This is a genomic window from Actinomyces faecalis (assembly GCF_013184985.2).
In the GTDB taxonomy this organism is placed as follows: Bacteria; Actinomycetota; Actinomycetes; order Actinomycetales; family Actinomycetaceae; genus Actinomyces; species Actinomyces faecalis.
In genome coordinates, this window is the sequence record NZ_CP063418.1 from 345,478 (window position 1) to 576,163 (window position 230,686).

Below are 230,686 nucleotides of genomic sequence, written 5' to 3' on the forward strand. Positions count from 1 at the left end.
CGCCGCCGTCGCAGCGCGTCTGGACGCCGTCGGCTTCAGCCAGGTGGACGAGAGACGTACCTGGAGCGAGGTCCCGGCGCGCGGCTACGTCCTGCGCGACGGCGCGGTCATCGCCTGGATGCTGCCCGACTCACCTAGCCAGCACACCGGCCTGAGGATCCTGGGGGCACACACCGACTCTCCTGCCCTCAAGCTCAAGCCCGCCGCGGCCGCCACGAGCCACGGCTTCCAGCTCGTCAACGCCGAGGTCTACGGCGGTCCGCTGCTCAGCTCCTTCCTCGACCGTGAGCTGGGCCTGGCCGGTCGGCTGGTCACTCGCGACGGCGAGGTCCGCCTCGTGCGCACCGGACCGGTCGCACGGGTGGCGCAGGTGGCCCCGCACCTGGACCGCGGGGTCAACGAGTCCCTCCACCTCGACCCTCAGGCCAACCTCCTGCCGCTGTGGACGCTCCTGGACGACGCCGAGGGGGCGCCCGCAGGCGCTGCCTGTGAGGCTGCCGGGCGCACGAGCTCGGCCACCCGCCACGACGACGCCGCCTCTCGCGGCGAGCGTGGCGCCGTCGAGGAGTACCTGTGCGAGCTGGCCGGTATCGACCCGGCCGATCTCGCCTTCCACGACGTCCTCACCTTCCCCACCGAGGCTCCCGCCCGCTTCGGCAGGCACGGGGAGTTCCTCGCCTCCTCGCGCCTGGACAACCTCTCCTCGGTCAGCGCGGGCCTGGTGGCCCTGGAGGCGCTGGCCGCCGGGGACGGGGCCTCCTGGGACGCGGCAGGTGCGCGTGACGCCATCGTCTTCGTGGCCAACGACCACGAGGAGGTGGGCTCACAGTCCCGCTCGGGCGCGGCAGGTCCCTTCCTGGAGCAGGTGCTGGACCGACTAGCCGGTGCCATGGGCTTCAACGGTGACGCGCGCCAGGCGCTTCTGGCCCGCTCGGTGTGCGTGAGCGCGGACGCCGGGCACTCGGTCCACCCCGAGTACGCCCAGCTGCACGACCCTGTGGTCCAGCCCCTGCTCAACCGCGGGCCCCTGACCAAGATCAACGCCCGACAGCGTTACGCCACCGACGCGGTCGGCGTCGCGGTGTGGGAGCGGGCGTGCCAGGCAGCCGGTGTGCCCTCGCAGAGCTTCGTGTCCAACAACGCCGTGGCCTGCGGCACGACGATCGGCCCGATCACGGCCGCGCGTCTGGGTGTGACCACGGTCGACATCGGTCAGCCACTGCTGTCCATGCACTCCCTGCGTGAGATGTGCGGCGTCGAGGACGGCCCCTGGATGGCTCAGGCGATCCGAGCCTACTGGGCAGGGGACCAGGCGTGAGTCCTGAGCGTGTGCTGCGCGCCGGGGCCGGGGCGGCAGAGCCCTGCCCCTGCGGCAGCGGCCGGGCATTCGGGCAGTGCTGTCAGGCCCTGCTCGACGGCGAGAGCGCACCCAGTGCCGAGGCGCTCATGCGATCGCGCTACACCGCCTTCGCCCTGGGCGACGAGGACCACCTCTTCCGGACCTGGTGGCCGCGCACCAGGCCAGAGGGCCCCTACTGCCACCCTGGTACGCGGTGGACCGGGCTGGAGGTCGAGGAGACCGTTGGCGGTGGGAGCCAGGCAGTCGACGGCGAGGAGGCCGTCGTGACCTTCACGGCGAGCTTCCTGACCTCTGACCTCAGGGGCCGGGTCGTGGCGGACCAGATGCGCGAGCGCTCGACCTTCCGTAAGCGTGCCGGACGCTGGTTCTACGTCGACGGCCAGGCGCTGTGAACGACGCGGGCGGGGCCGAGGCCGGTACCTCTGCCCCGCCCGCGTCCTGAGACTCAGGGTCCCCAGACGGTGGTCAGCGCCAGGCCCCGCGCCAGTAGGGCAGCGGGAAGCCGGCCCTGTCCCACTCGTTGACGCCGAGCTCGTGGGCCCAGCGCAACGGGGCGTAGGGATCCCTCAGCGCGTAGCGGCCCACGGCGACGGCGTCGGCCTGGCCCGTCATGACCACCTGCTCGGCCTGGGGACCGTTCTCGATGAGCCCGACGGCGATGACGACCGGCGCGCTGCCGCCCGGCGTCGTCATCCCTGCCACGGCCTGCTTGACCTCAGCGGCGAAGCGCACCTGGTAGCCCGGTCCGACCGGGAAGCGGGCCGGTACGTTGCCCGAGGTCGAGACGTGCAGGACGTCAGCGCCCTGGGCCACGAGCTGGCGGGAGAGCTCGGCCGTGTCCGCGCTGGTCAGCCCGCCCTCGGCCCAGTCCGTGGCGGACAGGCGGATCCCGATGACCGTGTCCGGGCCTACTGCCTCGCGCACGGCGGCCACGGTCTCCAGGGCCAGCCGGCTCCGGCCCTCGGGCGAGCCGCCGTAGGCGTCAGTGCGGTGGTTGGACAGGGGCGAGAGGAACTGGTGGATGAGGTAGCCGTGGGCGCCGTGCAGCTCGACGAGGTCGTACCCGGCCTCGACGGCATGGCGGGCTGCGGAGGCGAAGGCGGCGATCGTCTCGCGGACCTCCTCCAGGCTCATCTCGCGCGGGGTGGCGTGACCGGGGTAGGGGTCGGCGCTCGGCGCCACGAGGTCCCAGCCCTCCAGGGTGGCTGCGCGGCCGGTGGCGGTGCCGTCAGCGGCAGGACGCCACGGTGGTGTGCCAGCCTTGCGCCCGCCGTGACCGAGCTGGACGCCGGCCAGGGCGCCGCCGGCGTGGATCGCGTCCACGACCCTGCGGTGGGCAGGGACCTGCGAGTCCTCCCACAGGCCGAGGTCAGCCGGGGACAGGCGGCCGTTGGCGGTGACCGCCGTGGCCTCGACGATGACGGTACCGAAGCCTCCGGCTGCCCGCGTCCCGTAGTGCAGGACGTGGAAGTCGGTGGGGCGCCCGTCGCCCGCCTCGACGCAGTACATGCACATCGGGGGCAGCACCAGGCGGTTGCGGGCCTGGCGGTGACGAAGGGACAGAGGCTCAAGCAGGAGGGGGTCACTCATGCCGTTCACGCTACGCGAGCGCTGGTGGCGAGGGCAGAGAGCCTCGATACGCTGAGGGCGATGTGCGCTCAGCCCTTGTCCGTCCCTGCCCGCCCTGTCCCCTTCGGCCAGCCCGGCCACGCGCCTGCGCCTGTCTCCCGGCAGGTCGAGGACGTGGCCCTGGTCTTCGAGGGCGGCGGCATGCGTGGGGCCTACACCGCTGCACTGGTCCAGGTCATGCTGGAGGCGGGGCTCGCCTTCCCCTGGGTCGGTGGGATCTCGGCGGGGGCGACCCACACCGTCAACATGGTCTCCCGTGACCTGTGGCGCACGCGCGAGGCCTTCGTGCGGCTGACCACGGACCCGCAGGCCGGCGGCTGGGGCAGCTTCGCCAGGCGTCAGGGCTACTTCAACTCCGAGCACATCTACCAGCACACGGCCCGGCCGGATGAGTCCATCCCCTGTGACCTGCCGGCCTTCACCGCCTCGACCTCCCAGGTGCGTATCGGGGCCTTCCGTTGCGACACCGGGGAGGAGGTCTACTGGGGAGCGGAGGACATGGCGACGCTGGAGGCGCTGACGACCCGCTGCCAGGCCTCCTCGTCCATGCCCGTGCTCATGCCGACCGTCTCCATCGACGGCGTGCCCTACCTCGACGGCGCGCTGGGCCCCACCGGGGGCTTTGCCACCGACGCCGCGGCAGCCTCCGGCTACGAGCGCCTGCTCGTGGTCTCGACCCGGCCTGCGGGGTACCGCAAGCCGGAGCAGAAGCGGCCGGGTGCCTTCCGGCGCCTGTTCCGTCGCTACCCTGCGGTGGCGGAGGCCATCATCAACCGTCCGGCGAGCTACAACCGCACCATGGACGAGCTGGAGCAGGGGCGCCGTGAGGGACGCGTCTACCTCTACCAGCCCACGCGCATGCCGATCGAGAACGGCGAGCTGCGCTACGACCGGGTGGTCTCGGCCTACGAGGCCGGCCTGGCCCAGGCGCGCAACGAGCTGCCGAGGATCATGGGCTTCCTGGGGCTGTGAGCCGTCGGTCTCAGCCCTGAGCCGGTCCGTGGTCGCGGGCCGTGACGTAGCGGTCGATCTCCTCGCCGACGAATCCGAAGACCGTCACGGCCGGGACCTGGGGCCCGCCGTCGAGCTCGGCCGCCAGGAGGCTGAGGACCGCCCGCTCGTGGGGCGGCACCTTCTCGGGCAGGGCGTCCAGGGGCCACCAGGACAGCCCCGCGTTCTTCTCGCTCTCACGCACCTGCGGCTGGCCGGACCAGTGCCGCAGGGTGAAGAAGAAGTCCACCCGCTGCTCCAGGGGTGCGCCTCCGACGTCGTTGGACCGGTGCGTCGCCGTCAGCGGCCGTAGCTCCGCCAGGTCGACGACGACGCCCACCTCCTCCGCCGCCTCACGCACCGCCGTGGTCAGGACGCTCTCGCCGTCCTCGACGTGCCCGGCCACGCCACAGGCCCAGTACCCGTCCATGTACCCGGTGCCGCGGCGTAGCTGGAGGAGGACCTGGGGACGTCCGGTGGCGTCAGCGCGTAGCAGGTAGACGTAGGCGGCAGGGACGAGGGAGAAGGAGCGGACGGCCATGGCGTCACGGTACGCGCTACGGGTGGCCGACGGTGGGCGGCCGGCTGGACCTGGACGGGCTAGCGGCAGGCCCGGACCAGGGCGAGCAGCTCCCCGGCCCGCTCGGGCTGGTCGGTCGGTAGCGTGACGACGGCGGGCCAGGGACGTGGGTCGGAGTCACCCTCTGGCCGCTCCCAGGTCACCGGTCCCCACAGCGCGGCCTCGGACAGGGCGGTGCGTAGCCGGACGACGGCGTCCTCCTCGCCTTCCAGGGCGAGGCACCCTGCGCTCAGGGCTGGCAGGAGCCGCAAGCGGCTCCGGCTCGTGCGCAGGGCCTGCGCCAGCTCCTGACGCAGCCCAGCACTGTGGCGACGCCGCTCGAGGGCCACGCCTGTGCTGGCGAGCACGCGGTGCGTCAGCGCGCTCGCGGCGCGAGGCTCCATCGCTCGCTCGACGGCGTCCTCGTGGGTCTCGGTCAGGCGGCAGACCTCCAGGCGCTCCTTCTGAGCCTGTGGTGACAGGCGCGCCGAGGCTCCGGTACCGGGGGCGGTACGGGACGCCAGTGTCCTGGTGAGTCTTGCCTGAGCCGAGAGAGCCTGCCGTCCCAGGGACTCGATCGCGCTGTCGCTGCCGCGGCTCGTGGCGGTGCGGGCCAGCTGGTCCAGACGGGCGGCCAGATGGCCGTCGCACCATGCCAGGGACGCGCCGTCGGGAACAGGTAGGAGCTTGCGGGTGCTTGCCAGTGCTACCTGCCAGGGCCCCGGAGGGAGGACCGGGGAGGAGGTGAGGAGCTCAGGGCGCTCCAGGAGCGAGTGCGTGGCGTCGAGGATGACGGTGCTGTCCGCCTGGTGCGCCTGCTCCAGGGCGTGCAGCAGAGCGGGCCTGGCTGAGGCGCCGTAGGTCTCGCAGTGCAGGACGGCCGCGCCCGGCTCCTCGTGCAGGGCGTTGGAGAGGTCAGTGGGATCAAGGAGAAGGTCGTCGGCGACGTCGACCAGACGCAGGTGCATTCCTTCGAGCGCGAAGGGAGCGAGCATCGTCTGGCAGGAGTAGCGCGGTGCGAGCACCGTGCGGGTCCCGGTGCCGCGCAGGGCGCAGGCGACGAGGCTGAGAGCCTGCTTGCCGTTGCCGACCAGCGTGCCGCTGTGCCGGCCTGGTGGGGAGGAGGGGACGGCGTCAGGCACGTCTGAACCGTACGCCGTCGTCGGAGGACGAACGCTGTGGCCCCGCCGAGGCGCACGCGGTTGGTGAGGGCCTGGGTAGTCGGTCAGTGCGTGACGACGACGGCTGGGCGTGGCAGCATGCCGGTCAGGAGACGCCGTGCAGGAGCGGCGCGAGAGCACGGAGGCGGCAATGAGGACCGAGACGACCTACCTGGTGGCGCGTGATGGCAAGCGGCTGTTCGTCCGTGCCTGGCTCCCCGACGACGTCGCCCCCTTCGTCCTGCAGGCGGGCTCGGAACGGGCCTCGTCGAGGACGGCACAGCCTCGTGCGGTCATTCAGCTTGAGCACGGGATGGCGGAGCACTCCGGTCGGTACGAGCGCTTCGCGTCTGCCGCGACGCAGGCTGGCTACGTGGTCGTGGCCGACGACCACCGCGGGCACGGAGGCACGATCGACGCCCCTGACGAGCAGGGGCACACCGACGACAACGACGGGTGGGACCTCGTTCTCAGCGACCTCAGCGTGGTCCGCGAGGCGATCGACGCCGCCTGGCCCTCGGCGCCGGTGGTCCTCCTGGGCCACTCCTGGGGGTCGATGCTCGTGCGCGGCTGGGTCGCCTCTCAGGGTGAGCAGTCGCGTCTGGCGGGGCTGATTGCCATGGGCACGATGGCCAGCCCAGGCCTGCTGGGCCCGATCGGTACGCGGCTGGCTCGTGCCGAGGCGAGGCTGCGCGGTCCTCGTCACCCCTCCGCCCTGCTTGAGAAGCAGGCCTTTGCCGCCAACAACAAGCCCTTTGCGCCGGTGCGCACGGACTACGACTGGCTCAGCCGGGACCAGGCCGAGGTCGACCGCTACGTTGAGGACCCGTTGAGCGGCCAGCGCTGCACGGCCTCCTTCTACCGGGACCTGACTCGTGGGGCGGTCGCCGTCAACCGGCCGCAGGCTTTCGCGGCTGTCCCGCGTGGGCTGCCGGTGCTCGTGGTCTCTGGTGACCACGACCCGGTCGGGGGTATGGGACGGGGCGTGCGCCGGGTCGCGACCGACCTGCGTCGTGCGGGCGTGAGGGACGTCACCCTGCGTCTGTACCCTGAGGCGCGGCACGAGCTGCTCAATGAGACCAACCGTGATGAGGTCACGAGTGACCTGCTTCGGTGGATCGGTCGTCTGGTCTGAGTACCGGCTGCTGGCGCTCTTGTGGGAGTCCACAAGGATCGGGTTGCGTGCTCGGCGTGATCCTGTGACGTCGGCACGTACACCCTCACCTACGGTTGTGCCATGAGTACAGATCAGACTTCTTCCTCCCTGACGCGTTGTGCTGGAACGGCTCAAGGTGGGCTGGGGGTGCGTACGCAGACGCGCCTGCGTACGATCCTGGCCGAGGTGACCCAGGTCCTCGCGGGGACGGTGGCCATCGCCCTGATCGGCCAGGTCGCGCTGCCGCTGCCCTTCACTCCCGTGCCGGTCACGCTCGGCACCTTGGCGGTGCTCGGGGTGGGCAGCGTGCTCGGCTCACGACGGGCCCTGGCCTCGGTCGCGCTCTTCGTGCTGGCGGCCTGCCTCGGCGTGCCGGTGCTGGCGGGGTGGGGCAGCGGCGTGACCGCCTCCTTCGGGTACGTCCTGGGCTACGGGCTGGCGGCCGTCGTCGCCGGTCGCGGTACGACCTCCAAGGGCGACGACGGCCAGTGGGTGACGCCCACGGCCAGCCTGGACGGGCTGGCGCGTCGTGCGGTGCTTATGCTCGTCGCCTCCGCGCTCGTCTACGTCCCGGGCGTGCTGTGGCTCAAGGTGGCTACCGGTGCGGCGTGGGGTGCCGCGTTCTCGATGGGTGTCGCGCCCTTCGTCGTCGGCGACGTCCTCAAGTCCCTCGTCGCCGCACTGGTTCCGGCGCGACGCCGGTGAACGTGGCCTCACTGACTGACCGCATCTTGAGAATTGATGTCCGAATCTCGGAACCGAGTGCAGGAGTCTCCCGTGACCTCCCCAGTCGAACCCGTGACCACCTCTGTCTGTGAGGCTCCCCGTGGAGCCGTGAGCGACGAGGACCGCTCGGCGCCGTGATGGAGACTGCCCTGCCGGGTGCGGTCTTCTCGGTGTGGCGCAACCTCTCCGGCGCGCTGGTGGCGCTGTACTACCGCCACCGTGACAAGAACCCGGCGACCCGCGCCGTCGTCGAGCACTGACTGCTGCTGTCCGGCAGGGGAGGGGTCGTAGGTCCTATGAACGGGCCTGCGGCCCCTCCCGTGCGTGTGCTGAGAGCGTGACCGGCACCGCGCGAGCAAATGTTCCCAGGACGTGAGCCTGTCTGCGCGCCTAGGCTGACGCCATGCCTGACACTGCGTCCTCTCCCGTGCTGTCGGTGCTGGACCTCGTCCCTGTCTCTGCAGGCCGCACACGGCGTGACGCCCTGCAGGAGATGGTTGCGCTCGCCCGCGCCGCCGAGGACTGCGGCTACCACCGATACTGGCTGGCGGAGCACCACGGGTCCATCACCTTCCTCGCCTCGGCCACGGCCGTCCTCATGGGGCAGGTCCTGGCCTCGACCAACCGGATCAAGGTCGGTTCCGGGGGTGTCATGCTCCCCAACCACGCCCCACTGGTGGTCGCTGAGCAGATCGGGACCCTGGCGACCCTGTACCCAGACCGCGTCAGCCTCGGGCTGGGGCGGGCACCGGGCACGGACCCGCTGACGGCCTCGGCGCTGCGCCGTCGCGCGGCTGACCCGCGCAGCTTCGCCCAGGAGGTCCTGGAGGTCCTGTCCTATCTGGGGCCGGCGCAGGACGCGGCTATGGTCCCAGGGTCGCTGGCGAACTTCGTGCCGTCCTCGTCGGTGGGTCCCCAGGGCCAGGAGGGCGACGACGCAGGCTCGGGCCGGTCCGCCGCTCACGCTCGACCGGGCTCCTCGCCGCTGACGCGCGTACGTGCCGTCCCGGGTGAGGGTGTCGAGGTCGAGCCCTGGATCCTGGGGTCCTCGGTCAACGGGGCGCGGGTGGCCGGCACGCTCGGGCTGCCCTTCGCGGTCGCCTCGCACTTCGTGCCCGCGCAGGCGGAGCCGGCGATCGTCACCTACCGCTCCGTCTTTGACGCCCAGGCTCCGACCTCGCACGCGGGTGCTGCGCGGGCCGGCGCCTCGGTCAACGTCATGGTGGCCCCGACCCGCCAGGAGGCGGAGGACCTGTTTACCACCGCGATGGCAGCCTCGGCGCGCATCATCGGAGGCAGGCCGGCTCCTCTTGACCCGCCGACGACGGACCACCAGGCCTGGCGCGAGCTCGCTGGCGGACGTCAGGCGGCGGTCGAGCAGGCGATGGGGCTGTCCTACGTCGGCACTCCCGAGGAGGTGGCTGACGGCCTGCGTGGTCTGGCGGACCGTTGGAGGCTGGAGGAGATCTTCGTGGTCACCTACGCCCACGACGCTGCGGCCCGTCGGCGTTCCTACGAGCTCCTCGGTCAGGCCTGGTCCGCCGTCTCGGCCCGCTAAGTGTCCTGCGCCACGTCATTCGTGCACAACAGGTTTCAAGTTCCGGGTATCGTGTGACGGTCCGACCTGTTAGATCTCACATCGTGGGACCCGTGCAGGCGCGGTGATGTCTGTAACCGGACGGGTCCCACCCAGATGTGGCGGAAACTGTCCGGTCCTCCGGAAGAGAGGACCACATGCTCCCCTACCTTGCGCGTAGGATCGCGAACTACGCACTTCTGCTGTTCCTCGCGACCTCGCTGGCCTACATCCTGGCCTCGGTGTCTCTGGACCCGATCAACAACTGGAACCGCGAGGACCCCACCCTCAACTGGGACGCCATCCGCGCCAACCTGATCGAGTACAACATCAGCTCCGAGGTCCCGGTGTGGGACCGGTACGTCACCTGGCTCCACTCGATCGTCACCTCCTGGGACTGGGGAGTGACCCCGAAGGGTGAGTCGGTCAACGGGCTGATCAGCACCAAGATCGGTGCCTCGATCCGACTGGTCTTCGCCGGTGCGGCGATCGGCATGACCGGTGGCGTGGCCCTGGGCGCGTGGACGGCGACCCGCCAGTACAAGTTCTCTGACCGGGCGGTCTCCCTGATCGCGATGGTCATCATCTCGACCCCGGCCATGGTGATCGCTATCCTCCTGCAGGTGCTCGCGGTCCAGATCAACCGTTCCACCGGCTACCAGATCTTTGAGTTCACCGGTGAGGGCAGCGGCTTCGCCGGGCGCCTGCAGCACCTGGTGCTGCCGACCCTGTCGATGTCCCTGGGCGGACTGGCCTCCTACTCCCGCTACCAGCGCAACCTCATGCTGGACACCCTCGGTGCCGACTACGTGCGCACCGCGCGCGCCAAGGGCCTGGTCAAGCGCAAGGCCGTCACCCGGCACGCTCTGCGTACCGCCCTGATCCCGATGGCCACCTACTTCGCCTTCGCCCTGGCCGGGCTGTTCACGGGAGCCGCGATCACCGAGCGCGTCTACGGCTGGCACGGCATGGGTGAGTACTCGGTCAACTCCATCGCCGGTTACGACATCAACGGTGCTGTCGCGGTCGTCGCCTTCTCCGGCCTGTGCACCCTGACCGGTGCCTTGCTGTCGGACGTCTTCGTCGCTGTCGTCGACCCCCGAGTGAGGGTGAGCTGAGCATGGCACGTAACTACAACGGCATGGACTCCATCGGCAAGCAGATGACGGTCGGTGGGCACTCGCCCATGGACCAGCCGGCGGACATCCCGATGAGTGAGGCTGAGGCAGGCGACCTGCGTGAGACCAATCCCGCTGAGTCCAAGCGCCTGACCCGCGGGCAGATCACCCTGCGCCGCTTCCTGCGTAACAAGTCCGCTGTGGCCGGGGCTGTTGGCTTCGTCCTGGTCGCGCTGTTCGCCGTCTTCGGCAGCTACATCGGCAAGTGGGCCTACACCGACGTCGACTCCTCGTCCTTCCTGTCGGCACCCAGTGCCGAGCACTGGTTCGGCACCACCCAGGGCGGCCGGGACGTCTTCGCGATGGTGGTGGAGGGAACGCGCAAGTCGATGATGATCGGTGTGTGCGTGGCCCTGCTCCAGACCTCGATCGCCGCGCTCATCGGGTCCTCGGCTGCCTACTTCGGCGGCTGGTGGGAGAAGGTCGCGCTGTGGTTCACCGACCTGCTGCTGGTCGTGCCCTCCTTCCTCATCATCGCCATCCTGTCCCAGCGGGCAGGGGCGGCCAAGGGCTCGATCGCGCTGTTCATCGTCCTGCTGGCCGGGTTCGGGTGGATGCTGACGGCCCGCGTGGTCCGCTCGCTGACGCTGAGCGTCAAGGACCTGGACTACGTCAACGCCGCCAGGTTCATGAACGTTCCCAGCTCGCGGATCATCCTGCGCCACATCATCCCCAACATCGCTTCGCTGCTCATCGTGGACGCCACCGTCAACGTCGCCTACGCGGTCATCAGTGAGACGACGCTGTCCTACTTCGGCTTCGGGGTCCAGGCGCCCAACACCTCGCTGGGCACGCTGATCGCCGAGGGCCAGCGCTCGGCCACGACCTATCCCTGGATCTTCCTGGCTCCGGCCGCCGTCCTGGTCATTATGCTCGTGTGCGTGAACTTCATGGGTGACGGCCTGCGTGACGCCATCGATCCCTCGTCCAAGTCCGGAGGCAAGGCATGAGCCGCTCCACCAAGAACGCTCCCGTCTTCGAGTCTGACGCTCTGCCCGACCCGGGCTCCACGGCTCCTCTGCTCGAGGTCACCGATCTTCACGTCTCCTTCCCCTCCGAGGACGGGCGAGTCAACGCTGTGCGTGGCGTCAACCTGTCCGTGGCCCGTGGTGAGGTCCTCGCGCTGGTCGGTGAGTCGGGATCGGGCAAGTCCGTGACCTCCACGGCCGTCATGGGCCTGCTGGACGAGTCTGCACAGATCTCCGGCTCCGTCAGGCTGCACGGCACTGAGCTGCTCGGACGCGACGACGGCTACATGTCCAGGATCCGAGGCTCGCAGGTCGCCATGGTCTTCCAGGACCCGTTGTCGGCGCTCACTCCTGTCTACACGGTGGGTAACCAGATCGTCGAGGCCCTCAAGGTCCACAACGCCGGCATGTCCGACGCCGACGCCCACGTCCGCGCCGTGGAGCTGCTGGACCTGGTCGGCATCCCCAACGCGGACGTACGAGCCAAGGCCTACCCCCACGAGTTCTCCGGCGGTATGCGCCAGCGTGCCGTCATCGCGATCGCGATCGCCAACAACCCGGACCTCATCATCGCCGACGAGCCCACCACCGCCCTGGACGTGACGATCCAGGCCCAGATCCTCGACGTGCTGCGCACCGCCCAGGAGGAGACGGGCGCCGGCGTCATTATGATCACCCACGACCTGGGCGTCGTGGCCGGCATGGCTGACCGGGTCTCGGTGATGTACGCCGGCCGTATCGTGGAGACCGGTGACGTCGACGACATCTTCTACCGCTCGCGTATGCCCTACACCATCGGCCTGCTCGGGTCGCTGCCCCGCCTGGACGCGAAGAAGGACTCTGCGCTGGCCACCCTGGAGGGCAACCCTCCCTCCCTGCTGGAGATGCCCACCGGCTGCCCCTTCGCGCCGCGCTGTCCCATGGCGGCCCCGGAGTGCCACGAGGGCGAGCCCGCTCTGACGCTGGTGCGTGAGGGGACCACGGACGCCTCGGGCGAGGAGGCAGCCGGGCCGCAGTACTCGGCGTGCCGCCGCTTCGAGGTTATCGAGGAGGGTGGGCTGGACTACACCGACATCTACCCGGTTCCCTCCCTCAAGACTCCTGACTCGCTCAACCTCCCCCACTCTGAGCGCGCTGAGGTGCTGCGCGTGACGGAGATGGTCAAGGAGTTCCCGCTCATGAAGGGCGCTGTGTTCAAGCGCCGCGTGGGCACCGTCCACGCCGTCGACGGCGTCTCCTTCGACATCCGCGAGGGGGAGACCCTCGCCATCGTGGGTGAGTCGGGCTGCGGCAAGACGACGACCCTCATGGAGGTCCTGGGGCTGCAGGCCCCGCAGTCCGGCAAGATCGTCGTGCTGGGCAAGGACACCGGTGAGCTGAGCCGCTCCCAGCGCAAGGAGGTGCGTCAGGACCTGCAGATCGTCTTCCAGGACCCGATGGCCTCGCTCGACCCGCGTCTGCCGATCTTCGACATCCTTGCTGAGCCGCTGCGAGCCAACGGCTGGAAGAAGGACGACATCGCCCCTCGGGTCGAGGAGCTGATGGGGCTGGTCGGCCTGGAGCCGAGCCACGCCAACCGGTACCCGCGCAACTTCTCCGGTGGTCAGCGCCAGCGCATCGGTATCGCCCGCGCCCTCGCGCTCCAGCCGAGGCTGCTCGTGCTGGACGAGCCCGTCTCCGCGCTGGACGTGTCCATCCAGGCCGGCGTCATCAACCTGCTTGACGAGCTGCGGGCCACGATGGGGCTGGGCTACCTCTTCGTCGCTCACGACCTGTCCGTGGTGCGTCACATCGCCGACCGTGTGGCGGTGATGTACCTGGGCAAGATCGTCGAGGTCGGTGACGTGGACGCGATCTTCGACGCTCCTGCTCACCCTTACACCCAGGCGCTCCTCTCGGCTATCCCGATCCCGGACCCTGCTAAGGAGCGCACGCGTAGCCGGATCCTGCTGCAGGGTGACATGCCGAGCCCGGCCAGCCCTCCCAGCGGCTGCCGCTTCCGCACGCGCTGCCCCAAGTTCGCCAGCGTCCTCAGCGAGGACCAGCGTCTGGCCTGTCTGGGGGAGATGCCGGGATTTACTCCGCAGGGAGAGGATCACGAGGTCGCCTGCTACTACCCGGAGCAGACGGCGGTGTTCTGACCCCGGTGTGCCGGGTGCTCCGACACTCGTGTCTCGCAAGCCAAGACGAATGATAGTCTATGCACGATAGTGCATAGACTATCATTCGTTCGGGCTCCGTACGAACGCTCCCTGGTGCGTCGAGCATGTTTCGTGTTGGTGACAATCCTGCAAACGTCTGTTGCCTGGCGAGAAACATTCGTATGGTTTGCTCCATGTGATGGCGGGCATGCCTCACAGCTGCTCGCTTCCCACCCGTCCTTCGAAACGGAGATCCCCATGATGATGATCAACCGCCGTCTCTTCCTCGGTGGCACCGCCTCCGTGGCCGCCATGGCTGCCCTCGCGGCCTGCGCCAAGTCCAGCGACTCCGGCTCCGCGTCCGCCTCCGGAGGTGCCCAGGAGGGTGCCAAGGCTGTCAACACCCAGGAGCGCTCGGCGCTGCAGGAGGGTGGCGAGCTCAAGATGGCGCTGACCGCCACCATCGCCAACTGGAACCAGGCGACCGTCGACGGTAACGGTGTCGACTCCCGTAACATCATGAACTTCGTCTCGCCCTACTTCATCGAGTGGGCCGACGACGGCACGCCCTCGCCCAACCCGAACTTCCTGACCAAGTACGAGGCCGAGGAGGTTGACGGCAAGACCGTCGCTACCGTCGAGCTCAACGAGAAGGCCGTGTGGGGTAACGGTCGCGCGATGGACTCCGAGGACATCCGCGAGTCCCTCATCCACGGCACCGACGAGGCCTACAGCTGGGCCTCCACCGACGGCTTCGACCAGGTGGAGAACGTCGAGATCGTCGACGAGCGCTCGGCCAAGATCACGTTCAAGTCTGTCTTCCCCGACTGGACGAACCTGCTCTCCGGCTTCGCTCCCAAGGAGCTCATGTCCACCGCTGAGGCCTTCAACGACGCCATGGCGGGCGAGGACAACTTCAACAACGACTACTTCGCCGGACCTTTCAAGATCGAGGGCTTCGACAAGTCCCAGCAGGTCGTCACCCTCGTCCCCAACGACAAGTGGTGGGGCGACAAGCCGCTGCTGGAGAAGGTCACCTTCCGAGTCCTGGACCCCTCCGCCGAGGCCACGGCCTTCGCCAACAAGAACCTGGACGTCATCGACTACATCATCTCCGCTGACGTCTACCAGCAGTGCATCGGCCGCGAGGACGCCGAGGTCCGCCAGAACTACGGTCTGCAGTGGCGTCACTTCACGCTCAACGGCTCCACCGGCGTCCTGGCCGACAAGGCCGTGCGCCAGGCCCTGCTGCGCGCCTGCGACCGCCAGGCGATCGCTGCCTCGGACCTGACGGGCCTGCCCGTGGACACTGAGAAGCTGCTGCTCGGTAACCGCTTCTTCATGCCCAACCAGGACGGCTACCAGGACAACTCCAAGGACTGGACCTACGACGTCGAGGCCGCCAAGAAGCTGCTTGAGGACGCCGGCTGGACCGAGGGCAGTGACGGTATCCGTGAGAAGGACGGCCAGCGTCTGTCGATCTCCTTCACGATGCCTGCTGGCGTGCCCACGACCGAGAACGAGGCCACCCTCCTGCAGTCTCAGGTCAAGGAGGCCGGTATCGAGATCAAGCTCAACCCGGTTGACTCCAACGGCTACTTCAAGGACTACATCAACAAGGGCAACTTCGAGATCACGGCCTTCACCTGGCAGGGCACCCAGTACCCGATGGCCAACATCGGCCAGATCTACGGCACCGGCTCGGGCCAGAACTACTCGGGCATCTCGGTCCCTGAGATCGACGAGTACATCACCAAGGTCGCGACGACTGCTGACCACGCCGAGCGCGTCAGGCTCACCAACGAGGTGGACGCGCTCATCTGGGAGAACGTCATGAACTTCCCGATGTACGAGCGTCAGGAGCTGACCGCTGTGCCCAAGAAGCTGGCGAACTTCGGTGCCCAGGGCCTGGCCTCCTACCGCCCCGAGAACATCGGCTACATGAAGGACTGACCCTTCTGGCTCACGATCTGAGTCGTTGACTGCGGCCCCGCACCCGACGGTGCGGGGCCGCAGTCGTGCCCGGCCGGTGCGGCAGGCTCGCGACATCGGCGAGGCCAGGGCAGGATGAGCAGGTGCCTACCGTCATCATCCGCTCCCTGCTCGGCCGCGTCGGCTGCGTCCTCCTTGCGGCAGGCGGCCTCGTCGTCATCATGACGGTCCTGCGCTCCGACGGCGTTGCGGGCCTGATCCCGTTGCTAGGCTGGGGGACGCTGGCCGGGCTCGCCGTCTGGGCCCTGTGGTGGGCTCCCGAGATCGTCCTGACCGACGAGCGTCTGCGGATCCGTAACGCCTGGAGGACGCACGATGTCGCCTGGGGCCAGGTCGTCGGGTGCTCCACGCGCTGGTCCCTGGTGGTCAGGCTGCGTGACGGGCGCGGGGTCACCGCTGCCGCGGCCCAGCGCTCCGGAGGGCTGGGGACCTCCTGGCGACGCCGGCAGGAGCTGCGTGAGCGAGAGATGAGCACCGGGCGCACCGCGGGTGGCAGCACGGTGTCTGAGGCGCTGTCACACCGGGGAGTACGGGAGGAGTACCTGAGTCCCGGACAGGGACGATTTCGCACCAGCCTTGACGCGGATGGTGCTGGCAACCTTATTGAGGCCTACGCCGAGCGGTGGGCGGTTCATGAGCGCGTGCGGGCGCATGAGCGCGGCCGCCAGCAGCGGCTGGCGCGCCGCGACCAGGACGCCCTCCCGCAGCAGGCGGCGCAGGCGGGTCGGTCTGGGACGGACGAGCGCCAGCGTGCGGTGCCGGAACCGGCTCGTGGGCAGGGTCGTCAGGCGGTGACCAGCTCGCTCAACGTCGTGCCGGTGGTCGCGGCCGTGGTCGGTGCCGTGCTCGTGTGCGCCTCGTTCCTGTAGCCCCGCAGGGCGACTGGCTCGCGGCAGCGCCGGGTCGCCTGTGACAGGGCTCGTTCGTGAGAGGCCGCACAGTCAGCGTGTCACCCCCGTCATGGCGCGCGGTGGCCCGGCTCTCCTACCCTTGGCCTGCTGTGCGCCCGGCGCCGGCGGAGGCCCTCCGTCGTCGTCCTGTCCGATGGGCGCGCCTCCCGGACGGAAGAAGAGCCCGCTTATGACCGTGCGCCAGGACCTGCGCAACGTCGCCATCGTCGCCCACGTCGACCACGGCAAGACGACCCTCGTTGACGCGATGCTGTGGGAGGCAGGTGCCTTTGGCGCTCGTGCTACCACGGAGAACACCGGTGAGCGCGTCATGGACTCTGGGGAGCTGGAGCGTGAGAAGGGCATCACGATCCTGGCCAAGAACACGGCTGTCCACTACGCAGGCCCGGCTGCGGTGGACGCGGGTGTCCCCGAGGGCATCGTCATCAACGTCATCGACACTCCCGGCCACGCCGACTTCGGCGGTGAGGTCGAGCGCGGCCTGTCCATGGTCGACGGCGTCGTCCTCCTCGTGGACGCCTCGGAGGGCCCGCTGCCCCAGACTCGTTTCGTCCTGCGCAAGGCGCTGGCCGCGAGCCTCCCGGTCATCATCGTCGTCAACAAGGTCGACCGCCCTGACTCGCGTATCTCGGAGGTCGTCTCCGAGACAACCGACCTCCTCCTGGCGCTGGCCTCCGACCTGGCTGACGAGCACCCGGACATCGACCTCGACGCCGTCCTCGACGTCCCCGTCATCTACGCCTCGGCCAAGGCGCGCCGCGCGGACACGGTCCAGCCGGCCGACGGCGACCTGCCGGCCAACGAGAACCTCGAGCCTCTCTTCCGCACGATCATCGACCGCATCCCCGGCCCCTCCTACGACGAGGACGCCCCTCTGCAGGCGCACGTGACCAACCTGGACGCCTCGCCCTTCCTGGGGCGTCTGGCGCTGCTGCGTATCCACAACGGCACCCTGCGCAAGGGGCAGAACGTGGGCTGGGCGCGCCACGACGGCACGATCCGCTCCGCCCACGTCTCTGAGCTGCTGGTGACCGAGGGCCTGGAGCGCAAGCCCGCCACCGAGGCTCACGCCGGTGACATCGTCGCGATCGCCGGTATCGAGGACATCACCATCGGTGAGTCCCTCGTGGACCCCGACGACCCGCGCCCGCTGCCGCTGATCAAGGTGGACGACCCGGCGATCTCCATGACCATCGGGATCAACACCTCTCCGATGGCGGGGCGCACCAAGGGCGCCAAGGTCACCGCCCGCCAGGTCAAGGACCGCCTGGACCGTGAGCTCATCGGCAACGTCTCCCTGCGCGTCCTGCCCACCGACCGGCCTGACGCCTGGGAGGTCCAGGGCCGTGGCGAGCTGGCCCTGGCCATCCTCGTGGAGCAGATGCGCCGTGAGGGCTTCGAGCTGACGGTGGGCAAGCCCAGGGTCGTCACCCGGACGATCGACGGCGTCAGGTGCGAGCCGGTCGAGCGCATGACGATCGACGTTCCTGAGGAGTACCTCGGCGCGGTCACCCAGCTGATGGCCGCCCGCAAGGGTCGTATGGAGACCATGACCAACCACGGCACCGGCTGGATCCGCATGGAGTTCCTCATCCCGGCCCGTGGCACGATCGGCCTGCGTACCCAGTTCCTCACGGAGACTCGTGGCACCGGCATCGCCTCCTCCATCGCCGAGGGCTACGAGCCCTGGGCCGGCCAGATCGTCTCGCGTACCACCGGCTCGCTGGTCTCTGACCGCGCGGGCGCGGTCACGGCCTACGCGCTCATCCGCCTGCAGGACCGGGGAACCTTCTTCGTCGAGCCCACGCAGGAGACCTACGAGGGCCAGGTCGTGGGCGAGAACCCCCGCAACGAGGACATGGACGTCAACGTCGTGCGTGAGAAGCAGCAGACCAACATGCGCTCCTCCACAGCCGACTCCTTCGAGGGCCTCGTGCCTCCGCGCCACCTCACCCTGGAGGAGGCGCTGGAGTTCGCCGCCGAGGACGAGTGCGTCGAGGTCACGCCTGAGGCCGTGCGTATCCGTAAGGTGATCCTGGACTCTCAGGAACGTTTCAAGGAGGCCGCACGCCGCCGTCGCGGCCAGGCCTGATCCCTTTTCCGACGACGACCGGGACCCGCTTCCAGGAGGACTGTATGAGCGACGCTAAGCCGCCTGCGGCGGCTCCTGACGGCGTGACGACCCCGGCCGACGTACCGACTCTGGCTGAGGCTGCCTCGCTGGCTGAGGCCGTGACGCCTGAGGACGCGGCCGAGCCTGACGAGGCCGTGCTCTCGGGTGAGGACCCGGCAGCGGCTGAGGCCGGACCGTCCGGTGAGGCCGGAGGCGCCAGCAGCCCGTGGCGTCGTCGTCCGCTGGTCCTGGGCGTCGGCTTGTGCGTCCTTCTCCTTCTGGGATGGGGAGGGGTGGCGGTGGCGACGACCCAGCACCTCTTCGGCTCCTCCAGCATCTCGGGAGCCGCCGTCGGCGGGATGAGCCCCGCTCAGGCGCGCAGCGCCGTCGAGGAGGCCCTGACGCCACGGCTGGCCGAGCCGGTGACGGTGACGGCAGGCGAGGCGAGCGACCAGCTCGTCCCGGCCGAGTCGGGTGTCCGCCTGGACGCAGAGGCCTCCGTGCGCCGGCTGACGGGATTCACGCTCAACCCGGTCACGCTTGCTGAGCGGCTGCGTGGTGCGCAGGTCGCCGCGGTGGCACCTGTCGACACCCAGGCCCTGCGCCAGGCGCTGGAGGCGCGTCTGGAGACGCTCTCCTCAGGCACGAAGAACGCCACAGTCTCCTTTGACGGCACGACGCCGGTGCTCACTGCGGCGGTCGCCGGAACCGGTCTGGACGTCGAGGCCTCGGTGGCCAGGCTCTCCTCAGGGTGGCCGGTGGGGCGCAAGAGCGTCGCCCTGGTCGGTGGCCAGACCGAGCCGGCCGTCACCGACGCCGAGGCGCAGGCGCTGATCGACGACGTCCTCACGCCGCTGCTCTCGGAGAGCCTCACCGTCACGGCGGCCGGTACCGCCGCGCAGCAGGCGGCCTCTGGTGACCTCGTCCTGACTCCTGACCAGACGGTGGCCCTGACCGCAGTCACCAGCGCGGAGGGGAAGATCCAGGCGGCCTTGGACGCGACCGGCCTGCACGAGGCCGTGGTCGCCGCGATGGGGGCCGGCATCCAGACCGCTGCCCAGGACTCCTCCTTCACGATCGAGGGGTCCCCCGCCGGCACGCCCGGCTTTGTGCCCGCGAAGCCGGGCACCGCCGTCGACTCCGAGGCGCTGGCCGAGTCGCTGCTCAAGGCGGGGACGACAGGCAAGGACGCGGCTGCGCGCACCGTGCCCCTGCCACTGACCGAGGCTGCTGCGGCCCACGCCGAGTCCGAGGCGGACCTGGGAGTCGTCCAGGTCGTCGGTGAGTACGCGACGCCCTACTACTACGACCCGGTACGCACCCAGAACCTGGTGACCGGGACCGCGAAGATCAACGGCGTGCTCGTGCGTCCGGGTGAGACCTTCTCGCTGTCCGAGGCGCTGGGCCCCATTGACGCCGAGCACGGCTTCACCTCCTCCGGCGTCCTGTCCGGTGGTGTGCACTCCAACGCCATGGGCGGGGGACTGTCCCAGGTCACGACGACCGTCTTCAACGCAGCCTTTGAGGCAGGCATGGACGACGTCGAGCACCACCCGCACTCGGTGTGGTTCACCCGGTACCCGGCAGGCCGTGAGGCGACGCTCTGGTCGGGGCACCTGGACCTGAGGTGGAGGAACTCCACCCCCTACGCGGCGCTGGTCCAGGCCTGGGCCGCGGACGGACAGGTGCACGTGCGCCTGTGGTCGACCCCCTACTACACGGTGTCGATCACCCCCTCGGACAAGAGCAGCATCCGCCCGGTGCAGGTGATCCACTCCACCGCTGCCGGCTGCGAGCCCTACGGCGGCGGGCAGGCGGGCTTCGACATCACGGTCACGCGCAGCCGCAAGGCACCTGAGGGGGACTCGCCGGCCGACGACGTGCTGGCCACCTCCTACCAGGCGGACAACGCGCTCGTGTGCTCCGCGCCCGAGCCGGCTGAGCCGGCCGAGACTGGCGACGAGGGGGAGTAACCGCCTGTGAGCGCGGGCCCGAGGGCCTGCGAGTAGATCGGCGAGCCAAGGCTTGCGAAATACCTGCTTCGCGAGCCGCGTTTCGGACCGGGGCCTGACCGCCAGGACGTCAGGCGCTTGGGGCTGGAGCGCTCGGAGGTTGATACTGGCCCCAGCCACGCCCGCCGCGCGGGCGCTCCACCGGAGAAGGACACGAAGGACACTGCCTGATGACTTACGTGATCGCCCAGCCATGCGTCGACGTCAAGGACCGCGCCTGCGTCGACGAGTGCCCCGTCGACTGCATCTACGAGGGAGAGCGAAGCCTCTACATCAACGCCGACGAGTGCGTGGACTGCGGCGCCTGTGAGCCGGTGTGCCCCACCGAGGCGATCTTCTACGAGGACGACGTCCCCGAGGAGTGGAGCGACTACACCCGTGCCAACATCGACTTCTTCTCCCTCAAGGACCTCGGCTCGCCCGGTGGCGCCCAGAAGACCGGCGCCCTGCCCTACGACGACCCGATGATCGCTGCGCTTCCTCCTCAGAACGAGGACTACCGGGCCGAGCACGGGCTGGACTGACGCGCGGGCCGTTGGTGCCGGCAGCGAGTTCCTGTGGCAGGATCGCGGCATGACTGAGGTCCCCGTGCCAGACGTGCCCCGGCTCCTGCCTCGCCCTCTCGCCCTGCCGGACTTCCCCTGGGACTGCCTGGCGCCCTACCGCGCCCGTGCGGCAGAGCACCCGGGCGGCGTCGTCGACCTTGCTGTCGGTACGCCGGTGGACCCGACGCCTGAGCTTGCCCGCCAGGCGCTGGCAGCCGCCTCTGACGCGCCGGGATACCCGACCGCCGTCGGCACAGGGCAGGTACGTGAGGCGATCATCGGCTGGATGGGGCGACGGCGAGGAGTCCAGGGGCTGCCCCGCGACGCCGTCATCCCCACCATCGGCTCCAAGGAGAGCGTGGCCCTCCTCCCGCTGCAGCTGGGTGTACGGCCCGGCGACCTCGTGCTCCACCCGCGCGCCGCCTACCCGACCTACGACGTCGGGGCCCGCCTGGCCGGAGCGACCCCGGTCCCGGTGGACACCGACGCTGACCCGGCCACCTGGCGGCTTCCGGAGCCGTCCGACGGCGAGGCCGGGCGCGTCGCGCTCGTGTGGCTCAACAGTCCTGGCAATCCTGACGGACACGTCCTGTCAGCTGAGCAGCTGGCGCGGATCGTGACCTGGGCGCGTGAGTGCGGCGCCGTCGTCGCCTCGGACGAGTGCTACGCCGAGCTGGCCTGGGAGGAGCCGTGGGCCAGCCAGTCGGTCCCCAGCCTGCTGGATCCTCAGGTTACGGGGCTGCGCCCGGACGGCAGCCTGGACCTGGGCGGGCTGCTCACCCTCTACTCCACCTCCAAGCAGTCCAACCTCGCGGGCTACCGTGCCGCCTTCCTCGCTGGTGACCCCGTCCTCGTCAGCGCGGTTACCGAGATCCGGAAGCACTCCGGGCTGCTCGTGCCGGCGCCGGTCCAGGCCGCGATGACGGCCGTGCTCGACGACGACGCGCACGTCGAGGCCCAGCGCGAGACCTACCGTGCCCGACGTGAGGCCCTCGTGGAGGCCACCGCGGCAGCAGGGCTGGTCAACGACCCGGCGTCGGTCGCCGGTCTCTACCTGTGGCTGTCGGGGCCTGACTCGATGAGTGCCTTCGACCTGGTCGGCGCCTTCGCGCAGCTGGGCATCGTCGTCGCCCCCGGTGACTTCTACGGTGAGGCGGGAGCCGGCCGGGTCCGCATGAGCCTGACGGACACCGACGAGCGTGTGGCAGCCGCCTGCCAGCGGCTGCGTGCCACGGACCTGTTCCGGCGCTAGCTGCTCCTCCCCTTCTCGCTGTCGCTACCCCTTGCCCACTATCGCCACCTCAAGATGCGTCATGTTGGGGGGGGCGGGGAACGGGAAGGGGTGGCGAGGAACGGGAAGGGGTGGCGAGGAACGGGGAGCGGACTCGTGCCCCGCCGTCGTCGTGAAGCCACTAAAGTGGCCTACGGAACAGGACCTAGGCCCCAACGCGTGTCATTCGGCGGAGCTGGGGCCGGATAGATCCTCCGCCACCGTCCGCAAGGAGTCATCATGACTGAGCAGAACGCCCCCGCTACCGGCTCCGCCGTCGACCTGTCCGAGGCTGACGGCCCGGGCGTCCTCACCGTGGAGGACACGAGCCTGGAGCTGCCCCGTGTCCACGCGACGGAGGGCTCTGACGGCCTGGAGGTCGGCAGGCTCCTGGGGTCGACCGGTCTGGTGACCCTGGATCCGGGCTTTACCAACACGGCCTCGTGCACCTCAGACATCACCTACATCGACGGCGGTGCCGGCATCCTGCGCTACCGTGGCTACCCGATCGACGAGCTGGCCAAGTCCTCGACCTTCCTGGAGGTGGCCTACCTGCTCATCAACGGTGAGCTGCCCGACGCCGAGACCTACGAGCGCTTCGAGCGGCGGATCTCCCGCCACCGTCTCCTGCACGAGGACTTCCGCTCCTTCTTCACCTCCTTCCCCTCCTCCGGTCACCCCATGGCGATCCTGCAGGCGGGGATCTCGGGCCTGGCCACCTACTACGAGGACACGCTCAATCCGCACGACCCCTACGAGCGCGAGCTCGCGACGGTGCTGCTGCTGAGCAAGATGCCCACGATGGTCTCCTACATCGCCCGGCGTGCCATCGGCCTGCCGCTGCTCTACCCTGACCCCAAGCGCGGCTACGTCGACGACTTCCTCCACATGACCTTCGGCATGCCCTACCAGTCCTACGAGATCGACCCTGCCGTGGTGCGCGCCCTGGACATGCTGCTCATCCTCCACGCCGACCACGAGCAGAACTGCTCCACCTCGACCGTGCGCCTGGTGGGCTCGGCTGACGCCAACATGTACGCCTCGGTGGCAGCCGGCGTCGGAGCCCTGTCCGGGCCCCTGCACGGCGGGGCCAACGAGGCCGTGCTGCGCATGCTGGACATGATCCAGCGCGAGGGGATGACCACGGCTGAGTTCGTACGCAAGGTCAAGGACAAGGAGGACGGGGTCCGGCTCATGGGCTTCGGCCACCGCGTCTACAAGAACTACGACCCGCGCGCGGCCCTGGTCAAGGAGGCGGCCCATGATGTCCTGTCCCGCCTCAGCTCGGGCGAGGGCGACCGCAAGCTGGAGATCGCCATGGAGCTGGAGGAGGTCGCTCTGAGTGACGACTACTTCGTCTCTCGCAAGCTCTACCCCAACGTCGACTTCTACACCGGGCTCATCTACCAGGCCATGGGCTTCCCGACCAAGATGTTCACCCCGCTGTTCGCGCTGGGACGCTTGCCGGGCTGGATCGCGCAGTATCGCGAGATGATCTCCGACCCGGCCAAGCGCATCGGCCGCCCGCGCCAGGTGTACACCGGTGAGGTGGAACGGCACTACGTCGCCATGCACCGCCGCGAGCGCGAGGCCAAGGAGTACCCGGCCTTCCGTGACGGCGTGCCCAGCCTGGACCGGGTCACGCGCGTCTAGGGGCTCCTGGGCCCGGGTTCGCGTGTGCGGTCTTGGGTCGGGTCGGTCGCGAGTACAGCGCTGGCGGGACGACGGCGGAGTCAGCTGCGCCGTCGTCCCGCCTGAGGTCGTGGTCGGTACACGGTGGGCGGGTCCTACTCCTGGACTGACGCCCATAGGGTCAGCCGCGGTCCCTTCGGGGCGCTAGGGCTTTCTGTACCGCGAATGAAAGAGGTGGCTGAGCGTGCGAGCTCGGCTCGGCGGGACCACACATGCCACAGCGGGGTCGGGTAGGGCAGGAGGGTGTCCACGCTGATACGGAATACTGTCTCGTCCCGCTCCAGGGGCAGAGGGCTCTGGTCTCCCTCGCAGGCCAGGACTGAGACTCGCAGGCCCTGATGCTCCAGCAGGACGTGTGTGGTCCCCGGCGGGGCAGGATCCTGGGCGAGTGTGGACAGGGCTTGTGCCGCCTGGCTCAGTTCATCGAGGGTGAGGCGGGTGCTGAGGCTTCTCGACTGGCCGGGAAGGTAGGCATTCACTCCGGTGGTCGTCAGTTCCACAGCCGGGCGGGCGACTGTCAGCGCCGAGGGTGGTTCCCGCCTCCCGAGCCTGGCGAACAGGCCGGTGCCCTCAGTCATCGCGTGCATGTCGGTGACAAAGCGCTCGATCTCGTCCTGGGCGGCTGGCACGGCGGTGACAGGGGTGACGGCGCGCTCCCCGTGGTGTGGTGCCGCGAGAACGACGGGGCCGGTGCTCGTGCTTGCCAGGCACAGGTGGAGTTGGCCCTCCAGCGGGCAGGCGGTCCTCGTCTCGAAGGCCGCCTGCGGTGACCAGCTGGCCGCAACCTGAGGCCAGGAGTCAAGGGTGGCGACGAAGGAGGTGGCGAAGTCGGTTGACAGCGTGTGGCTCCAGCGCCCGGACGGTCCGTCGGCCTCGATGTGGATGAGGCCGGTGGAGAGGTTGGATTCTGACGTAGGGTGGGTGACGATGACGAGCTGGATGTAGGGGGTGTGGGTCATGGCGGTCATCCTGTTCCGTGCATCAGAAAGGCGATCATTCGCCCGCTTGGTCCGCCGCGGTAGACGGTTGTGATCGTTCCTGTGTGCTGCGATCCCACGCCACGGCCGCGATCACGCGGGTGCCAGTTGTGGTGCCAGGATACGGGGCACGGACCGTGACGCGGGTAGGATCTGCGTCCGGTGAGGCGCGAATAAGGCCCCAGGGGGTCAGTGAGGCGACAGCATGGCGGCGGACCACAGGGTCACGTGCGGTGGCGGCTCGTCGTCCGCACCTGCTGGCCGTAGGCGCCAGGATCGTGCTGACCGTGCCACCTCGCACGGTCGGGCCCAGAACCGCCACAACGGCACGGGCGAGGCGCCCGGCGGCACGGAGTCGACGCAGAACTGGAGGAGTGGCTGCGTCGGCGTGCGGGGAAGAGGCGACTCCTCCGGCTCACAGGCCCGGACCTGAATGCGTACGCCTGCCCGGTCCAACAGCACGCGCGTGTTCCCTGCAGGCAACGGCTCGTCAACCAGGGCCCTGAGCCCGGTGGCGAGCCCGACCACCCCGGACATGCTCAGATCTGCCGCGATGCTGACCGGCAGTCCCGACACGTAGGCGGTCAGGGCGTTGGGAGCCACCGAGAGGGCGCGGCAGGATCGGACGAGGTCTGCTGACGGATGGGTTTGCCCGAGCCGGGCGAACAGCGTGGTGCCCCCAAGTGTCGCGTGCAGGTCCGCGACGAAGTGCTCGATCTCGTCCTGGGTGACGGGCACCGTGGTGAGCGGGGTGAGTGCCTGGCGGGCGTCGTCGAGGCCCGCCAGCACGACCGGTCCCTCGGGGGTGCTGACGAGACTGATCTGGAAGCCGCCCTCGAGAGGGTAGGCAGTGAGGGTCTCGAAGGGCTTGTCCGGGGACCAGCGTGCGACGGTGCGTGGCCAGGTGTCGAAGATGGAGACGAACGAGGCTACGAGATCGATGTGTGTCACCAGCGTGTGCTCCCAGTACCCAGCAGGCCCATCGCTCCAGACGTATATGGTGCCGCTGCACGGGGCCAGGAGGCCGCGATCAGGGTGCGTCACCACCTCGAGGGTCACGCTTGATCTGCTGGACGTGACGCACTGAGTGTCCGGCCAGGTCATGGCAATGCGATCATTCTGCCGCTCGGGCGGCCTTTGTAGGCGGTGGTGATCCAGCCGTTGTTAGTGGCGACTGAAACGGGGCTGCGGTAGTAGACGGTACTTCCGTGCTTGGGGTCAGCGTAGCGGGCTCCAGTGGTAAGGGTGTTTCTGACCTGAGCGACGCTGATTGAGCGTGCGGCCATGCTGTTGAGCGCATGTTGGGTAACCCTGAATCCGGCGATGAGGTCTCCGGCTCCGCAGCCTCCGCTAGGTTGTGAGACGCGGGGCTGGTCTGCAAGTGAGAGACCCTCCTGTGGGAGGTGGGTTGCTGACAGCGTGCTGGGGTGTCCGGGGACGGACTGAAGGGTGCAGGGCCTTGCGGTCGCGGGGGAGGCGGACGGCAGATGCGGGGCGGCCTCGACTGTGGCATGAGGGACGGCCAGGGTGAGGCTGAGCAGGAGCGTGAGCAGAGCGCTCGTGCGGCGGAGCATAGTTCCTCCTGCGACAACTCAAATAGTGGTGAGAATCATAGTGTGGGGTGGGTGGTTGCATGTCAGGAAGGTGCGGCCTCGCTCCTGCCGTGTTGCTACCGACGCGAGTACGGCTCCGGGTTGAGCTCGATGCTCTTGCCGCCGCGCGCCAGTGCCTCGACGGCGCCGGACTGGGAGTTGCGGCGGAAGAGCACGTTGGAGGCTCCGGCCAGCTCGCGGGCGGAGATGACGCGGGGCTCTTTGAACAGGCCGTGAGCGCCAGGGACCACACCGCCCGAGGGCAGCAGGGAGACCTTGGTGCCGGCGGTGAGGTACAGGCCGGCCTCCACCACGCAGTCGTCGCCCAGCGGGATACCCAGACCGGAGTTGGCTCCCAGCAGACAGCGCTCGCCCAGTGCCACGCGCTGGCGCCCCCCGCCCGAGAGGATGCCCATGGTGGAGGCACCTCCTCCCACGTCCGAGCCGTCGCCGATGACGACGCCCTGGGAGATACGGCCCTCGACCATCGAGCGCCCCAGCGTCCCGGCGTTGTAGTTGACGAAGCCGGCGTGCATGACGGTGGTGCCTTCCGCCAGGTAGGCACCCAGGCGGACCTTGGCGGCGTCGCCGATGCGCACGCCTGAGGGCAGGACGTAGTCGGTCATCCGCGGGAACTTGTCCACCGAGTTGACCTGGACGGGGTGTCCGAGCCTGGCGCGCAGGCGCATCCGCGTGGTCTCGAAGTCCTCCGCGGCGCACGGGCCCGCCGAGGTCCACACCACCGAGGGTAGGCGGGAGAAGATGCCGTCCAGGTTGACCGTGTTGGGCCTGGCGAGGCGGTGGGACAGGACGTGCAGGCGCAGGTAGGCGCCGGCCACGGTCTGAGGGGCGTCGTCCAGGTCCGCCCAGGTGCGCACCACGGTGGTGTGCACTCCACGGGCCTCGTCGCGGGCCTCCATCGCGGTCAGGCGCTCCAGGAGGTCGGCGTCACCGTCCTCCGGCTCCTCACCCAGGACCGGCTTCGGGTACCAGACATCGAGGGTGTGTCCGTCATCGGTCACGGTGGCCAGGCCCAGGCCCCAAGCGCTGCGAGTTGTCATGGATCACAGGATAGGGGACTCAGGTCCCGTCTGCGGATCCTTTCCCGAGATCTGATCGTGCGACAATCGCGCTATGGCGCGCACGACGATCCACCTCATGCGACACGGCGAGGTCCACAACCCTGAAGGCGTCCTGTACGGACGGATGCCGGGCTACCACCTGTCCACCCTCGGGCAGGAGATGGCGGCCCAGGTGGCCGACGTGCTGTCTGCCGCCGGCCACGACGTCGCCGGTGTCGTCACCTCCCCGCTGGAGCGCGCGGTAGAGACCGGGGCCCCTACCGCCGCCGCCTTCGGGCTCCAGGCAGACACTGACGAGCGCCTCATCGAGGCGGACAACCACTTCGAGGGCGTAGCCGTCAACCGCAACCGGTGGGTCCTGGCCCGCCCCGAGCACTGGCGCTACTACCTCAACCCCCTGCGCCCCTCGTGGGGTGAGCCCTACGCCGAGCTCGTCGCCCGCATGGTGGCGGCCGTGCGCGACGCGCGGACCCGCTTCGAGGGCCACGAGGCCCTGCTGGTCTCGCACCAGCTGCCCGTGTGGGCCACGCGGCTGTGGCTGGAGGGGCGTCCGCTCGCCCACGACCCGCGTCGCCGCCAGTGCTCGCTGGCCTCGCTGACCTCTCTGACCTTTGACGACGCCACGCTGGTGGGTCTGTCCTACTGGGAGCCGGCTGGTGACCTGCTGCGCAGGGCGGAGGACATGGTTCCCGGGGCCTCGGCAGCGGCGGCGAAGATCGGTCAGGAGACACTGGCGTGACCGAGGTCCCGCTGCAGGGGCCGCGTGGCGAGGTCGTCCCGGCCTCCGCCTCCGGCCTGCAGCCTCAGGCCCCCTCCGGGCCGACGGCGCAGCCCAGGCCCGCCCCGCGCCGTCCCTGGACCGGACAGGACTTCGTGTGGTGGAACACCGCGGGCGTGCTCACTGCCCTGTGCGCCGGGCGCCGGCCCAACCCGGTCTCCCCGGTGATCGACCCGGTGCGTCGTGCCTTTGCCGCCGACGAGATCATGCTGGCTACCTGCGACGCTGAGATGCTCATGTGGCGCCGTGGGGACGCGACCTACAACCCCTCCCGCGGCTTCTTCCTGGCCGGAGGACCGGTGGGGCTGGCGCTGACGGCCGCCTTCTTCGGTGGCCAGGCCTATCTCAACTCCCGGCGCAAGAAGACGGCCGAGGCTGACGCCGTCGAGCGCTGGCGGCACCTGGCCGACGCGCGCCTGACGGTCTCGACCCACGGGATCTACCTGGGCACGGGGGAGGGGATCATGCCCATTGCCTACCGCGACGTCCAGGAGGTGCAGCTCACCGGCACCGGTGAGATCGTCATGGCCGCCGCCAACGCCTCGGGCTCAGCACGGTGGAAGCTGCGGGCGCAGTGGGCCGAGCTCGTGCTCATCCTGTGGGCGGCTCGCTACATGCCGGACCACCCCCAGGTGCTGGGACGCACCTGGCTGCCCGGTGACTGGTTCCTGCACGCGGCCGCCTATGGCTACGACGTCGACACTAGCGCCTGGCCGCGCTACATGCCGCCCGCACTGCGTTCCTGACCGCTCTATCGTCTCGTGCATCCAACCCCGAGATCGGGGCGGTCATGCTCCTTGCGCGCGGGACGGCGGGTCAGCGAGATCTGGACCTCGACGCCGGTGCGGTCTGGACCGGGACGGCGATCGTCAACGGGTGGTGCCCTCCTGGCCAGACTCGTGAGGGTCCTCCTCGCCTGGGTTCCCGCTCTTGTCCTGAGGGCTTGCCTGATCCTCATGACCGGTTGCCGATCCGTGTCGCTGACGACGCAGGTCATCGTCCAGACGGCGGAGGAACTCTGGATCGTCGTCGGGGGCGGCCGGCCGTGGACGTTGAGGACGGCGGAAGGAGGTGCCCTCCTTGGAGGACCAGACAGTGGGCTCGACGTAGCCACCACGTTCCTCAGCTGCCTTGACCCGGCTGACGATGATCCAGGCCACTGGACCGACCACCGTGACCATGACGATCAGGATGATCCACAGCATCTTGGGCATACGCGCCGGCATGTCCTCGTCAGGGGTGCGCGCGCAGTCGATCAGGGCGTACAGGGTCAGCGCCAGTACGAGGAGCGGGAGGAGCACCTTCATAGAACCCCACCCTAGTAGACCCTGGGCCGCTGGTGGCTGGGTGTTCAGGCGCGCCCTGGCGACAGGGTGCTCCGGGCGCCGATGGCGCTCAACGACGGCGGGCAGGCTCCTGTGCCTGTGTGGTGAGTGTCCCGTGAGCATGGAAGGGTGTGCCACGCTGGTTCCGTGCCCGATCCGTTGTCCTCCTGCGCCCCCACCCGTGTCCTGATGTCTGCCGCCCAACACGAGCCGCAGCTAGCCGAGCGTCGCCTTGAGCTGCTGCCCGGCGGGACCGGTCCGGCAGAGGTCGCTGCCCTCTACCGGGCGTTGGCTGCTCGCCTGGCGATGTTGACAGGGCCGGTCGCGGGCTCGCAGCCGGGACTGGCGGAGGGTGCACAGGCGGACTCGGGCGTGGAGACGGTAGAGGCCTCACAGGCGGCCCCGGTGGTGGGGCCAGCGACCGGCCCGGTGACGATCTCCCAGGCCCAGGAGCCTGCGTCATCCCCCCTTCTCGTGCCGGTGGCGCCGGATGAGGACAAGGACGCCCTGCGCCGGCGCCTGAACCGCATCCTGCGAGGTGTCCCGCCGCGTGCCGACCTGCTCCTGCGTACCTCAGGATCGACCCGCGGGCACGGCAGCATCGTGGCGATGAGCGCCGCGGCGCTGGCAGCCTCAGCGCAGGCCACCGATGCGCGCCTGGCAGGCCCAGGCTGCTGGGTCCTGGCCCTGCCGGCCCACCACGTCGCCGGGCTGCAGGTACTCGTGCGATCGGCGCTGTCCGGGCACGCCCCCAGCGTGGTCGACACCCGCCAGGGCTTCCGCCCCCAGGCATTGGCGGACGGCCTGGAGGAGGCTCTCCAGGTGGCTGGACGGACACCGGTCTACACCTCGCTGGTTCCCACCCAGCTGCTGCGGTGCCTGGAGAACCCGCGTGCGACTGCCCTGCTGGCTCGCACCTCCGCGGTCCTGGTAGGAGGGGCGGCCACCGACCCTGTGCTGTACCGCCGGGCGCTGGCCCGTGGCCTCAGGGTGGTCCGCACCTACGGAATGAGCGAGACCGGAGGCGGCTGTGTCTACGACGGCAGGCCGTTGGACGGGGTGTCTGTGCGGATCCAGGACCCTGATGTCGATTCCGTGGGCCGGATCGTCCTGGCTGGTCCGGTCCTGGCTGAGGCGTGCTGGGAGGGATCATCTGTCCTGCGGCGTCGCCCTGATGGGGGTGTCGAGCTCCTGACCTCGGACCGGGGCCGTCTGGATGGTGGTGTGCTCACGGTGCTGGGGCGTGTGGACGACGTGATCGTCACCGGCGGGGTCAAGGTGGAGCCCCGGGTGGTTGAGGAGGCCATGACGGGTCTGCCGGGGGTGGCCCAGTGCTGCGTGGTCGGGGTCGCGGATGCGCGGTGGGGAGCCGTCGTCGTGGCTGTGGTGGTCCCGCACGAGCACACGGTGGTCGATCCGGAGGCGCTGCGGCAGGCTGCCCGCGCCAGGCTCGATGGCGCTCACTCGCCCAAGAGGGTTGTGCTGGTCGATGAGCTGCCTGAGCGGGGACCGGGCAAGGTGGACAGGCGCGCGGTCGCAGTGCTCGCCACACACCTGAGTGCGCAGGCGATCACGGCTCCCACGGACCGGCAGACGCGTGCCCATGGGGCGGCCCATGGTGCGCGGTAGGCTCCTGTGGCCCGAACAGATCACAGGAGAAGCATGTCCGCCCACGACCTCCCCGCTCCCTCAACCGGATCGCGTCCCAGCGCGCCAGCTGCTGATGGCCCTCGCGCCACCAGCTGGGCCGAGGTGGTGCGGCTGCGTACCCTTCCTGCCGCACTGGCGCCGGTGGTGCTGGGAGCCGGTGCCGCCGGGGCCGGCGGCACCTTCTCACTGCCGCGTACGCTCCTGGCTGCGGGGGTGGCCCTGTCGCTCCAGATCGGCTCGAACCTGGCCAATGACTACTCCGACGGCGTACGCGGTACCGATGATGACCGCACCGGCCCGCCACGCCTGACCGCCTCGGGCCAGGTTCGGCCCGAGCTGGTGAAGTACGCCGCCTTCGGGTGCTTCGCCTTGGCGGGCCTGTTCGGCCTGGTCCTGCTGACGCTGTCCGGCCAGTGGTGGCTGGTGGCAGTGGGGGTGGCTGCGGTGGCCGCGGCCTGGTTCTACACCGGCGGCTCCCATCCTTACGGATACGCAGGGCTGGGAGAGGTCTTTGTCTTCATCTTCTTTGGCTTGGTGGCTACCTGCGGTACCACCTACGTCCAGGGCGGTGTGGTGCCCGGCTGGCTGTGGCTGTGTGCCTGCGGCATCGGTCTCATCGCGTGCTCGCTGCTCATGGTCAACAACCTGCGCGACATCGCCACGGACCCGCTCCACGGCAAGCGAACCCTGGCGGTGCGTCTGGGGCAGGACCGTGCGCGCCACGCCTTCAGCCTCATGGTGGGGCTGCCGGTCCTGCTTGGCGTGGTGGCGCTCAGCTGGGCCTGGACAGAGGAGGGTGGCAGTGCCTCCCCCTGGCGTGGTGGCCTCGTGCTGGTGGTTGCTCTGGTGGCCCTGGGATTTGCCGCATGGCGGGTGACGGGGCCCGTGCGTGCCGGAGCCGTGGGGCGTGCTCTGATTCCTGTCCTGCGTGACGCCGGCCTGTATGAGCTGGCCTACGGCGTCGTCATGGCGCTAGGGCTGATCGGGGTGACGGCCGCCTGAGTGTTGTGGCTGCCTCCTGACCGGTCCCCGCGCGCAGCCAGTGAGGACGGAGCGCTTCCAACCCGTGGCGGCGTACTTTGACAACATCGCGGCGTGCCCTGCCGGTGGGGGCGTGGCCTGGAACGTCCCTAGGCCACGCCCCCACCAGCAGGGCACGCTCTCAGGTACTGACGCACGCCGCCACGGGCTGGAAGCACGCCTCGACCAGTGGGGACGCCGCCGCAGCAGGTCGGCGGTGGACTGGCTGTGAGGCTTGAGCCCGCCAGCGCGTGTGCTGTGCCGTGGCGAGCGGGCTCGGCCTGGCGGCAGCCCCGCGGTCAAGCCTGCGCCGCTGCCAGGACCTGCCTGGTCAGCGGGTCGTCTCCACCAGCGGGACCTCGGCGTCGGGCTCATGGGTGATGCGGTTGCGCAGGTCGCGGCGCACGATCTCGATCGACCAGAGCCACACGATGTGCCCGAAGAGCTCAGAGAAGTGCTCGGACCAGGTCTGTGCGCCCTCGATCCAGGGGAAGGGGTTGGGCGCCCAGCCCATGATCGGCATGAAGACGACGTGGGCGAAGACGTAGACGGCCACGCCGAAGACCGCGCCCTGCCACATCTTGACCCGCGGGAAGTACTCGGCGGCGATGCAGTAGATGAGGCCGAAGACGATCGCGAAGCTGAAGTGGACGACGAAGGAGTAGATCGGCAGGGGGTTGTTGGAGAAGGTCACCATCGTGTGCGAGGTCTCCGGGCTCATGCCAAACCACTCCAGCATGGCCTGAGGAGGGTTGGTGTCCGAGCGGGGCCCCGGGGTGCGGGGTGGGAAGGGGACCTCCCAGCCGAACTTGACGATGGCGGAGAAGACGCCGCCGATGAGGCCGACCAAGGTGGCGACGCCAATCCGGCGGCGGCTGGGCTCGGTGGAGCCGAGGAGCGTGGTGATCCAGGTGGGCATGGGGTCCTCCAACACGGTGGGAGTGGAAGGGCGCCAGTGCCCCGGAGGGCGCACGCCCTTGGGTCGGTTGGAATGGTTGCACGCCTCGGGGTGGGGAACCAGACAGTGAGAGCGTGAGATCTGTCAATCGTTGGACATATTGACAGCGGGGGCGTGGCCGCCTCGAGAGGTCCGACCACGCCCCCGTGTGCTCACTTGCCGTCAGACATGCCCTTGTCGGACATCTCCTTGTCGGACATCGCGTCGTCAGACATCTCCTTGTCAGACATCTCCTTGTCAGACATCTCCTTGTCGGACATTTCCTTGTCGTCCATGGCGTCGTCGGACATCGCCGACTCTGAGGGGGCGGGGCTCATCTGTGAGGGAGAGTCGGAGCCGCACGCGGCGACTCCCAGGGTGGACAGTGCAATGAGGGCGGCGGCGAGGGTGGTACGGGTACGCATCGGGTTGCTCCTGATGTCGTGGGGTGCGCTTGGGGCGCCTGTCACGAGTGGTTCGGAGCCGGGTGGTGTGCGGATGCCAGCCATCCGTGTGTTGTGCGCCATATTTTATTGATGCCTAGGAGGACATCCACCCTCCGCCTCGTCTCCGAACCAGGGGTGAATAACCGCACGAGCCGCCACCTCAGGAGGCCCCACATGCTCACCCTCGTCCTCGTCGGTCTCCTCGGAGGCTTCATCACCGGGATATCGCCGTGCATCCTTCCCGTCCTACCCGTCATCCTCGTTGCCGGCGGGGCCCAGGGTGCCCGGCAGGACGACGACGGCCCGCGTCCGCGTCCCTCCTGGGCCGAGCGCTGGCATCCCTACCTGGTCGTCGGCGGCCTGGTCCTGTCCTTCACCTTCTTCACCCTGGTGGGCTCCACGCTCCTGAGCCTGCTCCACCTCCCTCCCACCTTCATCCAGTGGGCCGGCGTCCTGGCCCTGGTGCTCATCGGCATCGCCATGATCGTGCCCCGGGTCATGGAGGTACTTGAACGTCCCTTCGCCCGCTTCCAGCGCATGGGCGCCTCCAAGCAAACCAACGGCTTCCTGCTGGGCCTGGCCCTCGGTGCCGCCTACGTCCCGTGCGCGGGCCCCGTCCTCGCCGCGGTCTCGGTGGCTGGAGCAACCGGCACCGTGGGCGCCGGGACCATCGCCCTGGCACTGTCCTTCGGGCTGGGCACCGCCGTCCCGCTCCTGGGTTTCGCGCTGGCAGGCCGGCATGTGACGGAACGAGTCCAGGCATTTCGCGGGCACCAGAAGGCGGTGCGACTGACTGCCGGCGTGCTCATGATCGCCCTGGCTGTCGGCATCGTCACCGGGGCGCCTGCCGCCATCCAGCGGGCGCTTCCTGACTACACCTCACGGCTCCAGGCCACCACTGACCGCCTGCTCCACGGGGCCCAGCGCCAGGCTGCGGGCACAGGCACGCTTGCCTCGTGCCGCCCTGGGGCCACGCAGGCGGCAGACTGTGGCCCGCTTCCCAGCATCGAGGGCGTCGCCTGGCTCAACACCCCTGACGGTGCGGCTCTGACGCGCCAGCAGGTCACGAGCGCCGTCACCCTGGTCGATTTCTACGCCTACTCGTGCATCAACTGCCAACGCTCGATCCCCGGCATCGAGCGCCTGCACACCACCTACCGTGACGCCGGGCTGCAGGTGATCGGTGTCCACTCACCCGAATACGCCTTCGAGAAGGATGTGGACAACGTCCGCCAGGGTTCGCAGGACCTGGGAATCACCTATCCCGTCGCCGTGGACTCCGAGCTCACCACGTGGCGGGGCTTCGACAACCACTACTGGCCTGCCCACTACCTTGCTGACGCCACCGGCACTGTCCGTGCCGTCCGCTACGGGGAAGGGGGCGAGGGTGAGACCGAGGCCCTCATCCGGCAGCTCCTGCGTGAGGCAGACCCCCAGGTCCGCCTGCCTGAGCCCATTTTCACCGAGGCCGACGACGCCCCTGCAGTCAGCCCCGAGCGCACCCCGGAGACCTACCTCGGTGCCTGGCGGGCTGATCGCTTCACCGGTGGACGCCTGAGCGAAGGAGTGGAGGAGTACACCTTCCCCTCCTCCCAGAAGGCGGACACCTTCGCCCTGGACGGTCGCTGGAAGGTGGGGACGCAGTCCATCAGCCCTGACGGTGCCCAGGCGCGAGTGCGGCTGTCGTGGCGGGGAGCACATGTCTACCTTGTCGTCTCCGGGGAGGGGGACCTCAGCTGGGTCGACCAGAACGGCACGACGCGCACCGAGCACGTGTCCGGGACGCCCAATGGGATCGAGCTGATCTCGGCCGCGCAGGGCACCTCAGGGGTGCTCGACCTGAGCGTGGGGCCAGGACTTGAGCTCTACTCCTTCACCTTTGGGTGAGGGTAGGGGTGCTGATGCGGCTACGATGCCACGCGTGGAGGACCTTACGACGATCCCTGGCGCCCCGCCTGGCGCTGTGCCTGACGACGAGGGCCTCCTCCTGCGCGTCGCGGCCGGTGACCAGGAGGCCTTCGCCGCCCTGTATGACACCTGGGCGCCGCGTCTGCTCGCGTTGGCAGTGCGGATCGTCGTCGACCGGGCACAGGGCGAGGAGGTCCTCCAGGAGGTCATGCTGGAGGTGTGGAGACGGGCCGGGTCCTTTGACCCCCAGCGGGGCAGCGCGCGTGCCTGGCTCGTCACGCTCACCCGTCGCCGCGCCATCGACCGTGTCCGGGCCAGCCAGGCTGCCCGTGACCGTGAGGGCTCCTGGAACGACTACCTTCCTGATACCGACCAGACGGTTGCGCAGGTCGAGGCTCGGCTCATCGCCGACGAGGTGCGTCAGGCCCTGGTGGACCTCGGGGAGCCCTACCGCTCCACCCTCGAGCTCGCCTACTTCACCGGTCTCACCCACCGTGAGATCGCACGACGCACTGACGTTCCACTGGGGACGGTCAAGAGCCGGATCAGGTCCGGGATGAGCAAGCTGCGTGATCTGTTGGGGGAGGGATGATGACGGTAAGCCACAACCGCGGGGACAACCGCCAGGGTGAGAGCGCATGGGACGACGACGTTGAGCGTCTGCTCGACAGTGAGACCGCCAGCTTGCTGGGGGCGTCCCTGGAGCCGATGGAGCCCTCGCCGGCGTTGCGGGCCTCCCTGATGGCCCGCGTCGCCGTGACTGAGCAGGAACGGCTTGAGCGCCTTGCCCCGGTGGTACCGCTGCGCCGTCGAAGGGTGCTGCATCACACGGTCAGGGTGGCCGCTGCCGTCGTCCTGGCCTGCGCAGGCTATGCGGCGGGCTGGAGCACCGGCCACGGCTCAGCCATGGGAGACATGGGTGACATGGTCGACTACACCCACCTCAACCAGGCCCAGGACGTCCGGCGCGTCACCGACACCATGCCTGACGGGCACGTGGCGACCCTGACCTGGTCGCAGCGCATGGGGATGACGGCCCTGAGCCTGCCCGAGGAGATGCGTGAGGCCGCCCAGGGCCACAGCCTCCAGGCCTGGCTCGTTAAAGGTGGCATCACGACCTCCCTGGGCCTCTACGACCCCGAGGCCGGCAGTGGCTTCACCTTCCTGGACCTCATGCCCGAGGAAGGAGAGAGGGTCCTTATCACCCAGGAGCCGGCCGGTGGCTCCGAGCAGCCTACCGGCCAACCCCTGGTCACTTTCGATGTTCACGCGGATGGCACGACCACTCGCCGTCCTGATCCGCAGCCGGCCGGAGGGCAGGGAGCCGACGCCTGAGCCCCAGTCCCAGAGCGCGTGGGGTCGCGGACCAGGGCCGCCCACTGGCGGGCGCACGGCCCCTGCGGGGGCGCTCAGACGTGGTAGGCGTCTCAGAAGTAGTAGGGGAAGGGGGACCAGTCTGGTTCACGGCGCTGGAGGAAGGCGTCACGGCCCTCCACGGCTTCATCAGTCATGTAGGCAAGGCGTGTGGCCTCCCCGGCGAAGACTTGCTGGCCGGCCAGGCCGTCGTCAGCAAGATTGAAGGCGAGCTTGAGCATCCGGATGGCCTGGGGTGACTTTGAGGTCACGGTGGCTGCGTACTCCAGCGCCGTGTCCTCCAGGTCCACGTGGGGCACTACCTCATTGACCACGCCCCAGCGCTCGGCGGTGACGGCGTCATAGGTGCGGGCGAGGAAGAAGATCTCCCGTGCCCGCTTGTCCCCGACCTGGCGAGCCAGGAGCGTCGAGCCGTAGCCGGCGTCAAAGGACCCGACGTTGGCGTCGGTCTGCTTGAAGCGTGCGTGCTCGCGTGAGGCGATCGACAGGTCGGCGACGACGTTGAGGGAGTGCCCGCCGCCCGCCGCCCAGCCGCAGACGGCCGCGATGACCACCTTGGGCATGGTGCGGATGAGGCGCTGGACCTCCAGGATGTGCAGGCGGCCAGCACGAGCGGCATCCATGCGCGCCTGACGGGCGGCGACGGCGGCGTCATGGGCATCGGCAGGTGTCCCATGGCCGTGCCCGGGGGCTGACGGGGTGAGGGGGGAGGCCTCTGTCTCGTAGTGGTAGCCGTCGCGGCCGCGGATACGCTGGTCCCCTCCCGAGCAGAAGCCCCAGCCTCCGTCCTTGGGGGAAGGGCCGTTACCGGTGAGGATGACGGCGCCCACGTCCCCGCTCATGCGGGCGTGGTCAAGGACTCGGTAGAGCTCGTCCACAGTGTGGGGGCGGAAGGCGTTGCGCAGCTCAGGGCGGTCGATGGCCACACGCACCACCGGCAGGTCCCGCAGCCAGCGGCCGGAGGCGTCACGCTCACAGCCTCGGTGGTAGGTCACGTCGGTCAGCACGACGCCGTCACCCGCCTGAGAGCGGGTAGCCTCACCTGAGGCCGGGGCGGGGTGGTGGGCGTGGGCAAATCCCTCCACCTCGCGCCAGCGGAGGGGATCAAAGATCTCGGACACACGTGCAGGCACGGGGTGGGGCTTGCTCATGCGCCACAGCCTAGGACAGCGCCTGGTCTGGCTCACCTGCTGGTCATGCCTGCCCAAAGGTCCTCCCGCAGGGGCCTGGCCGGATAACCTGTGGGCATGGGGCAGCACGAGGACACGCAGGGGCAGGACGGCGCCGGACGGGGTAGTGACCTGGTAGACGGCGTCGGCCGGTCAGCGACGAGCCGCGGCCCGCGGTCCGGGCAGGACCGGGCGCTCGTGCCCGCACGCGAGGGCGGCGGGAGGGTCGACTCCGAGACCGGCCGGCTGCGTGAGGTGATCGTCCACCGCCCAGGTCGCGAGATCGCGCGCCTGACACCGATCAACGCGCCGTCCCTGCTCTTCGATGACGCCCTCAACATCGACCGGGCCCAGGCCGAGCACGACGCACTGACCGCGATCCTGCGGGCTGAGGGTGTGCTGGTCCATGACTTCCGCGAGCTGCTCACCGAGTCCCTGGCCTGTCCCCAGGCCCGTGAGCTCGTCCTGACGGAGACGGTGGGGCCCCAGACCGTGGGCGTGTCGACCTCGCAGGTCCTGACCGACTTCCTCCAGTCCCTGCCGGACGCCGACCTCGCTGAGGTGCTGCTGGCCGGCATCACCCGTGCCGAGCTGCGGGAGCGGCTCAGCCCTGCTGACGCCCGCACGCTGTTCGACACGACCTTCCTGTCCACCCTGGAGGGGCAGTTCGTCATCACCCCGCTGCCCAACCACCTCTTTACCCGTGACGCCTCGGCCTGGCTCTACGGGGGCAAGCACGTCAACACCATGGCACTGGCGCCCAGACGGCGTGAGGCGGTCAACTACGAGGCTGTCTACCGCTACCACCCGGCGTTCGCCGACCGTGGTCTGCTGTGGAGCGAGGAGCACGGGGCCTCGATGGCCACGGTCGAGGGCGGAGACCTCCAGGTCCTGGGAAACCGCAGCCTCGTGGTCGGCCTGTCCCACCGCTCCAGCGCTGCCGGGGTGGAGCGCCTGGCCACCAGGCTCTTTGACGACGGCGTGGCGGACCGGGTCATCGGTGTGCACATGCCGGACCGGGCCTTCTACACCGAGCTGGACGCGGTCATGCACCTGGACACCCTCATGACCATGGTCGCCCCGGACACCTACCTGCGCTTCGAGGGCTTCAAGGACGTCACGACCGTCGAGATCGAGCCAGGCGCCAGCCACGGCTCGACCAAGGACAGGGACCGCGGCCGCGCCTCGCTGCGGGTCACGGTCCACGAGGGCAGCGAGATGGACCGGGTCCTGGCCCGGGCTGCCGGGATCGGCTCCTTCCGCGTCATCAGCCCGGACATGTCCGACGAGGCTGAGGCGCTGCGTGAGCTGGCCCGCGACTCGTGCAACGTCGTCGCCCTGGCACCCGGCCGGGTCATCGGCTACGCCCACAACCAGGCTGCCAACGACGTGCTGCGCCGCGCCGGGATCGAGGTCCTGGAGACGCCCGGCGTCGAGCTCGTGCGGGGCCGGGGCGGGGCCCACTGCATGACCTGCCCCGTGACCCGGGACGCGGTGTGAGCGACCTGCCCCACGGGCGGCCGGGGCTGGACGGCCCAAGGGCATAGGCTCGCCCGCGGACAGGAACAGCGAGCACCCACAGCAGGAGGACACGTGTCGTACACCGGTGGACCGGCCGAGTCGGCGGGCGCTGCCCCTGGGGGACGCAGCCTGAGCCTGGCGCGGGCCGCCGGGGTCCTGTACGAGGCCGGGCTGCTGCGTGAGGTCGTCACCTCGCAGGGGTGGTTCGTCGCTCCTGACCACCTGCCGGCCCTGGAGATGAGCTCACTGACCTATGACACGCGCAGGCTGACGCCGGGCGCGCTGCTCGTGGTCAAGGGGCAGTTCAAGGAGGAGTTCCTGGCTCCGGCGTGTGATCGCGGGATGGTTGCCTACGTCGCTGAGCGGGACTACGGCGCCGTCACGCAGTGCCCCGGGCTCGTCGTCGACAACGCCCTGGAGGCGATGAGCCTCCTGGCTGCTGAGCTCTACGGCCACCCCGAGCGTGAGCTGACGATCGTGGGTGTCACCGGTACCAAGGGCAAGACGACCACGGCCCACCTGGTCCACGCGGTGCTGAGCGAGGTCACCGACGGGCGCACCGCGATGTTCAGCTCCAACCACCTGTGCCTTGACGGGCGCACCTTCACCCCCGCGGTGCTCACGACCCCGGAGTCAGCCGACTCCCTGCGCATGATGCGTCAGGCCGTGGACGCGGGAATGACCCACCTGGTCATGGAGGTCTCCTCCCAGGCCTACAAGCTCCGCCGGGTCCACGGGCTGACCTTCGACGTCGGGGTCTTCCTCAACATCGGGCAGGACCACATCAGCCCCGTCGAGCACCCCACCTTTGAGGACTACTTCTACTGCAAGCGCCAGCTCGTCCGTCACAGCAGGACGCTGGTGCTCAACGCGGACAGCGACTACCAGGACCTGCTCGTGGAGGAGGCGCAGCAGGCTGGTGCCAGCGTGCTCACCGTCTCGCGCACGACCGGTGACCTGGTACTGGGCCAGGAGGGCGAGGGCTTCACCCTGCGCTACCAGGGTCAGGACGTGGCCGGCTCCGAGGAGGAGGCGATGCGGCTGCGGCTGGCAGGAGCCTTCAACCAGGACAACGCCGCTGCTGCGGTCGCCGTGGTGCTGGCGCTGGGGATACCGGCCCAGGACCGCGCGCTGCGCGCGGTCGAGCAGGTGCAGGTCTCAGGGAGGATGGAGAGGCTGACCAGCGACGACGGCATCGTCGGCTACGTCGACTTCGCTCACAACCACCTGTCCACCACCTTGCTGCTGGACGAGGTGGAGCGGGTCTACGGCCGCGACAACCCGAGAATCATCCTGGTCTCAGGCTCGACTGGGGGCAAGGCCGTCAACCGCCGCCAGGGCATCGTCACCGCCGCCAACGGTCGTGTGGACTCCTTCATCTTCACCGAGGACGACCAGGACCGGGAGAGCGCGACACAGATCGCCCGGCAGATGCGCGGCTACGTCACGGACAGCGAGGCGTCCACCCAGATCGTCGTGCCCCGGGCCAAGGCCATTGAGGCGGCGGTGACGCAGGCCCGCCAGCACCCGGGACGGCGCAACGTCATCCTCGTCATCGGCAAGGGTGACGAGGTCCGCAACATCGTCAACGGCGTCAAGCAGCCCTACGAGGGCGACGCTGCTGTGCTGCGCCGGTTGCTGGGCTGAGCCGGGGCCGGCAGTGGCGGGGGCGTGGTGAGGAGCCCTTGGCTACCACCCGCCCCCCGCTCGTTCCTCGCGCCGCTCCCGCCAGGCCCGCCACGCCAGCAGGCCTCTCACCCCGCCCAGACCTCACCGTCGCCCGACGAGGGCCTGGGCGGCTCAGTCCAGGCGGCTGGCGCTGGTGCCTGGCCGGGTGACGATCGTCGTCGCTGAGGCCGGGCCACCAGCCTCGCGCTGATAGCGCGTGAGCCACTGCGCCGCGAAGTCCTCGGCGTCGGTAGCGGGCACGACGGCGTAGACCGAGCCGCCCCAGCCGGCACCGAAGGCACTGGCACCGATCGCCCCCAGGTCCCGCGCCAGGTCCACCATGGCGTTGGTCTGCGGGACCTGGTTGAGCAGGTGGGAGTCGGCCAGGGCGTGGGAGCGAGCAAGGACCTCGCCGACGGCGCCGGCGTCGCCGGCCGCGACCGCCTGGGCCCCGGCGGGCACGAGCACGAGGGACTCGATGACGAGCTGCTCGACACGACGGCGCTCGTAGCCAGGATCGGTCAGGTCCAGCAGGCGGTCCAGCTCGCGGGACCCAGCCGCCTCCTCGCCCGTGGCCTCACCGACCAGAAGACGCAGGACAGCGCTGAGGGAGGTGTCCTCACGCCCGGTGGACTCGTTCCACCGGGCCAGCACCGAGCGGAGCGTGCGCGGACCGCGGTTGTAGTCCTCCAGCGCAGCCCCTGTCTTCTCTGCCAGCACGCCGCTGACACCGACCACGAGGGACCAGTGGGAGGGGAAGGGTACGCGCTCGCGGATCTCCATCGGGTCGAAGCGGGCCAGGAGCAGGGTGTCAGCCTGACCGCACAGCATGCCGGTGTGGTCCTCCGAGCCTCCCTGGGTCCCGACACCCTCAGCGCCCAGGAGCTCACGCCAGGGGCGCCCGGCCTCGACCCCGGCCAGGTAGCCGGCCAGGGAGAGGCGGTCAGGGACGTTGCGTTCCCACAGCTCGGTCGTGGTCCACCCGTTGAGGTCAGCCAGCGCCAGGGCGCAGGCGCACACCAGGGCCGAGGAGGAGCTCATCCCCGAGGCCGGGGGCAGGTCCGAGGTGATGGTCAGGTGCGCCGGGACGCTGGGGCCGAAGTTTGAGGTCAGTCGGTCCAGGACGGTCTGGAGGTAGCGCCCCCAGTGGCCGGCCGGAAGCCCGTGCGCCTGGCCGGCACGCAGGCGCACCGGATCGGTGGCGGTGGTCGTGGTGGCTGTCAGCTCGCCAGCCTGCCCGTCTATGTGCTGCGCCAGGGCGCTTACGCCGCGGTCGACGGCTCCGACCAGGACGTTCCCGCCGGCGTAGTCGGTGTGCTTGCCCAGGACCTCGATACGGCCAGGAACTCGCCAGGCGGCCTGGTCGCGGCGCGGGATCACAGCGCCACCTGCGTGCTCGCGAGCCGGGCCTGGACGTCCGCCACGTCCTCGCGACGGGACAGGTCCAGCACGGCGCCTTGGACAGGCAGCACGCTCACCGGGGAGCCTAGTGCCCGGACGGCGTCGACGATCTCCAGCTCCCCGCGGGGCGAGGGTGAGATACGTGCGCAGGCCTGGAAGATCTCCGGGGTGAAGACGAAGGCGTTCATCGACACCAGCGCGTGCTCCCCAGCCTCCTGGACCACCTCCGGAGCAGGCTTCTCCACGATCTCGGTCAGCAGCCCGCCCTCCTGCCGCACCAGGGCGAAGGCGGCCACGCGCTCGGCCGGGATGTTGGAGCCCGCCACGAGCGCGGCCCGGTCGAAGCCGAGCAGGGCGTTGCCCTCGTGCCCTGCCAGGGCCCGCAGGCCCTCGACGGGGTAGTAGTTGTCCCCGTTGACCATGAGGAAGGGCTCCTGGCCCACGACCTTCTCAGCGCAGGCGACGGCGTCCGCCGTGCCGCGTGGCTCGGGCTGGACGGCGAGCTCGATGCTCACCCTGGTCGGGGCCAGCTCGGCGATATGGGCGTCAAAGGCCTCGTGCTCAGGGCCGACGACGAGGACGACGCGGCTGATCCCGGCATCAGCCAGCGCAGCCAGGCTGTAGTCGACCAGCAGGTGCTCGCCGATGGGCATCAGTGCCTTGTAGCCGCTGGCTGCCGCAGCAGCCTGGGCGGGGGAGAGACTGGTGGTCGCGTCGGTCTCGGCCCGCATCCGGGTACCCAGGCCTCGGGCGAGGACGACGGCGGTGCGCACCGTGGGGCGGTCCTGGCCTTGTGAGGTGGCTGGTGAGGGGGAGAGGGTCATAGTCATGTGCTCCTGTGATGAGGCGGTCAGACGTGCAGGTCGTAGTGCGAGGCGACGGCGTCGGCAGTGCGTTGAGCGAGCTCGCTGTCGGGCATCTCCGCGAAGACTCGTAGCAGCGGCTCGGTCCCGGAGAAGCGGATGGTGACCCAGCCGTCGTTGGTGAAGTAGACCTTGCAGCCGTCCTCCCAGCTGATGTGGTCAGTCTCCAGGCCCAGCGCGGAGAAGTCCGGAAGGTCGTGGGCGGCGAAGATGCGCTCGGTCAGCTCGGCGCGTCGCGCCGCGGTGAAGCCGTAGGCCTCCTCGACCATGACGAGCTCGCCGTAGCGGGCGACGAGGTCGGCGTAGAGCTCAGAGAGCCGCTTGCCCGAGGCGGCCACGGCCTCGACCAGCAGGGAGCCGGCGTAGACGCCGTCCTTGCCGGGGATGTGGCCGCGCACGGTCAGGCCTCCCGAGGACTCACCGCCGATGACGGCGTCGGTCTCGGCCATTTTGGCACTGATCCACTTGAACCCCACCGGTACCTCGTAGCAGACCTGTCCGTGTGCCTGGGCGACACGGTCCAGCAGGTGGGTGGTGGACATGTTGCGCACTGCCGGACCTGTCCATCCCTTGCGCGTGAGGAGGTAGTCGTAGAGCAGGACGAGGACCTGGTTGGGGGTGAGGTAGTGTCCCTGGTCGTCGATGATGCCCAGGCGGTCGGCGTCGCCGTCGGTGGCGATGCCCAGGTCCGCCCCGCGCTCGACCACGGCGTGCTGGAGCGCAGCCAGGGTGCCCTTGGCAGGGGAGGGCATTCGACCGCCGAAGAGGGGGTCGTGACGCTCGTTGATGACCTCGACCTGGCAGCGGGCGGTGAGCAGGATGGTCTGCAGGCTTGTCTGGGCCACACCAAACATAGGGTCGAGGACCAGGTGGAGATGGGCGTGACGGATTGTCTCCACGTCAAGCTTGTCCAGGATGGCGTCCAGGTACCAGTTGATCGAGTGCTGGATGGTGACGAGCTCGCTGGCACGGACCTCGTGAGGTTCCAGGGACCGCACGTCCTGCTCATCCAGGGCACTGACCTGGGTGGTCAGGGACTCGGTGAACTCCAGGTCGGCGTCGCGGCCACCGGGGAGGAAGACCTTGATGCCGTTGTACAGGGCCGGGTTGTGTGAGGCCGTGACGGCCATACCGTAGGCGGCGCCCAGGTTGCCCACCGTCCACATGGTGGTGGGGGTCGGGGTGGGGCGGTCGATGACGGTGACGGGGACGCCGTTGCCGGCCAGGACCTCGGTGGCCCACCAGGCGGCCGTGTCAGACAGGAAGCGGCGGTCGTAGCCGACCACGACGCGGCCGGGCTGCTCGCCGGCAGGAGTCTCGGACAGGACGCGGTTGGCCAGCCCCTGGGTCAGGAGCCTGACGTTGGCACGGGTGAACTCGTCTCCGATGACGGCTCGCCAGCCGCCGGTTCCGAAGTGGATCATGACTACCTTCTGTCGCAGGTGGGGGACGGATGAAGCACGGTGCGGCTCAGCCCTTGACGGCCCCTGCCGTCAGACCGGCCCTCCAGTAGCGCTGGAGGAAGAGGAAGAGGATGACGAGTGGCAGCACGCCGAGCAGCGCGCCCTGGAGCACGGCGCCGTAGGTCGGATCGAAGTAGGACATCATACCGTACAGGCCCAGGGTCACAGGCTTGAGCTCGACGTTGTTGGTCACCATCATCAGCGGCAGCAGGAAGTTGTTCCAGGTGGCCACGAAGATGAACAGGAAGATGGTCACCATCGCTGGCGCCAGGATGCGCAGGACCATGGTGAAGAAGATGCGGAACTCACCGGCGCCGTCGATCCGTGCGGCCTCCAGCAGCTCGTCAGGCACGGAGGTGGCGGCGTACATCCGTCCTAGGAAGACCCCGAAGGGGCTGACGCAGCTGGGGATGATGATGGACCAGATGGTGTCGGTCAGCCCCAGGGTGTGCATGACGATGTACAGCGGGATGGTCAGCAGGGCGATGGGCAGAAGCAGCCCGCCCAGGACAGCCAGCTGGAGGGCGCCTGAGCCGCGGAAGGCGAACTTGGAGATTCCGTACCCGGCCATGACAGACACCAGCGTGCCGATCATCCCGGCTGCCGTGGAGTAGAGCACCGAGTTGGCCACCCAGCGCCAGAACATGCCTCCGGTCCAGGAGATGAGGGCGTCGTAGTTGGCCCTGATGTTGATCGAGGCAAACCACAGTGATCCGTCCTTGAGGTCGGCGTTGGTCTTCGTGGCTGAGATGATGAGCCAGTACAGGGGGAAGAGGAAGTACAGCAGGACCAGGACCAGGATGATCCGGGTGACCCACTTAGCCAGCGTGGAGGGCTCGACGCTGCGGGCGTGGGAGGAGGTGGAGGGCCGGTACTCGCGGCCGTCAGCCAGCCGGGCGGTGCGGGGCCTGCCGAGCAGGCGGGAGGAAGCGCTCATGATGTCCTCACTTGTCTCCCAGTCGGGTCTGGACCAGGGCGTAGACGGCGGCAAGGAGGCCGGCGATCACGGCCATGACGATGGAGATGGCCGAGGCCATGTGGGGGTCACCGGGTGAGGTCATCATCGTGTTGTACGCCATCATCATCGGCGTGTAGCTCTTACCCATCCAGCTCTGGGAACTGGCCATGATGGTGGGCTCATTGAACAGCTGGATGGTGCCGATGATGGACAGCAGCACAGTCAGCAGGGCCGCGCCCGAGAGCATGGGGACCTTGACGCGTGTCGCGATCTGGAACCCGCTGGCGCCGTCCAGTCGCGCGGCCTCGTACAGGTCGGTGGGGATGGCCTGGAGCGCCGCGAGGAAGACCAGCATGTTGTAGCCCGTGAAGGTCCAGGTGGTGATGTTGGCCATCGAGCCCAGGATGACGTGGTGGCCGAAGAAGTTGATACCGGTAAGGTCGGACAGCGGCCCCAGCTCAGGGGAGTAGATGTAGAGCCAGACCATCGCCGCGATGACGCCGGGAATCGCATAGGGCAGGAAGTAGCCCAGCCGGAAGACCGTGACGCGCTTGACCAGGTAGGAGTCCAGGAGCAGCGCCAGCACGAGCGCCGAGATAATCATGACCGGGATCTGGAAGGCGGCGTAGAGCAGGACCCGTTCCATGCCTGACCAGAAGGTCCCGGAGGTGATCACGGCCTGGAAGTTGGCCAGCCCTACGAAGGAGGTCACCCGCTCCCCGCCGCCGTACAGGCCCCCGGCCGCCTTGGTCGTGAAGAAGGCCTGGTAGAGGGAGACGAGGATCGGCACCGCGAAGGTGATCGCGAACAGGACGGTGAAGGGGGCGGAGAACACCCAGCCGTAGACGTTGGCGCGGCGTCGTCTCGCCTTGATCGCGCGCACGTTGGCGGCCTGTGGCGCGGGAGCTGGCGTACTCATCAGGGTCCTTCTGCTCGTGTCGGGTGTCAGGTGCTGTCAGCGGTGTGGTGGAGGGTGGGGCCGGGGAACAGGCCCCGGCCCCACCCTCACAGGCTCACTCCGCCACGGAGACGCCAGCCTCCTTGAGGCTGGACAGAGAGGTCTCCTGGGCCGCGGCGAAGACGTCAGCGACCTTGGCCTCGCCCGTGGTGACCTTGCCGCCGGTCTCGTTCATGGCGGCCGTGACGCTCGGCCAGGTCGGGCAGTAGGCGAAGTCGGGGTTCATCGTCGCGTTGGCCTCGGCGAGGAACCCGTAGACGTCCTGTCCGCCCCACAGCTTCTTGAGCGAGTCGGGGGTGACTGGTGCCTCGGTGTTGGCCGCCACGACCAGGCCCTGGGAGACGAGCCCGGGGACCTGGCGGTTGAACCAGTCGGCGAACTTCAGGGCCGCCGCCTTGTTCTTCGAGCCCTTGATGACGCAGACGGCGGAGCCGCCGTCAGCACCGGTGGCGTTCTTGCTCACGCCGTCGAAGGTGGGCAGGTGGGTCACCTGCCAGCTGGTCTCCTCCACGCCGAGGTCCCCGAGCATGAAGCCGGGCTCCCAGCCTGCGGCCACGGTGCCGATCAGGGTGCCGTCCTTGAGGGCGGTGGCGAAGGCGTCGCCCCAGCGGCCGTCGGAGGGGACGAAGATGAGCTCCTCGTCCAGCAGCTCCTGGTAGACCGTGGCGACCTTGGCGGACTCGGCGGACTCGCAGTCCACGCCCCAGGCGTCACCCTTGACGGGGTACCAGGTGGCGCCGGCGGCAGCGGCCTGGCCGGACATGAGGTAGCCGGTCTCGTCGCCCTGCCAGGAGGCGATGTACTTGCCAGCCGCCTTGGCGGTCTTGGCGGACTCCTTGAGCTCCGCCCAGGTCTTGGGGGCCGTGATACCGAGGGCGTCGAAGGCGGCCTTGTCGTAGACGTAGACGAGCGGGCCGGTGTCCTGGGGCAGGCCCACGACGACGTCGCCCAGCTTGCACTGGCCCATGGGGCCGGAGGCGTAGTTCTTCTCGTAGCCGCCCTCGGCGAGCTCGGCGGAGACGTCCTCCAGGTCGCCGGCCAGGTACTCCGCGGCGATCTCGCCGTAGCCGACCTGAGCCAGGTCCGGGGCCTCGCCTGACTTCACGGCCTGGGCGATCTTGGTGTAGGACTCCGGGGCCGCGCCGTCGAACTTGGTGGCCTTGACCTGGATGTCAGGGTTCTCCTTGTTCCACATGGCGATGATGTCGTCGACCTTGGTCATACCGTCCTTGTCGGGCAGACGGTGCCAGTAGGTGATGGTCACGGCGCCGGAGGAGTCCTCCGAGCTGTCCGTGGAGGCGGACGAGCTCTTCGAGCCCGAGTCCGAGTCCTTGCCGCAGGCGGCCAGGGTGAGCACGGCTGCGGTGGCCGTGGCACCGACCAGGACCTGGCGACGGGAGGCGAGCATGGTCTTCTTCATGGGATGTTCCTTCTCGGTGTGTTCCCGGCAGCGTTGCCGGAGCTTGTAGGGTGCTGGGAGACAGACGGGCGCAGCGCCCGCGTGGTGAGGCTGGTCGTGGTGGGGCTTCAGGCTTCGTCGCCCGTCAGCCACTGCTGACCTCCTGCCTCTAGGACAATGGTACGAGGGCCGTCGGGCGCAGGGACGGTAGCTGTCACACGCTCCATGGAGCTGTTGACGGCCAGGACCTGGCCGCCCGGGTAGATGGCGACCTCCACGCGTGGGTCGGAGGCGATCCACTGCTCGAGCTCTGACTCTGCTCCTGCTGCCCAGAAGACCGCGCGGTGCAGCAGCCGGGAGTTGTCGGTGCTGTAGGGCAGGCCGGTGGCGTAGACGGTGCGGCCGGCGCCGAAGGTGCTCGCGGCCAGCCGGACCTGGCCGTCGGCTGCGTCAAGGACCTGGGTACGGTGCCCGGTGACGACGACGTCGGGAGTTCCCTCGCCGTCGTCGAAGCCGGTGGTCAGGTCCGCGGTGATGAAGTGCTCCCGCTCGACCTGCAGGGGCCGGTTGGTGCTCAGGCCCCAGCCGATCTCGCGGTCCACGCCCAGGGCGTCAGCCAGCTGGAAGGTGACGCCGTCGCGTGGGTGCTCGGAGGGCGCGCCCACCCCGATGAGGCCGCCGCCGCGGGCGATGAAGCTGTTGACAGCCTCGACCAGGGCCGGGTCGTCCCACTCGCGGCCTCCGGAGAAGGCCGTGCCCGCGCCTCCGGCGTTGATGAGGACACCGACGTCGCTGGGTACCCCGGCACGCAGGTCGTCGAAGGACAGGAAGGTGACGTCCAGCGGCAGCCCGGACAGCGCCTCCAGGACGCCGATGTAGGAATAGGTCTGGCGGTACCACAGGGCGTGGGCCACCATGTGGGTCATCCACGAGCGCAGACGGCCCCACGAACTGATGACGGCGACCTTGAAGGGTGCGGCGAGGGGGCGCTGGCCACCGCTGCGGGTGTGGATCGAGCGGAACTCGGCGATGATCTCCTCCACCCGGTCGATGAAGTCAGGGTGCTCCACCGCCAGGGAGAGGTATCCGCCGTAGCCGATCCGGTCCAGCGGGGAGCGCACGATCGCACGCCGGGCCTGGAGCCAGGACTCGTTGGCCTCAGCCACAGGGTCCCCGCCGGGGTGGAAGACGTCGGGGAAGAAGTAGGGCAGGAAGCGGCCCTCGGTGTAGCGCACGTGCGGGATGTCGGCGATCATGCGGCAGGTGGCGCCCGATCCCACTGACCCTACGACGGCGTCGAGGCCGGTGTCACCGAAGTGCTCCCCGTAGGGCTCGGTGCCGATCCAGTTGTCCCCCAGGAACATCATCGCCTCCTTGCCGGCGGCGTGGACGGCGTCGGTCAGCTCGCGCACGCGGGAGGTGACGAAGCGGTGCTGGAAGCTGATCCAGTCCCGGAAGGCGCGAGAGGGCACGCGGAAGGGGGAGTTGTAGTAGCCGGCGTCAACGAAGTCCTCGGGCGTGAGCTGATAGTCGTACTCGGCCTCAAAGGCCTCCAGCGCTGGCACGGACACCGAGGCGGAGTACCCGAACCAGTCCACGAAGCGTTCCTTGGCGTCAGGGCCGTAGACGAGGGTGAAGTGGTAGAAGAACGTGGTGAAGCGGACGACGTCGACCTCGGGGTGGTCCTGGAGCCAGCTGTCCAGGTGCTCGCGCACGTGGGCCCAGGTGGCCTCATGGCGTACGTCGAAGGGCTTCTCCTTCACCCGGGTAGGGTCTGACTCCCAGCCGTTGGTGAGGTAGTTGTACATCTGGGTGGGGTCCCAGGTCTGGGTCGCCAGGTAGCTGAGCGTGTAGGCGTGGCCGGGGACGGGGGAGAGGACCGTGACCGTGTGGCCGTCCTCCTCCAGGCGCCAGGCCGAGGCCGGCAGGGGCTCGCCCAGGGTCCGGTCATAGGCCTGCCACCAGCGGCTCGTGTCGCAGGTGGTGTCGGGGGCGACCTGCTCGGCGAACCAGGAGGCGGTCAGGTCGATGGCGAGAGGGGTGTCATCGGCGGCGACCACGCGGTCGGAGGACAGGAAGATCCGGGTGGCCTCGTCGGGGTGGGCGTCCGCCCACGCGTTGTCCCCGCGCCCGACGAAGTAGGTCGAGTAGACCTTGGCGGCCAGCTCGTGCACGAGCTCGGGCAGCTCGGTCCCGTCCGAGTTACGCACGGCGTCCGCGCCCAGGCGCGTCATGAGGGCGCGCACGGCGTCGTCCATGCCGGTCTGCACGGGGAGAGTGAGGCGACCTGTACCGGTTGCGGCGTCGTCGCGTCCATGGGCCTGAGGCTCCATCAGCACTCCTTCGGGCTGAATATTTCGGGTTACGAACAAACTACAGCATGATCGTCGTTCGCGCTAGGTGTACGGGGGAGGAAAGTTGAGAGCGCGTACGGCCGTCGCTTCTGCGTCGTCGTGTCCGCCCGTCTCCACGGCCGCTTTCCCACCTCGTCTCGGCCGCTCCGGCACACGCGCTCCCGGTCGCGGGTGGCGGGAGGGACGGACGGGACGGAGGCCTGACGACCAGGGTCGTGCAAGGGGCAGGGACGGTCCCTCAGACCTTGCCGCCCAGGACCGTGGGGTCGGCCAGCACAGGCTCCAGGGCGACCAGGGCGGCCCCCAGGGAGGGTGCCCAGGGGCCCAGGGCGGAGGAGACCAGCTGGACCCCTGGCCGCTCGTCCAGGCGCCGGGAGTCCAGCGCGCTCGCGGTCGGTGCGAGCAGGACGTCGCCAAAGGCCGTCAGCCAGCCGGACAGGACGATGACCTGTGGGTTGAGGACGTCGACGAGGATCGCCAGTCCGCGTTCCAGGTCCTGCTGGACCTGGGCCAGGCGGGCGATCAAGCGGGTATCGCCGTCGTCAAAGCGTTGGCGCAGCACGACGATACGCTGCGCCCGGGACAGGGACTCATCGTGCACGGGGTCGTCGCCGGGGTAGACGGAGGTGATGGTGTCCAGCCCGATGAGCGTCTCCCAGCAGCCGCGGCGCCCGCAGCGGCAGACCTGGCCGCCAGGCTCCACCGGCATGTGCCCCACCTCCCCGGTCGAGCCGTACCACCCGCGCAGGAGGTGCCCGTCGGCGATGATGCCGGCGCCGATCCCCTCGCCGCCGGACAGGCAGAGCAGGTGGAGGATGCCCTGGCTGGCGTAGGGACCGTAGGCCGCCAGGGCGGCGAGCTTCGCGTCGTTCTCCATGGTCAGCCCCGGCATCGCCACCTCACTCGGCAGGTGGTGGGTCAGGTCCTGGCGTACCTGCTCCAGCAGGGGGACGTCGTGCCATCCCAGGGAGGAGGAGAAGCGCACCGTTCCCGTGGCGTAGTCCAGCGCGCCGGTCTGGGCGATGACGACCTCCAGCACGCTGGTGCCCTGGGCGTGCAGCCGCTCCAGCTGCGCGGCCACCAGGGCCGCCAGCTGGTCGGTGACGGAAGTGAAGGAGCGGAGGGGATCGGCGATGAGGTGAGACTCCTGCCCTGTCACCTGCCCCGACAGGTCCACCACCGTCAGCAGCAGCGAGTCGATGCCGATCTCCACCCCGATGCCGGCTACCGCCCGCCTGCTCACGCGCAGGGCGGTGCTGGGCCGTCCCACGCCTCCCGACAGGTCCGGGGCGTCCTCACTGACCAGCCCGCGGGCGCACAGCTCGGCCACGAGGGTAGAGACCGTGGCCTTGGACAGCCCGGTCTCGCGCACGAGCTCGGTGCGTGAGCGCGGCGGCCCGTCATGGAGGCGGCGCAGCAGGAGGGACATGTTGGACACACGCACGTCCGCGTGCGCCTTGGGGCCGGCACCTCCAGGTCCGGTGGGCAGCCCGGGCGTACGTGCTCCATTGACCGGGATCCATCCGACCGCTGACACGGGACGGGCTCCTTCCTGCGGGTACGGCTACGGACCGGGAGCCCGCTGACTGTGCTGAGGCACCGGTGCCTGCCAGTGAGCCTCGGCTCGACGACGTGGACACCCTAGCCTGTGCCGGGGGCCAGATGAGCCATACTGGGGGCACACACGGTGCCCGGCACGTGCTGCCGGGGCGCCAGCAGCTGGCGGCGCCCCGGGGCGCCGCTGACCCGTGACTGAGAGGGCCGTCCGTGACCATGAACCCCGCAAGCCCCGTCCTCCTCCTCCCGGAGCCGGCCCCTGAGGTCCTGGCTGGCCTCCGGGGCAGGTCCTTCCTACGTGAGCGTGACTTCACCCCGCAGGAGTGGATGGCCTTCATCGAGCTGGCGTCCCGTCTCAAGGCGGACAAGAAGGCCGGGCGTGAGACTCAGCACCTGCGCGGGCGCAACATCGCCCTCATCTTCGAGAAGACCTCCACCCGCACCCGCTGCTCCTTCGAGGTGGCTGCGGCCGACCAGGGTGCCTCAACCACCTACCTCGACCCCTCTGGCTCCCAGATGGGCCACAAGGAGTCCGTGGCGGACACCGCCCGGGTGCTGGGGCGCATGTTTGACGGCATCGAGTACCGCGGTGACGAGCAGTCCAAGGTGGTCCAGCTGGCCGAGCTGTCCGGTGTGCCGGTGTGGAACGGGCTGACGGACGACTGGCACCCCACCCAGATGCTGTGCGACTCCCTGACCATGATCGAGCACGCGGGCAAGCCGTCCGGGGAGATCTCCTACGCCTACGTCGGTGACGCCCGCTTCAACATGGGCCGCTCCCTGCTGGTCAACGGTGCGATGATCGGGGCGGACGTGCGCGTCGTGGCTCCCCGGGCCCTGTGGCCGGACGAGGAGTGCGTCTCCCAGGCGCGCGCGGTGGCTGAGCGCACCGGTGCCCGGATGACGCTGACCGAGTCAGTGGCCGAGGGGGTGGCCGGGGTCGACTTCGTCCACACCGACATCTGGGTGTCCATGGGTGAGCCCAAGGAGGTGTGGGACGAGCGCGTCGCCGTGCTGCGCCCCTACCAGGTCAACGCCGCCCTCATGGAGGCTGCCGGTCCCCAGGCTCGCTTCATGCACTGCCTGCCCGCCTACCACAACCGCCAGACAGCTATCGGTGAGGAGATCTACCAGGCCACGGGCATGGACGGGCTGGAGGTGACCGAGGAGGTCTTCGAGTCCGACAGGTCGATCGTCTTTGACCAGGCGGAGAACCGGATGCACACCATCAAGGCCGTCATGGTGGCCACCCTGGGGGACTGAGCCGGCGGTCCCGCCCCCTTCTCCCGGCGTCGTCATGGGGCCTACGACTATCCTGGCGGCCATGACGAGTCAGACCTTCCTCAGTGCTGACGAGCCTGTCCGTGCTGCCGGCGAGCTCGACCTGGACCAGCTGCGCCGTGCCGACCCCACGGGCCTGCTCGCGGAGGTGGACCGCGTCGTGGTGTGGGACCTGCCGATGCGCACGTCCTTCAGGGGTATCGTGCGCCGCGACGGCGTCGCCCTGCACGGGCCCGCTGGCTGGGGGGAGGTCGCGCCCTTCTGGAGCTACGACGCCGCCGCCAGCGCCCCGTGGCTGGCCAGCGCCCTGGAGCAGGCCGTCCAAGGCGTCTCGGACCTGCCGACCCACCGCACCACGGTCCCGGTCAACGTCACCGTCCCGCTGCTGCCCGCCGAGCAGGCCTACACCCTGGTCTCCTCCTCTGCGGCCACGACCGCCAAGGTCAAGGTCTCGGGTACCTCTGACGACGTGGCTGGTGACCTGGAGCGCCTGGCCGCGGTACGTGCCGCGCTGGGGCCCGAGGGCGCCGTCCGCGTGGACGTCAACGCCGCCTGGGACCTGGAGACCGCCCGTGCGACGCTGCCGGTGATGAACAAGGCCGCTGGAGGCCTGCAGTACGCCGAGCAGCCCTGTGCTGACGTGGAGGACCTGGCCAGGCTGCGCAGGGCCGTCAGCGTCCCGATCGCCGCGGACGAGTCCGTGCGTCTGTCTGCCGACCCGCTGGCGGTGGCCAGGCAGGAGGCCGCTGACGTCGTCGTGCTCAAGGTGGCCCCGCTGGGCGGGGTGCGCCGGGCCCTGGCGCTGGCGCAGCGCCTGGGGCTGCCCGCCGTCGTCTCCTCAGCCCTGGACACCTCGATCGGTATCGCGGCAGGCCTCAGGCTGGCCGCGGCCCTGCCCGGCCTGGCAGGAGCCTGCGGACTGGGCACCGTGAGCCTGTTCGAGGCTGACCTCGCCGTCCCCTCGCTGGTACCGCGCGGCGGTGAGCTGGAGGTGCGTCCCGCTCACGTCTCCCAGACCATGCTCACGGCCCAGACGGCTGACCACGAGCTCGCCGCGAGGTGGCAGACCCGGCTGGTCCACATGCTCGGGGCGCTCGCGGCGCGCCGGGAGCAGGAGGCCAGCGAGCCCGGTGCGGCCGTGGCGGGACTGACCCTGTGAGCACGACGCAGCCACCTCGGGCAGCGGGCGAGGACGGGACGGGAACGACGCTGCCGCCCTCGCTCCACGCCGCGCTCCAGGTGGTGCTCAGCCTGGTCCGGCTGGGAGTGCGCGACGTCGTCCTGGCTCCGGGCTCGCGCAGCGCCCCCTTCGTCCCGGTCCTGGCAGCCGCCGAGGAGGCGGGGCTGGTACGTGTGCGCGTCGTCGTCGACGAGCGCAGCGCGGGCTTTGTGGCGCTGGGTATCGCCCGCGCGGCCCTGGTGGACGACTGGCGCCGCCCGGCCGCCGTCATCACGACCTCGGGCACGGCCGTGGCCAACCTGCACCCGGCCGTGGCCGAGGCTGACGCTGCCGGTGTCCCCCTGCTCGTCATCTCGGCCGACCGCCCGCACGAGCTGGTCGGTACGGGCGCGAACCAGACCACCGAGCAGACCGGTGTCTTTGGCCGTGCGGTGCGTGCCGTCGTCGACCTGCCGGCCGACCTCAGCGCGGACCTGGGGCCGGACCGCGCGGCGGCGGCGACCGGTGGGCAGGTGCGCCGCGCCGTCGAGGCGGCGCGAGGGTGGCTCACCAACGACCCAGGCCCTGCCCAGGTCAACATCCGCTTCCGCCCTCCGCTGTCCCTGCCCGCTGACGACGACGGCGAGGCTGCCGCCTTCCTGCAGGAGGCCCTTGCTGCGGCGGCGGGACAGGGCGCCGGCCGCTGGGGCGGGACGAGCACGGACCACCCCCTGCAGGCCGGCGGCTACCAGCCTCGTCCGGCGCGAAGGTCGCACGGAGGTGGAGGACCTACGGAGCGCGGCATCGTGGTGGCGGGTGACAGCGTCGACGGCGTAGGCCCGGCCGCGCGTGAGCTCGCCGAGCACCTGGGATGGCCCCTCCTGGCGGAGCCGACCTCCGGGGCACGCGGGGGAGCGATGGCCCTGACGCGCTACGCCGAGCTGCTGGCGAGCGAGGAAGGGATCCGGCTCGCGGCCCAGGCCGAGCACGTCGTCGTCCTGGGGCACCCCAGCCTCAGCCGCCCGGTCAGCGCCCTGCTGGCCCGGCAGGACGTGCCTGTCGACGTCGTCACCTCCACGGCGCGCTGGACGGACGTGGCTGGTAGCGCCGCGTGGGTCAGCCCCACCCAGGCCGGTACCGGTCCCCTGTGCACCGGGGGAGCGCAAGGTCTGGCCCGTGGGCTGGGGCTGCGTCCTGCCACGAGGAGGTGGGCTGAGCAGTGGCGCCAGGCGGTAGCGGACCTGCCAGCGCTGGAGCCCGAGGACGGGCTGGGCGCGGGCTCGGTCGCGCTGGCTGTGTGGGAGTCCTGCCTGCCGCGGACGGGTGCGGGGGCCGGCGGTGGGCAGACGGTGCCCCGCCTCGTCGTGGGCTCGTCGATGTCGATCCGTCTGCTGGACCGCCTGGCACCTCCTGCTACCGGACGCGCGCCGCGGGCTGTCGCCAACCGTGGGCTGGCAGGGATCGACGGCACGTTGGCGACGGCCACCGGCGTGTGGCACGCCTGGCGTGAGCCGGTGCGCGCGCTGGTGGGGGACCTGACCTTCCTGCACGACGCCATGAGCCTGGGGAGAGGGCTGCACGAGGAGGAGCCTGACCTGCAGGTGGTGGTCGTGGACACCCGGGGCGGGGCGATCTTCTCCACGCTGGAGTACCCGGCGGTGACGCCGCCTGAGCAGATGGACCGCTTCTTCTCCACCCCTCAGGCTGAGCAGGTTCCCGGGCTCGCGCGTGCCCTGGGGGCGCGGGTCGAGGAGGTCGGCACCGTGGTGCGGCTGCAGGAGGTCCTGAGACAGCCTGTGCAGGGTGTGAGCGTGGTGCACGTCCGCACGGCCTGACCGTCGTGTTCACAGAAAACTTCCAGAAGAGCATCGGACACATTCCAGAAGGCGGGTGTTGGCTGAAGTCGTTTGCTGGAAGGGCCTAGGCCTAAGGAGGACACATGAGCACGAACGACGTCACCGGTGCGGGCCAGGCTCGGCCTGAGGACTCTCACTCCGGGGGCGTGCAGCCCTCCGACTCCTCTCCCTCTCCGCAGCCGACCCCGGCCCCTGGTGCTGTGAGCGCCTCGGAGCCGCCGGTGCCGGGTCCTGCTGCCACGGCCGGTACCCAGCAGCCTCAGGGGGTGGGCCCCTACACCTCGGTGCCCTCCGCTCCGGCGGGCTACTCCTTCACGCGCCAGACCTCCGGCGCGAGCCCGTGGGGAGGCGGCGTGGCGGAAGGAGCCTCCGGGTCCTGGCAGGCGGCGACCGGAGCCCCGCAGTACACCTACCCCAGCGTCGGCACGCCCGAGCCCGCCCCTGTCCAGGCCGGCGCGGCGGCGGGTACGGCGGCTACCGCGACCTTCCAGACCGGATCCCTGGCCTCGGCGGGATCGGCACCGGCCGGCGAGGGCTACGGCGCCAGCCCGGTGCCGGCAGCCGGCTACGCCCAGACGACGGCCGACAGCGTCTACGCCACGGCCGCCTACGGCGGTGGCGCCGGTGGCGGGCAGGACGTGCCCGGTTACGGCGGGCCGGCAGGCGAGGACCGCTCGCGCCGCCGGGGGCCGGGCTGGCCAGGCGTCATCGCCGCGACCCTGGCTGCTGCGCTCCTCGCCTCGGGCGGCACCGCAGCGATGATGCACGCGTGGGACGGCCCGTCGGGCTCACGCACGGCCTCGGCTCCGACGTCGGTGGCGACAGGGGCGACGACGAAGACGGTCTCCTCCAACGGCACGGCCCCGGACTGGGAGGCGGTGACCAACGCGGTAGCGAACTCGGTGGTCTCGATCACCGTCAAGACCTCTGCGGGTACGGCGGTGGGCTCCGGCGTCGTCTACGACTCCTCCGGCCACGTGCTGACCAACAACCATGTGGTGGCCGGCGCCTCGCAGATCCAGGTGACCCTGGCTGACGGCCGGATCTACGCCGCCGAGCTGGCGGGCACGGACCCTGCCACCGACCTCGCCGTCATCACGCTCTCCGGGGCCCCCAGCGACCTGACCGTCGCCCAGTTCAGCGACTCCGACCAGGTCGTCACCGGCCAGGACGTCATGGTGATCGGTAACCCGCTGGGCCTGTCCTCGACCGCGACCACCGGCATCGTCTCCGCCGTCAACCGTCCGGTGGTCACGACCCAGGAGGAGACTGACGACTCCACCCAGTCCGAGGGCTCTACGGGGCTGCCTGAGGGCCTGGAGCAGCTTCTCCGCCCCCAGACCCGGGTCACCTCCCAGACCTATACCAACGCCATCCAGGTCGACGCGGCCGTCAACCCGGGCAACTCTGGTGGACCGCTCTTCGACGAGACCGGCAAGGTGATCGGGATCACCAGCTCGATCGCCCAGGTCAGTGAGACCTCCGGCTCGATCGGCCTCGGCTTCGCCATTCCCGGAAACCTGGCGACCAAGGTGGCCAACCAGATCATTGAGTCAGGTAAGGCCACTCACGCCTACCTCGGGGTCTCCATCGGCGACGGCGCCGCTCGGGCCGGTGACGTCACGCGTGCGGGTGCGCAGGTCGGCTCGGTCGAGTCCGGCTCCCCGGCGGACAAGGCGGGGCTGAAGCAGGGGGACGTCATCACGGCGATCGACGGCAAGGCCACGAGCCAGGCCGCGGCCCTGACCGGCTTCGTACGCCAGTACTCGGCTGGTGACACCGTCACCCTGACCATCGTGCGCTCCGGGCAGGAGCAGCAGGTCGAGGCCACCCTGGCCGAGCGTGAGGACTCCTGACCCGCTCGCACCCGGTTTCGGCAGTGCCCCGCCGCGAGGACGGCGGGGCACTGCCGTGCGAGCTAGCGGGAGGTGGCTGGCGCGTCCAGGGCCCGGAGCATCGGACGCATCTTGGCCTCGGTCTCGGCCAGCTCGTCCAAGGGGTCGGAGTCGGGCATGATGCCCCCGCCTCCGAACACCCGTACGGGGTCCTCGGGGCCGGCCGCGGCGGCACTCATCTGGCCTGAGCGCAGCGCGATGCACCACTCGCCCTCGCCGTGCCAGTCGACCCAGCCCACCGGTCCGGCGTAGCGGCCGCGGTCCATCGGCTCCTCGGTCTCGATGACGTCGACCGCCTGAGGGGTCGGGGTGCCGCCGACCGCTGCCGTGGGGTGCAGCGCGCCCACGAGCGAGAGCGCGCCGGTGTCCCCGGCGACCACCCCGGTGATGTCGGAGGCCAGGTGCAGGACGTTGGGCAGCGTCAGGACGTGACGCGGTGGGGCCTGGACCACGGAGCACAACGGCTCCAGCGCCTGGAGCGCGGAGCTGCGAGCCAGCGCGTGCTCACGGTTGTTCTTGTCCGAGCCCTCCAGCCACGCCGCCAGGCGGGCGGCCTCACGCTCACGCTCGCCCGGCGCGCCGGCACGGCGCCGTGCCGTGCCGGCTAGCACCCGGGAGGCCAGACGTCGTCCGGACAGACGGACCAGCAGCTCGGGGCTGGCCCCCACCATGCCGTCGACCGCGAAGGTCCAGCACGAGGGGTAGGACCGGGCCAGCCGTGCCAGCAGCTCGGGGGCTCCCAGCGTCTGGCGGGGGCGGACGAGCAGGTCACGGGCGATGACGACCTTGTCCACCTCGCCTGCGCGCATTCGCTCCTGCACCCGTGACAGGCAGCCGAGGTAGGTGCTGCGGTCGTGGCTGCCGGGGCTGACGACGGCGCTGCCCGGCTGAGCAGCCGTGGTCTCCTGACCGGCTGCTGCGGCGTGCAGCTCCTCGATCACCTCGGCCGGCCGGGGATGAGCATCTCCCTCGGCCACGGCGGTCGTCAGCCAGGCCCCGTCGTCGTCGACGCCGATGAGGACGCGGGGGACGAGGAGGACAGAGTCCTGCCGGGAGCTGGCGGCGAAGGTGATCGTCCCCAGGGCCACTGGCCCGGTGCCGGGACGTACCAGGGGGTCGGACCACCACGAGGCGTAGACGACCTGCCGCCAGGCCGCGCGCAGGGCCTCGATGCGCTCGGTCCCGCGGGCGTGAAGCTCCAGCGCGCGTCCCAGCCCCACCATCCCCCGGCCGTAGCGGACCCAGGAGGTGACCTGCGTCTGGCCGGCGGCCAGACGCAGCAGCGCGTCAGGGGCGGCGGGGGACGAGGTGGCCGCTGCCTCGCTGCTCCCCTCCGTCACCGCGGTAGCGACGAGGCCCAGGCGGTCGGCCTGGTCTGTGGTCAGGGCCGTGGTGCGCACGCTCAGGCGCGGGGTGACGGCACGGCCGTCGAGGAGCGCGGCGGCGTCCAGACGGATCGGGGGCACGGGCTCAGGCCTTGGCGCGTGCAGCGGGGCGAGTGGCGCGGTGGACGGCGACGATGCCGCCAGACAGGTTCTTGTACCCCACGTCGGACCAGCCGGCCTCCTGGATGAGACCGGCCAGGGTGTGCTGGTCGGGCCAGGCCAGGATCGACTCCCCGAGGTAGCTGTAGGCCTCGGTGTTGGATGAGACCAGACGGCCGGCCGCCGGTAGGGCCGTGCCCAGGTAGAAGCGGTAGAGGTCCCGGAAGGGCTCCCGCACGGGGGTGGAGAACTCAGCGACCACCAACCGGCCGCCGGGACGGGTCACGCGCGCCATCTCGCGCAGGGCGAGGGTGGTGTCCTGGACGTTGCGCAGGCCGTAGGAGATGGTGACGACGTCGAAGGAGGCGTCGGCGAAGGGCAGGGCCATGGCGTCGCCGGCGACGAAGGTGATATGCGGGTGACGACGCTTGCCCTCGGCCACCATGCCGGTGGAGAAGTCGCAGGCCACGACCTCGGCCCCGGCGCTCGCGTACTCGGCTGAGGAGGTGCCTGTGCCGGCGGCCAGGTCCAGGACCCTGGTGCCGGGCCGGGCGTCGACGGCGGCACGGGTGACTGCTCTCCACATCCGTACCTGCCACAGGCTCATGACGTCATTCGTCAGGTCATAGCGGCGCGCGACAGCGTCGAACATGCCGGCGACCTCGCGGGGCTCCTTGGACAGGGTGGCTCTGCTCATGGCCCCATCATGGCAGCAGGTGGGCCACGTCCTGCTCCGCGGCAGGTCGGGGAGAGTGAGAGCCAGGAGACACTGAGATATTTCGTGATGAAAACTGTGCCTAAATAGGGGGTCGGCGTCTGGGGAGGGAGCCGGGGTGGGGGACCGGTGGCCGGCGTCATCGCGCCAAAAGGCCGCCAGGCTCCGAGACTGGTGCGAAGTGGCTGACGGCCTGAGTAGAGTCGGGCGAGGTCCGCTCTGTCCTGAGCGGTCGTCAACCGGCTCCTCACAAGGGATGGTGCCCGAAGCATGAACCCCTTCGTCTCGCTCCTCATCATGGCGGCGGTCGCGCTCGTCGTGGCTGTCGGCGGTCTCGCGCTGTCGGCCATCGTGAGCCCGAACCGGAAGAACAAGGTCAAGACCGCCAACTACGAGTGCGGGATCGACCCCACCCCCTCCAACACGGAGTCCGGGCGCTTCCCCATCGCCTTCTACCTGGTTGGCATGACCTTCATCATCTTCGACGTCGAGGTCGTCTTCCTCTACCCCTGGGCCACGGCCTTCCACCAGCTCGGCTTCTTCGGCCTGAGCGCGGCCCTGGTCTTCATCGCCCTCATCACCGTGCCCTACGTCCTGGAGTGGCGTCGCGGCGGGCTGGACTGGGACTGACCTCGGTCCGGGACCCCACCAGCACGAGCAAAGGCAGAAAGCAGCATGGACAAGACTGAGTACAAGGCCTACCGGGAGAAGATGCTGACCATCCCCTCCAAGCGAGGGGACCTGCGGCTGCAGGCGGAGGAGTCTGTCGAGGGACCTGGGTTCCTGCTCACCAGCGTCGAGAGGCTCGGCGCCCTGGCCCAGGCCCGTTCGCTGTGGCCGGTCACGATGGGCCTGGCCTGCTGCGCCATCGAGATGATGGCGACGGCCGCCCCGCGCTTCGACCTCTCGCGCTTCGGCTGGGAGGTCTTCCGCGCCTCGCCGCGTCACGCTGACGTCATGCTCGTCTCGGGACGCGTCTCGCACAAGATGGCTCCGATCGTGCGCAACGTCTACGACGCCATGCCCGAGCCCAAGTGGGTCATCTCCATGGGGGCGTGCGCCTCCTCGGGCGGTATCTTCAACAACTACGCGATCGTTCAGGGCTGCGACCACATCGTCCCGGTGGACATCTACCTGCCTGGATGCCCGCCGCGCCCGGAGATGCTCATCAACGCCATGCTGGAGCTCACCCGCCAGATCGAGCGCCGGCCTGTCTTCAAGCACCGTGAGGAGATCGCGCGCGCCGTGGAGGCCGCCGCCCTCAAGGCCACCCCGATCCACGAGATGAAGGGCCAGCTCGCATGACCGACACCACCCTCCCCGACTCCGGCGCCGAGGTCGAGGCCGCGGCTGCGGCTGCGGCCGTGCCCGAGGTGGCAGGCCAGGCCGTGCGCCCCGAGCTGCGCCTGGAGGTCGTCTCGACCCACTCCGGCCACTTCGGCGCCCCCGACGCCGGGGACACTACCGGCTACGGCGGCACCCAGCAGGTCGTGACGCTGGCTCCGGCCGCCACACGTCCCTACGGCGGCTGGTTCGACGAGGTCGTCGACATCCTCGTCGAGGACCTTGAGACCGCGGGAGTCGCACCGGCCGAGGCGATTGAGAAGGTCGTCGTCGAGCACGGCCAGCTCACCTTGTTCATCGCCCGTGAGCACCTGCTCGACGTCGCGCGCCCCCTGCGTGACGACCAGGACCTGCGCTTCGAGCTGTGCCTGGGCGTGACGGGAGTCCACTACCCCGGCGACGCCGGCCGCGAGCTGCACGCCTGCTTCGAGCTGGTGTCCCTGACCCACGGCGGGCGACAGGTCCGTCTGGAGGTCACCTGCCCCGACTCCGACCCGCACGTCCCCTCGCTCGTCGACCTCTACCCCGGCGACGACTGGCACGAGCGCGAGACCTGGGACCTGATGGGCATCGTCTTCGACGGGCACCCGCATCTGACTCGCTCGGCCATGCCCGATGACTGGGTAGGACACCCCCAGCGCAAGGACTACCCGCTCGGCGGCATCCCCGTCGAGTACAAGGGCGCCACCACCCCGCCCGCTGACACCCGGAGGTCGTACCGCTGATGACTACCGCGAACAGCACCACGTTCCGGGCTGCCGGCCCGGCCACCGACGCGCTGGCCGCCGGCGCCCCCCAGTGGACCGCCGAGGGCGGGGACTGGGACGAGATCGCCGAGCAGATCGCCGCACGGGATGAGGCGGACCGCCTTGAGCACGACCGCGTCGTGGTCAACATGGGTCCGGTCCACCCCTCGACCCACGGCGTGCTCCGGCTGGTCCTGGAGACCGACGGTGAGAAGGTCACCGAGGTCCGCGTCGGCACTGGCTACCTGCACACGGGTATCGAGAAGAACATGGAGTACCGCACCTGGACCCAGGGCGAGACCTTCGTGACCCGTATGGACTACGTCGCGCCCTTCTTCCAGGAGGTCGGCTACGCGCTGGCCGTGGAGGAGCTTCTCGGTGTCACTGACGACGTGCCGGAGAAGGCCACGGTCATGCGTGTGATCCTCATGGAGCTCAACCGCATCTCCTCCCACGTCATCGCCATCGGTACCGGTGGTAACGAGCTGGGCGGCACGACGCTGCTGACCATCGCCTTCAGGGCGCGTGAGAACATCCTGCGCGCCTTCGAGATGGTCTCGGGCCTGCGCATGAATCACGCCTATATCCGTCCCGGTGGCCTGGCCCAGGACGTGCCGGAGGGATTCAGCGAGTTCGTGCGCTCGGTCATGCCGGACATCAAGAACGACGTCCAGGAGCTGCAGGCTCTGCTCCTGGCCAACCCGCTGCTGAAGTCGCGCTTCATCGGCACCGGCGAGATCAGCCTGGCGGCAGGCCTGGCGCTGGGCCTGACCGGTCCGTGCATCCGCGCGGCCGGCTACCCGCTGGACATGCGCAAGATCAAGCCCTACTGCGGCTACGAGACCTATGACTTTGACGTCCCGGTCTACGACCGCTCGGACTGCTACAACCGTCAGCTGGTCCGCTTCGACGAGTGCTTCCAGTCCCTGAAGATCATCTCCCAGGCCCTGGACCGCCTCGACGAGATCTCCGCCCGTGGTGAGGACCCCTCCAACACGACCATGGTCGCTGACCCCACCATCGCCTGGCCCGCCCGCATGGCGATCGCCACCGACGGTCAGGGGCAGTCCCTGGAGCACGTGCGCGAGATCATGGGCACCTCGATGGAGTCCCTCATCCACCACTTCAAGCTGGTGACCCAGGGCTTCCGCGTCCCGGCCGGTCAGGTCTACACCACGGTCGAGCACGCCAAGGGCGTCCTGGGCGTCCACGCCGTCTCCGACGGCGGCACCCGCCCCTACCGGGTCCACTTCCGTGACCCCTCCTACTCCAACCTGCAGTCCCTGGCCATGATGGGCGAGGGCGGCATGATCGCCGACCTCGTGCCCTCGCTGGCCTCGATCGACCCCGTCCTGGGAGGCGTGGACCGCTGATGACAACCCAGCAGATTCCCGGCACCGCTCCTGAGGGACGGGCCTGCGACGGCGGCTACTCGCCTGAGACCGAGGCTCGTCTTCGTGCCGACATCGAGCAGATCAAGACCCGCTACCCCGCCGGCCACGAGCGCAGCGCCCTCATCCCCATGCTGCACCTGGTCCAGAGCGAGGACGGCTACGTCGCGCCCCGCGGCATCGCCTTGTGCGCCGAGGCCCTGGGCCTGACCCTGGCCGAGGTCTCCGCCGTGGCGACCTTCTACAGCCAGTTCCGTCGGCACCCCGCCGGTGAGTACCACGTGGGCGTGTGCACCAACGCCCTGTGCGCCGTCATGGGCGGCGACGAGATCTGGCAGGCCGTGGCCGAGCACACCGGACTGGGCAACGACGAGACCAGCCAGGACGGGCGTGTCAGCCTCGAGCGCATCGAGTGCAACGCCGCCTGTGACTACGCCCCCGTCGTCATGGTCAACTGGGAGTTCTTCGACAACCAGACCCCGGCCTCCGCCGTCGACATGATCCAGCGCCTGGAGCGCGGTGAGGACGTGGCCCCCACCCGCGGGCCCGAGACGCTGCCGACCTTCCGTGAGAACGAGCGCGTGCTCGCGGGCTTCGAGGACGGCCGCGCCGACGAGGGCGTGGGTGCCGGCGAGGCCAGCCTGCTCGGGCTCCGGCTCGCGCGCGCCAACGGTTGGACCGCCCCGAAGGAGGAGAGCAAGTGAGCGACAACGCCACTCCCACCGAGCAGGCGCAGGCTCCCGCCTTCACCGCTCCCGGCACGCTGACCCCGGTGCTCACGGACATGTGGGACAAGGAGCGCTCGTGGACCCTGGAGGCCTACCGCGCCAACGGCGGCTACGAGGGACTGGCCAAGGCCAAGACCATGAGTGCCGAGGACCTGGTCAATTTCGTCAAGGCCTCCAACCTGCGTGGACGCGGAGGCGCAGGCTTCCCCACAGGCCTGAAGTGGTCCTTCCTTCCCGCTCCTGACGGGGGCCCGCGCTACCTCGTGGTCAACGCCGACGAGTCCGAGCCAGGCACCTGCAAGGACATCCCCACCATCATGGCCAACCCGCAGGCGCTGATCGAGGGCATCGCCATCACCTGCCGCGCCATCGGCGGGGACCACGCCTTCGTCTACCTGCGCGGCGAGGTCACCCACGTCTACCGTCGCCTCCTGCACGCCGTGCACGAGGCCACCGACTCCGGCCTGCTGGACACCGGCTTCGGCCTGGACGGCAACCAGCCGCTGCGCATCACCGCCCACGCCGGCGCCGGAGCCTACATCTGCGGTGAGGAGACGGCGCTGCTGGACTCCCTGGAGGGACGCCGTGGGCACCCGCGCCTCAAGCCCCCCTTCCCGGCCGTCGCAGGCCTCTACGCCCGCCCCACCGTGGTCAACAACGTCGAGACCATCGCCTCGGTCCCCGGCATCCTGGCTCACGGCGCCGAGTGGTACAACGCCATGGGGACCGAGCGCTCCAAGGGGCACGGCATCTTCTCGGTGTCCGGGCACGTGAGGAACCCGGGGCAGTTCGAGGCTCCCTTCGGGATCACCATGCGCCAGCTCATCGAGATGGCCGGTGGTATCCGGGAGGGTCACGAGCTGAAGTTCTGGGTCCCCGGCGGCTCGTCCGTGCCGATCTTCGGTCCTGAGGAGCTGGACGTCCCGCTGGACTACGAGTCGGTGGGCGCTGCGGGCTCGATGCTCGGTACCCGTGCTCTCCAGGTCTTCGACGAGACCGTCTCGGTGGTGCGTGTGGTCACGCGATGGACCGAGTTCTACCAGCACGAGTCCTGCGGCAAGTGCACCCCCTGCCGCGAGGGCACCTACTGGATGCGGCAGATCATGCTGCGTCTGGAGGCCGGTCAGGGCCTGCCTGGCGACGTCGAGAAGCTTGAGGACATCGCAGGCAACATCGCTGGCCGGTCCTTCTGCGCCCTCGGTGACGCCGCTGCCACGCCGGTGCGCTCTGGCATCGCCCGTTTCCGCTCTGAGTTCGAGGCCGGCTACACCACTGCCGCCAACGTGCTCTTCCCCTACGCGGCCTCCTCCATCGTTGAAAGCGCACGGTGAGACATGACTGACACCCACGTGGACATGGTCAACATCACGATCGACGGCGTCCCCGTCGAGGTCGCCAAGGGCACGCTCCTCATCCGCGCCGCGGAGAAGATCGGCGTGCGGATCCCGCGCTTCTGCGACCACCCGCTGCTGGCGCCGTCGGCCAACTGCCGCCAGTGCCTGGTGGAGGTCGCTATGCCAGGGCGTGACGGCGTCGTGCGCCCGATGCCCAAGCCTCAGCCCTCCTGCGCCATGACCGCTATGGAGGGTATGGAGATCTCCACCCAGGCCACGAGCCCGGTGGCCGCCAAGGCCCAGGCCGGCACCATGGAGCTCCTGCTCATCAACCACCCGCTGGACTGCCCGGTGTGTGACAAGGGTGGTGAGTGCCCGCTCCAGAACCAGGCGCTTGAGCTCATGTCCTCCGGCGCGCAGGCCACCAGCCGGTTCACGGACGTCAAGCGCACCTTCCCTAAGCCGCTGCGACTGACCAGCAACATCCTGCTGGACCGCGACCGCTGCATCCTGTGCCAGCGCTGCGTGCGCTTCGCTGACCAGATCGCGGGTGACCCCTTCATCGCCCTGCAGGGCCGCGGTGCTGGCCACGTCGATGGGGAGGTCACCGGCGGGCTGTACGGCGAGCAGATCGGTCGCTTCGACTCCACCGTGCTCGACTTCTTCGACCCAGAGGGTCTGGCGGGCGTGTCCACCCAGTCCATCCGGGGAGAGGCCTACCTGACCCCTGAGGCTGACCTGGCTGGCCCCTCGGGTGAGCCCGGTGTCGTCGACGGGGCCGTCTACGGGCCGGGTCGTGAGGACCTGGACGTCTCAGGACGTCCCTTCGCCTCCTACTTCTCGGGCAACATCATCCAGATCTGCCCGGTGGGTGCGCTCACCAGCGCGCGCTACCGCTTCCGCTCCCGCCCGATGGACCTGGTCTCTACCGACTCGGTCACCGAGCATGACGCCTCCGGCTCCGCGCTGCGCGTGGACATGCGCCGCGGTGTGGTGCTGCGCCGCATGGCCGGCAACGACCCGCAGGTCAACGAGGAGTGGATCACGGACAAGGACCGCTTCGGCTTCGCCTGGTCCTCCCAGCCTGACCGCCTCACCATGCCGCTCGTGCGCGACGAGGAGTCCGGCGAGCTGGTTCCTACCAGCTGGTCTGAGGCTCTTGACGTCGCTGCGCGCGGTCTGGAGGCTGCCAAGGCCGACGGCGGGGTCGGCTTCCTGCCCGGCGGGCGCCTGACGCTGGAAGACGCCTGGGCGTGGTCCCGCTTCGCCCGGACCGTGGCCTGCACCAACGACATCGACCAGCGCGTGCGTCCTCACTCCAAGGAGGAGGACTCCTTCCTGGCCGCCCGCGTGGCCGGTACCGGGCTCGGCGCGGTGACCTACTCCAGCCTGGAGACGGCTGGGCAGGTCCTGCTCGTGGCCCTGGAGCCTGAGGACGAGTGCGGCTCGCTGTTCCTGCGCCTGCGCAAGGGTGTGCGCGGAAGCGGGCTCAAGGTCGCTACCGTCACGACGGTGGCCTCGCGCTCCGTGCGCAAGATGGCTGCCGAGCTGGTCCTGACCGCACCCGGTCAGGAGGCCCGCGCGGTCGCCACGCTCAGCCAGACCCATCCCGAGCTCGTCGAGGCGCTCAAGAGCGACGGCGCCACGATCCTCGTGGGCGAGCGCGCCGCGGCTGTGCCCGGCCTGCTCTCCGTCGTCGACACCCTGGCCACGGCTACGGGTGCCCGGCTGGCCTGGGTGCCGCGTCGCGCCGGCGAGCGCGGCGGCATCGAGGCCGGTCTGCTGCCAGGTCTGCTCCCCGGCGGCTTCCCGGTGGCCGACGCCGAGGCCCGCCAGCAGGTGCAGGACGCCTGGGGCGTGTCCACTACCGGTCTGTACGCGCACCCGGCCCTGCCGGCGGAGCCCGGCCGTGACGCCACTGAGATCCTGACGGCTCTGACCGACGGCGAGCTCGGCGGCCTGGTGGTCGGCGGCGTCGACCTGCGTGACTTCCCGGACCCCGGTCTGGCACGCGCCGCCCTGACGGCCTCGGGCTTCACCGTCCAGCTGGAGGTGCGCCGCAGCGAGGTCAGCGAGCACGCGGACGTCGTCCTCCCGGTCGCTCCGGCCGTGGAGAAGAACGGCACCTTCGTCAACTGGGAGGGACGTGTGCGTCCCTTCGGCCAGGCCTACGTCTCCCGCGCCCGTACCGATCGCCAGGTGCTGTCGGCCCTGGCCAAGGAGCTGGGGGAGGACCTGGGCGTGGACAGCCTGGAGACGCTCCACAGCGAGCTGGCTGGTCTGGGGCTGTACGCGGGCACGCGCGGTGAGGTCACCTTCGTTCCCGCTGACGCGCCCCAGGGTGAGGACGCCGAGGCCCAGGCTGACGGCCTGTCCACGGTCTCCGGCCTGGACGCGGTGCTGGCCACCCACAAGCCGATGCTTGACGCCGGTCGTCTCCAGGACGGTGAGCCCTTCCTGGCCGCGACCGCGCTGCGGCCGGTGGCGCGCGTGGGTGAGGACCTTGCCCAGCGCCTGGGCCTGGTCGGTGGCGAGCTGCTGACCGTGGCCACGGTGACCGGCGAGATCACCCTGCCCGCCGTCGTCGGGGGCGTGGCAGCCGGCACGGTATGGCTGCCCGAGTGCTCGGCAGGCTCGACCGTGCGTCAGACCCTGGGCGCAGGCCACGGCGACGCCGTCACGCTCTCTCTTGCCCCAGTTACCTCAAGCCACTCGGAGGTGGTCCGGTGAACACCGCGACTGTGCTGTCCTCGGGCCTTGCCACGGCTCTGCCCACGGCGGGAGGTGTGACTGCGGACTTCTCGGAGGAGACCTGGTGGCTGTCTGTCATCAAGGCCGTGTTCATCATGGTCTTCCTCATCGTCAGCGTCATCCTCGCGATCTGGGCCGAGCGCAAGGTCCTCGGACGCATCCAGACCCGTCCCGGCCCCAACGTCAATGGTCCCTTCGGCCTTCCTCAGCTCATCGCTGACGCCGTCAAGCTGATCATGAAGGAGGACTTCTGGCTCTCGGGAGCAGAGAAGCTCATCTACCTGCTGGCCCCCTTCATCACGGCCTTCAGCTCCTTCATGATCTACGCGGTCATCCCCTTCGGCCCTGAGGTGTCGATCTTCGGCCACCACACGCCGTTGCAGCTGACCGACTTCCCCGTCGCCGTCCTCTACGTGCTGGCGATCACCGGCTTCGGTGTCTACGGCCTGATCCTCGGAGGCTGGTCCTCCCACTCCACCTACCCGCTGCTGGGTGCGGTGCGAAGTGCTGCTCAGGTCATCTCCTACGAGCTGAGCATGAGCCTGTCGATCCTCACGGTCTTCCTGGCCTCCGGGACGATGTCCACCTCCGGGATCGTCTCCGCCCAGGAGCGGCTGTGGTGGGGCCTGGCCATGATTCCCAGCTTCGTCATCTACGTGATCTCGATGGTGGGTGAGGTCAACCGACTGCCCTTCGACCTGCCCGAGGCCGAGGGTGAGCTCGTCGCCGGCCACATGGTCGAGTACTCCTCGATGAAGTTCGCCTGGTACTACCTGGGCGAGTACATCAACATGTTCAACGTCTCCGCCGTGTGCGTGACCCTGTTCCTCGGCGGCTGGCGCTCCTTCCTGCTCGCGAGCGTCTGGGACGGCTTCAACACCGGGTGGTGGCCGATGCTGTGGTTCATCGCCAAGGTGTGGTGCGTCATGCTCTTCATGATCGTCACCCGAGGCACCCTGGTGCGTATCCGTTACGACCACTTCATGCAGCTTGGTTGGAAGGTCCTGATCCCCACCTCGCTGGCCTGGTTCGTCCTGGTGGCTGTGGTCCAGGGCTACCGAGCCTTCACGGACGTCTCCTCCCAGGGCCTGCTGCTGGTCCTGGCAGTGGTCTTCCTGGTGGCGATGCTCATCCTCTTCCTCCTGCCTTCCAAGAGCGAGGACGAGACCGAGGGTGCGCCCACGGCGCGCGACGACGTCGTCGCGCCGGGGGAGGAGACGGACGCCTTCGCAGGTGGGTTCCCCGTCCCGCCGCTGCCGGGCCAGTCCCTGCCCCTGTCCCCACGCGCCCGCAGGGCACCGGCGCAGCCGGTGCTGGCCGGGGCCGCGACGTCCACCCCCAGCGCTGTGACGACTGTCCAGGAGGGAACTGATGACTGACCAGACCTCACACGCCCCGAGCCCGAGGGGAGAGAGCAAGCACGACCAGTGGCTTGCGGACGCCCCCTCGATGCTGGGACGGGTCTTCGCGCCGGTGGCCGGCTACGGAGTGACGATCTCCTCGATCTTCCGGCCGACGGTGACCGAGCAGTACCCCTTTGTCCGTCCGGTGCTCATGCCCCGCTACCACGGGCGTCACCAGCTCAACCGCTACGACGACGGCCTGGAGAGGTGCATCGGCTGCGAGCTGTGCGCCTGGGCCTGTCCGGCGGACGCCATCTACGTCGAGGCGGCCTCCAACGCCCCCGGCGCTCAGTACTCGCCTGGCGAGCGCTACGGCCGCGTCTACCAGATCAACTACCTGCGCTGCATCTTCTGCGGCATGTGCATCGAGGCGTGTCCGACCCGAGCCCTGACCATGACCCACGAGATCGACGAGCTCGTCGGTCCCAGCCGCGGTGGCCTCATCTACGAGAAGCAGGACCTGCTGGCCCCCGTGCCCGAGGGGGCCCTGGACGCTCCGCACCCCATGGTCGAGGGCACCGAGGACGGTGACTACTACCGTGGCGCCGTCACCGGTGCCACCCAGGCACAGGTCGACTGGGTCCGTGCCCACCGTCCTGAGGACCCCACGCTCGCCACCGTCAAGACGGTGGCGGCACCTGACCTTGCGAAGGAGGCCGTCCACTGATGGCTACCCTGACCGCTCTCCTTCCTGCGACCCTGACCGAGACTGGTGCCGTGTCGACCGGCGAGACGATCCTGTTCGCCGTCGTCGCCCTGGTCACGGTGGTCTGCGGCGTCGGCCTGCTGACCGCCAAGCGTGCGGTCAGCGCCGCGGTCAACATGATCGCGATCATGATCGCCCTGGCGGTGCTCTACGTCGCCAACGAGGCGCCCTTCCTCGGTATCACGCAGATCGTCGTCTACACCGGTGCGGTGATGACCCTCGTGCTCTTCGTGGTCATGCTGGTCGGCGTCGGCGGTGACGAGCCCGTCGGCTCAGCCGGCTCTCCGACCACGAAGTGGGTCATCGCGCTGTTCGGCCTGGGCCTGGCCGTGCTGGTGGGCAGCGCCGTGTGGCGCTCCAGGCTGCCTGACGCCGTCGGCCTGGAGCAGGGGCAGGCGGCCGCGCCCTCTGACCTGGCCACCGAGCTCTTCGGCCAGCACGTGGTCGCCATGGAGCTGACCGGGCTGCTGCTCATCGTGGCAGCCACGGGTGCCCTGACCCTGACCCACCGTCAGCGCGTCCGCGCCAAGGTCACCCAGCGCACCACGGTCGAGGCCAAGATGCGGGCCTACACCGAGCACGGCACCCACCCGGGCCAGAAGCCCATGAGCGGTGTCTACGCCTCGACCAACACCGCAGCCGCACCGGCGGTCTCTGCCTCGGGCGAGACCGTCGAGGAGTCCGTGCCGCGTGTGCTGCGTGCCCGGGGCCAGGGCCTGGAGCTGGCTGAGGTGTCGCCTGAGTACGCCGCGGCTCAGCGCGCAGGACGCGTGCGCAGCCGGGAGGACGCCGACGTCGCCCTGTCCGGTATGCCCTCGATGCCGGGAGCCGCCGCACCGGTCGTCGCTCAGCCTGTCGCCGCTGCCGCGCTGACGGCGGCGGGCGAGAAGGACGGGGCTGCCCCCGCCGAGGAGAAGGAGGAGGAGAAGTGACCCTCCCTGTCACTGCCTACGTCATCCTGGCCGGGGTGCTGTTCACCCTTGGCGCCCTGACGGTGCTGCTTCGGCGCAACGCCCTCATTGAGCTGATGGGCGTTGAGCTCATGCTCAACGCCGTCAACCTGGTCCTCGTGGCCTTTGCCCGCGTGCACGGCAACCTCACCGGTCAGGTCTTCGCCTTCTTCGTCATGGTGGTCGCTGCCGCCGAGGTCGTGGTGGGACTGAGCATCGTCGTGTCCATCTTCCGCACCCGCAGGTCCACGTCGGTCGACGACGTCAACCTGCTCAAGAACTGAGAGGGAACAGGACGTGACTACTCCTCTCGCACTCGCCGCGCAGTCTGTCGTCGGCGCGGGTGAGCCGGCAACGGGCCTGGCGGGCCTGGCCTGGCTCCTCATCGCGGTCCCGGCCGCCTCGGCGGCGATCCTGCTGCTGTCAGGACGGGCGAGCGACCGCTGGGGCCACCTGCTCGGGCTGCTCGCGGCCGCAGCGGACGCCTGCATCGGTATCGCCCTGCTGGTCCAGGTCCTCGGCCTGCCGGCTGACGCCCGTGTCCTGGAGATCGACCTGTGGCGCTGGTTCGGCGCTGGTGACCTCGACGTCACCGTCGGACTGCGCCTGGACCCGCTCTCCCTGACCTTCGTCGTCCTGGTGACCTTCGTCGGCTTCCTCATCCACCTGTACTCGGTGGCCTACATGGAGCACGACCGCGACCGCCGTCGCTTCTTCGCCTACCTCAACCTCTTCGTCGCCGCGATGCTCACGCTCGTGCTGGGCAGCTCCTACATCGTGCTGTTCGTCGGCTGGGAGGGCGTGGGACTGGCCTCCTACCTGCTCATCGGCTTCTGGAACACCGCCGACGCCGACGCCCCGCAGGCTGAGCAGGCCAAGAGCCGTGAGAACGCCACCGCCGCCAAGAAGGCCTTCGTCATGAACCGTATCGGTGACGTCGGCCTGCTGCTGGCGATGATGGCAATGGTCTCCCAGATCGGCTCGGTCGCCTTCAACGACGTCCTTCCCGCCGCACAGTCCGGGGCCGTGTCCACCGGCTGGCTCACTGCCACGGGCTTCTTCCTGCTGCTGGCTGCCTGCGGTAAGTCCGCGCAGTTCCCGCTGCAGGCGTGGCTGGGTGACGCGATGGCCGGCCCGACGCCGGTCTCCGCCCTGATCCACGCCGCCACCATGGTGACGGCTGGCGTCTACCTCATGGTCCGCTCGGGTGCCGTCTTCGAGGGGGCGCCCGACGCCCAGCTCGCCGTGGCTGTCATCGGCGCGATCACGCTAGTGCTCGGAGCCCTCATCGGTATGGCCAAGGACGACATGAAGAAGGTCCTGGCTGCCTCCACCATGAGCCAGATCGGCTACATGATGCTGGGTGCCGGCCTGGGGCCGATCGGTTACGCCTTCGCCATCTTCCACCTGCTGACCCACGGCTTCTTCAAGGCCCAGCTCTTCCTGGGAGCCGGCTCAGTCATGCACGCCATGAGCGACCAGGTGGACATGCGCCGCTTCGGAGGGCTGCGCAAGGTCATGAAGATCACCTGGGTGACGATGGGTATCGGCTGGCTCGCCATCCTGGGCATCCCGCCCTTCTCGGGCTTCTGGTCCAAGGACAAGATCATCGAGGCCGCCTTCATCGGCGAGGGCCCGCGTCCCTGGGTCCTGGGAACGGTGGCCCTGCTGGGCGCGGGGCTCACGGCCTTCTACATGTCGCGCCTGTTCTTCATGATCTTCCACGGCCAGGCCCGGTGGACCACTGACAAGGACATCGAGGGTGAGGTCCACCCGCACGAGTCGGGCTGGCTCATGACGGCCCCGCTCATCATCCTGTCCGTCTTCTCCGTCGGCCTGGGTGGCCTGCTGAGCGTGAACGATGCCTTCGTCACCTGGCTGGAGCCGGTCACCGGTCACGCCGAGCACAGCGAGCCCGTGCTGGCGGTCCCGGTCATCATGGCGCTCACCCTGGCGCTCGTCGTGCTGGGGGCGGTCCTTGCCTGGGTGATGTACGCCAAGCGCGAGGTTCCTACCGTGGTTCAGCCTGGCAACGTCCTGGTCGAGGCGGCTCGCCACGACATGTACCAGGACGCTGTCAACGAGGCTGTCGCCATGCGGCCGGGTCAGGGCCTGGTCATCGCTGCCTCCGCCTCCGACCGCTACGTCGTCGACGGCGCGGTCGAGGGGCTCGCCAAGGGCACCGCAGGCCTGGGCCAGCTGGTGCGCCGCACCGAGACCGGCAACGTACGCTCCTACGCCTCGTACATGATGATCGGATCCGTGCTTGCTCTCGTCGCCGTCCTGGCGAGCAGGTTCTGAGAGGACACGCCATAACATGCAGACACTTGCCGCAAGCTTTCCCGTGCTGACCGTCATGGTCCTCGTTCCCCTCGCGGGAGCGCTCCTGCTCGCCCTCGTCCCGCCGCTGCGGGCGCAGGCCCGTGCGATCGGGCTCCTGTTCTCCCTGGCGACGCTGGGCGTGGGCGTGTGGGCAGCCGCGCAGTTCGACGTGGCTCAGGGCTCCACCGTCCAGCTCGCTGAGACCCGCTCCTGGATCGCCTCCATGGGGGTGTCGTGGGCGCTGGGCGTCAACGGTCTGGGCCTGGCCATGCTCCTTCTGGCCGCCTTCCTGACACCGATCGTCCTGCTCGCCTCGTGGGGCGAGGTCCCCGCGGACCGCCAGGCACTGTTCACCGGGCTCGTCCTGGCCCTGGAGGCCTTCGTCGTCGTCATCTTCGCGGCGCGCGACGTCGTGCTGTTCTACGTCTGCTTCGAGGCGATGCTCATCCCGGTGTACTTCCTCATCGGTCACTTCGGCGGGGAGAACCGCCGCCGTGCGGCCCTGAAGTTCCTCCTGTACTCCCTGGCCGGTGGCCTGGTCATGCTGGTCGGCGTCGTGGCCCTCTACGTCTACGGGCCGGGAGGCGAGAGTGCCTACCTCCTGGACAACCTCGTGGGGAACCTGAGCGCCTCGACCTCGGTGGAGCGCTGGATCTTCGTCTCCTTCTTCATCGCCTTCGCGATCAAGGCCCCGATGGTCCCGCTGCACACCTGGTTGCCGGACACGGCCGAGCAGGCCACCCCGGGCACCTCGGTGCTGCTCATCGGTGTGCTGGACAAGATCGGTACCTACGGCATGATCGTCCTGGTCCTGCCCCTCTTCCCCGAGGCCTCGCGCTGGGCCGCACCCGTGGTCCTCGTGCTTGCCGTCATCGGCATCCTCTACGGGGGACTGGCCGCGATCGGCCAGGACAACCTCTACCGGCTCATCTCCTACACCTCGATCAGCCACTTCGGCTTCATGGTGCTGGGGATCTTCGTGGGCTCCTCCGTCGCCGCCGCGGGCGCGATGGTCTACATGGTCGCCCACGGCCTGTCGATCGCCGGCCTGTACCTCGCCACCGGCTTCCTCGCCCGCCGTACCTCGACCGTCCAGGTCAGCGAGCTGGGTGGCATGGGACGCGTCCTACCTCTGACCGCGGGGACCTGGCTGGTCTCCGGCCTCGCCTCGATCGCGCTGCCGGGCCTGTCCGGATTCGTGCCTGAGTGGATGGTGCTCACGGGCACCTTCTCCCAGTCCGTTGCTCTGGGCGTGGTGGCTGTCCTCGGCGTGATCATCGCCGCGGTCTACGTGCTGCTGCCCTATCAGAGGGTCTTCACCGGCGCTCCGGCGGCGACCCGTGTGGGTAGCCCGGACCTGGACGGACGGGAGAAGATCGTCCTGGTCCCCGTCATCGCGGCCATGCTCGCCCTGGGGCTGGCACCCGCCTTCCTCACGGACGTCCTGGCCCCGGTCGCGGACAGCGTCTCCACGACCATGAGTGAGGACTCCGCCCCGGTCTCAGCCTCCGCCGTCGCCCCGACCTTCTCCGAAGGGATCACCAAGTGAGCGTCACTGCCCCGACCATCTCCTGGGCCGGACTTTCACCGGTCATCGTCATCCTGGGGGCTGCGGTCCTCGGCATCCTGCTGGAGGCCTTCGTGCCCCGCAAGGCGCGCCTGACCTGCCAGGCAGGGCTGAGCGTGCTGGCGGTCATCGGCTCGGCCGTCGCCCTGGCCGCTCGCTGGGACGCCGTGCGCGACGGCTCGGGCGGAGCACTGACACCAGGCTTCAACGAGGACCCCTTCGGGGTAGCGGCCCAGGGCGTCATGCTCGTCATCGGCCTGCTGGCCGTCCTTGTCATGGCTGACCGCACCAGCGCCGGCGACGGAGCCTTTGCGGCACAGGCCGCGGACCGTCCCGGCAGCGCGGAGGAGGCGGAGTCCCTCCACGCCGGCTGGATGGGCACCGAGGTCTTCCCGCTCATGCTCTTCTCGCTGGGCGGCATGATGCTCTTCCCGATGGCGAGCGACTTCATCACGCTCTTCGTCATGCTGGAGCTCATCTCGCTCCCGCTGTACATCATGGCGGCCACGGCGCGCCACCGCCGCCTGCTCAGCCAGGAGGCCGCCATGAAGTACTTCGTGCTGGGCGCCTTCGCCTCGGCCTTCTTGCTGCTGGGCTCGGCGTTCCTCTACGGGTTCACTGGTCAGGTCACCTACTCCGCCGTGGCCCAGGCGCTGGGGCATGGCGGGCTCAACGGCATGGACTGGCTGGCGCTGGCGGGCGTCGCCCTGGTGACAGTCGGCCTGCTGTTCAAGATCGCCGCCGTCCCCTTCCACGCCTGGAGCCCGGACGTCTACCAGGGCGCTCCCACGCCGGTGACCGCCTTCATGGCTGCGGGTGTCAAGGCTGCGGCCTTCCTGGCGCTGCTGCGGTTCTTCTACGTCGCAGGTGCTGGGCTGTCCTGGGACATGGCGCCCTTCCTGTGGACAGTATCGATCCTGACCATGTTCGTCGGCACCGTCGTCGGTATCGTCCAGGGCGACGTCAAGCGCATGCTCGCCTACTCCGCGATCGCCCACGCCGGCTACATGCTGATCGGCATCGTGGCGCTCAACCAGGCCGGTATCCGGGCGCTGCTCTTCTACGCCCTGGCCTACGGCGTATCGACCGTGGGAGCCTTCGGCGTGGTGACGCTGGTACGCGTGAACCACGACGGCGCAGCAGGCCCGGAGGCCACGGACCTGGAGGCTCTCAAGGGGCTGGGACGGCGTTCACCCTGGCTGGCGCTGTCGCTGGCGGTCTTCCTGCTGTCCTTCGCAGGTATCCCGCTGACGGCGGGTTTCATCGCGAAGTTCGAGCTCTTCGTCGCCGGTATCGGCGGTGGGGCGACCTGGCTCGTGATCGCTGCCGTCGTCTCCTCGGCCGCGACCGCCTTCTTCTACATGCGAGTCATCATCCTTATGTTCTTCCGTGAGCCTGATGAGGACCGTGTGGTCGTGGTGACCTCCAACGGGCTGTCGTCGACCGCTATCGGCGTGGCCGTCCTGCTGACCGTCGTGCTGGGCGTGCTGCCTCAGACGGTGCTGGCTACCTTGGGCAACGCCGCTATGCTCGTGCCGTGATCGGTACGTTCCCACTGGACATCCCTGAGCTCGAGGGCCGGATCTCTCCGGCCCTCGAGGCCGTCGAGACCAGGCTCCTCCAGGTCGTCAACAACGCCGACGAGACCATTAACCCGCCGACCTCCCACCTGGCACAGGCCGGCGGCAAGCGGCTTCGTCCGGTGCTGACGCTGCTGACCGCCCAGCTGGGCGACCCGCGGCTGGCCACCGGGCAGGAGGTTCGTGACGCCGGCGTGTCCGTGGAGCTGACGCATATCGCCACGCTCTACCACGACGACGTCATGGACGACGCCCCGTTGCGCCGGGGTGCGCCGAGCGCGCAGATGGTGTGGGGAAACTCCGCCGCGATCCTGACCGGTGACGTCCTGGTGGCCCGTGCCTCCCAGCTTGTCGCCGCGCTCGGCCCTGAGGCCGTCCTGGCCCATGCCAAGACCTTCGAGCGCCTGTGCATGGGGCAGCTCCACGAGACCCTGGCCAGGCCTGCGGGGACTGACCCCGTGGAGCACTACATCCAGGTCCTGGCGGACAAGACCGGCTCCCTCATCGCGGTCTCGGCTCGCTACGGCGCGATGCTGACCCGTGCCGGCCGGGACACGGAGCGCATCGTCGAGGAGTTCGGTGAGAAGATCGGTGTGGCCTTCCAGCTGGCTGACGACGTCATTGACCTGACCAGTGACTCCGAGACCACCGGCAAGACCCCGGGCACTGACCTGCGTGAGGGTGTGGAGACCATGCCGGTGCTCCTGCTGCGTCAGGCCCTGGCGGCTGGCGAGCTGGACGCTGCGGGGCAGTCGATCTTGTCAACCCTCTCCAGTGCTGACCTGGAGGATGACGCCGTGCTCAGTGAGGTGGTCGCGCGCCTGCGCGAGCACCCCGTGCTCGCACGCACGCGCGAGATGGCGATGACGTGGGCCGAGGACGCGGTGGCGGTGCTCTCCGGGCTGGAGGAGGCTGTCGTCGCTGGAACGCGTGAGCGGCTGGCAGAGGTCGGCGCTGGTACTGACCAGGTGGAGGCGGCTGTGGCTGATGCGCGTGTGCGCGTGGGGCAGGTACGTGAGGCGATGGAGCAGTTCGCTCGGCTCCTCGTCGACCGTGCGGCCTGACCGCGATCGAGATCCTGACGCCGTTGCGGGCACCGAGATCGTCATCGCGGTGCCCGCAACGGCATGAAGGACGCAGCGTGCCATCAGGGCGTGAGGTGCGTCCCGTCTCCTGGGTAAGGACGGGCTTGGTCCGTAGACTGTCTGGTGGCCCGCGCCGTCGTCGTCCCTCCTCAAGGAGACGGCGGCACACGGACGCGCCGAGCCGCCAGGTTGAGTACCCAAGATCAGGAAACCAGTCACAGTGAGCACACGTCCCCTGTCAGTCGCCGTCATTGGTGCGGGCCCTGCCGGCATCTACGCCTCCGACATCCTGTCCAAGTCAGGGCTGGACGTGAGCATCGACCTGTTCGAGCGCCTGCCCGCTCCCTACGGCCTCGTGCGTTACGGCGTGGCTCCCGACCACCCGCGTATCAAGCAGATCATCGTGGCGCTGTACAAGATCCTGCAGCGTGGGGACATCCGCCTCGTCGGCAACGTCGAGGTGGGACGTGACATCTCTGTGGCTGAGCTGCACGAGCACTACGACGCCCTCATCTTCTCCACCGGCGCGGACACTGACGCGCCCCTCGACATCCCCGGCATCGACGCCCCGGAGTCCTACGGCGGCGCGGACTTCGTGTCCTGGTACGACGGTCACCCTGACCACCCACGTACCTGGGACCTGTCGGCCCGTGAGGTCGCCGTCATCGGCGTGGGGAACGTGGGGCTGGACATCGCGCGCGTGCTCGCCAAGCACCCCGAGGACCTCATGACCACCGAGGTGCCGGCCAACGTCGCCGAGATCCTCAGGACCTCCCCGGTCACGGACGTGCACGTCTTCGGCCGCCGCGGTCCCGCGCAGGTCAAGTTCACCCCGCTGGAGCTGCGCGAGCTCGGCAAGCAGCCTGACGTCGACGTGACCGTCGACGAGGAGGACTTCGAGTACGACGCCGGCAGCGAGGAGGCGCTTCGCTCATCCAACCAGCAGCGTCAGGTGGTCAAGGCCCTGGAGGGCTACGCCATGCAGGAGCCGGAGGACCTGACGGCCTCACGCACCATCCACATCCACCTCTTCCAGGCGCCTGACGAGGTGCTGCTGGACGAGGACGGGCACGTGTGCGGTCTGCGTACCGAGCGCACTCGCCTGAACGGGGACGGTAGTGTCTGCGGGACGGGGGAGTACCGCGACTGGCCCGTCCAGGCGGTCTACCGTGCCGTGGGCTATGCCGGCAGCCCGATCGAGGGCCTGCCCTTCGACCACGAGCGGCACGTGATGCCTAATGAGGGCGGGCGCGTGCTCGGTGAGGACGGTGCGCCGCTCACCGGCGTCTACGCCACCGGCTGGATCCGCCGCGGCCCGATCGGACTCATCGGGTCGACCAAGTCCGACGCCCAGGAGACGATCGCTCACCTTGTCGAGGACGCCCAGGCCGGGCTGCTGCACGCCACGACTGACGACGAGGCACAGGTGGGACACGACGCCCTGCTGGCGCTGCTGGACTCCCGCCACGTGCCGTACACGACGTGGGAGGGCTGGGAGCTGCTCGATGCCTACGAGCGTGAGCTCGGCCAGGACTACGGCGAGGTGGAGGTCACCGGCGGTGACATGAGGCCGCGCGAGCGGGTCAAGGTGGTCTCCCGTGAGGCCATGACGGCGATCTCCCGCCAGGAGCAGGCGCCGTCCGACCTCATTGGCCAGCCCGATCCAGATCGTGTGCCGGAGCGGGTGGCTCACCGCCTGCCGGAGCGCCCGCAGGCCTGAGCACCGCCTACCTTGGCGGCGTGCCTGCCCGCTGAGGGCGTGCCTGTGTCCTGTGGCGGCGTATACCGCTGTTGGGGGCGTGCCTGACGACGTCGTCAGGCACGCCCCCAACACATATCCACGCCCTCGCCGAGGGCAAGCACGCCGCCAGCGCCTAGATACGCCGCCACGGTGGGGGCTGTGCTTGGCCGGACTCAGAGGACTCCCAGGTGTCGTCCATACAATCGCGCCATGACCGGTACCGATCACCACAACGGGCTCAAGACCGCCGTGCTCATGGGCGGGCTGTGGGGCCTCCTGCTGCTTATCGGCTGGCTGCTCGCCCAGGGCACCGGCTCCAGCGTCTGGCTCATCATCATGCCGGCGATCGGCGTGGCCCAGACGACCTACACCTACTGGAACTCTGACAAGCTGGCTGTGCGCTCCATGGGAGCCATCGAGGTCACGCCCGAGCAGCAGCCGGTGATGCACGCCGTCGTGCGCGAGCTGTCGACCAAGGCCGGCCAGCCCATGCCGCGTCTGTACGTCGCCCCGACCATGAGCCCCAACGCCTTTGCCACAGGACGTAACCCTGAGCACGCAGCGGTATGCTGCACCCAGGGAATCCTGCAGCTGCTCAACGAGCGCGAGCTGCGGGGAGTGCTGGGCCACGAGCTCTCCCACGTCTACAACCGAGACATCCTCACCGGCTCCGTCGCAGCGGGTATCGCGGGCGTCATCTCCTCGGTGGCGCAGATGGTGCTGTGGTTCGGGGGCGGACGGGACCGGCGTGACTCCAACGTCGTGGTCCTGCTCCTGATCTCGATCCTGGCTCCGATAGCCGCCAGCCTCACCCAGTTCGCCGTCTCACGGACTCGCGAGTACGACGCCGACCATGACGGCGCGGTCCTCACCGGTGACCCGCTTGCCCTGGCCAGCGCCCTGCGCAGGCTGGAGACCGGTGTCGCTGCGGCGCCAATGGCTCAGGAGCCTCGGGTGGAGCCGGTGAGCTCGATGATGATCGCCAACCCCTTCGGACGGGTCCGCACCCTGTTCGCGACCCACCCGCCGATGGGTCAGCGCATCGCACGCCTGGAGCAGATGGCTGGCTACTAGGCGCTGCGTCGCTGGCAGACGCGTACGGGCCCGAGGCGGAGGTGATCCGCCTCGGGCCCGTACCCTGGCCAGGAGCGTCCCTTCGTGCAGCAACGTCGCCGGCGCGCCTGCGACGCGGCCGCGCCAGGCCGCGAGCTTAGCGGTAGTTGACGAACTGAAGAGGGACGTCGACGTCGAGCTCCTTGAGCAGCGCGATGACGGACTGGAGGTCGTCACGGGACTTGGAGGACACGCGGACCTCATCGCCCTGGATCGTGGCCTTGACGCCCTTGGGTCCCTCGTCACGGATGACCTTGGTGACCTTCTTGGCGACCTCCTGGGTCAGGCCCTCCTTGAGCGGGCAGACGAGCTTGTAGATCTTGCCTGAGGGCTTGGGCTCCTTGTCTGCCAGGTCGAGAGCCTTGAGCGAGACTCCGCGCCGGAAGAGCCTGGACTGCAGGACGTCGAGCACGGCCAGGACCCGCTCGGCTGAGCTGGCCTGCAGGGTAATGGTGTCGCCTGCCAGGTCGACGCCGGCGTCCACGCCGCGGAAGTCGTAACGCTGGGAGATCTCCTTGGCGGTCTGGTTGACGGCGTTGTCCACCTCCTGGCGATCGAGCTTGGAGACGACGTCGAAGGAGGAGTCGGAGGCCATGGCTGTCCTTTCTCGTGGGTCTTCGTCACGGTACCCAGGCACCAGGGCGCAAGGTGCGGCCGTACGTGTACCCACCCTTGTGTGAGCAGGGTCCTATGTGCGCGATTGGCGCCCCGGGTGCCGGGCTTGCTATTCTTCCACGGCACCGAGCAGCGATCGATCTGATCGATGGGCGGAGCAAGGCGGGTTGCCCGAGCGGCCAATGGGAGCTGACTGTAAATCAGCCGCGGAATGCTACGGGGGTTCGAATCCCTCACCCGCCACGGTGACTGTCAGGTCGTTGTGTCCTGGCGGTGATCTCCGCCCTCTCGGGGGTGGACCGCAGTGAGCGAAGCCACGCAGAGCCGGATTGCGAGAGCAAAACGGATCTGCTTAAGATTCCGCTCGTTGCCCCGATAGCTCAGTCGGCAGAGCGTCTCCATGGTAAGGAGAAGGTCAAGGGTTCGATTCCCTTTCGGGGCTCTGACACTGTGGGGGCCGTTCGGCCCCCGTTGTGTTGATATGGCGAGGTAGCTCAGCTGGTTAGAGCGCACGACTCATAATCGTGAGGTCGAGGGTTCGAGTCCCTCCCCCGCTACGCAAGGTTTCGAGCAAGGCGCCCACCGGCTCGAGGATCAATCAGAGGAGAGACACGTGGCTAGCAAGTCCAGCGACGTTCGCCCCAAGATCACTCTGGCTTGCTCGGAGTGCAAGGAGCGTAACTACATCACCAAGAAGAACCGTCGGAACACCCCCGACCGGCTCGCGCTGAAGAAGTTCTGCGCCCGTTGCGGCAAGCACACGGAGCACCGCGAGACCCGCTGAGTCTTCCCGCGCCACCCCCGGTAGCATCCGGGTATGAGCGCTACGGACCCCGTCGACCTCCCGTCGGCGGGGTCTCGCCATGCCTGGGAGATGGTGGCCGTCGATGGCGCGACGCAGGTGGACGCTCCGGCGCTGGTACACGTCCTGACGGCGGTCCTGCGTCGTAGCAGCACGTGGGCCTGCGAGCCCGAGGGGAACCTTGAGCGGCGGGCTGTCGGCGCGGTCGCCGGGCTCGGTCCCGCTCTGCTTGTCCTGGCACGGCTGCGGTCCTCTGGCCTGCTGGTCTGGGACGGTCTTGTCCATCGGCGCCTGCGTGTGGTTCCCGCCGACTCAGGCTCATCGAGTGACGAGGGCGTGCTGCGGCTGGCGACGACGCGGCGTGCAGGCTGGGAGATGACGGAGGTCGGGTCCTTGGCCGGGGGCTGGCAGGTGACGACCTGGCTGGCCTGGCCACAGGCGGGACGGCGCGCTGGACCTGCGGGGCCGGGCGCGGGTGCGTCGGCTCTGACGGGTGAGCCAGGCGAGGCGTCGTTCTCCTCCGGTACCTCCGAGGATCCTGAGATCCTTGTGCTCCCGCAGGACGTCCAGGCCTGGGCGCGGGCCAGCGGGGATGACAACCGTCTGCACCTGGTTCCCGGTGCCGCCAGGCACCAGGGGCTGAGCAGTGACGACGGTGTCATCGTGCACGGAATGCTGCTGGCGGCGCTGAGCATGGTCCTTGAGCCGGCCTCGGGGGCAGTCGACCTGCGGTTTGTCGCCCCGGTGCCCCTGACCGACCGGGCCGGGCTGTGGGCGCGCGGAGGCAGTCTGTACGACGTGCGGGGCCTGGTACTGCGCCGTCGGTCCTGAGCCTGCCGCCCGGACGGGTGCGGGCTGCGCCTGGGTGAGGCTCAGGCTGCTCGCGGTGTGATCGCACGTATGAGTGATGGGCTAGGCTCCCGCGAGTCTGTCATCCCCTCCCGTGCGGCCACGAGGTCCTCAGCTGTGGTGAGTGGCCGCACAGCGTGTGTGCGTGGACAGTGATATACAGGGAGGGTCGTTCAATCGTGAACGACTTTGAGTGAAGGAGTATGACATGACCAGCGCGCACCAGGCGTCTGTGCAGGCCGTACAGGGCGGTGCTGGTACCCCCGCAGTCAGCGGCTGCGGTCAGGCCTCGCTGGACGCGCCAGTGGCGGGATGTGGCCAGGGGAGCCTTGAGCCCTCGGCCTGCGGCCAGGGCAGCGTCGAGACCTCGGCCTGCGGCCAGGAGGCTATGGAGGAGGACGCGGCGACCGACTCGTGCGGTCAGGCTGCGAGCGGCTGCGGCCAGACCTCCCCGCGCCTGCTCAACGCCCAGGAGATGGCGGCGTGGAGAGCCTTCCTCGCGGCCTCGATCAGTGTGACCGGGAGCCTCAACCACGAGCTGGAGACAGAGGCCGGCCTGTCCATGCACGAGTACGAGATCCTGGTGCGCCTGTCCGAGGCTCCAGGACACAGCCTGCGGATGTCGGCCCTGGCAGAGCACGTCTCCCACTCCCGCTCGCGCCTGACACATACCGTAGGGCGCCTGGAGAAAGGAGGCTACGTCGAGCGCAGCTCCTGCTCCTCCGACCGCAGGGGCGTCAACTGCCACCTCACCGAGACAGGCATGGACGTCCTGCGAGCCGCTGCCCCCGTGCACCTCGACGGCGTACGTCGTCACGTCATCGAGAGGCTCCAGCCAGGTCAGCTGGAGCTGTTCACCTCGATGCTCTCGGCGCTAGCCGACCCTGACGAGCAGCTGTGACCCTGGGGCCGGCAGCAGGCCTGCCAGCTCGTCCCACACCGCCTCCAGCGCTGGTAGGAGCGGCAGGGTCCCACCGCCCGGGTGCTGCCAGGAACCGTCTTCAGGAACCAGCCTGACCCACTCCAGACGGGTCGACTCGCCGTCAGCGGCGACCAGGCGGTCCCAGGCGGGATCGGCAGCGGCCTGCGCGGTGAAGGTCGAGTAGCTCCAGGGGCCGTGGTCCTGAACGTGTGACAGGCCGAGCCTCAGCGTGCGCGCTGGCAGCCCCGTCTCCTCCTCGAGCTCGCGCAGAGCCGCCTCAGCGGGGCTCTCTCCCTCGGCGACGGCGCCGCCGGGAAGCCCCCAGGTTCCTCCCCGGTGGGTCCAGCCAGCCCGCAGCTGCAAGAGCACCTCGAGGCCTGCCTCGTCGTGCGAGCGAGTCTCGTCGCTGTGACCACCGGGTGGTACCTCGTCCCGCGACGGCGCTGCTAGGCGCCACGCCAGCACTCCTGCTGCCCCTCGTAGGCCCCAGTGACGTGAGCCGCAGCTGCACTCCACCCACCCGTCACCCGGGTGGTGTACGCCTCCGACGTGCGTCAGGCGCGGTGCAGGGGTCCCCTCGGCCGGAGGAGCAGGACAGGTCAGGACGCGGGCCAGCCATGAGCGAGTGCTCTCAGGAGCCACCAGCTCCTCGACCCAGCCCTGGTCCACTGCCTGCTCGCCGGCCTGGGCCGCACGCTCGCGCTCGATGAGCTCCTCGCGCAGCGCCTCGACGTCCTCGCCGTCCTGGCCGGCCTGACGAAGCTGACGTCGGCTGACCAGGTCCACGGCGCTGGCGGCGTCCATGACCCCGACCTGCGACCCGGGCCAGGCGGCGGTGCGACCGCCGGCCAGGGCCCGGGACCCGAGCGCGACGTAGGCTCCACCAAAGGCACGGCGTGTGATGAGCGTGAGCAGCAGGCCACCGCCTGCCTCGTAGCCGGCATAGGCGGCGACCATCCGTGCACCCAGTCGTACCGTTCCCGCACGCTCAGCCTGTGTCCCGGGCAGGAAGCCCGGGGTGTCGACCACCGTGAGCACAGGCAGCCCGAGCCGGGCGCACAGACCGACGTGCTCGGCGACCTTCTGGGAGGACAGCGGGTCCAGGGCGCCGGCGAGCACCGCGGGCTGGTTCGCCACGACGCCCAGCGGCACCCCCTCGACCCGGGCCAGGGCCGTGACCACGTTCGGAGCCCACTGGGGACGCAGCTCGATGAGGTCACCTCGATCGGTCAGGCGCCTGAGCAGCCCTCGTACGTCATACGGCTCGGAGGGGTCGGCAGGAACTGCCTGTGCAGTGAGACGGTCTCCGACCGCTACCTCAAGGCCGGCACCCCCGGTGCGCAGCGGCAGCGCCAGACCCTGGCTGGTCGGCACGCGCGCCAGCCCCACGAGGGCGCGAGCCGCGCGCCAGGCAGCTGCCTCGTCGGGGACAGTCAGGTGGGCGGTGCCGGCGTGACGCGCATGGACCTCGGCGCCGCCCAGCTTCTCGGGGCTCGTGCGCTCGCCGGTGGAGGAGGCCAGGATCGCGGGGCCGGTCAGGAAGACCTCCCCCTCGCCCTCCACCATGACCAGCAGGTCGGTCAGGGCGGGAGCGTAGGCGGCGCCGCCCGCGGCCGGGCCGAGGACCAGGCCGAGCTGCAGAGTGCGCCCGTGGGCGCGGGTCTGTGCCGCCAGGATGAGCCCGACCCCGGCCAGGGCGTTGACTCCCTCCTGGACCCGGGCGCCTCCGCCGTCGAGCAGGCTGATGACCGGGACGGCCTGGCTCGCCGCACGGTCGATGAGCCCGGCGACCCGGCGGGCGCCCGCCAGGCCGATCGTGCCACCCATGACGCTCGGGTCCTGCGCCCACACGGCAACCTCCCGCCCGGCTACCTGCGCCCAGGCGGTGAGGACGGCGTCCTCGTCCACGACGTCACGCAGGCTGCCCTCGTCAACCAGGTCGCGCACGCGCTCGACGGCGCGAGGCCGACGACGCCGACGCGTCGGTGGCTGAGGTACGGTCGGCGTGCTGGCAGCAGGTGACCCGCTCCCGTCCCCAAGGGCTGAGGGCGCCTCGGGCAGCAGGCGTGCCAGGACCTGCCCGGCGGCCACGGGGGTGCCTGCCTCCAGGACCGGACCGTCGGCGTCGACCACCCCGTCGGCCGGGGCAGGCAGCGGAAGGCGCATCTTCATCGCCTCGATCACGGCCACGGCCTGCCCGGCGCGAGCTGGGCCGGGGCGGGCCGGGGCCACGAGGGCTCCGGCCATCGGCGCGCGCAGCTCGACGACGTCGCTCAGGAGGGCTGGAGAGCCCGGTGCGCCCGGGGTACCCGAGGTGCCTGGGGTACCCGGGGTACCACGGTGGAAGCCCTCGGCGCCGCCTGGGGGTGCAGTCGGGGCGGCGGGGGCCACGGAGAGCGACGGACCTGGGTACGACAGACCTGACAGTCCGGCCCCGGGCGCCTGTGGTCGCAGACGCTCCTCCACCCAGCGCGTCGTGACCTCGTAGGCGGAGCCGGCGCCGGCCATCTCGGGGGCGCACAGGGCCTGACGCAGCAGGGGGACCAAGGTCGGCGGGCCCTGGACCTCGACCGCTGCCAGGGTCTGCTCCAAGACACCCAGCGCCTCCTGGCGCGAGGACGCCGAAGCCGTGATGAGGGCCAGCGGCTCGGAGAACCCCGGCTGCAGGGCGTCCCCGGCGAAGACAGCCCGCTCCACGCGCAGACGCGGCGGACGCGGGACCTGGCCGGCGGCGACCTGGGCACGCTCCTGCGGGGTGGACAGCGGGACGCTCAGGCTGCGTAGCGGCGTCTGGGAGGGAAGAAGGGTCTGGGGGTCCTCGGCGTACAGGCGTGCCTCGACGGCATGGCCTTCCGTACGCACGCGCAGGTCGGGCTCGTGCTGCTCAAGCGCCTGCGCAGACTGTGCGGTGGAGCCAGTGGGGGCCGGCCGGCTGCCGTCGCGGTGCTCAGCGTGACCGCCGCAGGTCGCCAGGACCTGCGTCAGTCCGCCCCCCTCGGCCACGACGAGCTGGGCCCGTACCAGGTCGGTGCCGCAGACCTCCTCGGTCACCGCGTGCTCGAGCTGCAGCCGGGCGTTGACCTCCAGGAGCACCGGCGTCCCGCCACGGGGCAGCAGGAACTCGCAGGTGGCCAGGCCCTGCAGGCTGACCGAGCGCAGCACGAGCCGCGTCCAGCTCTCCAGCTGGTCGGTGAGCTGGCCGGGCAGGAAGGGGGCCGGGGCCTCCTCGATGAGCTTCTGGGCCCGGCGCTGGACCGAGCACTCCCGCGTGCCCAGTGTCAGGATGCCGCCGTGCCCGTCAGCCAGGGCCTGGACCTCGACGTGACGCGCCACCGGGACGTCAGCCTGAACCAGGAGCGGCCCCATCCCCGCCAGGGTCCGCCACGCGTGCTCGACCTCCTCAGGGCCGGTGGTGGGCAGGGGCAGGACCCCGCGTCCACCACCGCCGTGGACCGTCTTGACTACCGCCGGGCCTGCCACCTCGTGACAGGCACGTGCCAGCCCGTCCAGTGTCGAGACCGGGCCGACGGTCCGTGGTACCGGCACCCCGAGGCCGGCTGCGGTGCGGGCGAGAGCCGCCTTGTCCGTGACGAGGTCCAGCGTCTCAGGGCTGGGGCCGACCCAGGTCAGACCTGCCTCCAGGCAGGCCCGGGCCAGGCTGGCGGACTCGGCCGCGAAGCCGACGCCGGGGTGCAGCAGGTGCGCCCCGGTCTCCCGCGCGGCCGCCACAAGAGCCGGGACGGCGTCGTAGGTACTGACCTCCACGGCGTCGTCGAGCAGGTCCAGCCACCGGGCGTCGCGATCGGCCTGGGTGAAGACGCCGACCGGGCTCAGCCCGTGGCGGCGAGCGCTGCGGGCGACGCGCGCTGCGGTGGAGGCACGTGCGGCGACCAGGAGCCGGGTCACTGACGCTCCTCGGTCGTGACGGACGAGGACGGTAAGCCCTCCTGGCGCCTGAGGTCCCACAGGTCCGTCCAGGTCACTCCCAGGGAGGTGACCAGGCGGCGCAGCAGCGGCAGCGACAGCCCGACCACGCCGTGGGGGTCGCCCTCCACCCCCTCGATGAAGGCCCCGCCCAGGCCGTCGATCGTGAAGGCTCCGGCGCACCACAGCGGCTCGCTCGAGGCCACGTAGGCGTCAATCTCCTCCTCGCTGGGGAAGGCGAAGCGAACCAGCGTGGAGGACACCCCGTGCTGGGCCTCGCCGTCCGAGGCCCGGATCACGGTGTGTCCAGTGTGCAGGGTCCCGCTACGTCCGCGCATGGACAGCCAGCGCTCGCGGGCCGCCTGCGCGCTGCGCGGCTTGCCCACGACCTGGCCGTCGATCTCCAGCATCGAGTCGCAGCCGACTACCAGCAGCGACGGGTCCTGGGCCCGGTCGGCGTCTGACAGCGAGGCCGCTACCGCCTGCGCCTTCGCACGTGCCAGGGCCTGGACCTGCTCAGCGGGGCTGGGGGCCGGGGCTCCGTCCTGCAGGGCAGTGCGGGCCAGGGCGGCAAGCACGGCAGGCTCGTCGACGTCGGAGACCTGGACCCGGGGCGTGATGCCGGCAGCGCGCAGCGTGGCCAGGCGGCCGGCGGACTTCGAGGCGAGGAGGATCACGGCCCCAGCCTAGTGAGGCTCTGGGACGACCTCGGCAGCCGGGCGCCAGGAGCTAGCCTCGGTACGTGTGCGCCCCTGACTCCTCCAGCCCTGACGGCCCCTGCGTGAGCGCCGGGACGCCGTTGTCCACAGGTCCGGGACAGACGCGGGCGCCAGGCTGTCGTGGTGTCGTCGTGGAGCGCACCGGCTCGACCAACGATGACTTGCGCCACGCACTGACGGGCTCGGACGGTCTGCTCGACCGGGAGGCGGCACGGTGCTGGCCGCACCTGTCGTGGCTGCGGGCCGAGCAGCAGACCGCGGGCCGGGGGCGGGGTGGCCACGTGTGGACCACCCCGCGCCGCGGTGCGCTCACCATGTCCTTCGTGCTGCGTCCCCTGGTTCCGCTGGAGCGGCTGGGCTGGCTTCCTCTGCTGGCGGGGCTGGCGCTGCGTGACGGCCTGAGCGAGGGCGGGGATCTCACCGGGTGCGGCTGGCAGGTGGCGACCAAGTGGCCTAACGACGTCGTCCTCGTTCCCCTCATCGGCTCTGGTGGACCGGGGTACGCCGTCGGTGCAGCGGCCGAGGCTGCTTTCGCGGGGCTGGAACCGCCGGCGCCTCCCGTGGTGCCGGGCTGGGGGAGGGCCCGCAAGGTCGCCGGGGTCCTGACCGAGCTCATCCTGCCGGGGAAGGGGCGCGAGCCGGGGCCGCGTACGGAACCGGGCCCGTCCCTGACGTCCCCAGGTCACGGGCAGCCCGACGCGCGCGACCTGGCTCCCGCTGTCGTTCTCGGGATAGGGGTCAACGTGGGGCAGGAAGCCCGGGACCTGCCCGTTCCCTGGGCGACCTCCCTGGCAGTGGCTGGGTGGGACGTCGGTGTCGAGGAGGTGGCCGCGCGACTGGCCCGCCACCTGGAGCGGGTCCTGACGTCGTGGGAGGCTGCCGACGGCGACCCGGACCTGCGCCCCGCGGGTCAGGAGACGCTGGGGGACCGGCTGCGTGGCGCGTGCTGGACCCTAGGGCGGCAGGTGCGCGTGCGTACCCCCGCCGGAGCGCAGCAGGGACGGGCTGTCGACCTGCGGCCTGGGCTCGTGCTGGCAGGGGCGGGCGTCGACGTCGTCGTCCACGCGGGTGACGTCGAGGAGCTGCGGGACGAGGAGACCGAGTGAGTGTTCCCATGTGATCTGCGCTACTGTGACGTGGTGACTGACCTGCCTGAGCCCGACCAGCCCGCCGGAGACGGGTATCGCGCGCCCTCCGACCAGCGGGAGCCTCGTGCCTCGACGCCGCCTGAGACACCCCCTGGCGCTCCCGGCCCCGGTCGCGGCGGGAACGACGGGACGGTGCCGCCCCCGGAGGCCTGGGACACGATCAGCGGGCACGAGAAGCGTCTGCTCGGGGCGGTGCCGAGCCTGACGCTGGAGCAGGTGGCGCAGGAGGCGGGCACCAGCCAGGAGCTGGCACGGCGCTTCTGGCGCGCGATGGGCTTTGCTGACGCCAGTGCCGACGCCGTGGGCTTCACGCAGGCTGACGTCGAGGCCCTGCGTGCCCTGGCTGACGTCGTCGGAGCGCACGTGCAGGATCGTGACGGTGACGCACTGGGCGCAGGTGCGTCCGAGGGTGGTGCCGTCGGAGGCCTGGCCACCTCCAGCGCGCTGGAGATGCTGCGCGCACAGTCCTACACGATGGACAGGCTGGTGCTGTGGCAGCTGGAGACCCTGGTCTCCGACGTCGCCCAGCGCTACCAGCTCGATGACACCTCAGCCCGCCTGGTGGTCCTGGACAGGGTTGATGAGCTGCTGGAGCCGCTGCGTACCCAGCTCGACTACGTCTGGCGCCGGCACCTGGCCGCGCTGCTGTCACGTACGGAGTCCGAGGTCGCCAAGCGTGGCAAGGAAGAGGCGGGACCGGACCTGTACCCGCTCACGCGCTCACTTGGTTTCGTGGACATCGTCTCCTTTACCCAGCGTGCCCAGACCATGGGGCGCAGCGAGCTGGAGACGATGCTCACCGACTTTGAGAACACGGCGCGGGACGTGGTGACCTCGCGGGGTGCACGTGTGGTCAAGACCATCGGGGACGCCGTCATGTACATCGCGGACGACGTCACGACCGCGGCGGCGGTGGTGACGGCCCTGGTCGAGGAGCTCCAGCGGGGCCCGGAGATGATCCGTGTGCGTGCCTCCCTGGTCCAGGGACGGGTCGTCTCGCGCTCCGGGGACGTCTTCGGCCCGCCGGTCAACCTGGCCTCACGTCTGGTCGACACCGCCGAGCCGGGAGGGATCCGGATGGACGAGCAGACGGCCCGTGCCGTCATGCGGGGGCCTCAGGCTGAGCGGTACGTCGTGCGTGAGTGCCACGAGGTCGTGGCCAAGGGGCTGGGCAACATCGTGCCCTGGTCCCTGCAGCGAGCGGGGTCGGGACGCTAAGCGGCTGCTTGCAGCCAGCACCGGGGGGAAGACGGGTCGCAGAGCGAGACGGTAGTCACGATTCATTCGTGGGGATGATGACGCGAGGGCTTCCGGTCGCCTACGATCCGTAGGTATGACGACTGTGCTTCTTGTCGAAGACGATCCGGCTATCTCCGAGCCGCTGGCTCGTGCCTTCGGGCGTGAGGGCTACGAGGTGCGTGCCCACGGTACCGGCAAGGGCGCCCTCGCGGAGGTCGCCGACGCTGACATCATCGTGCTGGACCTGGGCCTGCCTGACATCGACGGGCTCGACGTGGCCCGCCAGGTGCGCTCCCAGGGCCTGACGACCCCGATCCTCATGCTCACCGCGCGCTCGGAGGCGACCGACCTCGTGGTCGGCCTGGACGCGGGCGCGGACGACTACGTGACCAAGCCCTTCCGCCTGGCTGAGCTGCTGGCCCGCGTGCGTGCCCAGGTGCGCCGCGCCTCCGGTGAGCCTACCGAGGAGGACCTCAGCGTCGGTGAGGTGCGGGTCGAGGTGGCGCAGCACCGCGCGTTCGTGGGGGCGCGCGAGCTGCAGCTGACCACGCGTGAGTTCGAGCTGCTGCGCGTCCTCGTGCGTGCGGGGGGTGCGGTCGCGTCGAGCGAAGACATCCTCAAGGAGGTCTGGGGCGAGGACCCGACCGCCAGCCAGCAGGCGCTGGAGATGCACGTGACCTGGCTGCGTCGCAAGCTTGGCGACGACGTCGCCGCCCCGGCGCTGCTGGTAGCGGACGCCGGAGGCTACCGCCTGTCCGTCTGATCCGTCTAAGGCCCTTGCGGCCGCATGTGCCTGATGCGCCCCGGCCCCGGTGGGGTCGGGGCGCTGTGCTCCCACGAGAGGAAGGAAGGCTGAGCGATGCGCCGTCGCGCGATGCAGATGACGATGGGGGCTGTGCTGGTCGCCGTCCTCATCCTTGGAGCGCCACTGGGCGGGGCCTGGGTCTCGCTGGCTATGCGCTCGACCCAGGACTCCGAGGACCGCCTGCAGGTGGTCCTCACCGTGGTGCTCACGATCGTGGCACTGACCGCACTCGCCCTTGTCGCGGCCTATGTCGTGGCTGCGCGTGCCTCCCGCCGGATCTCCGCCCCGTTGATCTACCTGGCGGCTGAGGCTGAGCAGCTGGGCAGCGGGCAGGTGCGCCCGCGTCTGCGCCGCTCAGGTATTGAGGAGATCGACCTGGTTCAGGCCGAGCTCGTGCGCTCGGCGGAGCGTGTGGCAGGACGCTTGGCAGCCGAACGCCAGTTCGCCTCGGATGCCTCCCACCAGCTGCGCACGCCGTTGACGTCGCTGAGCCTCAGGCTGGAGGAGATTGAGCTGCTGGCGGGTGATGAGGAGACTCGGGCCGAGGCCCGGGCCTGTATCGAGCAGGTCGACCGCCTCACCGGTGTCGTCCAGGACCTGTTGCGGGTCTCGCGGCGCACCGGGGGCGGGAGCACTGAGGCCCTGCACCTGACAGACGTCTTCGACCAGCAGCGTGAGGAGTGGGAGCCGTCCTTCCAGGCTGCCGGGCGCCAGATCGTGCTGCGGGACGAGGTTGGCCTGCCTGTGCTGGCGACCCCGGGGTCCTTGGCGCAGGTGCTGGCCACGGTGATCGAGAACTCGCTGCGCTACGGTGCGGGGACCACGTCGGTCAGTGTGCGCAGCGCCAAGGGTGGTCACGGGGTCTTCATCGATGTGGCGGATGAGGGTGAAGGCGTGAGCGACGAGCTGGCTCCTACCGTCTTTGAGAGGTCTGTTTCCGGCCACGGGTCCACCGGCGTGGGGCTGGCGCTGGCCAAGGACCTCGTTGAGGCTGACGGCGGCAGGATCGAGCTGTCCCAGCGCCGGCCTCCGGTCTTCTCGGTCCTGCTCAACGCGGTTCCCAAGAGCCTGGATCCCAACAAGGTCCTGCCGCAGGGTGCCCTGGTGAGCGTGGGACGCCGGGGTCGTTTCTGAACGCTGTCCTTGACACCATCATAATCGGGGTTTTGTGTACGGGACCGGGGTATACGCATCGATGTATACCCCGGTCCCGTACACAAAACCCCGATGCAGACGGATGTGTGGGCGATGCGGTGCTGGGGCGCTGGCGGGTGTCTAGGCCGTTGGCGTCTGGCTGGCCCCGACCCGGGCGGCCTTGACCCGGCTCACCAGCCAGGAAATGATCATGGGAAGCAGGGAGACGAAGACGATCGCCAGGATCATCATGTCGATGTTCTCCTGGATCCAGGTGATGTTGCCCAGGAAGTAACCCAGCCACGTGATGCCGAAGGCCCAGAAGGTCGCCCCCAGGAGGTTGAAGCCCAGGAAGTGGCGGTAGTCCATCCTGCCCACGCCCGCCATGACGGGCGTGAAGGTGCGCACGATCGGGACGAACTGCGCCAGGGTCACCGCCTTGCCGCCGTGCCGGGCGAAGAAGGCGCTCGTGCGCTCGACGTACTCCTGCTTGAACAGGCGGGAGTCAGGCTTGTTGAAGATCGCGGGCCCGGCCTTGCGTCCGATGAGGTAGCCCGTCTGGTTGCCCGCAACGGCTGCCAGCCACACCAGGGGGGCGGCGATCCAGATGTGGACCGGGACGCCCTTGGTGGGATCGGCCTCTCCCATCGCCACGAACATCCCTAGCGTGAACAGCAGGGAGTCGCCCGGCAGGAAGAAGCCGACGAGCAGCCCGGTCTCGGCGAAGATGACGAGCATGACGCCGAGGATCGCCCAGGGACCGATCCATCCCACGAAGGTGGTGATGATGTTCGCCGGGTCCAGCCACTCCGGCCCGAGGGCAGGAGCAGGCATCATGGGCAGGGCGGAGGCCAGGTGCGTGGCCAGGGCCGAGGCGGCTACGAGTGAGGTCACGGGCTCAGGCTATGAAAGGTCGCCCTCACCCACGTGGTTGGTACGTCACATCGGCCCTGTGCGATCGGGCACGTTCGGCCAGGGCTATCGGGACGACGGCGTGGCCTGCCCCGCTCTGTGATCGCCAGCTGAGTCCTGGGTGGCCAGGTCCTGGCCGGCCTTGCCTGGATCCACCGTGGTGGAGCGGGTGGCGGGCACAGCGCCAATGACGGCGCCGGTCACCGCCGTGGCCGAGACGGGCTCAGCCGGGGTGCCGGTGAAGACGATGTAGTGGTAGAAGACAAAACGAAAGGCGGTTCCCAGGGCAAACCCGACGACGTAGGCCGCCACGTTGTCCGCCAGCGGCGAGTGAAGGCCCAGGACCTCGTGGCTGAAGAAGAGGCAGAACTGGGTGATGAGCACTCCGCCGACGTTGGCGAAGGCGAACAGGAGGGCCTCGCGGGCGACATTGGCCTGGGTACGACCGCGGTAGGTCCACAGCCTGTTGGCTACCCAGGAGAAGATCGTGGCAACCGTCGCGCTGGCGATATTGGCCGTGTTGGGGTGGCCGGCCAGCACGCCGAGGCGGCCGTGCTGGAGCAGGTTGAACAGGCCCATGTCGAGGACGAAGGACAGTGCCCCGACCATCCCGAACTGGACGAACTCTCGGACCCAGGCCACGAGGCGCTCGCGCAGGGGCAGGGCCGCTGGCGTCATGCGGGGCGGGGCGGAGCTGGCGGGCACGGGCACGATCCTAGGCCGCCTCAGGTTGCTCGACATCGAGCGACGAACAGGCCTAGGGCACCCACGTGACTGACACGCTTGAGTAGTCCCACACCCAGCTGATCCACAGGGCCTGGCCAGCCAGGCACGCGCACGCCAGGGCCACGCGTCCTCGCACCGTGCAGGCCGAGGCCAGCGCCCACGCCAGCGGCACCAGTGGCAGGAGCAGCCGGAACAGCGAGGTCGTGGGATCGAAGAAGGCAAGGAGGTAGAGCGTGTAGCCCAGGCACCACGTCCACGCCTCGGGGCCGAGCGCCCGCAGGAAGCGTGAGCTGAGTACGAGCGCGCCCAGGGCCAGGACCGCCAGCAGCAGTGCCCAGCCCAGGTGGTCGCCCACCCACCAGCCCGCACGCGTGACCCAGGGGACGAAGGGCGCCAGGTGCGTGCCCCGCCAGGCGGTCTCGGTGGCCGTGTAGGCGTCGATCCGCCCTGTCACCGCCCAGGCCAGCGCGGGCCAGGCCAGCGCGCAGGCCCCGCTCCACACCGTCAGGGCGAGGAGCCGGAACCGTTCTCCTGAGGTCAGTGGCCGCGAGGTCTCCTCGTGCTCCGGCCGTCCTCCGGCCAGGCCCGGAAGCCTCCTGAGGACCGGTCCCTGGGCGACCTCGGGGCTGAGCGGACCGGTCCGGGCCGGTGCCCAGCGCCAGCCGTGAGCCAGCGCTGTCTCCCACAGCCACCACAGGCCCAGCCCCGCCGCCAGGGGCAGACCGACCGGACGGGACACGGCTGCCAGTGCCACCAGCGGCGCAGCCGCCAGGAAGCGCCGTCGGCTCACCGCCAGCAGCGCTCCGACTGTCAGCGCCAGTGCCAGAGACTCGGCGTAGGGGGTCTGCAGGACGAGGGTGCACGGCCCTGACCAGGCCAGGGCCACGGCCCACAAGGAGGTGCCGAGGCCGACGCGAGGGGCGAGCCAGCGGTCTGCCAGCACAGCCGCCGTCGCGGAGGAGACCAGGCTGACCGCCGTCGCCGCGAGCGTGAAGGACAGGCCGGTCCAGGTCAGCAGACCGGCCAGCACGGGCAGCAGAGGCATGAAGGCCCAGGCGTTCTGGGACACGTTGCCCGCCTCGTCGGTGGGCAGCTCGGTGGGATAGCCCTCCTGGAGGATCCGCTCGTACCAGCCCGAGTCCCAGAAGGACACGTGTGTGCTCCATGACGGCGCAGCCTGTCCCCAGTAGGTGACCGGTGTGTCCTGGGCGCCGAGGCGGCCCAGGGCGAAGGTCAGCAGCGTGGTGCCCGCCCAGATGATGAGGACCTGGACCGTGCGTGGCAGGCTCACGAGACCGGATGCGGGCGTGGAGCGGTCGGCGCGGGGCGGGACCGGGGTGGCCGGCCCCGCCGGGGTGCTGGTCACGGGGGCACCGTGCGGCGCAGACGTGTGGGACACCGTTCCAGCCTACGGGGCGGGTAGCCTGGGGGCGTGAGCGCTCCACGTACCGTGTCCCCCGCTGCCGCTGACCGTGAGCCCGTCGTGGCCGTTATCGGTGGTGGCCAGCTGGCTCGCATGATGCAGGAGGAGGCCAGTGCGCTGGGAGTGCACCTGCGTGCCCTGGTTGAGGCGCCTGACGGCTCGACCGCCCAGATCACTGTGGATGCGCCGGTGGGACGGGCGGACGACGCTGCCGCGGTACGCCGTGTCGTGGCAGGTGTGGCCGAGGCTGGCCAGGACGCGGCGGGCCTCCAGGCGGTGGGTGCCGCTGACGTGCTCACTTTTGAGCACGAGCACCAGGACGCTGACCTGCTGCGTGAGCTGGAGGAGGCCGGTGTGTCGGTCCAGCCGACCCCGGCGGCGCTGGAGCTGGCGCGTGACAAGCTGGCGATGCGCCGGGCCATGGCCGAGGTGGGCCTGCCCCAGCCGCGCTGGGCCGAGGCTGTGGGGAGCCAGGAGGAGATGCGTGCCCAGGTCCTCGCCTTCGGTGAGGCCACCGGCTGGCCGCTGGTCATCAAGACCCCGCGCGGGGGCTATGACGGTCACGGCGTCCTCCTGGTCCGCTCTCCCGCCGACCTCGACGACGGCGAGGCGGCGCGCTGGATCGAGCAGGCTGCTGCCGCGCGAGAAGGCCGTGAGACCGCCCGGACCGGGGGAGGGGGCAGCCTGGGAGGCGCGGCTGTCACCAGCCTGCTGGTGGAGGAGGCTGTGGCCTTCACCCGCGAGCTGGCCGTCCTGGTCGCTCGCAGCCCCAGCGGCGAGATCGCCTGCTGGCCGGTGGTCGAGTCCGTCCAGGCCGACGGCGTGTGCTCCGAGGTCCTCGCCCCTGCCCCGGGACTCGACCCGGCTGCGGCCCAGGAGGCAGAGCGGATCGGCCAGGAGGTGGCTACCCGGTTCAAGGTGACCGGCGTGCTGGCGGTCGAGCTCTTCGCCGTCGAGGAGGTGGGCCAGCCCACCGCCCTGTACGTCAATGAGCTGGCCATGCGACCCCACAACTCCGGGCACTGGACCCAGGACGGGGCCGTGACCAGCCAGTTCGCCCAGCACCTGCGGGCCGTGGCTGACCTGCCACTGGGCTCGACCGCACCGGTGGCCCGGGCCACTGTCATGGTCAACTACCTCGGGGGCGAGAGCGAGCCGGCTCCTGACGCCCTGGCGCGCGCGCTCGCGGCTGACCCGGAGGCCCGCATCCACCTCTACGGCAAGCAGTGGCGTGCGGGTCGCAAGCTCGGCCACGTCAACCTCACCCTGCCCGGGGACCCGACCCAGCCGGCCACCGTCGAGGAGGCGCAGCGGCTGCGAGAGCGTGCTCGCGCCGTCGTCGTCGTCCTGCGTGGGGACGTCTGAGCGTCCTGCTGCCACTGACCGACCAGCTCAGGAAGAAGGAAGCTCATGAGTGACACCACCCGCCCCGTCGTCGGTATCGTCATGGGGTCGGACTCGGACTGGCCCACGATGGAGGCTGCTGCCCAGGCCCTGGACGAGCTCGGCGTCGGCTACGAGGCGGACGTCGTCTCGGCCCACCGTATGCCCACCGAGATGGTCGACTACGGGCGCACCGCCTCCAGCCGGGGCCTGCGTGTCATCATCGCCGGTGCCGGGGGTGCGGCCCACCTGCCAGGAATGCTGGCGGCGGTCACCGAGCTGCCGGTGATCGGGGTGCCGGTGCCGCTGAGGTACCTCGACGGTATGGACTCGCTGCTCTCCATCGTCCAGATGCCTGCGGGCGTGCCGGTCGCCACCGTCTCGATCGGTGGGGCCCGTAACGCCGGGCTGCTGGCTGCCCGGATCCTGGGGGCAGGAGAGGGGGCTGAGGCCGAGCGCCTGCGTGCGGCCATGCGTGACTTCCAGACCGAGCTGGCTGAGCTGGCGCACGCCAAGGGTGCCCGGCTGCGCGAGCGCCGTTCCCAGCTCTGAGGCCCTGGTCGAGCCCGGGGCCTCCTTCCTGCCCTACGCGGGCTCTGCTGCCACTAGGCTGGTGCCATGAGCATCCTCGTTGCCGGAGGCGCCGGATACATCGGCGCCCACGTCGTCCGTCTGCTGCTTGAGCGTGGGGACGAGGTGATCGTGGTCGATGACCTGTCCTACGGGACGCCCGAGCGTGTCGAGGGCGCGGACCTCCTCCAGCTCGACGTCGCCTCCGACGAGGCGGTCCAGGAGCTGACGGACGTCATGGAGTCTCGCGGGGTGACCGCCGTCATCCACTTTGCCGCGCGCAAGCAGGTGGGTGAGTCCGTGGCGCGCCCGGCCTGGTACTACCAGCAGAACGTCGGCGGTCTGGCCAACATGATGCTCGCGATGGAGCGGGCACGCGTGGACCAGATGATCTTCTCCTCCTCCGCGGCCGTCTACGGCATGCCGCCGGTGGAGGTCGTCCCGGAGGACATCGAGTGCCGGCCCATCAACCCCTACGGTGAGACCAAGCTCATCGGTGAGTGGATGATGGCCAACGCCGAGCGCGCCTGGGGCCTGCGCTGGGCGGGGCTGCGCTACTTCAACGTCGCCGGCGCCGGCTGGGACGACCTGGGGGACATGGCGACCCTCAACCTCATTCCCATGGTCCTGGAGCGCCTGGCCGAGGGGGACACCCCCAAGATCTTCGGCACTGACTACCCCACGCCGGACGGGACCTGCATCCGTGACTACATCCACGTGCGGGACCTGGCGACGGCTCACATCGCCGCGCTGGACTACCTGGCCAGCGGCGAGGACATGGCTGAGCACGTCTTCAATGTCGGCACCGGTCAGGGGGCCAGCGTGCGTGAGGTCGTCTCCAAGGTCATCGCGGCCACGGGTCTCAAGGTCGAGCCGGAGGAGCTGCCCCGCCGCGCAGGCGACCCGCCGCAGCTGATCGGTGACGCCACCCGGATCGGTACCGTGCTGGGCTGGAAGGCAGAGCACGACCTGGACGACATCGTCACCTCCTCCTTCACCTCCTGGCAGGCCGATCCCAACCGTCCGCACTTCGGCTGACCGAGCGCGGGCGCAGCCGCCTGCCGCGACCTGCGGCGCCGCTGCTAGCCGCTGACCTGGTTGAGGTCCGCGGTGCCCAGCTGCCCGGCACGCACCTTGGCGAAGAAGTCGGGGGCGGTGGTGTCCTGGAGCAGGACCGCCGACCCGATGTCGCCGGGGCGGTAGTCCAGGGAGCTGATCGGCGGGGCGCCGGTCAGTCCGTCAGACGAGGCCGAGCGGAAGGCCGCCATCATCTTCGCCAGGTCCGTCGTCCCGGTCTCCTGGTCCACGGTCAGGGCGTGGGTGCCGGCGTCGACGAGGGCGTCCTGACGGGAGAGGCTGGTGAGCGTCCTGGCCGAGACGGCCTCGGAGACGACGGCGGAGATCACCGCCCGCTGACGCAGCCCGCGACCGATGTCCCCGGTCGGGTCGGACTTGCGCATGCGCGAGTAGGCCAGGGCCTTGGTGCCGTCGACCGGCTGGCAGGTGCCCTGCGAGGTGTCCCAGACCAGCCCGGAGTCGGGATCGAAGACGTCGTAGTCCAGGCAGACCTCGACCCCGCCCACGGCGTCCACGACCTGCTCCACGGCTCCCATGCCGACCTCGGCGTAGTGGTCCACGGTCAGGCCCGTGAGGTCCTGGACCGTCTGGACCAGGAGCGGGGCGCCGCCGAAGGAGTAGGAGGCGTTGATCTTGTTGCCTCCGTAGCCAGGAATCGTGACGTAGGTGTCACGCGGCAGGGAGACGAGCGAGGCCTGGCCGTTGGGCGCCTTGTTGAGCACCATGATCGAGTCGGCACGGGCCCCGTCGGTCTCGTCCTGGACGGTGCCGGAGCCGGCGCCTCGTGCGTCGGAGCCGACGATCAGCCAGGTCTCTCCGTCGGAGGTGTCTGGGGCTCCTACGAGCGCGTCGACCCGTCCGAGTCCCGAGCCCACCTCGTGCACGAGCCAGCCTGCTCGTGCGACCACCAGGACCAGGAGCACCACGAGGACGCCAGCCACCCACCGCAGCGGGTGACGACGACGGCGTCGGCGTGCCGGTGCTGGAGCCGGGCCGGGCTGGGCCTGAGACGGGATGCGCGGGTCTCGTGGGTCAGCGGGGCCTGCGCCCGCAAGAGGACGGGCCGGGCGTGGTGCGGGTGTCTGTGCCCGGTAGGCAGGAGGGTAGGAGGCCGGTGGCCGCGCGGAGCCGGGGTGCCGGGTGGCGGTGGGCGCTACCTGCGTGGGCTGGGGGGCAGCCTGAGGAGCTGCTCCGAGCGGGACGGCTGAGGAACCGGGCCGGGCGTGGCTGCGGCCCGCGGCTGAAGGGCGACGCGGGGCTCCTGATCTCGGGTCCTGGTGGGCAGCACCCTCGCCCGGCGCCCTGGCGGACCTGGTGGGTCCCGCCTGACGGCCGGAGGAGGCCACGGCCTGGTCCCACCTGCGGTGAGCCTCAGGCGAGGGCGACGGCGTCGGCGGCTGCTGACGGTGCTGACCGGCAGCAGCGCTGGCGCGCGTGCCGGCGGCGGCTTCTCGCGGTGCTGCGGCCTGTGGAGAGCGTGCAGGCTGGTAGGAGGGCGGGACCGACGACGGTCCCGCCTCAGCCCCGGTCCGGGCAGGCTGCGCGGAGGGTCCCCGATGGTCCCGACGACGGCGCGGCTGGCCGGAGCCGGGTGCGAAGGACGGGGGCAGGTCTCCGGAGTCGGTCGAAGTCACAGGTGGAGGATCTCACGGGGTCGGGGGCAAGGACAGCAGGACGGTGCCGAGAACGGCGCCTGGCTCAGGAGCCGGAGGCGTAGCACTGGGCGGCAGGGTCCTCGGCGGGCTCAGGGGCAGCCTCGTTCACGGTGGTGCCGGTGGACTGCGCCGGCTCCTGAGCGCCGTCAGCGCCTGCGCCCGCAGCGTCAGTCGTCGTGCCGTCCTGGACGTCCGCCTCAGTGACCGACGGGGTGGTACCGGTTCCCTGGAGCGAGACGTTCTCAGAGCCGACGGGGACGTCGTTGATCAGGGCGCTCCACACGTCCTCCGCCTCAGCGGTGGGAACGACACGGGCGCCGACCAGGGCGTTAGGCATCGTGATGAAGCTGACGTTGTCCATACCGATGGCCTGGAGCGACTGGGCCAGGCCCGCCAGGGTCGGCAGGCTGCCGATGCGCGGGGAGGTGGTCAGGGTGGACAGAGCCGAGCGGGCGAAGGAGTACAGGTCGTCGGCGTTGGACAGCAGGCTCTTGGACTGGGCCGCACGCAGCATCGCGCCCATGAGGTTCTGCTGACGCTCGATACGGCTGAGGTCCGATCCGTCGCCGGCCCCGTAGCGGGCGCGGGCGTACTGCAGGGCAGTGGCACCGTCGAAGTGGTAGCAGCCGGCGTCGAGCACGAGGCCGGTGTGCTCAGCGTCGCTGATGTCGTCACTGACGTAGACAGTCACGCCGTCCAGCGCGTCGACCATCCTCTGGAGCCCTGCGAAGTCGACGACGACGAACTCGTCGATGTGGATGCCGGTGAGCTCCTCGACGGTCTTGAGGGTGCACGCCGCGCCTGCGGCGACGTCCTCGGCGGTGGTGCCCTCGCCGGCACCGCCCGCGAAGGCGGAGTTGAACATGGCGCTGGACTGGGCGTAGGTGGTGGTCCCGTCCGCCCGCGTGCACGAGGGGATCTCCAGCAGCGTGTCACGGGGGATCGAGACGACCTCGATGCGCGAGCGGTCGGCGGACACGTGCATGATCATCGCGGTGTCCGACCGGGCCCCGGCGACGTCGTCAGAGCCTGCGGCGCCGTCGACGTTGTTGGCACCATCACGGGTGTCGGACCCCAGGACCAGGATGTTGACAGCCACGCCGGCGTAGTCGTCGCTCACCTTGGCCTCGTCAGAACGCGTGGGGCGGGCGGTACCGATCATGGAGGCCACGTCAACCCGCGTCACCTGGCTCTGGAGGTCGTGGTAGGCGATCGCCACGAAGGAGACGACGAAGAGCACGACGGCGAGGACGACCACCATGGCGGTGCGTCCGGCGTGGTGGCTCAGGTCCTTGACGGAGTGGCGTGCGCGAGGCCCGGGTCGTGGAGACACGGACACGATCATAGAGAAAGCATGTAGGTATCCGGTGATGATCCCGTCCTCCTGGAGAAGGATTGTCGCGTTGCCGCAGTGGTCTGGGACTCATCGACCGGCTGCCTCCTCCTGCCGGGGCTGGTGGGGGCGAGGCTCGGCTAGGCTCCGAGCGTGACCTCCTCCAGCCCTGGAACCGTCCGTATCGTGACGGTCGCCTACAACCCCGGCGAGGAGCTCGAGCGCTTCCTCGCGTCGGTGCCGGCCTCGACGAGCCGGGACGTGAGCATCGTCATCGCGGACAACGGCACCGAGCACGAGCTGGTGCGTGCCGTGGCCGCTCGTCACGGCGCTCGCGTCGTGGGGGACGGGACGAACCTCGGCTACGGCCGCGGGGCCAACCTGGCGGCAGCAGGGCTGACCGAGGACTGGGTGGTCGTCGCCAACCCGGACGTCGTGTGGTGTCCAGGCAGCCTCGACACCCTGATCGACGCCTCCGTGGCCGATCCCACCGCCGGGTGCCTAGGGCCGCGCCTTCTGGGGACGGACGGCAGCGTCTATCCCTCCGGACGTGCCCTGCCTACCTTGGTCAAGGGCACCGGCCACGCCCTCCTGACCCGTGTGTGGCCCTCGAATCCCTTCTCCGCCGCCTACCACGACCAGGACGGTGCCGACCGCCAGCGTGAGGTGGGGTGGCTCTCCGGCGCCTGCCTGCTGCTGCCTGGCGAGGTCTGGCTCGCTCTCGGTGGCTTTGACGAGTCCTACTTCATGTTCTTTGAGGACGTGGACCTGGGCGCCCGGGTGAGCCGGGCGGGGTGGCGCAATGTCCAGGTACCGGGCGCCGTCGTCGTCCACGAGCAGGGAGCCAGCTGGAAGGCGCGGCCGGAGCGCATGATCCGCGCCCACCACGCCTCAGCGCGCCACTACCTGGCTGGCGTGTACGACGCTCCGTGGCAGGCGCCGCTGCGCTGGGCGGTCAGTGCCGGTCTGCGCCTGCACGAGGAGGCCGAGGTGCGGCAGGCGGCTCGGGCGCCTCGCTGAGGGCGATGCGCCGGGCCAGCTGAGTGATCTGGCGCTCGCGGGCCGCGTTGCGCCGGAAGGAGGACAGGACCTGCGCCAGGAAGGCGATGACGAGGGCGTACAGGAGCAGGTCCGTCCCACGCCCCACACCCAGCACGTGGGCCACGCGTGTCATGAGCCCAGGGAATGTGATCGCGACGACGGCGAACAGGACGAACAGCAACGTGGCCAGACGCCGGGCCGCCAGGTGGCGGGCACCTCCCGGCGAGCGCAGCATCATCCAGCCCAGTGCGCCGACGGCGACGATGAGCAGGACCTGGATGAGGATGTGGGAGCTCATGGGGGCCACCTCCGGTCAGGCGAAGAGCAGGTCGACGAGGATGTTGACCGAGTTCCACAGGGACTGGCCCTTGGCCCGGGAGTACTCGGTGTAGGCGATGTGGACCGCGTGCTCGCTCCAGGGAAGGCCGGCCTCCCCCAGCTGGCGCACGATCTGGGAGGCGTGAGCCATGCGGTTGTGGGTGAGCTCCAGCTTCCCGGCGGCGTCACGGCGCAGCACCCGCAACCCGTTGTGGGCGTCTGACAGGTGCATGCCTGAGGTCCGTGAGGCCACGTGGGCCGCGGTGCGCAGCACCAGGCGCTTGAGCCAGCCCACCTGGGCAGGGCCCTCCAGGAACCGGGAGCCGAGGACGAAGCCCAGGCCCTCGGCCTCGGCGCGGGTGACCATGGCCGCGGCGTCGGCGGGGCGGTGCTGGCCGTCGGCGTCGAAGGTGACCAGGTAGCGCGCGCTCGTGCGCTCCAGCACATAGTCGATACCGGTTTGCAGAGCGGCCCCCTGGCCCAGGTTGATGGGGTGGCGGATGACGACGGCGCCGGCGGCTGCGGCCTCATCAGCCGAGGCGTCCGTCGAGCCGTCGTCGACCGCCACGACGTGTGGGAAGGTGCGACGGGCCTGGGTGACGACCTCGCGGACCACCTGGGCCTCGTTGTACAGCGGGATGACGAGCCAGGTGGCCTGCGCAAGGTCGGCCCAGGCTGGCTCTGTCTTCTTGGTCCCCGTCTCGCTCACCTCGGTATTCTCGCACGCTCTCGCCGTAGGATGACCGGGTAGGACAAGCAGTAGCAGGACGCGGGCACGATCAGGGTGCCGTGGTGGCGGCTGCGAAGGAGAGCGATGAGCGTACGAGTCCTGGAGTCGGCGGACGTCTCGCCGCAAGCCCGGGTCGGTGACGGCACGAGCATCTGGCACCTGGCGCAGGTGCGTGAGAACGCGGTCCTCGGCACGGACTGCGTGGTGGGTCGCGGGGCCTACATCGGCCAGGGCGTGGTCATGGGGGACCACTGCAAGATCCAGAACTACGCGCTGGTCTACGAGCCGGCCCGGCTCGCCGACGGCGTGTTCATCGGCCCGGCCGTGGTGCTCACCAATGACCACTTCCCGCGCGCGGTCAATCCTGACGGCTCGCTCAAGTCCGCCTCGGACTGGGAGCCGGTAGGTGTCACCATCGAGGAGGGCGCCTCGATCGGTGCCCGGGCGGTGTGCGTGGCTCCCGTGCGCATCGGTGCCTGGGCCACGGTGGCCGCCGGCGCCGTCGTCACCAGGGACGTGCCCGACCACGCGCTGGTCGCTGGTGTGCCGGCACGGCGCGTCGGCTGGGTCGGACGCGCGGGTGAGCCCCTGGTTGCCGTGGGCGTTGGCGAGGAGGGCTACCTCGCCGGTGCCACGAGGTGGCGCTGCCCCGTGACGGGTACTGTGTTTGACGAGTCCCATGACGCGATCCGAGAGGTGACCCACTGATGCCACGCGAATTCATCCCCGCCGCCAAACCGATCCTCGGGCAGGAGGAGCGCGCGGCCGTTGACGCGGTGCTCGCCTCGGGCATGGTGGTCCAGGGTCCGCAGGTGGCGGCCTTCGAGGAGGAGTTCTCTGCCCAGGTGGTCGCTGGCGTCCACGCCGTGGCCGTCAACTCCGGTACCTCGGCCCAGCACCTGGCTACCTTGGCCGCGCTCAGTGAGACCGGTCGCCCGGTGGACCCTGAGGCCGAGGTCATCGTTCCCTCCTTCACCTTCGCCGCCACCGGTAACTCCGTGGCCGCGGCTGGTGCCCGCCCCGTCTTCGCGGACATCGACCCGGTGACCTTCACCCTGGACCCGGCCAGCGTGGAGGCCGCGATCACGGAGCGGACCGTGGCCATCGAGGTGGTCCACCTTTACGGCCTGCCCGCTGACATGCACGCGATCACGGAGATCGCCCGGCGTCACGACCTGGCTGTGTGGGAGGATTGCGCCCAGGCTCACGCCGCCGCGATCGACGGCACGCCCGTAGGTACCTTCGGGCAGTGGGGCTCCTTCTCCTTCTACCCCACCAAGAACATGACCGCCCTGGAGGGTGGTATGGCCACGACGGCGGACGAGGGGCTGGCCCGTAAGGTCCGCCTGCTGCGCAACCAGGGCATGGAGAAGCAGTACGCCAACGAGCTGGTGGGCTTCAACAACCGCATGACGGACGTCAACGCCGCGGTCGGCCGCGTCCAGCTGGGCAGGCTGGAGGGCTGGACCGCACAGCGTCAGGCCAACGCCGCGGTCCTCAACGAGGGTCTGGCAGGCGTGGCCGGAGTGGTGACCCCGTTCGTGCCGGAGGGCTACACCCACGTCTACCACCAGTACACGGTCCGCTTCGAGGGGGCCAGCGGCCAGGAGCGTAGCCGCATCCAGTCCTTCCTCAAGGACGAGTGGCAGGTTGGCTCCGGCGTCTACTACCCGATCCCCAACCACCGCCTGTCCTCGCTGGAGCCCTGTACCCAGGGCCTGGAGCTGCCGGGCACCGAGAAGGCGGCGCGTGAGTGCCTGTCCCTGCCGGTCCACCCCTCGCTCAGCGAGGCTGACCTGGAGCGGATCGTCCAGGCCGTGTCCGCCGCCGTGAAGGCAGGTGCCTGAGCATGAGCGAGAAGAACCTGCGCGTCGGCCTCATCGGCCTGGGCTCGATGGGCCGTCACCACGCACGCCTCATCCGCGCCACGGCGGGCATGGACCTGGTGGCCGTGGCAGACCCTGCCGGAGACAAGTTCGGCGTGGCGGGCGAGCTGCCCGTCCTGCCGGACGTGGCCGCGCTCATTGATGCCGGCCTGGACGCCGCGATGGTCGCGGTGCCCACGGTCTACCACGAGGACGTGGCCCTGGCCCTGGCCGAGGCCGGCGTCCACACGATGGTGGAGAAGCCCATCGCCGCCACCGCGGCCTCGGGCCGCAGGGTGGCTGAGGCCTTTGAGCAGGCGGGCCTGGTCGGCGCCGTCGGCTACGTCGAGCGCTGCAACCCGGCGCTACGGGCGCTGCGTGAGCGCCTGGACGCCGGCGAGCTGGGGCAGGTCTACCAGGTGCTGACCCGTCGTCAAGGGCCCTTCCCGGCGCGCATCAGCGACGTCGGCGTGGTCAAGGACCTGGCCACCCACGACATCGACCTCACCGCCTGGGTGGCAGGCGCACCCTACGAGAGGGTCTCGGCCCAGGTGGCCTACCGCTCTGGGTACGACCATGAGGACATGGTGGTGGCCACCGGCCGCCTGACCAACGGCGTCATCGTCTCCCACACGGTCAACTGGCTCACCCCCTTCAAGGAGCGCGTCACGATCGTCACCGGCGAGAAAGGGGCCTTCGTCGCGGACACGCTGACCGGGGACCTGACCTTCTACGCCAACGGCACGGTGGAGTCCACCTGGGACCAGATCGCCAACTTCCGCGGCGTGAGCGAGGGAGACGTCATCCGCTACGCCATCCCCAAGCGTGAGCCCCTGGCCCTGGAGCATGAGCGTTTTCACCACGCCGTGGCGCGGGTGACGGGTACTGGGTGCCCGGACACCTGCGCGAGTCATGAGGGCGAGGAGATCGTCACCATGAGTGAGGGCGTGAACACCTTGCGCGTGGTCGAGGCGGTGCTCGAGGCGGCTGCGTCCCACCGAACGGTCGAGCTCTGAGCGGCGGGGAGCGGGCTGCCGGCCCTCGCGGGCGCCTGGGTGCGATGATGCGGTCGGTGCTGGGCTCCTCACCCTTCCTCGGCCACGTCCTGACCCTTGTGACGGGTACCGCCGTCGCCCAGGTGGTCTCCTTCCTCATGACCCTGTTGCTGGCGCGGGTCTACGCCCCTCATGACCTGGGTCTGATGGCGACCTACACCGCGGTGTCCGGGGTGGTGATCGCCGTGGCGGCACTGCGCTACGACATGGCCGTCATGCTGCCACGCCGTGACACCGAGGCCCTGGCGGTCGCCAGGCTCGCCCTGTGGTGCATCCTGGTGGTCTCGGTGGCTGTCAGCGCCGTGAGCCTCCCGCTGCGTGGGACCGTCGCCCGCTACTGGGGGCAGGAGGTGGCCGCCTGGCTGCCGCTGGTGGGGCTGACGACCTTCCTCATGGCGGGGGTGGAGCTGGCGAAGTACTGGTTCAACAGGCACAGCCGCTACCGCGTGATCGCCGTCAACCAGGCGGAGCAGCAGATCGGCCTGACCGGGGGGCAGCTGGCGCTGGGACTAGCGGGGCTCGGCGGCCTGCCGGGCCTGGTGCTCGGGCACACCGCCGGGCAGCTGTTCGCCTTCCTCAACCTCTTCCGCCAGGCCCCCGAGCTGCGTCGTCGCCTGCCCGAGGGTGCTCCGAGTATGGGGCAGGTGGCTAGGCGCTACAGGCGCATGCCGCTGCTCAATGCCCCCAATGCGCTTGTGGACGCGGTACGTCTGAGCGGTATCCAGCTGCTCATCGCCAGCTACTCGGTGGCCGAGCTGGGGCAGTTCCAGATGGCGTGGAGGGTGCTGGACGCCCCCCTCATCCTCATCAACGGCGCGGTCTCGCGGGTCTTCTTCCAGCGGCTCTCGCAGGTCGAGCCCGGGCAGATGCGTCCGCTCGTGCGCGGCCTGGTCAGGCGCGCCGTCATGGTGGGGGTGGCCCCCTTCGCCCTCATCTACCTGCTCTCGCCGTGGATCTTCCCCTTCTTCTTCGGACCCCAGTGGGATACTGCCGGCGGCTTCGCCCGGGCCCTGACGCCCTGGCTGTTCATGCTGCTCATTACCTCCCCGGTCTCCAACCTCTTCGTCGTCACCGGACACCAGGACTGGATGCTGGGCTTCGCCGTGGTCTACGCCGCGGTGCCCCTGGCCTGGCTGGCCCTGTCCCCGCTAGACCTGCTGGTGACAACCTACGTGCTTGGTGCCCTCATGGCGATGCTGCTGGTGGGAATGACCGGGCTCTCCCTTCTCGCGGCCCGGCGTTTCGACTCGGGCGGCACAGGTACGACCACGGACAAGGAGCTGGTATGAGCAGTGCGCGGGTCCCCCAGGGCGGTGGGCAGGATCGCCGTGTCCTGTTGCTGCTGACGGACTTCTACCCCTACGAGGTGGGGGAGGAGTTCCTGGAGCAGGAGATCGAGATCCTGTGCCGGGCCTTTGACGAGGTGGTCGTGGTGCCGGTGCGGCTGTCGCAGGGGGCGCGTCAGACCCGCGCCCTGCCCGCCAACGCCCGCTGTGCTCTGCTGCCAGCCTCCCGCCTGCCGGACTGGAGGGCGCAGGCGCTGATCCGCGCGCCCCAGATCCTCCTGGGCCGTGAGCGCATGATTGACACCCCGCCCTGGCGCTCCTTCGGACGCTTCGGCATGGATGTGCGCTTCGCTGCGATTGCGCTGTCGGCCCGTGCCCGGATGCGTCGGCTCCTGCCCTCCCTCGGCCTGGAGGGGGCGGAGGTGACGGTCTACTCCTACTGGTTCTTCACCGGCGCTGCCCTGGGTGGGATGCTGCGGCGCTACGAGCTGGCGGGGCAGCGGGTGCGGGTGGTGGCCCGCGCCCACGCCTACGACGTCGACGAGGCGGATGCTCCACGTGGTTACGTCCCCTCCCGGCGATTCGTCATGGAGGCGGTGGACAGGGTCTACCCGATCTCTGAGTATGCCGCCGGATTCCTCCGACGCCGTTTCCCCCAGGCCGGGGACCGGATCGAGGTCAGGCGGCTGGGTGTCCCGGCATCTGAGCCCCGGCCGCGTCGTCACACGGAGCCTTTCGCGCTGGTCTCCTGCTCCCACATGGCGCCCTACAAGCGGGTGGGGCTCATCCTCCAGGCGGTGGCTGAGCTTGAGCGGCGTGGGCGCCGTGTGACCTGGACGCATATCGGTGAGGCCGATGCCGCCCGGCTGGCGGCGATGCGGCAGCGGGCGCGCCGGGAGCTGGGCACGACGCCGGTCACCTTCACCGGGCACATGAGCAACAGTGAGGTCCGTCATCTCTACTCCTCCTCCGACTTCTCCTGCTTCCTCAACTGCTCCGACGGGGAGGGCGTGCCGGTGTCAGTGATGGAAGCCCAGGCGGCGGCCTTGCCCGTGGTGGCGACGGCTGCCGGGGGGACCGGTGAGATCGTCCACGACGGCGTCAACGGCAGGCTCGTACCGGTGGAGGTCACGGCCGGCCAGGTGGCTGACGCCATCGAGTCCGTCATGGACCTGGACCCGCGGGAGTACACCCGGATGAGTGAGGCGGCACGGGCGAGCTGGGCACGAATGAGTGACGCAGGGAGGCAGTACCGCGAGTTCGTCCAGGCACTGGTGGCGTTGTGGGAGTGAGCGTGCGCCTGCTCCCACCACGCGGGAGCAGGCAGAAGGCGGCGTCCTGACGCCCCTGGGACCGGGCGTGACCTGGGCTCAGGGGCGCACGCGGGGCAGGTGCTCGGTGAGGACCTGTGCCACACGCGTGGCAGCATGACCGTCTCCATAGGGGTGGGCGACAGACTCTGCGGGCTCGGCCGGGCGCGGGCGTGAGGCGGCGCGTGCCACCTGCGGACCCGGCTCAACCAGCACGTTCCACCCCAGCTCGACGGTCTCGACCCACTCTGTCTGCGGGCGCACCGTCGTGCACGGCACGCGTAAGAGGAACGCCTCTTTCTGCAGGCCCCCGGAGTCGGTGACTACCCCACGCGCGCCCAGCACCGAGCAGATGAGGTCCGGGTAGGCCAGCGGCTGGTGCAGCCGCAGGCTGCCACGGTTCTCAAGCCTCATGCCGTGGCGGGCGCAGGAGGCGACCAGGCGTGGGTGGGCCAGCAGCACGACCGGGTGGTCCATCTCGGTCAGGCAGGTGAGCACCGCCTCCAGGCGCTCGGCGTCGTCCGTGTTCTCCGCCCGGTGGATCGTGGCCAGGGAGTAGGAGCCGGGGGCCAGGCCCATCTCCTGGGCCACCGGGCTGGGGCGGTGGGCGACGGCGTCGCGCTGGGACAGCAGCACGTCGGTCATGACGTCGCCGACGACGACGGTGCGTGTGGACAGGCCCTCAGCCTCCAGGTGGGAGGCGGCTACCTGCGTGGGGGCCAGCAGGAGGTCAGCGGCGTGGTCGGTCAGGACACGGTTGATCTCCTCGGGCATCCGCCTGTTGAAGGAGCGCAGCCCCGCCTCCAGGTGCGCGACGGGCACGTGGAGCTTGACCGCCGCCAGCGCCCCGGCGAGCGTGGAGTTGGTGTCCCCGTAGACCAGGACCCAGTCGGGCTGGTGGGTGTCCAGGACCTGGTCCATGGAGCTGAGCATGGTGCCGGTCTGGACCCCGTGGGAGCCCGAGCCGGCACCGAGGTGGACCTGGGGGGCGCTGATGCCCAGGTCAGTGAAGAAGACGTCGGAGAGCATCGGGTCGTAGTGCTGGCCCGTGTGGATGATGACGTGGTCGGTCCCGTGGGCGCGTAGGGCCGCGTCCACGGGGGCGAGCTTGACGAACTGAGGGCGGGCACCGACCACCGACATGACACGCATGCCGCCAGGGTACCGGGAGGGGCAGGGGACTGCCCCTCCCGGCGCGGGCGCCACCACATAGCGTGCTCCGGCATCACCCTCGTGGCGGACCACCTCTAGACTTCCCGCATGCGCGTCACCGTCGTCACCACCTGGCTCCCCACCGCCCTTGCCCCCTCCTCGGGCAGCTTCGTCCTGCGTGACTGCCAGGCGATCCGTGATGCCGGGCACCGGCTGCGCATCATCCACCTCGTTCCCCCGCACCAGGACGACGGCACCCGCCACGTGACGATGGACGGGATGCCGGTCCTCCGACTGCCCATGCGCCCGGCCAACCCGGCTAGCGTGGCCGCAGCAGCCTGCCGCCTGCCCCGCCTGCTCGACGGCGCCGACGTGCTGCACTCGATGGCGATGAGCTCGCTGGCCCCTCTGTCCCTCCTGGATCTTGCCGGCCGCCTGACGCTGCCGTGGGTCCACACCGAGCACTGGTCGGGCCTGACCAACCCCGGCACCCTGAGTGCACCACTGCGGGCCGGGCGCGTGCTGGTCGGACGGGCGCTGGCCCGGCCCGACGTCGTGACCGCGGTGTGCGAGTACCTGGCTGAGCCGGTGCGGGCTGTCAGGCACGAGGCCGCGACCGTCGTCGTCCCGTGCATCGTGGACCCGGTGGGGGATCCGGTTGAACGGGGTCCACGAGACGAGGGAGGTCCGCTGCGTCTGGTGAGCGTCGGAGGCCTCGTGGCACGCAAGGACCCCCTGACCTGCGTGGAGGTCACCGCCGAGCTCGCCCGCCGCGGGCAGGAGGTGACGATGACCTTCGTCGGGCAGGGGCCCCTGCATGAGGAGATCGTGACCAGGGCGGCGCAGCTGGGTGTGGCGGACCGCGTCGTGCTGACAGGCACGCTCAATGCCGCGGGCGTGCACGACGAGCTCGCTGCAGCTGGCCTCTTCCTGGGGCCCACGCGCGGAGACAACTTCTTCGTCTCAGCCGCTGAGGCGATAGTAGCGGGCCGACCCGTCGTCGTCTCTGACGCCGGAGGCCAGGTTGAGTACGTCCAGCCGGATAACGGCACCATCGTGCCGGCAGGGGCTCCGGTGGCCCAGTGGGCTGACGCCGTGGAGGCTACGTGGCGGCGCCTGGTCCACGTCAGCGCCGCCGAGGTCGCGGGCACCATCGGGCAGCGCTTCGCCGCGTCGACCGTGGGGGCAGCCTACGGGGCGGTCTACGAGCAGGTCTGCTCCCCTGCCTCTGGTGACGCCGCGTAGCCGGGGTGAGGACGGCTACCTCTGCTCTACCACCGGGAGCCCTGAGAAGACCTGCGCCGCCTGGCTCCAGGAGTCGGCGAGGAAGGAACGGGTCCAGAACCCCAGTGTCTTGCGCCCGGCCAGGATCTCAAGTGCCGCACGGGGGCGGGAGGTGTCGGTGATGAGGGCGTCGAAGGCCATCGAGGAGTGCAGAGAGGACCAGGTGGAGAAGCTCCTCTCCGCGGCCCCGAGCGTGCCGGTGGCCGCCAGCACCTGCTTGAGGCGTGAGCGGGTGCGCTGGGGGACCTGGGTGACCTCGTAGTAGGCGTCGTGGCCTGGGCTGGTGCCGGTGGCCTGGGCCCACAGCCGGTCGATGACTGCCTGATACAGGTCCCGGGTCGCTGTCAGGGCCGCGCTGCCGTGGGCCCAGGCGTCCCAGACCTCGTGGTCAAGCATGGGCAGCGCCCAGTCCAGCCCGAGGTGCTCGTAGGTCCGCATGGAGTTGTTGATGTACTTCGTCTGGCGCTCGCGCAGGTTGTAGCCCTCGATGAAGGAACGCAGCGTGCGCCCGCTACCGTCCAGGCCCGCCAGGGTCATCGCCTCACGCACAGGACCAGCCACCCACTCCTGGCGCCAGGCACGCTCCTGGGCCCCCTGAAGGTTGTGGTGGTAGCCCACGACCGTGTGCGCAGCCCGGGCGCGGGAGACGGGCAGCTCGTCAAGCAGCGGCAGGTCATGCATATTGCCCACCACCGTGTGGCCGGGCAGGACGAGGTCGCCCTCGGTGACGACCCCACGGCGTCGCAGCGTGCTCAGCGCGTACCAGTCCTGGACGTGGGGGAGGGCGGACCAGGAGTGAGATGAGGACAGGAAGGCACCGGTCTCAGCCGAGTGCCAGTGCTCAAGCAGAGAGCGGCGCTCGTAGGGCACGGCGTGCCACTCCAGGCCCACCTGCCTGGCGACCGCGCGGGAGACCTCCATCTCACGTGCCCCGGGGACCCCGTAGGTGAAGGCCAGGACTCGACCGGGGCGGAGCTGGTGGTGCAGCGCCAGCCAGGCCACGAGGAGGCGAGAGTCCAGGCCACCGGACAGCGGGATGACCAGGCGCGCCTCGGTGCGTTCCAGCAGCCGCCCCATCGTGGTGTCCAGGGCGTGGAGGAAGGAGACGGCCAGGACCTCGGGGTCGGTGACCTCCTCAGCGTGGTAGGAGAAGAAGGCGTAGTCCTCCTGGTGCCAGCCCCCCGTCCGTCGGTCGATGGTGACGACGGCGCCCTGGGGCACCTGGTGGACGCCGGACAGCAGGGTGCGGGCGCCGGTGACGAACCCGGCGTCAGCGAGCTCACGGCACGCCGGGGCGATCAGGGCCGGGGAGGACAGGGCCTGGAGCATCAGCTGTGGGTCGTCACTGACCACGAGCCTGGAGCCTGCGTCCTGCAGGCTCCACAGCAGGGGCCAGGAGCGCAGACGGTCCACCGCGAGCTCCACCTGCTCGCCGCTCACGCGCACGGCTGCGAGCCTGCCAGGATGAGTGCGCAGCGCCTGGGGGAGGGTCGGTGAGGCGCAGGGGTGGTCGCAGCGTGTGTGCGTGACAACGGTGCCCTGGCCGTGTGGGTAGGGGGCCTCACGGCGCGTCCACTGCGGTGCTGCGAGCCTGAGGTCAATCTCCACGGGCGCCTGCCTTCCCTGCCGAGGACCGTGTCAGTCTTTGCTGCTAGTGTGTCACACGCCTGGTGGCCTCAGCGTGCCGCCTCATGCTTCGCGGGACGGAGGAAGGGACGCGATGACGCAGCAGGGGACGCGCCCGCTCATGATCTTCCACGCCCCCTACCCGCTGGCTGAGCGGGCTGCCGCCTCCAGGCTGCGCCCGTTGCGTATGCGCCAGGCCTTCGCTGCGCTGGGCTACGAGGTCGTGGAGGTCACCGGCTACGCACCTGCCCGCAGGCGGGCCATGGCGCGTGCCCTGGTGCGGCTGGACGCCTACGCGCGCCAGCGCGCCGCGGACCCGTCGCTGCCCACCCCCTTCGTCTACTCCGAGAACGCTACTATTCCCAGCGCCCTGACTGAGCCCGGCCACCTGCCTCCCCACCCCTTCCTGGATATCTCCTTCTTCCGCCAGGCCAGTAGGCGTGGGGCGAGGGTCGGTGCGTTCTACCGTGACCTGTACTGGCGTTTCCCCCGCTTCCGCCAGGACATCCATCCGGTGGTAGACGCGGCGCTGCGGGCCACCTACCTCGCCGAGCTGAGGCAGTGGCAGCGGGCTGGCCTGCGCGTCTACCTGCCCAGCGCCGCCATGGCCCCGCACATGCCCGTGATAGACCGCCAGGCGATGAGCGCGCTGCCTCCAGGGGCGGACCTGGTATCCCGCCCTGCCCCGGACCGGGCGGCGCTGGTGGCCGCGCCGGGCGCGGGCATGGACCTGCTGTTCATCGGGGTACTTGGGGACAACTACCACCTGGAGCCCGTGTGCCAGGCGGTGGCCCAGACCGAGGGGACCCACCTGACCCTGTGCACGCGTCCCGAGTCCTGGCAGACGGTGGCCGAGCACTACCGTCCCCTGCTGCCCCAGGGGCGCCACCGTGTGGTCCATGCCTACGGTCCCCAGCTCGAGCCGCTGTACTCACAGGCTGCCGTGGGGGTACTGCTGGTCGAGCCGAGCGAGTACTGGGACTTTGCCGTCCCCTACAAGCTCTACGAGTACCTGGCCCATGAGCTGCCAGTGGTGGCCACTGCCGGGACGCAGGCGGGCAGGATCGTCCAGGAGCTAGGGATCGGCTGGACGCTGCCGGCCCAGGGCGGGGCGCTGGCCGCGCTGCTACGCCACCTGCGTGCCAACCCTGGGGAGCTGGCGCAGGTCCAGGCCCGTATGCGTCTGGTGCTGCCCGGGCAGACCTGGCAGGCCCGGGCGCGCCAGGTGGCGTTGGACCTGTCCGGATGGGCTCCGGAGCCGGGGACGTCGGTGGACCGAGCAGACCTCCAGGGACGCGACGAGGGAGAGGAACCAGGATGAGGGAAGCCGGGCTGCTGGACCAGTTAAGGACGGGCATAGCAGGCGTCAGCCGCACCCGTGCCCGGCGGCGTCCCGGGGTGCTCATGGCCACCCGGATCCACCTGCCTGAGACCGCTGCCGCCTCATTCAGGCTCGACGGCGTTGAGCGGGCGCTGGCCCGCCACCGGGTGCCGGTGCGGGTGCTGACCACCACCCCTCCACCCTCCGCGCCTCAGGGAGAGAAACGTGACGCCGCCTCGGCCCCCGGACCTGGTGGCGATGGTGACCCTGCCGGCGTGTCAGTGTCCCGGTGGCCGGCGCTGCGCGACTCCTCGGGCTATCTGCGCGGCTACCTGCCCTACATGTCCTTTGACGTTCCGCTCCTGGGACGCCTCCTGGCTGCTGCTCGCCCCGACGTCGTCCTGGTTGAGCCGCCGCCGACCACCGGCGTCGTCGTGCGCCTGGTCTCAGCGCTGCGCAGGCTCCCCTACGTCTGGTACGCCCCTGACGTATGGTCGGTGGCCGCAACCTCCACCGGCGCCCCCCACGCGGTGCTGGCGGCAGTGCGGGCGATGGAGTCCTTCGCCGTGGGCGGTGCCCAGCAGGTCATCGCGATCAATGACGAGGTGGCCCAACGCGTGCACGAGCTCGGTGCCCGCAGCGTGCGTGTGGTGCCCAACGGCATCGACACCTCCGTCTTCGCCGCTACCGGCCCGCTGCCCAGCGCCCAGGAGAAGGCGGAGCTGGGGATCACCGGCCCCTACGCGGTCTATGCCGGCACAGCCTCGGAGTGGCAGGATGCCGCCGTCTTCGCCCGCGCCCTGGCGCAGGTCCGACGCCACCACCCCACCGCCCAGCTCCTCTACCTCGGGCAGGGGGCGAGCTGGGCGGAGATCGCCCAGGCCGGAGCCCAGGTGCCGCCAGGACCCGACGGCGCACCCGCCGTCGTCATGCACGGCCTCATGCCCCCTGAGCAGGCCGCCCGCTGGCAGCGGGGAGCGGCCTGCGCGATGGTGTCGATCAAGCCCGGGCTCGGCTACGACTTCGCCTATCCCACCAAGGTGCTGGCGGCCCTGGCCTGTGGCACGCCCGTCCTCTACGCCGGACGCGGCCCGGTGGTCCAGGACCTGGCCAGCCACGACCTGGGCTGGGCCGTGGAGCACGACACCGACGCCGTCGCCCAGGCCCTGGAGGCTGCCTTCACGGCTGACGCCACCCTGGGGGAGGCTGAGCATGCTGATCGCGCCACCAGGCTCCACCAGTGGGTAGAGGACCACCGCTCGCTACGGGCCACCGGTGAGGCCGTGGCGGCAGAGCTGCGCAGCGTCGTGCTACGCGATCGCCAGGCTCGTCAGGCCCGTCGCCCTTGGGGGTGGGCCCGACGGGACCCCTCAGGCCATGACGGTGCCGGGAGGAGCAGGTGACCGGCTGGGTCGGCGCCACTGGGACGCTCCTCCTGCTGGCGGCGGCCACCTGGGGGCCGGGACTAGGACTGCTGCTGGCGGCCGGGGCACGCAGCCGCCTGGCGCGCCTGGCCTGCGCCCCGGCACTGACCTTCGCCCTCTACGGCGTGGGGGGAGTGCTCTTCAACAGTCTGGGCCTGCGGTGGCACGTGCCCACCGTCGCCCTCTACGTCCTGACCTGTGTGGTGCTTGTCGCCGGTGTGCGCTGGCTCATCCTGGCCGCCTGGGGCAGGCCGCTGACCTGGCGGACGTGGCTGGCGGTGCCTGTGGACCCCTCGGGAGCGAAGGAACCGGCCAGCGGCGGAGGGGCTCCTGGAGAGCCGACCGGAACGCTGCCGGCGCTGACCGGTCCCCGCTGGCTGGGGCCGGTAGCGGTGGCCGTGACCTGGCTGGTCATGCTCAGCCCGGTCTTCCCAGGGACCTCCCCCTCCGAGCCGATTCAGTCGGCTGACTCGATCTACCACTACAACCAGGCCTGGCTCATCGAGCACACAGGCAACGCCTCCATGCTCAACGGCAACGCCAGCATGTTCGGTCTGGACGGCCACTCCAGCTTCTACCCGATGGTCTGGCACGAGATCACCACGCTGGCGGCCTTCGGGTGGAGCCAGGTGGTAGAGGCGACCAACACGATGCTGCTGCTCGTGCCGCTGGTCTACCTCATCGGCCTGGTCTACCTGGTACGGGTCATCCTGCCTGAGATCCGTGCCGCGGCTTGGATCGCGCTAGGGGCCAGTGCTCTGATCCCCATCTTCCCCATGCGCCTGCTCATGGATACCGCGGTGTGGCCTTACACACTCGCCCTGGCAGCCTGCCCCGCCGTGGCGGCCTGGACCATCGCCTTGTGGAGACGCTGCCTGTGGCTGTGGGGGCTGGGACGGCGGATGCGTGCCCTGGCGGCGCTCGCGGCCGTGCTACCTGCCTACGCCGGCCTGGCACTGACCCACCCGGCGACCCTCATCATTATCGGCTGGCCGTTGGCGGCCGTGGCCTGGACCGGTATCGTCCTGGCCGCCTGGAGACTGCTGCGCCACGGGGAGCGACGACGTCGTGCCCTGGGTGTGGCGCTAGTGGTCCTGGCGGTGGCCATGGTGGTGGCGCTGGTACTCGTGGTGGTCAGCCCTGGACCACAGCAGGCCCACTTCGGGCGCCGTCCTTTCCGCACCTGGGACTACAGCTGGAAGAAGGTGGTCTCCGCCCTGGTCCTGTTCTACGGGGGTGGCGGCTGGACGATGAAAGCCACCCTGGTCTCGATGGCGCTGGCCTGCCTGGGCGGGACGGTGGTGAGCCTGCGCCGGCGGCGCCACCGTGGGGCGGTGGTGGCATGGCTGGCCTGCCTGCCGTTGATCATCGCGGCGATGGCACCCATCCCGGTCCTGTCCGCTCTCACCGGCGTTTTCTACAACAACCCGCACCGGATCAAGGCGATGACGGCACCGGCAGCAGTGCTGCTGGTGACCATCGGGGTGGCGGCGCTGGGGCACTGGTTGATGGAACGCCTGCTGGAGCGGGCTAAAGGCCGTGGAGCGGCGCAGGTGCGCCAGTGGTCGCCGGTGGCGGTGGGGGCTGCGGTCCTGCTCGTGGCGACGACAGCCACCTGGCCGGGTGTGCGCGCGGACGTGGCCGGGGCCTTTACGCCCGGTGCCTTCAACCAGCGCAGGGTCGTCTCTGCGCAGGAGAAGGCGATGATGCACCGACTGGCGCAGGAGCTGCCGGACGACGCCCTGGTGATCGGGGACCCGGTGGCGGGGACGGCGATGCTGCCCTTCATGGCGGGGGTGCGCTCGGTGTGGATGTTCGCCGGGCAGGCCGACTCTGACGCTGACGGGCTCTACCTGCGCCACTACTTCAACCAGATCCACTCCGATCCGCACGTGTGCGAGATCCTGCGTGCCCACGAGATCCGCTACTTCTACCAGGACGCCAGCAAGTTCTTCAACGGCACCTGGCTGGCCCGGCTGCGTCCGGGGCTGTATGACGTGCGCACGACGACGGGCTTCACCCTGGTGGATCGTGGTGGCACGGCCCGGGTCTGGGAGATCACGGCCTGCGACTAGGACCGACGGCTATCCTGGGCCCGCAAGACGCACACGCAGGCAAGAGGAGACCGGATGCGCATCGCCGTCGTCGCCCTGGGAAAGATCGGGCTGCCGCTGGCTGTCCAGTACGCCACGAAGGGCCACGAGGTTATCGGGGTCGATATCAGCGAGCGGACGGTGGAGCTGGTCAACCAGGGTGTTGAGCCCTTCCCCGGCGAGGCCTTCCTCCAGGACAAGCTCAGCGAGCTGGTGCCGGCCGGCCGCCTGCGCGCCACCACGGACTACTCTGAGGCCGTCCCCGGAGCGGACGCGGTCGTCCTGGTGGTCCCGCTCTTCGTCAACGACGAGACCTGGGAGCCGGACTTCGCCTGGATGGACGCCGCCACTCGGTCGCTGGCTGAGCACCTGACGCCGGGCACCCTCATCTCCTACGAGACCACGCTGCCTGTGGGAACCACCCGCAGACGCTGGAAGCCTATGATCGAGGAGACCAGCGGCCTGCGCGAGGGCAGCGACTTCCACCTCGCCTTCAGCCCGGAGCGGGTGCTGACCGGCCGCGTCTTCGCAGACCTGCGTCGCTACCCCAAGCTGGTTGGTGGTCTGAGTGAGGCGGGCACCAGGGCGGGGATCGCCTTCTACGAGCAGGTCCTCGACTTTGATGAGCGTCCCGACCTCCCGCGCCCCAACGGCGTGTGGAACATGGGGACTGCCGAGGCCGCTGAGATGGCTAAGCTCGCTGAGACCACCTACCGTGACGTCAACATCGGCCTGGCCAACCAGTTCGCCGTCTACGCGGACAAGGCCGGTTTTGACATCGAGCGCGTTATCGACGCCTGCAACTCCCAGCCCTACTCCCACATCCACCGTCCCGGCATCGCGGTGGGTGGGCACTGTATCCCGGTCTATCCGCGTCTGTACCTGTCCACGGATCCTGACGCCTCGGTGGTGCGCACAGCCCGTCAGTTCAACGCCACGATGCCGCACTACGTGGTGGGGCGTGCCGAGGAGATGCTCGGGTCACTGGAGGGGTTGCGCGTGGTGGTGCTGGGTGCCTCCTACCGTGGCAAGGTGAAGGAAACTGCCTTCTCCGGGGTGTTCCCCACCGTTGAGGCCCTGCGTGCCAAGGGGGCTGAGGTCCTGGTCCAGGACCCCATGTTCTCCGACGACGAGCTCGCCGGCTTCGGCTGGGCCCCCTACCACCTGGGTGAGGCGGTGGACGTCGCCATCGTGCAGGCCGACCACCCTGAGTACACGACCCTCACACCCACGGACCTGCCCGGCGTACGCCTGCTGCTGGATGGGCGGCGAGCCACGGACCCGGCGCTGTGGGTAGGTACCCCGCGCCTGGTCATCGGTGGTGGTCAGTGACTGGCCGGTGCGTGTGAGCCTGGCCCGTAGGGCTTGAGGATGGTATGAGCGCCATGACGGTGGCGGTGGTGCTCGGCGCCTTGACGTTGGGCCTGCTTCTGCTGCTTGCCCCCGGCTGGCTCATCGCCTGGGCCGGAGGGTTGCGCGGCCTGGCGGCCGCCTCGGTGGCGACGGGTCTGTCCTGCGCCGTCATTGGCGTGGCCGAGATCTTCACCTCCGCCGCAGGTCTGCCCTGGGGGCGGTTCGGCTGGGTGGCGATCACCGCCCTGAGTGCGGTGGCCGCCGCGCTGCTCCTTGGACTCAGGCGACTGCTGCCTGGCTCTCGTGGGATGTCCGGGTCCGACGCCGTTGCCGGAGCTCGTGCCCCATCTCAGATCCGCTCCCGCCCCGGTCCTGACCGGCTCGTCCTCTTGGGCGGGTTCGCACTCTCCGTCGTCCTCGCTGCAGGCGGGCTGTGGTGGGGGACTGGTGGTGTGACCACCCCACCCCAGGCCTTCGACGCCGTCTTCCACCTCGCCGCCGTCCAGACGATCCGTGAGGGCGGCGACGCCTCCAGCCTCGGAGGTCTCGCCGACCTCTACCAAGGGCGCCGCGTCTACTACCCAACCGTCTGGCACGGCGCGGCCGCGCTGCTTCCCGGCACAGCCTCGCTGGCCTCCAACGTGCTTGTCATCATCGTTGGGGCCGTCAGCTGGCCGCTAGGCGTTGTGGGGCTCATCGACGCCGTTGTGTGTGCACCCCCGGACCGCACATGCCTGCCAGGTACAGCCGGGAAGGCTCGCGCCCTGACCTTGGTCACCAGTGCCCTGGCCGCCGCCGCGACCAACGCCCAGGCCGTGACGCTCACGACGCTCGCCGTGTGGCCCTACGCACTGTCCCTCGTCTGCCTACCGGGTGTTCTCGCCCTCGCCCACACGCTTACCAGCGCCGCCGAGTGGCGTCCTCGTCTCGTGAGTGCCCTGCTTGCCCTCGGCACCGCCGGGGGAGCGGTGCTTGCGCACGGCAGTGCTGTTTTCAACCTCCTCGTGCTCCTGGCCGCCCTCGTGGTCTCCTGGCTGGCCCGCCTGCTGCGCGCGGGTGGCGTGAAACGCCGACGAGTCCTGTCCGTCCTCGTCCTCGTGCTCGTGGTGGGGGCTGCCGGTGCCTGGATGATGCGCGGTGCCCTGGCCTCCGTTCTCGGCTACGAGCGCGACGGTGGCAGCGCGCTGGCGACCCTTGCCCAGTCACTCATGGACACGCCCCAGTACGGGCCTCTCACCTGGCATGGACTACCGGTGGGAATCGGTCTGCTCGCACTGGCCGCCGTCGCTGTCCACCGCCGCGGGCGCGAGATGCGCCTCCACCTGGTCACCTGGGTGCTGGCGCTGGGACTTGTGGTGCTCACCGGTGGGCCGCAGTGGCCGGGCAGAGCGCTGGGCGCCGTGTGGTACCTGCAAAAGGCCCGGGTCCAGCCCCTGGCCGTCATCGCCCTGCTTGTTCTCGTCGGTCAAGGCCTGTACCTGCTGCTCATGCGCTGGTGCAGCCAGGAAGGCCTGCGTGCTCGCCGTCGGACTACCGCCCTCGTGGGGGCAGTGGCCGCCACGGCCCTGCTGGCCGTGCCCTTGCACGCGCAGCTGGCTGCCAGTATCCACGACGACGAGCGCATCGCCTACGGCACCCTCGTCACCGAGGCCGAGCTCACCTCCCAGGGTGAGCTTGCGGCTCTGCTGCCTCCGGGGTCCGTCGTCGTTGCCGCACCCTCGCTCGGGGGCACGTACCTGTGGACCGAGCACGGCGTCGGAGTCGTCTACCGGACCCGGGTTCAGCCCGCCGAGGACAGCCCCGAGCTCAGACTCGCCGACGCCCCCGCTGTCCTCGAACCGGGCAGCCGGGCCTGCACGGCCCTGAAGGAGCTTGGCGCCGACTACTACCTGTCCGTGACCCGCGATCCCTCCGGGCTAGAGCACGGCAGTGCCCCGCTGCGCTGGGACGCGGGCCTGGCCCACTGGCCGAATGAGGGCATGGAGCGCGTCAGGATGCTCCCGACCCCGACCGGCTCACTCACCCTGAACCGGATCATCGGCTGCGGCTGATGAGGCCGGCGAGCTGACCGGCCAGGACCCGCGGATCCTCAACGACAAGGGCGTCAGCCTCATCGGCCACCCCCGAGGGTCTGTTCACCCACGGCTACACCGCTCGGCTCGGGCACCGCTCCTGAGGACGGACCTGGTGGTCTGCCGACGGGGAACCGGATGTCGTCGGCTCGGGTGATCTGCTGAACCGTGACGTATTAGTCTCCTGGAATGAGACGTTCCATCCTGATCCGTGTCGTCGTCGCCCTCATGTCGCTGGCCGCCGTCGGAGGCTGTTTCTTAGCAGGAGGCTCCGCGTCCTCATCCTCGGCAAGTCCGACGGCTTCGGTACCGGCCGTCGTCTCAGCCTCGGCGACCGAGGTGGACAGCGAGGTGGTCTCCACCGCAGCGGCCCTGGAGCCCTACACAGCGCCCTCCTCACAGTGCGCGGCGATGAACGAGGTCCTGCTCACCGCCTTGGAGGAGCTGCCGCAGGGACGGGCCTACACCTCTGCACCGACCGGGGCACAGGACCGCCAGCCGCTCTGGGGGGCCTTCACCCAGGTGCTGGAGGATACCTACGGTGCACGGCTGCAGGAGACGGCAGGCACGGACGCCGTGGCGACAAGCGCCCTCAAGGCCTTGACGGAGTACAACAGCGCTTTCGCGCGGCTGACGAGCGGGGACGTGGTCGAGTTCTCCGACCCTCAGACCGTCCAGGAGGCGATCGCCGAGGGGTCAGCGCCTGCCGCCGACCCCGAGTACCTGCGCACGGTCGACGCGATGACAACAGCCCATGTCACGCTCACGCAGTGCCTTCCAGACTGGCCTCTTGTCTTCTGAGAGCTGACCGGCCCGAAAGGATGGCGGACCCACGGCGCCGGGCGTGAGTCTGGATCAGACGCTGCTCACGGGAAGGGACGCACCACTGTGGGCGCGATAGCGGACCACGAGTAGCCGGCGGTCACGTGGTCCACGCGTGCGGGGCGGCCCATCCAGTCGGTGTGGATGATCTGGTCGTTGCCCAGGTAAATGGACACGTGGGAGACCACGCCCTTGGTGGTGTAGAAGACGAGGTCGCCCCGCTGCCGCTGGTTGAAGGGCACGTGCTGGAAACCGGGGTAGGCGTAGAGCTCCCGCGAGGTGCGGTAGCTGGGCCACTGGTGCTTGTGGACGTTGATGGGCTGAGGATCCATGCCAGCGGCGTACAGGGACTGCAGAACCAGACCGGAGCAGTCGAAACCGAGTGAGTAGGAGCCCGCTCCACCCCAGGTGTAGCTCGAGCCGATCTGGTTCCAGGCGTAACCGATCATGGCCTCGACGCGCTCGGAACGGGTTGCGCTGAGTGAGATGGGTGTGGCCTGGTACTGGTCCACCCACCAGGAGTAGCCGGTACCCATGGCGTCCCAGGTGGTCCTGTCGACGACCCCGGTCTGAGGCAGGCCGGCACGGGCCTGGAAGTTGCGGACCGCGGCCTGGAAGGTGCTGTTGACCGAGGCCAGGGTGCCGGAGCTCCAGATCCCTAAGCGCTGCTGGACGATGCGGACCTTGACACCGTTCATCCCCCAGGTGAGGTCGTTGGTGGCCCAGCCGAGGGAGGTGATGTGGTCCGTGGGCTGGAGGTATCCCGTGGGAGCGCTGTAGCCGTACCAGACTCCCCCGGCCGTGAACCGCTCCGTCCTGCCGTTGATGACCCTCTCACCGGTGGCCATGGCGCCGTTGGTGTCTAGGTAGTACCAGGTGCCGCCCTGCCTGAGCCAGCCGGTGGCCATGGCGCCGCTGGTGCCTAGGTAGTACCAGGAGCCGCCCTGCTGGAGCCAGCCGGTGGTCATGGCGCCGCTGGGCTTGAGGTAGTACCAGGAGCTGCCGTCCTGGATCCATCCGGTGGACATGCGTCCGTCGTCGGCGAGGTAGTACCAGGTCCCGCGATCGTAGACCCATCCCTGGGCGCGTGCGCCGCTGGGCTTGAGGTAGTACCAGGCACCGTCCTGCTGGAGCCAGCCGGTGGTCATGGCGCCGCTGGGCTTGAGGTAGTACCAGGAGCCGCCGTCCTGGATCCATCCGGTGGACATGCGTCCGTCGTCGGCGAGGTAGTACCAGGTCCCGCGATCGTAGACCCATCCCTGGGCGCGTGCGCCGCTGGCCTTGAGGTAGTACCAGGCACCGTCCTGCTGGAGCCAGCCGGTGGTCATGGCGCCGCTGGGCTTGAGGTAGTACCAGGAGCCGCCGTCCTGGATCCATCCGGTGGACATGCGTCCGTCGTCGGCGAGGTAGTACCAGGTCCCGCGATCGTAGACCCATCCCTGGGCGCGTGCGCCGCTGGGCTTGAGGTAGTACCAGGTGCCGCCCTGCTGGAGCCAGCTGGTGGTCATATAACCGGTGCTGTTGAAGTAGTAGGTCGCCCCATTGATCGTGGCCCAGGTTGATGCCGGATAGGAGCCGTCTAAGATGCGATACCACCATCCGGTGGAGTCATGCAGCCATGCGCCGGCCCCGCTGAGGTCGATGCCGTTGAGCGGGTCGTTCTCAGTCGTGACAACGCTCGTGGGGTCCTCACCAGAAGGCTCTGCACCGATCGACCGGTCCGTCCCGACGCTCTGAGCGGAGGATGGGGACTTTTCAGGCAGTGCAGGCACGACGTCGGTCACAGGCGGCGCACTCGCAGTGGAGCCGACAGTGGCACTGTCAGCGGTGGGGGCCTCGTGAGCGGCGGCAGGGGCCACGGACAGAGTCAGGGTGAGCGCGGCGAGGAGCGTCGTTGCCTGTCGCTGAAGCATGAGGGAGGGACGGGTCATGAGGCCCAATGCTAACGTCGCAGGCCGCGCAGACACAGGGAAACGGGCGAGCCCATGGTGACGTGCGGCGTCGACTACTACTCCGACTCCTCCGTCGCTGACGGCAAGGATAGGTGGGCGTCTCTATGAGGCGAGGACTGGCGAGCTCCCGAGCGCGTCCTGGAGAAGGTTGATGAGGGAGGGTACGTGGCCCTGTGGCACATCCGCTGGAAGGCCACACCCTGCGGGAGCGGCTGAGTCGCTCAGGTACCGGGCGTGGTACAGGACACGATGCGGAAAGGCCCAAAGATCGTGATGATGTCTTTGGTCCCTCTGAGTCTGCTGTGACTAAGATGACCGTGCTCTGCCGCCCTTTCGTGGTCCTGTGAGACTGACAGCTGTCGACTCCGGCCCAATGGCTGGCTGGAGGACTGGTCGGTGTCAAGAAGGGGAGATGCGATGAGGAGGACCGCTGTGCTCGGTGCCGGCGCGAGCAAGAGGCTGCTGTCCAACGGGGGGCTGTGCTCGCTTCTGCTGACGCTGGTGCTCGTCGTCCCTAGCCTGGCTGCCGTCCCGCTGGCGCAGGCGCAGACGACCTCGGAGGAGAGGATTCACGTCTTGGCCTTTCCGGGCTCGGACGCGATCATCTTGGAGAGCAACGGGCGTTTCGCCTTTGTGGATTCTGGTGAGGACCGTGACTACCCGAGCGGCTCGGACCCCCGTTACCCCGCCCGTCCTGGAATCACGGGGGCGATAGGCTATGAGGACGAGCTGTGGTCCTACCTTGACCAGCTCGGGGTCAACAGCACGAACGTTGAGTTCTACCTGGGTACGCACCCCCACTCCGACCACATCGGCACAGCAGACACCGTCATCGAGCGATACAAGCCGAAGCGGATCTACACCCCGGAGTACAAGGACGAGTGGATCCGCGAACCGAGCCGTTTGTGGGACAACCAGTACGTCTATGACCAGATGATCGAGGCCGCACAGCGGGCGTACAAGAGCTACGGTGCCTCCCTCATCCAGCACCTGGATCCCCAGGCGCCTGCCGTGCCGACGGCGGAGAGACCGCACACCGCCTCTCCTGAGTTCGACTTCGAGGACATGCACATCCAGATCGTCAACTACCAGGAGGACTATAAGTACCCCGGTGCCATGTTCGACGCGAACCAGATGGCCTGGGGTGTCAAGGTCACGAGCCATGGCAAGAGCGCCTTCCTGGCGGCTGACATCGAGAACACCGACGGCGACGAGGATCGCATCGCTCCTGAGGTCGGCGAGGTCGACTTCCTCAAGCTTGGGCACCACGGGAGCTTCACTTCCAGCAGTGAGGGGTTCCTTGAGACCCTCAAGCCGCAGATCGCTGTCCAGACTGGGATGCTCTCCTACTTCTTTGACGAGACAGTGAAGATCCTTGACCGTCAGGGGTCGCGGTGGTACTCGGCGCAGAACATTCGTGCTGAGGGCAACAGCGCCGTCGTCCTGACCATGGATGAGTCCGGGCTCGGTATTGACGGCGCTCCTGCCGGGGTGGTTTACCGCACCCGCAGAGCAGGGAGCCCTCATGCGATCGCGTATCAAGGAGGGCGACCGTCCGAGCAGCATGGATGGCGCCTGATCGCTGGCAGGTACTACTGGTTCGACAACAGTGCCTATGCCAGTGAGGACTCATGGGTGAGGGACGGCAGCGCCTGGTACTACCTGCGCTCTGACGCGGTCATGGCGACGGGCTGGGCGCATGACGGTGAGGCCTGGTACTACTTCAGTGACTCTGGCGCCATGCTGTCTGGGTGGCAGCGTCTTGGTGGGGTCTGGTACTACCTGGAGCCGTCTGGTCGGATGGCGACTGGGTGGCGTCTGGTTGGTGGGTCCTGGTACTACTTCTCCGGCTCTGGTGCGATGGCGACGGGCTGGGCGCATGACGGTGAGGCCTGGTACTACTTCAGTGACTCTGGCGCCATGCTGTCTGGGTGGCAGCGTCTTGGTGGGGTCTGGTACTACCTGGAGCCGTCTGGTCGGATGGCGACTGGGTGGCGTCTGGTTGGTGGGTCCTGGTACTACTTCTCCGGCTCTGGTGCGATGGCGACGGGCTGGGCGCATGACGGTGAGGCCTGGTACTACTTCAGTGACTCTGGTGCCATGAGAACCGGATGGCTGGCTAGCGGCCGCTCGTGGTTCTATCTCACTGGATCTGGCGCGATGGCTACGGGGATCGTGATGACAGACGGACGGTACTCGCACTTTGGATCCAGTGGGGTCTGGCTCGGCTACCTCTGACACAGGACCCAGTCCGCGGCGCATCGCGAACGCGGGTAGGTCTCGCCGTCGTCGTGGGATAGGATCGCTCGGCTGCGTGTGGCCAGCGGTTGCCTGGCTCTCATCTTCCTCACCGGGTCTTGATTGATATGGCACTTCTTATCCAGCTGACCGTTGCGGCTTTGTCTGTTGTGCTGCTGTTCCCGCTCTTTCGGTTACGTGTCCCTGCCCGGGTGGCGCTGTGCAGGGCTGGGGTGGTGGCGCTCATCGCCTCGATCGTGGTCACCTTGGTACTGACTTTCGCGACGACCGACAACGAGGTGTACACGCAGAAGTACATGCCGTACCTCTTCAAGTACGCAGCCGCCTACACGGCCGTCTGGCTGCCGTTGTCAGTATGGACGCTGGCGCTGGGCGGGCTGATCCGGCTGCGTCGTGACCCGGACGCCCGTCCCGCATGGAAGAAGGCCGTGGGTGTCCTCCTGTCCGCCGGGGTGTACGGGCTCGCCGGACTGATGGGGTTTGGTGCCTACTGGATCCGCAGCTACTTCGGCGAGATCGACATTGATGAGGTCACCTTTGTCCTGGCGACCGGGCACGACCACTCGACTGCTGACTTGTCGACGCAGATCCTGAATTATGTGACCGCCCCAACCGTGTGCGCTGTCATCGTGGGCCTTCTTGTGGGTCTGTGGGACTTTGAGGTCGTGGTGCGGGGACGCCAGGGGCGAGAGCTCCGGTGGGCGGCGAAGCTGACCAGGCGGATCGCCGCCGTGGTGGGCGTAGCGGCGGTCGGTGTGACGGGTTCCTGGCTGGTACGCGTCGTTCCGGTTGGCGAGGTGCTGTTCCCACCAGCCGCAACAACCTATATCGAGGACAATTACGCCCCACCTACCGCAGCGAACGTGGTGTTTCCTGAGAAGAAGAGGAACATCATCCATATCTTCCTGGAGTCCTATGAGAACACGTTCTACGACGTCGCCGAGGGCGGCGCCATGGACGGCAGCCTCATGCCTGATATGGCGCAGCTGTCTGACGAGAACATCAGCTTCTCGCACACTGAGGTCAAAGGCGGTTTCTATCAGATTCCCGGCGCCACCTTTACCGTTGGCGGCATCGTGGCCCAGACCGGCGGCGTGCCCCTGAAGTCTCCGGTGCTGGGGGAGCACATACAGCAGTTCAACTTCCCGAGCTTCTCCATGATCGGAGATCTCCTCAAGGAGGAGGGATACACCACTGAGGTCATGATGGCTGCGAACGCCGACTTCGGCTCGAAGCGCGACCTGTTCAGTGAGCACGGGGACTTTCTGATCTTTGATCATGCCTATGCCCAGCAGCACGGCTACATTCCTGAGGGGTATCAGGTCTGGTGGGGCTACGAGGATGACAAGATGTATGAGTTCGCCAAGAGTGAGCTGTCGCGTCTGGCCTCGGCGAGCGAGCCCTTCTACTTCATGCTGGAGACCGCAGACACGCACTTCCCTGACGGCTATCTCTCGGAGGAGGTCACGCAGCGCCCGTATGATGAGCAGTTCTCGAATGTTGTCCTGCACTCGCAGAGGCAGGCCGTGGAGCTTGTCCGCTGGATCCAGGAGCAGCCCTTCTACGAGGACACGACGATCATCATCACCGGTGACCACCTGTCGATGGACGATCAGTACTTCGCCCGAAAGGACATCCCTTCCGACTACGGGCGCACAGTGCTCAATATCATTGTCAACCCGGCACCTGGCGTCGAGGCGGCCCGCGGTACGACGAACCGTCAGTTCACCTCGCTCGACCTCTTCCCGACCACCCTGGCCGCCGCGGGGGTCGAGATCAAGGGGGACATGCTGGGGCTGGGAGTCAACATGTTCTCCTCAACCCCCACTCTTGCTGAGCGTGACGGGATAGAGGTGGTCATGGAGAATCTCAAAGCGCCTTCTCGATTTTATGATGCGCGGCTCAGGCCTGAGATTCCCACCCTGTCAGGAGACGGGTAAGAAGCCGGGGCCGGCGCACACCGTGCGCCGGCCCCGAGCCCGTGGTGAGGCGTGAGTTGATGAGTCACTGCCCCTGGGCGGCGTACTTCGCCTCAACCTCGGCCTTGAGAGGCCGCCACCAGGCCTCGTTGGCGGTGTACCAGTCGATGGTGGCCTGAAGGCCGGAGCGGAAGTCGGTGTACTTCGGGGACCAGCCGAGCTCCTCGACGAGCTTGGAGTTGTCGATGGCGTAGCGCATGTCGTGGCCGGGGCGGTCGTTGACGTGCTCGTAGTCGTCCTTGTCGTAGCCCATGAGCTCGAGGATGAGCTCGACGACCTCCTTGTTGTTCTTCTCGCCGTTGGCGCCGATGAGGTAGGTCTCGCCGATGCGGCCCTTCTCGATGATGTCCCACACGGCGTCGTTGTGGTCCAGGACGTGGATCCAGTCGCGGACGTTCTCGCCAGCCCCGTAGAGCTTGGGCTTGACGCCGTCGATGAGGTTAGTGATCTGTCGGGGGATGAACTTCTCGATGTGCTGGTAGGGGCCGTAGTTGTTCGAGCAGTTGGAGATCGTGGCCTCCACGCCGAAGGAGCGGACCCAGGCGCGTACGAGCAGGTCCGAGCCGGCCTTGGAGGAGGAGTAGGGGGAGGAGGGATTGTAGGGCGTGGTCGGCTCGAACTTGGTGGGGTCGTCCAGCTCGAGGTCGCCGTAGACCTCGTCGGTGGAGATGTGGTGGAAGCGCACCTTGTGGCGGCGTACTGCCTCCAGCAGGGTGAAGGTCCCGACCAGGTTGGTGCGGATGAAGGGGGAGGGGTCCAGCAGCGAGTTGTCGTTGTGGGACTCGGCGGCGAAGTGAACGACGACGTCCGCCTCGGCGACTAGTGGGTCGACGGTGTCAGCATCGGCGACGTCGCCGACGACGAGGGTGACGCGCTCGCCCAGGTCGGCCAGGGAGCCCTTGTTACCGGCGTAGGTGAGCTTGTCCAGGACCGTGACCCTGGCGTCGGGGTAGCGCACGAGGGTCTGGTGGACAAAGTTGGCGCCGATGAAGCCGGCGCCTCCGGTGATGAGGACGTTCATGTACAAGCTCCCTGAACGATTGAGTACGGCAGAGCGGTGCCGGTCTGCCGCTTGACATGATGCCACAGAGGGCGGGCATGGTCCCGTAGTGGTGGTGGCAGGGCCGCACGGATACGTGCGGACAGGGGGAAATAACACTGCTGTATTTACGTGATCCTCCTCAATCCCCTGTCTCCTCAAGGCAATTGTCGGTATCGTTCCCGATAGCCTCACCAGTCACAGACATCTCATGTGTCCCATGAGTATACGTACTCATGTGCCGAAAGGACTGCCATGTCGGCGTCTCGCTATCTTCGTGCTGCAGTTGCTATCTCTATAGCGCTCGCAGGCATCGGGCAGGTTGATGCTGCTCAGGCCCACTCGGTGCCTGTGCATGCAGGGCCGGCACCTGTTCAGCTCCTTGAGCTGACAACATCTGGCGGCCAGACCACTGAGCTGGCATCCGCTGGCCTTGGTCAGGACCCGGTGGAGGCCTCCCGGGACTCGGTACCAGCCGGCACCACTGAGGGGCATGGCGTCGCGCCTGCGCGCGCCGTGGCACTGGCAGCAGCTACTGAAGCGCCCGATCTTGAACAGGATGCCGATCTCCTGACTGAGCCGTTGGAGGTCGACAGCTTCCTCGTCGCGGGATTCACCTGGACCGGTAGCAAGGACCTTCCGACAGGGACCCAGATCTACCTCAGGGCGCGGGAGAACGGGGTCTGGTCCTCGTGGTACCTCAATGAGACAGCCGACGCGGGCCCTGATGACGCACCTGGGAGTGGGGGGACCGACGAGTTCGTCACAGGCGGTGCTGACGCTATCCAGGCGGCCGTCGTCAGCGGGGGGAGGGAGCTTCCCGCGGACCTTACCCTGGCTCTGGTCCCGGCCCAGCCTGCAGGCCAGGAGGTGCTGTCCAAGGAGGATGTGACGACGACGCAGGCTGAGCCAACCGAGGTCGCTCCAGAGACGGCGGTTGCGCAGCCCCAGCCAGAGGATCGCCTGATGAACGCTGAGCAGTCCGCCGAGCCAGTCAGTCAGGGGGCTGCACCAGGTGGCGCCGTAGGCTCCATGGTGCCGGCGTCCATCAGTGCGGGCAGCGGGGTCACGCCTGGTCTTCCGGCTGTGCTCGCCGCGACGACGACGATGAACGGTCTACCGGTTCCCGTCGTCACGCGTGCGGAGTGGGGGGCCAACCAAGCCTCAATGACATGGTCTCCCACCTACGCCAATGCCGCTCATGTTGTTGTCCACCACACGGCGGGGACAAACAGCTACTCCGCGGCCCAGTCGGCATCTATCGTGGCGGCGATCTACCACTACCACGCCGTCGTGCTTGACTGGGGCGACATCGGCTACAACTTCCTGGTCGACAAGTACGGCCAGGTCTTCGAGGGGCGGTACGGCACCCTGTCATCGGCCGCCGGGAAGATGGTCGTGGGTGGACACGCTCGCGGCGCGAACACGGGCACCATGGGGATCTCCATGATGGGGAACTATGTCTCGACCAGCCCGACCGAGGTACAGCTCGACCGTGTGGGGAAGCTCGCCGGCTGGTTCCTCACACGTTCGGGCGTCACCAATGCACTGGCCTCTGCGCCCTTCACGATCCTGGCGACGGAGAAGTACAAGGCCGGGCAGGTGGTGGACCTGCCCAGGATCCTTGCCCACCGGGACGTCGGGTACACCCTGTGCCCTGGAGACATGGGGTACTCCAAGATGGGGCAGATCCGCGCCATCGCACAGTCTCAGATCCGCTCGGGTGGGGAGAGCGCCCCAACGCCCACACCCTCGATCCCCTCGTGGGAGCTGGATGGTGGACGATGGTATCTCCGTGGTGCCGATGGTGCTCACCTGACCGGCTGGCAGCGTGTTACGGGGTCCTGGTACTACCTTGCGCCGGGTTCTGGCGCGATGGTGACGGGTTGGCTCAACCAGGGTGGGACGTGGTACTACCTGGGTGCCTCGGGGGCGATGGCGACCGGGTGGGCCAAGGTTGGTGGCCAGTGGTACTACCTGGCCTCGTCGGGGGCGATGGCGACCGGGTGGGCCAAGGTTAGTGGCCAGTGGTACTACCTCTCGCCTGACAGCGGAGCGATGGTGACGGGTTGGCTCAACCAGGCTGGGACGTGGTACTACCTGGGCGCCTCGGGAGCGATGGCGACCGGGTGGGCCAAGGTTGGTGGCCAGTGGTACTACATGCTCCCCGGGGGATCGGCTGTGACGGGCTGGCAGCAGGTCGGTGGCACCTGGTACTACTTCAAGCCTGACAGCGCCATGGTCGTGGGCTGGGCCCAGATCAAGGGGCGCTGGTACTACTTCAACGCCTCGGGTCATATGGTCACTGGCTGGCTCGCGCTCAACGGGACCTGGTACTACCTGGGAGCCTCAGGTGCGATGGTGACGGGGACCCAGCAGATCGACGGTCGTTACAGCGTCTTCTCCTCCTCTGGTGCCTGGCAGGGCTACACCACCGAGGCCGCCGCCCTGGGCCTGCATGAGGTGATGAGCAAGCCGGTCCGCTCGCGCAGCACAACCATCTCCGCGATGGTGGCGGCCTACCAGTCCTCAGGTCGCACCTACCCCTCTGCTGCGCTGGCGGTGGGTGGGGCGCCCACGATCACCGGATTCGCCACACAGGTCTACGACGAGGCAGTCGCTGAGGGCGTGAGCCCCGAGCTGCTCTTCGTCCAGGTGGTTAAGGAGACCGGTTGGCTGCAGTTTGGTGGGGACGTGAAGATCGGCCAGTTCAACTTCGGTGGTCTGGGCGCCACCGGTGGAGGCAACCCGGGCAACAGCTTCCCGGATGTGCGCACTGGCCTGCGGGCCCAGGTCCAGCACCTGCGCGCTTACGCTGACCCCAGCGTCACCGCCGCGGCCCTGTCCCACCCGGTGGTGGACACGCGTTTTGCTTACGTCCGTAAGGGCAGCGCCCGCTACGTTGAGCATCTTGGCATCCAGGAGAACCCGAACCGTACCGGGTGGGCCATGGCCAAGGGATACGGTGCTGACCTGGTGGAGATGATGAGGACGTATTTCTCGCTCCTGGGCTGAGTCTGCCCCTCACCCCCATCTGCCAGGACCTGTCTCGTCCCCACAGGAGGCATGGTCGGCATCGGCTCAGAAGAAAGCGGGTGATAGCCTCGCAGCGGCCACAGGCAGCCGGCTCGCGCTGCCCATGTACCTGGTGGTCGGCTGTCTGTGGAGGCAGGAGACAGAGGATGCGGCGGACGGCGATCTATCTTTTCCACGATCCCCGGGGCATAGTCGAGGACTACGTCCCCCTGGCCCTGCGCAGCCTGCGTCCCTTCGCATCCCACCTGCTGGTCGTCGTCAACGGCGCCCTGACGGCTGCGGGACGCCAGAGCCTGGAGGCGGTGGCGGATGAGATCCTGGTCCGTGAGAACGAGGGGATGGACATCGGCGGCTACCAGGCAGGCCTGTCCCAACTGGGCTGGGAGCAGATTGGGAGTCTTGACGAGCTGGTGCTCGTCAACAACACCTTCTTCGCCCCGGTACGTCCCTGGGAGCCGGTTTTTGAGGCTGCTGCCGTACGGCCGGAAGCGTCCTTCTGGGGACTGACTGAGCACGACGAGATCCGTCCCCACCCCTTCCTGGCACGCCGGTCCATGCCCCGCCACCTCCAGTCCCATTTCCTGGCTGTGCGCCGCCCGCTGCTCAGCTCGCCGGATTTCCGCTCCTACTGGCAAACCATGCCCCCGATCCACAGCTATAACGACTCCGTGGCCTGGCACGAGTCCCGTTTTACCCCGCACTTCAACTCACTGGGATACGAGTCATTCGCCGTTTTCCCCTTGGAGGCTTTCTCGACGCCGAACCCCGTCATGGACGAGCCCGAGGCGCTGCTGGACGCCGGCTGTCCGGCCTTGAAGCGACGGGTCTTCTTCCACGACCCCGCCCACCTTGACGCCCGTGGCGTCTGCGGTGCGCGCCTGCTGCGCAGTGCGGCCCAGGGCGGGGTGGAGGAAGATCTCCTGCTGGCCGGGCTCGTGCGGACCACCGCCCCCCGCACCCTGCTGGCCAATGCCGGTCTCACCGAGGTCCTGGAGCCCTCGCCCCGCGGCGAGGCTCTGCCTGCCTGTCCACGCCCGGTATCTGTTCACGCCTTCCTCCCCTCTGGAGGCGATCCCCATGCCCTTACTTCCCGTCTACGGGATCTCCGGGCAGGTGGGAGCGTGGTCGTGTGCTGCGCCGACGGCGAGGCCTGCCATGCGATGGAGACCTCCCTTCGCTGTAACGGCGTGGAGCAGGCAGAGGTGCGGGCCGCCCGCTACCCCGAGGGAGGCAGCCTGCTCTCGCTCCTGCGTGACGCCCCGGAGATGGCGCAGGAGCCGGTGCTCCTGCGCCTGGCAGAGGCAGGGGAGGATGACCCCGTGGGGGACCCCCGTCTCCTGGACGCCGCACTCAGGCTGTTCGAGGCCCACCCAGGCCTGGGGGTGCTGGTGCGCTCAGCGCCGGTCCTGGGCTCTCGGGTCCTCGGACACGGGTGGGGTGAGGACCGGGACGAGGCGGCCACCCTGGCCCGCCGGGCTGGGATCGCCGTCCCGCTTGACGACTCCACCCCTGTATGGTCCTACGGCGGCTCGGTGCTGCTGCGGGCCCGCGGTCTGAGCCCGCTCCTGGGCCTGGATCTCACCAGGCTCGTGCGCGAGCATGGTGCCGGTGGTGCGGGTGCGCTCCTGGCACTGGCCGAGGTCAGCGCCGTCCTGGAGACGGGGCTGCACCACCGGCAGGTGGTCACGGCGGGGACGATCGCCGTTGACCATGCCCTCCTTGAGCACCGTTACCAGGCCCTGGCTGCGGTGCTGCCCGGTGACGTGGAGGAGCAGCAGCGCTACCTCGTGGCGTGCTGCGGCCCGCAGGCGGGGATCGGGACGATGCTGCGTCGGCAGATGGAGATGGCGGCTCCAGACCTGGCTGACCGCCTCAAACCCGCCTACCGCCGCCTGACCGGGTGGCTGCCGGGGCGGGGATGAGCCACGAGCCTCAGGAAGAAGGCGTGCCCGCCCTGCTACCATCTCGTGACATGGGTAAGTCTGTTCTTGTGACTGGTGCCGGCGGGTATATCGGTCGGCACGTCGTGACCGCGCTCCTGGACCGCGGTACCACAGTCACCGCTCTTGACCTGTGCTTCGACGGGGTTGATGAGCGGGCCAGGAGACTGACCCTTGACCTCTTCTCTGGGGACCCGAATATCTACGAGCAGATGGGGCGTCCCGACGTCGTCCTCCACATGGCGTGGAGGGACGGCTTCAGGCACGGCTCGCCAGCCCACATGGACGACCTGCCGCTGCACTACCACCTCATCGAGAACCTGTACGCCGGCGGGCTTCCGCAGCTGGCGGTCATGGGCACCATGCATGAGGTCGGTTACTGGGAGGGCGCGATAGACGAGCGCACGCCCTGCGCCCCCGCCTCGCTGTACGGGGTGGCCAAGAACGCGCTGCGCGAGATCTCCACCCTGTCCGCCCAGACGCACGACGCCGTGCTGCAGTGGATCCGTGCCTACTACATTGTCGGGGACGACAAGTTCGGCAGCTCGATCTTCTCTAAGCTGCTTGCGGCGGCCGAGGAGGGAAAGACCACCTTCCCCTTCACCACGGGCCGCAACAAGTACGACTTCATCTCGGTCGATGAGCTTGCGGCCCAGATCGCGGCCATCATCTGCCAGGACGCAGTCACCGGCATTATCAACGCCTGCACCGGTGAGCCGGTGACGCTCGCTGAGCGGGTGGAGCGCTACATCGCTGACAACCACCTTGACATCACCCTGGACTACGGAGCCTTTCCGGACCGGCCCTACGACTCTCCCGGGGTCTGGGGGGACCCGAGCAAGGTCCGCGCCATCCTCGCGGCGGACAAGAACTGATCCGGTCCGTGTGGGTGCCCGCCTAGGAGGCTGGGCGCCGCACCTCCATAAAGGACGTCTCAATGATTCTCGGTGACGCACCCCGGCGTCTGGGCATCTACTTCTTCTACGACGCCGACGGCGTCGTCGACTCCTACGTCGAGACCATGCTGGCAGACATGGTGACCAACCTTGACGAGCTGACGGTAGTGGTCAACGGTGCCTTGACTGACCAGGGCCGTCAGCTCTTTGAGCGCTACGCGAGCCGGGTCATCGTGAGGGACAACGTCGGCCTGGACGTGTGGGCCTACAAGACCGCGATGGACTCCTACGGCTGGCAGAGGCTGTGCGAGTTCGACGAGATCGTCCTGTTCAACGTCACCATCATGGGGCCGGTCTACCCCTTCTCCGAGATGTTCACCGAGATGGCCGGGCGTGACGTCGACTTCTGGGGGCCGACCTGGTTCCACGCTGTCCCTGAGGGATTCAAGAGCGAGGTCGATGAGGAGAGCCACCCACGTCATCTCCAGTCCCACTTCCACGTCTACAGGCGTTCGTTGGTCTCCTCCCAGCCCTTCCAGGAGTACTGGGACCACCTGCCCCTCATCAAGAACTACATCGACTCCGTCAGCCTCCACGAGATCCCCTTCACCCGCCGCTTTGAGCGCCTCGGATTCGTAGCCGACGCCTATGTGGACACCAGCGACCTCGAGGGATTCACCTACCAGCCCATCCTCTTCGCGCCCAAGACCCTCATCGCTGACAAACGCTGCCCGATCTTCAAACGCCGCTCCTTCTTCCATGACTATGAAGACACCCTGGACCAGTCGGTGGGCAACGCCACCCGGGAGCTGTATGAGTACCTGCGTGACTACACCGACTATGACACCGACCTCATCTGGGACAACCTGCTGAGGACGGTCAACCTGGCCGACCTCACCAAGAACCTCCAGCTCACCTACGTCCTGCCCACAGCCGCCAGGCAGGGTGAGGCTCAGCCTGGGCGCGTGGCCCTCATCATCCACATGTACTACATGGACCTGCTGCCGCAGATGCTCCGGTACGCCAGCTCCATGCCGGAGTGGGCCGATCTCATCATCACCGTCGGGTCGCAGGAGAAGGCGCTAACCATCCGACAGTCCACCCAGGGCCTGCCCCAGCGCGTCATCGTGCGGGTGGTGGAGAACCGGGGACGGGACGTCTCCGCGCTCCTGGTGGGGGTGCGTGACCTGGTCCTGGACTATGACCTCGTCTGCTTCGTCCACGACAAGAAGGTCCAGCAGATCAGCCCCTATTCCGTGGGTGAGGGTTTTGCGGTCCGGTGCTTTGAGAACATCCTGCCGACGGCAGACTTCGTGTCCAACGTCATCACCACCTTCCAGCGTGAGCCGCGTCTGGGGGTGCTGGCCCCCACCCCGCCCAACCACGCTGACTACTTCCCGATCTACACCTATGCCTGGGGGCCGAATATGCCCCGGACCAAGGAGCTGCTGTCCGGCCTGGGGGTCAGTGTCCCCCTGTCGGACGAGCAGGAGCCGGTGGCTCCCCTGGGCTCCACCTTCTGGTTCCGGCCCGAGGCCGTCCGTCCGCTGTTCGAGCGGCAGTGGCAGTGGGAGGACTTCGATCCTGAGCCTCTGCCGGTAGATGGGACGATCAGCCACGCCATCGAGCGCTCCTACTGCTATCTCGCTCAGGGGCGGGGGTACTACAGCGGCTGGCTCTTCTCTGACCGCTTTGCCCAGCTGGAACTGACGAACCTGTCCTACTACACCAGGCGCTTCACGGACACCGTCGCCCGTCGCTGGCAGGCGGGTACCGCACGGGAGATGTTGTGGACCGTGAGCTACGCCCTCTCTGCGCGGCAGATTGTCAAGGCTCGTGTGGGGAGCCTCATTCCCCGTCCGCTGCGCCCGGCGGCACGTTCGGTGTACCGGGCCGTCCGTCCCAGGCTGAGGAGACGTTGATGAGCGTTCCTGTCACTGCGGCCATGCCTTCCCGGCGCCCGCGCCTGTTCTACCTTGACCTAGTGCGAGCGCTGGCGACTGCCCTCATCGTGCTGACACACGTTAACAACCCCTATCTCTCCGAGGGCCGCTACCTGCTGACCAACCAGCCCTTCGGGATCTACGTCGGCGATCTTGGCGTCTCCCTCTTCCTCATCATCTCCGGTGCCGCACTGGCCTACACCTATCGGCGCCCGCTCAATCTACGCCGCTTCTACTGGAAACGGTTCAAGGGCATTTACCCCATGTTCTGGCTCGCCTGGGGCCTGGGGACCGTGTTCTTCTTCCTGGACAACGGCGGTGTCCCGCTCAATGCGGCGCCGGTCCGCTCCCTGATATGGACGGTGCTGGGGGTTGACGGCCTGGCAGCGACCCTTCATATCCGTACCGCCTACCTCCTGGGCGAGTGGTTCCTCGGGTTCATCATCCTGTTCTACCTGGTCTTCCCGCTCCTGCTGTGGCTCATTGAGCGCTTCCCGGTCCCAACCGCGATCGGGCTGGCGGTCGTGGCCGGGCTGACTCTGCTCATGATGCGCCAGCTCCCCTCTGTCCCCGGCTCGGTCGTGCTCACCATGCGTCTGCCTGAACTTGCATTCGGGATCTATTTCGTGCGCTACGTCAGACGTATCCACGTCACGGTGGCGGTGGCCTGCGCAGGAGTGCTGATGGTCTGTGGCCTGCGGCCGGGGCTCCTTCCCAAGGACGTGGCCACCGCCGTGGTTGGTACCGCGGCCTTTCTCATCCTGGTGTTCCTGGCGCGATATGTCGCGATCCCACCGGTGCGGGCTGTGGTGGGGTTGGTAGCCCGGTACTCCTACCCGATCTTCCTCGTCCACCACGTCGTTATCATCAAGGTCTTCTCCATGATGGACACCTCGGGCTTCCTGCCGGTTCAGCTCGTCATGTTGCTGGGGTCGGTCTGTGTCATCACCTTCGCGTTGGCAGTCGGGCTCGATCGGCTCACCAGCAGCGTGCTTGCTTTTATCGCCACCGCATTCAAGGACAGGCCCTGGTGGAGGCTAGGACCAGTTGGAGGTGAGTCATGACAGACGCTCGGACGACGACAGACGGTGACGACTGGCGACGGGTGCTGACCCTGACCCTTCGCATGACCCAGCGCTCAGTCTCCTCGGAGTTCAAGGGGACAGCGCTTGGTCGCCTGTGGTCCCTCATCAACCCCCTGGCGACCGTCATCATCTTTGCCCTCATCTTCGGCGTCGTGTTTCGGGGCACTGTTGAGCCGGGGCGCAACTCCGGTATCGACTCCTTCGCCCTGTGGATCGGTATCGGGGTCCTGTGCTGGAATTTCCTCTCCTCTGGCGTCATGAATGGCATGAATGCCCTCATCGCGAATGCCGGTCTGCTCTCCAAAGTCTACTTTCCGCGCCAGGTGCTCGTTTACTCTGCTGTGCTTGCGCTCGCTGTCGACTTCCTGTGGGAGCTTGTGGTCCTCGTCATCATCGCGATGGTGGCAGGAGGACCTGGCATCGTGGTGGTGCTGCCGGCCCTGCTGCTTGTCACCGTGCTGACTGCTGTGTTCTCGACTGGCCTGGGTCTGATCCTGTCGGTCGTGACGATCTATTTCCGGGATGTCAGCCACCTGTGGCAGATCTTCAATCAGGTGTGGATGTACGCCTCAGGAGTGGTGTTCTCCTTGTCCATGCTGGACACCGTCCAGAACCAGCTGTTCGAGAAGGGGTGGCATATCCGCGGTGAGCCGATTCCGCTGACCACGCTCTTTCGCCTCAACCCGGCTGAGACCTACCTCGAGGCATTCCGCTCCTGCCTCTATGACTTTGCTTTCCCCTCCCTCCCGGTCATGACGGCATGCGTACTATGGGCCGTGGGGATGTTCGTGCTGGGGACCGCGTTCTTCCGCAGGCACGCGGCACGTATCGTTGAGGAGCTCTGAGACAGACTATGGCACCCGCAGCGGTGAGCATTAGCAACGTCTCCAAGCGTTTTAGGGTCTATAAGAACCGGAACCAGTCCCTCAAGGGCGCCTTCCTGCAGCGAAGCCGCGGGACGCACGAAGACTTCTGGGCGCTGCGGGACATTGACCTGGAGATCCCGGAGGGTAAGACTTTCGGCCTGCTCGGGCACAACGGCTCGGGCAAGTCCACGCTGCTCAAGTGCATTGCCAAGATCCTCACCCCTGACTCCGGCTCCATCACCTCCCGTGGCCGCATGGCGGCCATGCTTGAGGTCGGTTCAGGATTTCATCCCGAACTCTCAGGTCGTGAGAACATCTACCTCAACGGCGAGATCCTCGGTATGAGCCGTAAGGAGATCGATCGTAAGTTTGATGACATCGTCGACTTCTCCGGGGTGGGCGCCTTCATTGAACAGCCGGTGAAGAACTACTCCTCGGGCATGTACGTGCGTCTAGGTTTCTCCGTGTCCATCCATGTTGAGCCTGACATCCTGCTGGTGGACGAGGTCCTGGCCGTGGGGGACCTCGACTTTCAAGAACGGTGCTTGGGGAAGTTCGCTGACTTCCGGCAGGAGGGGCGGACGGTCATCGTCGTGTCTCACGGGCTGGAGCAGATGCGGACCTTCTGTGACCAGGCAGCCTGGCTGGACCGTGGCACGCTGCAGGGGGTGGGGCCGGCCGCCCCCTTGATCGACCGCTACTCAGCCCTGGCGCACGGTGCTGAGCCCGTGTCTGGGGGCGGTATTCGTTTCGGCAGCGGGGAGGCACAGATTGAGAGGATCGAGGTACTTGACGCCCGGGGGCGGCCAGCACACGGTTTCCACGTCGGTGAGGAGATGACACTCCGGCTTCATTACCGCGCTCATGAGGAGCTCTGCAAGCCAGTCTTTGGTGTGTCCGTGGACACCAAGGACGGTCAGGTGGTGTGGGGCCTGCACGGTCTTGATGCTGGCTTCCAGCCCGCCCGAATCCTCCCGGGGGAGGGCAGTGTCGATGTCCACATCCCAAAGCTGATGCTTCGACCCAACACCTACGTCGTCCAGGCCTCCATCCAGCCGCCGCACCTGACGACCGTCATTGATGCGTTGCAGCGCTCAACGGGTTTCGAGGTCCTTCCTGGGCCCTTGATGGAGTCTGGGGGACTGGTAGCCCTGGGGGCGTCGTTCGGCAACCTCATGCCGCCAGCGCCTTTGGCGCAGACCCCGGTACGTGAGGCCCCCACCCAGGAGGGGCCCGCCTAGGCCCGCCGTCGCAGGGGTCTGGCGGGTTACCCACGCGGGTGCTCGCGGTGAGCAAGCATCACCACGGCTTCTCGCAGCCCCTGCGCCACCGGGCCGCGCAGCCCTGTCCGCATGGCCCGGACGGTGGTGCGTACCAGTGCCCGGTACAGGACGCGGCGTGGTGCGTGCTCGGCGGCCACAAGGATCCGGTTGCGGGTGTTGACCCGGATGAACATGGGGCTAGAAGTCCCCGACGACGCCGCGTGCTCATGGTGGACGACGGCCTCCTTAACAAATCGCACGGTGTAGCCATGCTCACGCAGGCGCCAGGACAGGTCGGTGTCCTCGTAGTACATGAACAGGTCCTCGCGGAAGCCTCCGAGCGCGGTCCACACGCTGGTCCGGATCGCGCAGGCCCCGCCGCACAGCCCAAAGACGTCTGGCTCGGCCTCCAAGGACTCAAGCGGTTCCAGCCATGAGCGGTCGTAGCCGTTGCCCGAGGCGTCCACGATGTTGCCCGTGGAGTTGACCAGCACCGTGCCCAGCCCCTGCGCCTCCTCATGCGTGCTCACACGCCTCCAACGATTCCCGTCCAGGTCCGTCAGCGCCTCCTCGCGCGAGGAGGCTGGGACCCAGCGCCCAGACAGCACCATGAGCGCGGTGGTCGCGCCGACTGGTGAGGAGGCATCAGCCAGCGGGGCCACCAGGGCGTCCAGGAAGCCGGGCTCAGCGACGGCGTCGTTGTTGAGCAGGACGAGCACGTCCTGGCTCGTCCCTGCCGCACCCGCGTTGACCCCGGCCCCGAAGCCGAGGTTCACCTCGGTCTCTACCACGCTCAGGCCTGCCTCGCGCAGGCGCTGTGCGGAGTCGTCACCGGAGGCGTTGTCCACCACGACCAGTGCGTCGCCCTCATGCAGCTGTGGCAGGAGAGAGTGGCAGGCCCGGATAGTGAGCTCGGGCTGTCTCCAGTTGACGACGACGGCCCTCACGCTCGGGCGCCGCCCGCTCACCGCAGGCCTCCCACCAGCGCCTCGTACACGGCTGTGTGGGCCGCTGCACAGGCTTGCCAGGTGAAGTCTCCGGCACGGGTACGGCCAGCCTCGGCCAGGGTGTCATGCTCCGCCCCGACGGCCACGGCCAGCTGGCCTGCGATCTCCTGCGGGGAGTCGGGGGAGGCCAGCAGGCCTACGTCGCCGCAGACCTCCTCCATACAGGTGCCCCGGCTCGTGACCACCGGGGTGCCGTAGGCCATCGCCTCGAGCACCGGCAGGCCGAAGCCCTCCCAATGAGAGGGGAAGCAGAAGGCGCGTGCCCCGCTGTAGGCGGCGGCCAGATCGTCGTCGGACAGGCGTCCCAGTACGTGGACCCGGCCCGTCAGGGCCGGTGGCAGCGGACGGGAGGAGGAGTCCTCGCCCCAGCCCACCGGTCCAACGAGCACGAGGTCAAGGTCCGGGTGGTCGGGGGCGAGAATCTCAAAGGCCTGCAGCAGCCCTTCGAGGTTCTTACGGGGCTCGCGCGTGCCGGTCCACAGCACGTACTCGTTCGTCAGACCGTGGACTGAGCGGAAGGCGCTGATGGCTCCGGAAGGGAGCGCTCGCCTGCGCACCCCGTGAGGAACCACCTCCAGATGACGCGCCTCGATCCCTGCCGCTATGCAGTCGTCAGCCGTCGCCTGGGAGGGGACGATGATGACATCGGCCAGGGCGCGGGTCCGCTCCAGACAACGGCGGAAGTAGGAGTCGCCATGTCGGGTGAAGTGCTCCGGCGAGCGCAGGAAGGCGAGGTCATGGACCGTGACAGCCAGGGGAAGGCGAGTTCCGGGAACCGCCCAGGTCGTGGCGTGGACCAGGTCGGCGCCAGGGACCAGGTGCTCAGCCCGTGGATACCCCAGGTGGTTCCACGCCTCGTACAGGGCCGTGCGGGGCAGTGGGCTGCGGGCCACCGCCATCGACCTCGGTAGACCGAGCTGGGTGGGGGAGGGCTGGTCGGGGTGCCGGGCGGCCAGGCCCGCCAGTTGCGTCCCCTGACTGGCCAGTGCTGTGGCGAGCTCACGGATGTAGGTTCCTGACCCGCCAGGTACCGGCTGCCACAGCTGCTCGACCACCATGACGATCCGGGGGCCGTCTGGCCGGGGCAGGGCCGGTTGCTGCGCGTCCATAGGACCAACCCTAGGCTGGCCGGCAGCGACAGGGCTGGATATCCCCAGGTGGCGGCAGTGCCCGGCTACCCTCGGTACCATGAAGGTCCTGCTTGACGCCACCGCGATCCCCGCCAACCTGGGAGGGGTGGGGCGCTATGTTGACGATCTCGTTCCCGAGCTCATCGCCCAGGGAGTGAGGCTGTCCATGGCGGTCCAGGAGCGCGACGTCAAGCACTTCCGTGTCAAGGTGCCTCAGGCCCGACTCTTCCCTGTCCCGGCCCGGCTGACCAACCGGGGTCTGCGGATGGCGTGGGAGCAGACCGGGCTGCCGGCCCTGGTGCGGCGGATCCGCCCCGACGTCCTCCACTGCCCGCACTACACCTATCCAGTCCTCCACGGCGTGCCCGTGGTCGTCACCCTCCATGACGCCACCTTTTTCTCCCATCCTCAGGCCCACACCCAGGTCAAGCAGGCATTCTTTACCCGTGCTATCGCCCGGGCTGTGCGTGGCGCTGACGCGCTGGTCGTGCCCTCGGCCGCGACCCGGGACGAGACCCTGCGCTACGTGGCGGGGGACCCGGCGCGCTTCACCGTGGCCTACCACGGGGTGGACACGTCGGTCTTCCACCCTGTCGATGACGCCGAGCGTGCCCGGGTGGCGGCCTCTTTGGGGTTGACGGGGCAGCGGTACATCGGGTTCCTGGGGACCCTGGAACCGCGCAAGAACGTCCCGAACCTCGTGCGTGGCTGGGTCCAGGCCTTCCGCGACGATCCTGAGCCCCCCGCTCTCGTCCTGGCCGGTGGCAAGGGGTGGGACGAGCAGATTGATCCTGCCCTGGCCGAGGTACCCTCCCACATGAGGGTGCTGCGTCCGGGATACCTGCCGCTGGAGGACCTTCCGGGCTTCCTCTCTGGCTGCGAGGTCCTGGCCTACCCCTCGATCGCCGAGGGCTTCGGTCTGCCGGTCCTGGAGGCGATGGCCTGTGGCGCGGCCGTGCTCACGACCCGCCAGACCAGCCTACCGGAGGTCGGCGGCCAGGCTGTGGCCTACTGCGGGCTGGAGGCGGAGGCGATCGCGCGGGCACTGGTGGAGCTGGACGCGGACCCTGTGCGTCGTGCCGGCCTGAGTCGAGATGCCCAGGCCCGCGCCCTGAGCGAGCAGTTCACCTGGGCGGCCTCAGCACGGGCGCATGTGGATGCCTACGAGGTGGCGCTGCTGGCTCGGGGGCGGGTCTGAGTGCCTTAGAGTAAGCAAGGAGTAACAGGTGGCGACGCCTTCGCACACACGGATGGAGATCATGCACGACCTCACCAAGCCCCTCGGTGTGGAGAGCACGCCGATTCCCGGCTTCCTGCGTATTGACCTGACTGTCCACGGGGACAACCGTGGGTGGTTCAAGGAGAACTGGCAGCGGGAGAAGATGGTGGCCCTGGGGCTGCCGGACTTCGGCCCGGTGCAGAACAACATCTCCTTCAATGACGAGGTCGGCGTAACCCGTGGTATCCATGCCGAGCCTTGGGACAAGTTCGTCTCGGTGGCCACTGGCCGGGTCTTCGGTGCCTGGGTAGACCTGCGTGAGGGACCTACCTTCGGCACGGTCTACACCACTGAGATCGATCCCACCGTGGCCGTCTTCGTGCCCAAGGGGGTGGGCAATGCTTACCAGACCCTGGAGCCGGGTACTGCCTACACCTATCTGGTCAATGACCACTGGTCGTCGCAGGCGCACTACACCTTCCTCAACCTGGCTGATGAAACCGCTGCAGTCCCGTGGCCGATCCCGCTGGACCAGGCCATCCTCTCGGACAAGGACAAGGCCCACCCACGCCTGGCTGAGGTGGTGCCCTTTCCGGCCCCACAACAGCAGGGACGCAGGGTACTGGTCACAGGGGCGGGTGGCCAGCTGGGCCGTGAGCTCATGGCCCAGCTCCCGCTGGCCGGGTTCGAGGCTACTGGCGTGGACCTGCCCGACCTGGACATTGCCGATCGTGCGCAGGTCGAGGCGATGGACTGGTCGCGGTATGACGTCATCATCAACGCGGCCGCATGGACCGCGGTAGACGCCGCCGAGACCGCCGAGGGCCGTCCCCAGGCATGGAGGGCCAACGCGACCGGCCCGGCCAACCTCGCCCGAGTCGCCGCGGCGCGTGGGCTGACTCTGGTCCATATCTCGACCGAGTACGTCTTTGACGGGACACATGAGCCACACCGGGAGGATGAGCCTCTGAGCCCGCTAGGTGTCTACGGCCAGTCTAAGGCCGGCGGGGACTGCGCGGTGATGGCAATGCCTCGGCACTACCTGGTTCGGACAAGCTGGGTTGTGGGTGATGGTAAGAACTTCGTGAAGACCATGGCCTCGCTTGCCGAGAAAGGCGTGCGTCCAACGGTCGTGGAGGATCAGACTGGCCGTCTGACTTTCACCTCAGATCTGGCAGCAGGGATCATCCACCTGCTAGAAGCTAAGGCTGACTACGGTGTTTACAACCTCTCTGGTGAAGGGCCTGTGGTCTCTTGGTGCGACGTCGCGAAACGGGTCTACGAGCTAGTTGGGCATGACGCGGAAGAGATCACTCCAGTCACAACTGCGGAGTACTACGAAGGTAAGGTGGGGATTTCTCCAAGACCCCTTAAGAGTGCCCTGGACATCTCCAAGATCAAAGCCCTGGGTTTCATGCCTGGCAACTCAATGAAACGACTTGAAGATGAAATTCACGTCATTCTTAATTCCAGGGGGACGGAGAAGTGAGTGCTCCGATGGTGATGGATGGTGAGAGGGGGAGCGAGAGAGGTAGTGTAGTCGGCCGCCGGGTTGCGGGTGAGGGTTTGCGCGCTTATCGGATGAGGGTGTCGCTATTCCTTTCTTGGGCGGTACAGCGTTTTAAGAGGCTGCCCACAGTATTTCAGGTCTCCCTGGTCGGGTTGTTTTGGATCGGGGTTTCATCCATCTATGGGTGGCATTTCATCTCCGAGCATATTCCGTTTTCTAATCAGGATGAATATACGTATGTCGACTATGTAGAAAAAGCGTCGCGAGGAATCCTCCTGCGGCGCAACATGCTGATTGACCAGTATACTGCGAATGAGCTCTCGTGCAGGGGGATGGAATTCGTCGGGCACGTGGTCGGAGAATGTGGGGTAGATGTCCCGATCGACGAGCTGCCGATCGGTGGTTACTCGTCGGGAACCATTCATTCTCCGCTCTACTTCTGGATTACTGCAGGAGTAAGCAAGGTCGTCATGTGGATTACGGGGGCCGGACTCATTCCTGCAGCGAGATTTACGGGTGCGATCTGGCTGGGGGGCGGCGTTGCGACAACCTACTACCTCCTGCGTGAACTAGGGGGTACGAGGGCTGCATCCGTCAGTGCTGCCATTCTTCTTCTGGTAAGCCCTCAGGCGTGGTGGTCTAATTTCTATGTTACGCCCGATGCCTTCAATATCCTTGCTGGCGCCTCGATAGTCTTGGCTGCGATAAAGTTTGATCGCGGAAAGAGCGGCCCTTGGTGGTTTATTTTTCTTTCTGTTTTCATGTCGCTCATCAAGTTTCAAGAGGTTTTCATCTCGATCACCTGTCTGGTGTACTTCGTGCTAAAGGTGATTGTCCTGGAAAGGGGTCGTTCGAGCCGGAGCCGTCATCTTGTGGCGTACGCAGGGGCCGGAGTTTTTCTGGGGGTCGCGGCACAGTTCTCGTGGCAGTGGTTCAGAATGCGATTGTCTTTGCCGGACGTGCCGGGCTGGGACTATCCCTTGGATGCGCCGGCTCCTTTTAACCTGCAGCAGGCGCTCGAGCAGATCCCGGCATTCATGACAAATTTGTATGCGGGTCCGGTGTCGATTATGCGTAGCCAGCTTTATATTCATGCGCATGTCAAGCTTGCGTCGATGCTTGTTGTCGCTGCCCTGATTGCGGCAGCCATCTTCCCTGCACGGATCTCCCGGGCTGATCGCGTTTTCGTTCTTTCGATGCTGATTAGCCTGCTTAGCCTTGGACCTCTGTTCTACTCCTATATCGCCCTGTCTTCCGATACTGCCTTCCATCTTCCCCCACGTTATGGTGGTGCATTGCTGCCTGTCTTGTTCGTGGGGTTTCCGTTCATCGTTCGAGGGCGACGGCTTGAGGCTGGCGTGCTTTTGTTCTCAATTTTGACCGCTGTCGTAGCCTACTACGGCAATTCGTACAGCTGATCTGGGATGATATGTGCTGCCGTTCGTCTCAGATGCTGACGAGGTAGGGTGCCCGATAGTCTTGTGAGGACGAGAGTGACTGTGCTACGTCCTCACAAGAAGCTGGGCCCCTGCGGGACGTCATGCGGCGTCTGGTGCCGCCCTGTGCTGACAGCGTCACCGAGAGTGGCCTAAAGGGTCTGGCGCACCCGTGAGGGCCGCAGGTCCTGCCACTGGGGGGTTGCTGCCAGGACGGTGCAGATGAGGATCGCTACGCAGCAGACGACCTGCAACGGCGAGGGTACGGCGTGCTGGAGAAGAAAGGCGAAGATGACCGCCCAGGCGGAGTAAGAGATGTTCAGGGCCATCCCACGCGAAGCGCCGATGGTGTTGATCGCCTTGTAATAGAAGAGGTAGGACACGGTGCCCGCCAGGCCTGCCAGGGCGATGACGCCGGCAGCAGGGGTGGTCACGGTTTCCAGTGTGAAACCGAGGGCGCCTCCCAGCGGGGCTAGGACCACGAGGTAGACCAGCGCGGAGGTGGTCTCACGCAGCTGGAGGGCGGTCTCGTTGTCCACCGCGTCGTCCCGCATACCCCAGGCCAGGATGACGGCCTCTGAGCCCCAGCCAACCACGCAGGTGAGGGCCCCAGCGATCCCCAGGGGGGCCGATCCCGGAACCTGGGCCCCGGAGGAGGACCAGCCGACCAGCACGACGGCCCCCAGGGCGGCCAGGAGCGCCAGCACCTGGCGCAGGCGCATCCGCTCCTTGAGAAGCAGCGCCGCCAGGGCCGTGCCCACCGCAGGGTAGAAGGTAGAGATGATCGCGGTGTAGGCCGGGCCGATGTTGTCGATCGCGATGAGGTAGCCCGACATCCCCAGCGGACCACCCAGCAGCGCCGCACCCATGACGGCCTTGCCGCTGCGGGTGGTGGCCGCGGTCAGGGTGTGGCGCAGGCGTCCCCTTACCCCCATGTAGACCAGGAGGATGAGGGCACAGGCGACGTCGTGCAGGACTGCGGAGGACAGCGAGGCCTGGCCGGCTCCGAGGAAGGGGGCCATGAGCAGGGCGATGCCCAGGACCACCGTGTCCAGCCCCCACAGGGCGCCGCTGAGAAACCCGTAGCGCACCTCAGTCCTCCGTGTCCTGGTCTGCTGCGCCACCGGCGTAGTCGGCCAGCAGTCGGTCCACGTGGTCCACGGCGTGGCGGTAGTAGATGAACAGCCACTCGCCGACGTCGTCCCCCTCAGACTCCTTGAGCAGAGCCCACACGTACCAGCACCAGCCAGCGAAGACGACGTAGGACCAGAAGTGGCGGCGCTCGGCTCGGGTGGGCTGGTGACCGAGGTAGTGGGCTAAGGCGCGCTCGGCCTTCTCCTGGCTCAGCTGCCCGCACACCACCATCGTCCCGAAGTCACCCGCCACGTCGGACATCCCCGCGTACTCCCAGTCGATGAGGTCAATGTGGGAGTTGGCGGAGACGAGGAAGTTGAGCGGGAAGAAGTCGTTGTGGCTGGGGACCTGGGGGAAGCCGTCGGCGTCGGCCAGGTCCTTGAGGGCCAGGACCTTCTCGCGCAGCTCCGCGTAGCCCGGCACGTCTACAGGGCCCGCCTGCTCCAGGAGGGACTCGTAGCGCAGCCCTTCGGTCACGAAGTCGAAGGAGCGCGTCAAGGTCCGCCCGCTGGAGTGTAGACGCCTAGCCAGCTCCATGGCGCCGGTCAGCTCGGTGTCGTCGTCAACCTCCAGGTTGTGGGCGTCGGGGACGAAGCGGGAGATCTTCCACCCGGCAGCGGGATCCCCAGCGAGGAAGGTGTGGTCCAGGCCCAGGTCCCGGGCCATCTCGAGCGCCTCCAGCTCGGCGCTGCGGTCGACGATCTTGTCCGTGCCGATCCCGGGGTGGCGGTAGACGTACTCTTCCTCACCAACGGTGAAGTGGCATGACAGGTTCGTAATGCCCTGTTTGAGCGGGTAGAAGTCGCGGATCTCGGACTTGGCGCAGCCCAGGGTGGAGGAGATGACGTCGAAGACCTCGGAGTCCACGTTCTCCATGAACTTCGGGTCGAAGGAGCGCAGCTCGTCCACGGAGTCGAACTCGTTGATAACGCCGTCGGGGTAGCGGCGGATCACCATGTCCAGCTCCTTGACGTGGTCAAGGTAGATCGACTCCCACAGCAGCGGCTCGGTCTGGGGAAGGTGGTAGACCTCCTCAAGAATCTGGCGGAAGCGCTGGGAGAAGGCGCGGTCGAAGTAGACGTGCCCGAGCATGGTCCAGGCGTCCGCCCCGCCGATGGTGGCGCCTGTGATCCGGTCTCCCGCGCCGGTGCGGATGCACCACTCCGAGGTGGTGCCCTTGGCGTACTGCGCGGAGTAGTAGGCCTGGTAGACGTAGGACTCGAAGGGGTTGGCGGTGAAGTAGTCGTCTGAGGAGCAGATGTAGGTGTTGCCCAGCATCTCGCGTACCCGCCACAGGGAGCCGTTGTTGTTGCGGGTGAGGTAGTCGTCATTGATGACGATCTGCACGCCGAATTGCTGGGCGAGGTAGAAGAAGTACTCCTTCTTGTAGCCCACCACCACGGTCACGTCAGTGATGCCAGCCTCGTGGAGCTGACGGATCTGGCGCTCAATCAGCACCTCCCCACGGACCTTGAGGGTGCCTTTGGGGCGCTCATAGGAGATCGGGGCGAAGCGTCGGGACAGGCCTGCGGCCATAATGACGGCGTTGTCGACCTTGTACGGGGCCAGAGCCTGCTGTCCGTCCGGGGTAAGTGCCTTATCTGCGATCAGTCCGAGAGCCTCAAGCTCACGCACCGTGGTGTTGACTGAGCCCAGGGACAGGCCGGTCGCCTCATGGAGGCGACGCTGCGTGAGTGGGCCGCCAGAACGTAGAAGGGCGTGTAGGACCTCGAACTGTGGCTGTGTGAGCGGAGAGGGCATGGCGGCACCTTTCGTTCAGGAGTGCAACTGCTTCATCCGCGTTCGATTATGTGCTGATTTTAAGAAAAAATGAACAAGCGTTGCTGTCATCTTCGTCTCAGTACTCTGGGCAGGATGACGTCTGGGATACCGGGTTGCTGGGTCTGGGGCACTCGTCAATGGTGATTCCCGTGGCACGCAGCGCGGCGCCGCGTGGCTGGAACCGGAGCTGGCCGGCAGGTGTGGCAGTCAGACGGAGACCCGCAATCAGTGGGTGGTCGCAAGGACGTCGTGGACGATCTGGCTGTACTGCCGCGCCCGTACCGGCCAGGTCCAAGGGGTGATGAGTTCCGGGGCTGCGGGCTTGGGCGGGCTGACCAGGAGCTCACGCAGTGTCGAGGTCAGGGACTCGCCCGTGCGCTCAGGGCAGATGGCTACAGGAGCGCCGGCCTCGCGTAGTAGCTGGGCACCCGGGACCTCAAAGGTCACCACCCTGCCTCCCTCCGCGATCGCCTCCAGGATCGTGGTCTGGAAGCCCTCGGAGAGCACAGTGGGGTTCACGAGAGTGGCCCCGTCAAGGCGCTTGCGCACCTGCGCCGCAGGCACTCGTCCGGGGATGTCGACGACGCTGCCCAGCCCCAGCTCGGCAGCCTGGCGTCGCGCCAGGGCAAGATCGGCGCCGTCGCCCAGCAGCTCGCCGTCGACCTCCAAGCCGCTGCGGCGCAGTGCCGCCACGGACTGGAGGAAAGTGTCCCAGCCCTTGCCGTCAACGACGCGCCCCACGAACACCAGGTGGGTGGGGCGATCGCTGTGGCGCCCAGTGCCCGCAGGCGGGGTGATCGCGTTGTAGAAGACTTCCGCCTCCACCCCGCTAAGGCGCGTGACGAAGTCTGCGGCCTGCGGGGAGACGGCCAGTACCCGGTCGGCATGGCGTAGGACGTAACGGCCCCAGGTCAGGTCCACCGACCGCGCCCCTGCTGCGATGACCGGGGAGCTTGAGGCCACGAACCCGCTGCCGTGCTCGGTGTGGATCACCGGGATGCCTGCACGCCGGGCGGCCCGCAGCCCCACCAGGCTCATGGGAAAGAAGCGGGTGTGAGTTGAGACCACCTCGATGCCCTCACGGGCCAGGTAGTCGGCGATGTGGTGGGTGGTGCCCAAGGAGGGGAAGCTGATGACCTCGGCAATGGGGAGGTGGGCGCCTCCGGTCAGGACACGCACACCGCCGTCGCGGCGAGAGGTGGGGGCGCCGTCGGGGGAGATCGTCAGAACGTGGACCGTGTGCCCCAGCTCCGCCAGTCCTTGGGCGAGGTTGTGGATATGGAGCTCAAGCCCGCCGCTGCGGGGAGGATAGGTGTTGGAGACGAACGCGATTCTCATCGCTGGTGTCCTTCCGCGGTGTTGAGCGTTCCGGGTGAGCCCTTCCGTGCCCTGCCGGCTACATAGATCGCCACTGCGAACAGGGCGGCCAGCAGCGTCATGGCTGCGGTGTAGGCAATGGACGCGCCCAGAAGACCCATGGCTGGGACCAGTGTGGCGCACAGGACGGTGATGACGGCGGCTGCTAGGAGGTAGGCGTAGAGGGCCAGGCGCTGGCACCTCATGGTGGCCAGCGCGTAGTAGAGGATGACCCCGGCAGAGTTCATCGCACCACCGGCCACCAGCACCATGAGCTCGGGGCGCATGCCGGAGACGTCCTGGCCGAACACCAGCTGCAGGATGGTAGGACCCGCTACGTAGGTAACGGCCGCGACGACGACGAAGGCCGCGAGGGTTGTGCGCAGGCCCCGATTGATCATCGCGGTGAATCCCCGCCAGTCTCCTGCCGTCCAGCGTGTGGCCATCCTCGTCAGCAGGGGACGGAAGACCAGCAGGGACAGCTGGTTGATCGCTACGGCGGGCATATAGATGATCGCGAAGTAACCCTGAGTGGCTGAGTCCAGAAAACGGTCGATGGCGTAGCGTGGTGCGTTAGCCAGGTACATGGCGATGAACAGGGCGATGAACAGGGGCAGGCACTCGATGAGCACCCGCGTGATGGCCCTGCGATCCCAGTGTGCTTTGAGCGGGAACAGGCGCCTGGCGGGGGGCAGGAAGGCCATGACCATCGCCACCAGCGAGGCTGCGAGCGTCACGCAGGTGGCCACCAGCAGGTCACCGGTGGCCAAGAGCAGCAGGCAGAAGACTCCCGCAGTCACCAGCGTGCGCAGGAAGCTCGCTCGGCCTCCGATGTCAAGGTGCCCTACCCTCTGGAACTCGCTGTAGAAGACATCCTCAAAGGCGTCAAAGAGGCGCAGGAAAGCCACCAGCATGATGAGCAGCCCCGCCTTGGCGTCGCTGCTCGAGACCACCGTGTAGACGATGATCCCCAGGATCATAAGCGCGACGGTGAGGATCCTGGTGGCCAGGTAGGTGCCGAAGGAGAACCTGTACTCCACGTCAGTGACGTGGTAGGTGCGGACCTCATACATCCCCAGGGTCTGGAACTGCTGCCCGACGGCGATGGCCAGGGCGTAGATGCCGGCAGCCTCGATCCCCGCCGAGTGCGAGACCACCGAGAGCATGACGACCAGTGACAGGGAGCCCGCCAGGGAGGCGGCTGAGTTCCACAGGTAGTCGCGTCCCAGCTGAGAGCGCTCCGAGCGGCTCACAGGGGATCGTCCCCGGTCTCGAAGGGGCCGAAGGTGATCCGGAAGGGCTGGTGATTGACTCGTTGCTCAGGGGGCGGTAGCTCCATGTAGTCCCCGTAGCCACGGCGCAGCACAGCGTCATAGGAACGGGGCAGATTGACCATGATGTCCTCAAAAGGCACGACGCGCGCGGGGAAGAGCTCAGAGCGTTCCACCACCCAGTGGGCTGGGTTGGCAGTGGAGTGGTCGGCCAGCACGGGGCCCTCCTGCCCCTCGAAACGGCGGGCCGTGCGCTCCCAACGCCGCTGTAGTGCCGCAGGCGTGACATGCAGGGCCCGCAGGCCCCAGTGGACGGCATGCATGATCGCCACCGCCGCCTGGCGCGCCGGGGTCGGCAAGGTCAGTGACGGATCGGGGGTCCCGCGCAGGAACAGCAGACGCCCCCACAACCAGGTGCCCCGGCACTGGCGCCGAAAGGCGGCGGAGTCAGAGGGGACGGTATCCAGGGGGAAGATATCCACTCCCAGGGGCATGACAAAGGGGCGTCGACGGGCTGCCTGTGAGACGAACTCGGTTCCCTCCATGCCCAGCACCGCGAAGGTCTGGGGGTAGCCGGGCACGGACCGCGGGTCGAGGAGCCGAAAGCCAGGACGCAGGTGGGCAGGAGCCAGCTCCAGGAATCGCTCGTAGTCCTCACGGGCCATACACACATCGGCGTCGTCGTCCCAGGGGATGAAGCCCTGGTGGCGCACCGCCCCGATAGCGGTGCCCCCGTAGACCGCGTACTCCAGGCCCAGCTGGGTGCAGACACGGTGCAGCTCAGCGAGAACCAGCGTGGTGGCACGCTGGACCCGGCGCAGGACCTTGGGATCGTGGTAGCCGGTGTGGGTCATTTGTGTCCCTCTCCGTCCCCGGGAGCCTCATCGACCCAGTGGGCGTAGGGGCCCAGGTCGATAAGGAAGGGCTCATGGTTGCGCTGGTGCTCCGGGTCGGGCAGCGTCATGTAGTCGCCGTAGCCGCGGTGCAGGAGCGCGTCGTAGGCACGGGGGACCTTGACGGTGATGTCCTCGAAGGGCATGTCGAGGGCAGGGTAGAGCTCCTCATGGGTGACTACCCAGTTCTCGGGGTCACGCATGGTGAAATCCGCCATCCGAGCGGTTGGAGTGTGCTCGTAACGCCTGACCGCTGCATCCCAGCGGCGCTGGAGGAAGCGTGGAGTCACACGCAGGGCGCGCATCCCCCAATGGGTCAGGGTGGTCGCAGTATGGATGGCCATGCGGGCCGGCTGGCTGACTCCGATGAGATAGGGGCGCGGTGTCCCGCACAGGAACAGCAGGCGCCCCCACAGCCAGCTGCGTCGGCTCATGGCCCTGAAGGCGGCGGGGTCATCCGGGATATTGTCCACCGGCAGGATGTCGACGAACATCGGCATCTGGTAGCGCGAGCTCTTGGCGAACTGAGGCACCATGAGGGTGCCTGGCAGGACCATCTTGGTGAACATGAACGGGAAGTGCGCGATGGTGCGGGTGTTGTCCAGACGGAACTGCGGGGCCAGGACGGCGGGGGCCTGCTCCAGGAAGCGTTCGTAGTCTGCTCGGGTCATCAGCACGTCAGCGTCGTCGTCCCAGGGGATGAAGCCCTGATGGCGTACCGCCCCGATGGCGGTGCCTCCGTAGACGGCATACTGGATGCCTAGCTCTCGGCACACCCGGTCGAGCTCCCCCAGGATCCGGGTGACGAGGACATGCACGCCGCGCAGGTTGCCAGACGCTGTGGAGGGGGGTGTGCTCATACACGGATCCCATCATTGTGATGCAGCGCTTGGGCTGCTGTGTGGTGTGAGGTGCGTCCCGCGGTCTTGACCGCGGACCTCGGGCTGGGCCGCCTTGAGGCCCCGGTGCGTTGAGCGGCACGCTGGCCAGGTCGCAGGTGCTGACGCCGGTGCCCGAGCATGAGTACCACAGGCACCCAGCATCCGGTGGTACAGGGGCGGGTCTGCTGCCCGACCGCAGCTGGTCCCATGCTAGTTGGCGCCCTCGGGTCTTGATGACTGCGGTGCTGGGCCGCGGACAGGCTGGCCCTCCTCGGTGCGGTCCGTGTGGTCCGCGTGATGTGCGCGGGTAGGGGTCAGCGGATCGGTGAGGCCGGCCTCGGTGACGACGAGGTTGAGGATGGCGATGTTCTCCGCCAGGACTCGTGTCTCGTCCTCCAGGCGGCTGATCTCCAGGGACAGGTGCAGCGTGACACCCAGGAGCAGGAAGATTGCGAGGGCGAACAAGAGGTTGGACGGCACCTGGACGCCCAGAAGACTGGCAAGTCCGCCTAGGAGGCCTGGGGCGAGAGCCAGGATGACGATGGCGAGCCCGACGACCACCCACAGCGCGGCGTACTTCTCTCGCAGCTTGCGTGAACGCAGCAGGCCGAGTACCAGGACGATGACGACCAGGGCGACCAGGATGACGACGATCTGTGCCATGGCTACATCTCGCCTTCCGGGCTGCTGACGTCACGCTTGAGCGGGCGGCGTGTCAGGGAGATGAACAGCGCGAACATCGAGCGGAACAGGTAGATCGCCGCCTTGGCCGGGTTGTTGGAAGGGGTTCCGGCTTGGCGGGGTCGCATCGACACCCCCACCTGTGTCACGCTGAGGCCCGAGCGGACAGCGATGACGAGGGAGTCGATGGTGTCGCCCAGGTACTCTGCCGGGAAGTAGCGGCAGTACTGATCGATCGCAGTGCGGTCTCCTGCCCTGAAGCCGCTGGTGACGTCTGTCAGGCGCGTGCGGCTGAGCCTGCCGACGATCGCTGCGAGCACCACCATGGCCCAGCGTCGTGGCCCGCGAGTCCTGTATGTCCCCACCTCGGCGAAGCGTGCACCGATCGAGATGTTGGCGCTGCGGAGCCCTGCAAGGACACGGTCGATGTCGCGAGGGTCGTGCTGGCCGTCAGCATCCACCTGGATAGCACGGTCGTAGTCAAAGCGACGGGCGAACTTGTACCCCGCACGCATCGCCCCGCCCACGCCCATGTTGTAGGGCAGGTCCAGGACCAGCGCGCCGGCCTGGCGGGCGACCGTGGCAGTACGGTCCGTGGAGCCGTCGTTGACCACGAGCAGGTCGTAGTCAGGAACTACCTCGTGCAGCTCTCGGATGGTACTTCCGATCGCCTCCTCCTCGTTCCACGCTGGCATGATGACCAACGTCCTGGGAGTCGTGGTCGACATGGGGCTCCTTGGTCGGGGGACGTAGCACGGGCAGTTTAGGCCCCGCCTCGCTGGTCGGGCGGGTTCGCTCGGTGCCAGGCTGGCACCGAGCGAACCCGCGACGGGGCGGAGGTCAGTGCCGCTCGCGCTCCAGCAGGTCCAGCAGGTACTGGCCGTAGCCGGACTTGACCAGGGGCTCGGCGCGCTGGCGCAGGCCGTCGTCGTCGATAAAGCCCATACGCCAGGCGATCTCCTCGGGGCACCCGATGTTGAGCCCCTGGCGGTGCTGGATGGTGCGGATGAAGCTCGTCGCGTCCGCCAGCGAGTCGAAGGTGCCGGTGTCCAGCCACGCGGTGCCGCGAGGGAGAACCTCGACCTCCAGCCGACCAGCCTCCAGGTAGATCCGGTTGACGTCGGTGATCTCGTACTCCCCGCGTGCAGAGGGCTGGAGGTTCTTGGCGATCTCCACCACGTCGTTGTCGTAGAAGTACAGGCCGGGAACGGCGTAGTCAGACTTAGGGTGAGCCGGCTTCTCCTCAATAGAGACGGCCTTGAAGTCGTGATCAAACTCCACCACGCCGTAGGCCGTGGGATCAGCCACCTGGTAGGCGTAGACCACGCCGCCGGCGGGATTGGTGTGGCGGCGCAGTCGCGTGCCCATGCCGGGGCCGTAGAAGATGTTGTCTCCCAGGACCAGCGCTGCCGGCTGGTCCCCGATGAAGTCCGCTCCCAGGACGAAGGCCTGTGCCAGGCCGTTGGGGACCTCCTGGACAGCGTAGGACAGGTTGACGCCCAGCTGGGAGCCGTCACCGAGCAGACGGTGGAAGGCGGGGGCGTCGTGCGGGGTGGTGATCACCAGGACGTCCTGGATACCCGCGAGCATGAGGGTGCTCAGGGGGTAGTAGACCATCGGCTTGTCGTAGACCGGTACGAGCTGCTTGGAGGTGCCGAGCGTGATGGGGTTAAGTCGCGTGCCGGAGCCGCCGGCCAGGATGATGCCTCGCATAGGGGCAAGTGTGACCTACTTTGGTCTGTTGTGGGGTCAGGCGCGGCCACAGGCCTCTGATCGGGACTGTGCCGGGTCTGGCGACGGGACGCAGACGCCCGCTGTGAGACCTTCCCATGCTGCTGTGGGCTAGCGTGGCCCTTATGGAGCGACTTGACGGCGCGCGTCAGCCCTATGAGTGGGGCTCGTGCACAGCGATCCCGCAGCTGCTCGGTACCAAGGGGGACGGGGCTCCTTGGGCTGAGCTGTGGTTTGGGGCTCACCCGGCTGGGCCTACCCGCCTGGCCTCCGGGGCCACCTTGGCTGCTCTTGTGGAGTCCTCGCCCGACCGGTTCCTGGGGGAGGACGTGGTACGGCGCTTTGGTCCGCAGCTCCCGTATCTGCTCAAGGTCATTGCCCCGGACAAGGCGTTGTCCCTCCAGGTCCACCCATCCCTCGCCCAGGCGCAGGAAGGGTATGAGCTGGAGAACCACGCTGGTATCCCCGCCACCTCACAGGTCCGGAATTACCGTGACTCCAACCACAAGCCGGAGATGGTCCTGGCGCTGGCTCAGTTTGAGGCGGTAGCCGGGTTCCGGGCGCCACGCCGGGCTGCCGAGGTCCTGAGCGGCCTGGACTCTGCGTTGGCGAGGCGTATACGTCGAGGACTGCGCCTCAACCCCACACGCTTCGGTATTCGACAGGTTTTTTCTGAGCTGGTATCTGCTGGAACGAGACCGTCAGCCGATGAGGTGAGGGAGCTTGTCGAGGAGCTTCGTCAACGCCTGGAAGCAGGGGCCTCGCCCTCGCGCCGAGTGGATGCCAACGCCCTGACCATGGCGCAGGCCTTCCCTGGTGACCCCGGCATTGCGGCAGCTCTCCTGCTCAACCCGGTCACGCTCCGGCCCGGAGAAGCGCTGTTCGTTCCGGCAGGGGCGGTCCACGCCTACATCTCTGGTCTGGGCGTGGAGATCATGGCCAACTCGGACAACGTCCTGAGGGCTGGGCTGACCTCAAAGCACATTGACGTCCCGGCCATGCTCGCCTGTGTCGACTACGTCGCGGCGCCACCGGTGCGCCCGGCGCCGGAGTACCTCTCGCGTGCCACCCGGGCCTACTACGCCCCGGTGGACGACTTTGAGCTCATGGTCACCACGATCGTCCCGGAGGACGACCGGCTGGCGCTCCCCGGGCGCGGACCGAGGATCTTGCTGGCAACCGAGGGGACCACTACGGCCACGACCTCAGCGGGTAGCGCTGAGCTGACCGCTGGTCAGGCGCTGTTTATTGGCGCCGACGAACGCACCTTGTGGCTTGAAGGCCGTGGGACGGTCATTCAGGCAGACGTGCCCTAGGGTGAGGGACGTCAACAGCGGGGTCGACGAGCTCATTCGCGCGCGGCTCGCTCCTGACGGGCCGCGGTAGCCACGAGGGCCTCGTCGGCCTCGGGTGCCACGAGCACGGCCGTGCGGCCGGCGCGCCAGGCGGCGAGGACGGCCAGCAGCGCCGTAGCGCTCGCGGACTCCTGGATGAGGGCAGCCGGCCCTGCCTCACCAGTCAGCCGGGCCGCCTCCCGTGCGAGCTCCTGCCGGCTGAGCGTCACCCAGGTCGAGTTGCCCTCAGTCTCGTTCCCGACGGCGTCGTCCACCTGGGGGACGCGCCACGCGTCCAGCTCGTGGCGGTCCAGGGTGAGCGCAGGGTCCTCAGGGCGGGCTGCTACTGGCCGGAAGGAGTCCGCGTAGGTCATGACGTCAGCGACGCCGTCGAGCACGAGCGGCGGCAGCTCCTGCCCCACCGAGCCGCTGCCCTCCTCGCCCTCCCAGCGCACCGCCAGCGGCGCGCGCGGCACGAGGACCTGGGCCTCGGCCGTGGGGTCGAGCCTGTCAGGTGTGAAGGCGACGGAGACGTCAGCCGGCGCGTGGTCCTCACCCGTCACCACGCAGCCGCCAGCCAGCCATGTTCCCAGGCACCAGGTGACCGTCCGCCAGGTTGGCTCCATCGCGAGCCTCATACGGGGCGCCGTCCCCGCCTCCGCCTCAAGAAGGCCTGCTGTCTTGGCCGCCCACATGGCCAGCACGTGCCCAGTCAGCTCCACCCGCTCGCCGGGCGCGTACCACACCAGCCAGGGCCGGTCGGAGTCGGATGCCTGGGGGAGCAGAGGCAGGAGCGGATCGGTGGAAGCAGCCATGCACGGCATTCAACCTGACGCAGCGGCCACGATCCAGACGCTTGGTTGGCGTCCGGGTGCCCAGGCCGGTGTGGAGGAGGGGCGGCCAATGGGTGGCCAGGTCCGGCACATGCGTCTCACAGACCGAGCAGTGAGGTACACCTAAGGCCCGAGGCCGGTGATTGGTGAAGTCGGCTACTCGGCTTGACGGACCCTGCCTACACCCGTGTAATTTCAGCCGTAGAACTGTGAGCCATTCGGAAGGGACGCCATCGTGTGGAACATCCTCGGAGACGGTCCGCTGCAGCGGACCGACGAGGCCGACGACGCGGCTCTTCGTCTCATCTTCGGTGGCGATGAGGTCGACGACGGCCCTCTTGCCTGGCAGGAGCGCGCCCTGTGCGCGCAGACGGACCCGGAGGCCTTCTTCCCTGAGAAGGGGGGATCCACCCGTGAGGCCAAGCGCGTGTGCGCGACCTGCGAGGTCCGCGAGGAGTGCCTGGAGTACGCCCTGGCCAATGACGAGCGCTTCGGTATCTGGGGCGGCCTGTCCGAGCGTGAGCGTCGCAAGCTCAAGCGGCGCGCCGTCTGATCCTGGCCGGATGGTTGTGACTCAGCGATGACGTCGGCGGTCTCCGCCTCCGCAGCTCACGCCTCCACGCCTGACCTGACAACTCTCGCGGTCGTCGTGACGTGCGGGGTGACTCCCTACCTGCCCGAGACCCTCCGTGCTGTGGCCTGCCAGACCGTAGCGCCGGGGGTCGTCCTCGTGGTGGACGCGGCCTCGCGTGACAACGGCCTGGGGGACGGCACCCCGGTTGAGGAGGCGGTTGACGCCTCCGGGCTCGATGCCGTCGCGGACGTGCGCATCGTCCGGACCCCCGAGGTACCGACCTTCGTCGCCGCTGTGCGTGCCGGCCTGCTGCGGTACGCCGAGCTGCTGGAGCAGGGCAACCGTCGTCGCGCCCCGCGCGGTTCACGAGCCACCGGCACCTCATGGCCGACGACGTCGCTGGCCACGGGTCAGGGCCTGCACCACGACACGACCTCAGGGCACGGCCAGCTCACTGGCCCAGTCGGAAGCATGTCCCCGATCACCCACGCCGAGCACCGTGCTCATGCCGCGGTCATGGACGCCTCCACCGCCTCCCAGGACTCCTGGCTCTGGCTCCTGCACGACGACTCCGCTCCTGAGCCGCAGTGCCTGGAGCGGCTGCTCAGCGTGGTAGCGAACGCCCGGTCAGTAGCGATGGCAGGACCCAAGCAGGTCGACTGGGACCACCCGGACCAGCTGCTGGAGGTCGGCCTGCGCACGACGGCTGCCGCCAGGCGCGCCAATGACGTCGTCGACGGTGAGATCGACCAGGGTCAGCACGACGACCGCAGCGACGTGCTGGCTGTTGGCACGGCCGGTGCCCTGGTTGACCGCGCGGTCTGGGCATCCTTGAGTGCTGTGGCCGATGACGTCTCCGTCTTCGCTGACGGCCTCACCGTCTCCCGTGCCCTGCGTCTGGAAGGACGGCGTGTCGTCGTCGTCCCACGTGCTGTCGTGCGCCACCGTCGAGCCTCCTACCTGGGTCTGCGGACCGCGGGCGCTCCTGACGGCGGGGCGAAGGCCGTCGCAGGGCACCGCCCCGCAGCGGTCAAGGACGCTGGCCGCCCCGTCGCTACCGAGCCTGAGCCCGACGCCGACGCCTCCTTCCGTGCGCGACGCGTCGCCCAGCTGCGCTCCTGGGCCGCCTTCTCCTCCCGTCCGCTGCCCCTCCTGCTGCTGTGGTTCCTCGTGCTCGGACTCGGACGCAGCGCGTGGCGGCTGCTGACCAAGGACCCGGCACTGGCACGCGACGAGCTCGCGGCAGCGGCCTTGACGCTGCGCTCGGCGCGGCTGCTGCGCCGGGACCGACGGCGCCTGGGCGCACGAGCCACCGTCTCGCGCTCGGTCCTGGCCGAGCTCTACCTGCCGGCGTCCGAGATCCGCGCCGCACGCCGTGACCGCGCCCGCCAGACCCGCGAGCGTGCCGCTCGTGCGGCGGCTCCCAGCGAGCTGGAGCTGCGCGAGCTGGCAGGGCTGGCCAGACGCCGTCGTCGGGTCCTCGGGACGGTCGTGGTGCTCACCGGCGTCCTGGCGCTCGCTGCTACCTCGCACGTGCTCACCACCCGTGCCGTGACCGGTGGCGCCCTGGCCTCGCTGGACTCTGGATGGCGAGAGCTGTGGGACGCGGCCTGGAGCACGTGGAACAAGGCGGGAGACGGCTACGCCGGCACGCTCAGCCCCTTCCTGGCTGTGCTTGCGCTTCCTCTGGCCCTGGTCCAGGCACTGGGCGTCAGCGGTGACCTGGCGGTCCACGTGCTGCTCGTGGTCTGCCTGCCCCTGGCGGCTGTAGGCGCCTGGTACGCCGCAGGCGCCCTCACCCGACGGACGAGTCTGCGCGCGTGGGCGGCGTTGGTGTGGGCCACGGCCCCCACGTTGCTCCTGGCCCTGGGCCAGGGGCGCCTGGCTCCGCTCCTGGTCCACCTCGTCCTGCCGTGGGCGGCGACCGCGCTCGCCCGAGCGGTCGGTGCTGATCGTCGCGACGTCATCCTCTCCGGCCTGGTCGGTGCCCACCACGTCTCTGAGGCTGAGCGCGCAGAGCTCGACCGCTTCGCCTCAGAGACCATCGAGTCCCTCGCCCGCCTGGACGAGGAGGCAGACCGGGAACAGGGCCGGCCTGCACCTGCGTCGGATCAGCCCGCCTCGACGGCGCCAGAGCCGGGGGCGGAGGAGGACACCGGAGGCAGGCGCGCCGTCGACGCTGCTCAGTCGGGCGCCACCGGCGCCCTGGTAGGTGCCGAGGACGCTGGTGACGACGCGGACAGCGACGGGGACGCCCCTGCACCAGGCTCACTGCCGTCGCAGCATCAGGACCTCTCCCACGGTCCCGTCGATGACGACCCGGCCACCCCCGTGCTTGATGACGCCCAGGGAGTGATCGTCTCCGCCCGAACCAGCCGTGGTGCAGCGGTCCGTGCCGCCGCGACCGAGCAGTACGGTAACGGCTCGCCCACGGCGGCTGCCGTGGCCGGTCTCCTGCTCAGCCTCGTCGTGGCCGCCTCACCAGCACTGGCCCTGGTGATCGTGCCGGCGCTGGTCCTGCTCGCTCTCGCCTCGCCCAAGCGTCTGCTGCGCCTGACGCTCACCATCCTGCCCGTGGCCGCTACGGCGCTGCCGGCGCTGTGGCACGCTGCCCGCGTCGCTCGGGAGCTGGGCGGGGCCAGCGCGTGGCGTGAGGGACTGCGCTACCTGTTGACCGAGCCAGGGAACCCCGTCGCTGCGACGGCACCTGACGGCCTGGAGCTGGCCCTCGGCCTGCCGGTCTCGTTGGGCGCCTTGACGCAGGGATCGGCGCACGGCGCGATCGCCGGTGTCGTGCTCGTCATCGCTCTGGCGGTCCTGCCGGTCCTGGCTCTGGGCGGTCTGGTGGCCCGTGGACCTCGCGGGCACCGTGCCCGCTCCGGGGTCCTGCTCGCCGTGGGCGGCCTCCTGCTCGCCGCCCTGGCGGTACGGCACGTCACCGCCGTCGGCACTGCGGTGGACGGGACAGGCTCACTGCTCGTGACCGGGTGGCCCGGGGCCGGGCTCAGCCTCATGACGGCGGGCCTGCTCGCCTCGGCCCTGGCCGGCGCCGACGCCGCACGCGCCACCCTGGTACGTCACCACTTCGGCTGGCGCCACCTGTCCGTGGCCGGTCTCGGCTGCGCGGCGCTCCTGGCGCCCTTCGTCCTGGGGGCGGCGTGGGCCGCCGCCTCGATCAGCTCCAGCGGCGCCGGTTCCCAGGCGCAGGCCATGGCCTTGCGGCCGGCCTCGCAGCAGGTTCCCGTTATTGCCGCGGAGATAGAGCAGTCGGCTTCCGCTGGGCGTGTCCTGGTGCTCACCTCCACCCCGGAGGGTATGAGCGTGAGCCTGTGGCGTGGTGAGGGGACCCGGCTGCTGGACACGACCCCGGACGTCCTGTCCGCGCAGCTGCGTAGCCGGTTGGCGGGCACCGGCCCCGAGGTCCTTAACGCCTCCCTGCGCCCGGGCTCTCAGGCGGCTGCCAGCGAGGCTGCGGTGTCACACGGTACGGAGCTGGTCTTCCTCGACCTGAGTGACGCCGCCGACCAGGACCTCGCTGACGTCGTCGCGCGGGCCGTGGGCGGGCAGGACGAGGACGTGGCCGATGACCTCGCCCGCCACGGCGTCGCTGTCGTCCTGCTGACGGAGCGCTCTGGCGACGAGGCCACGGCCAGCGCCCGGGCAGGGCTGGAGGCGACGCCGGGGCTGGAGTCGCTGGCTCAGACCTCTGTCGGTGTGTCCTGGAGGGTCGGTCCCTCTCAGGCTCAGGAGGTCGCCCGCGTCCTTCTGGTGGACTCTGAGGGCACGGGCACCACGGTCCCTGACGTGGCGGAGGCTCAGGTCGCGGCCTCAGGCAGTGAGCGCACCCTGGTCCTGGCTGAGCGCGCCAGTGAGGGCTGGAGCGCGAGCGTGGGCGGGACCACCTTGGAGCCGGTGGCACCGTCCGGCTCGGACTGGCGCCAGGCCTTCGCCGTCCCGGCAGGCGTCTGTGGGCCGTTGACTCTCACGCACGCCTCACCGCTGGCCATGACAGCGACCCGCGTCATCTGGGTGGTGTGGGCGCTGACCGCGCTGGCCGCGCTGCCCCTGCGCCGGAGGAGGAGCGTGCGATGAGATCTCCTCGTGCCTTCGTGCGACGCGGCACCGCGCTCCTGGCAGGGGCCGCGCTCCTTGCCGGCGCAGCCGGTGCCACCTGGTGGGCCACGCTGACCCCGACCGCCGTCCAGGCGCAGGTCGGGGCGATCAGCGTGCCTGCGCCCGCCACGGAGTCGGTCTACGCCTGCCCGGCCGGCCCCGGTAACTCTGTGGGAGCAGTCGACCTGGGACAGACGAGCTCGGCCACCTCGATCACGGTCCTGGGGCAAGGGGCACGTGCCACCTACCAGGACACGCGGCTGGAGGAGACCGCGCTGTCCACCCGCGACGCAGAGGGCGGCGTCCTCGCGGTCACGCCCTCTGCGGACTCTGACGCCTGGGCGACCGGACTCGTGACCACCTCGACCGCCTCAGGCGACCTGCGAGGCCTGACCGCTGCTGCCTGCGCCCCGGCCTCGGCGGTGTCCTGGATCGTGGGTGGCTCAGCGGCGCTGGGTTCCTCCTCCGAGCTGCGCCTGGTCAACCCGGGCCGGACCACGGTCACGGCGACCGTCACCCTCTACGGCTCAACCGGTCCGCTCACCCTGCCCTCGGGTGGCCAGGTCGCGGTAGCCGCCGGTGGGTCGTCCTCGATCCTCCTGGAGTCCGCGCGCTCCGCTGACGCCCGGCTGGCCGTCTCCGTGGAGGCGGACGGCGGGATGCTGATCCCCTCCCTGGTCACTGAGTCGCTCGACGGCGAGACCCCGGCCGGAACGGACGTGCTGACCGCGGGAGCCGCTCCTGCTACTGAGCTTCTCGTTCCGGGCGTCGTGCTCGAGGACGTCTCTGGAGCAGGAGCGCAGGACCCGGCCGACGTCAGTGACTCCTCTGGCTCCTCGGCCGGCGGTGGTGACAGCGGGCAGGGCCGGGACGCGCCCGTCCTGCGGGTCGTCAACCCGTCTGACGCCGAGGCCTCGGTCTCCGTGACGATGATCGGTACCGACGGCGAGAAGGAGCTGCCCGGAGCAGGCTCGCTCGTGGTCGACCCGGGCGCGGTCTTCGACGTCAGCCTGACCGGGCTGGAGCCTGGCGCCTACGGCATCCGCCTGACCTCCTCTCAGCCGGTCACTGCCGCAGCGAGGCTGGTGCGGACCGCGGGGGAGTACCCGGCAGGCTCGGGCACGAGCGTGCGGGACGTGGCCTGGGTCCAGGCGCAGGACGCCGCCGTCGTGGCCGACGGGGCACTGACCGTGCCGGTGCCGGGGCAGGACCTGACCTCTACGCTCGTACTGACCAACCCCGGCCAGGACGCCACCACGGTCACGCTGGCTGCAGCATCCGGGGCGGGGTACCAGGACGTGACGGTGCCCGCCGGCCAGACGGTGAGCATGGAGCTGGACTCAGACACGCTTCCTCAGGGCAGTGGGACGCTCGTCCTCTCTGCCCCACGAGGATCACAGGTTCGAGCGGCAGCGGTGCTGACTCAGAAGGTGTCAGGTGACATGGCGGGCACGCTGGTCGCCGTCGTCCCGCCTGTGGCCGACGTCGCCGCCACCTCAGCGCGTGCCCTCCAGCTGCGCTGAGCGCGTCCCGCCCCTGCAGACCTAGGCGCCGAAGGCGGTGGGGTCGATGTCCTCCGGGCGGCGTCCGAGCATCTGGGCCACCTGCTCGACGACGACCTGCCGTACGAGCTCAACCAGCTCCTCCTCGCCGTCGGCCCGGGAGGAGACCGGCTGGCGGTAGATGATGATGCGGGACGGAAGACCTGCGCGGGGCTCAGCGGAGAACCCCCGTCCCAGGACCACGCCGCGCTCCCACGGCGCAGGGTCAGAGGGCGGGACCTCCTCGACGGCGAGCTGGATGGTCTTGACCACCGGCCAGCGTCGGGAGAGGTCCTCCGCCGCCGTGGCCACCATCTCGTCAAACTTCTCGGCACGTGTGCGCCAGGCGGGCAGGTGGGGCGGTAGCAGCGGTCCGCGCAGCCCGCGACCGTGGCGGTCGCGCCTGCGTGCCGGCGCAGCAGGACTCCCAGCAGGCTCGGGGACAGGGTGGAAGATCACGGCCCAACCCTACGAGCGATCCGGAGGGAGCTCCGCACGCCCGTCGTGGCGGCGTGCTCGTCCTGCGTGAGACCGTGACCTGACCGAGTGGCGCTGCCAGCACACCGTGGCCGGCGCGGTAGCCTGCGACGGTGAGAACCGTCAGAAGCTGCCGCAGGCCCGGTTGCGAGAGTCCCGCCGTCGCGACGCTGACGAGTGTCTACGCCGACTCCACGATCGTCCTCGGTCCGCTGGCGACTGAGCGCCAGCCCGAGGCGTACGACCTGTGCGAGAAGCACGTGGAGTCCTTCACCGCCCCGCGCGGCTGGCAGGTCATCCGGCTGGCAGCCAGCTTCGAGCCCGCGCCTCCCAGCGAGGACGACCTCCTGGCCCTGGCTGACGCCGTCCGTGACGCCTCGAGGCACCAGCGTCCGCGGCCTCAGCCCGCTGAGCGCTCTGGCCGGCCCGGAGGGATCCTGCCGGCCTCGCTCACCCAGGCTCCGTCGTCGGAGGCCTTGCCTGAGATGGACGGGTCCGAGATCATGCGCCGTGGGCACCTGCGGGTGCTTCGCGGCCAGAAGGAGGACTGAGATGACGACGCAGGCATGGCACAGCGCCGCCGGCGTACTTGATGAGGTGGCCCCACAGGTCCGCGAGGCTCTGCGCTGCCCGGTCACAGGTGAGGAGCTGGTCGAGGTCCGCGGGACGAGTGGTGAGCCCGGGCTGGCCTCGCGTGGTGCCGGCCTCGTCTACCCGGTGCGTGACGGCGTCCCGGTGCTCCTGGTCCACGAGGGAGTACCTTGGAGGGGTGACAGCGTGCCCGGGTGAGGGCCACTGTCTCATCTGTCTTATCGCTTTCGCCTCTGAACAGTCGCTTCCATAGCGGCCTGCATTGAAACCGACTGTTCAGGAGCGAAAACGACGCGAGGTTGTTAGCTCATGCCGTAAGGGAGCTGCTCGGAGCGCTTGAGCTCGTGCGCCTCCAGGGCACGGTCGGCCAGCGCCATCTCCAGCTCGCGATCACGGCGCTCGCACAGGACCGCTGCCAGGAAGCGCTCGGGATGCGTGCCTGGCGGCGGAGGCGCGACGTACTGCGAGACCTGGGCGGCCAGCTCTGTACCCACGCGGGCCCGGGCCTCGGGCGCCAGGGTCGAGGTACGCTGGAGGAAGGTCCGTCCAGCCAGCGCCAACGGGCCCGGAAGCGCGCGCATGTCAGCCTGAGCAGCCCACTGCGCCAGCTCGGGCGGCATCAGCAGCGGAGGCGCGCTCAGCGCTCCCGAGCGGGTGGAGACCACGTAGGTGCCAGCCAGAAGGTCGCCCAGCCTCTTGCCGCGCCTTGTCACGACGCACGACGCGACGGCGATACCGCCGAACGTCCCCCAGACCTCGATCGATCCCACCAGCGCACGTACCAGGGCGTGACGCAGCCGGACCGCGCCGCCGTCGTCGCGCACCACGCGCGTGCCCGTGACCATGCGACCTGGGCTGCGGCCGCGTGACAAGGTCTCGACCGCTACCGGCACGAGAACCATCCACGCCAGCAGGATCAAGGACATGAGCACGGAGCCGGAAAGGGTCGGTCCGCTCAGCTGCGTGCTGACGGTCATCCAGGTGAGCAGCGACAGAACTGCGCCCATGAGGTACAGGGAGTAGTCGATGAGCCCGGACAGGATGCGCGTCCCCACGGCGACGGAGGTGACCTCCAGCGCCACAGCCTCCCCGATGACGACACGCTCGGGAACCATCATCCGTTCGGAGGAGGTGTCGCTCAACCACGTCATGCCACACTCCTTTCGTGGATATCGACGCCTTCAGCGTGGCCCACCGTGATCAGTGGGAGCGCCTGGACCGCCTTGTCGCCGCGCCGCGTCTGGACGGTGCCCAGGTTGACGAGCTCGTCACGCTGTACCGCAGCGCGGCTCGTGACCTGTCGCGGATCCGTACCGGTGCGCCGGACCCGCAGCTGCTGGCAGAGATGTCGACCCGGGTGGCTGCCGCCCGCGGTCGCGTCAACGGCACCCGCGAGCTGCGAGGCAGCGACCTGAGGCGTTTTGCCACGGCCAGCGTGCCCGCCGCGCTCTACCGGCTGCGCTGGTGGACGATCGGCGTCACCCTGGTCGAGGTGACGATCGCCGTCGTCGCCGGCCTGTGGACCCTGCGCGATCCAGCCGCCATGGCGGCACTGGGCAGCCCCTCGGAGCTGGACGCCTACGCGCACCAGTCCTTCGAGTCCTACTACTCCACCTACGCCGCACCGACCTTCGCCTCGATAGTGTGGACCAACAACGCCCGGATCGCGGCCCTGAGCGTGGCTGGAGGCATCACGGGAGTGCTTCCCGGCTACATGCTCGTGGCCAACGCCGTCAACGTGGGTCAGGCGGGGGCCGTCATGGCTGACCACGGCATGCTCGGCCTGTTCCTCGCGCTCATCTCGCCCCACGGCCTGCTGGAGCTGACCTGCATCTTCATCGCCGGTGCAGCAGGGCTCAAGCTCTTCTGGACGATGCTCGTGCCGGGTCCCCGGCCCCGCTCGGTGGCCCTGGCCCAGGAGGGGCGCGCCCTCATCACCGTCGCGGTGGGGCTGACCGCTGCGCTGGCGGTGGCGGGCCTCATCGAGGCCTTCGTGACTCCCGCACCGGTTCCCTGGGCCCTGAAGATCACGGTCGGCGCGCTCGCGCTCGCCGTGCTGTGGGCCTACACCCTGGGCCTGGGGCGTCGTGCTGTGGCGGCCGGGCACAGTGGTGACCTCGCGGTCGAGGACGCGGGGGAGAGCACGCTTCAGACAGGCTGAGACGCTCATAGCCGTCCTGCCGCCTTGAGCGCGAGGTAGGAGTCGGCCAGAGCCGGTGCCAGGCCCTCGGCCTGGGCCTCGACCACCTCGATGCCGGCGCGACGCAGCCGCTCGCGCGAGACCTGGAGGTCGGCCAGGTCCCGCTCGGCCGCAGCCGCCACGTAGACCGTCTCGCCGTCCTCGCGCTGGCGGCGCAGCTGCTCCAGCTCAGGGTCTGAGGCTGAGGCGAGCAGGACCGTGTGCTCGCGGGCGAGCGTACCCAGCGCACGCAGCATCCCGGCGTCAGTGCCGGCGCCGTCCAGCGCGGTCAGCACGACGACGAGGGCGTGCTGCGACAGGATCGAGCCAACAGCCTGAGCCATCGCCGTCCAGTCGGTCTCGCTCAGCTCGGGCGTCACCGGTGCGAGCGCGTCGGCCAGCGTGCTCATCAGGGCAGGCCCGGACTGGCCGCGGACCTGGACCCCTGTGCGCTCGCTCATCGTGAGCACGTCTACGCGGTCGCCGGCCTTGGAGGCCAGCGCGCTGAGCAGCAGGCAGGCCTCGATCTGAGCGTCCAGACGAGGCTCGTCGCCCAGACGGGCCGCTGAGAGCCTGCCGGTGTCGACGACGAGGAGGACCCGGCGGTCACGCTCCGGGCGCCAGGTGCGCACGACGACCTCGCCGCGCCGGGCCGTGGACCGCCAGTCGATGGACCGCACGTCGTCGCCGACCACGTACTCGCGCAGCGAGTCGAACTCGGTCCCTGCGCCACGCACCATGACGGCGCTGCGCCCGTCCATCTCCCGGAGCCGGGCCAGCCGGCTAGGTAGGTGACGCCGCGAGGAGAAGGCCGGCAGCACGCGCACCCGGGCCGGACAGTGCAGGGAGGCCTGACGCCCTGCCAGCCCCAGCGGACCCCTGGAGCGGACGGTGACGAGGTCCGCCCTACGGTCACCGCGACGGGTGGGGGTCAGCACGGTGCGATGACGGCGTCGCTCGCCGGCCGGCACCTCCATGCGCGCACGCTCGTGGCTGGCTCCGGCGGAGGGGGGCCAGGCGTCACGTACCTCCAGGTGAGCCCGAACGTGACCGGTGTTGGCAAGCGTGAGGGTCGTCGTCGTCGACTCACCCAGCCGGACGGATCGGGCGACTGCCCGCTCGACCCGCAGGCTGCGCGGTGAGGCGGCGCAGAGCACGTCGATGAGCACGAGCAGACCCACCAGGACGCACCAGCCGACCACGGTCAGCGGCCGGGGGGCGAGCAGGACCGCGATGCAGCCCAGCGCCGTCGCCCACACGCTGCGGGTGGTCAGGTACATCGCTCCTCCTGTAGGACTGGTCGACGTGGTCAGGGCGGAAGGTCAGCGCGGCACGGGGACGGCGCGCAGGACGCCGGAGATGACGGACTCGGTGGTCACGCCCTCCATCTCCGCCTCGGCCCGCAGCTGGACGCGGTGACGCAGGGCCGGGACCGCCAGCGCCTTGACGTCGTCCGGGGTCACGAAGGACCGCCCGGACAGCCACGCCCAGGCTCGCGCTGCCGCCAGGAGCGCCGTCGCCCCGCGCGGGGACACGCCCAGCGCCAGGCTGGGGGCCTGACGGGTGGCTCGCACGAGGTCGACGACGTAGGCCAGCAGCTCGGGGGAGGCGCCGACCGTGCGGACCTGCTCACGAGCCTCGGCGAGGTCGTCCGGTGAGGCGACGGCCTGCAGCCCGGCTGCCACCAGGTCACGGGGATCGAACCCGGAGGCATGCCGGGTCAGGACCTCGACCTCCTGGGCGCGCTCGGGAAGCGGCAGGACGAGCTTGAGCAGGAAGCGGTCGAGCTGCGCCTCCGGCAGGGGGTAGGTGCCCTCGTACTCCACGGGGTTCTGGGTGGCGACCACCATGAAGGGGTCGGGAAGGTGCCGGGGTGCGCCGTCGATCGAGACCTGCCGCTCCTCCATGGCCTCAAGCAGCGCGGCCTGGGTCTTGGGCGGGGTTCGGTTGATCTCGTCAGCCAGGAGCAGGTTGGTGAAGACCGGTCCCGGGCGGAAGGAGAACTCGGCCGTGCGGGCGTCGTAGACGAGGGAGCCGGTGACGTCGCCAGGCATGAGGTCCGGGGTGAACTGGACGCGCTTGGTCTCCACGTCCATGGCCTGGGCAAGGCTGCGCACGAGCAGGGTCTTGGCGACACCGGGCACGCCCTCCAGCAGGACGTGCCCGCCGGCGAGCATGGCGATGACCAGGCCGGTGACGGCGGCGTCCTGGCCCACCACGGCCTTGCTCATCTCTGAGCGCAGCGCGACCAGGCGCTCGCGCGGGTCTCGCGGGTGCTCGTGAGCCTGGTCCTGTGGCGAGGAGGCAGGAGTGGTGGGGTCCGAGGGCGTCAGGCCGTAGGAGCTGGAAGCTGTCATCGTTGGGAGACCTCGTTCTCGATGCGGTCAAGATGGGTGGCTAGGTCCGCCAGGGACCTGTTGCTGTCTGGGGTCGGGCCGTACAGGAGGTGCGCGATCGCGCGCTCCGGGTACCCGGTGGCTGCCGCGACCGCCTGGGTCAGGGCGCCGGCGTCGGCTGAGGCCGGCACCCCCAGGCGGTGCCCGAGCCGGCGGGCGGTACCGGCGCGTAGCGCCCTGGCCGCACGACGTCGGTCCTTGGCCTGGCGGTAGAGACGGCCTCGGCCCCGGGTCGTCTCGGTGGCCCGCACCAGGACGGGCAGGTCCTCGGCAACGAGGCGACCGAACCGACGGCCCCGTACCAGGGCGAGCACACCGAGCGCGATCAGCGCCTGCAGCCCCGCGACGGAGAACCAGGCCGGTACGGCACGCGGGTTCCACACCGAGGTCGGCACGTGCTGGGAGCCGTCCAGCCACAGCAGTGTCTCGTGGTGGCCCAGCGCACGCACGCTCAGCGCCGCGTTGCCGGCAGTGGTGAGCTGGTTGTTGGTCGCGACCGAGGCGTCCGCGATCACTCTCAGCGTCCCTCCGCCGGACAGGGGAGCGACGACGTAGGAGTAGCCGCCGGTGTCCTCGACAGGGAAGCAGGTAACCACCTCGCCGGAGGCGGCGCCCGGGGCGCTGCTGCTGACTCCGACGGATCCCTTGCTCCCTTGCAGCGTCCGGGCGGCCTGGGCGTCGGGGTCAGCGCACTGTGGTGTGAGGAGCCTGTCCGGGCCGGCGGAGGCGCCGCTGGGGACCAGGTCGGTCAGTCCCGTCAGGTCCTCGTAGGTCGAGCCGATGACCGTGACGTCAGCGCCGCTGGCGGCCAGGGCGCTACGCTCGGCCTCCGTGAGGCTACCGGGGTGGATGAGGGCGACCGTCACCTGCGGCCCCTGAGCGGAGCCACGGTCCGTCACGAGGCTCACGGCCTCGTGGACCGAGCTCGCCTTCCGGACGTCGACTCCCTGGTCGCGAAGAAGGGCTGCCAGGGCCTGAGCGCCCGTGCCCCGGGGGTTGTCGACGGCCAGCGGCGTGCTGGAGACCGGCGGGCGCAGGAGAGCGGTAGCCAGCGTCACGCCGAGAAAGACAGCCAGGGTCATCAGGAGCGGACGCCAGCGCCGCAGCCGGGCGCCCATGCGCTCCCCAGCCACCTGGTCGCTGGAAGGGGCGGCTGTGGTGGGGGTACCGGCAGGGGCCGGGGGCGTCGTCGTGCTCACGAGACAGCCTCCCTGGCCGAGGCAGGACGAACCTGAGCGATGTCGCTCGCCAGCTGCCGCATCCACTCGTCCTGGGCGGCGGTGGAGACCACCTCGCCGTAACGCACCGAGTCGAACAGGTCAGCAGCCCTGCTCAGCTCAGGTCCTAGGGACCCCAGGGCCGCTACGGAGACCGCTGCGGCCTCGTGCGCCGTCATCCCGGGGTAGTCCTCAATGAGGCCGCGCTCGTCCAGGGAACGGATGATGGCACGGAAGCGCTCGACGACGGCGGTCGTCCAGTCGCCCGCCTGGGCGGCCTCGTTGGCGGCCCGGGTCAGCGTGGCCGCGTCGCGCTCGTCGTCGAACAGGGACGCGCTCGCGCGCCGTGAGCGGCTGGCGAGGGTGAACCGTCTCGCCAGGAGGATCAGCAGCGCCAGCAGGACCGCGACGGCGAGAGCCACGATGAGGAAGGACAGCCAGGCTGGCGCACCGGGGACGACCTGGCTGAGCCTGAGGTGCTCGACGAGCCACTCCCAGACCTGGGCCAGCAGGCTGGGGCGCTCGTGGTAGACGGGCTTGGACAGCTCCCGGACAGCAGCCTGACGCGCCTCCTCGGCCTCAGGAGTCGCAGGTACGTCAGCGGCGAGCGCGTGTGCGAGCACGAGCGGGGACGTCATGGCAGTCCGGTTCCGGGTGGCGGCTCAGGCGGCTGCAGCCTGGCGCAGCTCGACGTCCAGGCCCTCTCGGCGCATGCGCAGGTCGATGTAGGTCAGGGCCGTCACGGCTGCGGAGAAGGGCATGACGACGGCGCTGAGCAGGGCCCCGAGAAGCGCCGACAGCGCGGTGAGAAGGGCGAAGGCGCCCAGGACGGTGCCGAGGACGGTCGTGAGGGTCCCGACCACCCCGCTGACGACGGACAGCGCCACGTTGGCGATGATCGCCGCCAGGGCGAGCACGCCGAGAACCCGCCAGAAACCCTGACGTGTCAGCTCCCACGAACGACTGATCGCCGTGATGACCCCGACGTTCTCCAGGACGAGTACGGCCGGGGCCATGGACACGCGCACCCACAGGAAGACTGTGGCGGCCAGGGTCGCCAGCGTCATGATGACGATCGCCAGCACAGCGAGCACGGTCGTGCCGGTCGAGCGCGAGGCTCCCGCGCTGCCGAACATCCCGAACGCCGCCAGGATCGTGACAGTCGAGCCGACGGCGAGCACTCCGTAGACGATGAATGAGGTCAGCAGCGACTGGCAGATCAGGGCCCACACGCGTGAGCGGGTGCGCTGCCAGACCTCGCCGGGGGTGGCCAGCCGGCCTAGGACCGAGCGGGAGACCACGACGATGAGCAGGCCGGTCAGCACCGTGCCAGCCAGGGACATCATGACCGCTGTGACCACGGAGCCAGCCACGGACCCGAGCGTGAACACCGGGGACAGTCCCGCCGCGGCCTCGGAGCCGTCTGCAGCCAGGGAGTCAAGATCGGACGCGGACAGCGACAGCAACGAGTCCAGCTGGCGCGAGGAGAGGAAGGTCAGCAGGGCCGAGAGCACCCCGAGCACGGACATCACCACGAGCGCAGGGACGAACATCGCCCTGGGATTGGCTCGCAGCGACTCGAAGGCGCCGGTGATGATCTCGCCGATGCTCAGGGGGCGCAGCGGCACGATGCCGGGTTTGGGAGCCAGGAGGAAGCCTCCGGGGCCCGAGGTGCCGGGCGCGCCGTACGGGTTGCCTGAGCCGCCGTACCACTGCTGCCCCGTAGCGGCTGCGTCCTGGACCTGACCGTAGGTGTAGCCGGGCTGGCCGGGCTCTGGCTGGACAGGCCGGCCAGCAGGCACCGTGCCGTAGGTGCCGAAACGAGGCTGAGGACGTGGAGAGGACTGGGGCTCCTGCTGTGAGGGCTCCCGGTTCTCCTCCTCGCCGGTACCGGCCGACGGTGACTGCCACGGAGTCTGGTCACTGGTCATGGCCACATGCTCGCACGTGGTCCGCCTGCTCGCCCTCCGCCCACAGGAGGAGTTCCTTGCCCGCTCCGGCCGCGCCCAGGGATGAGGAGGACTGGTCCTGACGGTCCTGACACGGGAAACCGGCTGTGGGATCGGCGTGGGCGTGCCAGGATATGAGGCATGACGACCCGGATCCTCGTCGTCGATGACGACGCCGCCCTGGCAGAGATGATCGGCATCATGCTCGAGTCCGAGCACTATGAGCCCTTCTTCTGCGCTGACGGTGCCCAGGCGCTGAGCCGCTTCCGCGAGGTCCGACCGCATCTGGTCCTCCTCGACCTCATGCTGCCAGGGCTGGACGGGGTCGAGATCTGCCGACTCGTCCGCGCCGAGTCTGACGTCCCTGTCATCATGCTCACCGCCCGTACCGACACCCAGGACGTCGTGGCCGGGCTGGAGGCCGGGGCGGACGACTACGTGACCAAGCCTTTCAAGTCCAAGGAGCTGCTGGCTCGGGTGCGTACGCGGCTGCGCCGCGGGACCGAGGCCGGGGCCGTGGAGCACGTGCGGGTGGGCGACGTCGACATCGACGTCCTGGGCCACCGCGTGACCCGCGACGGGGCCGTCATCGCGCTCACGCCCCTGGAGTTCGACCTCCTCCTGACCCTGGCCCGGACACCGTCCAAGGCCTTCTCGCGCGAGGAGCTGCTGGCCCGGGTGTGGGGCTATCAGCACGCCGCTGACACGCGGCTGGTCAACGTCCACGTCCAGCGCCTGCGTTCCAAGGTCGAGCGGGATCCTGAGCACCCCGTCATCGTCGTCACCGTGCGCGGCGTGGGGTACCGGGCTGGCGACCCCAGGTGAGCGGGAGGCAGCCGGCTGCGTCCGCTGTGAGCCCAGCAACGCCGTCGCAGTCCGCTGGCCGCCGGCACCTGCCTGACTGGTGCAACCCGGTGCGGGTGGTGCGACGCAGCCTGCCGGCCAGGATGGCCCTGTCCGCCCTGACCGGCGGCATCGTCCTCATCATCCTGCTCGTCCTCGTGGTCTCGGCCATGATCCGTGACGACGTCTACGCCGAGAGGCGAGGGTTCCTGCTGCTTGACGCGCGCATGCGTACCACGAGCGTCCAGACCGAGCTGGACCTCCTGGACGGCGCGACTCCCGAGGACCTGACGGCTGCGGCCCAGCAGATCGTCGACCGTCTCGGGCAGGGGCCGGGCAACGTGAGAAGGATGGGGGTCGCGCTGGTACGCAACCGTGACGCCGCCGGTGAGGCCTCGATCGGTGGCCTGGCCTCGGACGAGCGCCTGCTGTCCCTCATCAGCCAGGACCTGTCTGCCGAGCTGGTCGGTGCGGCGGACGGCGCACAGGCCTGGAGGCAGGTCGCCCTGCCTGACCCGGGCGGAACGGTCCCCGGCGTCGTCATCGGCTCCCGGGTGACACTGCCTCAGGCCGGCGCCTACGACCTCTACCTCTTCTACAGCCTGTCCCCGGAGCAGCGTCTGGTCAGCCTGACCACACGTAGCATCGTGCTGGCTGCCACCGCCTTCCTGCTCATGCTCGTCATGGCTGTGTGGGTCCTGGCCTGGCGCGTGCTGCTGCCGATCCGCCGGACCTCGGAGGCGGCCAGACGCCTGACTGACGGCCACCTCGACGAGCGGGTCAAGGTCAGCGGCGAGGACGAGATCGCCTCCCTGGGGCGCGCCTTCAACGAGATGGCTGACTCCCTGGAGCACCAGATCGACAGCTGGGAGCGCCTGTCCGCTGTGCAGCGTCTGTTCGTCACCGACGTCTCACACGAGCTGCGCACGCCGCTGACCTCGATCGGCCTGGCGGCGGAGCAGCTGGAGGAGGCACGTGACGAGATCACCTCTCCCCTGGCCCGACGCAGCCTGGACGTCCTGGTCTCGGAGACCTCGCGACTGCGCCGGCTCTTTGACGACCTGCTGACGATCTCCCGGGTGGACTCCGGCAAGGTCCAGCTCTCCGCCGTCGAGCAGGACCTGGGGCTCCTGGTCTCCTCCGTGGTCCAGGACACTGCCACCCACATCGACCGCATGGGGGCGCAGGTCCGCCTCGACCGCCCTGTCCAGCCGGTGATTGCGCAGATGGACACGGTGCGGGTGGAGAGAATCGTGCGCAACCTGCTGCTCAACGCCCTTGAGCACGCCGAGGGCACACGGATCGACCTCACGGTGGCTGGCGACGAGGTCGCGGTGGCGGTACGGGTGCGCGACCACGGGGTCGGGATGACCCCGGAGGTGGCACGCAAGGTCTTTGACCGCTTCTACCGTGCCGACATCTCACGCAAGCGCACGCTGGGAGGCTCCGGGCTGGGCCTGTCGATCGCCAGTGAGGACGCCTCTCTGCACGGCGGGTCGCTGGAGGCCTGGGGGTGGCCGGGTGAGGGGGCGTCCTTCCTCCTGACACTGCCACGACGACTGGGCGAGGAGGGGACTCCCGGGGACCTGCGGGGGCACCGGCCGCTGCCGGTGGTGCCCGACGACGTCCCGGAGGTTGCACGCTACGTCCCCACCAGCGGGACCCTAGGCGCCCCCGGGCCGGCCGTTCTGCCAGCCGCACCGGTGACACGGCGCTCCAGTGAGCTGGCGGTCGAGGTCCCGGCGCCCGGCAGACAGGACGCTGCCAGTGCGGCAGGGACCAGTGAGGCCGCGGGGGAGGCGGCTCTGCCGCCGAGCGTGCGTCGCCTGCACCGGATGCGTCAGGGCGCTCGCGGTACAGGGGCCGGTAGCGGTGTCACGGTCCACGGCCCGGATGAGCCGCCCTCCGGACGGACCCCGGCTGAGGCTGAGGACTGAGGCTGAGAGCCGAGCCGGCGACGCGCGAGCGGGAGAGGCACGGACGGGGGCGGCGCCGGTGATGACCGACGCCGCCCCCGTCCTCGGTGAGAGACAGCCGTGGGGCGTGCTTACAGCACCTGGGCGTCCAGACGGATCACGCCGTAGGTCCACCCGTGACGGTGGTAGACGGCGCAGGGCTGCTTGGTCGACTTCTCAATGAAGAGGTAGAAGGGGTGTCCCACCAGCTCCATCTGGTACAGGGCCTCATCGACCGTCATGGGCGTGGCGTCGTGCAGCTTCTGGCGCACGATGACAGGGGAGTCGCCCAACTGGGACTCCACCGCGACGCCCTTCTCGGTAGGCGCCTTCGGTGAGTCCTCGATGGGGGCGTCATCGGTCTCGTGCAGGTGGCTGAGGTCCTCGGCCGCAGGAGGCTGCACGCCCTCGGGGAGGTCCACGGGGTAACGACGGTGGTCCTTCTTGCGGTCGCGTGCCCGGCGCAGGCGCTCGGTCAGCTTCCCCATGGCGATGTCGAAGGCGGCGAAGCGGTCGGAGGAGGAGGCCTCGGCCCGGATGATCGGGCCCTTGGAGATCACGGTGATCTCGGCGCGCTCGGCGGTGTCAGCCTGGCGTGGGTTGCGCTCGTGGGTCACCTCGACCTCGACGCGCTGGACTCGGGGGTCGAACTGCTCGACCTTGGTGGCCTTCTCCTCGACGTAGTCGCGCAGTCGAGAGGAGATCTCAGCGTTACGGCCGACGACGGTGATGTCCATGGTGGAACCTCTTTCTGGGTCCTGATGATCCTTCAGACGGATCGAGCGGGGGCCACCCGCCGCACCTCGCGACGGGCTCTGGAAGGAACGTGACCACCTCCTGCGTGCCGTCCGCCCGCGGCTGGGCGGGACGGGGACTCAGTCGTTGAGACCCCGCGCCTTGTGTGCGTTGTGCCACACAGCTTACACCATCTGAACGCCTCATGCTTGCTTCGCCGCCCCCTGATCGCCGTGCGCTGACACGCTTGCGTCAGGCTCGGAGCGGCAGGCCCGATGACGCTCATCGGCCAGGGACGACGGTGACCTGAGCGCGGGGCGAGGGAGCGGCTGCCAGGACCAGGGCGCCCACGCACCAGGCGCCCGCGGACTCCAGCGCCCGTGCGCACGAGCCGAGGGTCGAGCCGGTGGTGACCACGTCGTCGACCAGGAGCACCGGCAGCCCGGCTACCGGTGCGAGCACGCGCGGGGGCCGGGCGCGGTTGGAGCGCCGACGGCGTGCGGAGCGTCCGCTCTGGTGCGCGGCGCCGATCTGGGGAGCGCGTCGCAGGAGGTCGGTGGACAGGACCGTGAGGTCTGCGTGCTCGGGCCAGGCCCGAGCGAGACCGCGGGCGACGGCGTCGGCGAGGTCAGCGGCCACCAGCCGGCCGCGTAGCCGGCGCGTGGGACCCGAGGGGGCCGGGACCACGAGGAGCCGGCTGCAGCGGGCTATCTGGCCTGCGGTCGTGGCCTCCAGCGTGCGGGGCCACAGCTGGCCGGCTCGCTCACCAGCCTCCCGCATGGTCTGAGTGAGGTCCTCCCGCCCGCCGTTCTTCCATCCCAGCACCAGGGCGCGTACGGGTCCGGTGTAGCTGGTCAGGGCGTGTACGGGGAGGTCCCCTGCGCCGTCGGCCTGAGGGACCGGAGCCAGCGGACCGGCCAGGAGCGAGCGGCACTGGAGGCACAGCCGTGTCTCCCAGGTCCCGCAGCCGGCGCAGCGCGCGGGCAGGAGGACGCTCGCAGCCTCCTGCAGAAGGCTGGTGGTCGTGGACGCGAGGGGGCGCAGCCGCGCCGGCAGGAGCCCCGGCAACGGGGCCGGGCGAGACGGGGACGGAGGCGGGTTGGAGCACACAGGCTGATCGTGCCGGTGCCTGGAGACGGTTGTCCCCAGCCTGGTGCGGGGGCTGTCCCGGAACGTGCATGTGGACAGTGGCACGTTCCTGTGAGGTATCGGGGCGGCACGGGTAGCGCTCAGTCCACTACGATGAATGACGCCCGCACTGGTCGTGGCTCGTGCCACCCGCAGCGGGACCGTCTGGACGTGCTCGCTGGACGCGGCATGAGCCTCGTCCTGTAGCACGCTCCGCCGTCACCACAGGGAGAAGCCAGTATGTCGCTTGTCGACCGGATCCTTCGCATCGGAGAGGGGCGCACCCTCAAGAGGCTCGACGCCATCGCGCACCAGGTCGAGTCGCTCGCAGACGCCTACCGCGAGCTCACCGATGACGACCTCAAGGAGGCCACCGACGAGCTCAGGAAGCGTTATGCCGACGGCGAGAGCCTGGACGCGCTGCTGCCGGAGGCCTTTGCCACGGTGTGCGAGGCGGCTGACCGAGTTCTGGGCATGCGGCCCTATCACGTTCAGATTATGGGCGGCGCGGCCCTGCACCTGGGCAACATCGCCGAGATGAAGACCGGTGAGGGCAAGACCCTGGTCGCCACCATGCCCTCCTACCTGCGGGCGCTGACGGGCAAGGGCGTGCACGTCGTGACCGTGAACGACTACCTGGCGGAGTACCAGTCCGACCTCATGGGGCGTATCCACCGCTTCCTGGGCCTGACCACCGGGTGCATCCTGGCCGGGCAGACCCCGGCCGAGCGTCGCCAGCAGTACGCCATGGACATCACCTACGGCACGAACAACGAGTTCGGCTTTGACTACCTGCGTGACAACATGGCCCAGCGCCCGGAGGACCTGGTCCAGCGCGGGCACGCCTTCGTCATCGTCGACGAGGTCGACTCCATCCTCATCGACGAGGCCCGTACCCCGCTGATCATCTCCGGTCCCGCGACCGGCGACGTCAACAAGTGGTACCAGGAGTTCGCCAAGGTGGCCGAGCGCCTGACCGCCGGCAAGGACTACGAGGTCGACGAGAAGAAGCGTACCGTCGGGGTGCTTGCGCCAGGGATCGACCGGGTCGAGGACTACCTGGGGATCGACAACCTCTACGAGTCTGAGAACACCCCGCTCATCGGATTCCTGAACAACGCCATCAAGGCCAAGGAGCTCTTCCACCTGGACAAGGACTACATCGTCCGCGACGGCGAGGTCCTCATCGTCGACGAGCACACCGGTCGTGTCCTGCCCGGGCGTCGTTACAACGAGGGCATGCACCAGGCCATCGAGGCCAAGGAGCGGGTGGAGATCAAGGCTGAGAACCAGACCCTGGCCACGATCACCCTCCAGAACTACTTCCGGCTCTACCCTGAGGGCTCGCGCTCGGGCATGACTGGTACCGCTGAGACCGAGGCGGCCGAGTTCGCCGGCACCTACAAGATCGGCGTGGTTCCTATCCCCACGAACAAGCCGATGATCCGTGCCGACCAGCCTGACCTGGTCTACAAGTCCGTGCGCTCCAAGCTGCAGGCCGTGGTGGACGACATCGAGGAGCGTCACGGTGCCGGCCAGCCCGTCCTGGTGGGTACCACGAGCGTGGAGAAGTCTGAGCAGCTGTCCCAGATGCTGACCCGGCGCGGCATCCCGCACGAGGTCCTCAACGCCAAGCAGCACGCGCGTGAGGCGGCTGTGGTCGCGATGGCGGGACGCAAGGGCGCGGTGACGGTTGCCACCAACATGGCTGGCCGTGGTACCGACATCATGCTCGGTGGCAACGCCGAGCACATCGCGGTCACGGCGCTCAAGGAGTCAGGGCTGGACCCGGAGGAGGACTCCGAGGCCTATGAGAAGGCCTGGCCGGCAGCGCTGGAGGCCGCCCGCGAGGCCTGCAAGGCTGAGCACGACGAGGTCGTGGCGCTGGGAGGCCTGTACGTGCTGGGCACCGAGCGCCACGAGTCGCGCCGTATCGACAACCAGCTGCGCGGTCGTTCCGGACGTCAGGGAGACCCGGGTGAGTCCCGCTTCTACCTGTCCATGGAGGACGACCTGATGCGTATGTTCGCCTCCGGCCTGGCGCAGCGCATCATGGGCTCGGACGCCTACCCCGACGACGTGCCGCTGGAGTCGAAGATGGTCTCCAAGACCATTGCCTCGGCGCAGCGGCAGGTCGAGTCACGCAACTACGAGATCCGTAAGAACGTCCTCAAGTACGACGACGTCATGACGGAGCAGCGCGAGAAGGTCTACTCCGAGCGTCGCCGTGTGCTCGACGGCGAGGACCTGGAGCCGCAGATGGAGGCCTTCCGCGCACGTACCGTGGAGACGGTGGTGGCCTCGCGTACCAGTGAGGGCCGCCCTGACCAGTGGGACCTGGACGGCCTGTGGGACGACCTCGGCCGCCTCTATCCGGTGGGACTGAGCAGGAGCGAGATCCTCGACGAGGTCGGTGGGCTTGACGGGCTCACTGCCGAGCGTCTGAGCTCTGAGCTCGCTGAGGACGCGGCAGTGGCCTACGAGGACGCTGAGCGGCGACTGGACGGCAACCCCGTGGCGCTGGCCCAGCTCGGGCCGGAGCCGATGCGTACGCTGGAGCGGCGGGTGCTCCTGGCCGTGGTGGACAAGCGCTGGCGTGAGCACCTGTATGAGATGGACTATCTCAAGGAGGGCATTGGCCTGCGCGCCATGGCCCAGAGGGACCCGTTGGTTGAGTACGCCAACGAGGGCGCCCACATGTTCAAGGCCATGATGGAGGGCATCCGCGAGGAGACGGTGGAGCAGGTCTTCGCCAACGCCGCTCGCTTCGACGCTGCCGCCAAGCGGGCGCAGGAGGAGGCTCAGACTGGCTCAGGCGCGGGTACCGTCATGGGTGACACCGGCCGCCAGGAGATGAACCAGCGTGTGAGCTACTCGGCACCCGGCGAGGACGGCACTGCCGGGGAGCGCGGCGGGCAGGCGGCCGGCTCGGAGGAGACGACTGGCATGAACCGTGCTGACCGACGGGCTGCCAAGCGACGTCGCTGAGCGGACAGCTGACGGGCGCGGCCGCCAGGCCTCAGCCGATCTCGATGACGGCGAGGACCCAGCGGCCGCGGTGCATCTCCAGGCGCGCCGCTGCTGCTCGTAGGCGCGGACCGACGTCGAGCAGCACCATGGCCTCGCAGGCCCCCGAAGGAGTGAGCTGGACGCTGGCTCGGCGCGGGCGAGGGCGGGGAGAGGTGGTCTCTCCGAGGACCCTGCGAGCCAGTCCTGCTCGACGTGCGAGCGCGTCAAAGAGCTCGGGTGTGGTCCAGCCTGACATGTGGTCTACCGGCCTCAGGCCCGCCAGGACCTCGGCTGCGGCCGTGACCAGCGCCTGAGCCATCCGTGTGGCGGTCGCCGGGGAGGTAGCGGAAGCGGGGCTGGTGCCGGGTACCCGGGGCTGGTGCGCCCTGGACTCGCGGATCGCCTCCGCCGTCACCTCCGCCTCTTCTACCCGTGGAACGAAGCGCAGCCGGTCCCACCTGCCTGGCCCCCGGCCGAGCTGCCCGGCTTCCTGCAGAGGGTGGCTGGGGGCGTGCGTGAGCTCGGCTGGTGCGTTGTGCAGCAGGTCCGCCAGCACGAGCGCGTCGGCCGCTGTGGGCAGGCGCCTGACGGCGGAGAGACGGGGCTGTGCTGGTGCGGTGAGGGTGGTCATGGCGTCATCCCTGGGCCAGGCCGGAGCTCAGCGGGTCAGGCCCTCGGGGACCGTCAGCACGGTGCCCGGACGAATGAGCGAGGGGTCCGGGCCAATGACCTGGACGTTCAGCTCGTAGAGGGCAGGCCAGGAGGTGAGTACCTCGGCGTCGCTGACGTCGGTCCTGCTCCCGGTCTCCAGGAGCTCCCTGGTGATCGTCCACAGGCTGTCGCCGGGCCTGACCGTGACCGTCGAGGTCGTCGGCCGTGAGGGCAGGGCTACCGGACGCTGCGGCTGCGTGGACGAGCTGCGGGGCAGCGGGCGGTGGGACCCGGTGGCGCGCGTAGCCGCTGGACCGCGCTGTGCCGTGCCGTTCGTGGACGTGCTCGCACTGGTGGCTCCAACGGGGTCGGGAGTGGTAGAGGCGTGGTCCTGGGCTGGTGACGTCTGGGGCAGGTGCTCAGACGGACGGGCCTGGGCGGGCCTGAGTGGCACCTGCTCCGCAGCCTCTGCGGGGACAGCGCTCCCGTCTGCAGCGCCGGGTACGGACGTGACGGCCGTGGGCGGGGTGCTGGGGGACTGGGCTTGAGGTGTGGCCGGCGGAGGTGCCTCGTCAGAGGTGTCAGGTGAGGGACCCGCCGTGCCCTCGGCTCTGGTCTCCTGAGCCGGCGCTGCGGTGTCGGTCGGGGTGGGGTCGATGCTGGTGGCACCTGTACTGACGGGCGACCAGCCAAGGTCGTCGGCCGGTACGGCGCCCTGGGCGGCGGCAGGTGAGGAGGTGGCGATGCCAAGGAGCAGCGAGCCTGCGACCGTGCGGCGTACGACAGGTGCTCCGCGTCGAGCCACGAGGTGGAGAAGGGCCTGTCCTAGACGGCTGGAGGCGACGTCGGCGTCCCGGGTGGCTACCAGCGCCAGGAGGCCTGACGCGATGTGCCACGCACCGCTGAGGGTCAGAGCCGCGCAGGCGAGCACCCCCAGCCAGGCCAGGCTGATCGGTGCCCATGGTTCCTGGGGGACGAGGAGAAGCGTGTGGGCCCCTCCGATCGTCACCGTGGCCAGGACGATGGTGAGGAGGAAGGAGAGAGCTGTCGCAGCGAGAAGGCGCCGTTGCAGTGACATGAGAACCCCGATGTTCTGTTGATGATGTTTGAGGGGGTTTGATCATCTGCGATTGTGTGTGGCGTGTCAAGAGAGAGACAGTGTGGTCCCGCGCCTGGACGGCGGTGACGTGAGGGGCGGCGGCTATGGAGTCGTCGGAGTACCTCGCAGAGCTGGAGAGCGTCTTCGCTGCCGAGCGTCGTGCACCGCCCGCAGGGCAGGATGCGGACCTGGCGGAGGCGGAGGAGGCGACGACGTCACGTCGTCCAGCGGCCCGAGGGCCGTACGCGGCCAGCGGGTGCGAGTACTCACCCGGTCTGGAGGCTCGGTCGAGGTCCTCGTGCGAAAGGTGAGGCGAGAGGCTCTTCCGGCCCAGGGGGAGGGTGGAGGGGTGGTCGTTGTCCTGCTGGACGCGGTCGCCGTCGTCTCGGCCGTGACGGGGGCGGTGAGGTCTCCTGGGGCCCCTGGCCTGACGCCTGGTGCGGTCCTGCGTGACCTGAGACGGCGCCGGGTGCGCCTCGCGCTCCATCTGCCCTCAGGCGTCGTGGCCGGGCGGGTGGCGGCCATGGGAACGGACTACCTGGACCTCATGATCGAGGCCGGCGGGCGCCTCCTCGTTGGCGGTCGTGGAAAGAGGACCATGATCGCGCTGGCCGCCGTCGAGATGGTCCGCGAGGTCTGAGTCCTGGTGCGGCTCAGGACTTCTGTGAGGCCTTCTCGGCTGCTACCAGCCTGCGGGTGGAGGCCAGCTGGCGCTCGACGTACTCGTCGAAGGCGTCCTCCGGAACCCGCCACAGCCGGCGAGCCCCGACCTGGATCGCCGGCAGGTCTCCCGAGAGGATGAGGGCGCGCACGCCCTGGGCGGAGAGCTGGAGCCGCTCAGCGACGTCGGCGATGGTCAGGAAAGATGCGTTCATAACACGATGATGACCCCGTTGGTCATCAAAACCGGTGACCGACACCCGTGTCGGCGCCAATGGAGTCCAAAAAGCATCGCAAGGGATCACAAGCACACAAGGAGGCTCTCGTGAGCCCCACCTCATGGCGTGCTTCCTGTCCCGTCCCGGCTGCTGACACGGACGTCGCCCCGGCGGGAGCACCTGCTGGGGAGGTTCACCAGCCGGGTCAGCCTGTGGCGGACCCTTCGTCACAGCCTGCGTCAGGGCACACTGGTGCCATGCGTATCTACCTTCCGGCTACTGCTGCCGACCTGTCCGCTGACGAGATCAGCCCCCGTACGGCCCACGCGGCGACTGCCGCGCTCGCAGCCGCTCTGCCGGACGAGGACGAGGAGGGGCTTGAGGTCTCAGCGAGCCTGTGCGCTGCTGACTCCTCGCTGGTCCGTCTTGCAGAGCCTGAGGCGGTGGGTGCCGCAGATCGTCGTGTGGTGGTAGCGGCTGATGTCGAGGCTGCTCAGGTACGTGAGCTGGCGGTGGAAGGAGACGTCCTGCCCGGCACGGTTGAGGTGGTTGCCGTCGTGAGCTGGGACGAGGTAGCGGCGCTCCTGGTCGACGACGTCGAGGCCGAGGCAGACGTCCGCCTCGCCCGTACCGGTGACGAGGAGGCCTTCGAGCGTGCGGCGGACGCTGACCTGCTCTGGTTCGACGTCTCCGAGCGTGAGCACCTTGCTGCCCAGCTTGGCTAGGAGGCCACGACGGTGAGCCTGGACCCCTCGGGGGTCGAGGTCACCTTGACCTGGTCAGGAATCTGACGACGCAGCTCCTCCACGTGGCTGACGATACCGACCGTCCGCCCACCCTGTTGAAGCCGTCCCAGCTCGGCCAGGACGTCCTGGAGGGTCTGGGGGTCCAAGGAGCCGAAGCCTTCGTCGACGAACAGGGTCTCCATGAGGACGCCTCCGGACTCGGTCGCCACGACGTCAGCCAGCGCCAGGGCCAGGGCCAGAGAGACGTAGAAGGTCTCACCCCCGGACAACGTCCTAGGGTCACGGGTGCGATCGCCTCCGAGACGGTCCAGGACCCCCATGCCCAGCCCCCGCTTGCGGGCGCTGTGCTTCTCGTCGTCCACCTGGATGAGCTCGTAGCGTCCTGCAGACATAGCCTCCAGCCGGTGGTTGGCGAAGTCGAGCACCTCCTTGAAGCGTTCAGTAAGGACCCAGGTAGCCAGAGGCGTGGACTCACGGTTCTCACCAGCTGCCAGGGCAGCGACGTGCAGGAGCGGGGCGTTGTCCCCGATGACGGTGACGAGGTCGGTCACAGCCTGCGACAGACGACCTGCCTGCGCCTGGAGCGCATCGGCCTCAGCCTGGGCCTGAGCCCGCTGTGAGACAGCGAGCCGCCACTGGTCCTCAGCTCGGTCCAGCACGAGGCCAGCGGCCTGGAGACCAGGCTCTTCCGCCCCGGTCAGGGCAGCGATCTCGGGGCGGGACAGTCCGGCGCGCACGCGGGCTGCCTCAGCGTCGCGGGAGCGCACGAGGCTCGACATCTCCTGTACCTCGGCCTCGGAGCGTCGCGCGCCGGACAGGGCGTCGCGGGAGGCGAAGCCTGCCTGGTCCATCTGCTCCGCCAGGTCCTGCTGGGAGAGGCGAGCGGCAGACACCAGGGCGAGCAGCCCACGCAACCGCGTGAGGCTGTCCTCGTCCTGCTCGGCCTGCTGGCTGAGCCCGCTACGACGCTGGGCCACGCTGGCACAGTCACCGCGGGCGGCTGCGACCTGCGCCCGGTCGTGGGCCAGGGCCTGCTCCTGGGAGACGAGAGTGGCAGCCAGGGCCGCGGCGGCTTCCTGGTGCTCGCCCAGACGCTGTCTCAGCTCGGACTCGCGTGCGGACAAGGTGTCCAGCTCCTGCTGGAGACCGGGACGTTCCTGCGCCTCGTCAGCCGCCTGGCTCAGGCGGCTGCGGCTCTCCTCGAGCTCGTCCGCAGCATGCTCCGGGGACCGGCCCTCCGCGGAGGCGAGGGCCTGGGCCAGCTCGGCCTCCACTGCTGCCAGGTGAGTGCTGGCAGCCTCCAGCCGCGTGCGGGCCAGGCCTGCTACCTGGTCGGCTGTCTCGAGGTCCTCACGGGAGACCGGATCGGCCAGGGCGGAGGCTGGGTGCGGGTGCTGGCAGGACCCGCACACCGGGCACGGAGAACCCGGCCGGAGCTCACCGACGAGGGTGGCTGAGGTGGCGTTGATCCATGCGGTGCGCAGGGCGTGAGCGTGGTCTTCCGCCTCGCTGGCCTGGGTACGAGCCCGCTCGACCGCGTCGCGCGCCTGCTCACGCTGTGCGCGGACCGACTGTGCCTTGGCAGCGGCCTGAGCGCGACGCTGAGCGGCTTCGTGAGCGGAACGTAGGTCCGACACGCGTTCCTGCGCACGGTGAGCGGCCTCCAGGCGCTGACGCAGGGTGGTGGCACGCCCTGGCAGCGCGTTCAGCTCCTTGCGGGCGGCATCTGCCTGCTCGGCAATTCGCGCCTCCTCCTGGCGCCTGGAGTCAGCCAGGCCGACGCGGGCTGGGATGCCGGCTTCCAGGGACTCGGCCTCAGCCAGGGCCGCTGCCTGCTCACGGCACTGGCGCGAGCGCGTCTCCAGCTCCTTCAGCGCAGCGGTCGTGGCAGGAAGACCTGGCATCTGGCCAGGCTGCGGGGCGCCTGAGACCTCGTTCCAGCTGCTCAGCCTCGTTAGATCCTGCTTGATCTCGGTCAGCGCCGGCTCCAGCGGCGTCTGGGGCCACCCTGCTTCCTCCCAGGATCCGCGCTCGTGCTCCAGCGCCTGGGTCGCCTCCTCCAGGTCCTTGAGCGCTCGGTCAGCCATACCTGCGACCGAGCCCGCGCGCCGCGCCAGGTCCAGAGCCTGCGCGGTCAGACGGGCTTGGTCGGCCTCGTCGTCGAGCTGCTTCTGAGCCTCCAGGAGGGTGCGGCGCTGGGCCAGGAGACCTGCCAGGGCCTGGGCCTGGTCGAGGTCCTCGCGTGCCTTGTCGCGTTCCTGCTGCGCGGCCTGGACGGCAGCATGAGCTGCCTGGAGCCGGTCCGCCCTCTCCTGGGTCGCGGTCGCGATCACCGTCGCCACGGTCTGAGGATCGGGAGCCGTTGCCTCGGCAGCATGGAGCAGCAGGTCTCGGGGCGTGGGCAGCAGAGCCTCCGGCTCCGCCACGTCAGGCGGGTCGGGAGGGGCCTGGCCTCCTGCCTGCGTGCCCGAGGGAGTCTCGCCAAAGGCTGCCTGCGCGAAGGCCTGTGCCGCAGCCTGCAGGTGTCGACGTGCTTCCTCAGTCGCGTTGCGGGCCGCCAGGGCGCGACGTCGCAGCTCCTCCTGGAGCTCGTCGTAGACCCTGGTACCGAAGACGTCCCGGAGGAGCTGGTGGCGCTCGTCCGAGGAGGCCCGCAGGAAGGTGGCGAACTTGCCCTGCGGGAGGACGATGGTCTGCGTGAACTGCTCACGGCTCAGCCCGATGGCACGAGTGAGCTCTGGGCCGGCCTCGTCCGGGCGCAGGGCGGCGCCCTCGCTCGGGCGGCCTTCAGGGTCCGAGAGCCTCCAGACCTTCAACGAGGCCTTCTGCGTCGTGGTCCCGCTGCCGCGTCGCTTGAGCCGCTCGTAAGCCGGGGTGCGCCTGACCCGGTAGGTGCCGGCAGAGGTGGAGAAGACCAGCTCGACGACTGTCTCGGTGCCGGGACCGGCCAGGCGTGAGCGGATGCGGTCCTTGGAGGAGTCCTTGTCTCCCGCTACGTCCCCGTACAGGGCGAAGACGATGGCGTCGATGATCGTCGTCTTGCCGGCGCCGGTCGGCCCGGTCAGCAGGAACCTCCCTGAGGAGGTGAAGCGGTCGAAGTCGATGACCTCAGTGCCTGGATAAGGACCCACGGCGGTCATGGTCAGGTGGTGCAGACGCATCAGGCACTCCTCCTGGCAGCGAGAACGGCCTCGTAGGCCTGAGCGAGAACCGCCTGCTCCTTCGCGGAGGGCTCGGCCTCGCCCTCGACCTGGAGGAACTGACGAGCCACCTCCAGCGGGTCTGCCGCACGGGTCACGCTGAGGCTGCGTCGTGGTTCCTCATCGCGTACCTCGCGGGTGACTACCAGGACCTCCCCGAAGCGTGTGCGAAGACGAGCCGGTGCCCCCAGGGGTAACGGGCCTCGAACCACCGCCCGCACCCAGGCGCCTACCGCGTAGTCAAACTCAGGACCCTCCAGCTCTTCCATGGTGCCGGTCACCGTCTCGATACGGTGAGGCACCGGCGTCGGCACGCGATCGATCTTGGTGACGCCGGTGGTGTCGATCTCCACCAGGGCCGACGACTTGGGCCATGGAGCCTCGGAGAAGGAGAACGGCAACGGGCTGCCGGAGTAGACCAGCCGGGGACGCCGTCCTGTCGCTGAGCCGGCCGGGGCGTGCTGCGGCAGCCGGATCTCCTGGGGCCGGTGCAGGTGCCCGAGCGCGACGTAGTCAAGGCCGCCGCTGCACCGGGCGCGAGGAGACCCGCCCAGGGTCTCGAAGACCTCGGACGCCACGGAGTCCACCCCGCCGACGCGGATGTCCCGCTCGGAGTCCTCGCAGGCCTGGCCACCGACGACGAAGGCGTGAGCCATGACGAGTGCCGGTACGCGCGTGCTGCCTGCCTGGCGGCGTCGGCACAGGTCCTGTGCGACCAGGCGCAGTGCTCCGCCGACGACGGCCTCGTGGCTGCGGGCCAGTCGGCCGGGCCCCGCCGGTTGCCCGGGGGACTCCGGCTCCCCAGCCGCAGCGCTGTCAGGAGCGAGGACCTCACCCGTCCGCTCGCTCAGGAGCGGTGGCAGGACCCCTCTGGTGGCGTCAGGGTCCAGGTAGGGCAAGGCGTAGACGAGTAACCCGGCGCCGCCGTCCGGGTCAGGGACGATCACCGGCTGGTCGACCTCTGCGACCTGGGCCCGTACGGCCAGGGACGGACGGAAGAGCGCGGAGCCGAAGCCGAGACGCTGCGCCGAGTCGTGGTTACCTGGAGTGAGCACCACCTGGGTGCGGTCTGTCAGGCGGCGCAGGGTGTCGTTCAGCAGACGGACGGAGTCGGTCGGTGGGATCGCCCGGTCGTAGACGTCCCCGGAGATGACGACGGCGTCCACGCCCTCAGCCTCGACGAGATCGACGAGGTGGTCGGCAAAGGCGGCGTGGGCGTCATCAAGGACGCGTCCGTGGAAGGTGCGTCCGAGGTGCCAGTCCGAGGTGTGCAGGATCCGCATGGAGGCACCTTCTCACAGGGGCGTGACACAATCTTGTACGCCTGGCTCCCGACCGGGGCCCAGGCGCGGAACCTACAGGTCACGGACCCGGTCGAGGTCACCGACCCGCTGCTCATGCCCGAGCAGGGGGCGCGGCCGGGCCACGGTGAGAGCGAGCCCCGGTTCGGGCTCGACGACTTCGGGGGCGTACTGGACGCCCTGGTGCAGGCACTGATCACGGCGGGCATGGATGAGACCCTCGCCTGGGCGGGGACCGTACGCCTGGTCGAGGTAGCCATGGTGGTTGCCTCGCGCCGGCACACCGCAGCAGCCATCGACCCACGCCTGGCTGACCTGGGAGTGCCACCGGCGTGTACCAGGGCCTGGATGACCCTGCTGGTCGGCTCCCGGACACGTACCACCAGCAGTGTCCTGGCGTTGGACGAGCACGCCCTGGGACAGCGGGCCGCCGAGGTGGTTCAGCTCCTGGAGCAGCCGGCCGAGGCAGCCTGACCCGAGGACGACGCGGGAGGAGGAGCTGGTGTGGAGGATCAGCTGTAGTGCCCCATGCAGGCGAGGATGATGATGGTGTCCTGACGGACCTGGTAGACGAGGCGGTTGGCCTTGTCAATGCGCCGGCTCCACAGGCCCGTCAGATTCCCTCGCAGCGGCTCGGGAGCGCCGGTGCCTTCGAAGGGGTGGCGCATGGTCTCGCGAATGAGCGCGTTGATCTTGCGCAGGGTCTTCCTGTCTTGCTGCTGCCAGGCCAGGTAGTCGTCCCAGGCTGCCTGGGCTCATGCCAGCGTCCGGTCCGCCACCGCGTCACTCCTCGATGAGGGCGTGGTCGGACAGAGGCAGGCGTCCAGCGTCCAGCTCGGCCTTCAGGTGCTCCAGGTGGGCGATATTGGCGGGGTGGTAGAACGGGTCGGCGGTGATCTCGAAGGGGATGCGGCGTTCCATAGCGATCTTGCGCATGTACACCGTCAGGGCAGTCGTCATGGTCAGGCCCATCTCTCGCACGACCTCCTCGACCTGGGCCTTCAGGTCAGGGTCGACCTTGAAGTTGACATTGACGGTGCGTGTTGTCATGCGATCACCTCTCCTTCGTCGCGAATTGTAAAGCGTCCGCACCTCATTGTAAAGAACATGCGGGTGCTAGCTCTCCATGGGGTGTGGAGCGCGCGGGTGTGATTCAGACGTCAAACTGAGACGTGATTGGAGACATATTTGTCTGGGTGCAAATTCTGCACCCTGGTAAATGTGAGTGCGGTCATATGTTCTGTGTGGGGGTGTCCCCTGTGGCCTGGATGGGGGCGGGGTGGTTGGCTCGAGGCTGATTCGCTCTATGGAGGGAGGTGGCCGGTGTGGGCGTCGGTGTAGGAGGTGGCAGCTAGCGGATAGGAGCGTGATCGTGTGGCTGGCTGACCGTCGAGAGTGACGGCCCACCGGTGGCTGATCTGGACGTGCACGGCGCTTCTCCGCTGCCGGCTGGGTGGTGTGCGCACCTAGCACGTGAAGGGTGAGAGGAGGCAGCGGCTGATGAGCGAGAGCCCCTGGCTGATCCCGCCGCCGCGTGCCGTGGCGCAGGCGGTGCCTGAGAGCGCGCCGGTGGTGTGGAGCCCTGGCACGGTCACTGGCGTGCAGGGCGAGGGGACGGCCGTGTCGCTGCGGGCGGTGGCGCGTGGCGGAGTGTGGGTGGTGGGGGCGCACGGCGGGGCTGGCACCACGACCGTGGCGCGCCTGCTGGGGGTGGTGTGGGTAGCTGACGCTCCGGGTCGGCTGCCCAGGGTGCTGCGTGAGCAGCTGGCTCTGGCGAGCGGTGCCTACCCGGCCTCCTGGTGCCTGCCGTGGGTGGGTGCATGGCGGCTCGCGCCTGCGTGGGACCAGCCGGTGCCACGAGAGATCTCCCGGGTGCTGCACAGCGTGCTCGGATACCGAGAGGACAACCCATGACCATGATGAGTACGTACGGCCTGCGGGCTGGGCTTCCTGCTATCGATGTCAACCCGATCGCGCCCCCTGGGGTGGCAGACATGTTCTCCACCGTCCTGGTCTGCCTGATGTGGGCCGGGGCATCTGTGCGGTGGTGGCACTGCTGACCGGTGGTGCGGCGATCACGCTCAACGCCTTTGGACGTGGCGGGGACCATGCGGAGCGGATTGCCTCCGTGATGGGCACGGTATTCGTGGGTGTGGTGATCCTGGGGTCTGCGGCCGCGGTCGGCTCGGCGCTGACAGGGGTGTGACATGGACGCGCACAGGGGTGAGCGTGAGGTGAGTGTGTTTGCGCGCTGGCCGTTTATCGCCTGTGCCTTGCTGCTGGCCGCGGTGCTGGTGGGCGGGGTGGGCCTGGTTGCGACCCGCACGGGTGGGACAGGCCAGGCTGAGGCGCCCGCGGTGGTGGCCTCCCTGCCGCCAGCCCCTGGGGGTGTCAGTGAGTCGGTGTGCGGGATGGGCCCGGGGGGGGGCTGACTGACGGGGTACCCCGCTGCTACGCCCGCTCGCCCCGGGGTGCGGTGGCGGCGGCAGCGGCGTGGATGAAGTGGATGAGCTTGCGCCAGCAGGCTGATACCGCCACCCAGGTGCTGCTGGCTCCTGGCGGTGACCGGGACCGGCTCCTGGAGGAGGTCGGGAGTGCATGGGACGGGTCGACGAGCGAGGCGATGACGGTGTGGGGCTACACCGCCCAGGTCCGGGGAACGGATGAGGTGCTGGTGACGATCGCCGCCTACCAGGCCAGTAACCCGTCGCTGGTGGTGTCCTGGCCGCTGGTCATGGTGTGGGTCGAGGGGACTGGAAGGTCGATCCTCCGGCGAACGAGGACTGGGGCATGAGACGCCTGGAGGACCCAGCGGCGGCAGGGCTCGTGCCCTGGCCGGTGTGAGAGCAAAGGAAGGCGGTGGGTAGGCAGTGGCTGACGGACAGTGCACGTGGTACGACGTGACCTGTCACCTAGGGGACGCTGCCTCCGCGGTGGTGTCCCAGGGCGTGGCAGACGTGGTGCGGGTGTGGGCACAGTCCATCCTGGAGGGACTGGACTGTGCCCTGTAGACGCTGGGCACCTACTGGGTGAGCGTGCCGACGGCGGGGCTGGAGGGAGCCAGGTCGACTGTGGCCTGCGCAAGATCGTGCGCGGTATGGTGCTGCTGGTCCTCGTGTCGGGCTCAGCCATCGCGGTCACCCAGACCGTGGTCGATATCGGGGACGAGTTCTCCACGTGGATCATTGAGCAGGCCAATGAGGGTGGTGGCTCTTTCGCCGCCAGGCTGCTGACCTTGGAGACGATGACGGGCAGCTTTGCCATGATCATCATGATCGTGCTGGGTCTGGTGGCCCTGGTTGCGCTGGTGAGCTTCCTGGTGCCGGTGGCCGCGGTGATGGGGTCGGGCGGTGGTGCAGGTGCTGTGGCCGGTGGCGCGGCCGCGACGGGCGCGATGAGCGTGGCCCGTATGAGTGGTGGTGGAGCAGCCGCGGCCAGCGGGGCAGACAGCGCACCCGCAAGCTCCTCGCCCGCGGCCAGCGGCTGTGGCTGTGCCTGGTCGGTGGTCGAGGGTCCTGCATCCTGGTGCGTTGTGGTGGTCATAGCGCGTGGGAGGAGCGGTGGGTCTGCGTCAGGGGCTGGAGGCGGGGCGGGTGCTGCTCCGGTGTGGCTGTGAGGGTGGACAGGTTGGGGGTGCCTCCAGCCAGAGCGGCGGTGCTGCGTGTCCTGTTAGCGGCTGGGGCATCAGGGACGAGCCCCTCCATGGTTGCCTTCGCCGGCTGACCGTGGACCCAGAACTCGTAGCGGGTCTCCTGGCCGTGGGCGTCATAGTGGGTGACGGCTGGGCCGTGCTCACTGTGTAGCTGACCATCGCGCAGCCTCTCCTCGCGGCGTATCACACCGTCGGTGGCGTACTAGCGGCAGGTCACCTCACCGTCGGTATAGAACAGGCGGCCGGTGAGCTGCGGAGACCCTGACTGCGCGGGTCAAGGCTGCTGAGACCCCGCAGCTGGTGGAGTAGATCGGCCGCCTGGCCCGAGTGTGGGAAAACTCTCCCTAGTGCTTAGGATCCGAGCGCTCAAGCCTGTGTAACAGGTACAAGGCTGGGAGAAGGAGCAACATCGCTGTTCCGCCTACCGCCTCGGCCGTCGCTGACTCATGGGTGAACATGAGGATGAAGGACCAGATGAACAGGCCTGTCAGCACTATGAAAAGGGCTGTGAGCAGGGACTGCGCCAGGCGCTTCTTTGGACTCATGACGTGTCTTCTCCGGGCGGCTGTTTCTACTGGGCCTCTCGGAGGCCGTTCTCCCAGCACGACAGTGCGCCGTACAGGACTATCGCACTTCCTAGGGTCGTTGCGATGGCGAGCCGTACCTTGGTCTGAATGTGTGTCTTATAGACATTCCACGTGAGCCCGTTGTATGCGGCGTTCTTTCCAGCCTCTCTGGCCAGCTGGCACCCGCCCCAGAGCGAGCCGACAATAACCGCCACCATTCCTGCAACCGCGGCTGGGGTCATCCTGTCCTCTCCCGCTTCCATCTCTTCGTTGAGGATGATGGCGAGCTCCTCTGCGCTGGAGATATCAGAATCGGGAAGATAGGCGTCGAAGGCGAGGGGGTCTACCTTGTACCTCCTGGTGGACGGATTGAACTTGATGACGTCGTTGAACAAGTGGTGGATGCTTCGCATTGCTGCTTTGCGCTGCTGCTCCGAGGGAGTGGCGGGGCACGCTGTCGTGTCGGCGTGGGCTTGACCGCTGACGAGGCTTAAGGACAGGGCTCCGATTCCGCTCCCTGCTGTCGTCAGGAAAGCCTGGCGCGAGATACGGTGGGCATGGGTGCACCTCCTCATCGATTTGTTATGTAAATCACAATGATAGTGCTGAGGTGTGAGTATGTCCACACTGCTGTCAGTGGTGATGACCGTGGCCCTGGGCTAGGCCTCGCCCACATCGGTAAAGGCGAAGACCTCCATGCCCTCGATATGCACTTGTGTGCGCCTGTCCCGCGTCAGTGGATCAAGTAGATCATCCCGCGCTGACTCCTGCGAACGGACTCGAAAGAGTCTCGGTCCGTTCCCCTCGCCAGCGCTAGCTATTAGTCCGGCACCATGAGTGAGCTCTGGATCATCAGGCAACAGGGGCGGAACATCATCTCCACCGCAACTGGCCCGGCTGCGGTACCACCAACGAGACGACGGGCAGCGGCGATAAGTTCGTCGTCCATAGGCACGGCGAGGACGCTACGGAAACTTCGGGCCAGTCAATGAAGTGACCGGTGTCAATCATGACAGTCAGCGGGATATGTTCGGGAGCGAAGCTGAGCCGTGGTGCCAGGCGCAGGTCGAGGCGGATATCGGAATCGCGCTGGATACACCTGCCTAGTTCGAACTTGACCCCAGCCTTCAACAATGTCACGGGTAGATCTAGAGGTATGAGGCAGCCACACAACCAGTGCTTGCGTTCTTTTGGCCGCCCACTGATTGTCGGTGGAACGCGCAAGCCGGGCGACCGGACGCTGTATGACCCACACAGGCTGCGGGCTGGCGAGGGCGTCAGTGGGGATGCGTCCCTTGCGCGACTGAAGAGCAGATTATGTGGCGCTGCCGTCCTTGAACGGCAGTTGCGTGGATCACGCTGCGGCCTCAAAGTAGGCGATGGAGACTGCTACGGCGCATGGGCCGATGGATTCAAGGACACGGTCCACAATCCAGCTGTTGTCCTCGACGAGGAAATCCATTCAGCCGACTCGGCGCTCACCATCCATGATAACTGCGTCCAGGTCGCGTGTTGTGCGCTCAAGACTAGTCACTGGCAGGCCGTCAATGACTGTCAGGTCAGATGGCTGAGAGCGGTCGTGTGGAGGTGTACGCGATAAATCTGTTGCAGCGTGGTCAGGTGCATCTCCTTAGGAAACGTGGTGCAGCCGTGGAGTTCGGCTGCGCTGAAGCGGGTCGCCGCCTCGTAGGAGGCGACCCGCTTCAGGGGAGGTAGTCTCCACCGTGAAAGCGTTGCGGGTTTGGGCTGAGGGCCAGGGTCTCCTGGCCGAGGTGGTCCCCGGCCGCCGTGGCATCTACGCCCCCGCTCGCACGAATCGCGTCGATCGGGCCGACGGCACGGTGGTTTGGGTCAGCTGATGCGGCGATCCGTGTCCTCCTGCTGCCCGAGGAGGCATACGAGGCGGCCATGGTTGCGGCGGCCTGTGGGCAAAAATGACCCCTCCCCGGAGAGGGCTATAGATGCTCCCCGCGCGCACGCGCGAAAGGCCTCCATCCCTTGCTCGGAGCCGCTTCGCGGCTCTGAATCAATTGCGCAGTGCCTGGCGGCTCTGCGGCCGGGCCAGACCCTCCCAGCAGATCGCTACCGGTCGTGGTGGGCCAGGCGCACTACGAGAAGCTAGGACGCGGACGTGGTCGCTTTAGCCCGTCTTCCTGCCGAAATTGCGCCGGTTCCGCGCCAGACTACGGATCGCTGGATCGCGTACGAGATCCGCGATTTCGTAAGTGCAGGCTGGACGCTTAGCGATGTCCTCCATGCGCTCGATCACTGGCCTGATGGCACCGCCTGGGCGATGACGACTCGCTCATTGCAGCACGTCCACCACTGACTCCGCTTCCGCCTCCAGCACTGGACCGACCCGCAGGGGAAGCCTCTGCCGTCGCGCTCCCAGGTGGCGCAGCGCCAACATGCGTGAGACCTGGCTGCTATCGCCGCTGATCGGGCCGCGCGGCGGCCACGCCGGTGCCGCACCGAGATGCTGCCACACATGATCCAGTCTCAGTGCGCTCTCCTGGCCTGCGCCAGCACACCAGCACACCGCCATCCAGCAACGCCTCCAGAGAACTGGAGGCCGAAGTCACCACAGGCCTGGATGTCAAGAAATTCGCTCAGTAGTCCTCAATTTCTTAAAAATGACTTTTGTTATCCGAATGCTTGCTATGGCTATAACGGAAACTCCGATACCCTTGTGTATGTTGACGGAAGCGTAGTTTTCCGTAAGTAGTTCCGGGACTATAAGACTAAAAGCGAGGGCTATTAAAACAATTGAAATTAGCGCCCCGGTTGCAGCGAAAACTTTCATACGTCGATTGGTGCTGTGCATGGGGTACTCTTTTCTATCCGAAGGGGTTGCACACAGGAGGCCCTACGAAAGCGTGGTGAATGTATGACCATCCGTCTGAATGCATGCACAGATTGGCATACGCAACAACAACTCCTGCAATTATGGGACCAGCCTCAGGAATGAGAGCCGTTAGTGCGGCGCCTCCGTTGATCTTGTTCACGAGCCATTGATCGATCTGATACTCATAGCCCCACCAGTGGGCAATTACATGAAAATGGCTTGTGTTGATAATGGGGACCTTGAAAGCGCGGGTTTCGGCAATGGTGGTGGCGGATCCTGGGGGCGAAGTTAAATCGCCTGCATACGTTAGGTCGCCTGCATAGGCTAAATCGCCCTTTGTGATGCGCTGTGCAACATTGTTCCAATGTTCCGTCAGAAGGCGAAGACCTTCTGGCGGGACAGATTTCATTACTTCCTCAGGTGCATTTAGTACATATCCGGAGGGCGTTGCCTCGATGTACTTCTCGAGGACCACGAATGACTGTTCTGATACTTGAGATGAGATCTGAGAGGATTGCGTCCCGCTGGGTGTGTATGTAGAGGCGGCGGCTACGGGGCTTGTCGTAAAGGCGAAGATGCAGGCGCGGCGCCGACGGTGATGCGACGGAAAAGAGTTGTGTTCATAGAGTCAATTATGATGTCGGTCACACGCGGTGTCAATAGTTGTTAGCCTTGGTTCTGGGGGGGGGCTCGGCCCGCTGTGGGTCTACATCAGAGGGACCTCTAGGTGGTGGGTGGAACTCTTCTGGGTTGATCTCGACAGATCCTGAGGGTGGGCCCTGTGGGCGATCTGGCGTGTCGGCGGCGTTCTGTGGGCATCTCTAAGGGGGCCCTAGTGAGCGGGTCGCATGGGCCGCGGACCTGCGCGCCATCGCCAGGCCGCCCACCAAAGGGGTGAGCGCAGACGATAGGGAGGCTGCGCGACCCATGGCCGAAGAGCTGACACACTGAATTATTTTCGTTATACGATATTGGTATACCGGTGCGAATGACTGACGAGCGCCTCCAGGCACTGGAGACCGAGGCTACCGCTACGTGAGCCATCCGCACCCACGCCATCACCGAAGTAGCAATGTCACCCAGGACCTATTGTGATCACCGGCACATGTGATGTAGGATGCTTCTACGAATCCCGTCCCACCTCTCTTCCCGAAAAATTGTTGCCGTGATAAAGACCCCCGTTTTCAGATCATTGTCCGCGTTCCTTGTGGTCGGCTGCATGGCAGCGTCCGCTGCAGTGCCCGCAGAAGCAGCACCTGTTCCCAGCTCGTCGGTCAGCGTTAACACGCAGGAGGCAGCACCAGAGGTGACACCTTCTCAATTCATTGAGGGGCTCGACCAACTCGTGGATGCAGGGAAGATCAAGTTGCTGTCTAGCCAGGTCACCCTTGCCTCAACCATCCGAAGGTACGCAGTTCTGTCACCTGAGGATGACTCGCCGATCCTCTCCTTCGAGACTCAGATCCCACGGTATGCGCCCCGTATTGGAGGGGCGATGTGGGGGTGGCAACCGGTCATCACGTTCAACCAGACTGACCAGAAGGCTATTAAGACCAGCGGTGCGGCAGCAGTTACCGCGATGGCTGCTGCCGCTGCCGCCCTTCTTGCTGAGACGGTCGTAGGAAGTTTGATCTCCGCCGGTGTGATCGCCGCTGTCGGTGGAGCTGCGAGCGTGTATGTCGGAAAGAATGGGATCTGTCCGAGGAGTCGTCCCACTCTGCAGGTCGGCACGGTTACGCTAGATGCGAGGTGTGTATGAGAGGTCCTCGTGAGGGTTTGGGTGTCAAAATAATCGCCTTCGGTGCTGCGGCCCTCGTCGTGTTCATTGTCTGCGGTCTCGTCCTTGTCGCGCTTGGAGTTGAGGCGTCGACAGTGGCCTTCATTGAGGTTGTTGTGGCCTGTGTGCTCGGCACCATGTTCGGTAGGTGGCTCCGCGTCCGTTCAAGGTAGGTGCCGTCTAGGCCTGTCCTGATTTGTCTGGGTAGGCCTAAAAAGTGGCGTGCCAACCATTTTCGTTATACGAAATTGGCATGCCGGTGCGAATGACTGACGAGCAGCTGCAGGCCTGGACCGCCGAGGCTGAAGCGGGCTACGACGTGGCCGCGCTCAAGCGTCGTGGCCGCGGCCGTCCTGGGCGGGGTGCCAGCCCGTCTCAGGTGATCGCCGTGCGCCTGATAGACGATGAAATCGAGATTCTGGATCGCATGGCCGCGACCCAGAATCTGACCCGCTCCGAGGCCCTGCGCCGCGCCCTGATGAGCGCCGCGTGAGGATCATCGACTCTGCCCGAAAACACGGGATCAGCGACAACGCGATTCAGGCTGCCTCCTGGCCCGCATGGGTCGAACCCCTCGATGAGAAGGGCGAGCAGTGGCGGGAACTGCGCCTCGGTTTCGACACCAAAGCCCGGCTCCTGGAGATGGTCGTGGTGTGCGCATCTGACGGTGACGAGGTTCTGATTCACGCGATGAAGGCGCGCCCGAAGTACATCGACCTGCTGCCCTAAGACAACGGGGCGGGGTTGCCTGCCGTCAGGGCCGATGGGGCTCGGCGGGAGGCTTCCCGCCTGGGAACCTCTGGCTGCCGCCTAGCACCCCATCGGAACGCGGGACCGCCCACAGGTAGGTCCTCAGCCGGGGGCGGTGTGCCTGGCTGAACCGGCAGCGTCCCCGATCTGCTCACCTCGGGGACTGCACTTGCCACACAGGTCCGCACGACGGGTGTCATGCCCTGTCGTGCGGACCTGGCGAACCTGGTAAACCCCTCCCGCACGCGCGGACGGACCACAACAAGCCCGCATGGGCTACTTTTGTACTGGGCAATGGCAATTCCTTCGGAATTGGGGTCGTGCGTCGCCTATCGCTCGGAAGGAGGTTGGCTGTGGCGCTGTCTGTTAGGCCGCTTTATGCGAATGGGGCGGGGTCTGTTCGTGATGCGTTGCGCTACCTGTCTGAGTGTGAGCATGGCGGTCAGGAAGCCGGTGGTGTGGAGCGTGGCCTGGACTATCTGGAGGAGGACGGGCATGCCACACCGGCTATGCGTGTGGTGGGGGTGTCGGACCAGACGCAGGCGTTCTTGGAGGAGCGTCTGGGGGTGGCCTCTGGTGAGGCTCTGACAGCGGATCAGGTGGCTCGCCTGTTTGGGGCGGAGGGGCAGACTCACCCGCTGGCTCCTGGAAGTGATGAGCGTTTGGGGCGTGCGTTTGAGCGCACGATGGCGGGCAAGCACGTGCGCCAGTCGTTGCGGGGGCAGCAGATGGTCTTCTCGGCTCCTAAGAGTGTGTCTGTGATGGCTGAGAGCTCGGATGAGGCGGTGCGGGGCACGATTGAGAGGGCTCATCGTTAGGCCATGGACGTGGCGTTGGAGTATCTGGCGCAGCAGCCCAGTGCTCGGGTGACGGTGGACGGGGTGACTCGTTCGGTGGCGGCAGATGGGCTGGTGGCTGTCTCCTACGGTCACCAGGCGGCGCGGCCGGTTGATGGGGTGGCGGACCGCGCTTGCATGACCATGTGCTGGTGTCCTCGCGTGTGCATGCGGTGGGAAGTGGCGCACGGTTGATAACAGGGACTGGAACATTGACAGTGTTCGGCGTGTCTATGAGGCGAGTTTGCGGCGCACTCTGACGCGTGATCTGGGTGTGTCCTGGCAGGTCGTGGGGGATACCGGTAGCGCGGAGTTGGCGGGGTGGACTGAGCAGGCTCATCGGGAGTTTTCCCGTCGCACTGACGGTATCGCTGAGCGTGAGCGTCAGATGAGGGACGCTGACCCGCTGCTGAGTGCGCGCAGGGCGCATGAGCAGGCAAGGGTGGACACTCGCGAGGACAAGGTTGCTGGTTCTCAGCAGGTGCGTCGGCAGGTGAACGTGGAGCGGGCGCGTGCGCTGGGTGTGGAGGACCTGGGGCGTGCCTCGGTGACGATTGAGCAAGCAGATATTGCCCCGAGTCCGTCCACGCTCCTTAGTGCTGTTACGGCGGAGCAGGCGACCTTTACCCATGATGATCTGGTGGGGATGGCGGCCACGATGCTGCCTAGCGACGGTGACCCTGCGACCCTGATGCAGGAGGCGCAGGACTTGGCGGCTAAGGCGCGGAGCCTGGCGGTGTCCATGGAGGGAGCCGCTACGCAGGTGACCACTGCTCAGGCTGATAGGGATGCGGTTACGGGCGTGCCGGTTGGTGAGCGGAAGAGCGCTGTCCGGTACACCACCGGGGAGGTTCTCGACGAGTCCAGGGCCATCCTGCGAGGGGGAAGTGAGGACCTGGGGGACAGTGGAGCGGCGGCTTACCTGGACGCGTCGAGATTGTCAGGTGAGCAGGCTCAGGCGGCCGAGCACCTGGCTCGGGGGTGCAGGCGGGTTAGCGTCATGGAGGCGGCCGCAGGCACTGGGAAGACTCACACGCTTAGCGCTGTGTCTGACGCGTATCGGGCCGCAGGGTGGGAGGTGTTCGGTCTGGCACCGTCGGGCCGTGCGGCCGCCCAACTGCGTGATGAGGGCGTGGCCGGTGAGGCCACTACCTTGCACAGTGCGGTAGCCAGGATCGAGGCAGGGAATGCGCCGTGGACGCGGGATGATGGGCGGCATCGAGTCGTTATCGTGGACGAGGCTGGCATGGCCTCGGCCCAGCACTTGCGATCTCTCATTGACTCCACGCGCGGGACTACCACCCGGCTTGTGCTGGTGGGTGACTCGCGGCAACTGGGGGGCGGTCAAGAGTCGCGGAGGTGCTTTCAGTGAGCTGTCTCGGGACCTGGGGGCGGCCGACATCCGCCAGGTCTATCGGCAGCAGGACGCCGGGGAGCGGGCAGCCACCATGGCCTATGCACGACGGCCGGGCGCAGGAGGCTGCTTCCTGGTACGTGGGCAATGACCGCATAACCATGGGTAACCGTGTTGGTGTGGTCGAGGAGGCGGCCAGGCGATACATGGATGATGAGGCCCAAGGGCTGACATCGGTTGTCGTCGCCTCGGACTCGCGCACTGTCGGGGACGTTAACCACGCGGTGCAGCAGGCTCGCGTGGCGGACATGAACCCGGAGGAGATCGGTCCGGGACTGTCGATGAGAGGCAGCGACCCCTCCCGCCCTGAGACGGCGCACATTGGGGACCTCATCGTGACCCGACGCAACGATAAGACGCTGCGAACTAGCGCCGGTGACAGCGTGCTCAACGGCCACCGCTGGCGCGTGACGGCAGTAAGTAAGCAGGGGGCGACGGTGGAAAGCGTGGGGCGTGACGGCGTTCCTGCCACTGTTGTCCTCCCCTCCTCCTATCTGGCTCAGCACGCGCACCTGGGGTACGCGGTCATCATCCACACCTCGCAGGGTGGGACATGGGACAGGGCCCACGCCATCATTGACGCCGACCGCACAGGCTCAGCCTCCGCCTATGTCGGGGCCACTCGTGGGCGACGCACAGACATCCTGATCGTCACAGACGGAGTGATGGGGCGCGGGGGGTGACGTCACGCAACCCGCGTTCATTACGGACGAGGCCGAGCACCAGCGGGTCCTCGTCGGGGCGATCCGTCGAGAGGACCCCACCCGTTCAGTGTGGGACGTGTCCCGAGCAGCCGTGCGGGAACCTGCGGAGCGTGAGCGTGCCTCCGGGCTGAGGCCTCAGCAGCGGCGCCAGGCGCTACGTACTGCACCTGCCCAGGTCGTCACCGACGCTGAAAGCACCCGAGGCCGCGCGGCCCAAACCTCACAGCAGCAGACCCTGCCATCGCGTCGTCCCGCTAGTGCTCTCCGTCCAGGGCAGACGCAGACGCCTCCAGGAGCATCACCCATGCAGACAACACGACTTCCGCTAATCCCCGAGGGGCTGGGTGCGGCTCAGATCGCCCGCATGGGCATGGATGCCGCAACCTACGCCCGGAGGTCCGGGGCTCGCCGTCGTCGCAGCGGGGACGGACGGCGTCGTGTCCTCAGGGCGCGACGGTGCCGGTGGCTACCAGGATGATGATGACCAGGCCCAGTGCCACGCGGTAGACGAGGAAGCTGGTGAACTTGTTGGAGGAGACGAAGCGCAGCAGCCAGGCGATCGTGGCGTAGGCGACCACGCCGCTGGTCACGGTGGCCAGGGCGGTAGGCAGCCAGCCGACCTGGGCCGAGATGTCTGAGGCCGCGGTGACCGCCTCCAGCAGGCCGGCGGCCACCAGCGCCGGGATCCCCATGTAGAAGGACAGCCTCGTGGCCGTCACCCGGTCGAAGCGCAGGAACAGGCCGGCCGAGATCGTGGCTCCTGAGCGGGAGATACCCGGGAAGATCGGTGCCAGCGCCTGGAAGAGGCCGATGACGAGCGCGTCCTTGACCCCGACCTGCTCCATCCCCTGACCGTTCGTGGCGTGAGCCGCGCCGTCGGGAGCGTCGGAACGGCGGTCGGCCAGCCACATGACCGCGCTCCACGCGATGAGGGCGCCTGCGATCACCCACAGGGAGCGGGAGGTGACCTCGATGAAGTCCTTGAAGGCCAGGCCGATCACGGCCACCGGGACCGAGCCCAGGATGATGCCCCAGCCCAGGGTGTAGTCCGGGTCGTTGCGACGGTCAGGACGGGTCAGGCCCGTCAGCCAGGCCCGGACGATCCGCACGATGTCGCGCCAGAAGAAGATGACCGCTGCCAGGATGGCCCCGACCTGGATGACCGCGGTGAAGGCCGTCATCCCGACGGTGTTGATGTCGTAGCCGAGCAGCTTCTCCACGATGTTGAGGTGGCCGGTCGAGGAGACCGGAAGGAACTCGGTGATGCCCTCGACGATGCCGAGGATGACGGCGTGCAGCCAGTTCATGACGCTCCCAGCGCTAGGCGGTACGGCTACGAGGGTACCGGCCAAGGCCCGCTCACCGGCTGAGGAAGGCAGTGGCGCCCACCTCACGCCTGGCCACGTGCCTAGCCGGCGGCGCTCCGGCCGGTCATGCCAGGCCTGGCTACGACGTCGGAGCGCGGGGCCCTGTCACTGCGGGTCGGTCACCTCGGACAGAGCAGCCAGGGCCTCAGCGTGCAGCAGGCCGTTGGAGGCGACGGCGCTGCCTCCCCACGGCCCCTCCTGCCCGCTGAGCGAGGTGAAGCGACCACCGGCCTCGGTGACGATCGGTACGAGCGCTCCCATGTCGTACAGCTCCAGCTCCGGCTCTGCCGCGAGATCGACCGCGCCCTCGGCCACGAGCATGTAGGACCAGAAGTCCCCGTAGGCCCGGGTCCGCCAGCACGACTGCATGAGGCCGAGCATCCCGCGCAGACGTCCCTGCTCCGCCCACCCTGACAGCGAGGAGTAGGACATGGAGGCGTCGGACATCTCCGAGACCGAGGACACGTGCAGGCGCTGTGCGGAGGACAAGGACCTCCCGCTCCAGGCCCCGCCGTCCTTGACCGCCCACCAGCGTCTGCCGAGAGCCGGTGCCGAGACGAGACCGAGGACGACCTCGTCGTCCTCCACCAGGCTCAGCAGCGTGGCCCACACGGGCACGCCACGCACAAAGCTCTTGGTGCCGTCGATGGGGTCGATGATCCACTGACGCGGTGAGTGCCCGGTGGTGCCGAATTCCTCGCCGTACACCGAGTCACGGGTACGAGCCCGAGCCAGGTACTCACGGATGCGCTGCTCGGCCTCGCGGTCCGCCTCAGTGACCGGGGTCAGGTCAGGCTTGGTCTCGACCTCAAAGTCCTGGCGCTCGAAGTGCGCCTGCGTGAGAGGGTCGACCTGGTCCGCGATGGTGTGCGCCAGGTAGAGGTCGTCACGCCAGCGGCGCGAGCCAGGGGAGGGCGCGGAGGATGGGCTCATGGTCTGAGGGTAGCGGTGCCCTGGTGCCGCTGCGCCCGTACCGGCTCGTCGTCGAGGGCCGTCCGTGCCAGCGGGGGACCGGGGCGCGACGGGGCGGCAGCGGGAAGGACACGGACCTGGACGGCCTTGACGACGGCGGCCAGTTCCGCACCGACCTCGATCCCGAGGTCAGCCACGGCCCCGGCGGTCACGACAGCGGACAGCTGCTGGGCCGGCCCAGGTTCCTGGCTGACGAGCGTGAGCCGCACGGTTACCAGCGCCCCGGTCCGTTCCAGCCCGCTGACACGTACCGGCAGGTGGTTACGGGGTGAGCCCTCCGGGCCTTTCTGCCCGCGTGGGTACAGGCCGACGGCGTCCGGTGGTACGAGCGCCACACCGGCTGAGCCACGCTGGGGCTGCCAGCCCTCCTGAGGGCGACCTGTCAGCCGCAGGCCGCCTCCGAGGTGCAGCACGGGAGCCGCGCTGTCCCCGTCGACCGTGCCGGCTAGTACAGCCGTACCCGTCAGGCTCCTGGCAAAGACGGATCGTGGGCAGGACAGGACCTCGGCGACGGTGCCGGTCTCGACCACGCCGCCCTCCTCCAGGACGACGACGTCGCTCGCCAGCGAGGTCAGGTCCAGCACGTCGTGGGTCACCAGGACCAGGGTCAGGCCCTCGGCAGCCACCCGCTGACCGACCAGGGCGCGTACCTGGGTGCGGGCCTCGACGTCGAGGGCGGCCATGGGCTCGTCCAGGACGAGGACGGCCGGACGGGTCGCCAGGGCCCGGGCCAGCGCCACACGCGCGGCCTGGCCACCTGACAGCTCGCTGCCGGCGCGGTCGGCCAGGTGCACCGCGCCAGCTGCCTCCAGCTCGCGCAGGGCCAGCGCCCGTGCCTGGCGACGCGACATCCCCCGGCAACGAGGTCCGAAGGCCACGTTGTCCAGCACGGACATGTGGGTGAAGATCCCGGGTGACTGGGCCAGCAGCGCGACGTCGCGGCGTCCAGCGGGGACGAGGACCCCGTCCCCGTCCAGGAGACGGCCGCCGACGCGTACCTGCCCGTCCTCCGCAGGGAGCAGGCCGGTCAGGACCGCGCAGGCGGTGGACTTGCCTGAGCCGTTGGGGCCGATGATCGCCGTCGCCCCACCAGCCGGCACCGCCAGGTCGACAGTGACACCGCGCTCGCGGAGACTGAAGGACAGGTCCACCTGCTGGCCGCGCGGCGTGCCGTGGCCGTCCCTGTGCAGGCTCAGAGGCTGACAGGCTAGTCCGTTGCCGTCGGCCGCAGGGGGCGTGGCCGCCTTCTGAGCGGGCCCGGAGGAGGACCGGGCCGGGCGGGTGGAGAAGCGGCGTCGGGCCAGCAGGTGGTTCCAGGGCAGGTTGGTCACCCCGACCACGACGAAGGACAGGGCGATGAGAACCACCGCGAGCGCCAGGGCGGTGGCGGTGTCGTTCTCGCGCTCGAGGTAGATAGCCAGCGGCATCGTGCGGGTCACCCCCTCCTTCGATCCCGCGAAGGCGATCGTGGCTCCGAACTCGCCGAGGCTGCGTCCCAGGGCCAGGGCCGTGCCGCGTGCCAGGGCCGGGGCCACCAGCGGCAGGGTGATGCGGGTCAGGACCGTCCAGGGCCCGGCTCCCAGGGTCCGTGCGACGGTCTCCTCATGGGTGTCGCGCGAGCGCAGGGCGGCCTCCAGGGTGACCACGAGGTAGGGCATGGCCACGAAGACCTGGGCGATGACGACGGCGGCCGTGGTGAAGGAGACCTGGAGACCGAGTCGGTCCAGGACGGGTCCGAGCACGCCGCGCTTGCCCAGCGTCGCCAGCAGGGCGATACCGGCCACCACCGGAGGCATGGTCATCGGCAGGACCGCCAGGACCCGGGCCAGGTGCACGCCGGGCCAGGGCCGGGCCAGGACCAGGGCCGTGGGTACACCGAGCACCACGCTGACGAGCGTGGCGACCAGGCAGGTGCGCAGGGACAGGCCGAGGGCTGCTCGAGCGGTTTCCGATCCCAGCAGCGCGGGCAGGTCGGCCCAGGCCACGCGCGTGCCCAGACCTGCCAGAGGCAGCACGATGACAGCCCCGCCCAGCAGGGCCAGCACGAGGACGGCGACTGGCAGCCGGCTGTGGTCTGCGCCAGACGGCCGAGCACGGCGTGCGCGGGCGGACCGGCTTATTCGGGGGGCAGAGGCCAGGGGCACCCGGATCACTCGGCCCCGGGAGCACCAAAGCCGTAGGTGTCCTGAAGGATCCTCTGGCCTTCCTCGGACAGGATGAAGGTGACAAAGGCCTGCGCAGCCCCGGTGTTGGTGGAGTCCTTGGTGATGGCGATCGGGTAGTGGTTGACCACTGAGTTGCTGGGGAGTGCGATGGTCATGACCCTGTCAGCGGCGCCGGCGGCATCGGTGGTGTAGACGATGCCGACGTCAGCCTCGCCAGACTCGACCTTGCCGCGCACGTCGGTGACCTTCTGCTCTTCCGAGACTGGGTTGAGGCTCACGCCGAGCTCGGTGGCCAGCTTTGCGGTGGCTTCGCCGCAGGGTACGGCAGGGGCGCACACGACTAGGTCAGCGCCCTCCAGCGAGCTGTCTAGGCCCGTGACGCCGGCTGGGTTGCCAGCGGGCACGATGAGGGTGAGCACATTGGTGGCGAACTCGGTCGAGGCTGCCACGAGGTGCTGCTCGGTGGCCTTCTTCATGGTGGAGCTGGAGGCGGTGGCCAGCACGTCAGCCGTGCTGCCCTCGGCTAGGGCTGTGACGAGGTCCTGGGAGCCCTGGAAGTCAAAGGTGATCGATACCTGCGGGTGGTGCTCCGTGAAGTGAGTGGCCAGCTCCGTGAAGGCCTCCTGCAAGGAAGCAGCGGCGAAGACCGTCAGCTCACCGGACAGCGGGCCGGCTGAGGTCTGGGAAGTGCCTGCGGTGCCGGTGGGGACCTGCGAGGGGGAGGTGGAGCCAGACCCGCAACCGGCCAGCGCAGCGGCGGCCGCCAGGGCCAGGGCGGGTGCGGTGGCCATGATGGTGCGGCGTGAGATGCGCATGACGTTCCTTTCAGGACGAGGAGGATTGTGGGGAGTAGTCCGCACGGCCCCTGCCCCGCCACTATTCCCCGGGCCCCGCCGTGCTCCTAGCCAGGCGGCAGGGACGACGGCGCCACCGCCAGTGTAGGAGAGAACATTCAGCGCGGTGCGTGCCGTCAGCGGTCCTCAGGCGCCTTGGGAGGGGGCGGCGTCGTCCTCGCCCTGGTTGCCAGTGCCCTGGGTGACGACTGGATGCCAGCCGTGGCGGTGGGCTGAGGCTGTGGGAGCGGCGCTGCGTGAGCGGTAGACCACATCGGGACGGGTCACGTAACCCACCGGTGCTGAGACCACGTGGACCAACCGGGTGAAGGGCCAGATCGCGAAGAGCAGGAACCCTGCCACGATGTGGGCCTTGAACACGGCTGGCACCTGTGCCATGAGAGAGGGGTCTGGCTGGAGAGTGAAGATCGAGCGGAACCAGGGGCTGATCGTCTCGCGGTAGTCGTAGCCACCGTGCAGCCCCCCGGTCAGCTGGGTGGAGACCGTCGCCCAGGCGCCCAGCAGGATCGGGACAGACAGCAGGAGGTACATGACCTTGTCGTTGGTGGTCGTGGCCAGACGGACCGACTTCACGACCAGGCGACGGTAGAGCAGCCCGGCCAGGCCCACCACCGTCATCAGCCCCGCGATCGTGCCCGGGATGACGGCGGCCAGGTGGTAGACGTGCTCCGGGACCCCGGCTGCCTCGGTCCACGACTTGGGGACCAGCAGCCCCATGACGTGACCAGCTCCCACGAGCAGGATCCCAACGTGGAACAGTGGTGAGGCCCAGCGCAGGATCGCTGACTCATTCCACTGCGAGGAGCGGCTGGTCCAGCCGAGCTGGTCAGTGCGGTAGCGCCACACGAGCCCGACCACGAGCAGGATGAGGCAGACATAGGGCAGCGCTGTCCACAGGACAGCGGACTCAAAGGTGCTCATGCGCGTTCCTTCTGCTCGCTGGCAACGGGTTGGCCGGCCGGTTGGGCTGCTGGCACGGTGGGGTAGCGGACGGGGGTGGTGGGGAAGGGCAGTGTGCTGGTGACCCCGACGGTCTCGGTGGGCGGACCGGCGGCGACCAGGGCGCGCACGCGCTCAGCGGTGGCCTGGTCGATCTCGGGCAGGGTCAGGCACACCGCCTCCACGAGGCCGGCGTAGGGGCTAGATGCCTGGGTCAGCGCGGTGCGCAGCACCTCCAGGCCCTCGCGGTGGGAGGACAGCAGCACCTGAGCGATCTCATCTCCCTCGGAGCGTGCCGAGAGCTCGAGCACCACCGGCAGGTAGTCCGGCAGCTCATCCGCCGCCATCTCGTAGCCTGCGGCGGACAGCGCCTCCTTGAAGGCCAGGATCGCGGCGCCGCGGTGCCGGGTGTCCCCGACGGCGTAGTAGCTCAGGTACAGGCAGCACCGCCGACGCTGGTCGAAGGTCGCCACGTAGTGCTCAGCCATGGCCCGCTGACCGCGCCCGCGGGCGGTGGCCACGAAGGCTGCCAGAGGCTCCCGCACGGCAGCCGGAAGGTCCGGCTGGGCCTGTAGAGCCTGCTCGACGGCGGCCAGGCGGGTAGCGAAAACATCCTCACCCGGGTAGTCCAGCAGCAGCGAGGCGGCCATGTGCACCGTCGCCCGCTGGTGGTCGGTCAGGGCGTCCACGGTCCTCATCGCCCCTGGCCTGAGGACGTCGCCGCAGGAGTCCCTGCCGGAGCGCCTCCGGGCACGCTCCCAGGGCCGGCAGCCGGAACCGGCTCACGGCGCAGCGTGGGCAGAGGGAGGCTGACCGGACCGCCCCTGCTGGTGTCTGAGCTGCACCCGCCCTCGGCCTGGCCGTGGAAGGAGGCCACCGAGTGGCAGGCAGCCGGGGCGCCGTCGCCCAGCAGCGTGCGCACGTCCGGTCCCATGGCCTGCATCCCACGGGGGACCTCGGGAGAGGTGGTGGGGATGACGTAACGGTCGTCGTACTTGGCGATGGCCAGCAGGTGGTACATCGCCTCCAGGTGCCCGCCGGTGACCCCCACGGCAGCGGCGATCTGCGGGTCGGGAGTACGCCCCAGGTTCACCTCCCGCATGTGGCAGCGCATGGCAGCGAGCCTGCGCAGCGAGAGCTCGACGGGGTTGGTGTCCCCGGCGGTGAAGAGCCCCGCCAGATACTCCAGCGGAATGCGCATGTCCGCCACCGCCGCCAGCAGCACGCGGTGGTCCTCAGCGTCCATGCCGGTGGCAGCGACCTCGTCGACCACGGGGGACAGCGGCGGGATGTACCAGACCATCGGCATGGTGCGGTACTCCGGGTGCAGGGGCAGGGCCACCTCGTAGGTCTGGATGAGGTCCCACAGCGGGGACTGCTGAGCGGCCGTGATCCAGGAGGCGGGTACCCCCTCAGCCCGGGCTGCCGCCACGACCTCGGGGTCATGGGGGTCCAGGAGGATCTCACGCTGGGCCATGTACAGGTCCTGAGGGTCCTCCACAGCCGCGGCCTGGGAGACCCGGTCGGCGTCGTAGAGCAGCACACCGAGGTAGCGCAGCCGCCCCACGCAGGTCTGCGAGCACACGGTGGGCTCGCCGGCCTCCAGGCGCGGGTAGCACAGCGTGCACTTCTCCGCCTTGCCGGTGGCGTGGTTGAAGTAGACCTTCTTGTAGGGGCAGGCGGACACGCACATGCGCCATCCGCGGCAGGCGTCCTGGTCGACCAGCACAATCCCGTCCTCGCTGCGCTTGTACATCGCCCCGCTGGGGCAGGCGGCGACGCAGGTGGGGTTGAGGCAGTGCTCGCAGATGCGCGGCAGGTAGAACATGAAGGCCTGGTCGATCTCGGTGCGGACCTTCTGGTTCATCCCAGCCAGCACGGGGTCCTCGGCCAGGGTCTCCATGGAGCCGCCCAGGTCGTCATCCCAGTTGGGGCCCCAGGAGATGGTCGGCATGTACTCGCCCGTCAGCTGGCTCTTGGCCCGTGCCACCGGCAGGGCGGCAGCGTCCTTGGGAGCGGACAGCAGCTTGTCGTACTCGTACGTCCACGGCTCGTAGTAGTCCTCGACCCCGGGCATCTGGGGGTTGGCGAAGATCGTGGCCAGCTTGCGCAGCCGCCCGCCTCCACGCGGGACCAGACGCCCGTTCGCCTTGCGGACCCAGCCGCCCTTCCACTTGTCCTGGTCCTCCCACGAGCGGGGGTAGCCCACGCCCGGGCGCGTCTCGACGTTGTTGAACCACATGTACTCCGTGCCCTCGCGGTTGGTCCACGCCTGCTTGCAGGTCACCGAGCAGGTGTGGCACCCGATGCACTTGTCGAGGTTCATGATCATGCCGATCTGAGCCATCACCTTCATCAGAAGGTCACCTCCTGGTTGGAGCGGCGGCGGATGACCGTGACCTCGTCACGGTTGTTGCCGGTAGGGCCGATGTAGTTGAAGGCGTAGGACAGCTGGGCGTACCCGCCGGCGAAGTGCGAGGGCTTGAGGACGATCCGCGTCAGCGAGTTGTGCGTGCCTCCCCGCCTGCCGGTGGACTCGGTCAGCGGGGTGTTCATCGTGCGTTCCTGGGCGTGGTACATGAAGACCGTGCCCTGCGGGATACGGTGGGAGACGATGGCGCGCGCGGCGACGACGCCGTTGCGGTTGTAGGCCTCGACCCACTCGTTGTCCCTGACGCCGATGGTCTCGGCGTCCTGCGGGCTCATCCAGATCGTCTGGCCCCCACGCCCCAGGGTGAGCATGTGGAGGTTGTCGTAGTACTGGGAGTGGATGGCCCACTTGTTGTGCGCGGTGATGTAGCGCACGGCCACCTGCGCCTCACCCGCCTGCGTGGAGCTGACCGTGCCAGGCGCCTGCTCGCCGTAGAGCGTGGCGAAGTCCAGCGGCGGGCGGAAGACCGGCAGGGACTCGCCCATGTCCCGCATCCAGTCGTGGTCCAGGTAGTAGTGCATCCGGCCCGTGAGCGTGTGCCAGGGCTTGGCGTGCTCGACGTTGACGACGAAGGCGCTGTAGCGGCGGCCCCCGTGCTCCGACCCCGACCACTCGGGCGTGGTGATGACGGGCTGGGGGCGGCTCTGGGTCTGGGCGAAGGTCACCTGCTTGCCGGCCTCCTCCTCGCTCAGGCTGGCCAGCTCGGTGCCCGTGCGCCGGGAGAGGGTCTGCCAGCCCTGGGTCGCCAGGCGGCCGTTGGTGGCGCCGGACATGTGCATCACGGCGTCCCCGGCCTTGATGGGGGTGTCGATGAGCGGACGCCCCTGCCCGGCGCCCTCACCCGTGCCGTGGGCCCGGCGAAGCGCCTCGATCTCCTTGTCCGGCACCAGCATGATCCCCTTGGTGGGGATGCCGGGGGACTCCACGAGCGGGCCCACGGTGTTGAACTTGTTGAGCAGCTCGGTGTAGTCACGCTCAACGGGAACGAGCTTGGGCATGGTGACGCCAGGCACCCACTCCTGAGGCAGCCCGGACACGTCCCCGTGGGGCATCGTCATGGCGTCAGGGGTGTCGTGGGTCAGAGGCGCGGCCACGACGTCGGTCTGGGTGCCCAGATACTGCGGCGCCCACTCAGCCACCATGCGCGCCAGCTGCTGGTAGATGTCGAAGTCGGTGCGCGCCTCCCACGGGGGCGTGATGGCCTCGTTGAAGGAGTGGATGAACGGGTGCATGTCCGTGGTGGACAGGTCGTACTTCTCGTACCAGGTGGCCGCCGGCAGCACGACGTCGGAGTGCAGCGTGGTGGAGGTCGTGCGGAAGTCTGCGGTCCACATGAGGTCGAGCTTGCCCTGAGGGGCCTGCTCACGCCAGGTCATCGAGACCGGGCGCTGGCCCTGGGGGGTCTCCTCGGCACTGACGTCATTGTCCGCACCCACCATGTGGCGCAGGAAGAACTCCGTCCCCTTAGCCGAGGAGCCCAGCAGGTTGGTGCGCCAGGAGGCCAGGATCCGAGGGAAGTTCTCCTCAGCGTCCGGGTCCTCGCAGGCAAAGCGCAGCTCGCCGCGCTCAAGCTGGTCGACGACGTAGTCCGCCGGGTCCATCCCGGCTTCCTTGGCCTGCTGGCCTAGCAGCAGGGGATTGCGGTTGAAGGTGGGGTAGGAGGGGGCCCATCCCCGCTTCATCGCCTCCACCATCGTGTCCGCGGTGGTCTTGCCAGCCAGGCTGCCCGGCCCTAGCGGGGAGGCCAGGCGCTCGGCCGGAGTGCTGTCATAACGCCACTGGTCAGTGGTCAGGTACCAAAAGCCCGTGGAGATCATCTGCCGCGCCGGACGCACCCAGTCCAGGGCGAAGGCGAACTGGGACCAGCCGGCGATCGGGCGCACCTTCTCCTGGCCCACGTAGTGGGCCCAGCCCCCGCCATTGACACCCTGCGTCGCGCACATCGAGGTCAGCGCCAGGATCGTGCGGTAGATCTCGTCGGCGTGGTAGTAGTGGTTGATCCCGGCGCCCATGACGATCTGGGAGCGGCCACCCGAGTCGATGGAGTTCTGCGCAAACTCCCGCGCCACCCGGATCATGGCCGGCCCAGACACCCCGGTGAGCTCGCTGGCCCACGCCGGGGTGCCGGGAGACGTGGCGTCCTGGTAGTCCGCCGGCCACTGACCGGGCAGTCCCGGGCGGGACACGCCGTAGCTGGCCAGCAGCAGGTCGTAGACCGTGGTCACCATCCGCCCGTCGGGCAGGCGCGTGGCCGGCACGCCACGGCGCAGGACCCCACCGCCCACACTTCCAGCCGGGGTGGCGGAGCTGGGTAGGTCGAAGCGCGGCAGCAGCACCTCCACAGGCTCAACGACAGCGCCCTGGGCTCCGCCGTCGCAGACCTCCAGCATGCTCATGACCGGGTCCACGCCCTCCATGAGCAGGTTCCAGCGGCCCTCGCCCTCGGGGGTGAAGCGGTCAGCCAGCGTCCCGCCCGGGTCGGCCGGACCGCGCTCGCGGTCCCACACCAGCGGACGGAACTCGTTGCGTGTGGCCTCCTGGCTGGCGGAGCCGGGCACGGTGTCCGCCGTGACGAAGCGCCCTGGGACGTAGCCGTCGCCCTGGCCGTGGGCCTCAAGCTCGATGAGGAAGGGGGAGTCGGTGTGCCGGCGCATGTAGTCCAGGAAGAAGGGCTCAGCCCTGCCCACGTGGAACTCCTTGAGGATGACGTGGCCCATGGCCATCCCCAGTGCCCCGTCCGTGCCAGGGGCCACGCGCAGCCACTGGTCGGCGAACTTGGTGTTGTCGGCGTAGTCGGGGGAGACCGCGACGACCTTCTGGCCGTGGTAGCGCGCCTCGGTCATGAAGTGGGCGTCAGGCGTGCGCGTCAGCGGCAGGTTGGACCCCCACATGATGAGGTACTGGGAGTTGTACCAGTCGCCAGCCTCGGGCACGTCGGTCTGGTCCCCGAAGACCTGCGGGGAGGCAGGTGGCAGGTCCGCGTACCAGTCGTAGAAGGACAGCATGGTGCCGCCGATGAGCTCGTGGAAGCGGGCTCCGGCGCCGTAGGAGACCATGGACATGGCTGGGATGACGGAGAAGCCGGCACAGCGGTCCGGTCCCCAGGTGCGGATGGTGTGGACGTAGGCCGCGGCGACGATGTCCATGGCCTCGTCCCAGCCCACACGCACCATCCCGCCCTTGCCGCGGGCGGACTTGTAGGCCCGTGAGGTGGCCGGGTCGCTGGTGACCTCGGCCCAGGCGGCGACGGCGTCGCCGTCGTGGCGCTGGCGCGCGGCGCGGAAGGCGTCCAGCAGGACCGAGCGGACGTAGGGGTAGCGGATGCGCGTGGGGGAGTAGGTGTACCAGGAGAAGGCGGCGCCGCGCGGGCAGCCGCGAGGCTCGTACTCCGGCATGTCGGGGCCGGTGGTGGGGTAGTCGGTCACCTGCTTCTCCCAGGTGATGACGCCGTCGGTCACGTAGACCTCCCAGGCGCACGAGCCGGTGCAGTTGACGCCGTGGGTGGAGTGGACCATCTTGTCGTGGCTCCAGCGACGGCGGTAGAAGGTGTCCGCCTCGCGCCCGCCCTCCAGGAACAGACGGCGCGCGTCCCTCGACGGCGTGCCGCGGCGCAGGTAGGAGCCGAGCGTGAACAGGCCGGGCACGGACTGGACCGGGGTCTCGGGCCCGGGAACGATCGGCTCGTGGGAGTCGGGGGAGGAAGCCATCTCAGGTCCTTTGTGTGAGGTCGTGCGGAAAGCGTGGGGCGGGCTAGGGCTTGTCAGCCTCGGAACGGGGCGCCGGGGCGGGCGTAGCGCAGCCAGCACACCACGGCGCACACGGCTGAGTAGACGGCGCAGATCGCCAGCCAGGTCCCGGCGTCGATCGCCGAGAGCGCCACGCCCACGAAGAACGGGCCGAAGCAGGCGATCGCTGCGGTGAAGCCGATCGCGCCGCCGGCCTGGAGGCGGGGCATGATCATCGGCATCTGCTTGAAGGTGCCGGCGTTGCCGATGCCAGCGAAGAAGAACATCGTCAGCATGGCCCACAGGAAGGGCGTGAACTGCGCGGGGGAGTCTGGGTGCATGTAGAGGGACGCCCAGGCGAGCGTCACGGCCATGCCGACCGCGGAGACGAAGGTCCACAGGCCGCCGGAGAAGCGGTCGCACAGCGGGCCCCAGGCCATGCGCACCACCGAGCCGATGAGGGGGCCGAGGAAGGCGTAGGTCGCGCCCAGGGGCAGGTTGTCGAAGCCCTGCTCGGCCAGGGGCGAGGAGGCGCCAAAGGTGTTGTTGACCAGCAGCCCGAACTGGGCGGCGAAGCCGGAGAACAGACCGAAGGTGAGCACGTAGAGCATCGTCATGTACCACGTGTTCGGGTTGGAGAAGAAGGACAGCTGGGAGCGGATGTCTGCCTTGACCGGAACGTCCTTGAGGGCGACGAAGGCCAGGACGGCGGCGGCCAGCGCCCAGGGCACGAAGAAGATCGCGGCGTTGTGGACGAAGATTGCGGTGTCGTCACTCTGGCGCTGCGGGGCGATGAAGGTGATACCCAGCAGACCGAAGCCCATGAGCCAGGGGCCGGCCAGCTGGATGATCGACATTCCGAGGTTGCCGATGCCGGCCTGGAGGTTGAGGGCGGTGCCGGACAGGCGCTTGGGGAAGAAGTAGCCGGTGGAGGGCATGTAGCCGGAGAAGGTGCCGCCGCCGATGCCGCACATGAAGGACAGGGTCAGCAGGACGCCGTACGGGGTGGAGGTGTCCTGGACGGCCAGGAACCAGCCGACCATGGGGATGATGTAGAGCAGGGAGGAGATCCCGATGAGCTTGCGCGTGCCCAGGATCGGGGGCAGGAACATGTAGATCAGGCGGATGAGTCCGCCCGACAGGCCCGGCATCGCGGTGAGCCAGTAGAGCTGGCCGGCGGTGAGGTCGAAGCCGATGAGCTTGAGCTTGGGGGCGATAGCGGAGACCAGGAAGAACACGCAGAAGGCGATGACCATGGAGAAGGTCGAGATCGCCAGCGTCCTCCAGGCGATGGACTTGTCCCAGTGGTCGGGACTCTCGGGGTTCCATCCCACCAGGACGCGGCCTGAGGTGTCGAGAGCCGGTGCCTGCTCGGCCTGGGAGGCGGCGTTGCTCATAGTGCTCCTGTCGCGGGTGCTGATGAGGTCGGTCGTGGTGCCCTGTCATGATCGGCACAGGTGGGAGCCGCCGCGACAGATACGTGCTAAGCGCGTGATTGCAAGGATTGAGGTGACTGCATTTTTCACGGCCAGCTACGAAATAAGTAATGATCGAATGATCTAATGAATCTCCTGGGCAAATGGCGGCGGCCTCGCTACGGTGGTTCCATGAGTCTTCTTCCCTTACCGGACTCCGTTCAGCCGCCGGCGGCCCAGGATGTCGCACGTGAGAGCCAGCCCGACGCTGACGTCGTGGTCCACAAGGCGCTTCAGGCCCTTGATGCCCCGGTGCCGGGCGCCGTCATCACCGTGTCTGACCGGTGTGCGAACGGAGCGCGCGAAGACCTCTCTGGTCCCCTGGCCCGGCGGCTGCTGGCTGGCTATGGCGTCGAGGTGGACCGGGTGCGTGTGGTGCCCGACGACGTCGTCGCCATCCGCGCCGCCCTCACCGAGGCGGTGGCGGAGGGCGCGCGGGTGGTGCTCACCACGGGCGGCACGGGGGTGACCCCGATGGACCTGACTCCGGAGGCGACTGAGCCGCTGCTTGACACCCGCCTGGAGGGCCTGGAGGCGCAGGTGCGTGACTACGGGCTGAGCAAGACGCCGCTGGCAGGGCTCTCGCGCGGCCTCATCGGAGTGACCGGGCGAGGGGCTGACGCCGCGCTCGTGGTCAATGCCCCGGGCTCGCGCGGCGGGGTCAAGGACGCGGTGACGGTGATCGGCCCCCTGGTGCCTCACGTCCTTGAGCAGCTCGGCGGCGGGGACCACTGAGCAGACGCGCGCGGACGAGGGCTGCGGCCTGGTGGGTCTCGCTTTCCACCGGGAACAGTCGCTGACCATGCTCGCCGCGTCGAGAGCGACTGTTCGCGGTCGAAAGTGACAAGGGGTGCGGGGAGCGGCGGGGTACCGGGTGCGAGCTCCTGGCGGAGAGCGACGAGGAGGTGCAGGGCGCTGGCGTCACCGCCCGGTCTCCTCCCACCGGCGCACCTCGTCCCAGGTGTCCAGGTCCTGCGCCGCCAGGCGCAGCCCTGGCTCCCGGGACAGGTCGACCTGGCCCAGGCGCAGGCGGGCGAAGGTCCGGTGCACCGAGACGTCACGCAGGCCCACCCCGCCCGGTGCCACGAGCTCGCGCAGCGCACGCGTGCGGTAGACCCCGACCAGGTGCTGGACGTGAAGGCGCGCACCGTCCTCCGGCTCCACGGCGACGACGCCGTCACGCACCTGCCCGGCACGCCCGTCCTGCTCCAGGCGTGCTGCCAGGACCGGCAGCGCGCGCCAGGACTGCGGGGCGTCGCAGGCCAGCAGCGCGGTGGACGCGGCCACCTGACCGCCGTCGGCCGCAGCCTGGGAGGCAAGGGCCAGCACCCCGGCGGCGACCCCGGCCACCGGCCCGCCACGAGGCGGGTCCTCCAGCGCGCGCAGCACGCCGCCGGGCAGGCTGACCTGCGCCGGTGCGACGACGACGACCCTGCGCGGGCCTCCGGCCTGGTCAGGGCGGCGCAGGTGCTCCAGGCCGTCCAGGACGTGGTCGAGCAGTCGCCTGCCTCGCGCGACGACGTCGGGCTTGCTGGCTCCGCCAAGCCGCCTGCCGGTCCCGCCAGCCAGGACGACGACGTCGTAGCCGGGCTCCGGCGTGACCTGGAGGTCCTGCGTGGTCATACGTCTCCTCGGGGCGCTGACAGGACGAGGGCCTAGCGGTCGGCGTCCGCCGGGCGCACCCAGTCGCCCGAGCGCCCGCCGGACTTCGCGGTCACCTTCGCCTCACGCAGCGCCACTGCGCGGTCCACGCCCTTGACCATGTCCACGATGGCCAGCCCCGCCACGGTGGCCGCGGTCAGGGCCTCCATCTCCACACCCGTACGGTCCGCCGTGCGCACCGTGGTCTCGATACGCACTCCCTCGTCCTCGACCGCCAGGTCCACCTGGCAGCCGTGGACGCCGATGACGTGCGCCAGCGGCAGAAGGTCGGGGACCTTCTTGGCGGCTGCGATACCGGAGACCCGGGCGACAGCCAGCACGTCCCCCTTGGGCACGGTCCCGTCACGCAGCGCCGCCACGATCGCCGGGGAGCAGCTGACGAAGGCCGTCGCGCTGGCCGTGCGCACCGTGGGCTGCTTGGCGGTGACGTCCACCATGTAGGCGGCCCCGGCGTCGTCAAGGTGGGTCAGGCGGACAGGAGAGTGGGACGAGGGGGGCACGGGAGGCTCCTTGCTTCAGGTGCGGGTCGTGGACGGGACGGGCGTAGCCGAAGCCTAGTGGCCCTGGCGGGACGTGGAGGGCCGCGGGAGGACAGCCCGTCCGGGAGCTGCCGGCTGGGACAGGGCGATGAGTGCGACCTCCTGGCCCTCGCTCACGCTGTCTGCCTCGGCCGGAACCACGGCCAGGGCCTCGGCGCAGGCGAGCGAGGCCACCAGGTGGGAGCCCGAGCCGAGCCGGTGGGTGGGCGCGACCCACAGCGCCTCGCCTGCGGCAGGAGCTGCGTGCTCCGGCTGGCTCTGAGGCGCCTGGGGACTCGTGGCGCGTACCGTGAGGTGCTGGCGGCGACCTGCCGGGCTGCGCCAGGGGACGGCCGCGCGACCGGCGACGGGCTCGGCGGAGCCGGCCAGGACGCCGGTGGGAAGACCGTCAGGGCTGGTGGCAGCGCCGTCGAAGCCGCCCAGACGAGCCAGTGCGGGGGCGACGACGAGAGTGAAGGAGACCAGCACGCTGACCGGGTTGCCCGGAAGCATGATGACGGGGACGCTGCGCCCGGCGCCGTCGTCCTCGGACGGGCGCGTGCGGAGCACGCCGTGGCCCTGGGGCTTGCCCGGCTGCATCGCGACCGTGGCGAAGGACAGGTCGGCTCCGGCCAGTGCGTGGAGCCCGTCCGCGCTGGCCTGGCCCAGGGCCTTGAGCGGGTCGAAGGCCCCGGCCGAGACGCCCCCGGAGGTGAGCACGAGGTCGGCCCGGCTCGCGGCCTCGGCGAGCACCTCCTCCAGGGACTCCAGGGTGTCACCGCTACGGGCGGTCATGACGACCTGTCCGCCTGCCTCGGCGACCAGTCCCGCCAGCAGCAGGCTGTTGGAGTCGGGGATGGTGCCGGGGGCCAGCGCGTCCCCGGGCTCGGTCAGCTCGGAGCCTGTGGAGACAACCGCCACCCTCACCCGTGGCAGGACCGTCACCCGGGCCCGCCCCACTGAGGCCAGGGACGAGACCGCCCTGGCAGACAGCACCGTGCCGCTTGCGAGGACCGGGTCTCCCACGGCCACGTCCTCGCCGGCCCGGCGGACCGCCAGATCCTCGGTGGCCTCGGAGTAGAGGGCCACCTGGCGGGGCAGCGGGTGGTCGCCGGCGTGCTGGTCGGTGTCCTCCACCTTGACGACGGCGTCAGCCCCCTCGGGCAGCATGGCACCGGTCATGATGCGCATGGCCGTCCCCGGGCGCAGAGGGCCAGGCCGCGCGCCGGCGGGAACGTCTCCCGTCACGGGCAGGACGACGGGTGCGCTGACGGTGGCGCCGGCGGTGTCGCAGGCTCGCACGGCGTAGCCGTCCATAGCCGAGTTGGTCCAGGGCGGGACGGGGAGGTCAGCACACACGTCCTCGGCCAGGACGAGACCGTGGGCCTGGGGCAGGGACAGCCGTGTGGCCGGCAACGGCTGGAGGCAGGCCAGGACCTGCGCCACGTAGTCCTCCAGGGGCATCATCTCGGGCACGGCTCCTCCTGCGGTCGTTAGGCACTGAGGTCCATCATGCCGCGCGTGCGGCCGATCTCCGAGCCGCCGGCGTGCCCGGGCGGCCTCGGCGGACGGCGGCGGCTGCTCGGGCAGGCGGTGGCGGCACGACCCGTGTACCGTCGTCGCCGCAGCGGGCGCCGAGCACGGAGCCCCGGACCGAGGACCCGTGGAGGACTGATGGACGCCAGCAGGCAGGCGACGCCGGAGCCGACCCTGACCACGCCGCCGCCGGCGGCGCGTGTCGTGCGTGCTGAGGTGACCGAGGCCCCGGTCAGCGTCGACGACCTCGCGGCCGCGGTCGAGGACCGCGGCGCGGGGGCGGTGGTCACCTTCGACGGCATGGTGCGTGACCACGACGGCGGACGCGGTGTGCGCGCGATCGCCTACTCCGCCCACCCCACGGCCGGGGACGTCGTCGCCCAGATCGCCGCTGAGGTCGCCTCCCGGCCGGGGCTGCGGGCCGTCGCCGTCGTCCACCGGGTGGGGGACCTGGAGATCGGGCAGACGGCGCTGGGTGTCGCGGTCAGCGCCGACCACCGTGCGCCGGCCTTCGACGCCGTGCGTGACCTGGTCGAGGAGGTCAAGAAGCGCATGCCGGTGTGGAAGCACCAGCTTTTCGCCGACGGCAGCCGGGAGTGGTCCAACATCGCCTGACCACGGGGCCGCGGAGGAGTCAGTACCTCCTGGCCACGGTCAGAGGGCCGGATCAGGAACGGCCAGGGACGCCGGGGTCAGCCGCCGGCGAAGGGCGGCAGGACGTCGACGCGGTCGCCGTCGGCCAGGGGCGTGAGTGAGTCCGCGGGTGCGGACAGGGAGTTGACCAGGTAGCTGGACACGCCGACGACCTTGGCCATGGCCAGGTCACGGCCGGCCAGCTGCTCACGCAGGGCCGCGAGCGTGGTGCCGGCCGGGACCTCCAGCCGCTCCTGGGTGCGACCGGCCGCCTCGGTAGCGGCCGCGAAGTAGTGGATCTCCAGGCTGATGGTGTCGTGGACGGGATCGCTCATGGGCGGTGGGCCTCCTCGGGGACGGCGTGGTACCGACAGGTCTGGTGGGACGGGAGCGGCGCGGGCTCCCTCAGCCGCCGATGGCGGACATCGTGCGTGAGGGGCGGGTGAAGCCGTCGGGCACGGCCCACGGCTCGTCGCTGCCGTGGGCCAGCGGCTTGGTCCAGGTGGCGCCTGCCCAGATACGGATGAGGTCGTCATCCGTGGCGCCCTGACGCATCGGCGTGCGCAGGTCAGTCTCGGAGGAGGAGAAGAGACAGGTCATGAGCCTGCCGTCAGCCGTGATCCTGGTGCGGTCGCAGTCGTGGCAGAAGGGTGCGGTGACCGAGGAGATGATGCCGACGCTCCCGCTGGGGTAGGAGCCCGCGCCCTCGTGGGAGGACAGGGCCTGCGGGTCGACGTGCCCGGCCTCGACGTGCCACAGGGCAGCCGGACGGCGGTCGGAGCGGCCGGCCGGACGCAGGGTGAAGCCTGCCTGTGCCAGGACCTGGAGGATCTCCTCCTGCCCGACGACCTGCTCAGGGCGCCAGGACTCACGCGGTCCCAGCGGCATGTGCTCGATGAAGCGCAGCTGCCAGCCGCGGCGCAGGCACTCGGCCAGCAGCCGCGGGGCCCGACGTTCCAGCGTTCCCGGCATCGCCACGGCGTTGACCTTGACGGGGGACAGGCCGGCCTCCTCAGCGCCGGCGACTCCACGCAGGACGTCCTCCAGCCGGTCACGACGTGTGGCCAGGCTGTACTCGTGGGGGTCCAGGGTGTCGATGGACACGTTGACGCGGTCCAGGCCGGCTGCGCGCAGGCGGGCGGCCCGCTTGTCCAGGCCCAGGCCGTTGGTCGTGATCCCGATGTCGGGCTTGGTGCCGGTACGTGGCGAGCGCAGGGTGGAGACCGCCGCGACGATCTCCTCCAGGTCCTTGCGCATGAGGGGCTCGCCACCGGTCAGCCGGACTCGCTCGATCCCCAGGCGCTCCACCCCGATCCGGGCCAGGCGCGCGATCTCCTGGGTGCTGAGCAGGGACGGCGTGGGCAGCCACTCCAGGCCCTCGGCAGGCATGCAGTAGGTGCAGCGCAGGTTGCAGCGGTCAGTGACAGACAGGCGCAGGTCGCGCACGGTACGTCCGTGGCGGTCCGTGAGAACGTCAGGGACCGCCACGGACGCACCGGACGTGGACGTCAGGTCGGCCAGGCGGGTCATAGATCGATGGTAGCGGGCCCCAAGGATCAGGCGGTGCGTAGGATCTCGACCCGTGCGAAGCCCTCTGAGGCCTCGAGCACAGTGTGGCGGAAGCTCAGGGGGAGCTGGTCGATCTGGCCCAGCAGCGGGGTGGGCACGTGCGGGGCGACCAGGTCGAAGCCCTCGCCCACCGCGAGGCTGGAGGCGGCTCCGATGACGGCGGCGTGGCGCAGCCGGTGAGGAATGACACGTGCGTCCAGCGTGAGCCGCTCGGACTCGTGGCCGCATCCGCAGCCGCACCCGCCGTGGGCCTGCGCGGAGGAGACGTCCTGGACCGGGATGGTTGTGGGGGTGTCGCTCATGATGCTGTCCTCTTCCTGCGTGGGTAGGTTGCGGCTCACAGCGGCCTTCGGCGGCCGTGAGCCGTGCGTCGTTGCCGCACGGGAATGATTTTATTACGGTTTGCCTTGTGAAAAACAAGGTGCTGCCGCGTCTCGCGCTGCTCGTCCTGGCGGCGGCGTGCGTGCTGAGCGGTCTGGACGGTGCCCTGGCCCGTCTGGGCGTGTGGGCACCTGTGGGCGGAACGCTGGCTGTGCGGATGTCCACGCTGCACGGTCCGCTCATGCTCGTCGGCTTCCTCGGCACCCTCATCAGCCTGGAGCGCGCCGTGGCGGCACGCGCACGCTGGGCCCTGGCCGCACCGGCGCTGAGCGCCGCCGGATGCCTGGTGCTGGTCGCCGGAGCACCGCAGGTGCTGGGACAGGGCCTGGTCCTCTCCTCCTCCCTCGTCCTGCTCGCGGTCTACGCCTGCGTCTACCGCCGCGCTGTCTCGGTCGCCCTGGACGTGGAGTCCCTGGGCGCTGTGGCACTGGCCCTGGGCAACCTCACCTGGCTCGCCAGCCACGACGTCGTCGCCGCGGTCCCGCTGTGGCTGCTCTTCCCGGTCCTGACCGTCGTCGGCGAGCGTCTGGAGCTGGCGCGCGTCGCCTTTCTCGACCCTGCGGTCGAGGCCGTCGTGCGCGGCCTGGCCGTGATCGCGCTGCTAGGGGCGTGCGCGCTGCCCGTCACCGAGACGGGCAGGTTAGTGAGCGGCCCCGCGCTGCTGGGGCTCGCCGTCGTCATGGCCTGGTACGACGTCGCCCGACGCACCGTCCGTGCGACCGGGGGAGTACGCCTCGCGGCCACCTGCATGCTGGCCGGGTACACCTGGCTCGCCGTAGGCGCCCTCGCCTGGACGCTGACCGCCTGGACCGAGGGAGGCGGAGCGGGCTACGAGGTCGTCATCCACTCCCTGACGCTCGGCTTCGCCTTCTCGATGGTCCTCGCCCACGCTCCCACGATCCTGCCGGCCCTCCTGCACCGGCGCCTGCCCTACCGCAGGGCCATGTGGCTGCCTCTCGTCCTGCTGCACCTGGGCCTGGTGGTACGTGTGGCAGGACTCCTCAGCCAGCAGGTCCCCGCCTGGCAGGTAGGCGGGGTCGCCGGGGTGCTGGCTGTCCTGCTGTTCCTGGCCGTCTCGGCCCTGACCGCGCTGAGGGCCGGACCGCTCAGCACCAGCACCTCCTCCCAAGACGACGGCGCTGCGGCCGGCGGGGTGACAGGCCCAGCGCCCCGTGCGGTGCCTCGTGGCCGCCGTGGCCGCCGGCGCCGCGAGCAGGTGCGACGCAACGCCGTCGTCCTGGCCTGGGTGCTTGCCTCCGGGGCGCTCGCCCTCCTCGTCCTGGCTGGTCCGCTGGCACCGTGGGGCCAGTGGCTGCCGCTGCACACCCTGCTGCTCGGCGGGATCGGCTCGGCCATCACCGTGTGGTCGGCCCACTTCGCTGACACCCTCCTGCACCGCCCGGCGCTGGGAGGGGCTGTGCTGCTGGACCTGCGACTGGTGGCGCACGGCCTGGGAACGCTTGCCGTCCTGGTCGGCATCACCTCCCACCACCAGGTGCTCGCGATGGCCGGGATGAGCGTCGTGGCCACCGCGGCCCTGGCCGGAGCAGTCGCGATCGCGGTCCAGTACCGTCGCGCGGTCGCCCCGCGCCTGGCCGCCCTCGCTGTCCACTACGCCCTGGCCCTGCTTCTTCTCGCAGCGGGCGCCGCGCTCGGCTACCTCACCAGCTGGGCCTCGGAGCGTGGCTCGGCCTGGCTCGCGGACGTCCTCTACACGGCCCACACCACGACCATGCTGCTGGGCTTCGTCGGTACCACCGTGCTAGGTACCCTCACCGTGCTGTGGCCCACCATGCTGCGCACCAAGATGGAGCCCTGGGCTCCCCGGTGGACCACCCGGGGCCTGCCGGCGCTGGTCGGCGGGACCGTGGTCGTCGCCTGCTCGGGCCTGTGGCAGCCGGCTGCGGGGATCGGGACCCTGCTCTACCTGGCCGGGGCCTCAGGCGTTCTCGTACCAGCCTGGCGCACCGCCCGGCGGGTACCGCCCACCTCATTCGCCACCGCCTCGTCCGCGGCCGCAGTCGTCTGGTTCCTGGGCTGCGTGGTGTGGCTGGGGCTGGGCGTGACCGTCTCGCCGGGCGCGGACGGCGCCCGTGAGGTCATCCACCTCCTGCGCGTGCCGCTGGCGGCCGGGTTCGCCCTGCAGGTGCTGGGAGCGGCGCTGAGCTACCTCACACCCGTCATGCTCGGTGGGGGACCGGCAACCACCCGCCTGACCAACCGGGTCATGGACCGTGCCGCCGCCTACCGGGTCACGGCCACCAACGCCGGTATCGCGCTCGCGGTGGCCACGCCGCTGCCCTGGCCGGTGCGGGCGGCAGGCGCGCTGCTCGCTGGGGCTACGGCGTCCTACGTCGTCGTAGGGATGGGACTGAGCCTGCGTGAGCTGGCGCTGCGTACCCGTCGCGGGGACGACGACGTCGTCGCCACCACCCTCACCATCGGCCCGCCTGCAGGTGCCGGCGGATCCCTCACCCTTCCCGTCGGTGCGCTGTCACCCGCCTCCCAGGAGACCCGACATGACTGAGACACCTCACCAGCCCAGCCCGCAGGACGGGACGCCCCCGGCCACCGCGGTCTCCCGTCGCGCCGTCACGGCAGGAACTGCTCCAGCCGGGACGGCGGGCGAGGCGACGCACCCCGCAGGAGGCAGCGCGTCCGTGCCCTCCGCCGGTCCGGGGACCGGCCGACGCGGCGTGCTGCTCGGCCTGGTCAGCGCCGGCGCCGCAGCCGTGGCGGGCGCCGCGGTCTCGGCCTGGCGCGAGCGGGCAGGGGACCGCGGGACCCGCGACGCCGTCGCCGCCACCGGCCGGACCGTCGAGGCCACGCTACAGGTCGAGGGCATGCGATTCGTCCCGGACACCGTCGAGGTCCACGCGGGGGACCGGCTCGTGCTGACCCTGGACAACACCTCGGACCAGGTCCACGACCTCGTCCTGGACACTGGGGCCACGACCGGCCGGGTCCCGGCCGGAGGTAGCGCGCGCCTGGACGCCGGTGTCGTCGCTGGTCCGCTCCAGGGCTGGTGCTCGATCGCCGGCCACCGGGCCCAGGGAATGGTGATGCAGGTCGTCACCGGCGCCGGGGCCGGCAGCGCTACGGATCCCGGCCACGCCGGCCACGCCGGCCATGCGGACCCGGCAGGCGCCGCCGTCGACCTCCAGGCCCCGCTCCCCGAGGGCTTCACGCCCTACGAGGCGGCCCTGGCCCCGGCGCCGGCCGAGTCCGTCCACCGCGTCACCCTCACCGTCACCGAGGTCGAGCAGGCCTACGTGGGCGCGGGGGCGTACCAGACCCGCTGGACCTACAACGGCACCGCACCGGGCCCGGTCCTGCGCGGCAGGGTGGGGGACACCTTCGAGGTCACGCTCGTCAACGAGGGCACCATGAGCCACTCCGTCGACTTTCACGCCGGGATCGTCTCCCCCGACGAGCCCATGCGCTCGATCGGACCGGGAGAGTCCCTGGTCTACACCTTCACCGCCCAGCACTCAGGGATCTGGCTCTACCACTGCTCCACCGCCCCCATGAGCCTGCACCTGGCCTCCGGGATGTACGGCGCCGTCGTCATCGACCCGGACGGCCTGGCAGAGGTGGACCGTGAGTACCTGCTCATCCAGTCCGAGACCTACCTCGGGCTGGAGACTGACGCCCAGGGTGTGACGCAGGTGCCGACGACGCTCACGGACAAGATCGCGGCCAAGGCGCCGGACCTCGTGTGCTTCAACGGCGTCGCCTTCCAGTACGCCCTGGCCCCGCTAACGGCACGTGCCGGCGAGCGCGTGCGCTGGTGGGTACTCGACGCCGGCCCCTCCCTGCCCACCTCCTTCCACGTGGTGGGGCTGCAGCTGGACACGGTGTTTGCCGAGGGCAGCTACCTCCTGGGCGGCCCCCAGGGGATCGGGCGGTCCTGGCACGGGGGCTCGCAGGCCCTGGCCCTGCAGCCGGCTCAGGGAGGCTTCGTCGAGGCCGTGGTTCCCGCGCCCGGGCACTATGCGATGGTCACGCACGTCTTCGCGGACATGGAGAAGGGCGCCAAGGGCGTCCTGGAGGTCAGCTAGCCGGGCGGAGGGGCTCAGCCCCGCCAGCTCAGGTGGCAGCCGTCAGGCAGTAAGGGCGTGACCGTGAGCCGACGCCGCCCGCCCGGCTGGTGGGCGGCGTCGTCCTCGCACGCAGGCAGGGCCTCGTTGAGGAAGCCCTCGTGCATGAGACAGACCAGGTCGTGAGGGACCCGGCTGCCAGTGACCAGCGGGCAGGCCCGCAGGACGACCTTGTCCTCGACCAGCTCGGGAGCGAAGCCCATCCTGGTCAGGCCCGGAAGCAGCGTCCGGACCGCCTGGTCGGGTGCCGGGAGGGGCAGGTCGTCCTGTGCGCGGGTGGTGTCAGAGGGGCCTTCGCTGACCGCGCCGTCCTCCAGCGTGGTCTCGTGGGCCCAGCGTCGCCCGATCTCCACGGCCAGGCGCTCGGCCTCCTCTCCCTCTCCCAGGGTCTGGGCGACGGCGTCGAGCAGCGCCAGGTAGGAGTCCAGGACCTCTCCAGGGTCCGGTGCGACGGCGGCGTAGGCCAGGGCAGGACGGCCACGCCTGCCGGTGGGCTGCGCCGTGGCCGAGACGAAGCCGGCGCTGACCAGGGAGTCCAGGTGCTCACGCACCGTGTTGTGGTGCAGCCCCAGCATCTGCGCGACCTCGGCTGCGCGCAGGGGACGGTGGGCGGTCTCGACCGTCTCCAGGACGCGCAGGTGAGCGGTCGACAGCTCCGCACGTGCTGACAGGTCGTCCCAGGAGGGGTGAGGAAGACGAGGAGGCTGACGGACAGGCACGCACCGACTTTACGCCAGCCCGACGCCGGCCTGGACGAGCCGGGCCGAGGAGCGGCTGGGCCGGCTGCGCCCCTGACTACGGGGCAGGGGTGCGCCAGCCCGCATGACTCACCGTCCGGTGGCCTGGGCGGGACGGGTCATGGCCCAGTAGGTCGGCAGCGGCGGGGTGGACAGCTCAGCCACCTCTCGGTACCCCAGACGCTCGTACAGGCGCCTGGAGGCGGGAGTCGTCGACTCCAGGTGGGCGGGCAGGCCGTCTGCGTCAACCCGCTCCAGGCCGTGACGCAAGAGCGCCGTGCCGGTCCCGGTGCCGCGAGCCTGCGGCAGGACGGCGATCATGTAGGCGTACCAGTGGGGCTCGGTGGGGCGCTGGGCCTCGCACTGGGCGCCGTCGAGCAGGACCAGGTCCCAGGCCCCGCCCAGCAGTGACAGGTCCAGGCCCTCAGGAGGCTCCTGGCCAGGACCCAGTGGGCCGGCAGGGTCGCCGTCAGCCGGAGGGTCCCACAGCATCGTGCCCACCAGGCGCTCAGCCTCCCCCTCCCCCTCGACGGCGAGGTCGACCCTGGCACCCAGACGGCGGTCCGGGTCGGCGGACAGGTAGTGGCTCGCCAGCTCGACGTGGTGCAGGTGGTCCAGCGCCGCACGGGGATCGGGCGCAGGAGCCACGATCGCGCTCATCAGCGGGTCCTGGGCAAAGACCTCCGTGAGCAGCCAGGCCACGGCGTCGAGGTCGTCCGGGGTAGCGGGGCGGATACGCATGGTTCTTCCTCTCTGCCTTCTAGCGACGGTGCGTGGTCGGTACCGGGTCCTCGGCCTCCAGGGAGGGGGCGAGCAGCCGACGGAAGGACTCCAGCCGGGCACGCCGTAGCCCTCGCGGCACCTGGGACGCGGGTACGTGCCCGGTGCGGCCCGGTTCCGGTCTCAGCTCGGCAGCTTCCTGCGTCTGGACGCGCTCGGGACCGGTCCCAGCCCACTCGTCGAGGGCACAGTCGATGACGCCCTCCTCGTGGGTGCACCCGCGCGGGCAGGCCTGGGCGACCTCGGCCAGGTCCGGGAAGCCACGCAGGACGTCGGCGCTGGAGACGTGAGAGACTCCGAAGGAGCGCACGCCGGGCGTGTCGATGACCCAGCCGCCTGCGGGCAGCTCCAGGGCCTGCAGGCTGGTGGAGGTGTGCCGACCGCGTCCGGTGACCTCGTTGACGTGGCCGGTCACGCGGTCAGCCCCTGGCACGAGGGCGTTGATGAGCGTGGACTTACCGACCCCGGAGTGCCCGACGAAGACCGCCGTGCGTCCAGCGACGGCCTCGCGTACCGCGGCCACGCCGTCGCCGGCGGCACGGGTTGCCTCAGCCCGGCTGGAGGGGTCGAGGTAGGTGGGGAAGGAGCGCACCCCCAGCGGCTCGTACAGGGCCAGCAGCGGGCCGGCGTCGGCGAGGTCGGACTTGGTCAGCACCAGCAGCGGCTCCATACCGGCGTCATAGGCGGCCACGAGGTAGCGGTCGATCATGCGTGGACGTGGCTCGGGGTCTGCCACGGCGGTGACGATGACGAGGGCGTCAGCGTTGGCGACGACCGGCTTCTCGGTCCCGGCTGCGTCCCCGTCCTCAGCGCTGCGACGTAGGAGGGTGCGCCGTTCCTCGACCCGCACCATGCGCGCCAGGGTGTCCTTTCGGCCCGAGACGTCACCGACGACTGCGACCTGGTCGCCCACGACGACCTTGCCCCGGCCCAGCTCGCGCGCCTTCATCGCCGTGACGTCCCCGGAGCCGTCCTCGGTGAGGGCCGGGTCGGCCAGGCGGATGCGGTAGTGGCCGCGGTCGATACGGGTCACGGTGCCGAGCACGGCGTCGTCGTGGCTGGGGCGCTGCTTGGTGCGCGGACGTGACCCCTTGCCGGGGCGCACGCGCACGCGGGGGTCGTCGGTGCCGATGTCGCGACGGCTCATGGCTCCTCTTCCGCGTCGGGGGCGAGACGGTCCGAGCCTAGGGGGAGCGGGCGGGGCTCGTCAGCGCCAGGCACCGACGCCGGTGCGCCTGCCTGGGCGAGTACCTGCGACCACAGGCCGGGGAAGTCCGGCAGGGTCTTGGAGGTGCAGGCCACGTCGTCCAGCATGGTTCCCGGCAGCCCGAGACCTACCACGGCCGCGAAGGTCGCCATCCGGTGGTCGGCGTAGGCGCGCAGCTCGGCCGGGTGCAGCCCGGCGCCGTCGGGCAGGGCGTCAACCTCGATGCCGTCCTGCGTCTGACGTGCCACACCCCCGACCCGTCTCATCTCAGTGACGAGGGCTGCCAGGCGGTCGGTCTCGTGCCCACGCAGGTGGGCGATCCCGCGCAGGCGGCTGGCGTGCCCCTGGGCACTGGCCAGCAGGGCGAGGGCGGCGACGGTGGGGGCGAGCTCGCCGACCGCTGACAGGTCCGCGTCGATACCGCACAGCCGTCCCGTGCCGCTGGCGGTGAGGAGCAGGGAGCCCTCGGGCTGGTTCGTGGTGCTGACCCGCCCGCCCAGGCGCGGCAGCAGGGACCGCCAGGCGTCGCCCGCCTGA

At 69.1% G+C, this 230,686-nt stretch carries 192 protein-coding genes, 3 tRNA genes and 2 pseudogenes (2 of these 197 running past the window's edge); 114 read left to right on the top strand and 83 right to left on the bottom strand.

Going from position 1 to position 230,686, the window contains the following annotated elements:
* Nucleotides 1-1,318: the 3' portion of a M18 family aminopeptidase gene (locus tag HRL51_RS01355; RefSeq protein ID WP_172192129.1), read on the top strand. It extends 101 nt beyond the left edge of the window; 1,318 of the gene's 1,419 nt are visible here — the last part of the coding sequence; the start codon falls outside the window, past its left edge; the stop codon is at nucleotides 1,316-1,318.
* On the top strand, nucleotides 1,315-1,752 hold the full coding sequence (locus tag HRL51_RS01360) for a YchJ family protein (RefSeq protein WP_172119891.1): 438 nt from the start codon (nucleotides 1,315-1,317) through the stop codon (nucleotides 1,750-1,752). Before HRL51_RS01355 ends, HRL51_RS01360 begins: the two co-directional genes overlap by 4 nt.
* Nucleotides 1,753-1,825: 73 nt before the next feature.
* Here HRL51_RS01360 and HRL51_RS01365 read toward each other — a convergent pair whose 3' ends face one another.
* Complete coding sequence (locus HRL51_RS01365; protein WP_425321740.1) at nucleotides 1,826-2,959, bottom strand: NADH:flavin oxidoreductase/NADH oxidase; 1,134 nt, start codon at nucleotides 2,957-2,959, stop codon at nucleotides 1,826-1,828.
* 51 nt (nucleotides 2,960-3,010) lie between these two features.
* On the opposite strand from HRL51_RS01365, the gene HRL51_RS01370 reads away from it, so the two are divergent.
* The gene (locus tag HRL51_RS01370; protein ID WP_172119889.1) at nucleotides 3,011-3,961 is read left to right on the top strand and encodes a patatin-like phospholipase family protein; all 951 of its coding nucleotides are present in this window, start codon (nucleotides 3,011-3,013) and stop codon (nucleotides 3,959-3,961) included.
* 10 nt (nucleotides 3,962-3,971) lie between these two features.
* Here HRL51_RS01370 and HRL51_RS01375 read toward each other — a convergent pair whose 3' ends face one another.
* A complete protein-coding gene (locus HRL51_RS01375) occupies nucleotides 3,972-4,520 on the bottom strand; it encodes an NUDIX hydrolase (protein WP_172192133.1) in 549 nt (182 codons plus the stop codon).
* A gap of 59 nt (nucleotides 4,521-4,579) precedes the next feature.
* Nucleotides 4,580-5,680, bottom strand: coding sequence for a hypothetical protein (locus tag HRL51_RS01380; protein WP_172119887.1), 1,101 nt, complete (start codon nucleotides 5,678-5,680; stop codon nucleotides 4,580-4,582).
* 169 nt (nucleotides 5,681-5,849) lie between these two features.
* Between HRL51_RS01380 and HRL51_RS01385 the strand changes: the two genes are divergently transcribed.
* From HRL51_RS01385 to HRL51_RS01450, 14 genes are all read left to right on the top strand, one after another.
* Nucleotides 5,850-6,833: an alpha/beta fold hydrolase gene (locus HRL51_RS01385; protein ID WP_172192135.1), complete on the top strand. Its 984-nt coding sequence runs from the start codon at nucleotides 5,850-5,852 to the stop codon at nucleotides 6,831-6,833.
* Nucleotides 6,834-6,935: 102 nt separating this feature from the next.
* Nucleotides 6,936-7,559, top strand: coding sequence for a biotin transporter BioY (locus tag HRL51_RS01390; RefSeq protein WP_172192137.1), 624 nt, complete (start codon nucleotides 6,936-6,938; stop codon nucleotides 7,557-7,559).
* Between the two features lie 155 nt (nucleotides 7,560-7,714).
* Nucleotides 7,715-7,840: a hypothetical protein gene (locus HRL51_RS01395; protein WP_342355653.1), complete on the top strand. Its 126-nt coding sequence runs from the start codon at nucleotides 7,715-7,717 to the stop codon at nucleotides 7,838-7,840.
* Nucleotides 7,841-7,983: 143 nt separating this feature from the next.
* Entirely contained in the window at nucleotides 7,984-9,138 is a 1,155-nt protein-coding gene (locus HRL51_RS01400; RefSeq protein ID WP_172119884.1) for an LLM class flavin-dependent oxidoreductase, read from the top strand.
* Nucleotides 9,139-9,314: 176 nt separating this feature from the next.
* Nucleotides 9,315-10,274, top strand: a complete 960-nt coding sequence (locus HRL51_RS01405) for an ABC transporter permease (protein WP_172192139.1) — start codon at nucleotides 9,315-9,317, stop codon at nucleotides 10,272-10,274.
* Between the two features lie 92 nt (nucleotides 10,275-10,366).
* Complete coding sequence (locus HRL51_RS01410) at nucleotides 10,367-11,284, top strand: ABC transporter permease (RefSeq protein WP_425321746.1); 918 nt, start codon at nucleotides 10,367-10,369, stop codon at nucleotides 11,282-11,284.
* Entirely contained in the window at nucleotides 11,281-13,443 is a 2,163-nt protein-coding gene (locus HRL51_RS01415; protein ID WP_172119882.1) for an ABC transporter ATP-binding protein, read from the top strand. The genes HRL51_RS01410 and HRL51_RS01415 overlap by 4 nt, the downstream gene beginning before the upstream one ends.
* 258 nt (nucleotides 13,444-13,701) lie before the next feature.
* Nucleotides 13,702-15,396, top strand: coding sequence for an ABC transporter family substrate-binding protein (locus HRL51_RS01420; RefSeq protein ID WP_244960198.1), 1,695 nt, complete (start codon nucleotides 13,702-13,704; stop codon nucleotides 15,394-15,396).
* Nucleotides 15,397-15,518: 122 nt separating this feature from the next.
* Complete coding sequence (locus HRL51_RS01425) at nucleotides 15,519-16,304, top strand: hypothetical protein (RefSeq protein ID WP_172192141.1); 786 nt, start codon at nucleotides 15,519-15,521, stop codon at nucleotides 16,302-16,304.
* Nucleotides 16,305-16,515: 211 nt separating this feature from the next.
* Nucleotides 16,516-18,438, top strand: a complete 1,923-nt coding sequence (typA, locus tag HRL51_RS01430) for a translational GTPase TypA (protein ID WP_172192143.1) — start codon at nucleotides 16,516-16,518, stop codon at nucleotides 18,436-18,438.
* Nucleotides 18,439-18,482: 44 nt separating this feature from the next.
* Nucleotides 18,483-20,432 (top strand): VanW family protein, encoded by a 1,950-nt coding sequence (locus HRL51_RS01435; protein WP_172192145.1) that lies wholly within the window; start codon nucleotides 18,483-18,485, stop codon nucleotides 20,430-20,432.
* Nucleotides 20,433-20,641: 209 nt separating this feature from the next.
* Nucleotides 20,642-20,995, top strand: a complete 354-nt coding sequence (gene fdxA / locus HRL51_RS01440) for a ferredoxin (protein WP_172119878.1) — start codon at nucleotides 20,642-20,644, stop codon at nucleotides 20,993-20,995.
* 49 nt (nucleotides 20,996-21,044) lie between these two features.
* The gene (dapC, locus tag HRL51_RS01445) at nucleotides 21,045-22,268 is read left to right on the top strand and encodes a succinyldiaminopimelate transaminase (RefSeq protein WP_172192147.1); all 1,224 of its coding nucleotides are present in this window, start codon (nucleotides 21,045-21,047) and stop codon (nucleotides 22,266-22,268) included.
* Nucleotides 22,269-22,526: 258 nt separating this feature from the next.
* On the top strand, nucleotides 22,527-23,939 hold the full coding sequence (locus HRL51_RS01450; RefSeq protein WP_172192149.1) for a citrate synthase: 1,413 nt from the start codon (nucleotides 22,527-22,529) through the stop codon (nucleotides 23,937-23,939).
* A gap of 134 nt (nucleotides 23,940-24,073) precedes the next feature.
* Here HRL51_RS01450 and HRL51_RS01455 read toward each other — a convergent pair whose 3' ends face one another.
* The 3 genes from HRL51_RS01455 to dapD all read right to left on the bottom strand — a co-directional run bounded on the left by HRL51_RS01455 (nucleotide 24,074) and on the right by dapD (nucleotide 27,608).
* Nucleotides 24,074-24,937, bottom strand: coding sequence for a hypothetical protein (locus HRL51_RS01455; RefSeq protein ID WP_172192151.1), 864 nt, complete (start codon nucleotides 24,935-24,937; stop codon nucleotides 24,074-24,076).
* A gap of 207 nt (nucleotides 24,938-25,144) precedes the next feature.
* Complete coding sequence (locus HRL51_RS01460; protein ID WP_172192153.1) at nucleotides 25,145-25,906, bottom strand: hypothetical protein; 762 nt, start codon at nucleotides 25,904-25,906, stop codon at nucleotides 25,145-25,147.
* Between the two features lie 718 nt (nucleotides 25,907-26,624).
* Nucleotides 26,625-27,608: a 2,3,4,5-tetrahydropyridine-2,6-dicarboxylate N-succinyltransferase gene (gene dapD / locus HRL51_RS01465; protein ID WP_172192155.1), complete on the bottom strand. Its 984-nt coding sequence runs from the start codon at nucleotides 27,606-27,608 to the stop codon at nucleotides 26,625-26,627.
* A 73-nt stretch (nucleotides 27,609-27,681) separates the two neighbouring features.
* Between dapD and HRL51_RS01470 the strand changes: the two genes are divergently transcribed.
* A complete protein-coding gene (locus HRL51_RS01470) occupies nucleotides 27,682-28,368 on the top strand; it encodes a histidine phosphatase family protein (RefSeq protein ID WP_172119872.1) in 687 nt (228 codons plus the stop codon).
* A complete protein-coding gene (locus HRL51_RS01475) occupies nucleotides 28,365-29,153 on the top strand; it encodes a hypothetical protein (protein ID WP_244960199.1) in 789 nt (262 codons plus the stop codon). The genes HRL51_RS01470 and HRL51_RS01475 overlap by 4 nt, the downstream gene beginning before the upstream one ends.
* Before the next feature lie 123 nt (nucleotides 29,154-29,276).
* Here HRL51_RS01475 and HRL51_RS01480 read toward each other — a convergent pair whose 3' ends face one another.
* Entirely contained in the window at nucleotides 29,277-29,714 is a 438-nt protein-coding gene (locus HRL51_RS01480) for a PLD nuclease N-terminal domain-containing protein (protein ID WP_172119871.1), read from the bottom strand.
* Between the two features lie 165 nt (nucleotides 29,715-29,879).
* Between HRL51_RS01480 and HRL51_RS01485 the strand changes: the two genes are divergently transcribed.
* Nucleotides 29,880-31,361: an AMP-binding enzyme gene (locus HRL51_RS01485; protein WP_244960200.1), complete on the top strand. Its 1,482-nt coding sequence runs from the start codon at nucleotides 29,880-29,882 to the stop codon at nucleotides 31,359-31,361.
* Nucleotides 31,362-31,394: 33 nt separating this feature from the next.
* A complete protein-coding gene (locus tag HRL51_RS01490; protein ID WP_172119870.1) occupies nucleotides 31,395-32,384 on the top strand; it encodes a 1,4-dihydroxy-2-naphthoate polyprenyltransferase in 990 nt (329 codons plus the stop codon).
* Between the two features lie 349 nt (nucleotides 32,385-32,733).
* Here the strand turns inward: HRL51_RS01490 and HRL51_RS01495 are convergent, their stop codons facing one another.
* Together HRL51_RS01495 and HRL51_RS01500 are read right to left on the bottom strand one after the other, a co-directional pair.
* Nucleotides 32,734-33,321 (bottom strand): YagU family protein, encoded by a 588-nt coding sequence (locus HRL51_RS01495; protein ID WP_172192157.1) that lies wholly within the window; start codon nucleotides 33,319-33,321, stop codon nucleotides 32,734-32,736.
* 191 nt (nucleotides 33,322-33,512) lie between these two features.
* A complete protein-coding gene (locus tag HRL51_RS01500; RefSeq protein WP_172192159.1) occupies nucleotides 33,513-33,764 on the bottom strand; it encodes a hypothetical protein in 252 nt (83 codons plus the stop codon).
* A gap of 195 nt (nucleotides 33,765-33,959) precedes the next feature.
* Here HRL51_RS01500 and HRL51_RS01505 point away from each other — a divergent pair, with 195 nt between their 5' ends.
* Genes HRL51_RS01505 through HRL51_RS01515 form a run of 3 tightly spaced genes read left to right on the top strand, consistent with a single transcriptional unit; the run spans nucleotide 33,960 to nucleotide 37,028 of the window.
* Nucleotides 33,960-35,672 (top strand): cytochrome c biogenesis protein CcdA, encoded by a 1,713-nt coding sequence (locus HRL51_RS01505; protein WP_172192161.1) that lies wholly within the window; start codon nucleotides 33,960-33,962, stop codon nucleotides 35,670-35,672.
* A 52-nt stretch (nucleotides 35,673-35,724) separates the two neighbouring features.
* The gene (locus HRL51_RS01510) at nucleotides 35,725-36,285 is read left to right on the top strand and encodes a sigma-70 family RNA polymerase sigma factor (RefSeq protein ID WP_425321747.1); all 561 of its coding nucleotides are present in this window, start codon (nucleotides 35,725-35,727) and stop codon (nucleotides 36,283-36,285) included.
* Entirely contained in the window at nucleotides 36,285-37,028 is a 744-nt protein-coding gene (locus HRL51_RS01515; RefSeq protein WP_244960202.1) for an anti-sigma factor, read from the top strand. The genes HRL51_RS01510 and HRL51_RS01515 overlap by 1 nt, the downstream gene beginning before the upstream one ends.
* A 92-nt stretch (nucleotides 37,029-37,120) precedes the next feature.
* Here the strand turns inward: HRL51_RS01515 and HRL51_RS01520 are convergent, their stop codons facing one another.
* A complete protein-coding gene (locus tag HRL51_RS01520; RefSeq protein WP_172192167.1) occupies nucleotides 37,121-38,218 on the bottom strand; it encodes a 1,4-dihydroxy-2-naphthoyl-CoA synthase in 1,098 nt (365 codons plus the stop codon).
* Nucleotides 38,219-38,314: 96 nt separating this feature from the next.
* Here HRL51_RS01520 and HRL51_RS01525 point away from each other — a divergent pair, with 96 nt between their 5' ends.
* A complete protein-coding gene (locus HRL51_RS01525; RefSeq protein WP_244960203.1) occupies nucleotides 38,315-39,736 on the top strand; it encodes an arginine deiminase in 1,422 nt (473 codons plus the stop codon).
* 93 nt (nucleotides 39,737-39,829) lie between these two features.
* On the top strand, nucleotides 39,830-41,404 hold the full coding sequence (gene murE / locus HRL51_RS01530; RefSeq protein ID WP_172192169.1) for a UDP-N-acetylmuramyl-tripeptide synthetase: 1,575 nt from the start codon (nucleotides 39,830-39,832) through the stop codon (nucleotides 41,402-41,404).
* Between the two features lie 153 nt (nucleotides 41,405-41,557).
* Here the strand turns inward: murE and HRL51_RS01535 are convergent, their stop codons facing one another.
* The 8 genes from HRL51_RS01535 to HRL51_RS01570 all read right to left on the bottom strand — a co-directional run bounded on the left by HRL51_RS01535 (nucleotide 41,558) and on the right by HRL51_RS01570 (nucleotide 52,358).
* On the bottom strand, nucleotides 41,558-42,805 hold the full coding sequence (locus HRL51_RS01535; protein WP_218957642.1) for a galactokinase family protein: 1,248 nt from the start codon (nucleotides 42,803-42,805) through the stop codon (nucleotides 41,558-41,560).
* On the bottom strand, nucleotides 42,802-43,650 hold the full coding sequence (locus HRL51_RS01540) for a nucleotidyltransferase family protein (RefSeq protein ID WP_172192171.1): 849 nt from the start codon (nucleotides 43,648-43,650) through the stop codon (nucleotides 42,802-42,804). Before HRL51_RS01540 ends, HRL51_RS01535 begins: the two co-directional genes overlap by 4 nt.
* A gap of 26 nt (nucleotides 43,651-43,676) precedes the next feature.
* Nucleotides 43,677-45,113: a phosphoglucomutase/phosphomannomutase family protein gene (locus tag HRL51_RS01545; protein ID WP_172119860.1), complete on the bottom strand. Its 1,437-nt coding sequence runs from the start codon at nucleotides 45,111-45,113 to the stop codon at nucleotides 43,677-43,679.
* A 46-nt stretch (nucleotides 45,114-45,159) separates the two neighbouring features.
* Nucleotides 45,160-46,089, bottom strand: coding sequence for a carbohydrate ABC transporter permease (locus HRL51_RS01550; protein ID WP_172119859.1), 930 nt, complete (start codon nucleotides 46,087-46,089; stop codon nucleotides 45,160-45,162).
* Nucleotides 46,090-46,096: 7 nt separating this feature from the next.
* A complete protein-coding gene (locus HRL51_RS01555; RefSeq protein ID WP_172192173.1) occupies nucleotides 46,097-47,029 on the bottom strand; it encodes a carbohydrate ABC transporter permease in 933 nt (310 codons plus the stop codon).
* A gap of 94 nt (nucleotides 47,030-47,123) precedes the next feature.
* Nucleotides 47,124-48,488 carry an ABC transporter substrate-binding protein gene (locus HRL51_RS01560; RefSeq protein ID WP_216666191.1) on the bottom strand — a complete coding sequence of 455 codons (1,365 nt, stop codon included), beginning with the start codon at nucleotides 48,486-48,488 and terminating at the stop codon, nucleotides 47,124-47,126.
* A 107-nt stretch (nucleotides 48,489-48,595) separates the two neighbouring features.
* The gene (gene gnpA, locus HRL51_RS01565) at nucleotides 48,596-50,800 is read right to left on the bottom strand and encodes a 1,3-beta-galactosyl-N-acetylhexosamine phosphorylase (RefSeq protein WP_172192175.1); all 2,205 of its coding nucleotides are present in this window, start codon (nucleotides 50,798-50,800) and stop codon (nucleotides 48,596-48,598) included.
* A 259-nt stretch (nucleotides 50,801-51,059) separates the two neighbouring features.
* Nucleotides 51,060-52,358: an ROK family transcriptional regulator gene (locus HRL51_RS01570; RefSeq protein ID WP_244960204.1), complete on the bottom strand. Its 1,299-nt coding sequence runs from the start codon at nucleotides 52,356-52,358 to the stop codon at nucleotides 51,060-51,062.
* Nucleotides 52,359-52,594: 236 nt separating this feature from the next.
* Between HRL51_RS01570 and argF the strand changes: the two genes are divergently transcribed.
* From argF to HRL51_RS11640, 4 genes are all read left to right on the top strand, one after another.
* Nucleotides 52,595-53,641: an ornithine carbamoyltransferase gene (gene argF, locus HRL51_RS01575; protein ID WP_172119945.1), complete on the top strand. Its 1,047-nt coding sequence runs from the start codon at nucleotides 52,595-52,597 to the stop codon at nucleotides 53,639-53,641.
* A 61-nt stretch (nucleotides 53,642-53,702) separates the two neighbouring features.
* Nucleotides 53,703-54,818 carry an o-succinylbenzoate synthase gene (locus tag HRL51_RS01580; protein WP_172119856.1) on the top strand — a complete coding sequence of 372 codons (1,116 nt, stop codon included), beginning with the start codon at nucleotides 53,703-53,705 and terminating at the stop codon, nucleotides 54,816-54,818.
* Nucleotides 54,815-56,653 (top strand): 2-succinyl-5-enolpyruvyl-6-hydroxy-3-cyclohexene-1-carboxylic-acid synthase, encoded by a 1,839-nt coding sequence (menD, locus tag HRL51_RS01585; RefSeq protein WP_172119855.1) that lies wholly within the window; start codon nucleotides 54,815-54,817, stop codon nucleotides 56,651-56,653. Before HRL51_RS01580 ends, menD begins: the two co-directional genes overlap by 4 nt.
* A 104-nt stretch (nucleotides 56,654-56,757) precedes the next feature.
* The gene (locus tag HRL51_RS11640; RefSeq protein ID WP_235954087.1) at nucleotides 56,758-58,530 is read left to right on the top strand and encodes a S1C family serine protease; all 1,773 of its coding nucleotides are present in this window, start codon (nucleotides 56,758-56,760) and stop codon (nucleotides 58,528-58,530) included.
* Between the two features lie 62 nt (nucleotides 58,531-58,592).
* On the opposite strand, the gene HRL51_RS01595 is transcribed toward HRL51_RS11640, so the two are convergent.
* Nucleotides 58,593-60,035, bottom strand: a complete 1,443-nt coding sequence (locus HRL51_RS01595) for an isochorismate synthase (protein ID WP_328705066.1) — start codon at nucleotides 60,033-60,035, stop codon at nucleotides 58,593-58,595.
* A gap of 4 nt (nucleotides 60,036-60,039) precedes the next feature.
* The gene (locus HRL51_RS01600; RefSeq protein WP_172119854.1) at nucleotides 60,040-60,750 is read right to left on the bottom strand and encodes a demethylmenaquinone methyltransferase; all 711 of its coding nucleotides are present in this window, start codon (nucleotides 60,748-60,750) and stop codon (nucleotides 60,040-60,042) included.
* A gap of 288 nt (nucleotides 60,751-61,038) precedes the next feature.
* Between HRL51_RS01600 and ndhC the strand changes: the two genes are divergently transcribed.
* The 17 genes from ndhC to htpX all read left to right on the top strand — a co-directional run bounded on the left by ndhC (nucleotide 61,039) and on the right by htpX (nucleotide 81,490).
* Nucleotides 61,039-61,398: an NADH-quinone oxidoreductase subunit A gene (gene ndhC / locus HRL51_RS01605; RefSeq protein WP_006548973.1), complete on the top strand. Its 360-nt coding sequence runs from the start codon at nucleotides 61,039-61,041 to the stop codon at nucleotides 61,396-61,398.
* Between the two features lie 81 nt (nucleotides 61,399-61,479).
* Complete coding sequence (locus tag HRL51_RS01610) at nucleotides 61,480-62,073, top strand: NADH-quinone oxidoreductase subunit B (RefSeq protein WP_172119942.1); 594 nt, start codon at nucleotides 61,480-61,482, stop codon at nucleotides 62,071-62,073.
* Entirely contained in the window at nucleotides 62,070-62,837 is a 768-nt protein-coding gene (locus HRL51_RS01615) for an NADH-quinone oxidoreductase subunit C (RefSeq protein ID WP_172119853.1), read from the top strand. Before HRL51_RS01610 ends, HRL51_RS01615 begins: the two co-directional genes overlap by 4 nt.
* On the top strand, nucleotides 62,837-64,231 hold the full coding sequence (locus HRL51_RS01620; RefSeq protein ID WP_172119852.1) for an NADH-quinone oxidoreductase subunit D: 1,395 nt from the start codon (nucleotides 62,837-62,839) through the stop codon (nucleotides 64,229-64,231). The genes HRL51_RS01615 and HRL51_RS01620 overlap by 1 nt, the downstream gene beginning before the upstream one ends.
* A complete protein-coding gene (gene nuoE / locus HRL51_RS01625; protein WP_172119851.1) occupies nucleotides 64,231-64,953 on the top strand; it encodes an NADH-quinone oxidoreductase subunit NuoE in 723 nt (240 codons plus the stop codon). Before HRL51_RS01620 ends, nuoE begins: the two co-directional genes overlap by 1 nt.
* 80 nt (nucleotides 64,954-65,033) lie before the next feature.
* Complete coding sequence (gene nuoF, locus HRL51_RS01630) at nucleotides 65,034-66,308, top strand: NADH-quinone oxidoreductase subunit NuoF (protein WP_172192456.1); 1,275 nt, start codon at nucleotides 65,034-65,036, stop codon at nucleotides 66,306-66,308.
* A 3-nt stretch (nucleotides 66,309-66,311) separates the two neighbouring features.
* The gene (locus tag HRL51_RS01635) at nucleotides 66,312-69,041 is read left to right on the top strand and encodes an NADH-quinone oxidoreductase subunit G (protein WP_172192177.1); all 2,730 of its coding nucleotides are present in this window, start codon (nucleotides 66,312-66,314) and stop codon (nucleotides 69,039-69,041) included.
* Nucleotides 69,038-70,441, top strand: coding sequence for an NADH-quinone oxidoreductase subunit NuoH (nuoH, locus tag HRL51_RS01640; protein WP_172119841.1), 1,404 nt, complete (start codon nucleotides 69,038-69,040; stop codon nucleotides 70,439-70,441). The genes HRL51_RS01635 and nuoH overlap by 4 nt, the downstream gene beginning before the upstream one ends.
* Nucleotides 70,434-71,132, top strand: coding sequence for an NADH-quinone oxidoreductase subunit NuoI (gene nuoI / locus HRL51_RS01645; RefSeq protein ID WP_172119849.1), 699 nt, complete (start codon nucleotides 70,434-70,436; stop codon nucleotides 71,130-71,132). Before nuoH ends, nuoI begins: the two co-directional genes overlap by 8 nt.
* Nucleotides 71,132-72,103: an NADH-quinone oxidoreductase subunit J gene (locus tag HRL51_RS01650; RefSeq protein WP_172119848.1), complete on the top strand. Its 972-nt coding sequence runs from the start codon at nucleotides 71,132-71,134 to the stop codon at nucleotides 72,101-72,103. The genes nuoI and HRL51_RS01650 overlap by 1 nt, the downstream gene beginning before the upstream one ends.
* Nucleotides 72,100-72,405, top strand: coding sequence for an NADH-quinone oxidoreductase subunit NuoK (gene nuoK / locus HRL51_RS01655; protein WP_172119847.1), 306 nt, complete (start codon nucleotides 72,100-72,102; stop codon nucleotides 72,403-72,405). The genes HRL51_RS01650 and nuoK overlap by 4 nt, the downstream gene beginning before the upstream one ends.
* A 13-nt stretch (nucleotides 72,406-72,418) precedes the next feature.
* Nucleotides 72,419-74,422, top strand: a complete 2,004-nt coding sequence (gene nuoL, locus HRL51_RS01660; RefSeq protein ID WP_172119846.1) for an NADH-quinone oxidoreductase subunit L — start codon at nucleotides 72,419-72,421, stop codon at nucleotides 74,420-74,422.
* 16 nt (nucleotides 74,423-74,438) lie between these two features.
* A complete protein-coding gene (locus HRL51_RS01665; RefSeq protein WP_172119845.1) occupies nucleotides 74,439-75,992 on the top strand; it encodes an NADH-quinone oxidoreductase subunit M in 1,554 nt (517 codons plus the stop codon).
* Complete coding sequence (gene nuoN, locus HRL51_RS01670; protein WP_172119844.1) at nucleotides 75,989-77,551, top strand: NADH-quinone oxidoreductase subunit NuoN; 1,563 nt, start codon at nucleotides 75,989-75,991, stop codon at nucleotides 77,549-77,551. The genes HRL51_RS01665 and nuoN overlap by 4 nt, the downstream gene beginning before the upstream one ends.
* The gene (locus HRL51_RS01675) at nucleotides 77,548-78,654 is read left to right on the top strand and encodes a polyprenyl synthetase family protein (protein ID WP_172119843.1); all 1,107 of its coding nucleotides are present in this window, start codon (nucleotides 77,548-77,550) and stop codon (nucleotides 78,652-78,654) included. The genes nuoN and HRL51_RS01675 overlap by 4 nt, the downstream gene beginning before the upstream one ends.
* A 241-nt stretch (nucleotides 78,655-78,895) precedes the next feature.
* A complete protein-coding gene (locus tag HRL51_RS01680; RefSeq protein ID WP_172119842.1) occupies nucleotides 78,896-80,395 on the top strand; it encodes an FAD-dependent oxidoreductase in 1,500 nt (499 codons plus the stop codon).
* A gap of 231 nt (nucleotides 80,396-80,626) precedes the next feature.
* The gene (htpX, locus tag HRL51_RS01685) at nucleotides 80,627-81,490 is read left to right on the top strand and encodes a zinc metalloprotease HtpX (RefSeq protein WP_172119802.1); all 864 of its coding nucleotides are present in this window, start codon (nucleotides 80,627-80,629) and stop codon (nucleotides 81,488-81,490) included.
* 136 nt (nucleotides 81,491-81,626) lie between these two features.
* Here the strand turns inward: htpX and HRL51_RS01690 are convergent, their stop codons facing one another.
* A complete protein-coding gene (locus HRL51_RS01690) occupies nucleotides 81,627-82,124 on the bottom strand; it encodes a YajQ family cyclic di-GMP-binding protein (RefSeq protein WP_172119801.1) in 498 nt (165 codons plus the stop codon).
* 181 nt (nucleotides 82,125-82,305) lie between these two features.
* On the opposite strand from HRL51_RS01690, the gene HRL51_RS01695 reads away from it, so the two are divergent.
* From HRL51_RS01695 to HRL51_RS01720, 6 genes are all read left to right on the top strand, one after another.
* A tRNA-Tyr gene (locus tag HRL51_RS01695) sits at nucleotides 82,306-82,387 on the top strand.
* 126 nt (nucleotides 82,388-82,513) lie between these two features.
* Nucleotides 82,514-82,586 (top strand) — tRNA-Thr (locus HRL51_RS01700).
* Between the two features lie 41 nt (nucleotides 82,587-82,627).
* A tRNA-Met gene (locus tag HRL51_RS01705) sits at nucleotides 82,628-82,701 on the top strand.
* Between the two features lie 56 nt (nucleotides 82,702-82,757).
* A complete protein-coding gene (gene rpmG, locus HRL51_RS01710) occupies nucleotides 82,758-82,928 on the top strand; it encodes a 50S ribosomal protein L33 (RefSeq protein WP_172119800.1) in 171 nt (56 codons plus the stop codon).
* Nucleotides 82,929-82,961: 33 nt separating this feature from the next.
* Nucleotides 82,962-83,777 (top strand): hotdog family protein, encoded by an 816-nt coding sequence (locus tag HRL51_RS01715; RefSeq protein ID WP_172119799.1) that lies wholly within the window; start codon nucleotides 82,962-82,964, stop codon nucleotides 83,775-83,777.
* 226 nt (nucleotides 83,778-84,003) lie between these two features.
* A complete protein-coding gene (locus HRL51_RS01720) occupies nucleotides 84,004-84,696 on the top strand; it encodes a MarR family winged helix-turn-helix transcriptional regulator (protein WP_235954063.1) in 693 nt (230 codons plus the stop codon).
* Here the strand turns inward: HRL51_RS01720 and HRL51_RS01725 are convergent.
* Both HRL51_RS01725 and HRL51_RS01730 read right to left on the bottom strand, forming a co-directional pair.
* Complete coding sequence (locus tag HRL51_RS01725) at nucleotides 84,670-88,623, bottom strand: carboxyl transferase domain-containing protein (protein WP_172192179.1); 3,954 nt, start codon at nucleotides 88,621-88,623, stop codon at nucleotides 84,670-84,672. The two genes, HRL51_RS01720 and HRL51_RS01725, sit on opposite strands and share 27 nt — an antisense overlap.
* A complete protein-coding gene (locus HRL51_RS01730) occupies nucleotides 88,620-89,318 on the bottom strand; it encodes a Maf family protein (protein ID WP_172192181.1) in 699 nt (232 codons plus the stop codon). The genes HRL51_RS01725 and HRL51_RS01730 overlap by 4 nt, the downstream gene beginning before the upstream one ends.
* A gap of 65 nt (nucleotides 89,319-89,383) precedes the next feature.
* Between HRL51_RS01730 and HRL51_RS01735 the strand changes: the two genes are divergently transcribed.
* The 4 genes from HRL51_RS01735 to HRL51_RS01750 all read left to right on the top strand — a co-directional run bounded on the left by HRL51_RS01735 (nucleotide 89,384) and on the right by HRL51_RS01750 (nucleotide 93,686).
* Entirely contained in the window at nucleotides 89,384-90,466 is a 1,083-nt protein-coding gene (locus HRL51_RS01735; protein WP_244960205.1) for a biotin--[acetyl-CoA-carboxylase] ligase, read from the top strand.
* Between the two features lie 222 nt (nucleotides 90,467-90,688).
* Nucleotides 90,689-91,726 carry an adenylate/guanylate cyclase domain-containing protein gene (locus tag HRL51_RS01740; protein ID WP_172192460.1) on the top strand — a complete coding sequence of 346 codons (1,038 nt, stop codon included), beginning with the start codon at nucleotides 90,689-90,691 and terminating at the stop codon, nucleotides 91,724-91,726.
* Between the two features lie 115 nt (nucleotides 91,727-91,841).
* Nucleotides 91,842-92,510, top strand: coding sequence for a response regulator transcription factor (locus HRL51_RS01745; protein WP_172192183.1), 669 nt, complete (start codon nucleotides 91,842-91,844; stop codon nucleotides 92,508-92,510).
* A 96-nt stretch (nucleotides 92,511-92,606) separates the two neighbouring features.
* A complete protein-coding gene (locus tag HRL51_RS01750) occupies nucleotides 92,607-93,686 on the top strand; it encodes a sensor histidine kinase (protein WP_172192185.1) in 1,080 nt (359 codons plus the stop codon).
* A gap of 141 nt (nucleotides 93,687-93,827) precedes the next feature.
* Here the strand turns inward: HRL51_RS01750 and HRL51_RS01755 are convergent, their stop codons facing one another.
* The 3 genes from HRL51_RS01755 to HRL51_RS01765 form a co-directional block, all read right to left on the bottom strand.
* Complete coding sequence (locus HRL51_RS01755; protein WP_216666188.1) at nucleotides 93,828-94,523, bottom strand: VTT domain-containing protein; 696 nt, start codon at nucleotides 94,521-94,523, stop codon at nucleotides 93,828-93,830.
* 141 nt (nucleotides 94,524-94,664) lie between these two features.
* Nucleotides 94,665-95,276 (bottom strand): GtrA family protein, encoded by a 612-nt coding sequence (locus HRL51_RS01760; protein ID WP_172192462.1) that lies wholly within the window; start codon nucleotides 95,274-95,276, stop codon nucleotides 94,665-94,667.
* A gap of 79 nt (nucleotides 95,277-95,355) precedes the next feature.
* Complete coding sequence (locus HRL51_RS01765; RefSeq protein ID WP_244960206.1) at nucleotides 95,356-96,690, bottom strand: hypothetical protein; 1,335 nt, start codon at nucleotides 96,688-96,690, stop codon at nucleotides 95,356-95,358.
* 66 nt (nucleotides 96,691-96,756) lie between these two features.
* On the opposite strand from HRL51_RS01765, the gene HRL51_RS01770 reads away from it, so the two are divergent.
* The 3 genes from HRL51_RS01770 (at nucleotide 96,757) to galE (ending at nucleotide 99,738) form a co-directional block, all read left to right on the top strand.
* Entirely contained in the window at nucleotides 96,757-98,112 is a 1,356-nt protein-coding gene (locus HRL51_RS01770) for a 5-(carboxyamino)imidazole ribonucleotide synthase (RefSeq protein WP_280528706.1), read from the top strand.
* Between the two features lie 45 nt (nucleotides 98,113-98,157).
* Entirely contained in the window at nucleotides 98,158-98,682 is a 525-nt protein-coding gene (purE, locus tag HRL51_RS01775) for a 5-(carboxyamino)imidazole ribonucleotide mutase (RefSeq protein ID WP_172192187.1), read from the top strand.
* A gap of 66 nt (nucleotides 98,683-98,748) precedes the next feature.
* Nucleotides 98,749-99,738, top strand: a complete 990-nt coding sequence (galE, locus tag HRL51_RS01780; RefSeq protein ID WP_172119791.1) for a UDP-glucose 4-epimerase GalE — start codon at nucleotides 98,749-98,751, stop codon at nucleotides 99,736-99,738.
* A 44-nt stretch (nucleotides 99,739-99,782) separates the two neighbouring features.
* Here galE and HRL51_RS11645 read toward each other — a convergent pair whose 3' ends face one another.
* Both HRL51_RS11645 and HRL51_RS01790 read right to left on the bottom strand, forming a co-directional pair.
* Complete coding sequence (locus tag HRL51_RS11645) at nucleotides 99,783-101,411, bottom strand: LCP family protein (protein ID WP_244960207.1); 1,629 nt, start codon at nucleotides 101,409-101,411, stop codon at nucleotides 99,783-99,785.
* A 64-nt stretch (nucleotides 101,412-101,475) separates the two neighbouring features.
* Nucleotides 101,476-102,765 (bottom strand): LCP family protein, encoded by a 1,290-nt coding sequence (locus tag HRL51_RS01790; RefSeq protein WP_244960208.1) that lies wholly within the window; start codon nucleotides 102,763-102,765, stop codon nucleotides 101,476-101,478.
* A 153-nt stretch (nucleotides 102,766-102,918) separates the two neighbouring features.
* Here HRL51_RS01790 and HRL51_RS01795 point away from each other — a divergent pair, with 153 nt between their 5' ends.
* Nucleotides 102,919-103,785 carry a glycosyltransferase family 2 protein gene (locus tag HRL51_RS01795; protein ID WP_172192191.1) on the top strand — a complete coding sequence of 289 codons (867 nt, stop codon included), beginning with the start codon at nucleotides 102,919-102,921 and terminating at the stop codon, nucleotides 103,783-103,785.
* On the opposite strand, the gene HRL51_RS01800 is transcribed toward HRL51_RS01795, so the two are convergent.
* Complete coding sequence (locus HRL51_RS01800; protein WP_172119788.1) at nucleotides 103,721-104,104, bottom strand: DUF2304 domain-containing protein; 384 nt, start codon at nucleotides 104,102-104,104, stop codon at nucleotides 103,721-103,723. The two genes, HRL51_RS01795 and HRL51_RS01800, sit on opposite strands and share 65 nt — an antisense overlap.
* Nucleotides 104,105-104,119: 15 nt before the next feature.
* A complete protein-coding gene (locus HRL51_RS01805) occupies nucleotides 104,120-104,833 on the bottom strand; it encodes a glycosyltransferase family 2 protein (RefSeq protein WP_172192193.1) in 714 nt (237 codons plus the stop codon).
* A gap of 105 nt (nucleotides 104,834-104,938) precedes the next feature.
* Between HRL51_RS01805 and HRL51_RS01810 the strand changes: the two genes are divergently transcribed.
* The 5 genes from HRL51_RS01810 to HRL51_RS01830 are packed head-to-tail and all read left to right on the top strand — an operon-like array spanning nucleotide 104,939 to nucleotide 110,352.
* Nucleotides 104,939-105,562: an acyltransferase gene (locus tag HRL51_RS01810; protein WP_172192195.1), complete on the top strand. Its 624-nt coding sequence runs from the start codon at nucleotides 104,939-104,941 to the stop codon at nucleotides 105,560-105,562.
* A complete protein-coding gene (locus HRL51_RS01815; protein WP_172192197.1) occupies nucleotides 105,562-106,701 on the top strand; it encodes a DegT/DnrJ/EryC1/StrS family aminotransferase in 1,140 nt (379 codons plus the stop codon). The genes HRL51_RS01810 and HRL51_RS01815 overlap by 1 nt, the downstream gene beginning before the upstream one ends.
* A gap of 2 nt (nucleotides 106,702-106,703) precedes the next feature.
* Entirely contained in the window at nucleotides 106,704-107,735 is a 1,032-nt protein-coding gene (locus tag HRL51_RS01820) for a Gfo/Idh/MocA family protein (RefSeq protein ID WP_172192199.1), read from the top strand.
* Between the two features lie 47 nt (nucleotides 107,736-107,782).
* On the top strand, nucleotides 107,783-109,063 hold the full coding sequence (locus tag HRL51_RS01825) for a lipopolysaccharide biosynthesis protein (RefSeq protein ID WP_235954078.1): 1,281 nt from the start codon (nucleotides 107,783-107,785) through the stop codon (nucleotides 109,061-109,063).
* Entirely contained in the window at nucleotides 109,060-110,352 is a 1,293-nt protein-coding gene (locus tag HRL51_RS01830; protein ID WP_172192201.1) for a glycosyltransferase, read from the top strand. Before HRL51_RS01825 ends, HRL51_RS01830 begins: the two co-directional genes overlap by 4 nt.
* Nucleotides 110,353-110,430: 78 nt before the next feature.
* Here the strand turns inward: HRL51_RS01830 and wecB are convergent, their stop codons facing one another.
* Entirely contained in the window at nucleotides 110,431-111,522 is a 1,092-nt protein-coding gene (gene wecB, locus HRL51_RS01835) for a non-hydrolyzing UDP-N-acetylglucosamine 2-epimerase (RefSeq protein ID WP_172192203.1), read from the bottom strand.
* 108 nt (nucleotides 111,523-111,630) lie between these two features.
* Here wecB and HRL51_RS01840 point away from each other — a divergent pair, with 108 nt between their 5' ends.
* Nucleotides 111,631-112,767, top strand: a complete 1,137-nt coding sequence (locus tag HRL51_RS01840) for a glycosyltransferase (protein WP_172119781.1) — start codon at nucleotides 111,631-111,633, stop codon at nucleotides 112,765-112,767.
* Nucleotides 112,768-112,782: 15 nt separating this feature from the next.
* Here the strand turns inward: HRL51_RS01840 and HRL51_RS01845 are convergent, their stop codons facing one another.
* The gene (locus HRL51_RS01845) at nucleotides 112,783-114,414 is read right to left on the bottom strand and encodes an asparagine synthase-related protein (protein ID WP_172192205.1); all 1,632 of its coding nucleotides are present in this window, start codon (nucleotides 114,412-114,414) and stop codon (nucleotides 112,783-112,785) included.
* Between the two features lie 112 nt (nucleotides 114,415-114,526).
* On the opposite strand from HRL51_RS01845, the gene HRL51_RS01850 reads away from it, so the two are divergent.
* From HRL51_RS01850 to HRL51_RS01875, 6 genes are all read left to right on the top strand, one after another.
* Nucleotides 114,527-115,753: a glycosyltransferase family protein gene (locus tag HRL51_RS01850; RefSeq protein WP_244960209.1), complete on the top strand. Its 1,227-nt coding sequence runs from the start codon at nucleotides 114,527-114,529 to the stop codon at nucleotides 115,751-115,753.
* Complete coding sequence (locus HRL51_RS01855) at nucleotides 115,750-117,156, top strand: glycosyltransferase (RefSeq protein ID WP_172192207.1); 1,407 nt, start codon at nucleotides 115,750-115,752, stop codon at nucleotides 117,154-117,156. The genes HRL51_RS01850 and HRL51_RS01855 overlap by 4 nt, the downstream gene beginning before the upstream one ends.
* Entirely contained in the window at nucleotides 117,153-119,252 is a 2,100-nt protein-coding gene (locus HRL51_RS01860) for a DUF6541 family protein (RefSeq protein WP_172119778.1), read from the top strand. The genes HRL51_RS01855 and HRL51_RS01860 overlap by 4 nt, the downstream gene beginning before the upstream one ends.
* A 54-nt stretch (nucleotides 119,253-119,306) precedes the next feature.
* On the top strand, nucleotides 119,307-120,602 hold the full coding sequence (locus HRL51_RS01865) for a nucleotide sugar dehydrogenase (protein ID WP_172192209.1): 1,296 nt from the start codon (nucleotides 119,307-119,309) through the stop codon (nucleotides 120,600-120,602).
* A gap of 44 nt (nucleotides 120,603-120,646) precedes the next feature.
* Entirely contained in the window at nucleotides 120,647-122,674 is a 2,028-nt protein-coding gene (locus tag HRL51_RS01870) for a DUF6541 family protein (RefSeq protein WP_244960210.1), read from the top strand.
* 210 nt (nucleotides 122,675-122,884) lie between these two features.
* On the top strand, nucleotides 122,885-123,496 hold the full coding sequence (locus HRL51_RS01875) for a hypothetical protein (protein ID WP_172192211.1): 612 nt from the start codon (nucleotides 122,885-122,887) through the stop codon (nucleotides 123,494-123,496).
* A gap of 65 nt (nucleotides 123,497-123,561) precedes the next feature.
* Here HRL51_RS01875 and HRL51_RS01880 read toward each other — a convergent pair whose 3' ends face one another.
* On the bottom strand, nucleotides 123,562-125,448 hold the full coding sequence (locus HRL51_RS01880; RefSeq protein ID WP_244960211.1) for an NlpC/P60 family protein: 1,887 nt from the start codon (nucleotides 125,446-125,448) through the stop codon (nucleotides 123,562-123,564).
* 438 nt (nucleotides 125,449-125,886) lie between these two features.
* Here HRL51_RS01880 and HRL51_RS01885 point away from each other — a divergent pair, with 438 nt between their 5' ends.
* Nucleotides 125,887-127,707, top strand: coding sequence for an MBL fold metallo-hydrolase (locus HRL51_RS01885; RefSeq protein ID WP_194256531.1), 1,821 nt, complete (start codon nucleotides 125,887-125,889; stop codon nucleotides 127,705-127,707).
* Nucleotides 127,708-127,835: 128 nt separating this feature from the next.
* Nucleotides 127,836-129,668, top strand: a complete 1,833-nt coding sequence (locus tag HRL51_RS01890; protein ID WP_172192217.1) for an LTA synthase family protein — start codon at nucleotides 127,836-127,838, stop codon at nucleotides 129,666-129,668.
* Between the two features lie 64 nt (nucleotides 129,669-129,732).
* On the opposite strand, the gene rfbB is transcribed toward HRL51_RS01890, so the two are convergent.
* The gene (gene rfbB / locus HRL51_RS01895; RefSeq protein WP_172192219.1) at nucleotides 129,733-130,728 is read right to left on the bottom strand and encodes a dTDP-glucose 4,6-dehydratase; all 996 of its coding nucleotides are present in this window, start codon (nucleotides 130,726-130,728) and stop codon (nucleotides 129,733-129,735) included.
* Between the two features lie 273 nt (nucleotides 130,729-131,001).
* Between rfbB and HRL51_RS11850 the strand changes: the two genes are divergently transcribed.
* From HRL51_RS11850 to HRL51_RS01930, 7 genes are all read left to right on the top strand, one after another.
* Complete coding sequence (locus HRL51_RS11850; protein ID WP_172192221.1) at nucleotides 131,002-133,761, top strand: N-acetylmuramoyl-L-alanine amidase; 2,760 nt, start codon at nucleotides 131,002-131,004, stop codon at nucleotides 133,759-133,761.
* 167 nt (nucleotides 133,762-133,928) lie between these two features.
* Nucleotides 133,929-135,704, top strand: coding sequence for a rhamnan synthesis F family protein (locus HRL51_RS01905; protein ID WP_172192223.1), 1,776 nt, complete (start codon nucleotides 133,929-133,931; stop codon nucleotides 135,702-135,704).
* Between the two features lie 50 nt (nucleotides 135,705-135,754).
* Nucleotides 135,755-136,597 (top strand): NAD-dependent epimerase/dehydratase family protein, encoded by an 843-nt coding sequence (locus HRL51_RS01910; protein WP_172119769.1) that lies wholly within the window; start codon nucleotides 135,755-135,757, stop codon nucleotides 136,595-136,597.
* Between the two features lie 62 nt (nucleotides 136,598-136,659).
* Nucleotides 136,660-138,540 (top strand): rhamnan synthesis F family protein, encoded by a 1,881-nt coding sequence (locus HRL51_RS01915; RefSeq protein WP_172192225.1) that lies wholly within the window; start codon nucleotides 136,660-136,662, stop codon nucleotides 138,538-138,540.
* Entirely contained in the window at nucleotides 138,540-139,625 is a 1,086-nt protein-coding gene (locus tag HRL51_RS01920; RefSeq protein WP_172192227.1) for an acyltransferase family protein, read from the top strand. The genes HRL51_RS01915 and HRL51_RS01920 overlap by 1 nt, the downstream gene beginning before the upstream one ends.
* The gene (locus tag HRL51_RS01925; protein WP_172119766.1) at nucleotides 139,622-140,491 is read left to right on the top strand and encodes an ABC transporter permease; all 870 of its coding nucleotides are present in this window, start codon (nucleotides 139,622-139,624) and stop codon (nucleotides 140,489-140,491) included. The genes HRL51_RS01920 and HRL51_RS01925 overlap by 4 nt, the downstream gene beginning before the upstream one ends.
* An 8-nt stretch (nucleotides 140,492-140,499) precedes the next feature.
* Nucleotides 140,500-141,753, top strand: coding sequence for an ABC transporter ATP-binding protein (locus tag HRL51_RS01930; protein WP_172192229.1), 1,254 nt, complete (start codon nucleotides 140,500-140,502; stop codon nucleotides 141,751-141,753).
* A gap of 26 nt (nucleotides 141,754-141,779) precedes the next feature.
* On the opposite strand, the gene HRL51_RS01935 is transcribed toward HRL51_RS01930, so the two are convergent.
* Together HRL51_RS01935 and HRL51_RS01940 are read right to left on the bottom strand one after the other, a co-directional pair.
* Nucleotides 141,780-142,742: a glycosyltransferase family 2 protein gene (locus tag HRL51_RS01935; RefSeq protein WP_172192231.1), complete on the bottom strand. Its 963-nt coding sequence runs from the start codon at nucleotides 142,740-142,742 to the stop codon at nucleotides 141,780-141,782.
* A complete protein-coding gene (locus HRL51_RS01940; protein WP_244960212.1) occupies nucleotides 142,739-143,890 on the bottom strand; it encodes a glycosyltransferase family 4 protein in 1,152 nt (383 codons plus the stop codon). Before HRL51_RS01940 ends, HRL51_RS01935 begins: the two co-directional genes overlap by 4 nt.
* A 79-nt stretch (nucleotides 143,891-143,969) precedes the next feature.
* Here HRL51_RS01940 and HRL51_RS01945 point away from each other — a divergent pair, with 79 nt between their 5' ends.
* The 3 genes from HRL51_RS01945 to HRL51_RS01955 all read left to right on the top strand — a co-directional run bounded on the left by HRL51_RS01945 (nucleotide 143,970) and on the right by HRL51_RS01955 (nucleotide 148,058).
* Nucleotides 143,970-145,109: a glycosyltransferase family 4 protein gene (locus HRL51_RS01945; protein WP_172192233.1), complete on the top strand. Its 1,140-nt coding sequence runs from the start codon at nucleotides 143,970-143,972 to the stop codon at nucleotides 145,107-145,109.
* Between the two features lie 61 nt (nucleotides 145,110-145,170).
* Nucleotides 145,171-146,619, top strand: a complete 1,449-nt coding sequence (locus HRL51_RS01950; RefSeq protein WP_172192476.1) for a sugar nucleotide-binding protein — start codon at nucleotides 145,171-145,173, stop codon at nucleotides 146,617-146,619.
* Between the two features lie 98 nt (nucleotides 146,620-146,717).
* Nucleotides 146,718-148,058 (top strand): ArnT family glycosyltransferase, encoded by a 1,341-nt coding sequence (locus HRL51_RS01955; RefSeq protein WP_172192235.1) that lies wholly within the window; start codon nucleotides 146,718-146,720, stop codon nucleotides 148,056-148,058.
* Nucleotides 148,059-148,228: 170 nt separating this feature from the next.
* Here the strand turns inward: HRL51_RS01955 and HRL51_RS01960 are convergent, their stop codons facing one another.
* From HRL51_RS01960 to rfbA, 9 genes are all read right to left on the bottom strand, one after another.
* Nucleotides 148,229-149,167, bottom strand: a complete 939-nt coding sequence (locus HRL51_RS01960; protein WP_172192237.1) for a DMT family transporter — start codon at nucleotides 149,165-149,167, stop codon at nucleotides 148,229-148,231.
* A 1-nt stretch (nucleotide 149,168) separates the two neighbouring features.
* Complete coding sequence (locus HRL51_RS01965) at nucleotides 149,169-150,971, bottom strand: NTP transferase domain-containing protein (RefSeq protein WP_172192239.1); 1,803 nt, start codon at nucleotides 150,969-150,971, stop codon at nucleotides 149,169-149,171.
* A gap of 246 nt (nucleotides 150,972-151,217) precedes the next feature.
* Nucleotides 151,218-152,330: a glycosyltransferase family 4 protein gene (locus HRL51_RS01970; protein ID WP_172192241.1), complete on the bottom strand. Its 1,113-nt coding sequence runs from the start codon at nucleotides 152,328-152,330 to the stop codon at nucleotides 151,218-151,220.
* Nucleotides 152,327-153,601, bottom strand: a complete 1,275-nt coding sequence (locus tag HRL51_RS01975; protein ID WP_172192243.1) for a lipopolysaccharide biosynthesis protein — start codon at nucleotides 153,599-153,601, stop codon at nucleotides 152,327-152,329. The genes HRL51_RS01970 and HRL51_RS01975 overlap by 4 nt, the downstream gene beginning before the upstream one ends.
* Nucleotides 153,598-154,473: a LicD family protein gene (locus HRL51_RS01980; RefSeq protein WP_172119757.1), complete on the bottom strand. Its 876-nt coding sequence runs from the start codon at nucleotides 154,471-154,473 to the stop codon at nucleotides 153,598-153,600. The genes HRL51_RS01975 and HRL51_RS01980 overlap by 4 nt, the downstream gene beginning before the upstream one ends.
* Nucleotides 154,470-155,372, bottom strand: a complete 903-nt coding sequence (locus tag HRL51_RS01985; RefSeq protein ID WP_172192245.1) for a LicD family protein — start codon at nucleotides 155,370-155,372, stop codon at nucleotides 154,470-154,472. Before HRL51_RS01985 ends, HRL51_RS01980 begins: the two co-directional genes overlap by 4 nt.
* Before the next feature lie 231 nt (nucleotides 155,373-155,603).
* Nucleotides 155,604-156,056 carry a DUF2304 domain-containing protein gene (locus tag HRL51_RS01990; RefSeq protein ID WP_172119755.1) on the bottom strand — a complete coding sequence of 151 codons (453 nt, stop codon included), beginning with the start codon at nucleotides 156,054-156,056 and terminating at the stop codon, nucleotides 155,604-155,606.
* 2 nt (nucleotides 156,057-156,058) lie between these two features.
* The gene (locus HRL51_RS01995) at nucleotides 156,059-156,802 is read right to left on the bottom strand and encodes a glycosyltransferase family 2 protein (RefSeq protein WP_172119754.1); all 744 of its coding nucleotides are present in this window, start codon (nucleotides 156,800-156,802) and stop codon (nucleotides 156,059-156,061) included.
* A 112-nt stretch (nucleotides 156,803-156,914) separates the two neighbouring features.
* Nucleotides 156,915-157,787, bottom strand: a complete 873-nt coding sequence (rfbA, locus tag HRL51_RS02000; RefSeq protein ID WP_172192247.1) for a glucose-1-phosphate thymidylyltransferase RfbA — start codon at nucleotides 157,785-157,787, stop codon at nucleotides 156,915-156,917.
* 143 nt (nucleotides 157,788-157,930) lie between these two features.
* On the opposite strand from rfbA, the gene manA reads away from it, so the two are divergent.
* Nucleotides 157,931-159,121 (top strand): mannose-6-phosphate isomerase, class I, encoded by a 1,191-nt coding sequence (gene manA, locus HRL51_RS02005; protein WP_172192249.1) that lies wholly within the window; start codon nucleotides 157,931-157,933, stop codon nucleotides 159,119-159,121.
* A gap of 32 nt (nucleotides 159,122-159,153) precedes the next feature.
* On the opposite strand, the gene HRL51_RS02010 is transcribed toward manA, so the two are convergent.
* Nucleotides 159,154-159,954 carry a TIGR03089 family protein gene (locus tag HRL51_RS02010; RefSeq protein ID WP_172192251.1) on the bottom strand — a complete coding sequence of 267 codons (801 nt, stop codon included), beginning with the start codon at nucleotides 159,952-159,954 and terminating at the stop codon, nucleotides 159,154-159,156.
* 322 nt (nucleotides 159,955-160,276) lie between these two features.
* Here HRL51_RS02010 and HRL51_RS02015 point away from each other — a divergent pair, with 322 nt between their 5' ends.
* From HRL51_RS02015 to HRL51_RS02025, 3 genes are read left to right on the top strand one after another with little or no spacing between them, the layout of a single operon-like run.
* A complete protein-coding gene (locus HRL51_RS02015; RefSeq protein WP_244960260.1) occupies nucleotides 160,277-160,525 on the top strand; it encodes a WhiB family transcriptional regulator in 249 nt (82 codons plus the stop codon).
* A gap of 27 nt (nucleotides 160,526-160,552) precedes the next feature.
* Nucleotides 160,553-164,638: a glycosyltransferase gene (locus HRL51_RS02020; protein WP_172192253.1), complete on the top strand. Its 4,086-nt coding sequence runs from the start codon at nucleotides 160,553-160,555 to the stop codon at nucleotides 164,636-164,638.
* Nucleotides 164,635-166,182 carry a DUF5719 family protein gene (locus HRL51_RS02025; RefSeq protein ID WP_172192255.1) on the top strand — a complete coding sequence of 516 codons (1,548 nt, stop codon included), beginning with the start codon at nucleotides 164,635-164,637 and terminating at the stop codon, nucleotides 166,180-166,182. Before HRL51_RS02020 ends, HRL51_RS02025 begins: the two co-directional genes overlap by 4 nt.
* Nucleotides 166,183-166,203: 21 nt before the next feature.
* Here HRL51_RS02025 and HRL51_RS02030 read toward each other — a convergent pair whose 3' ends face one another.
* Entirely contained in the window at nucleotides 166,204-166,659 is a 456-nt protein-coding gene (locus tag HRL51_RS02030; RefSeq protein ID WP_244960213.1) for a metallopeptidase family protein, read from the bottom strand.
* 131 nt (nucleotides 166,660-166,790) lie between these two features.
* On the opposite strand from HRL51_RS02030, the gene HRL51_RS02035 reads away from it, so the two are divergent.
* Complete coding sequence (locus HRL51_RS02035; RefSeq protein ID WP_172119747.1) at nucleotides 166,791-167,228, top strand: DUF3499 domain-containing protein; 438 nt, start codon at nucleotides 166,791-166,793, stop codon at nucleotides 167,226-167,228.
* Between the two features lies 1 nt (nucleotide 167,229).
* Nucleotides 167,230-167,466 (top strand): Trm112 family protein, encoded by a 237-nt coding sequence (locus HRL51_RS02040; RefSeq protein WP_172192257.1) that lies wholly within the window; start codon nucleotides 167,230-167,232, stop codon nucleotides 167,464-167,466.
* 104 nt (nucleotides 167,467-167,570) lie between these two features.
* Here HRL51_RS02040 and HRL51_RS02045 read toward each other — a convergent pair whose 3' ends face one another.
* Complete coding sequence (locus tag HRL51_RS02045) at nucleotides 167,571-168,419, bottom strand: RDD family protein (protein ID WP_172192259.1); 849 nt, start codon at nucleotides 168,417-168,419, stop codon at nucleotides 167,571-167,573.
* Between the two features lie 14 nt (nucleotides 168,420-168,433).
* On the opposite strand from HRL51_RS02045, the gene HRL51_RS02050 reads away from it, so the two are divergent.
* Nucleotides 168,434-169,429: a stage II sporulation protein M gene (locus tag HRL51_RS02050; RefSeq protein WP_172192261.1), complete on the top strand. Its 996-nt coding sequence runs from the start codon at nucleotides 168,434-168,436 to the stop codon at nucleotides 169,427-169,429.
* Between the two features lie 5 nt (nucleotides 169,430-169,434).
* Here HRL51_RS02050 and HRL51_RS02055 read toward each other — a convergent pair whose 3' ends face one another.
* The 5 genes from HRL51_RS02055 to HRL51_RS02075 form a co-directional block, all read right to left on the bottom strand.
* Nucleotides 169,435-170,727 (bottom strand): DUF58 domain-containing protein, encoded by a 1,293-nt coding sequence (locus HRL51_RS02055; protein WP_172119743.1) that lies wholly within the window; start codon nucleotides 170,725-170,727, stop codon nucleotides 169,435-169,437.
* Nucleotides 170,728-170,769: 42 nt separating this feature from the next.
* On the bottom strand, nucleotides 170,770-171,678 hold the full coding sequence (locus HRL51_RS02060) for an AAA family ATPase (RefSeq protein ID WP_218957662.1): 909 nt from the start codon (nucleotides 171,676-171,678) through the stop codon (nucleotides 170,770-170,772).
* A 122-nt stretch (nucleotides 171,679-171,800) separates the two neighbouring features.
* Nucleotides 171,801-173,042, bottom strand: a complete 1,242-nt coding sequence (locus HRL51_RS02065) for a DUF4350 domain-containing protein (RefSeq protein ID WP_172192263.1) — start codon at nucleotides 173,040-173,042, stop codon at nucleotides 171,801-171,803.
* Nucleotides 173,039-173,698 (bottom strand): DUF4129 domain-containing protein, encoded by a 660-nt coding sequence (locus HRL51_RS02070; protein ID WP_172192265.1) that lies wholly within the window; start codon nucleotides 173,696-173,698, stop codon nucleotides 173,039-173,041. Before HRL51_RS02070 ends, HRL51_RS02065 begins: the two co-directional genes overlap by 4 nt.
* Nucleotides 173,699-173,722: 24 nt before the next feature.
* Nucleotides 173,723-174,991 carry a DUF7847 domain-containing protein gene (locus HRL51_RS02075; RefSeq protein WP_172192267.1) on the bottom strand — a complete coding sequence of 423 codons (1,269 nt, stop codon included), beginning with the start codon at nucleotides 174,989-174,991 and terminating at the stop codon, nucleotides 173,723-173,725.
* 159 nt (nucleotides 174,992-175,150) lie between these two features.
* Between HRL51_RS02075 and mtrA the strand changes: the two genes are divergently transcribed.
* Both mtrA and mtrB read left to right on the top strand, forming a co-directional pair.
* Nucleotides 175,151-175,834, top strand: coding sequence for an MtrAB system response regulator MtrA (gene mtrA / locus HRL51_RS02080; protein ID WP_172192269.1), 684 nt, complete (start codon nucleotides 175,151-175,153; stop codon nucleotides 175,832-175,834).
* Between the two features lie 26 nt (nucleotides 175,835-175,860).
* Nucleotides 175,861-177,789, top strand: a complete 1,929-nt coding sequence (gene mtrB, locus HRL51_RS02085; protein WP_244960214.1) for an MtrAB system histidine kinase MtrB — start codon at nucleotides 175,861-175,863, stop codon at nucleotides 177,787-177,789.
* 110 nt (nucleotides 177,790-177,899) lie between these two features.
* Here mtrB and hpf read toward each other — a convergent pair whose 3' ends face one another.
* Both hpf and HRL51_RS02095 read right to left on the bottom strand, forming a co-directional pair.
* Complete coding sequence (gene hpf / locus HRL51_RS02090) at nucleotides 177,900-178,544, bottom strand: ribosome hibernation-promoting factor, HPF/YfiA family (protein WP_172119738.1); 645 nt, start codon at nucleotides 178,542-178,544, stop codon at nucleotides 177,900-177,902.
* Nucleotides 178,545-178,824: 280 nt separating this feature from the next.
* Entirely contained in the window at nucleotides 178,825-179,652 is an 828-nt protein-coding gene (locus tag HRL51_RS02095) for a ComF family protein (RefSeq protein ID WP_244960215.1), read from the bottom strand.
* A gap of 258 nt (nucleotides 179,653-179,910) precedes the next feature.
* Here HRL51_RS02095 and secA point away from each other — a divergent pair, with 258 nt between their 5' ends.
* On the top strand, nucleotides 179,911-182,658 hold the full coding sequence (secA, locus tag HRL51_RS02100) for a preprotein translocase subunit SecA (protein ID WP_172192271.1): 2,748 nt from the start codon (nucleotides 179,911-179,913) through the stop codon (nucleotides 182,656-182,658).
* 31 nt (nucleotides 182,659-182,689) lie between these two features.
* Here secA and HRL51_RS11665 read toward each other — a convergent pair whose 3' ends face one another.
* Together HRL51_RS11665 and HRL51_RS02110 are read right to left on the bottom strand one after the other, a co-directional pair.
* Complete coding sequence (locus tag HRL51_RS11665) at nucleotides 182,690-183,310, bottom strand: Rv3235 family protein (protein ID WP_244960216.1); 621 nt, start codon at nucleotides 183,308-183,310, stop codon at nucleotides 182,690-182,692.
* Nucleotides 183,311-183,337: 27 nt separating this feature from the next.
* Nucleotides 183,338-184,408: a LysM peptidoglycan-binding domain-containing protein gene (locus tag HRL51_RS02110; protein ID WP_172192273.1), complete on the bottom strand. Its 1,071-nt coding sequence runs from the start codon at nucleotides 184,406-184,408 to the stop codon at nucleotides 183,338-183,340.
* 370 nt (nucleotides 184,409-184,778) lie between these two features.
* Here HRL51_RS02110 and HRL51_RS02115 point away from each other — a divergent pair, with 370 nt between their 5' ends.
* Entirely contained in the window at nucleotides 184,779-185,069 is a 291-nt protein-coding gene (locus tag HRL51_RS02115) for a hypothetical protein (RefSeq protein ID WP_172192275.1), read from the top strand.
* 13 nt (nucleotides 185,070-185,082) lie between these two features.
* On the opposite strand, the gene HRL51_RS02120 is transcribed toward HRL51_RS02115, so the two are convergent.
* Nucleotides 185,083-185,304 (bottom strand): helix-turn-helix domain-containing protein, encoded by a 222-nt coding sequence (locus tag HRL51_RS02120; RefSeq protein WP_172119734.1) that lies wholly within the window; start codon nucleotides 185,302-185,304, stop codon nucleotides 185,083-185,085.
* A gap of 260 nt (nucleotides 185,305-185,564) precedes the next feature.
* On the opposite strand from HRL51_RS02120, the gene HRL51_RS02125 reads away from it, so the two are divergent.
* Nucleotides 185,565-186,032, top strand: a complete 468-nt coding sequence (locus HRL51_RS02125; protein WP_172119733.1) for a DUF6912 family protein — start codon at nucleotides 185,565-185,567, stop codon at nucleotides 186,030-186,032.
* Here HRL51_RS02125 and HRL51_RS02130 read toward each other — a convergent pair.
* Nucleotides 186,029-189,214: an AAA family ATPase gene (locus HRL51_RS02130; protein ID WP_172192277.1), complete on the bottom strand. Its 3,186-nt coding sequence runs from the start codon at nucleotides 189,212-189,214 to the stop codon at nucleotides 186,029-186,031. The two genes, HRL51_RS02125 and HRL51_RS02130, sit on opposite strands and share 4 nt — an antisense overlap.
* Nucleotides 189,214-190,536, bottom strand: coding sequence for an exonuclease SbcCD subunit D (locus HRL51_RS02135; protein WP_172192279.1), 1,323 nt, complete (start codon nucleotides 190,534-190,536; stop codon nucleotides 189,214-189,216). Before HRL51_RS02135 ends, HRL51_RS02130 begins: the two co-directional genes overlap by 1 nt.
* A gap of 33 nt (nucleotides 190,537-190,569) precedes the next feature.
* Here HRL51_RS02135 and HRL51_RS02140 point away from each other — a divergent pair, with 33 nt between their 5' ends.
* Nucleotides 190,570-191,028 (top strand): hypothetical protein, encoded by a 459-nt coding sequence (locus HRL51_RS02140; protein WP_172192281.1) that lies wholly within the window; start codon nucleotides 190,570-190,572, stop codon nucleotides 191,026-191,028.
* A 38-nt stretch (nucleotides 191,029-191,066) separates the two neighbouring features.
* Here the strand turns inward: HRL51_RS02140 and HRL51_RS02145 are convergent.
* Both HRL51_RS02145 and HRL51_RS02150 read right to left on the bottom strand, forming a co-directional pair.
* Nucleotides 191,067-191,294 (bottom strand): annotated as a pseudogene (locus HRL51_RS02145) (Txe/YoeB family addiction module toxin); the annotation flags it as partial.
* A 43-nt stretch (nucleotides 191,295-191,337) separates the two neighbouring features.
* Nucleotides 191,338-191,604, bottom strand: coding sequence for a type II toxin-antitoxin system RelB/DinJ family antitoxin (locus HRL51_RS02150; protein WP_172192283.1), 267 nt, complete (start codon nucleotides 191,602-191,604; stop codon nucleotides 191,338-191,340).
* Between the two features lie 450 nt (nucleotides 191,605-192,054).
* Between HRL51_RS02150 and HRL51_RS02155 the strand changes: the two genes are divergently transcribed.
* The 5 genes from HRL51_RS02155 (at nucleotide 192,055) to HRL51_RS02180 (ending at nucleotide 194,170) form a co-directional block, all read left to right on the top strand.
* Nucleotides 192,055-192,468: a hypothetical protein gene (locus HRL51_RS02155; protein ID WP_172192285.1), complete on the top strand. Its 414-nt coding sequence runs from the start codon at nucleotides 192,055-192,057 to the stop codon at nucleotides 192,466-192,468.
* A 2-nt stretch (nucleotides 192,469-192,470) separates the two neighbouring features.
* The gene (locus tag HRL51_RS02160; protein ID WP_172192287.1) at nucleotides 192,471-192,614 is read left to right on the top strand and encodes a hypothetical protein; all 144 of its coding nucleotides are present in this window, start codon (nucleotides 192,471-192,473) and stop codon (nucleotides 192,612-192,614) included.
* Entirely contained in the window at nucleotides 192,602-192,760 is a 159-nt protein-coding gene (locus HRL51_RS02165) for a hypothetical protein (RefSeq protein ID WP_172192289.1), read from the top strand. The genes HRL51_RS02160 and HRL51_RS02165 overlap by 13 nt, the downstream gene beginning before the upstream one ends.
* A 198-nt stretch (nucleotides 192,761-192,958) precedes the next feature.
* Nucleotides 192,959-193,348 (top strand): DUF8175 domain-containg protein, encoded by a 390-nt coding sequence (locus tag HRL51_RS02170; protein WP_483396374.1) that lies wholly within the window; start codon nucleotides 192,959-192,961, stop codon nucleotides 193,346-193,348.
* 303 nt (nucleotides 193,349-193,651) lie between these two features.
* Nucleotides 193,652-194,170, top strand: a complete 519-nt coding sequence (locus tag HRL51_RS02180) for a hypothetical protein (RefSeq protein ID WP_194256533.1) — start codon at nucleotides 193,652-193,654, stop codon at nucleotides 194,168-194,170.
* 607 nt (nucleotides 194,171-194,777) lie between these two features.
* On the opposite strand, the gene HRL51_RS02185 is transcribed toward HRL51_RS02180, so the two are convergent.
* Both HRL51_RS02185 and HRL51_RS02190 read right to left on the bottom strand, forming a co-directional pair.
* Complete coding sequence (locus tag HRL51_RS02185) at nucleotides 194,778-195,167, bottom strand: hypothetical protein (protein ID WP_172192295.1); 390 nt, start codon at nucleotides 195,165-195,167, stop codon at nucleotides 194,778-194,780.
* 2,442 nt (nucleotides 195,168-197,609) lie between these two features.
* Nucleotides 197,610-198,092, bottom strand: a complete 483-nt coding sequence (locus HRL51_RS02190) for a hypothetical protein (RefSeq protein ID WP_172192297.1) — start codon at nucleotides 198,090-198,092, stop codon at nucleotides 197,610-197,612.
* A gap of 690 nt (nucleotides 198,093-198,782) precedes the next feature.
* On the opposite strand from HRL51_RS02190, the gene HRL51_RS02195 reads away from it, so the two are divergent.
* The 7 genes and pseudogenes from HRL51_RS02195 (at nucleotide 198,783) to HRL51_RS02220 (ending at nucleotide 203,077) form a co-directional block, all read left to right on the top strand.
* Nucleotides 198,783-199,376 (top strand): hypothetical protein, encoded by a 594-nt coding sequence (locus HRL51_RS02195; protein WP_172192299.1) that lies wholly within the window; start codon nucleotides 198,783-198,785, stop codon nucleotides 199,374-199,376.
* 283 nt (nucleotides 199,377-199,659) lie between these two features.
* A complete protein-coding gene (locus tag HRL51_RS02200; RefSeq protein ID WP_244960217.1) occupies nucleotides 199,660-199,887 on the top strand; it encodes a ribbon-helix-helix protein, CopG family in 228 nt (75 codons plus the stop codon).
* Nucleotides 199,884-200,123: a toxin gene (locus tag HRL51_RS02205; RefSeq protein ID WP_172192303.1), complete on the top strand. Its 240-nt coding sequence runs from the start codon at nucleotides 199,884-199,886 to the stop codon at nucleotides 200,121-200,123. Before HRL51_RS02200 ends, HRL51_RS02205 begins: the two co-directional genes overlap by 4 nt.
* 374 nt (nucleotides 200,124-200,497) lie before the next feature.
* Nucleotides 200,498-200,962 carry a relaxase domain-containing protein gene (locus HRL51_RS02210; RefSeq protein WP_172192305.1) on the top strand — a complete coding sequence of 155 codons (465 nt, stop codon included), beginning with the start codon at nucleotides 200,498-200,500 and terminating at the stop codon, nucleotides 200,960-200,962.
* A 202-nt stretch (nucleotides 200,963-201,164) separates the two neighbouring features.
* Nucleotides 201,165-201,476: pseudogene (locus HRL51_RS11970) on the top strand (relaxase domain-containing protein); the annotation flags it as partial.
* A gap of 51 nt (nucleotides 201,477-201,527) precedes the next feature.
* Nucleotides 201,528-202,352, top strand: coding sequence for an AAA family ATPase (locus HRL51_RS11975; RefSeq protein ID WP_425321748.1), 825 nt, complete (start codon nucleotides 201,528-201,530; stop codon nucleotides 202,350-202,352).
* A gap of 83 nt (nucleotides 202,353-202,435) precedes the next feature.
* Nucleotides 202,436-203,077: a hypothetical protein gene (locus HRL51_RS02220; RefSeq protein ID WP_172192309.1), complete on the top strand. Its 642-nt coding sequence runs from the start codon at nucleotides 202,436-202,438 to the stop codon at nucleotides 203,075-203,077.
* 464 nt (nucleotides 203,078-203,541) lie between these two features.
* On the opposite strand, the gene HRL51_RS02225 is transcribed toward HRL51_RS02220, so the two are convergent.
* From HRL51_RS02225 to HRL51_RS02265, 9 genes are all read right to left on the bottom strand, one after another.
* Entirely contained in the window at nucleotides 203,542-204,405 is an 864-nt protein-coding gene (locus tag HRL51_RS02225; protein ID WP_172192311.1) for an undecaprenyl-diphosphate phosphatase, read from the bottom strand.
* Between the two features lie 165 nt (nucleotides 204,406-204,570).
* Nucleotides 204,571-205,398: a histidinol-phosphatase gene (gene hisN, locus HRL51_RS02230; protein WP_172119717.1), complete on the bottom strand. Its 828-nt coding sequence runs from the start codon at nucleotides 205,396-205,398 to the stop codon at nucleotides 204,571-204,573.
* Nucleotides 205,395-207,482 (bottom strand): molybdate ABC transporter permease subunit, encoded by a 2,088-nt coding sequence (gene modB, locus HRL51_RS02235; protein ID WP_244960218.1) that lies wholly within the window; start codon nucleotides 207,480-207,482, stop codon nucleotides 205,395-205,397. The genes hisN and modB overlap by 4 nt, the downstream gene beginning before the upstream one ends.
* A 104-nt stretch (nucleotides 207,483-207,586) precedes the next feature.
* Nucleotides 207,587-208,417, bottom strand: coding sequence for a molybdate ABC transporter substrate-binding protein (gene modA / locus HRL51_RS02240; protein WP_172119716.1), 831 nt, complete (start codon nucleotides 208,415-208,417; stop codon nucleotides 207,587-207,589).
* 165 nt (nucleotides 208,418-208,582) lie between these two features.
* Nucleotides 208,583-209,377, bottom strand: a complete 795-nt coding sequence (gene narI, locus HRL51_RS02245; protein ID WP_172119715.1) for a respiratory nitrate reductase subunit gamma — start codon at nucleotides 209,375-209,377, stop codon at nucleotides 208,583-208,585.
* Nucleotides 209,374-210,093, bottom strand: coding sequence for a nitrate reductase molybdenum cofactor assembly chaperone (narJ, locus tag HRL51_RS02250; protein WP_172119714.1), 720 nt, complete (start codon nucleotides 210,091-210,093; stop codon nucleotides 209,374-209,376). Before narJ ends, narI begins: the two co-directional genes overlap by 4 nt.
* A complete protein-coding gene (gene narH, locus HRL51_RS02255) occupies nucleotides 210,090-211,751 on the bottom strand; it encodes a nitrate reductase subunit beta (protein WP_172119713.1) in 1,662 nt (553 codons plus the stop codon). Before narH ends, narJ begins: the two co-directional genes overlap by 4 nt.
* Entirely contained in the window at nucleotides 211,751-215,533 is a 3,783-nt protein-coding gene (locus HRL51_RS02260) for a nitrate reductase subunit alpha (RefSeq protein ID WP_218957643.1), read from the bottom strand. Before HRL51_RS02260 ends, narH begins: the two co-directional genes overlap by 1 nt.
* A gap of 53 nt (nucleotides 215,534-215,586) precedes the next feature.
* The gene (locus HRL51_RS02265; RefSeq protein WP_172119712.1) at nucleotides 215,587-216,948 is read right to left on the bottom strand and encodes an MFS transporter; all 1,362 of its coding nucleotides are present in this window, start codon (nucleotides 216,946-216,948) and stop codon (nucleotides 215,587-215,589) included.
* Between the two features lie 210 nt (nucleotides 216,949-217,158).
* Here HRL51_RS02265 and HRL51_RS02270 point away from each other — a divergent pair, with 210 nt between their 5' ends.
* Entirely contained in the window at nucleotides 217,159-217,761 is a 603-nt protein-coding gene (locus tag HRL51_RS02270; protein WP_172119711.1) for a MogA/MoaB family molybdenum cofactor biosynthesis protein, read from the top strand.
* A gap of 186 nt (nucleotides 217,762-217,947) precedes the next feature.
* On the opposite strand, the gene mobA is transcribed toward HRL51_RS02270, so the two are convergent.
* From mobA to HRL51_RS02285, 3 genes are read right to left on the bottom strand one after another with little or no spacing between them, the layout of a single operon-like run.
* Complete coding sequence (gene mobA, locus HRL51_RS02275; RefSeq protein WP_172192313.1) at nucleotides 217,948-218,649, bottom strand: molybdenum cofactor guanylyltransferase; 702 nt, start codon at nucleotides 218,647-218,649, stop codon at nucleotides 217,948-217,950.
* Between the two features lie 32 nt (nucleotides 218,650-218,681).
* Nucleotides 218,682-219,188 (bottom strand): cyclic pyranopterin monophosphate synthase MoaC, encoded by a 507-nt coding sequence (gene moaC, locus HRL51_RS02280; protein WP_280528707.1) that lies wholly within the window; start codon nucleotides 219,186-219,188, stop codon nucleotides 218,682-218,684.
* Nucleotides 219,189-219,242: 54 nt separating this feature from the next.
* Nucleotides 219,243-220,673 (bottom strand): molybdopterin molybdotransferase MoeA, encoded by a 1,431-nt coding sequence (locus HRL51_RS02285; protein ID WP_342355661.1) that lies wholly within the window; start codon nucleotides 220,671-220,673, stop codon nucleotides 219,243-219,245.
* Between the two features lie 207 nt (nucleotides 220,674-220,880).
* Here HRL51_RS02285 and HRL51_RS02290 point away from each other — a divergent pair, with 207 nt between their 5' ends.
* Nucleotides 220,881-221,357, top strand: coding sequence for a molybdenum cofactor biosynthesis protein MoaE (locus HRL51_RS02290; RefSeq protein WP_172192317.1), 477 nt, complete (start codon nucleotides 220,881-220,883; stop codon nucleotides 221,355-221,357).
* 77 nt (nucleotides 221,358-221,434) lie between these two features.
* Here HRL51_RS02290 and HRL51_RS02295 read toward each other — a convergent pair whose 3' ends face one another.
* The 3 genes from HRL51_RS02295 to HRL51_RS02305 all read right to left on the bottom strand — a co-directional run bounded on the left by HRL51_RS02295 (nucleotide 221,435) and on the right by HRL51_RS02305 (nucleotide 223,246).
* Nucleotides 221,435-221,710, bottom strand: coding sequence for a MoaD/ThiS family protein (locus tag HRL51_RS02295; RefSeq protein WP_172119708.1), 276 nt, complete (start codon nucleotides 221,708-221,710; stop codon nucleotides 221,435-221,437).
* Between the two features lie 70 nt (nucleotides 221,711-221,780).
* Nucleotides 221,781-222,905, bottom strand: coding sequence for a GTP 3',8-cyclase MoaA (moaA, locus tag HRL51_RS02300; protein ID WP_172192319.1), 1,125 nt, complete (start codon nucleotides 222,903-222,905; stop codon nucleotides 221,781-221,783).
* 26 nt (nucleotides 222,906-222,931) lie between these two features.
* Entirely contained in the window at nucleotides 222,932-223,246 is a 315-nt protein-coding gene (locus tag HRL51_RS02305) for a DUF2249 domain-containing protein (protein WP_172192321.1), read from the bottom strand.
* A gap of 107 nt (nucleotides 223,247-223,353) precedes the next feature.
* Here HRL51_RS02305 and HRL51_RS11670 point away from each other — a divergent pair, with 107 nt between their 5' ends.
* Both HRL51_RS11670 and HRL51_RS02315 read left to right on the top strand, forming a co-directional pair.
* Nucleotides 223,354-225,852: a hypothetical protein gene (locus HRL51_RS11670; RefSeq protein ID WP_244960219.1), complete on the top strand. Its 2,499-nt coding sequence runs from the start codon at nucleotides 223,354-223,356 to the stop codon at nucleotides 225,850-225,852.
* A complete protein-coding gene (locus tag HRL51_RS02315) occupies nucleotides 225,845-227,386 on the top strand; it encodes a multicopper oxidase domain-containing protein (RefSeq protein ID WP_172192323.1) in 1,542 nt (513 codons plus the stop codon). Before HRL51_RS11670 ends, HRL51_RS02315 begins: the two co-directional genes overlap by 8 nt.
* Before the next feature lie 14 nt (nucleotides 227,387-227,400).
* Here HRL51_RS02315 and HRL51_RS02320 read toward each other — a convergent pair whose 3' ends face one another.
* From HRL51_RS02320 to HRL51_RS02335, 4 genes are all read right to left on the bottom strand, one after another.
* Nucleotides 227,401-228,144, bottom strand: coding sequence for a helix-turn-helix transcriptional regulator (locus HRL51_RS02320; protein WP_244960220.1), 744 nt, complete (start codon nucleotides 228,142-228,144; stop codon nucleotides 227,401-227,403).
* A gap of 108 nt (nucleotides 228,145-228,252) precedes the next feature.
* Nucleotides 228,253-228,903 (bottom strand): GNAT family N-acetyltransferase, encoded by a 651-nt coding sequence (locus tag HRL51_RS02325; protein ID WP_172192326.1) that lies wholly within the window; start codon nucleotides 228,901-228,903, stop codon nucleotides 228,253-228,255.
* A 19-nt stretch (nucleotides 228,904-228,922) separates the two neighbouring features.
* A complete protein-coding gene (rsgA, locus tag HRL51_RS02330; protein WP_172192328.1) occupies nucleotides 228,923-230,089 on the bottom strand; it encodes a ribosome small subunit-dependent GTPase A in 1,167 nt (388 codons plus the stop codon).
* A protein-coding gene (locus tag HRL51_RS02335) for a 3-phosphoshikimate 1-carboxyvinyltransferase (protein WP_244960221.1) crosses the window boundary here: on the bottom strand, nucleotides 230,086-230,686 show its 3' end. 1,019 nt of this gene lie beyond the right edge of the window; 601 of the gene's 1,620 nt are visible here — the last part of the coding sequence; its start codon lies off the right edge, out of view; the stop codon is at nucleotides 230,086-230,088. Before HRL51_RS02335 ends, rsgA begins: the two co-directional genes overlap by 4 nt.

Coding starts and splice junctions, on each gene's coding strand:
- HRL51_RS01370 (WP_172119889.1), top strand. CDS start 3,011: ATGTGCGCTCAGCCCTTGTCCGTCCCTGCCCGCCCTGTCCCCTTCGGC.
- HRL51_RS01375 (WP_172192133.1), bottom strand. CDS start 4,520: ATGGCCGTCCGCTCCTTCTCCCTCGTCCCTGCCGCCTACGTCTACCTG.
- HRL51_RS01385 (WP_172192135.1), top strand. CDS start 5,850: ATGAGGACCGAGACGACCTACCTGGTGGCGCGTGATGGCAAGCGGCTG.
- HRL51_RS01390 (WP_172192137.1), top strand. CDS start 6,936: ATGAGTACAGATCAGACTTCTTCCTCCCTGACGCGTTGTGCTGGAACG.
- HRL51_RS01400 (WP_172119884.1), top strand. CDS start 7,984: ATGCCTGACACTGCGTCCTCTCCCGTGCTGTCGGTGCTGGACCTCGTC.
- HRL51_RS01405 (WP_172192139.1), top strand. CDS start 9,315: ATGCTCCCCTACCTTGCGCGTAGGATCGCGAACTACGCACTTCTGCTG.
- HRL51_RS01410 (WP_425321746.1), top strand. CDS start 10,367: ATGAGTGAGGCTGAGGCAGGCGACCTGCGTGAGACCAATCCCGCTGAG.
- HRL51_RS01415 (WP_172119882.1), top strand. CDS start 11,281: ATGAGCCGCTCCACCAAGAACGCTCCCGTCTTCGAGTCTGACGCTCTG.
- HRL51_RS01420 (WP_244960198.1), top strand. CDS start 13,702: ATGATGATGATCAACCGCCGTCTCTTCCTCGGTGGCACCGCCTCCGTG.
- typA (WP_172192143.1), top strand. CDS start 16,516: ATGACCGTGCGCCAGGACCTGCGCAACGTCGCCATCGTCGCCCACGTC.
- HRL51_RS01435 (WP_172192145.1), top strand. CDS start 18,483: ATGAGCGACGCTAAGCCGCCTGCGGCGGCTCCTGACGGCGTGACGACC.
- fdxA (WP_172119878.1), top strand. CDS start 20,642: ATGACTTACGTGATCGCCCAGCCATGCGTCGACGTCAAGGACCGCGCC.
- dapC (WP_172192147.1), top strand. CDS start 21,045: ATGACTGAGGTCCCCGTGCCAGACGTGCCCCGGCTCCTGCCTCGCCCT.
- HRL51_RS01450 (WP_172192149.1), top strand. CDS start 22,527: ATGACTGAGCAGAACGCCCCCGCTACCGGCTCCGCCGTCGACCTGTCC.
- HRL51_RS01455 (WP_172192151.1), bottom strand. CDS start 24,937: ATGACCCACACCCCCTACATCCAGCTCGTCATCGTCACCCACCCTACG.
- dapD (WP_172192155.1), bottom strand. CDS start 27,608: ATGACAACTCGCAGCGCTTGGGGCCTGGGCCTGGCCACCGTGACCGAT.
- HRL51_RS01470 (WP_172119872.1), top strand. CDS start 27,682: ATGGCGCGCACGACGATCCACCTCATGCGACACGGCGAGGTCCACAAC.
- HRL51_RS01480 (WP_172119871.1), bottom strand. CDS start 29,714: ATGAAGGTGCTCCTCCCGCTCCTCGTACTGGCGCTGACCCTGTACGCC.
- HRL51_RS01490 (WP_172119870.1), top strand. CDS start 31,395: ATGTCCGCCCACGACCTCCCCGCTCCCTCAACCGGATCGCGTCCCAGC.
- HRL51_RS01495 (WP_172192157.1), bottom strand. CDS start 33,321: ATGCCCACCTGGATCACCACGCTCCTCGGCTCCACCGAGCCCAGCCGC.
- HRL51_RS01500 (WP_172192159.1), bottom strand. CDS start 33,764: ATGCGTACCCGTACCACCCTCGCCGCCGCCCTCATTGCACTGTCCACC.
- HRL51_RS01505 (WP_172192161.1), top strand. CDS start 33,960: ATGCTCACCCTCGTCCTCGTCGGTCTCCTCGGAGGCTTCATCACCGGG.
- HRL51_RS01515 (WP_244960202.1), top strand. CDS start 36,285: ATGACGGTAAGCCACAACCGCGGGGACAACCGCCAGGGTGAGAGCGCA.
- HRL51_RS01520 (WP_172192167.1), bottom strand. CDS start 38,218: ATGAGCAAGCCCCACCCCGTGCCTGCACGTGTGTCCGAGATCTTTGAT.
- HRL51_RS01525 (WP_244960203.1), top strand. CDS start 38,315: ATGGGGCAGCACGAGGACACGCAGGGGCAGGACGGCGCCGGACGGGGT.
- HRL51_RS01540 (WP_172192171.1), bottom strand. CDS start 43,650: ATGACCCTCTCCCCCTCACCAGCCACCTCACAAGGCCAGGACCGCCCC.
- HRL51_RS01545 (WP_172119860.1), bottom strand. CDS start 45,113: ATGATCCACTTCGGAACCGGCGGCTGGCGAGCCGTCATCGGAGACGAG.
- HRL51_RS01550 (WP_172119859.1), bottom strand. CDS start 46,089: ATGAGCGCTTCCTCCCGCCTGCTCGGCAGGCCCCGCACCGCCCGGCTG.
- HRL51_RS01555 (WP_172192173.1), bottom strand. CDS start 47,029: ATGAGTACGCCAGCTCCCGCGCCACAGGCCGCCAACGTGCGCGCGATC.
- HRL51_RS01560 (WP_216666191.1), bottom strand. CDS start 48,488: ATGAAGAAGACCATGCTCGCCTCCCGTCGCCAGGTCCTGGTCGGTGCC.
- gnpA (WP_172192175.1), bottom strand. CDS start 50,800: ATGGAGCCTCAGGCCCATGGACGCGACGACGCCGCAACCGGTACAGGT.
- argF (WP_172119945.1), top strand. CDS start 52,595: ATGAACCCCGCAAGCCCCGTCCTCCTCCTCCCGGAGCCGGCCCCTGAG.
- HRL51_RS01580 (WP_172119856.1), top strand. CDS start 53,703: ATGACGAGTCAGACCTTCCTCAGTGCTGACGAGCCTGTCCGTGCTGCC.
- HRL51_RS11640 (WP_235954087.1), top strand. CDS start 56,758: ATGAGCACGAACGACGTCACCGGTGCGGGCCAGGCTCGGCCTGAGGAC.
- HRL51_RS01600 (WP_172119854.1), bottom strand. CDS start 60,750: ATGAGCAGAGCCACCCTGTCCAAGGAGCCCCGCGAGGTCGCCGGCATG.
- ndhC (WP_006548973.1), top strand. CDS start 61,039: ATGAACCCCTTCGTCTCGCTCCTCATCATGGCGGCGGTCGCGCTCGTC.
- HRL51_RS01610 (WP_172119942.1), top strand. CDS start 61,480: ATGCTGACCATCCCCTCCAAGCGAGGGGACCTGCGGCTGCAGGCGGAG.
- HRL51_RS01615 (WP_172119853.1), top strand. CDS start 62,070: ATGACCGACACCACCCTCCCCGACTCCGGCGCCGAGGTCGAGGCCGCG.
- HRL51_RS01620 (WP_172119852.1), top strand. CDS start 62,837: ATGACTACCGCGAACAGCACCACGTTCCGGGCTGCCGGCCCGGCCACC.
- nuoE (WP_172119851.1), top strand. CDS start 64,231: ATGACAACCCAGCAGATTCCCGGCACCGCTCCTGAGGGACGGGCCTGC.
- nuoF (WP_172192456.1), top strand. CDS start 65,034: ATGTGGGACAAGGAGCGCTCGTGGACCCTGGAGGCCTACCGCGCCAAC.
- HRL51_RS01635 (WP_172192177.1), top strand. CDS start 66,312: ATGACTGACACCCACGTGGACATGGTCAACATCACGATCGACGGCGTC.
- nuoI (WP_172119849.1), top strand. CDS start 70,434: ATGACTGACCAGACCTCACACGCCCCGAGCCCGAGGGGAGAGAGCAAG.
- HRL51_RS01650 (WP_172119848.1), top strand. CDS start 71,132: ATGGCTACCCTGACCGCTCTCCTTCCTGCGACCCTGACCGAGACTGGT.
- HRL51_RS01665 (WP_172119845.1), top strand. CDS start 74,439: ATGCAGACACTTGCCGCAAGCTTTCCCGTGCTGACCGTCATGGTCCTC.
- htpX (WP_172119802.1), top strand. CDS start 80,627: ATGACCGGTACCGATCACCACAACGGGCTCAAGACCGCCGTGCTCATG.
- HRL51_RS01690 (WP_172119801.1), bottom strand. CDS start 82,124: ATGGCCTCCGACTCCTCCTTCGACGTCGTCTCCAAGCTCGATCGCCAG.
- HRL51_RS01715 (WP_172119799.1), top strand. CDS start 82,962: ATGAGCGCTACGGACCCCGTCGACCTCCCGTCGGCGGGGTCTCGCCAT.
- HRL51_RS01720 (WP_235954063.1), top strand. CDS start 84,004: ATGACCAGCGCGCACCAGGCGTCTGTGCAGGCCGTACAGGGCGGTGCT.
- HRL51_RS01745 (WP_172192183.1), top strand. CDS start 91,842: ATGACGACTGTGCTTCTTGTCGAAGACGATCCGGCTATCTCCGAGCCG.
- HRL51_RS01750 (WP_172192185.1), top strand. CDS start 92,607: ATGCGCCGTCGCGCGATGCAGATGACGATGGGGGCTGTGCTGGTCGCC.
- HRL51_RS01755 (WP_216666188.1), bottom strand. CDS start 94,523: ATGATGCCTGCTCCTGCCCTCGGGCCGGAGTGGCTGGACCCGGCGAAC.
- HRL51_RS01760 (WP_172192462.1), bottom strand. CDS start 95,276: ATGACGCCAGCGGCCCTGCCCCTGCGCGAGCGCCTCGTGGCCTGGGTC.
- purE (WP_172192187.1), top strand. CDS start 98,158: ATGAGTGACACCACCCGCCCCGTCGTCGGTATCGTCATGGGGTCGGAC.
- galE (WP_172119791.1), top strand. CDS start 98,749: ATGAGCATCCTCGTTGCCGGAGGCGCCGGATACATCGGCGCCCACGTC.
- HRL51_RS01800 (WP_172119788.1), bottom strand. CDS start 104,104: ATGAGCTCCCACATCCTCATCCAGGTCCTGCTCATCGTCGCCGTCGGC.
- HRL51_RS01810 (WP_172192195.1), top strand. CDS start 104,939: ATGAGCGTACGAGTCCTGGAGTCGGCGGACGTCTCGCCGCAAGCCCGG.
- HRL51_RS01815 (WP_172192197.1), top strand. CDS start 105,562: ATGCCACGCGAATTCATCCCCGCCGCCAAACCGATCCTCGGGCAGGAG.
- HRL51_RS01820 (WP_172192199.1), top strand. CDS start 106,704: ATGAGCGAGAAGAACCTGCGCGTCGGCCTCATCGGCCTGGGCTCGATG.
- HRL51_RS01825 (WP_235954078.1), top strand. CDS start 107,783: ATGCGGTCGGTGCTGGGCTCCTCACCCTTCCTCGGCCACGTCCTGACC.
- HRL51_RS01830 (WP_172192201.1), top strand. CDS start 109,060: ATGAGCAGTGCGCGGGTCCCCCAGGGCGGTGGGCAGGATCGCCGTGTC.
- wecB (WP_172192203.1), bottom strand. CDS start 111,522: ATGCGTGTCATGTCGGTGGTCGGTGCCCGCCCTCAGTTCGTCAAGCTC.
- HRL51_RS01840 (WP_172119781.1), top strand. CDS start 111,631: ATGCGCGTCACCGTCGTCACCACCTGGCTCCCCACCGCCCTTGCCCCC.
- HRL51_RS01850 (WP_244960209.1), top strand. CDS start 114,527: ATGACGCAGCAGGGGACGCGCCCGCTCATGATCTTCCACGCCCCCTAC.
- HRL51_RS01855 (WP_172192207.1), top strand. CDS start 115,750: ATGAGGGAAGCCGGGCTGCTGGACCAGTTAAGGACGGGCATAGCAGGC.
- HRL51_RS01865 (WP_172192209.1), top strand. CDS start 119,307: ATGCGCATCGCCGTCGTCGCCCTGGGAAAGATCGGGCTGCCGCTGGCT.
- HRL51_RS01870 (WP_244960210.1), top strand. CDS start 120,647: ATGAGCGCCATGACGGTGGCGGTGGTGCTCGGCGCCTTGACGTTGGGC.
- HRL51_RS01875 (WP_172192211.1), top strand. CDS start 122,885: ATGAGACGTTCCATCCTGATCCGTGTCGTCGTCGCCCTCATGTCGCTG.
- HRL51_RS01880 (WP_244960211.1), bottom strand. CDS start 125,448: ATGACCCGTCCCTCCCTCATGCTTCAGCGACAGGCAACGACGCTCCTC.
- HRL51_RS01885 (WP_194256531.1), top strand. CDS start 125,887: ATGAGGAGGACCGCTGTGCTCGGTGCCGGCGCGAGCAAGAGGCTGCTG.
- HRL51_RS01890 (WP_172192217.1), top strand. CDS start 127,836: ATGGCACTTCTTATCCAGCTGACCGTTGCGGCTTTGTCTGTTGTGCTG.
- rfbB (WP_172192219.1), bottom strand. CDS start 130,728: ATGAACGTCCTCATCACCGGAGGCGCCGGCTTCATCGGCGCCAACTTT.
- HRL51_RS11850 (WP_172192221.1), top strand. CDS start 131,002: ATGTCGGCGTCTCGCTATCTTCGTGCTGCAGTTGCTATCTCTATAGCG.
- HRL51_RS01905 (WP_172192223.1), top strand. CDS start 133,929: ATGCGGCGGACGGCGATCTATCTTTTCCACGATCCCCGGGGCATAGTC.
- HRL51_RS01910 (WP_172119769.1), top strand. CDS start 135,755: ATGGGTAAGTCTGTTCTTGTGACTGGTGCCGGCGGGTATATCGGTCGG.
- HRL51_RS01915 (WP_172192225.1), top strand. CDS start 136,660: ATGATTCTCGGTGACGCACCCCGGCGTCTGGGCATCTACTTCTTCTAC.
- HRL51_RS01920 (WP_172192227.1), top strand. CDS start 138,540: ATGAGCGTTCCTGTCACTGCGGCCATGCCTTCCCGGCGCCCGCGCCTG.
- HRL51_RS01925 (WP_172119766.1), top strand. CDS start 139,622: ATGACAGACGCTCGGACGACGACAGACGGTGACGACTGGCGACGGGTG.
- HRL51_RS01930 (WP_172192229.1), top strand. CDS start 140,500: ATGGCACCCGCAGCGGTGAGCATTAGCAACGTCTCCAAGCGTTTTAGG.
- HRL51_RS01940 (WP_244960212.1), bottom strand. CDS start 143,890: ATGGACGCGCAGCAACCGGCCCTGCCCCGGCCAGACGGCCCCCGGATC.
- HRL51_RS01945 (WP_172192233.1), top strand. CDS start 143,970: ATGAAGGTCCTGCTTGACGCCACCGCGATCCCCGCCAACCTGGGAGGG.
- HRL51_RS01950 (WP_172192476.1), top strand. CDS start 145,171: ATGCACGACCTCACCAAGCCCCTCGGTGTGGAGAGCACGCCGATTCCC.
- HRL51_RS01965 (WP_172192239.1), bottom strand. CDS start 150,971: ATGCCCTCTCCGCTCACACAGCCACAGTTCGAGGTCCTACACGCCCTT.
- HRL51_RS01970 (WP_172192241.1), bottom strand. CDS start 152,330: ATGAGAATCGCGTTCGTCTCCAACACCTATCCTCCCCGCAGCGGCGGG.
- HRL51_RS01980 (WP_172119757.1), bottom strand. CDS start 154,473: ATGACCCACACCGGCTACCACGATCCCAAGGTCCTGCGCCGGGTCCAG.
- HRL51_RS01985 (WP_172192245.1), bottom strand. CDS start 155,372: ATGAGCACACCCCCCTCCACAGCGTCTGGCAACCTGCGCGGCGTGCAT.
- HRL51_RS01990 (WP_172119755.1), bottom strand. CDS start 156,056: ATGGCACAGATCGTCGTCATCCTGGTCGCCCTGGTCGTCATCGTCCTG.
- HRL51_RS01995 (WP_172119754.1), bottom strand. CDS start 156,802: ATGTCGACCACGACTCCCAGGACGTTGGTCATCATGCCAGCGTGGAAC.
- rfbA (WP_172192247.1), bottom strand. CDS start 157,787: ATGCGAGGCATCATCCTGGCCGGCGGCTCCGGCACGCGACTTAACCCC.
- manA (WP_172192249.1), top strand. CDS start 157,931: ATGGAGCGACTTGACGGCGCGCGTCAGCCCTATGAGTGGGGCTCGTGC.
- HRL51_RS02010 (WP_172192251.1), bottom strand. CDS start 159,954: ATGGCTGCTTCCACCGATCCGCTCCTGCCTCTGCTCCCCCAGGCATCC.
- HRL51_RS02020 (WP_172192253.1), top strand. CDS start 160,553: ATGACGTCGGCGGTCTCCGCCTCCGCAGCTCACGCCTCCACGCCTGAC.
- HRL51_RS02025 (WP_172192255.1), top strand. CDS start 164,635: ATGAGATCTCCTCGTGCCTTCGTGCGACGCGGCACCGCGCTCCTGGCA.
- HRL51_RS02040 (WP_172192257.1), top strand. CDS start 167,230: ATGACGACGCAGGCATGGCACAGCGCCGCCGGCGTACTTGATGAGGTG.
- HRL51_RS02045 (WP_172192259.1), bottom strand. CDS start 168,419: ATGACGTGGTTGAGCGACACCTCCTCCGAACGGATGATGGTTCCCGAG.
- HRL51_RS02055 (WP_172119743.1), bottom strand. CDS start 170,727: ATGTACCTGACCACCCGCAGCGTGTGGGCGACGGCGCTGGGCTGCATC.
- HRL51_RS02060 (WP_218957662.1), bottom strand. CDS start 171,678: ATGAGCAAGGCCGTGGTGGGCCAGGACGCCGCCGTCACCGGCCTGGTC.
- HRL51_RS02070 (WP_172192265.1), bottom strand. CDS start 173,698: ATGACGTCCCCGCTCGTGCTCGCACACGCGCTCGCCGCTGACGTACCT.
- HRL51_RS02075 (WP_172192267.1), bottom strand. CDS start 174,991: ATGACCAGTGACCAGACTCCGTGGCAGTCACCGTCGGCCGGTACCGGC.
- mtrA (WP_172192269.1), top strand. CDS start 175,151: ATGACGACCCGGATCCTCGTCGTCGATGACGACGCCGCCCTGGCAGAG.
- hpf (WP_172119738.1), bottom strand. CDS start 178,544: ATGGACATCACCGTCGTCGGCCGTAACGCTGAGATCTCCTCTCGACTG.
- secA (WP_172192271.1), top strand. CDS start 179,911: ATGTCGCTTGTCGACCGGATCCTTCGCATCGGAGAGGGGCGCACCCTC.
- HRL51_RS11665 (WP_244960216.1), bottom strand. CDS start 183,310: ATGACCACCCTCACCGCACCAGCACAGCCCCGTCTCTCCGCCGTCAGG.
- HRL51_RS02110 (WP_172192273.1), bottom strand. CDS start 184,408: ATGTCACTGCAACGGCGCCTTCTCGCTGCGACAGCTCTCTCCTTCCTC.
- HRL51_RS02120 (WP_172119734.1), bottom strand. CDS start 185,304: ATGAACGCATCTTTCCTGACCATCGCCGACGTCGCTGAGCGGCTCCAG.
- HRL51_RS02125 (WP_172119733.1), top strand. CDS start 185,565: ATGCGTATCTACCTTCCGGCTACTGCTGCCGACCTGTCCGCTGACGAG.
- HRL51_RS02130 (WP_172192277.1), bottom strand. CDS start 189,214: ATGCGTCTGCACCACCTGACCATGACCGCCGTGGGTCCTTATCCAGGC.
- HRL51_RS02135 (WP_172192279.1), bottom strand. CDS start 190,536: ATGCGGATCCTGCACACCTCGGACTGGCACCTCGGACGCACCTTCCAC.
- HRL51_RS02150 (WP_172192283.1), bottom strand. CDS start 191,604: ATGACAACACGCACCGTCAATGTCAACTTCAAGGTCGACCCTGACCTG.
- HRL51_RS02155 (WP_172192285.1), top strand. CDS start 192,055: ATGAGCGAGAGCCCCTGGCTGATCCCGCCGCCGCGTGCCGTGGCGCAG.
- HRL51_RS02160 (WP_172192287.1), top strand. CDS start 192,471: ATGATGAGTACGTACGGCCTGCGGGCTGGGCTTCCTGCTATCGATGTC.
- HRL51_RS02180 (WP_194256533.1), top strand. CDS start 193,652: ATGGTGCTGCTGGTCCTCGTGTCGGGCTCAGCCATCGCGGTCACCCAG.
- HRL51_RS02200 (WP_244960217.1), top strand. CDS start 199,660: ATGACTGACGAGCAGCTGCAGGCCTGGACCGCCGAGGCTGAAGCGGGC.
- HRL51_RS02220 (WP_172192309.1), top strand. CDS start 202,436: ATGCACGACGGCCGGGCGCAGGAGGCTGCTTCCTGGTACGTGGGCAAT.
- HRL51_RS02225 (WP_172192311.1), bottom strand. CDS start 204,405: ATGAACTGGCTGCACGCCGTCATCCTCGGCATCGTCGAGGGCATCACC.
- hisN (WP_172119717.1), bottom strand. CDS start 205,398: ATGAGCCCATCCTCCGCGCCCTCCCCTGGCTCGCGCCGCTGGCGTGAC.
- modA (WP_172119716.1), bottom strand. CDS start 208,417: ATGCGCATCTCACGCCGCACCATCATGGCCACCGCACCCGCCCTGGCC.
- narI (WP_172119715.1), bottom strand. CDS start 209,377: ATGAGCACCTTTGAGTCCGCTGTCCTGTGGACAGCGCTGCCCTATGTC.
- narJ (WP_172119714.1), bottom strand. CDS start 210,093: ATGAGGACCGTGGACGCCCTGACCGACCACCAGCGGGCGACGGTGCAC.
- narH (WP_172119713.1), bottom strand. CDS start 211,751: ATGAAGGTGATGGCTCAGATCGGCATGATCATGAACCTCGACAAGTGC.
- HRL51_RS02260 (WP_218957643.1), bottom strand. CDS start 215,533: ATGGCTTCCTCCCCCGACTCCCACGAGCCGATCGTTCCCGGGCCCGAG.
- HRL51_RS02265 (WP_172119712.1), bottom strand. CDS start 216,948: ATGAGCAACGCCGCCTCCCAGGCCGAGCAGGCACCGGCTCTCGACACC.
- HRL51_RS02270 (WP_172119711.1), top strand. CDS start 217,159: ATGAGTCTTCTTCCCTTACCGGACTCCGTTCAGCCGCCGGCGGCCCAG.
- mobA (WP_172192313.1), bottom strand. CDS start 218,649: ATGACCACGCAGGACCTCCAGGTCACGCCGGAGCCCGGCTACGACGTC.
- HRL51_RS02285 (WP_342355661.1), bottom strand. CDS start 220,673: ATGATGCCCCTGGAGGACTACGTGGCGCAGGTCCTGGCCTGCCTCCAG.
- HRL51_RS02290 (WP_172192317.1), top strand. CDS start 220,881: ATGGACGCCAGCAGGCAGGCGACGCCGGAGCCGACCCTGACCACGCCG.
- HRL51_RS02295 (WP_172119708.1), bottom strand. CDS start 221,710: ATGAGCGATCCCGTCCACGACACCATCAGCCTGGAGATCCACTACTTC.
- moaA (WP_172192319.1), bottom strand. CDS start 222,905: ATGACCCGCCTGGCCGACCTGACGTCCACGTCCGGTGCGTCCGTGGCG.
- HRL51_RS02305 (WP_172192321.1), bottom strand. CDS start 223,246: ATGAGCGACACCCCCACAACCATCCCGGTCCAGGACGTCTCCTCCGCG.
- HRL51_RS02315 (WP_172192323.1), top strand. CDS start 225,845: ATGACTGAGACACCTCACCAGCCCAGCCCGCAGGACGGGACGCCCCCG.
- HRL51_RS02325 (WP_172192326.1), bottom strand. CDS start 228,903: ATGCGTATCCGCCCCGCTACCCCGGACGACCTCGACGCCGTGGCCTGG.
- rsgA (WP_172192328.1), bottom strand. CDS start 230,089: ATGAGCCGTCGCGACATCGGCACCGACGACCCCCGCGTGCGCGTGCGC.